Origin of the sequence: Halocynthiibacter sp. SDUM655004 (assembly GCF_026015885.1) — a bacterium.
GTDB lineage: Bacteria > Pseudomonadota > Alphaproteobacteria > Rhodobacterales > Rhodobacteraceae > Falsihalocynthiibacter > Falsihalocynthiibacter halioticoli.
Genome location: NZ_JAPDUG010000002.1, coordinates 343,705 through 573,405 on the forward strand (window position 1 = coordinate 343,705; position 229,701 = coordinate 573,405).

218 protein-coding genes and 4 tRNA genes (2 of these 222 cut by a window edge) are annotated in these 229,701 nt (G+C 53.3%); 90 read left to right on the forward strand and 132 right to left on the reverse strand.

Features of this window, described 5'->3' with window-relative positions:
- From murD to N9C89_RS09375, 9 genes are all read right to left on the reverse strand, one after another.
- Nucleotides 1-958 carry the 5' portion of a UDP-N-acetylmuramoyl-L-alanine--D-glutamate ligase gene (gene murD, locus N9C89_RS09335; RefSeq protein WP_263953609.1) on the reverse strand. It extends 437 nt beyond the left edge of the window, so only the first 958 of its 1,395 coding nucleotides appear in the window; its start codon is at nt 956-958; its stop codon lies off the left edge, out of view.
- Between the two features lie 27 nt (nt 959-985).
- Complete coding sequence (gene mraY, locus N9C89_RS09340; protein ID WP_263953610.1) at nt 986-2,068, reverse strand: phospho-N-acetylmuramoyl-pentapeptide-transferase; 1,083 nt, start codon at nt 2,066-2,068, stop codon at nt 986-988.
- A gap of 12 nt (nt 2,069-2,080) precedes the next feature.
- Nucleotides 2,081-3,508 (reverse strand): UDP-N-acetylmuramoyl-tripeptide--D-alanyl-D-alanine ligase, encoded by a 1,428-nt coding sequence (locus N9C89_RS09345; RefSeq protein ID WP_263953611.1) that lies wholly within the window; start codon nt 3,506-3,508, stop codon nt 2,081-2,083.
- A complete protein-coding gene (locus N9C89_RS09350; RefSeq protein WP_263953612.1) occupies nt 3,505-4,995 on the reverse strand; it encodes a UDP-N-acetylmuramoyl-L-alanyl-D-glutamate--2,6-diaminopimelate ligase in 1,491 nt (496 codons plus the stop codon). Before N9C89_RS09350 ends, N9C89_RS09345 begins: the two co-directional genes overlap by 4 nt.
- Nucleotides 4,996-5,015: 20 nt before the next feature.
- Nucleotides 5,016-6,800 (reverse strand): peptidoglycan D,D-transpeptidase FtsI family protein, encoded by a 1,785-nt coding sequence (locus tag N9C89_RS09355; protein WP_263953613.1) that lies wholly within the window; start codon nt 6,798-6,800, stop codon nt 5,016-5,018.
- A complete protein-coding gene (locus N9C89_RS09360; RefSeq protein ID WP_263953614.1) occupies nt 6,797-7,159 on the reverse strand; it encodes a cell division protein FtsL in 363 nt (120 codons plus the stop codon). The genes N9C89_RS09355 and N9C89_RS09360 overlap by 4 nt, the downstream gene beginning before the upstream one ends.
- Nucleotides 7,159-8,151, reverse strand: a complete 993-nt coding sequence (rsmH, locus tag N9C89_RS09365) for a 16S rRNA (cytosine(1402)-N(4))-methyltransferase RsmH (protein WP_263953615.1) — start codon at nt 8,149-8,151, stop codon at nt 7,159-7,161. The genes N9C89_RS09360 and rsmH overlap by 1 nt, the downstream gene beginning before the upstream one ends.
- A 4-nt stretch (nt 8,152-8,155) precedes the next feature.
- Nucleotides 8,156-8,656, reverse strand: coding sequence for a division/cell wall cluster transcriptional repressor MraZ (gene mraZ / locus N9C89_RS09370; RefSeq protein ID WP_263953616.1), 501 nt, complete (start codon nt 8,654-8,656; stop codon nt 8,156-8,158).
- 626 nt (nt 8,657-9,282) lie between these two features.
- Nucleotides 9,283-10,377 carry an Mrp/NBP35 family ATP-binding protein gene (locus N9C89_RS09375; RefSeq protein WP_263953617.1) on the reverse strand — a complete coding sequence of 365 codons (1,095 nt, stop codon included), beginning with the start codon at nt 10,375-10,377 and terminating at the stop codon, nt 9,283-9,285.
- A gap of 253 nt (nt 10,378-10,630) precedes the next feature.
- Between N9C89_RS09375 and N9C89_RS09380 the strand changes: the two genes are divergently transcribed.
- Nucleotides 10,631-10,846 (forward strand): DUF1127 domain-containing protein, encoded by a 216-nt coding sequence (locus tag N9C89_RS09380; protein ID WP_263953618.1) that lies wholly within the window; start codon nt 10,631-10,633, stop codon nt 10,844-10,846.
- 357 nt (nt 10,847-11,203) lie between these two features.
- Here N9C89_RS09380 and N9C89_RS09385 read toward each other — a convergent pair whose 3' ends face one another.
- Nucleotides 11,204-13,642 (reverse strand): ATP-dependent helicase, encoded by a 2,439-nt coding sequence (locus tag N9C89_RS09385; protein ID WP_263953619.1) that lies wholly within the window; start codon nt 13,640-13,642, stop codon nt 11,204-11,206.
- A gap of 285 nt (nt 13,643-13,927) precedes the next feature.
- Here N9C89_RS09385 and pyc point away from each other — a divergent pair, with 285 nt between their 5' ends.
- On the forward strand, nt 13,928-17,368 hold the full coding sequence (gene pyc / locus N9C89_RS09390; RefSeq protein ID WP_263953620.1) for a pyruvate carboxylase: 3,441 nt from the start codon (nt 13,928-13,930) through the stop codon (nt 17,366-17,368).
- A gap of 93 nt (nt 17,369-17,461) precedes the next feature.
- On the opposite strand, the gene N9C89_RS09395 is transcribed toward pyc, so the two are convergent.
- Nucleotides 17,462-17,617, reverse strand: coding sequence for a hypothetical protein (locus N9C89_RS09395; protein WP_263953621.1), 156 nt, complete (start codon nt 17,615-17,617; stop codon nt 17,462-17,464).
- A 131-nt stretch (nt 17,618-17,748) separates the two neighbouring features.
- Between N9C89_RS09395 and N9C89_RS09400 the strand changes: the two genes are divergently transcribed.
- The 4 genes from N9C89_RS09400 (at nt 17,749) to N9C89_RS09415 (ending at nt 21,248) form a co-directional block, all read left to right on the forward strand.
- Nucleotides 17,749-17,823: transfer RNA gene (locus N9C89_RS09400), tRNA-Gly, on the forward strand.
- A gap of 226 nt (nt 17,824-18,049) precedes the next feature.
- Nucleotides 18,050-18,799, forward strand: a complete 750-nt coding sequence (locus N9C89_RS09405; protein WP_263953622.1) for a FadR/GntR family transcriptional regulator — start codon at nt 18,050-18,052, stop codon at nt 18,797-18,799.
- Between the two features lie 105 nt (nt 18,800-18,904).
- Entirely contained in the window at nt 18,905-20,410 is a 1,506-nt protein-coding gene (locus tag N9C89_RS09410) for an aldehyde dehydrogenase (NADP(+)) (RefSeq protein WP_263953623.1), read from the forward strand.
- 145 nt (nt 20,411-20,555) lie between these two features.
- A complete protein-coding gene (locus N9C89_RS09415) occupies nt 20,556-21,248 on the forward strand; it encodes a rhomboid family intramembrane serine protease (RefSeq protein WP_263953624.1) in 693 nt (230 codons plus the stop codon).
- Here N9C89_RS09415 and N9C89_RS09420 read toward each other — a convergent pair.
- From N9C89_RS09420 to N9C89_RS09430, 3 genes are all read right to left on the reverse strand, one after another.
- Entirely contained in the window at nt 21,234-21,842 is a 609-nt protein-coding gene (locus tag N9C89_RS09420; protein ID WP_263953625.1) for a hypothetical protein, read from the reverse strand. The two genes, N9C89_RS09415 and N9C89_RS09420, sit on opposite strands and share 15 nt — an antisense overlap.
- 130 nt (nt 21,843-21,972) lie before the next feature.
- On the reverse strand, nt 21,973-22,287 hold the full coding sequence (locus N9C89_RS09425) for a hypothetical protein (RefSeq protein WP_263953626.1): 315 nt from the start codon (nt 22,285-22,287) through the stop codon (nt 21,973-21,975).
- Nucleotides 22,288-22,512: 225 nt separating this feature from the next.
- Nucleotides 22,513-24,462, reverse strand: coding sequence for a multiheme c-type cytochrome (locus N9C89_RS09430; RefSeq protein WP_263953627.1), 1,950 nt, complete (start codon nt 24,460-24,462; stop codon nt 22,513-22,515).
- A gap of 223 nt (nt 24,463-24,685) precedes the next feature.
- Here N9C89_RS09430 and N9C89_RS09435 point away from each other — a divergent pair, with 223 nt between their 5' ends.
- From N9C89_RS09435 to N9C89_RS09475, 9 genes are all read left to right on the forward strand, one after another.
- Nucleotides 24,686-26,650, forward strand: a complete 1,965-nt coding sequence (locus N9C89_RS09435; protein WP_263953628.1) for a glycosyltransferase family 2 protein — start codon at nt 24,686-24,688, stop codon at nt 26,648-26,650.
- On the forward strand, nt 26,643-27,581 hold the full coding sequence (locus N9C89_RS09440; protein ID WP_263953629.1) for a hypothetical protein: 939 nt from the start codon (nt 26,643-26,645) through the stop codon (nt 27,579-27,581). Before N9C89_RS09435 ends, N9C89_RS09440 begins: the two co-directional genes overlap by 8 nt.
- 110 nt (nt 27,582-27,691) lie before the next feature.
- Nucleotides 27,692-28,537 (forward strand): hypothetical protein, encoded by an 846-nt coding sequence (locus N9C89_RS09445; RefSeq protein WP_263953630.1) that lies wholly within the window; start codon nt 27,692-27,694, stop codon nt 28,535-28,537.
- 90 nt (nt 28,538-28,627) lie between these two features.
- The gene (locus N9C89_RS09450; RefSeq protein ID WP_263953631.1) at nt 28,628-29,308 is read left to right on the forward strand and encodes a class I SAM-dependent methyltransferase; all 681 of its coding nucleotides are present in this window, start codon (nt 28,628-28,630) and stop codon (nt 29,306-29,308) included.
- Nucleotides 29,309-29,533: 225 nt separating this feature from the next.
- On the forward strand, nt 29,534-30,634 hold the full coding sequence (locus tag N9C89_RS09455; RefSeq protein ID WP_263953632.1) for a Gfo/Idh/MocA family protein: 1,101 nt from the start codon (nt 29,534-29,536) through the stop codon (nt 30,632-30,634).
- Nucleotides 30,635-30,643: 9 nt separating this feature from the next.
- Entirely contained in the window at nt 30,644-31,291 is a 648-nt protein-coding gene (locus N9C89_RS09460) for a ThuA domain-containing protein (protein WP_263953633.1), read from the forward strand.
- A gap of 221 nt (nt 31,292-31,512) precedes the next feature.
- Nucleotides 31,513-33,429, forward strand: coding sequence for a tetratricopeptide repeat-containing sulfotransferase family protein (locus N9C89_RS09465; RefSeq protein ID WP_263953634.1), 1,917 nt, complete (start codon nt 31,513-31,515; stop codon nt 33,427-33,429).
- A gap of 141 nt (nt 33,430-33,570) precedes the next feature.
- The gene (locus N9C89_RS09470; protein ID WP_263953635.1) at nt 33,571-34,347 is read left to right on the forward strand and encodes a DeoR/GlpR family DNA-binding transcription regulator; all 777 of its coding nucleotides are present in this window, start codon (nt 33,571-33,573) and stop codon (nt 34,345-34,347) included.
- Nucleotides 34,348-34,373: 26 nt separating this feature from the next.
- On the forward strand, nt 34,374-35,645 hold the full coding sequence (locus N9C89_RS09475) for a class II D-tagatose-bisphosphate aldolase, non-catalytic subunit (protein ID WP_263953636.1): 1,272 nt from the start codon (nt 34,374-34,376) through the stop codon (nt 35,643-35,645).
- A 12-nt stretch (nt 35,646-35,657) separates the two neighbouring features.
- On the opposite strand, the gene N9C89_RS09480 is transcribed toward N9C89_RS09475, so the two are convergent.
- The 10 genes from N9C89_RS09480 to N9C89_RS09525 all read right to left on the reverse strand — a co-directional run bounded on the left by N9C89_RS09480 (nt 35,658) and on the right by N9C89_RS09525 (nt 45,899).
- Nucleotides 35,658-36,434, reverse strand: coding sequence for a copper homeostasis protein CutC (locus N9C89_RS09480; RefSeq protein ID WP_263953637.1), 777 nt, complete (start codon nt 36,432-36,434; stop codon nt 35,658-35,660).
- Nucleotides 36,394-37,539, reverse strand: a complete 1,146-nt coding sequence (gene nagA / locus N9C89_RS09485) for an N-acetylglucosamine-6-phosphate deacetylase (protein WP_263953638.1) — start codon at nt 37,537-37,539, stop codon at nt 36,394-36,396. Before nagA ends, N9C89_RS09480 begins: the two co-directional genes overlap by 41 nt.
- A gap of 54 nt (nt 37,540-37,593) precedes the next feature.
- The gene (locus tag N9C89_RS09490) at nt 37,594-38,505 is read right to left on the reverse strand and encodes an ROK family protein (protein WP_263953639.1); all 912 of its coding nucleotides are present in this window, start codon (nt 38,503-38,505) and stop codon (nt 37,594-37,596) included.
- The gene (locus tag N9C89_RS09495) at nt 38,502-39,584 is read right to left on the reverse strand and encodes an SIS domain-containing protein (RefSeq protein ID WP_263953640.1); all 1,083 of its coding nucleotides are present in this window, start codon (nt 39,582-39,584) and stop codon (nt 38,502-38,504) included. Before N9C89_RS09495 ends, N9C89_RS09490 begins: the two co-directional genes overlap by 4 nt.
- On the reverse strand, nt 39,581-40,585 hold the full coding sequence (locus N9C89_RS09500) for an SIS domain-containing protein (RefSeq protein WP_263953641.1): 1,005 nt from the start codon (nt 40,583-40,585) through the stop codon (nt 39,581-39,583). Before N9C89_RS09500 ends, N9C89_RS09495 begins: the two co-directional genes overlap by 4 nt.
- The gene (locus N9C89_RS09505; RefSeq protein WP_263953642.1) at nt 40,582-41,718 is read right to left on the reverse strand and encodes a Gfo/Idh/MocA family protein; all 1,137 of its coding nucleotides are present in this window, start codon (nt 41,716-41,718) and stop codon (nt 40,582-40,584) included. The genes N9C89_RS09500 and N9C89_RS09505 overlap by 4 nt, the downstream gene beginning before the upstream one ends.
- Nucleotides 41,715-42,812: an ABC transporter ATP-binding protein gene (locus tag N9C89_RS09510; RefSeq protein ID WP_263953643.1), complete on the reverse strand. Its 1,098-nt coding sequence runs from the start codon at nt 42,810-42,812 to the stop codon at nt 41,715-41,717. The genes N9C89_RS09505 and N9C89_RS09510 overlap by 4 nt, the downstream gene beginning before the upstream one ends.
- Before the next feature lie 76 nt (nt 42,813-42,888).
- Nucleotides 42,889-44,094 (reverse strand): ABC transporter substrate-binding protein, encoded by a 1,206-nt coding sequence (locus N9C89_RS09515; protein WP_263953644.1) that lies wholly within the window; start codon nt 44,092-44,094, stop codon nt 42,889-42,891.
- A gap of 22 nt (nt 44,095-44,116) precedes the next feature.
- A complete protein-coding gene (locus tag N9C89_RS09520) occupies nt 44,117-44,959 on the reverse strand; it encodes a carbohydrate ABC transporter permease (RefSeq protein WP_263953645.1) in 843 nt (280 codons plus the stop codon).
- A gap of 1 nt (nt 44,960) precedes the next feature.
- A complete protein-coding gene (locus N9C89_RS09525; protein ID WP_263953646.1) occupies nt 44,961-45,899 on the reverse strand; it encodes a carbohydrate ABC transporter permease in 939 nt (312 codons plus the stop codon).
- 209 nt (nt 45,900-46,108) lie between these two features.
- Between N9C89_RS09525 and N9C89_RS09530 the strand changes: the two genes are divergently transcribed.
- The gene (locus N9C89_RS09530) at nt 46,109-46,864 is read left to right on the forward strand and encodes a GntR family transcriptional regulator (protein WP_263953647.1); all 756 of its coding nucleotides are present in this window, start codon (nt 46,109-46,111) and stop codon (nt 46,862-46,864) included.
- Nucleotides 46,865-48,661: a beta-N-acetylhexosaminidase gene (locus N9C89_RS09535; protein ID WP_263953648.1), complete on the forward strand. Its 1,797-nt coding sequence runs from the start codon at nt 46,865-46,867 to the stop codon at nt 48,659-48,661.
- 66 nt (nt 48,662-48,727) lie between these two features.
- On the opposite strand, the gene N9C89_RS09540 is transcribed toward N9C89_RS09535, so the two are convergent.
- From N9C89_RS09540 to N9C89_RS09640, 21 genes are all read right to left on the reverse strand, one after another.
- Complete coding sequence (locus N9C89_RS09540; RefSeq protein WP_274653650.1) at nt 48,728-49,375, reverse strand: cytochrome c3 family protein; 648 nt, start codon at nt 49,373-49,375, stop codon at nt 48,728-48,730.
- A complete protein-coding gene (locus tag N9C89_RS09545) occupies nt 49,375-49,851 on the reverse strand; it encodes a nitrate reductase cytochrome c-type subunit (RefSeq protein ID WP_263953649.1) in 477 nt (158 codons plus the stop codon). Before N9C89_RS09545 ends, N9C89_RS09540 begins: the two co-directional genes overlap by 1 nt.
- Nucleotides 49,852-49,853: 2 nt before the next feature.
- Nucleotides 49,854-52,355, reverse strand: a complete 2,502-nt coding sequence (gene napA, locus N9C89_RS09550; RefSeq protein WP_263953650.1) for a periplasmic nitrate reductase subunit alpha — start codon at nt 52,353-52,355, stop codon at nt 49,854-49,856.
- A gap of 62 nt (nt 52,356-52,417) precedes the next feature.
- Nucleotides 52,418-52,657 carry a chaperone NapD gene (locus tag N9C89_RS09555; RefSeq protein WP_263953651.1) on the reverse strand — a complete coding sequence of 80 codons (240 nt, stop codon included), beginning with the start codon at nt 52,655-52,657 and terminating at the stop codon, nt 52,418-52,420.
- A complete protein-coding gene (locus N9C89_RS09560; protein WP_263953652.1) occupies nt 52,650-53,156 on the reverse strand; it encodes a ferredoxin-type protein NapF in 507 nt (168 codons plus the stop codon). The genes N9C89_RS09555 and N9C89_RS09560 overlap by 8 nt, the downstream gene beginning before the upstream one ends.
- Before the next feature lie 4 nt (nt 53,157-53,160).
- Nucleotides 53,161-53,337: a periplasmic nitrate reductase, NapE protein gene (napE, locus tag N9C89_RS09565; RefSeq protein ID WP_263953653.1), complete on the reverse strand. Its 177-nt coding sequence runs from the start codon at nt 53,335-53,337 to the stop codon at nt 53,161-53,163.
- Nucleotides 53,338-53,540: 203 nt separating this feature from the next.
- Nucleotides 53,541-54,368, reverse strand: a complete 828-nt coding sequence (locus tag N9C89_RS09570) for a sugar phosphate isomerase/epimerase family protein (protein ID WP_263953654.1) — start codon at nt 54,366-54,368, stop codon at nt 53,541-53,543.
- Nucleotides 54,365-55,531 (reverse strand): dihydrodipicolinate synthase family protein, encoded by a 1,167-nt coding sequence (locus N9C89_RS09575; protein ID WP_263953655.1) that lies wholly within the window; start codon nt 55,529-55,531, stop codon nt 54,365-54,367. The genes N9C89_RS09570 and N9C89_RS09575 overlap by 4 nt, the downstream gene beginning before the upstream one ends.
- Before the next feature lie 14 nt (nt 55,532-55,545).
- Nucleotides 55,546-56,691: a Gfo/Idh/MocA family protein gene (locus N9C89_RS09580; RefSeq protein ID WP_263953656.1), complete on the reverse strand. Its 1,146-nt coding sequence runs from the start codon at nt 56,689-56,691 to the stop codon at nt 55,546-55,548.
- 165 nt (nt 56,692-56,856) lie between these two features.
- A complete protein-coding gene (locus N9C89_RS09585; protein WP_263953657.1) occupies nt 56,857-57,699 on the reverse strand; it encodes a sugar phosphate isomerase/epimerase family protein in 843 nt (280 codons plus the stop codon).
- A gap of 9 nt (nt 57,700-57,708) precedes the next feature.
- On the reverse strand, nt 57,709-58,362 hold the full coding sequence (locus N9C89_RS09590; protein WP_263953658.1) for a TetR/AcrR family transcriptional regulator: 654 nt from the start codon (nt 58,360-58,362) through the stop codon (nt 57,709-57,711).
- On the reverse strand, nt 58,352-59,875 hold the full coding sequence (locus N9C89_RS09595; protein WP_263953659.1) for a tripartite tricarboxylate transporter permease: 1,524 nt from the start codon (nt 59,873-59,875) through the stop codon (nt 58,352-58,354). Before N9C89_RS09595 ends, N9C89_RS09590 begins: the two co-directional genes overlap by 11 nt.
- Nucleotides 59,872-60,351: a tripartite tricarboxylate transporter TctB family protein gene (locus N9C89_RS09600; protein ID WP_263953660.1), complete on the reverse strand. Its 480-nt coding sequence runs from the start codon at nt 60,349-60,351 to the stop codon at nt 59,872-59,874. The genes N9C89_RS09595 and N9C89_RS09600 overlap by 4 nt, the downstream gene beginning before the upstream one ends.
- 75 nt (nt 60,352-60,426) lie before the next feature.
- On the reverse strand, nt 60,427-61,434 hold the full coding sequence (locus N9C89_RS09605) for a Bug family tripartite tricarboxylate transporter substrate binding protein (RefSeq protein ID WP_263953661.1): 1,008 nt from the start codon (nt 61,432-61,434) through the stop codon (nt 60,427-60,429).
- Between the two features lie 213 nt (nt 61,435-61,647).
- The gene (locus tag N9C89_RS09610) at nt 61,648-62,562 is read right to left on the reverse strand and encodes an aldose 1-epimerase (protein WP_263953662.1); all 915 of its coding nucleotides are present in this window, start codon (nt 62,560-62,562) and stop codon (nt 61,648-61,650) included.
- Between the two features lie 3 nt (nt 62,563-62,565).
- A complete protein-coding gene (locus tag N9C89_RS09615) occupies nt 62,566-63,309 on the reverse strand; it encodes an SDR family oxidoreductase (RefSeq protein WP_263953663.1) in 744 nt (247 codons plus the stop codon).
- A gap of 11 nt (nt 63,310-63,320) precedes the next feature.
- Nucleotides 63,321-64,052, reverse strand: a complete 732-nt coding sequence (locus tag N9C89_RS09620; RefSeq protein ID WP_263953664.1) for an ATP-binding cassette domain-containing protein — start codon at nt 64,050-64,052, stop codon at nt 63,321-63,323.
- A complete protein-coding gene (locus tag N9C89_RS09625; protein WP_263953665.1) occupies nt 64,049-65,035 on the reverse strand; it encodes an ABC transporter permease in 987 nt (328 codons plus the stop codon). The genes N9C89_RS09620 and N9C89_RS09625 overlap by 4 nt, the downstream gene beginning before the upstream one ends.
- Nucleotides 65,036-65,101: 66 nt before the next feature.
- Nucleotides 65,102-66,073, reverse strand: a complete 972-nt coding sequence (locus tag N9C89_RS09630; protein WP_263953666.1) for a sugar ABC transporter substrate-binding protein — start codon at nt 66,071-66,073, stop codon at nt 65,102-65,104.
- A 33-nt stretch (nt 66,074-66,106) separates the two neighbouring features.
- The gene (locus tag N9C89_RS09635; protein ID WP_263953667.1) at nt 66,107-67,309 is read right to left on the reverse strand and encodes a mandelate racemase/muconate lactonizing enzyme family protein; all 1,203 of its coding nucleotides are present in this window, start codon (nt 67,307-67,309) and stop codon (nt 66,107-66,109) included.
- 14 nt (nt 67,310-67,323) lie between these two features.
- The gene (locus tag N9C89_RS09640; RefSeq protein WP_263953668.1) at nt 67,324-68,040 is read right to left on the reverse strand and encodes a FadR/GntR family transcriptional regulator; all 717 of its coding nucleotides are present in this window, start codon (nt 68,038-68,040) and stop codon (nt 67,324-67,326) included.
- 375 nt (nt 68,041-68,415) lie between these two features.
- Between N9C89_RS09640 and N9C89_RS09645 the strand changes: the two genes are divergently transcribed.
- The gene (locus N9C89_RS09645) at nt 68,416-69,162 is read left to right on the forward strand and encodes a heparan-alpha-glucosaminide N-acetyltransferase (protein ID WP_263953669.1); all 747 of its coding nucleotides are present in this window, start codon (nt 68,416-68,418) and stop codon (nt 69,160-69,162) included.
- A 445-nt stretch (nt 69,163-69,607) separates the two neighbouring features.
- Here N9C89_RS09645 and nqrF read toward each other — a convergent pair whose 3' ends face one another.
- The 6 genes from nqrF to N9C89_RS09675 are packed head-to-tail and all read right to left on the reverse strand — an operon-like array spanning nt 69,608 to nt 75,452.
- Nucleotides 69,608-70,831 carry an NADH:ubiquinone reductase (Na(+)-transporting) subunit F gene (nqrF, locus tag N9C89_RS09650; protein ID WP_263953670.1) on the reverse strand — a complete coding sequence of 408 codons (1,224 nt, stop codon included), beginning with the start codon at nt 70,829-70,831 and terminating at the stop codon, nt 69,608-69,610.
- Between the two features lie 14 nt (nt 70,832-70,845).
- Nucleotides 70,846-71,454 carry an NADH:ubiquinone reductase (Na(+)-transporting) subunit E gene (gene nqrE / locus N9C89_RS09655; RefSeq protein WP_263953671.1) on the reverse strand — a complete coding sequence of 203 codons (609 nt, stop codon included), beginning with the start codon at nt 71,452-71,454 and terminating at the stop codon, nt 70,846-70,848.
- Entirely contained in the window at nt 71,454-72,107 is a 654-nt protein-coding gene (locus tag N9C89_RS09660) for an NADH:ubiquinone reductase (Na(+)-transporting) subunit D (protein ID WP_263953672.1), read from the reverse strand. The genes nqrE and N9C89_RS09660 overlap by 1 nt, the downstream gene beginning before the upstream one ends.
- A complete protein-coding gene (locus N9C89_RS09665) occupies nt 72,104-72,913 on the reverse strand; it encodes a Na(+)-translocating NADH-quinone reductase subunit C (protein ID WP_263953673.1) in 810 nt (269 codons plus the stop codon). The genes N9C89_RS09660 and N9C89_RS09665 overlap by 4 nt, the downstream gene beginning before the upstream one ends.
- Nucleotides 72,906-74,105 carry an NADH:ubiquinone reductase (Na(+)-transporting) subunit B gene (locus N9C89_RS09670; RefSeq protein ID WP_263953674.1) on the reverse strand — a complete coding sequence of 400 codons (1,200 nt, stop codon included), beginning with the start codon at nt 74,103-74,105 and terminating at the stop codon, nt 72,906-72,908. Before N9C89_RS09670 ends, N9C89_RS09665 begins: the two co-directional genes overlap by 8 nt.
- A 3-nt stretch (nt 74,106-74,108) precedes the next feature.
- Nucleotides 74,109-75,452 carry a Na(+)-translocating NADH-quinone reductase subunit A gene (locus tag N9C89_RS09675; RefSeq protein WP_263954432.1) on the reverse strand — a complete coding sequence of 448 codons (1,344 nt, stop codon included), beginning with the start codon at nt 75,450-75,452 and terminating at the stop codon, nt 74,109-74,111.
- A 168-nt stretch (nt 75,453-75,620) separates the two neighbouring features.
- Here N9C89_RS09675 and N9C89_RS09680 point away from each other — a divergent pair, with 168 nt between their 5' ends.
- Nucleotides 75,621-76,646: an FAD:protein FMN transferase gene (locus N9C89_RS09680; RefSeq protein WP_263953675.1), complete on the forward strand. Its 1,026-nt coding sequence runs from the start codon at nt 75,621-75,623 to the stop codon at nt 76,644-76,646.
- Nucleotides 76,647-76,658: 12 nt separating this feature from the next.
- Entirely contained in the window at nt 76,659-76,895 is a 237-nt protein-coding gene (gene nqrM, locus N9C89_RS09685; protein WP_263953676.1) for a (Na+)-NQR maturation NqrM, read from the forward strand.
- Here nqrM and N9C89_RS09690 read toward each other — a convergent pair.
- Entirely contained in the window at nt 76,892-77,080 is a 189-nt protein-coding gene (locus tag N9C89_RS09690; protein ID WP_263953677.1) for a hypothetical protein, read from the reverse strand. The two genes, nqrM and N9C89_RS09690, sit on opposite strands and share 4 nt — an antisense overlap.
- Before the next feature lie 84 nt (nt 77,081-77,164).
- Here N9C89_RS09690 and N9C89_RS09695 point away from each other — a divergent pair, with 84 nt between their 5' ends.
- Entirely contained in the window at nt 77,165-77,689 is a 525-nt protein-coding gene (locus tag N9C89_RS09695; protein WP_263953678.1) for a CBS domain-containing protein, read from the forward strand.
- A 38-nt stretch (nt 77,690-77,727) separates the two neighbouring features.
- Here N9C89_RS09695 and N9C89_RS09700 read toward each other — a convergent pair whose 3' ends face one another.
- From N9C89_RS09700 to N9C89_RS09740, 9 genes are all read right to left on the reverse strand, one after another.
- The gene (locus N9C89_RS09700; protein ID WP_263953679.1) at nt 77,728-78,483 is read right to left on the reverse strand and encodes a class I SAM-dependent methyltransferase; all 756 of its coding nucleotides are present in this window, start codon (nt 78,481-78,483) and stop codon (nt 77,728-77,730) included.
- 145 nt (nt 78,484-78,628) lie between these two features.
- Complete coding sequence (locus N9C89_RS09705; RefSeq protein ID WP_263953680.1) at nt 78,629-79,243, reverse strand: GntR family transcriptional regulator; 615 nt, start codon at nt 79,241-79,243, stop codon at nt 78,629-78,631.
- 63 nt (nt 79,244-79,306) lie between these two features.
- Nucleotides 79,307-80,518: a LeuA family protein gene (locus N9C89_RS09710; protein WP_263953681.1), complete on the reverse strand. Its 1,212-nt coding sequence runs from the start codon at nt 80,516-80,518 to the stop codon at nt 79,307-79,309.
- 27 nt (nt 80,519-80,545) lie between these two features.
- Nucleotides 80,546-81,421, reverse strand: coding sequence for a dioxygenase (locus N9C89_RS09715; protein WP_263953682.1), 876 nt, complete (start codon nt 81,419-81,421; stop codon nt 80,546-80,548).
- A gap of 19 nt (nt 81,422-81,440) precedes the next feature.
- Complete coding sequence (locus N9C89_RS09720) at nt 81,441-82,748, reverse strand: TRAP transporter large permease (protein WP_263953683.1); 1,308 nt, start codon at nt 82,746-82,748, stop codon at nt 81,441-81,443.
- Between the two features lie 2 nt (nt 82,749-82,750).
- Nucleotides 82,751-83,380 (reverse strand): TRAP transporter small permease subunit, encoded by a 630-nt coding sequence (locus N9C89_RS09725; RefSeq protein ID WP_263953684.1) that lies wholly within the window; start codon nt 83,378-83,380, stop codon nt 82,751-82,753.
- Between the two features lie 20 nt (nt 83,381-83,400).
- Complete coding sequence (locus N9C89_RS09730) at nt 83,401-84,489, reverse strand: C4-dicarboxylate TRAP transporter substrate-binding protein (protein WP_263953685.1); 1,089 nt, start codon at nt 84,487-84,489, stop codon at nt 83,401-83,403.
- Between the two features lie 24 nt (nt 84,490-84,513).
- A complete protein-coding gene (locus N9C89_RS09735; protein WP_263953686.1) occupies nt 84,514-84,972 on the reverse strand; it encodes an OsmC family protein in 459 nt (152 codons plus the stop codon).
- Nucleotides 84,973-84,985: 13 nt separating this feature from the next.
- Nucleotides 84,986-85,645 (reverse strand): malonic semialdehyde reductase, encoded by a 660-nt coding sequence (locus N9C89_RS09740; RefSeq protein ID WP_263953687.1) that lies wholly within the window; start codon nt 85,643-85,645, stop codon nt 84,986-84,988.
- A 127-nt stretch (nt 85,646-85,772) separates the two neighbouring features.
- Here N9C89_RS09740 and N9C89_RS09745 point away from each other — a divergent pair, with 127 nt between their 5' ends.
- From N9C89_RS09745 to N9C89_RS09770, 6 genes are all read left to right on the forward strand, one after another.
- Nucleotides 85,773-86,159, forward strand: coding sequence for a YciI family protein (locus N9C89_RS09745; RefSeq protein ID WP_263953688.1), 387 nt, complete (start codon nt 85,773-85,775; stop codon nt 86,157-86,159).
- An 18-nt stretch (nt 86,160-86,177) separates the two neighbouring features.
- On the forward strand, nt 86,178-87,476 hold the full coding sequence (locus N9C89_RS09750) for a malonyl-CoA decarboxylase (RefSeq protein WP_263953689.1): 1,299 nt from the start codon (nt 86,178-86,180) through the stop codon (nt 87,474-87,476).
- Nucleotides 87,477-87,585: 109 nt separating this feature from the next.
- On the forward strand, nt 87,586-88,614 hold the full coding sequence (locus N9C89_RS09755) for a C4-dicarboxylate ABC transporter substrate-binding protein (RefSeq protein ID WP_263953690.1): 1,029 nt from the start codon (nt 87,586-87,588) through the stop codon (nt 88,612-88,614).
- Between the two features lie 82 nt (nt 88,615-88,696).
- The gene (locus tag N9C89_RS09760; RefSeq protein WP_263953691.1) at nt 88,697-89,326 is read left to right on the forward strand and encodes a TRAP transporter small permease subunit; all 630 of its coding nucleotides are present in this window, start codon (nt 88,697-88,699) and stop codon (nt 89,324-89,326) included.
- Nucleotides 89,323-90,678 carry a TRAP transporter large permease gene (locus N9C89_RS09765; RefSeq protein WP_263953692.1) on the forward strand — a complete coding sequence of 452 codons (1,356 nt, stop codon included), beginning with the start codon at nt 89,323-89,325 and terminating at the stop codon, nt 90,676-90,678. The genes N9C89_RS09760 and N9C89_RS09765 overlap by 4 nt, the downstream gene beginning before the upstream one ends.
- 9 nt (nt 90,679-90,687) lie before the next feature.
- A complete protein-coding gene (locus tag N9C89_RS09770; RefSeq protein WP_263953693.1) occupies nt 90,688-91,185 on the forward strand; it encodes a GlcG/HbpS family heme-binding protein in 498 nt (165 codons plus the stop codon).
- Here the strand turns inward: N9C89_RS09770 and N9C89_RS09775 are convergent.
- Complete coding sequence (locus N9C89_RS09775) at nt 91,182-91,718, reverse strand: cupin domain-containing protein (RefSeq protein ID WP_263953694.1); 537 nt, start codon at nt 91,716-91,718, stop codon at nt 91,182-91,184. The two genes, N9C89_RS09770 and N9C89_RS09775, sit on opposite strands and share 4 nt — an antisense overlap.
- A 41-nt stretch (nt 91,719-91,759) precedes the next feature.
- On the opposite strand from N9C89_RS09775, the gene N9C89_RS09780 reads away from it, so the two are divergent.
- Nucleotides 91,760-93,124 (forward strand): hypothetical protein, encoded by a 1,365-nt coding sequence (locus tag N9C89_RS09780; RefSeq protein WP_263953695.1) that lies wholly within the window; start codon nt 91,760-91,762, stop codon nt 93,122-93,124.
- A gap of 236 nt (nt 93,125-93,360) precedes the next feature.
- On the opposite strand, the gene N9C89_RS09785 is transcribed toward N9C89_RS09780, so the two are convergent.
- Nucleotides 93,361-94,887, reverse strand: coding sequence for a phospholipase D-like domain-containing protein (locus tag N9C89_RS09785; RefSeq protein ID WP_263953696.1), 1,527 nt, complete (start codon nt 94,885-94,887; stop codon nt 93,361-93,363).
- 388 nt (nt 94,888-95,275) lie between these two features.
- Here N9C89_RS09785 and N9C89_RS09790 point away from each other — a divergent pair, with 388 nt between their 5' ends.
- The 6 genes from N9C89_RS09790 to N9C89_RS09815 all read left to right on the forward strand — a co-directional run bounded on the left by N9C89_RS09790 (nt 95,276) and on the right by N9C89_RS09815 (nt 99,319).
- The gene (locus N9C89_RS09790) at nt 95,276-95,455 is read left to right on the forward strand and encodes a PLDc N-terminal domain-containing protein (protein ID WP_263953697.1); all 180 of its coding nucleotides are present in this window, start codon (nt 95,276-95,278) and stop codon (nt 95,453-95,455) included.
- A 132-nt stretch (nt 95,456-95,587) separates the two neighbouring features.
- Complete coding sequence (locus tag N9C89_RS09795; RefSeq protein WP_263953698.1) at nt 95,588-96,052, forward strand: hypothetical protein; 465 nt, start codon at nt 95,588-95,590, stop codon at nt 96,050-96,052.
- Nucleotides 96,042-96,440 carry a phage holin family protein gene (locus N9C89_RS09800; protein ID WP_263953699.1) on the forward strand — a complete coding sequence of 133 codons (399 nt, stop codon included), beginning with the start codon at nt 96,042-96,044 and terminating at the stop codon, nt 96,438-96,440. The genes N9C89_RS09795 and N9C89_RS09800 overlap by 11 nt, the downstream gene beginning before the upstream one ends.
- A complete protein-coding gene (locus N9C89_RS09805; protein ID WP_263953700.1) occupies nt 96,424-97,260 on the forward strand; it encodes a hypothetical protein in 837 nt (278 codons plus the stop codon). The genes N9C89_RS09800 and N9C89_RS09805 overlap by 17 nt, the downstream gene beginning before the upstream one ends.
- Before the next feature lie 36 nt (nt 97,261-97,296).
- The gene (locus tag N9C89_RS09810) at nt 97,297-98,238 is read left to right on the forward strand and encodes a YihY/virulence factor BrkB family protein (protein ID WP_263953701.1); all 942 of its coding nucleotides are present in this window, start codon (nt 97,297-97,299) and stop codon (nt 98,236-98,238) included.
- Complete coding sequence (locus tag N9C89_RS09815; RefSeq protein WP_263953702.1) at nt 98,231-99,319, forward strand: AI-2E family transporter; 1,089 nt, start codon at nt 98,231-98,233, stop codon at nt 99,317-99,319. The genes N9C89_RS09810 and N9C89_RS09815 overlap by 8 nt, the downstream gene beginning before the upstream one ends.
- A gap of 45 nt (nt 99,320-99,364) precedes the next feature.
- On the opposite strand, the gene N9C89_RS09820 is transcribed toward N9C89_RS09815, so the two are convergent.
- The 6 genes from N9C89_RS09820 to N9C89_RS09845 form a co-directional block, all read right to left on the reverse strand.
- Entirely contained in the window at nt 99,365-100,087 is a 723-nt protein-coding gene (locus N9C89_RS09820; RefSeq protein WP_263953703.1) for a hypothetical protein, read from the reverse strand.
- 100 nt (nt 100,088-100,187) lie between these two features.
- On the reverse strand, nt 100,188-100,646 hold the full coding sequence (locus N9C89_RS09825) for an MgtC/SapB family protein (protein ID WP_263953704.1): 459 nt from the start codon (nt 100,644-100,646) through the stop codon (nt 100,188-100,190).
- 104 nt (nt 100,647-100,750) lie between these two features.
- Nucleotides 100,751-100,945: a CsbD family protein gene (locus tag N9C89_RS09830; RefSeq protein ID WP_263953705.1), complete on the reverse strand. Its 195-nt coding sequence runs from the start codon at nt 100,943-100,945 to the stop codon at nt 100,751-100,753.
- Nucleotides 100,946-101,041: 96 nt separating this feature from the next.
- Nucleotides 101,042-102,586 (reverse strand): histidine kinase dimerization/phosphoacceptor domain -containing protein, encoded by a 1,545-nt coding sequence (locus tag N9C89_RS09835; RefSeq protein WP_263953706.1) that lies wholly within the window; start codon nt 102,584-102,586, stop codon nt 101,042-101,044.
- A gap of 23 nt (nt 102,587-102,609) precedes the next feature.
- Entirely contained in the window at nt 102,610-103,158 is a 549-nt protein-coding gene (locus tag N9C89_RS09840) for an RNA polymerase sigma factor (RefSeq protein ID WP_263953707.1), read from the reverse strand.
- Entirely contained in the window at nt 103,155-103,325 is a 171-nt protein-coding gene (locus N9C89_RS09845) for a NepR family anti-sigma factor (RefSeq protein ID WP_263953708.1), read from the reverse strand. The genes N9C89_RS09840 and N9C89_RS09845 overlap by 4 nt, the downstream gene beginning before the upstream one ends.
- Nucleotides 103,326-103,454: 129 nt before the next feature.
- On the opposite strand from N9C89_RS09845, the gene N9C89_RS09850 reads away from it, so the two are divergent.
- Complete coding sequence (locus tag N9C89_RS09850; protein WP_263953709.1) at nt 103,455-104,237, forward strand: response regulator; 783 nt, start codon at nt 103,455-103,457, stop codon at nt 104,235-104,237.
- A gap of 73 nt (nt 104,238-104,310) precedes the next feature.
- Here N9C89_RS09850 and N9C89_RS09855 read toward each other — a convergent pair whose 3' ends face one another.
- From N9C89_RS09855 to N9C89_RS09865, 3 genes are read right to left on the reverse strand one after another with little or no spacing between them, the layout of a single operon-like run.
- Complete coding sequence (locus N9C89_RS09855) at nt 104,311-104,499, reverse strand: PLDc N-terminal domain-containing protein (RefSeq protein WP_394358496.1); 189 nt, start codon at nt 104,497-104,499, stop codon at nt 104,311-104,313.
- Nucleotides 104,500-104,555: 56 nt separating this feature from the next.
- Entirely contained in the window at nt 104,556-105,359 is an 804-nt protein-coding gene (locus N9C89_RS09860; protein ID WP_263953710.1) for a formate/nitrite transporter family protein, read from the reverse strand.
- A gap of 4 nt (nt 105,360-105,363) precedes the next feature.
- Nucleotides 105,364-106,764 carry a mechanosensitive ion channel family protein gene (locus N9C89_RS09865; protein WP_263953711.1) on the reverse strand — a complete coding sequence of 467 codons (1,401 nt, stop codon included), beginning with the start codon at nt 106,762-106,764 and terminating at the stop codon, nt 105,364-105,366.
- A 167-nt stretch (nt 106,765-106,931) separates the two neighbouring features.
- Here N9C89_RS09865 and N9C89_RS09870 point away from each other — a divergent pair, with 167 nt between their 5' ends.
- The 6 genes from N9C89_RS09870 (at nt 106,932) to N9C89_RS09895 (ending at nt 112,068) form a co-directional block, all read left to right on the forward strand.
- Complete coding sequence (locus tag N9C89_RS09870) at nt 106,932-107,879, forward strand: mechanosensitive ion channel family protein (RefSeq protein ID WP_394358497.1); 948 nt, start codon at nt 106,932-106,934, stop codon at nt 107,877-107,879.
- Nucleotides 107,876-108,985 carry a hypothetical protein gene (locus N9C89_RS09875; protein ID WP_263953712.1) on the forward strand — a complete coding sequence of 370 codons (1,110 nt, stop codon included), beginning with the start codon at nt 107,876-107,878 and terminating at the stop codon, nt 108,983-108,985. Before N9C89_RS09870 ends, N9C89_RS09875 begins: the two co-directional genes overlap by 4 nt.
- Nucleotides 108,986-108,994: 9 nt before the next feature.
- On the forward strand, nt 108,995-109,822 hold the full coding sequence (locus tag N9C89_RS09880) for a mechanosensitive ion channel family protein (protein ID WP_263953713.1): 828 nt from the start codon (nt 108,995-108,997) through the stop codon (nt 109,820-109,822).
- 79 nt (nt 109,823-109,901) lie between these two features.
- The gene (locus N9C89_RS09885) at nt 109,902-110,057 is read left to right on the forward strand and encodes a DUF1328 domain-containing protein (RefSeq protein ID WP_263953714.1); all 156 of its coding nucleotides are present in this window, start codon (nt 109,902-109,904) and stop codon (nt 110,055-110,057) included.
- An 89-nt stretch (nt 110,058-110,146) separates the two neighbouring features.
- A complete protein-coding gene (locus tag N9C89_RS09890; protein ID WP_263953715.1) occupies nt 110,147-111,439 on the forward strand; it encodes an MFS transporter in 1,293 nt (430 codons plus the stop codon).
- Nucleotides 111,436-112,068, forward strand: a complete 633-nt coding sequence (locus N9C89_RS09895) for an exopolysaccharide biosynthesis protein (protein ID WP_263953716.1) — start codon at nt 111,436-111,438, stop codon at nt 112,066-112,068. Before N9C89_RS09890 ends, N9C89_RS09895 begins: the two co-directional genes overlap by 4 nt.
- Nucleotides 112,069-112,105: 37 nt before the next feature.
- Here N9C89_RS09895 and N9C89_RS09900 read toward each other — a convergent pair whose 3' ends face one another.
- Nucleotides 112,106-113,128, reverse strand: coding sequence for a PAS domain-containing protein (locus N9C89_RS09900; protein ID WP_263953717.1), 1,023 nt, complete (start codon nt 113,126-113,128; stop codon nt 112,106-112,108).
- Between the two features lie 786 nt (nt 113,129-113,914).
- Between N9C89_RS09900 and N9C89_RS09905 the strand changes: the two genes are divergently transcribed.
- From N9C89_RS09905 to brxL, 7 genes are read left to right on the forward strand one after another with little or no spacing between them, the layout of a single operon-like run.
- Complete coding sequence (locus N9C89_RS09905; RefSeq protein WP_263953718.1) at nt 113,915-114,676, forward strand: WYL domain-containing protein; 762 nt, start codon at nt 113,915-113,917, stop codon at nt 114,674-114,676.
- Between the two features lie 26 nt (nt 114,677-114,702).
- On the forward strand, nt 114,703-115,287 hold the full coding sequence (locus N9C89_RS09910; protein WP_263953719.1) for a DUF1819 family protein: 585 nt from the start codon (nt 114,703-114,705) through the stop codon (nt 115,285-115,287).
- A 1-nt stretch (nt 115,288) separates the two neighbouring features.
- Nucleotides 115,289-115,891 carry a DUF1788 domain-containing protein gene (locus tag N9C89_RS09915; protein ID WP_263953720.1) on the forward strand — a complete coding sequence of 201 codons (603 nt, stop codon included), beginning with the start codon at nt 115,289-115,291 and terminating at the stop codon, nt 115,889-115,891.
- A 4-nt stretch (nt 115,892-115,895) separates the two neighbouring features.
- On the forward strand, nt 115,896-119,414 hold the full coding sequence (brxC, locus tag N9C89_RS09920; RefSeq protein WP_263953721.1) for a BREX system P-loop protein BrxC: 3,519 nt from the start codon (nt 115,896-115,898) through the stop codon (nt 119,412-119,414).
- Nucleotides 119,414-122,908, forward strand: a complete 3,495-nt coding sequence (gene pglX / locus N9C89_RS09925; protein ID WP_263953722.1) for a BREX-1 system adenine-specific DNA-methyltransferase PglX — start codon at nt 119,414-119,416, stop codon at nt 122,906-122,908. The genes brxC and pglX overlap by 1 nt, the downstream gene beginning before the upstream one ends.
- Nucleotides 122,905-125,400, forward strand: coding sequence for a BREX-1 system phosphatase PglZ type A (gene pglZ, locus N9C89_RS09930; RefSeq protein WP_263953723.1), 2,496 nt, complete (start codon nt 122,905-122,907; stop codon nt 125,398-125,400). Before pglX ends, pglZ begins: the two co-directional genes overlap by 4 nt.
- Before the next feature lie 9 nt (nt 125,401-125,409).
- Nucleotides 125,410-127,485: a BREX system Lon protease-like protein BrxL gene (brxL, locus tag N9C89_RS09935; RefSeq protein WP_263953724.1), complete on the forward strand. Its 2,076-nt coding sequence runs from the start codon at nt 125,410-125,412 to the stop codon at nt 127,483-127,485.
- 196 nt (nt 127,486-127,681) lie between these two features.
- Here the strand turns inward: brxL and N9C89_RS09940 are convergent, their stop codons facing one another.
- The 3 genes from N9C89_RS09940 to N9C89_RS09950 form a co-directional block, all read right to left on the reverse strand.
- On the reverse strand, nt 127,682-128,650 hold the full coding sequence (locus tag N9C89_RS09940) for a DNA-protecting protein DprA (protein WP_263953725.1): 969 nt from the start codon (nt 128,648-128,650) through the stop codon (nt 127,682-127,684).
- A 1-nt stretch (nt 128,651) separates the two neighbouring features.
- Entirely contained in the window at nt 128,652-129,977 is a 1,326-nt protein-coding gene (locus N9C89_RS09945) for a hypothetical protein (RefSeq protein ID WP_263953726.1), read from the reverse strand.
- A gap of 108 nt (nt 129,978-130,085) precedes the next feature.
- Nucleotides 130,086-131,777: a hypothetical protein gene (locus N9C89_RS09950; protein WP_263953727.1), complete on the reverse strand. Its 1,692-nt coding sequence runs from the start codon at nt 131,775-131,777 to the stop codon at nt 130,086-130,088.
- Between the two features lie 363 nt (nt 131,778-132,140).
- Here N9C89_RS09950 and N9C89_RS09955 point away from each other — a divergent pair, with 363 nt between their 5' ends.
- Entirely contained in the window at nt 132,141-132,773 is a 633-nt protein-coding gene (locus tag N9C89_RS09955; protein ID WP_263953728.1) for a tyrosine-type recombinase/integrase, read from the forward strand.
- 192 nt (nt 132,774-132,965) lie between these two features.
- Here the strand turns inward: N9C89_RS09955 and N9C89_RS09960 are convergent, their stop codons facing one another.
- From N9C89_RS09960 to N9C89_RS09975, 4 genes are read right to left on the reverse strand one after another with little or no spacing between them, the layout of a single operon-like run.
- Nucleotides 132,966-133,730 (reverse strand): SDR family NAD(P)-dependent oxidoreductase, encoded by a 765-nt coding sequence (locus tag N9C89_RS09960; protein ID WP_263953729.1) that lies wholly within the window; start codon nt 133,728-133,730, stop codon nt 132,966-132,968.
- Nucleotides 133,727-134,728: an LLM class oxidoreductase gene (locus N9C89_RS09965; protein WP_263953730.1), complete on the reverse strand. Its 1,002-nt coding sequence runs from the start codon at nt 134,726-134,728 to the stop codon at nt 133,727-133,729. The genes N9C89_RS09960 and N9C89_RS09965 overlap by 4 nt, the downstream gene beginning before the upstream one ends.
- Nucleotide 134,729: 1 nt before the next feature.
- Nucleotides 134,730-135,512 carry a CmcJ/NvfI family oxidoreductase gene (locus N9C89_RS09970; RefSeq protein ID WP_263953731.1) on the reverse strand — a complete coding sequence of 261 codons (783 nt, stop codon included), beginning with the start codon at nt 135,510-135,512 and terminating at the stop codon, nt 134,730-134,732.
- Between the two features lie 57 nt (nt 135,513-135,569).
- Nucleotides 135,570-135,872 (reverse strand): DUF1330 domain-containing protein, encoded by a 303-nt coding sequence (locus N9C89_RS09975; RefSeq protein WP_263953732.1) that lies wholly within the window; start codon nt 135,870-135,872, stop codon nt 135,570-135,572.
- A 107-nt stretch (nt 135,873-135,979) separates the two neighbouring features.
- On the opposite strand from N9C89_RS09975, the gene N9C89_RS09980 reads away from it, so the two are divergent.
- From N9C89_RS09980 to N9C89_RS09995, 4 genes are all read left to right on the forward strand, one after another.
- Entirely contained in the window at nt 135,980-136,882 is a 903-nt protein-coding gene (locus N9C89_RS09980) for a LysR family transcriptional regulator (protein WP_263953733.1), read from the forward strand.
- Between the two features lie 170 nt (nt 136,883-137,052).
- Nucleotides 137,053-137,685: a tyrosine-type recombinase/integrase gene (locus N9C89_RS09985; protein WP_263953734.1), complete on the forward strand. Its 633-nt coding sequence runs from the start codon at nt 137,053-137,055 to the stop codon at nt 137,683-137,685.
- Nucleotides 137,686-137,864: 179 nt separating this feature from the next.
- Nucleotides 137,865-138,890 carry an AraC family transcriptional regulator gene (locus N9C89_RS09990; RefSeq protein ID WP_263953735.1) on the forward strand — a complete coding sequence of 342 codons (1,026 nt, stop codon included), beginning with the start codon at nt 137,865-137,867 and terminating at the stop codon, nt 138,888-138,890.
- Between the two features lie 47 nt (nt 138,891-138,937).
- Nucleotides 138,938-139,990: a DUF1214 domain-containing protein gene (locus N9C89_RS09995; protein WP_263953736.1), complete on the forward strand. Its 1,053-nt coding sequence runs from the start codon at nt 138,938-138,940 to the stop codon at nt 139,988-139,990.
- Between the two features lie 464 nt (nt 139,991-140,454).
- Here N9C89_RS09995 and N9C89_RS10000 read toward each other — a convergent pair whose 3' ends face one another.
- The 7 genes from N9C89_RS10000 to N9C89_RS10030 form a co-directional block, all read right to left on the reverse strand.
- Nucleotides 140,455-141,882 carry a transposase gene (locus tag N9C89_RS10000; protein ID WP_263953737.1) on the reverse strand — a complete coding sequence of 476 codons (1,428 nt, stop codon included), beginning with the start codon at nt 141,880-141,882 and terminating at the stop codon, nt 140,455-140,457.
- 648 nt (nt 141,883-142,530) lie between these two features.
- On the reverse strand, nt 142,531-144,048 hold the full coding sequence (locus N9C89_RS10005) for a YfjI family protein (protein ID WP_263953738.1): 1,518 nt from the start codon (nt 144,046-144,048) through the stop codon (nt 142,531-142,533).
- Entirely contained in the window at nt 144,048-144,899 is an 852-nt protein-coding gene (locus N9C89_RS10010) for a toprim domain-containing protein (RefSeq protein ID WP_263953739.1), read from the reverse strand. The genes N9C89_RS10005 and N9C89_RS10010 overlap by 1 nt, the downstream gene beginning before the upstream one ends.
- A 119-nt stretch (nt 144,900-145,018) precedes the next feature.
- Nucleotides 145,019-145,222 carry a MerR family transcriptional regulator gene (locus N9C89_RS10015; RefSeq protein ID WP_263953740.1) on the reverse strand — a complete coding sequence of 68 codons (204 nt, stop codon included), beginning with the start codon at nt 145,220-145,222 and terminating at the stop codon, nt 145,019-145,021.
- A 122-nt stretch (nt 145,223-145,344) separates the two neighbouring features.
- On the reverse strand, nt 145,345-146,376 hold the full coding sequence (locus N9C89_RS10020) for a hypothetical protein (RefSeq protein WP_263953741.1): 1,032 nt from the start codon (nt 146,374-146,376) through the stop codon (nt 145,345-145,347).
- Nucleotides 146,376-147,587, reverse strand: coding sequence for a tyrosine-type recombinase/integrase (locus tag N9C89_RS10025; RefSeq protein WP_263953742.1), 1,212 nt, complete (start codon nt 147,585-147,587; stop codon nt 146,376-146,378). Before N9C89_RS10025 ends, N9C89_RS10020 begins: the two co-directional genes overlap by 1 nt.
- Nucleotides 147,588-147,720: 133 nt before the next feature.
- Nucleotides 147,721-147,810, reverse strand: a tRNA-Ser gene (locus N9C89_RS10030).
- A 264-nt stretch (nt 147,811-148,074) separates the two neighbouring features.
- Between N9C89_RS10030 and N9C89_RS10035 the strand changes: the two genes are divergently transcribed.
- From N9C89_RS10035 to N9C89_RS10080, 10 genes are all read left to right on the forward strand, one after another.
- A complete protein-coding gene (locus N9C89_RS10035) occupies nt 148,075-148,935 on the forward strand; it encodes an SPOR domain-containing protein (protein WP_263953743.1) in 861 nt (286 codons plus the stop codon).
- Between the two features lie 10 nt (nt 148,936-148,945).
- On the forward strand, nt 148,946-150,133 hold the full coding sequence (locus N9C89_RS10040; protein WP_263953744.1) for a D-alanyl-D-alanine carboxypeptidase family protein: 1,188 nt from the start codon (nt 148,946-148,948) through the stop codon (nt 150,131-150,133).
- The gene (tmk, locus tag N9C89_RS10045; RefSeq protein ID WP_263953745.1) at nt 150,130-150,765 is read left to right on the forward strand and encodes a dTMP kinase; all 636 of its coding nucleotides are present in this window, start codon (nt 150,130-150,132) and stop codon (nt 150,763-150,765) included. Before N9C89_RS10040 ends, tmk begins: the two co-directional genes overlap by 4 nt.
- Nucleotides 150,762-151,889 carry a DNA polymerase III subunit delta' gene (locus tag N9C89_RS10050; RefSeq protein WP_263953746.1) on the forward strand — a complete coding sequence of 376 codons (1,128 nt, stop codon included), beginning with the start codon at nt 150,762-150,764 and terminating at the stop codon, nt 151,887-151,889. Before tmk ends, N9C89_RS10050 begins: the two co-directional genes overlap by 4 nt.
- Nucleotides 151,890-151,908: 19 nt before the next feature.
- Complete coding sequence (locus tag N9C89_RS10055; RefSeq protein ID WP_263953747.1) at nt 151,909-152,706, forward strand: TatD family hydrolase; 798 nt, start codon at nt 151,909-151,911, stop codon at nt 152,704-152,706.
- On the forward strand, nt 152,703-153,500 hold the full coding sequence (locus N9C89_RS10060) for an MBL fold metallo-hydrolase (protein ID WP_263953748.1): 798 nt from the start codon (nt 152,703-152,705) through the stop codon (nt 153,498-153,500). Before N9C89_RS10055 ends, N9C89_RS10060 begins: the two co-directional genes overlap by 4 nt.
- Complete coding sequence (locus N9C89_RS10065) at nt 153,501-154,430, forward strand: AEC family transporter (protein WP_263953749.1); 930 nt, start codon at nt 153,501-153,503, stop codon at nt 154,428-154,430. It begins immediately after the preceding gene.
- Nucleotides 154,431-154,515: 85 nt separating this feature from the next.
- A complete protein-coding gene (locus N9C89_RS10070; protein ID WP_263953750.1) occupies nt 154,516-155,520 on the forward strand; it encodes a hypothetical protein in 1,005 nt (334 codons plus the stop codon).
- 82 nt (nt 155,521-155,602) lie between these two features.
- Nucleotides 155,603-156,892 carry an O-acetylhomoserine aminocarboxypropyltransferase/cysteine synthase family protein gene (locus N9C89_RS10075; protein WP_263953751.1) on the forward strand — a complete coding sequence of 430 codons (1,290 nt, stop codon included), beginning with the start codon at nt 155,603-155,605 and terminating at the stop codon, nt 156,890-156,892.
- Nucleotides 156,893-157,034: 142 nt separating this feature from the next.
- Entirely contained in the window at nt 157,035-159,851 is a 2,817-nt protein-coding gene (locus N9C89_RS10080; RefSeq protein WP_263953752.1) for a hypothetical protein, read from the forward strand.
- 50 nt (nt 159,852-159,901) lie between these two features.
- Here the strand turns inward: N9C89_RS10080 and hppD are convergent, their stop codons facing one another.
- Entirely contained in the window at nt 159,902-161,008 is a 1,107-nt protein-coding gene (gene hppD / locus N9C89_RS10085) for a 4-hydroxyphenylpyruvate dioxygenase (RefSeq protein ID WP_263953753.1), read from the reverse strand.
- Between the two features lie 116 nt (nt 161,009-161,124).
- On the opposite strand from hppD, the gene N9C89_RS10090 reads away from it, so the two are divergent.
- Entirely contained in the window at nt 161,125-161,598 is a 474-nt protein-coding gene (locus N9C89_RS10090; RefSeq protein ID WP_263953754.1) for an Lrp/AsnC family transcriptional regulator, read from the forward strand.
- A 110-nt stretch (nt 161,599-161,708) separates the two neighbouring features.
- Entirely contained in the window at nt 161,709-163,577 is a 1,869-nt protein-coding gene (locus N9C89_RS10095) for a monovalent cation:proton antiporter-2 (CPA2) family protein (RefSeq protein ID WP_263953755.1), read from the forward strand.
- On the opposite strand, the gene cobT is transcribed toward N9C89_RS10095, so the two are convergent.
- A complete protein-coding gene (cobT, locus tag N9C89_RS10100) occupies nt 163,574-164,590 on the reverse strand; it encodes a nicotinate-nucleotide--dimethylbenzimidazole phosphoribosyltransferase (RefSeq protein ID WP_263953756.1) in 1,017 nt (338 codons plus the stop codon). The genes N9C89_RS10095 and cobT overlap by 4 nt on opposite strands.
- Nucleotides 164,591-164,671: 81 nt before the next feature.
- Between cobT and N9C89_RS10105 the strand changes: the two genes are divergently transcribed.
- Nucleotides 164,672-165,445 (forward strand): adenosylcobinamide-GDP ribazoletransferase, encoded by a 774-nt coding sequence (locus N9C89_RS10105; protein ID WP_263953757.1) that lies wholly within the window; start codon nt 164,672-164,674, stop codon nt 165,443-165,445.
- A gap of 58 nt (nt 165,446-165,503) precedes the next feature.
- On the opposite strand, the gene N9C89_RS10110 is transcribed toward N9C89_RS10105, so the two are convergent.
- From N9C89_RS10110 to N9C89_RS10130, 5 genes are all read right to left on the reverse strand, one after another.
- A complete protein-coding gene (locus N9C89_RS10110; RefSeq protein WP_263953758.1) occupies nt 165,504-166,013 on the reverse strand; it encodes a CarD family transcriptional regulator in 510 nt (169 codons plus the stop codon).
- A 308-nt stretch (nt 166,014-166,321) separates the two neighbouring features.
- The gene (gene fdxA, locus N9C89_RS10115) at nt 166,322-166,660 is read right to left on the reverse strand and encodes a ferredoxin FdxA (protein WP_263953759.1); all 339 of its coding nucleotides are present in this window, start codon (nt 166,658-166,660) and stop codon (nt 166,322-166,324) included.
- A 32-nt stretch (nt 166,661-166,692) separates the two neighbouring features.
- A complete protein-coding gene (locus tag N9C89_RS10120) occupies nt 166,693-167,109 on the reverse strand; it encodes an RNA-binding S4 domain-containing protein (protein ID WP_263953760.1) in 417 nt (138 codons plus the stop codon).
- A gap of 4 nt (nt 167,110-167,113) precedes the next feature.
- Entirely contained in the window at nt 167,114-169,882 is a 2,769-nt protein-coding gene (locus N9C89_RS10125; RefSeq protein ID WP_263953761.1) for a helicase-related protein, read from the reverse strand.
- 42 nt (nt 169,883-169,924) lie between these two features.
- Nucleotides 169,925-170,503 (reverse strand): tetratricopeptide repeat protein, encoded by a 579-nt coding sequence (locus N9C89_RS10130; RefSeq protein ID WP_263953762.1) that lies wholly within the window; start codon nt 170,501-170,503, stop codon nt 169,925-169,927.
- 79 nt (nt 170,504-170,582) lie between these two features.
- Here N9C89_RS10130 and N9C89_RS10135 point away from each other — a divergent pair, with 79 nt between their 5' ends.
- From N9C89_RS10135 to N9C89_RS10145, 3 genes are all read left to right on the forward strand, one after another.
- Complete coding sequence (locus tag N9C89_RS10135) at nt 170,583-170,867, forward strand: SCP2 sterol-binding domain-containing protein (RefSeq protein WP_263953763.1); 285 nt, start codon at nt 170,583-170,585, stop codon at nt 170,865-170,867.
- 3 nt (nt 170,868-170,870) lie between these two features.
- Complete coding sequence (locus N9C89_RS10140) at nt 170,871-171,815, forward strand: alpha/beta hydrolase (protein ID WP_263953764.1); 945 nt, start codon at nt 170,871-170,873, stop codon at nt 171,813-171,815.
- Nucleotides 171,816-171,893: 78 nt separating this feature from the next.
- The gene (locus tag N9C89_RS10145) at nt 171,894-173,732 is read left to right on the forward strand and encodes a M3 family oligoendopeptidase (protein WP_263953765.1); all 1,839 of its coding nucleotides are present in this window, start codon (nt 171,894-171,896) and stop codon (nt 173,730-173,732) included.
- Between the two features lie 58 nt (nt 173,733-173,790).
- Here N9C89_RS10145 and N9C89_RS10150 read toward each other — a convergent pair whose 3' ends face one another.
- The 3 genes from N9C89_RS10150 to N9C89_RS10160 all read right to left on the reverse strand — a co-directional run bounded on the left by N9C89_RS10150 (nt 173,791) and on the right by N9C89_RS10160 (nt 176,964).
- Nucleotides 173,791-174,765, reverse strand: coding sequence for a Gfo/Idh/MocA family protein (locus N9C89_RS10150; RefSeq protein WP_263953766.1), 975 nt, complete (start codon nt 174,763-174,765; stop codon nt 173,791-173,793).
- A 59-nt stretch (nt 174,766-174,824) separates the two neighbouring features.
- Nucleotides 174,825-175,721, reverse strand: coding sequence for an RNA polymerase sigma factor RpoH (gene rpoH, locus N9C89_RS10155; RefSeq protein WP_263953767.1), 897 nt, complete (start codon nt 175,719-175,721; stop codon nt 174,825-174,827).
- Between the two features lie 196 nt (nt 175,722-175,917).
- A complete protein-coding gene (locus N9C89_RS10160) occupies nt 175,918-176,964 on the reverse strand; it encodes an RluA family pseudouridine synthase (RefSeq protein ID WP_263954435.1) in 1,047 nt (348 codons plus the stop codon).
- 4 nt (nt 176,965-176,968) lie between these two features.
- Here N9C89_RS10160 and N9C89_RS10165 point away from each other — a divergent pair, with 4 nt between their 5' ends.
- The gene (locus N9C89_RS10165) at nt 176,969-177,283 is read left to right on the forward strand and encodes a DUF6476 family protein (protein WP_263953768.1); all 315 of its coding nucleotides are present in this window, start codon (nt 176,969-176,971) and stop codon (nt 177,281-177,283) included.
- A 6-nt stretch (nt 177,284-177,289) separates the two neighbouring features.
- Here N9C89_RS10165 and N9C89_RS10170 read toward each other — a convergent pair whose 3' ends face one another.
- From N9C89_RS10170 to N9C89_RS10190, 5 genes are all read right to left on the reverse strand, one after another.
- Nucleotides 177,290-179,347: a DEAD/DEAH box helicase gene (locus N9C89_RS10170; RefSeq protein WP_263953769.1), complete on the reverse strand. Its 2,058-nt coding sequence runs from the start codon at nt 179,345-179,347 to the stop codon at nt 177,290-177,292.
- 218 nt (nt 179,348-179,565) lie between these two features.
- The gene (locus N9C89_RS10175; protein ID WP_263953770.1) at nt 179,566-179,904 is read right to left on the reverse strand and encodes a hypothetical protein; all 339 of its coding nucleotides are present in this window, start codon (nt 179,902-179,904) and stop codon (nt 179,566-179,568) included.
- 267 nt (nt 179,905-180,171) lie between these two features.
- Nucleotides 180,172-180,540 carry a response regulator gene (locus N9C89_RS10180; protein ID WP_263953771.1) on the reverse strand — a complete coding sequence of 123 codons (369 nt, stop codon included), beginning with the start codon at nt 180,538-180,540 and terminating at the stop codon, nt 180,172-180,174.
- A 15-nt stretch (nt 180,541-180,555) separates the two neighbouring features.
- Entirely contained in the window at nt 180,556-180,963 is a 408-nt protein-coding gene (locus tag N9C89_RS10185; RefSeq protein WP_263953772.1) for a MarR family winged helix-turn-helix transcriptional regulator, read from the reverse strand.
- A 184-nt stretch (nt 180,964-181,147) separates the two neighbouring features.
- Nucleotides 181,148-181,224: transfer RNA gene (locus N9C89_RS10190), tRNA-His, on the reverse strand.
- Nucleotides 181,225-181,448: 224 nt separating this feature from the next.
- Between N9C89_RS10190 and N9C89_RS10195 the strand changes: the two genes are divergently transcribed.
- Nucleotides 181,449-181,634 carry a DUF6324 family protein gene (locus N9C89_RS10195; protein WP_263953773.1) on the forward strand — a complete coding sequence of 62 codons (186 nt, stop codon included), beginning with the start codon at nt 181,449-181,451 and terminating at the stop codon, nt 181,632-181,634.
- A gap of 2 nt (nt 181,635-181,636) precedes the next feature.
- Here the strand turns inward: N9C89_RS10195 and N9C89_RS10200 are convergent, their stop codons facing one another.
- The 6 genes from N9C89_RS10200 to N9C89_RS10225 all read right to left on the reverse strand — a co-directional run bounded on the left by N9C89_RS10200 (nt 181,637) and on the right by N9C89_RS10225 (nt 185,804).
- Entirely contained in the window at nt 181,637-182,110 is a 474-nt protein-coding gene (locus N9C89_RS10200; RefSeq protein WP_263953774.1) for an MmcB family DNA repair protein, read from the reverse strand.
- A gap of 338 nt (nt 182,111-182,448) precedes the next feature.
- Nucleotides 182,449-182,943, reverse strand: a complete 495-nt coding sequence (gene nusB, locus N9C89_RS10205; protein WP_263953775.1) for a transcription antitermination factor NusB — start codon at nt 182,941-182,943, stop codon at nt 182,449-182,451.
- Nucleotides 182,940-183,497: a 6,7-dimethyl-8-ribityllumazine synthase gene (locus N9C89_RS10210; protein WP_263953776.1), complete on the reverse strand. Its 558-nt coding sequence runs from the start codon at nt 183,495-183,497 to the stop codon at nt 182,940-182,942. The genes nusB and N9C89_RS10210 overlap by 4 nt, the downstream gene beginning before the upstream one ends.
- Complete coding sequence (gene ribB / locus N9C89_RS10215; protein ID WP_263953777.1) at nt 183,497-184,606, reverse strand: 3,4-dihydroxy-2-butanone-4-phosphate synthase; 1,110 nt, start codon at nt 184,604-184,606, stop codon at nt 183,497-183,499. The genes N9C89_RS10210 and ribB overlap by 1 nt, the downstream gene beginning before the upstream one ends.
- Nucleotides 184,607-184,614: 8 nt before the next feature.
- Nucleotides 184,615-185,190, reverse strand: a complete 576-nt coding sequence (locus N9C89_RS10220) for a hypothetical protein (protein WP_263954436.1) — start codon at nt 185,188-185,190, stop codon at nt 184,615-184,617.
- A gap of 2 nt (nt 185,191-185,192) precedes the next feature.
- On the reverse strand, nt 185,193-185,804 hold the full coding sequence (locus N9C89_RS10225) for a riboflavin synthase (RefSeq protein ID WP_263953778.1): 612 nt from the start codon (nt 185,802-185,804) through the stop codon (nt 185,193-185,195).
- 222 nt (nt 185,805-186,026) lie between these two features.
- Here N9C89_RS10225 and N9C89_RS10230 point away from each other — a divergent pair, with 222 nt between their 5' ends.
- From N9C89_RS10230 to N9C89_RS10240, 3 genes are all read left to right on the forward strand, one after another.
- On the forward strand, nt 186,027-187,274 hold the full coding sequence (locus N9C89_RS10230; protein ID WP_263953779.1) for a capsule biosynthesis protein: 1,248 nt from the start codon (nt 186,027-186,029) through the stop codon (nt 187,272-187,274).
- 135 nt (nt 187,275-187,409) lie between these two features.
- Nucleotides 187,410-188,537, forward strand: coding sequence for a polysaccharide biosynthesis/export family protein (locus N9C89_RS10235; protein ID WP_263953780.1), 1,128 nt, complete (start codon nt 187,410-187,412; stop codon nt 188,535-188,537).
- Nucleotides 188,538-188,542: 5 nt separating this feature from the next.
- The gene (locus tag N9C89_RS10240) at nt 188,543-190,627 is read left to right on the forward strand and encodes a capsular polysaccharide biosynthesis protein (RefSeq protein WP_263953781.1); all 2,085 of its coding nucleotides are present in this window, start codon (nt 188,543-188,545) and stop codon (nt 190,625-190,627) included.
- Here the strand turns inward: N9C89_RS10240 and ribD are convergent.
- From ribD to N9C89_RS10260, 4 genes are all read right to left on the reverse strand, one after another.
- Nucleotides 190,624-191,727, reverse strand: coding sequence for a bifunctional diaminohydroxyphosphoribosylaminopyrimidine deaminase/5-amino-6-(5-phosphoribosylamino)uracil reductase RibD (ribD, locus tag N9C89_RS10245; RefSeq protein WP_263953782.1), 1,104 nt, complete (start codon nt 191,725-191,727; stop codon nt 190,624-190,626). The two genes, N9C89_RS10240 and ribD, sit on opposite strands and share 4 nt — an antisense overlap.
- Nucleotides 191,724-192,191, reverse strand: coding sequence for a transcriptional regulator NrdR (nrdR, locus tag N9C89_RS10250; RefSeq protein WP_263953783.1), 468 nt, complete (start codon nt 192,189-192,191; stop codon nt 191,724-191,726). Before nrdR ends, ribD begins: the two co-directional genes overlap by 4 nt.
- 189 nt (nt 192,192-192,380) lie before the next feature.
- Nucleotides 192,381-192,887, reverse strand: coding sequence for a hypothetical protein (locus N9C89_RS10255; protein ID WP_263953784.1), 507 nt, complete (start codon nt 192,885-192,887; stop codon nt 192,381-192,383).
- Nucleotides 192,888-193,007: 120 nt separating this feature from the next.
- Nucleotides 193,008-193,427 carry a secondary thiamine-phosphate synthase enzyme YjbQ gene (locus tag N9C89_RS10260; RefSeq protein ID WP_263953785.1) on the reverse strand — a complete coding sequence of 140 codons (420 nt, stop codon included), beginning with the start codon at nt 193,425-193,427 and terminating at the stop codon, nt 193,008-193,010.
- A 90-nt stretch (nt 193,428-193,517) separates the two neighbouring features.
- Between N9C89_RS10260 and yghX the strand changes: the two genes are divergently transcribed.
- Entirely contained in the window at nt 193,518-194,405 is an 888-nt protein-coding gene (gene yghX, locus N9C89_RS10265; protein WP_263953786.1) for a YghX family hydrolase, read from the forward strand.
- A gap of 40 nt (nt 194,406-194,445) precedes the next feature.
- Here the strand turns inward: yghX and N9C89_RS10270 are convergent, their stop codons facing one another.
- From N9C89_RS10270 to N9C89_RS10285, 4 genes are all read right to left on the reverse strand, one after another.
- Nucleotides 194,446-194,799 (reverse strand): DUF1294 domain-containing protein, encoded by a 354-nt coding sequence (locus N9C89_RS10270; protein ID WP_263953787.1) that lies wholly within the window; start codon nt 194,797-194,799, stop codon nt 194,446-194,448.
- Nucleotides 194,800-194,831: 32 nt separating this feature from the next.
- The gene (gene rpoD, locus N9C89_RS10275; protein WP_263953788.1) at nt 194,832-196,808 is read right to left on the reverse strand and encodes an RNA polymerase sigma factor RpoD; all 1,977 of its coding nucleotides are present in this window, start codon (nt 196,806-196,808) and stop codon (nt 194,832-194,834) included.
- A gap of 116 nt (nt 196,809-196,924) precedes the next feature.
- Complete coding sequence (gene dnaG, locus N9C89_RS10280) at nt 196,925-198,922, reverse strand: DNA primase (RefSeq protein WP_263953789.1); 1,998 nt, start codon at nt 198,920-198,922, stop codon at nt 196,925-196,927.
- 111 nt (nt 198,923-199,033) lie between these two features.
- On the reverse strand, nt 199,034-200,464 hold the full coding sequence (locus tag N9C89_RS10285; RefSeq protein WP_263953790.1) for a Glu/Leu/Phe/Val family dehydrogenase: 1,431 nt from the start codon (nt 200,462-200,464) through the stop codon (nt 199,034-199,036).
- A 392-nt stretch (nt 200,465-200,856) separates the two neighbouring features.
- On the opposite strand from N9C89_RS10285, the gene N9C89_RS10290 reads away from it, so the two are divergent.
- Genes N9C89_RS10290 through N9C89_RS10300 form a run of 3 tightly spaced genes read left to right on the forward strand, consistent with a single transcriptional unit; the run spans nt 200,857 to nt 203,774 of the window.
- Complete coding sequence (locus tag N9C89_RS10290; RefSeq protein WP_263953791.1) at nt 200,857-202,623, forward strand: TadE/TadG family type IV pilus assembly protein; 1,767 nt, start codon at nt 200,857-200,859, stop codon at nt 202,621-202,623.
- Entirely contained in the window at nt 202,620-203,168 is a 549-nt protein-coding gene (locus N9C89_RS10295) for a TadE/TadG family type IV pilus assembly protein (RefSeq protein WP_263953793.1), read from the forward strand. The genes N9C89_RS10290 and N9C89_RS10295 overlap by 4 nt, the downstream gene beginning before the upstream one ends.
- 15 nt (nt 203,169-203,183) lie before the next feature.
- A complete protein-coding gene (locus N9C89_RS10300) occupies nt 203,184-203,774 on the forward strand; it encodes a TadE/TadG family type IV pilus assembly protein (protein ID WP_263953794.1) in 591 nt (196 codons plus the stop codon).
- A gap of 21 nt (nt 203,775-203,795) precedes the next feature.
- Here N9C89_RS10300 and N9C89_RS10305 read toward each other — a convergent pair whose 3' ends face one another.
- Nucleotides 203,796-204,308 (reverse strand): hypothetical protein, encoded by a 513-nt coding sequence (locus N9C89_RS10305; RefSeq protein ID WP_263953796.1) that lies wholly within the window; start codon nt 204,306-204,308, stop codon nt 203,796-203,798.
- A 195-nt stretch (nt 204,309-204,503) separates the two neighbouring features.
- Between N9C89_RS10305 and N9C89_RS10310 the strand changes: the two genes are divergently transcribed.
- Nucleotides 204,504-205,415, forward strand: a complete 912-nt coding sequence (locus N9C89_RS10310; RefSeq protein ID WP_263953797.1) for a pirin family protein — start codon at nt 204,504-204,506, stop codon at nt 205,413-205,415.
- A gap of 54 nt (nt 205,416-205,469) precedes the next feature.
- On the opposite strand, the gene N9C89_RS10315 is transcribed toward N9C89_RS10310, so the two are convergent.
- Nucleotides 205,470-206,063 carry a TetR/AcrR family transcriptional regulator gene (locus N9C89_RS10315; protein ID WP_263953798.1) on the reverse strand — a complete coding sequence of 198 codons (594 nt, stop codon included), beginning with the start codon at nt 206,061-206,063 and terminating at the stop codon, nt 205,470-205,472.
- Between the two features lie 136 nt (nt 206,064-206,199).
- Here N9C89_RS10315 and N9C89_RS10320 point away from each other — a divergent pair, with 136 nt between their 5' ends.
- The 5 genes from N9C89_RS10320 to N9C89_RS10340 all read left to right on the forward strand — a co-directional run bounded on the left by N9C89_RS10320 (nt 206,200) and on the right by N9C89_RS10340 (nt 210,913).
- The gene (locus tag N9C89_RS10320; RefSeq protein ID WP_263953799.1) at nt 206,200-206,490 is read left to right on the forward strand and encodes a hypothetical protein; all 291 of its coding nucleotides are present in this window, start codon (nt 206,200-206,202) and stop codon (nt 206,488-206,490) included.
- 104 nt (nt 206,491-206,594) lie between these two features.
- The gene (locus N9C89_RS10325; RefSeq protein WP_263953800.1) at nt 206,595-207,881 is read left to right on the forward strand and encodes a homoserine dehydrogenase; all 1,287 of its coding nucleotides are present in this window, start codon (nt 206,595-206,597) and stop codon (nt 207,879-207,881) included.
- 59 nt (nt 207,882-207,940) lie between these two features.
- The gene (gene glpX, locus N9C89_RS10330) at nt 207,941-208,903 is read left to right on the forward strand and encodes a class II fructose-bisphosphatase (protein ID WP_263953801.1); all 963 of its coding nucleotides are present in this window, start codon (nt 207,941-207,943) and stop codon (nt 208,901-208,903) included.
- A gap of 71 nt (nt 208,904-208,974) precedes the next feature.
- On the forward strand, nt 208,975-210,726 hold the full coding sequence (recJ, locus tag N9C89_RS10335; protein ID WP_263953802.1) for a single-stranded-DNA-specific exonuclease RecJ: 1,752 nt from the start codon (nt 208,975-208,977) through the stop codon (nt 210,724-210,726).
- A 112-nt stretch (nt 210,727-210,838) separates the two neighbouring features.
- Nucleotides 210,839-210,913, forward strand: a tRNA-Glu gene (locus tag N9C89_RS10340).
- Nucleotides 210,914-211,101: 188 nt separating this feature from the next.
- Here N9C89_RS10340 and N9C89_RS10345 read toward each other — a convergent pair.
- The 8 genes from N9C89_RS10345 to N9C89_RS10380 are packed head-to-tail and all read right to left on the reverse strand — an operon-like array spanning nt 211,102 to nt 218,805.
- Nucleotides 211,102-212,001, reverse strand: a complete 900-nt coding sequence (locus tag N9C89_RS10345; protein WP_263953803.1) for a dihydrodipicolinate synthase family protein — start codon at nt 211,999-212,001, stop codon at nt 211,102-211,104.
- Entirely contained in the window at nt 211,989-212,333 is a 345-nt protein-coding gene (locus N9C89_RS10350; RefSeq protein WP_263953804.1) for an L-rhamnose mutarotase, read from the reverse strand. The genes N9C89_RS10345 and N9C89_RS10350 overlap by 13 nt, the downstream gene beginning before the upstream one ends.
- Nucleotides 212,330-213,493, reverse strand: coding sequence for an enolase C-terminal domain-like protein (locus N9C89_RS10355; protein ID WP_263953805.1), 1,164 nt, complete (start codon nt 213,491-213,493; stop codon nt 212,330-212,332). The genes N9C89_RS10350 and N9C89_RS10355 overlap by 4 nt, the downstream gene beginning before the upstream one ends.
- Nucleotides 213,490-214,560: an ABC transporter ATP-binding protein gene (locus N9C89_RS10360; protein WP_263953807.1), complete on the reverse strand. Its 1,071-nt coding sequence runs from the start codon at nt 214,558-214,560 to the stop codon at nt 213,490-213,492. The genes N9C89_RS10355 and N9C89_RS10360 overlap by 4 nt, the downstream gene beginning before the upstream one ends.
- Before the next feature lie 4 nt (nt 214,561-214,564).
- Nucleotides 214,565-215,719 carry a mandelate racemase/muconate lactonizing enzyme family protein gene (locus N9C89_RS10365; RefSeq protein ID WP_263953808.1) on the reverse strand — a complete coding sequence of 385 codons (1,155 nt, stop codon included), beginning with the start codon at nt 215,717-215,719 and terminating at the stop codon, nt 214,565-214,567.
- Nucleotides 215,716-216,573, reverse strand: coding sequence for a carbohydrate ABC transporter permease (locus N9C89_RS10370; RefSeq protein ID WP_263953809.1), 858 nt, complete (start codon nt 216,571-216,573; stop codon nt 215,716-215,718). Before N9C89_RS10370 ends, N9C89_RS10365 begins: the two co-directional genes overlap by 4 nt.
- Nucleotides 216,570-217,454: a carbohydrate ABC transporter permease gene (locus tag N9C89_RS10375; protein WP_263953810.1), complete on the reverse strand. Its 885-nt coding sequence runs from the start codon at nt 217,452-217,454 to the stop codon at nt 216,570-216,572. Before N9C89_RS10375 ends, N9C89_RS10370 begins: the two co-directional genes overlap by 4 nt.
- Before the next feature lie 34 nt (nt 217,455-217,488).
- Nucleotides 217,489-218,805: an extracellular solute-binding protein gene (locus tag N9C89_RS10380; RefSeq protein WP_263953811.1), complete on the reverse strand. Its 1,317-nt coding sequence runs from the start codon at nt 218,803-218,805 to the stop codon at nt 217,489-217,491.
- A 186-nt stretch (nt 218,806-218,991) separates the two neighbouring features.
- Here N9C89_RS10380 and N9C89_RS10385 point away from each other — a divergent pair, with 186 nt between their 5' ends.
- Genes N9C89_RS10385 through N9C89_RS10400 form a run of 4 tightly spaced genes read left to right on the forward strand, consistent with a single transcriptional unit; the run spans nt 218,992 to nt 222,746 of the window.
- A complete protein-coding gene (locus tag N9C89_RS10385; protein ID WP_263953812.1) occupies nt 218,992-220,011 on the forward strand; it encodes a LacI family DNA-binding transcriptional regulator in 1,020 nt (339 codons plus the stop codon).
- Between the two features lie 22 nt (nt 220,012-220,033).
- On the forward strand, nt 220,034-221,089 hold the full coding sequence (locus N9C89_RS10390) for a Gfo/Idh/MocA family protein (protein ID WP_263953813.1): 1,056 nt from the start codon (nt 220,034-220,036) through the stop codon (nt 221,087-221,089).
- A complete protein-coding gene (locus tag N9C89_RS10395; RefSeq protein WP_263953814.1) occupies nt 221,086-221,826 on the forward strand; it encodes an SDR family NAD(P)-dependent oxidoreductase in 741 nt (246 codons plus the stop codon). The genes N9C89_RS10390 and N9C89_RS10395 overlap by 4 nt, the downstream gene beginning before the upstream one ends.
- Nucleotides 221,826-222,746: an amidohydrolase family protein gene (locus N9C89_RS10400; RefSeq protein ID WP_263953815.1), complete on the forward strand. Its 921-nt coding sequence runs from the start codon at nt 221,826-221,828 to the stop codon at nt 222,744-222,746. Before N9C89_RS10395 ends, N9C89_RS10400 begins: the two co-directional genes overlap by 1 nt.
- Before the next feature lie 19 nt (nt 222,747-222,765).
- Here N9C89_RS10400 and N9C89_RS10405 read toward each other — a convergent pair whose 3' ends face one another.
- The 6 genes from N9C89_RS10405 to N9C89_RS10430 form a co-directional block, all read right to left on the reverse strand.
- The gene (locus tag N9C89_RS10405; protein WP_263953816.1) at nt 222,766-223,959 is read right to left on the reverse strand and encodes a WD40/YVTN/BNR-like repeat-containing protein; all 1,194 of its coding nucleotides are present in this window, start codon (nt 223,957-223,959) and stop codon (nt 222,766-222,768) included.
- Between the two features lie 91 nt (nt 223,960-224,050).
- Complete coding sequence (gene bfr / locus N9C89_RS10410) at nt 224,051-224,536, reverse strand: bacterioferritin (protein ID WP_263953817.1); 486 nt, start codon at nt 224,534-224,536, stop codon at nt 224,051-224,053.
- Nucleotides 224,511-224,777: a bacterioferritin-associated ferredoxin gene (locus N9C89_RS10415; protein WP_263953818.1), complete on the reverse strand. Its 267-nt coding sequence runs from the start codon at nt 224,775-224,777 to the stop codon at nt 224,511-224,513. The genes bfr and N9C89_RS10415 overlap by 26 nt, the downstream gene beginning before the upstream one ends.
- 189 nt (nt 224,778-224,966) lie before the next feature.
- Nucleotides 224,967-225,956 (reverse strand): GGDEF domain-containing protein, encoded by a 990-nt coding sequence (locus N9C89_RS10420; protein ID WP_263953819.1) that lies wholly within the window; start codon nt 225,954-225,956, stop codon nt 224,967-224,969.
- The gene (locus N9C89_RS10425; protein ID WP_263953820.1) at nt 225,953-226,558 is read right to left on the reverse strand and encodes a heme NO-binding domain-containing protein; all 606 of its coding nucleotides are present in this window, start codon (nt 226,556-226,558) and stop codon (nt 225,953-225,955) included. Before N9C89_RS10425 ends, N9C89_RS10420 begins: the two co-directional genes overlap by 4 nt.
- Before the next feature lie 106 nt (nt 226,559-226,664).
- On the reverse strand, nt 226,665-227,429 hold the full coding sequence (locus N9C89_RS10430) for an HAD family hydrolase (protein ID WP_263953821.1): 765 nt from the start codon (nt 227,427-227,429) through the stop codon (nt 226,665-226,667).
- A 124-nt stretch (nt 227,430-227,553) separates the two neighbouring features.
- Here N9C89_RS10430 and N9C89_RS10435 point away from each other — a divergent pair, with 124 nt between their 5' ends.
- Both N9C89_RS10435 and N9C89_RS10440 read left to right on the forward strand, forming a co-directional pair.
- Nucleotides 227,554-228,021 carry a MarR family winged helix-turn-helix transcriptional regulator gene (locus N9C89_RS10435; RefSeq protein ID WP_263953822.1) on the forward strand — a complete coding sequence of 156 codons (468 nt, stop codon included), beginning with the start codon at nt 227,554-227,556 and terminating at the stop codon, nt 228,019-228,021.
- A 16-nt stretch (nt 228,022-228,037) separates the two neighbouring features.
- On the forward strand, nt 228,038-229,701 hold the 5' portion of the coding sequence (locus N9C89_RS10440) for a reductive dehalogenase (protein WP_263953823.1). It continues 1,516 nt past the right edge of the window; 1,664 of the gene's 3,180 nt are visible here — the first part of the coding sequence; it begins with the start codon at nt 228,038-228,040; the stop codon falls past the right edge of the window.

Below are 229,701 nucleotides of genomic sequence, written 5' to 3' on the forward strand. Positions count from 1 at the left end.
TGACACGCGGCGCCAATCCAAGCGACCGGCACACGGCATAGGCGGCACAGGCATTCTGATGGTTGTGAACGCCGGGGAGCCCTTCGATTTCGCGCAGGTCAATATAGCCCGCCTGACGCCCTTTTCGGTACTCCGACAAGAAACCTTTGCGGACAAATACGTTCCAGCCTTTCCCCGCCAACTTCTGCTTGGTCGAAATGCGGATCACGCGGTCATCGGTTGCGGAGGTGGCCAATTGGTTTGCCAGATATGCGCCCTCTGGCTCATCAATGCCGACTATCGCGCGATCGGGTCCGCCCTCGGCGAACAACCGACGTTTTGCTGCGAAATAACCGCCAAATCCACCGTGGCGATCAAGATGATCGGGCGACATGTTGGTCAGCACCGCGATGTCGGGCGTAAGGTTTCGCGCAAGGTCTGTCTGATAAGACGACAGTTCAAGAACCACGACCTCGCCGTCAATCGCAGGGTCAATATCAAGCACGCCAACGCCGATGTTTCCGGCAAGCTGCGTGGGGCGGTTCACATGTTGCAACACGTGGTGAATAAGCGCGCTGGTGGTGGATTTTCCGTTACTCCCCGTTACAGTGACAACACGGGGGATCGTATCAAAATTATCCCAATCCTGTGTGGCAAAGCTTCGGAAAAACAGGCTGATATCGTTATCAACCGGAACACCCGCCTGCCATGCAAGGGCCACGTATTTGTTCGGCTCAGGATAGAGATGCGGGATACCGGGCGAAAGAATAAGCGCGGCGACATCGTCAAATGCGCCCTGCTTGCCAAGGTCATGAATCGTAAAGCCTTCCGCCTCTGCTTTGTCACGAGCCTCTGCGCTGTCGTCCCAAACCAAGGGCTCGGCATCGCCTGCCTTCAGCGCGCGCGCCGTCGCCATGCCAGACCGCCCAAGCCCAAGAACCGCGACGCGCTGGCCTTCATATCCTTTGACATCAATCATTTCTGTCTCCGAAATCTGGACGCAGTCTTAGCGAACCTTCAGCGTCGCCAAACCGATCAGCGCCAACACCAGCGAAATAATCCAGAAGCGGATCACGATCTGAGGTTCCGCCCAGCCCTTCTTTTCATAATGGTGGTGGATTGGCGCCATCAGGAACACGCGCTTTCCTGTGCGCTTGAAATAAAGCACCTGAATAATCACAGAGAGCGCTTCAACAACGAATAGGCCACCGACGATCGCAAGAACGATCTCGTGCTTTGTCGCAACCGCAATCGCACCCAAGGCGCCGCCCAGCGCAAGCGAACCCGTATCGCCCATGAAAACCGCCGCAGGCGGTGCGTTGTACCAGAGGAACCCAAGCCCCCCACCGATGAGCGCCGAGGTAAACACGAATATTTCACCCGTGCCCGGCACGTAATGCACATCGAGGTACTCAGTAAAGTCGACGCGACCAACGGCATAAGCGATCACACCAAGTGCGCCAGCGGCAATCATCACCGGCATAATCGCCAGACCATCAAGACCATCTGTCAAGTTTACCGCATTGGCCGACCCGACGATCACAATCATAGTGAAGGGGACAAAGAAAATACTAAGGTTCAGCAACGTATTCTTGAAGAACGGCATCGCGAGTTGGTTGCTTAGGGCATCTGGATGATACCACGCGGCCCAAACGCCAGCGATCGCAGCAATGATAAGCCCAAGCCCGAACCGGATTTTGCCCGATACGCCGTCTGTATTGTGTTTGCTAACCTTTGCATAATCGTCCGCAAAACCAATCGCGCCGAAACCGAGCGTCACAAACAACACCATAATCACATAGGGATTATCCAGCCGCGCCCAAAGCAGCGTCGCAACCACCAGCGCTGACAGGATCAAAAGCCCGCCCATTGTTGGCGTGCCGGCCTTGGCGAGGTGGCCTTCGGGGCCGTCGTGGCGGATTGGCTGGCCACGCCCTTGCTTTATGCGCAGCAGGTTTATGAGCGGTCGTCCAAATATAAACCCAAAGATCAGCGCTGTGAAAAACGCACCGCCTGCACGGAAGGTGATATAGCGAAAGAGGTTGAACACATCCCCGCCGTCAGAGAGTTCGGTTAGCCAGAATAGCATCGGGTGTGTCCCTTATTCTTGTGTTGGAGCCGTTTGGCCCAGTTTTCTGATGGCATCCACGATAAGCGCGGTTTTGCTGCCTTTTGATCCCTTTACCAGCACTACATCCCCCGCGTCGATCAATTCGTGAGCTTCAGCCGCGATTTCCGCTGCGGTTTCTGCCCATTTCCCACGAATTTCCAACGGGAGCGCATCATAAAGCCCACGCATAAGCGGCCCAATGCAGTGGACGGTTGTGATCTCTGTGATCATCGGAAAATTTGCCAATTCGGCGTGTTGCTCTGCTGCGTTCTCTCCCAGCTCAAGCATGTCACCAAGAAATGCAACGCGGCGGCCTTTGCGGTTTTGGCCAAGGTTTTCTTGTGGTGTTGACGCGGCGAGCACTTCGAGGGCGGCCTCCATCGAGGTCGGGTTGGCGTTAAAGGCGTCATCAATCATCTCGAGCGTCATTTGCCGCTCTACCCTGTCTAGAAACACAGTCTCTCGGGTTCCACGGCCCGACGGAGGCACCCAATGGGCAAGATCAGCAGACGCAAGCGCCAAATCTCCGCCAGCCGCGGCGACACAGGCCAGCACACCGATGGCATTTGTTGCAAAATGCCGCCCCGCTGTGGAGAGCTTGAACAAGCATGGTTGTCCCTCAAGCTCAGCAGAAACGATTGTCGTGTCATTGGCGAGCTGTACGTCCAAAAGACGATAACTGGCCTTTTCGGAGGCACCGAAAAGTACAATCTCGCCGCGTGCGGCCTCAAGCAGGATATCCGTAGTTTCAAGATCGGCGTTCACGACGGAGGTCCCGTCATCTACAAGCCCGTCAAATATCGCTGCTTTTTCTCGCGCGATGCCTTGAATATTCTCGAAGGCTTCAAGATGAGCAGCAGCAACTGTTGTGACCATTGCCACATGCGGGCGTGCCATGTCGGTTAGTGGTGCGATTTCGCCGGGGTGGTTCATGCCGATCTCGATTACAGCGAAATCTGTGTCCGCAGGCATTCGCGCCAGTGTCAGCGGCACACCCCAATGGTTGTTATAGCTGGCTTCGGCAGCGTGGGTCTTGCCTTGCCTCGCCAGAACCGTGCGCAGCATTTCCTTGGTCGAAGTCTTACCAACAGAACCAGTTACCGCGATGACTTTGCCCTTCGTTCGTGCTCGAGCCGCACGCCCCAAATCTTCAAGCGCAGTCAGAACATCAGGCACGATCAATAAGGGCGCATCAGCCGAAACGCCATCTGGAACACGCGAAACAAGTGCCGCACTGGCGCCAGCCGCTAGCGCCTGCGCTACGAAATCATGGCCGTCGCGCGCTGCTTTAAGCGCTACAAACAAATCACCTTCTGCGATGGTGCGCGTATCAATAGAAACGCCGGTAACAGCCCAATCGCCACGCGCTTCACCGCCTGTCGCGGCCACGGCTTCCTCTTGTGTCCAAAGCGTGGTCATGCCAGCCGTCCCTCAAGTGCGGCCACTGCAACGCTGGCCTGTTCAACATCATCAAAGGGCAGAACCACGTCTCCGATTGTCTGGCCCTTTTCGTGACCTTTCCCCGCTATCAAAAGAGCATCTCCTGGCCCGAGCGCATCAACGCCACGCAATATCGCTTCGGCGCGATCACCGATATTATGGGCCTCGGGGCATCCCTCCATAACCATACTGCGGATCACAGCGGGCTCTTCGTTGCGGGGATTATCATCGGTAACAAACACAACGTCTGCATAACGCGCAGCGGCTTCGCCCATGAGTTTGCGCTTACCAGTATCGCGATCTCCACCCGCGCCAAGCACGATAACAATGCGCCCCAAAACATGCGGGCGCAGCGCCTTGAGTGCGGTGGCGACGGCATCTGGCGTGTGGGCATAATCAACGAACACAGTCGCGCCATTCTCACGCGTGGCGGCAAGCTGCATCCGGCCCGGAACGGTTTGCAGCTCGTGCAGCGTGTCAAACACGGCCTGCGCCTCTGCACCACATGCGATCGCGAGTCCGGAAGCGAGTAGCACATTTTCCGCTTGAAACCCGCCGATGAGCGGCAGGCTTATGCTACGGCTGGCGCCTTCGTAGGAGAACAGAAGTTCCTGACCCGCGGCCTCATAGCGTTGCGCCATCAAGCGCAAGCTTGCATCTTCTGATCTTCCAACTGTCAGAAGCTTTTGGCCGCGATCTTCTGCGATCTTCGCCATGTCTTTCCCGCGTGGATCATCGGTGTTGATTACGGCCGTGCCATCGGGTTGAAGCACGCGGGCAAACAAGCCTGCTTTTGCGTCGAAGTAATCCTCGAAGTCCTTGTGATAATCGAGGTGATCCTGAGTAAAATTGGTAAATCCCGCAGCCATAAGATGCACACCATCAAGCCGACATTGTGCCAAACCGTGGCTTGAGGCCTCCATCGCAGCATGTGTGATACCAGCTCGCGCCATATCCGAAAGCAGCTTGTGAAGCGTGATCGGCTCGGGCGTTGTATGCGACAGCGGCGCCTGATACGCGCCCTCAACACCGGTCGTGCCAAGGTTCGCGGCACTAAAACCAAGTGCTGCCCAAATCTGGCGCGTAAAGTTCGCAACAGACGTTTTACCGTTGGTACCCGTAATAGCGACCATATGTGCGGGTTGTCCTGCATAGAACAGCGCAGCAGCATAGGCCAGCGCCATTCGAGCGTCCTCGGCGATCACAACAGCGACATCTGATTCTTTCAGGTACTCGGCCGCAATTTTGGCCCCTTCGGCATCGGTAAGGATCGCGCTCGCTTCCATGCGCAGCGCGTATTGGATGAACTCCGCGCCATGAACCGTCACACCCGGAAGTGCCGCAAATAGATACCCTTTTTCGACCTCGCGGCTATCTACTGTGATGCCGGTAATTCGTGCATCTGCACCGCCACGTGCGGTTAATCCCAAATCGGCAAGGCGCCTTGGTTTCTGTGTTTCTGCCATTTGCCCCACCTGCTCACGGATCAATTGCTGGTCAGTGTTATCTCATCTATGGCGTCGGGTTCAATCTCTGGTCTCAGCCCCAAAAGCGGCGCGATCCGAGTGATGATCTCGGCAGCTACAGGGACAGCTGTCCATCCCGCTGTGCGTCGCGTTTCACCCATCGAGTGAATAGAGGGCTCATCCAGCGTCACAATCAGCACATACTTTGGTTTATGGGCCGGAAATACACTGGCAAAGGTCGCAATGACCTTGTCGTCATAGTACCCGCCACGCGGCTTTGGTTTATCCGCAGAACCGGTTTTTCCGCCAACGGCATAGCCTTCTACTTCGCCGAAACTGGCGGTTCCGCGCTTAACAACCTGACGCAACATGTCGCGCGATGCGACGGATGTCTCATAGCTCACAACACGCTCACCAAGCGGCGGCGTTACCTTTTGTTTCAGCAACGTTGGTTTAACTTTTTGCCCGCCATTGAGAAGCGACGCATAGGCCGTTGCAAGGTGAAGTGGGCTCGCAGAAAGGCCGTGGCCGTAGGAAATTGTCATTGCCGACAACTCGCTCCAGTTCTTGGGCAAGAGCGGTTTGGCGCCCGACGCTTCGGTTAGCTCAACCGGCGTGGCGTCAAGAAAACCAAGCTTATCGAGGAACGCACGCTGCCGCTCGCTGCCAATCTGCATTGCAAGACGCGCAGTACCGATATTGGAGGACTCAACGATAATATCCGTTACAGACAGCGTCGGCCCGTAATTGTGGAAGTCGCGAATCTTGAACTTGCCCCAGCGCAATGGCCCCTGCGTGTTGATCAGCGTCGCAGGATTGACGAGGCCCAGATCAAGCGACTGTGCTGTCGCAAAAATTTTGAATGTTGAGCCAAGCTCATAAACGCCCTGCACCGCGCGGTTAAAGAGCGGGCTATCGGAAGCATCGCCGGATGTCAGAACACGTGGGCGTTTGTTCGGATCGAAATCCGGCAAAGACACCATCGAGACGACCTCGCCGGAATAGGCGTCCATCAAAACCGCAGTCGCACCTTTGGCCTGCATCAGCTTCATGCCGCCGTAAAGCACTTCGCGGGTTGCGGCTTGAACTGTGAGGTCTAGCGAAAGCTCTAGCGGCTGACCACCATTTGCAGGGTCACGCAAAAACTCGTCAAAATACTTCTCAACGCCTGCGGTTCCGATCACCTCGGCAGAATGCACGCCTTCACGGCCAAAACTCGCACCACCCAAAACATGCGCCGCCAAGCGCCCGTTGGGATAAAGCCGCATTTCACGCGGCCCGAATACCAGACCGGGATCGCCAATTTCATGGACCGCTTGCATCTGCTCTGGCGATAACTTCTTGCGAATCCAAAGGAATTTCCGAGACCCTGTAAAATCCTTGATTAGCCGTTCTTCCTTGAGCTCCGGAAAAATCGCCGCAAGTTCTTTGGCCGCCCGATGCTTATCGATCATGTTCTGCGGGTTGGCATAGAGCGAATAGGTCGAGAGGTTCGTCGCCAGTATCCGGCCTTTGCGATCCACGATATTCGCGCGCTGCGCTGTGATGCCCGCACCGATCGTCATGGACTTCGGCTCGCTCGGCTCCGTCGCACTTAGATGCCCCATTCGCAGGCCAACAGTCGCGAATGCAATGACAAAAAAGCCACCAAGCAAAAGCAACCGACCCTCGGAACCACGGCGCGCTTTATCGCGCAGTTCTTCGTGGCGAAGGCGAATGTTTTCACGCTCGATATGGTCTGGGTTCTCGCCTTTTTCACGCGCAGCGAGAATACGGGCGAGTGGACGAAGAGGCGTGCGCATCATTGGCCCTCTCCTTCCAAGCTTCCAATTACCTCGATTGAAGAGGTAATCGGGCCCAACTCGTCCTCAAGGTCCGCTGCGGGAAAAGCAACCTGATCGATCTTGCCAAACTGCGTAGGCAAGAACGGAAGCAGACCGAGGCTATCAAAGTTGATCTCGGCCAATTCACGAAGGCGCTCTGGGCGGTTCAAATAGGCCCATTCCGCTTCAAGCATGCCAAGACGCTCGCGCTTTACGCCAATCTCGGATTGAAGGTGCGCGATCTCTTTCAACACATCCTGCGTTTTGTAATTCTCGTTGTAGGCCCAGAATGCGACCGTCAGGACAAGAAACATTGATGAAATATACAAAAAAGTACGCATTACTTCCGTACTCCGGTTACAAGTTTTGGTAATCCCAGCCCGCTTCGGCCCGCACCACTCGCGGGAGCTTCGGTTCGGGTTGCGACGCGCAAAATAGCGCTTCGGGATCGTGGGTTTTCAGCCAGTTCTTCGCTGTCTGGGCCAATGCCCTTGCGCGGCGTGAGCTTGAAGGCCGGCTCGATAATCTCGGTGGTCGGCGCGTAACGGTTGCCCTGCCCGCCTGTGCTTGATCTCGCTTGAAGGAATTTCTTGACGATACGATCTTCAAGCGAATGGAAGCTCACCACGGCAAGCTTGCCGCCGGGCTTTAAGGCGCGCTCTGCGGCTTCAAGCCCTTCGATCAATTGGCCAAATTCATCATTCACCGCAATCCGAAGCGCTTGAAAGCTGCGTGTCGCGGGGTGGCTTTGGCCCGGTTTTCCTTTGCCCAGCGTCTTTTCGATTAGATCGGCAAGCGCGAGCGTGGTTGTGAATGGCTCTGTAGTGCGTGCAGCAACAATGGCTTTAGCAATGCGGCGGCTTGCACGCTCCTCTCCATACTGAAACAAAATATCGGCAAGCTCGGCTTCGGAGGCACTGTTCACCAGATCCGCTGCAGAAGGGCCGGCCTGACTCATCCGCATATCAAGTGGTCCGTCCTTCATAAACGAAAAGCCACGATCTGGCTGGTCAAGCTGCATAGAACTCACACCAAGGTCGAGCACGACCCCATCAAGCTCCGTTGCTACCTCATCCAGATTGGAAAACGTGTTCTGAACCAGCTTGAGTCGCGCGCCGTAGTCATCCGCCCAGACAGCCGCCATATCAAAGACCGCTGGATCACGATCAACACCATAAACGACCTCGGCTCCGGCCTCCAAAAGCGCGCGCGTATAACCGCCCGCGCCAAATGTACCGTCGAGCCATTCACCGGTAATCGGCGCAACGGCCTTCAGCAAGGGACGCAGAAGAACAGGAATGTGTGGTTTCTTGGGGGCCGTGGCAGCGGACATAAGCTTAGTCCTCGCCTATGCCGTCGAGGTAGATGCTTGGATCAGCATCAGGGTCGAAGTCCTCGTCTCCCTCAAGGCCTTCATCCACCATGATTTCATAGGTTTCAGGAGACCAGATTTCAAATGTGTCGCCGTTACCGACGAAATACGCTTCACCCTGAAGCCCGATCTTTTTACGAAGTTTAGCGGGCAATACGAGGCGGCCAGTTTCATCAACCGAAGTCGGGAAGGCCTGCGCACTATAAAGACGCTGCAGCGCTTGGCGCCGCTTGGAGCCACGTGGAAGTTTCGCGATTTGCGCGTCAACTTCTTCGATGGCTTCTTGAGTAAAACATTCGAGCTGCTGGCGGCGGTAATCACCATAGACAATCACAACGCGTGGCGCCTGACCTGCCTGCCAATCCGGATCACCAGCTTCTAGAACACGACGAAACAGAGCGGGGATAGAGACCCTGCCCTTGGCATCCACCTTGTGGACGCTTTCGCCTCGGAACGTTCTAGCCACTGTCGCCGTAGCTCCTCTAACCTGCGGGCTTATTGGCCCGAAATGGAAACGGCGGATCGAGCTAGCTGCCACTACTCGATCCGCCGCCCTCGTCCCGTTTCCGGGAAAGTCCAGCTGCACGCGCCACCTGGGGGGATGTCTGCTCGCTCGCGCGCCGGATCTCAAATTTGACGAATTACGGGTGCCTGTATGAACCTGACTTTTGGGTTTTATTCGGAGTTCTTAATCTGCTCCTGATCCCGTACTCATCTTATGCATTAGGGATGGCATGGGAATGCATGGGCAATCAAGTGTTTTTTATGGGAAATCATTAAACCCGCAACAACAGCGCCGTGAACAAAACAAGACCAAATATCCAACCCCTCACCGAAAAACGGCTCAAGTAGTGCAATACTCGAAAAACAACACTAAATATTGTGCCTTCGAATTGCTGGAAATTTTTTCCCACAATTTCCCATAATAACCAATACCTGAGGTGAAAACGCACCAATAATCACCAGTTTCTGCTCATGTGTTGGCAATATTCGCCCAAATTTGGCGAGTGATTCGGAATAGAAAAGGCCTCGCCAAACGGCAAGGCCCGAGATATTCCCACGATTTCCCGTAGTCGATAGAAGCGCCCGTGTTTAGGCCATTCCGCCATCCACCAATCGCTTAGCAAGAACTGCGTAGGCTTCTGCAGCAGGACTATTACCTGCGGCGATCGGTGTACCGCTATCACCGGCCACGCGAACATCAAGTTCCAGAGGAAGCGCACCAAGGAATGGCACATCAAGCTTCTTCGCCTCTTCAGCGACACCGCCATGACCGAACAAATGCGCCTCATGCCCGCAGTTGGGGCAATGATATGTGCTCATGTTCTCGATCAGCCCGAGAACAGGCGTTTTGAGTTGCGAGAACATATTGAGCGCTTTCTTGGCATCCAGCATCGCCACATCCTGAGGCGTAGACACAACGATTGCGCCGGTCAGCTCTGATTTCTGGCAGAGCGTAAGCTGCACATCCCCCGTTCCGGGCGGAAGGTCGACAAGAAGAATATCAAGCTCGCCCCACTGCACCTGCCCCAACATCTGCTGCAACGCACCCATAAGCATCGGGCCGCGCCACACCACCGCTTTATCTGGATCAACCATCAAACCAATCGACATCATAGTGACGCCGTGCGCTTGTAGCGGAATAATCGTTTTGCCGTCCGGCGACGACGGACGCTTGGAAACACCCATCATGCGCGGCTGGCTCGGCCCATATATATCTGCATCAAGTAGGCCAACTTTTCGCCCCTGCTTGGCGAGTGCAACGGCGAGGTTACTTGAGACAGTAGACTTACCAACGCCGCCCTTACCCGAGCCGATGGCAATAATCCGCGCGACACCCGATGGCTTCATCGGTGCGGCTTGCGGCTTTGGATGGCCGCCAATTTTAAGACTAGGTGCAGGGCCATCAGAAGGTGCAGCAGGCTTCTGCGGCGCCTTTGGACCATGTGCGGTCAGAACCGCAGAGACAGAAGTCACACCCGGCAATGACTTTACAGCGACCTCGGCTGCATCGCGAACGCCAGCCAGCATTCGCGCCTCATCAGCGGACGTGGTTTCGATGACAAACTGGACCGCCCCATCCTTCACCATGATCGCGCGAACCAAATCGCGCGCGCCCAATGTGCTTCCGTCCGGCGTAGTGATTCCCGCCAGAACCTCTTGGACAGCCTCTTTTGTAACAGCCATGTAACATGTCCTTTTGTTAAATTCCGCTTCTCTAAATCCTCCTCTTGCGCGCCAGACACAAGGGGGTGCGTTAATTCGCCCTTTAAAATAAAGATTTTCGAGCCACGGCAAAATTACCTTAGGTCAGCCTTACTTATGCATTTTCTGCATAGCGGCATTGACGATGAGCGGGATTGTGCATTCGCAGCAAACCCTTATTTTGATCGTTGTTAGCGCAATCCGGCGCAGACAAAACTTCAAATGGAGCAAGCCAATGGCATTTGCAACAGACATCCGCGCCGCAGAAGCTGGCATCCAAGTTCGCATCACAGCAGCTTACAAAGCGCTGGTTGAGAAATTCGCGCAGTACAAAACGTACCGCAACACATTGAATGAGCTCGAGGCTCTTTCTGCCCGTGAACTGGCAGACCTCGGCCTGAACCGTTCGATGATCAAACGCGTTGCCCTCGAAGCGGCATACGGCGCCTAAGAATTCTTAATCGGACCCTCTCCTCCTCCCTGGGTCTGACGAAAGAGCGGTGATTTCTACCTCCTCCCAGAGGTCACCGCACATATAGCGAATGGCCTTCTCCTCCTCCCTAGGCCGGACGCTCAAGACCGGAAAACACTCTCCTCCTCCCTGTGTTTACGGTCGTAATACCGGAGCCTAGCTCCAACATATTCGAAGGATCTCTCTCCTCCTCCCTGAGATCCGGCGAACGCGAAAAGCCTCTCTCCTCCTCCCTGAGGCTGGACGCAACAAAAAGACGGTGATGCCCACCTCCTCCCGGGCATCACCGTTTTTTTCTTTTTCAGAGGTTGGATTTCTCTCGCAAGACTTGGCCGCCTAAAACGGCACGTCATCCGCCTTGTCAGCAGGAACGACAAACTTTGCCACAACTTTTTTGTCACCGGCTTTGTCGAATGAAATGCCAAGCTTGTCGCCTTCGATCTCTACAACTGTTCCATAGCCGAACTTCTGATGAAAAATCCGGTCCTCAATCGTAAAGGAACTCACCGCAGTTGCGTCGATTGTGATGTTGCGGCTTTCGCGTGGCTGGCTAATAGGGCGCTCGTTTGCGCGTTGCTGCATGCGTCTCCAGCCGGGGGAGTTGTAAACATCTGCTTTGGTCGCGCGTTGCTCCATCGCCGCTGGTGTTGCTGCGGCACCGAAACCTCCGCCGTATAGCCCTGGCGGCGTTAGTAAATCCACATGATCTTCGGGCAATTCGTCAATAAACCTACTTGGCAAAGACGTTTGCCATTGGCCGAACACAAAGCGATTGGCAGCAAAGGTTATCGTACAAAGGCGCTCTGCCCGCGTGATCCCCACATAGGCAAGGCGGCGCTCCTCTTCCAAACCTTTCAAGCCACTTTCATCCATTGAACGCTGACTCGGGAAAAGACCGTCCTCCCACCCAGGAAGAAACACATTCGGAAACTCCAAGCCCTTTGCCGCATGGAGGGTCATGATCGTGACCTTCTCCTCAGCTTCTTCGCTCTCATTATCCATAATAAGCGCGACGTGTTCGAGGAACCCTTGCAAATTCTCGAAATCATTTAGGGCCTTGACCAATTCTTTGAGGTTCTCAAGCCGCCCCGGCGCTTCGGGCGTTTTTTCATTCTTCCAGAAACCGGTATAGCCGCTTTCATCCAAAATCATCTCGGCAAGTTCAATGTGAGAAGTCCGTGAAGTTTCAGGAATTTCTTGAACTACCTCTTCCTCAATCACATCGTCACTGACTTCAAACAGGTCAACCACTCGGCGGCGTCCGCTCGCAAGCTCGGACCACCTGTCGATATTCTCAATCAGCTGCGCAAGTTCCTTGCCGCCCTTGCCACCAATACCTTTCGTCTCGATCAATATGCGTGCGCCTTCGAGCATTGAGACGCCGTGATCACGCCCCGCAGCGTGCATCTTCTGTATTGCAACCTTTCCAAGACCGCGTTTAGGCGTGTTTACGATACGCTCGAACGCCAAATCATCATCCGGACTCACCACAATGCGGAAATAGGACATCGCATCCCGAATCTCGAGGCGCTCATAGAACCGAGGCCCGCCAATCACACGATACGGCAAACCAATGGTAAGAAATCGTTCTTCAAATGCCCGCATTTGGTGGCTTGCACGCACGAGAATCGCAATATCCTCTAGGCTTTCGCCCGACTCTCCGTGCCGTCCGCGCTGAAGGTTTTCAATCTCTTCGCTGATCCAGCGCGCTTCCGCTTCGCCATCCCAGTGACCGATAAGGCGAACCTTCTCGCCGTCAGTTCGTTCTGTCCAAAGCTCTTTGCCCAATCGGCCCTTGTTGCCCGATATCACGCCCGATGCAGCAGCAAGGATATGCGGCGTGGAGCGATAGTTTTGCTCGAGGCGAACAACAAATGCTCCGGGAAAGTCCTTTTCGAACCGCAGGATATTTCCGACCTCGGCACCACGCCAGCCATAGATCGACTGATCGTCATCCCCCACGCAACAGATGTTTTTATGCCCGCCCGCGAGCAACCGCAGCCAAAGATATTGCGCGACGTTGGTATCCTGATACTCGTCCACAAGGATATATTTAAACGACTGTTGATATAGCTCCAAAACATCAGGGTGTTTCTGAAAAATCGTGACCATATGCAAAAGCAAATCGCCAAAATCACAAGCGTTTAACGTTTTCAAGCGCTCTTGATACTGGGCATAAAGCTCGATGCCCTTGTGATCAAAAGCACCGGCTTCTGCCGAGGGCACAGTTTCCGGAAGCCACGCACGGTTCTTCCAGCTGTCTATGATGTGAGAAAGCTGTCGCGCGGGCCAGCGTTTTTCATCGATATTCGCCGCCGAAAGCAACTGTTTAAGAAGGCGGATTTGGTCGTCCGTATCTAGAATCGTGAAGTTACTTTTGAGGCCAACCAGTTCCGCGTGACGGCGAAGGAGCTTTACGCAAATCGCATGAAATGTTCCGAGCCACTGCATACCAACGCCACTACCATCCAGCATCACCTCGATCCGGTTCTTCATTTCTCGCGCGGCCTTATTTGTAAAAGTCACTGCAAGAATATCGCGCGGCGCGGCCCGCCCCGTATTTACGAGATGCACGACGCGGCTGGTTAGCGCCTTGGTTTTACCTGTTCCGGCCCCTGCAAGCATAAGGACCGGACCGTCCAGATGCTCGACTGCTTGCCGCTGCGCAGGGTTCAAACCATCAAGATAAGCCACCTGTGGCTTTGGCATAGCGCGCTGCGAAAGGGGGACGCGCGACGGGGCGTCTAGAGGCTCGTTATCGTCAAATGTGCTCATACCGGCAATCTACCCAACTCCTTATCAGAGGGAAAGAGGTGTTCATAAAATGTTCTGCAACAATCAGGCAAAACTTCGGAACAATTAGGTCATTAATTGTGACCCAATTTGCCAATTCCGCCCACCAAAGCCGGATACCCACCTCAATCCAGCTAACAAAAATTGACCGCCGCAGCAATAAATAGACAGTTTTGCTGACCTAAATTCTTGCTGCAATTGCGAAGAAACCTTTACGAATGCAAGATTTCCTCATAAAAGATGCCCCAGAGCTATCGGGGAAACCATATGTCAGATTTCAAAAAGATTCTTATCGCCAACCGCGGTGAGATTGCCATTCGTATCATGCGTGCCGCAAACGAAATGGGAAAGAAAACGGTCGCGGTCTATGCCGAAGAAGACAAGCTCGGCTTGCATCGCTTCAAAGCGGACGAAGCCTATCGTATTGGCGAAGGTATGGGGCCAGTTGCCGCCTACTTGAGCATCGAAGAGATCATCCGCGTTGCCAAGATGTCCGGCGCTGACGCGATCCACCCGGGATATGGTCTCCTCTCTGAAAACCCCGATTTCGTAGACGCCTGCGAGGCCGCGGGCATTACGTTTATTGGCCCCAAGGCCGAAACAATGCGTGCCCTAGGCGACAAAGCCAGTGCGCGCCGCGTGGCGATCGAGGCCGGCGTTCCTGTTATCCCCGCCACCGAGGTTTTGGGCGACGACATGGACTCGATCCGCAAAGAAGCCGCAGAAATCGGCTACCCGCTCATGCTCAAAGCGAGCTGGGGCGGCGGTGGCCGTGGTATGCGCCCGATTTTCGGCGACGACGAGGTTGAGGAAAAGGTTCTTGAGGGGCGTCGTGAGGCCGAAGCCGCATTTGGGAATGGCGAAGGTTATCTTGAAAAGATGATCCAACGTGCCCGTCACGTTGAAGTGCAGATTCTGGGAGACCAGAACGGCGGAATGTATCACTTATATGAGCGTGATTGCTCGGTTCAGCGCCGCAACCAGAAGGTCGTTGAGCGCGCCCCTGCCCCTTATCTCTCTGAAGAGCAGCGCGCAGAGGTCTGTGAATTGGGCCGCAAGATTTGCGCCCATGTGAACTATCAATGCGCAGGTACCGTCGAATTCCTAATGGATATGGACGACGGGCAGTTTTATTTCATCGAGGTGAACCCGCGCGTACAGGTAGAACACACTGTTACCGAAGAAGTCACCGGCATTGATATCGTTCAGGCTCAAATCCTGATCTCCGAAGGCAAATCCATTCAGGAAGCCACCGGTAAAGCCAGCCAAGACGACATTCACCTCACCGGCCACGCGCTACAATGCCGCGTGACAACCGAAGACCCGCAAAACAACTTCATCCCCGACTACGGCCGCATTACTGCCTATCGTTCGGCCACAGGCATGGGCATTCGTCTCGACGGTGGTACAGCTTATTCGGGCGGGGTGATTACACGCTATTATGACTCCCTCCTCGTGAAGGTTACGGCGAAAGGCCCGACACCTGAAGCAGCAATTGCACGCATGGACCGCGCGTTGCGAGAATTCCGTATTCGCGGTGTCAGCACCAACATCGCTTTTGTCGAGAACCTGCTCAAGCATCCAACATTCCTCGACAACACATATACAACCAAGTTTATCGACGAGACGCCGGACCTCTTTGACTTCAAAAAGCGCCGCGACCGTGCGACCAAAATCCTCACTTATGTTGCGGATATTACGGTTAACGGGCACCCTGAAACGGCGGACCGTCCGGCACCAGCGGATGATCTACACGCCCCTGTTCCTCCTGCCCCAATCGGTGCGCCGAAGAACGGCACGCGCAATCTGCTTGAAGCCGAGGGGCCACAGGCCGTTGCGGATTGGATGGCTGCACAGAAAAAGCTCCTGCTGACCGATACAACCATGCGCGACGGGCATCAGAGCCTTCTTGCTACGCGTATGCGTTCGATTGACATGATCAAGGTTGCGCCAAGCTATGCGTCGAACCTTGGCGATCTGTTCTCGGTTGAATGCTGGGGCGGCGCGACCTTTGATGTCGCTTATCGCTTCTTGCAGGAATGCCCATGGCAGCGCCTCCGCGATCTGCGCGCGGCAATGCCAAACGTCATGACCCAAATGCTCCTGCGCGCCAGCAACGGCGTTGGCTATACAAACTATCCTGACAACGTCGTGCAATCTTTCGTCAAACAAGCCGCAATTACCGGCGTTGACGTGTTCCGCGTCTTTGACAGCCTTAACTGGGTTGAAAATATGCGCGTTGCCATGGATGCGGTCATCGAGGCCAATAAGGTCTGTGAAGGCACAATTTGCTATACTGGCGACATCCTTGACCCGAACCGTGCGAAATACGACCTCAAGTATTACGTTGAAATGGGTAAAGACCTGAAGGCCGCAGGCGCACATGTGCTTGGCCTCAAGGATATGTCCGGTCTGCTCAAGCCATCCGCAGCGGGGCTTCTCATCAAGTCGCTTAAAGAAGAAGTGGGCCTACCGATCCATTTCCATACACACGACACATCCGGCATCGCGGGCGCCACTATTCTTGCGGCGGCAGAAGCTGGCGTTGATGCAGTTGATGCGGCGATGGATGCCTTCTCTGGCGGTACAAGCCAGCCATGTCTCGGTTCCGTCGTCGAAGCCCTGCGCCACACAGAGCGCGACACCGGCCTTGATATCGGCGCAATCCGCGAGGTTTCCAATTACTGGGAAGGCGTACGCGCGCAATACGCTGCTTTTGAAAGTGGTCTCGCCGCTCCGGCATCAGAAGTTTACCTTCACGAAATGCCAGGCGGTCAGTTTACCAACCTCAAGGCGCAGGCGCGCAGCCTTGGGCTTGAAGAGCGCTGGCACGAGGTCGCCCAGACATATTCCGACGTGAACCAGATGTTCGGCGATATCGTCAAAGTGACACCAAGCTCCAAAGTTGTTGGCGACATGGCACTGATGATGGTGAGCCAAGGGCTGACACGCGATGAGGTGGAAGATCCGGAAGTTGATCTCTCCTTCCCTGATAGTGTGGTGGACATGATGCGCGGAAACCTCGGCCAACCTCCGGGTGGTTTCCCAGCGGCAATCCAAGCCAAAATCCTCAAAGGCGAGAAGCCAAGCGTTGAGCGCCCTGGCGCCTCCATGGAACCCATCGACCTTGAGGCCGTGCGTGCAAAAGTTTCAGAAGAGCTTGATGGATTTGTCGTCGATGACGAAGACCTGAACGGCTACCTTATGTATCCCAAGGTGTTCCTCGATTACATGGGCCGCCACCGTACCTATGGTCCGGTCCGCGCGCTTCCGACACGTACATTCTTCTATGGCATGGAGCCGGGCGAAGAGATCACTGCTGAAATCGACCCAGGCAAAACGCTCGAGATTCGTTTGCAAGCCGTAGGTGAGACTGGTGAGGACGGCGACGTTAAGGTTTTCTTTGAGCTTAACGGCCAGCCACGTGTGATCCGCGTACCAAACCGCCTTGTAAAGTCGCAAACTGCTGCACGGCCAAAAGCCGAAGATGGTAACGCAAACCACATCGGCGCACCAATGCCAGGTGTTGTAGCCTCACTGGCGGCAACTGTTGGCCAGAAGGTGCACGAAGGCGATCTCCTTCTCACGATCGAGGCGATGAAAATGGAGACCGGCATTCATGCCGAGCGTGATGCGGTTGTGAAAGCTGTGCATGTAGCACCAGGCGGCCAAATCGATGCCAAGGATTTGCTTGTCGAACTGGAATAAGCTGATCTGAAAATACGGCCCCCTGTTAGATGGGGCCAAACTCTACAATGCCCGCCGCAGGAAACTGTGGCGGGTTTTTCGTTGAGAATCTCGTTACACGTTAACCTGACTCAAACACATCGCCGCGACGATCATCACCGTCAGGCTCATGATCCGAAAGGTCGAAGTTCCGCGTGGCCATTGAACGCGCGCGTGACAAATAGCGCGGGCCAAACCAGTTTCTCTATGGGTCTGTTCAAGGTGTCTCATCTGTCCTCTCCTGTGTTCCTGAATCTAATACGAACCGACTTCAGATATCCGTCACAAAAAAATTTCTTTTTATGCGATTTCCCTCTTGCAGCCCCCAGATGTTCGCTATAAATCAGGCCTCACCAAACGGCGCGGGCGTAGCTCAGGGGTAGAGCATAACCTTGCCAAGGTTAGGGTCGGGCGTTCGAATCGCCTCGCCCGCTCCAATTGGTTAATTATCCGCCACCCACGGATATCACGGAAGAGCCGCTCTCACATATGTGATGGCGGCTCTTGTGATTCACGGGCTTGTGATCGCGTTTTCCAAGCAAACCTGCCATTTCTTTACCGTTGCATTCGCTTTCTGGCTCTTTATTGTCAGATTGTAGGACATCACCTCCCCGCCTAAAGCCGCATACGCGCCTCAATCAGGCGGGAAAAGGAGTCGGGCGCATGAAATTAGACCAGTCAAAAATCGAAGAGCATTTCGGACAGATCGAGCGCAAAGGCTATCTGCCCGACATTATTGCTTCTGATATCTTGGCAAAGGTCCAGTCCGGTATTCTCAAGCCAGGTGATTGTCTCCCAACCGAAATAATGTTGGCGCAAAGATTCGGCGTGAGTCGGAACGTCGTTCGTGAGGCGATTGCTCGCCTTCGTTCGGATGGGGTTATTGCGACAAAGCAAGGCCGCGGGGCGGTGATCAAACCGATTTCCGAGCGCGCGACCTTTCGGGTGGATACACAAAACATGCCCGAAGAAAACGCTCTCGCGCAATTGTTTGAGCTAAGGGCCATCCTTGAAATCGACGTTGCCGGAATTGCTGCACTTCGCCGAAGCGATGATGATCTTGCCCAACTCGATGAGACAATGAACGTTATGGCCGAAAGCAAAGTGTTCGACGATCTGCGCCTACAGTCAGACGCGCGCTTTCATCGCCTCCTCGGCCAAGCAACAGGAAACAGCTACCTCGCAGGCTTTGTCGACTACATTTCCGGACGCCTTGCTGACACAACACGCAAGACAGAACGCGTCTATGGCAAAGACGACCTGCTTGAGATTTCCGTAGCCGAACATCTCGCGGTTCTTGAAGCTGTCAGGGCACAAAACCCAACCGCGGCTCGCGAGGCAATGGCCAGACACGTAAAGGCCGCCGCTGGTCGTCTTGGCCTAACCATTCCAGAAACCGCTGGCGTCGCTTAGTTCATTGCAAGAATCCGCCGGAATCGCCAATAGGCGCTAGACACTCACCACGCGCTGACCTAGTGTTTGTCCAACAATCCAACTAGGCCCTGTAAGGATACCAAAATGCTCAAAGGAACCCATCTGATCGCCGGTGAATGGATCGGCGGCCCAAACACCTTTACGAACGAACCCGCAAGCGGCGAAGCCGACGAATTTGCGGTAGGAACAGTCGAACTTGTCGATCAAGCCTGTATTGCCGCCGAAGAAGCTTTCTGGAGCTATGGTTACTCCACACGCGCCGAGCGTGCTGCTTTTCTTCGTGAAATCGCCAAGGAAATCGACGCCCTCGGCGACGAGATCACCGCGATGGGCTCTAAGGAAACAGGTCTTCCAGAGGCTCGCCTCGTTGGGGAACGCGGCCGAACAACAGGCCAGTTGAACCTCTTCGCAGATCACATCGAAAAAGGTGACTACCTTGATCGCCGCTTTGATGAAGCCCTTCCTGATCGCGCGCCTCTGCCGCGCCCTGACTTGCGGATGATGCAGCGCCCAATCGGCCCTGTAGCTGTATTTGGCGCTTCCAACTTCCCACTCGCCTTCTCAACAGCTGGCGGTGATACTGCTGCGGCTCTGGCTGCAGGCTGCCCAGTTGTCGTCAAAGGTCACTCTGCGCATCCTGGCGTGTCGGATCTTGTCGCACAGGCGATCGATAAAGCCATCAAAACCTGCGGCATTCACCCAGGTGTATTCTCGCAAATCCAAGGCGGTAACCGCGCAGTTGGTCAAGCCGTTGTACAGCACCCACTTATCAACGCTGTTGGTTTTACTGGCTCGCTTGGCGGTGGTCGTGCGCTCTTTGATCTCTGTGCCGCACGCCCAAACCCGATCCCATTCTTTGGCGAACTTGGTTCAGTTAACCCAATGTTCATCCTTGATGGTGCTCTCGCCTCTCGCGGCGCAGACATCGGCAAAGGCTGGGCTGCGTCGCTCACAATGGGCGCTGGTCAGTTCTGTACAAACCCTGGCATTGCAATCGTTAAAGAAGGTAAGGAAGCAGAAGCCTTCGTTGCGGCGGCAACCGAAGCGCTCGGCGAAGTTCCTGCACAGACAATGCTCACCGAAGGTATTGCCTCCGCCTATTACTCCGGCCGCGACCGGATCCAAGGCACCGCCGGTGTTCAGGAAGTCCTGACGTCTACATGCGATCTACGCAGCGCGACACCTTACCTTTTCGCAACGACTGCCGAAGAATGGCTAAAGAACGAAGAGCTCGGCGAGGAAGTGTTCGGACCGCTTGGCATGGTTGTTACGGTTAAAGATCAGGAGCAGGCTCGCGAAATTGCCCGCTCCCTCCAAGGCCAGCTGACCTGCACCATCCACATGGATGACGCAGATGCAGACGATGCCCGCGCTCTTATGCCTATCATCGAGCGCAAAGCCGGACGGCTTCTGGCCAACGGCTTCCCAACAGGCGTTGAGGTCAGCGACACAATGGTTCACGGCGGCCCCTACCCTGCATCCACAAACTTCGGTGCAACTTCGGTGGGAACACTCTCCATTCGCCGCTTCCTGCGCCCTGTCTGCTATCAGGCCATCCCGACTTCGGTACTTCCCGACGATTTGGTCTAAAGCCAGCAAAATCTTTTCTAAAGGGCTCCGATTTTCGGGGCCCTTTTCTGTTTCGGGCTTAATTTCTCTTACTTTCTCGTAAAGCGGTTCTCTTTTCGCAATTAGGCACTAAGTTGCAATGAGACCTCCATAGACCGAGAAAATTATGTCCGCATCAAACCAGCCCCCGACAAATCAGCGCGTAAGTGACGTTCCATTCCAAATTTGGGCGCTGGTCGGGATTATGGCGGCGATAGAGGTGGTACTTTCACTTGCTGATCGCGGGATCATCGGAAGCCCTGACTGGCGCGCGACGATGGTTATCTATGGTGCGTTTTGGTCGCCCCTTTTGTCAGGTGAATTGCTCCCCGCTTTTGACGCACAGCCCGTAACGATGTTTCTCAGCCACGCGTTTTTGCACGGCGGCATGTTTCATTTGTTGATGAACACAGTTGTTCTGCTGTCGCTTGGCAAGTTCCTCTCCTCGCTGTCGGGACCGTGGCCAGTTATCGGGTTATTTGCCGTTTCTGCGATTGGGGGCGGTATTGTGTTTGGCCTGATCAACTCATCAAACGCACCGATGCTTGGCGCTTCTGGTGCAGTTTTCGGTTTCCTTGGCGCGTGGCAATTCTTCGAAGCTGCAAAGCTTCGTCGCACAGGTCAATCGCTAAAGCCTGTATTTTCAACCTGCGTCGGCTTGGTGGTTGCGAATATTTTGATCGCCTTGGTACTCCAAGGGGCGTTGGCATGGGAAGCGCATTTGGGCGGCTTCATCGCAGGAATTCTTATGGGGCCAGTTCTTCTGCGTCTTGCGCAAAACAGAGCGCGACGCCGCTTTGAAGCCTCACGAAAGTTTTGATGCTTCCTCTCGCATCCGATACCAGCGAAACCCCAACATCAATACAAACATTAGAACCGCGACGCCGAGAATATCGCCAATAAATACTGCAAAGAACACCAGAAGCCCATCTCCCGGAATGATTACGCCGGACAACAGAAGGCTTTGGAACACCGAGTTGATGACCGACGAGATGGCACCAACAACAAGAATCAATTTCCAATTGATCGGCGTTCCGCGCCCTGCATATAGGTTCATACCAAAGAGCCGCATAAACTCGAACGCAAGAACGCCCGTGAGCGACGCGGCGAACGCAGTCGCGAAAACGAGCCCGTCCAACAAGAGATTTTGCGGGTCAGTCGAGAAAACACAGGCCGCGATGATATTACCAGCAAACAGGGCAATGACAGATGGCCACCCATAGAACAACGCGGCCAAGACACGAATACCGTGAGGCAAGTACAGAAAACATGCAAAGACGGTGATTTCAGGGAAATAGATCGCCTGAATCGGCGCGATAACGAGCGCAACAATTCCATGCGCAAAAATATACAGAATGATTATTAACAGAAATGGCGCGGCAGATTTATATGCCGCTCTGCTTAGGTCACCCATTCCAATGCTCCGTCCCCATGTGCACGAACAAGCCGTTGGCAGCAGTCACGCCTGCAAACGCTTGTTCGTCTAACGAAGCTTGAACGAAGGTTTATTTACGATCAACGGATAAAGTAAAGTATCCGTAATTTTACGCGTTTTTCAGAACAATCTCTGGATTCATATTCACGACGTAGGATTTCGACTTTGAACCTGCTGCTTTTTTAATCATTCCCTTCTCAAGGAGTGACCGCAAAGAACGATGATAGGTTGCTTGCGCGATAGATTTCGTGAGGCTGTGATTTCGGATCTGATCGGATGCGACAACATCACCTTCATTTTCCGTCAAGCTTCTTGCGGCTAGAAAAATATCAATTTCTGATTGCGCAAGCTTGTCGAGACCGAGATCCTGCTCCATCTCCAACAGAATGCTTCGCAACTGAAAAAATGCTCTAAACTGATCCATCGCTCGCTCCTGTACTTGCTTAAAAATAAGATTACACTCAAATTTTCTGCTTAGCAACTTTGGCAACTTTCTCGTGTTGACAATTTTTTGTGAACACGCATAGTCGTTCCACTACCCTTCCAAGCTAATTTTCCGTGAGTGGGAATTGCAGCGTAGTTGAAAGCTCTGATGCATTTAGCATTGGAGCTTTTTACATTCGGACGATACATAAGTAGACGCCACAGATTACTGCAGTTCCTTCAACTCCTGTTCCATCTGAAGCAGGAATTCGCTTTCGGGTAGTTTGCTACGCGCTTCCGTCACAACAGAAAGTGCCCCAGCCATATCGCCTTCAGCCGCTTTGATCCGCACAAGCATGCTCCATGCATCTTCACGCTGCGGGTCGAGTTGCACCACTGTTCTGAATGCCTCCGTTGCTGCAGGCAAATTTCGCATACCAAGCGCAGCGCCACCGAGCACTAGGTGCGTTTCCGGAAAATCAGAACGATTGCTCAAACTTTCTCGCCATTCTCCCATTGCCCGTTGGAAATTCGAAGCGATGGCCTCTGGGAAACGCGCAACAGGTGCGCTCAATAGGGATTTTGCCGTCTCTGTGCGTACAAGCCGGACAGGATCGCCCAACAATTCGACCAAACGCAGGACACTCTCTTGCGGGTTCGCGCCAGACTGCGGACGGATCGCGGCAGACCGGATCAGCGGATCAGGATGCGACAACAATGGCGCTAGTGTTTCCGCTAAATCTTCGTCAGCCGCGGCCTCAAGTAACCAAAGCGCCGTGGCTCGGACGATGCTTGCCTCGCCTTCAGATGTTGCAAGAGACACAAGCTCAGAACGCGCGCTCACGGGGTCTGCAAAACCTTTGGCGAAAACAGTCCCGTAATGCGCGCCTCGATGTACGCTGTCAGGGTACCATGCCGCGATCTCTTCGGCAGCCCATTCTGGAGAACGGTCATCATGGCAATCAGTACAAGCATCAGGCGATCCCGACGCAGCTGCGAGATCAGGACGTGGAATTCTAAAGCTATGATCCCGACGCCCATCGATCCCCATATAGTCCCGCTCAATCATGTGACAGGATTTACACTGCGCCCCTTCGCTCTCTTCGGGATGGAAATGGTGATCCGCTGTGTCGTAGTCTTTCTGCGTCAGGCTCGTGAATTCCGGATTACCCGCGGGCGAATGACATTGCGTACAAACTGCATTGCCTTCGGCTTTCAATTGAACAGAGTGCGGATCATGGCAATTGCTGCATTGCACACCTTTTTCGTACATTTTCGACTGTAGGAATGAGCCGTAAACATAGACCTCATCGCGAATTTGCCCGTCCGGATGGTACATACCGGGCCGCAACAATGAGAGCGCATATGCGTCGTGATATGGCGTACCTGGCAAGGGGTTTCCATCAAGCTGCGCCTCGCGACGCGAGTGGCACCCCGCACAATGCTGTATCTCACCCTCCGCACCGGCCTCGGCGAAGTTCATCGAAAAATAAGACCCCTGCCCATCTTCCTTTGCTCCGTTTTCGGCCCACTCGACATGATCGCGCCCCGGCCCATGACATGCTTCACAGCCAACGCCGATCTCGACCTGATCTGAAGCATAGCTTTGCGATACGCTATCGTAGTTTTTGCGAAAGCCTGTGGCATGACATTCCGCACATCTCGCGTTCCAATTCTTATATGGACCGGTCCAATGCAAACCGTCATCGGGCGGAAGATGTTGATCCGGATAAAGGTGATACCATTCCTCGCGCTCCACATCCCAAACCACGTCGAAACTTTGGAGCTTTCCCGGCTCTGTCTCGATAAGATACTGCTGCAACGGCGCAATTCCCGCTACGGAATGAACTTCAAACCGTTTTTTGCTCCCGCCTTCTTCGGTCACATGAATTACAAACGTCTGCCCTTCTCGGTCAAACCGCGTCGATACACCATCATGCACGAATTCTGCGCCATCAAAATTGCCAAGAACGTTCTCTTCCGTTGCCTCCGTCCAAGCCAACGCATGGTGCGACTCTTCCCATGCAAGGCTTTCATCTTCGTGACAGGTCGCGCAAGTTTCTGTGCCGACATATCCTTTTGCGATTTCGTCCAAGTTCTGAGTTTGGCTCTGCGCCATGGTGGCCGTGCCGGCGGCAAGAAAAGTCATTGCCGTTAAAACTTGGCGAAGTATCAAGGTGTCGCTCCCATAAAGAATACAATCAAATCAATTTGCTCCCACAGTGGCAGTGATTGAGTGCAGGTCAAGCCCCCCTACGCAGTTTGAAAGGTACAGTTCTTCAAATTACTGTCAAAATGAGTTGCGGGCCTGATACGGTGCGGGCAAGATGCGCGAAACAAGGGTAAGCGGCTTTGCACAACTTGGCCAAAGCAAACGAGCATTCAGGACAGACACCTACATGGCAGAGCAAACACCAAGCATCCCTCAAGGAGCCCCGCTCTGGCTTGAAGACCTGCGCCCCGGTTCCAATCGTGAAGGTTTTTTTGAAAAGGGCAACAAACATAGCCTGCTCTTTGTCAAGAGATCGAAGAGCCATCTGTATGTGAGTTTTGACAACCTATCGAACGTGTTTGAGGAGGCCATTGATCGCTCCCCTTGGGGCTACAAATTTGCCCGTGACATTGGAGTTTCGCATCTCGGAGTATTTGCGCATATCAAAGGCTGGTATCGCGACGCCGAATTAATCCGGCGTTTTGAGGCCCTTGCAAGAGACGGCTTTTTTGACAACTACGAACGCGTAGTGTTTGCCGGCGTTTCCATGGGGGGCTTTGCAGCGCTCAAGTTCGCCTCGCTTGTTCCGGGCGCTCATGTCGTCGCGATCAACCCGCAAAGCACACTCGACCCAAGCATCGTGCCTTGGGAGACACGCTATATCGTCGGCCAGCGGCAAGACTGGACACTCCCTTTGAATGACGCAGCAGAGCTCACAAAAAATATGGGCCGCGTGAATCTTTTCTGGGATCCGTATCACGAACTTGACACGCGACACATCGAGAGGTTCGAAGGCCCGAATATACACAAATTCAAATGCTGGTTCTCACGCCACAAAACGGCGGTTTTCCTACGAAAGATTGATGCGCTTAAACCTGTTATTCAACACGCAATCTTCGACGAGCTAACGGAAAAGGAGTTCTACCGCCTCTACCGAAACCGTCGAAAACTGCCTTGGTATCGAGGCTCGGTATCGAACTATTTCCGAAACAGCGGACGCGAGAAAATTGCTGATCGATTTGACATGGTGTTCCGCGAACGGCTTCGTGAAAAAGCGACCCCCAATAAATTGGCGCAGGAAATTGCCCCTGACACGGATGAGAGCCGTGCGCGCATCGTGAAGCCAAAACCACTCAATGTCTCACCGGCCCATTTTTCATTGAGCAAACGCGTTATTGTAACAACGATGAAAAATGAAGGTCCATTCATGCTCGAATGGATTGCCTATAATCGTAGTATCGGGTTCACCGATTTCCTGATTTACACCAACGATTGCGTTGACGGCACCGACAAGATCGCAATGCGCCTTGAAGAACTTGGTATCGCAAAGCACCTGCCTAATCCTTCTCGGAACAAAATTAACTACCAACTGTCCGCATTACGCCATTCAATGAAACAACCATTGGTTCAAAACGCCGAATGGTTGCTTTGCGCAGATTGCGACGAGTTTCTAAATATTCGCGTAGGCAGCGGCCATCTCGATGATCTATTTTCTGCGGTTGGTGACGCAGATGCGATCTCCGCGTGCTGGAAATTGTTTGGGAATAGTGGGCGTGAAGAGTACCATGACGAACTTATTGTCGCTCAGTTCGACTGGGCCTGCGGGGAAAACAACTTCCCCAATGTTCGCACGGCTGGACTAAAAACGCTCGTCAAAAACAACGACAAACTCGACCGCCTAAAAGTCCACAGACCTATCTTTAAAGACAGCGCAGAAAACATAGCATGGGTCGACGGAGGCGGCAAAACTATGCCCGATGCCTACTTAGATCGCGGATGGCGTGCCCACCCGAACTTCACGCATGACTTCGTTCGACTTCATCATTACGCGGTGCGTTCGGTAGATAGCTTTCTAGTCAAACGTGATCGAGGGCGAACCAACCATGTCGGCGACGACCAGGGCCTAAATTACTGGTCAGATATGAACCAAAACGAAGCACAAGACACTTCGATGCTCTCAGCAATTCCTGCGCTAGAACGCGAACTGTCAAGCTTGATGCAAGATCCAACACTATCAGAATTGCACCAAAAGGCGTGTGACTGGCACAGAGATAAGATCACAAACCTGAAACAGCGTGATGGATGGGATGAATTTCGTGAAACTATCGGTAAGATTAATGCCGCCCCGAAAGTTGTTGCTGTAGATGACTAGCGAGAAAAACGAGCCGAATGTGATCATACATGCTGGCGTGGTTAAAACCGCATCAAGCTATCTTCAGGCAATTCTTAAGCGCAACTCAGGTCGCCTGCGGAAAGCGGGTGTAAACTATGTGCATCATAGGGATACGAGGAAAAACTATACCGTTCCTTGCCAACTTAATGCCCGAGAGAAGCTTGGAATTAATTTCGAGCCCAAAGTTTCTGATCAAGAATTGCTTGAAATATCGCGGGCGTTTTTCAGAAACCAAAGTGCGAAAGATTTCCAAAGACTTATACTTTCAGACGAAAATATTCTGGGACATAGTGGGCATTGTGCAAGAGTAGGGAGACTATTTACTTTACGTAAAATGTTTGCTGGCGTTTTTGCCGAACATATTCCCCACCCAGTAACCGAAGTTCATTTCGCCATTCGAAATTACGCAAGTTTTTATTCTTCAACATACGTCGAATACCTAAGATCCGCACAAGCAGACCGCATCGTAACTGAAAATTCTATGAAAAAGCTTGTATACTCAAAGCATGTCAGCTGGGAAGGTGTTGCTTCGGTTGTTTTAAATACTTTTCCAGAGGCAGATGTATTTGTTTGGCGCTTCGAAGATTTGAGTGAGCTCTCAAGCACTATCCTTCAAAACCTCTGCGGCCAAGAGATCGACGTCAGTAAATTTGCGTCACCGAATCGCAAACGTACACGCCCATCAGCCTCGCAGAGAGCGGTAGAAGTACTATTTAATTCCATTGAAAGGTTTGGTGCTGACGCTGCTCTTGCAAATTGGGCGAAGATCCAAGAACAATATCCACGTGGGGACGAGTACCAAGCTTACAATCCATGGACAAAAGACGAACGGATTCATTTGACCAATCTTTATCATCATGACGTCAAACAACTCGCCTCACTACCTCGTGTGAACTTTCTTTCGCCATGAAAAAGTTCCACCGTTATTTATTATTGGCAAACCAATTGGCTTCTGATTGAAGTCGACTGAGGAAGCAATGTGTAGCAGAGATTTTTCACTATGCTCCAGAGATGGAAACTATGAGTAAACCGACTATTGCCATGCTCTGGGTCGAGGGCCCGCTGAGTTACCTCGAACAGCTCTGCATTCAATCGTTTCTAGATGTCGGCCATGACGTGGTTTTGTATCACTACGGTGAAGTTCAGAACGTTCCGGCAGGCGTGACATTGGCTCATGGCAATGAAATTCTTAACCGCGACAACTTTATCAAGCACGGCCGCACAAACAGCCTCGCTCTTTTTTCGGATGTATTCCGCTATCACCTACTTACCAAATCAGAAAACACCATCTGGGCAGATACAGATGCCTATTGTGTCAAACCGTTTGAAACTGAAACTGGCCATTATTTCGGCTGGGAATCCGAACGCCACATCAATGGAGGTGTGCTCGGTTTGCCATCAGACAGCCCTGCTTTAGGCGGCTTACTAAAAATGACGGAGGACGAATTTACAATACCCGAATGGTACAGAGAAAGAGTAAAGAATAAAATGCGAGCTCGCGCGCAAGCCGGACACCCTACTCATGTTAGTGACCTACCTTGGGGCACTTGGGGACCACAAGCTGTCACCCATTTTTTACACAAATCGGGCGAGTCCAAATATGCTTTCGCTCGTGAGGTACTCTATCCTGTCCCGTTTGAGCACCGGCGCAAAATAGTTAATGCCCTCAAAAGAGACAAAGTGGACACCTATCTCACTGAAAATACCACTTCAATCCATTTGTATGGAAGGCGCATGCGTAGAATGTTAGCGAAACGAAACAACGGAATCCCTGAGGAAGGCGGCCTATTTCACAGCCTTCTGACAAAGCATGGAATTGACCCAACGCAAGCTCCTGTAATCAGCAGAGACGCAGCTGTAGAGTAAACAAATGGGACGGGTATTCTAATGGGTGTTGATTATGCTTCCCTGAGTCAACTTTTGAAGATTATCCCACAGATCCCTAAAAAAAATCGGATGCTTATGTTGGGTAGGCAAGGGCTCCACGTCAACCGCCCTCGCCTAAGACGCGCGGCAAACCGATTGCTTGATGAGTTCCAACCTGAACTGACAATAGAAGAGCTTGAACAGGAAGATGGTTTTGCCGAGCCACTATTCGAAGCTCTCGGTGTTCAGCGCGTCCAGAGCTTGGATTACTCCCAGTTTGAAGGTGCAAGTTTTGCACATGACCTGAACACACCCATCCCTTCTGAACTGGTGGGAAAGTTTGATATCGTGCTCGACGGCGGTACGCTTGAACACGTGTTTGACGTTAAAACGGCCATGACAAATGCGTTTGACCTCCTCGCGCCGGGCGGCACCTTTATTGCGGCCTCACCAGGGAATAACTGGTTTGCACACGGTTTCTACCAGTTCGGACCAGAGTTGGTATTCTCCTTCTGGAAGCGGACAAAAGGGTGCGAAGTTTTGCAATGCACTTTCCTTCCCGAATTCCCCCGGGATGCGCCATTTGAAATAGAAGACCCTTACGAAACAAAGCGTCGGCTTCGAATGGCGAAGAAGCTTGTACCGCAACGATGCTATTTGTTCTACGTGGTTCGGAAACCACTCGAAGCATCAGACGTGAGCGAAACACCACTGCAAGGCGATTACACTCACCGATGGTCAGAAGCCGGTTCCGGCGGTGACGGAGCATAACAATATAGTCGAGCTGATTTGGCGATTGACGCCTGCTCCTGTGATATTTATTTTACCAACTAACTTAAATACACCGAAACTCAGTAAAAGCGAGGAATCCAGCCGTAAAGACGCGGCGACCGCGGTTTGGCATGCGCCGAATTTAAGCGCATCCGCCTCATCGCACACACATATATTGCAGTCTTCACACACATAGGGCGCCTTAGCTGGCGCGGGAGGGAATACGTGACGAAGAAAATAGGCATTGGCGTCATAGGATGTGGCAACATTTCCGACGCCTATCTCAAGGCCGCGCCGCAGTTTGGTGTCTTGAACATGGTGGCCTGCGCCGACATCAATCTTTCTGTTGCCGAAGAAAAAGCCGCAACCTATGGCATCGAGGCTTTGAGCGTTGAGGCTTTACTCGCGGACGATCGCATTGACATTGTTCTAAATCTGACAACGCCTCAATTCCATGTTGAGGTGGGCAAGAAAGCTCTGAACGCGGGCAAACATGTATATTCCGAGAAGCCGCTCGCGGTGACGATGAAGGAAGCGATGGAGCTTGTTGATCTAGCGCGGGAAACCGGCCTTCGTGTCGGCTGCGCACCAGACACGTTTTTTGGCGGTTCACACCAAACCGCGCGTAAACTTCTGGATGCGGGCGAGATCGGCGCGATTAATGCCGGCAGTGCTTACATGATGGTACCAGGGCACGAAAGCTGGCACCCGAACCCAGATTTTTATTACAAAGCTGGCGGCGGCCCACTGCTGGATATGGGCCCTTACTATATCACCGCCCTGATCAACATGATCGGCCCCGTGTCCTCTGTTCTCGGAGCGGCAACACGTTCCTATGAAAAGCGCGAAATCGGTTCAGGTGAGCGTGAGGGCGAGAGTTTCGACGTTGAAATCGACACACATATCTCCGGCATCATGACCTTTGTCAGCGGCGCGCAGGTTACGATCACGACAAGTTTCGATGTTCACAAGCACGAACACAACCATATCGAGCTCTACGGGACTAAGGGATCAATGGTTGTCCCTGATCCAAACTGTTTTGATGGGGATGTTAAGATTTCGGAAGGCAGCGGCGATTGGGTCACTGCTGAACAAACTCATAAATACGGGGACGGCAACTATCGCATTCTCGGCCTTGCGGATATGGCACAAGCCATTGTGGATGACCGCCCGCATCGCGCCAGCCTTGAACTTTCACTTCATGTCCTTGAGGTGATGGAAGGCATCCTGACCGCCGCAGACACAAAGGCGATCGTTGAAATGAAACATCTATGTAAACGGCCGGAAGCCCTACCGGACAGCTTGCCGTTTGGCCAACTCGGATAGGAACACAAAATGACACAGAAAAAAGCACTCATCGTTTGGGGCGGATGGGAGGGCCACACGCCCGAACAAAGCGCCGAGGTTATGAAAGAAACTCTCGAAAGCAACGGATTTGACGTGACTCTTGAAGCGTCAACCAAAGCCTTCGCCGATCCTGATCTTGGCCGTTTTGACCTCATTATGCCGGTCATCACCATGTCGACGATTGAGAAGGAAGAGCTTGAGAACCTGATCAAGGCTGTACGCACAGGCTCTGGTCTTGCTGGCTTCCATGGCACAATGTGTGACAGTTTCCGGAATGAACCCGATTACCAATTCATGACTGGTGGGCAGTGGGTCGCGCATCCGGGCGATATCATCGACTATTCAATTCAGATTTCACCAACCGGCGATCCAATTACCGAGGGGCTCTCTGATTTTGACTACCACTCTGAGCAATACTACATGCATGTAGATCCTTCTATCGAAGTCCTCGCAACGACAACATTCGACGGTAGCCGCTTTGAAGAAATCGATGGCGTCGTGATGCCTGTTGTCTGGAAACGCAAGTTCGGTAAAGGACGTGTTTTCTATAGCGCGCTTGGTCACATCGCTGATGAATTCAAAGTTCCGGAAATGAAAACCATGATGGAACGCGGTGCGCTCTGGGCCGCACGCTAAGACCAGTACAAACACCAAATGCTAGCGCGGGTATTCCGTGCTGGCCTTACTCAAACAAACCCACCAAACACACTCCAGACAAAACGGCGCAACGGTCGCCCCTGCCCCCTTTCCCTTCGTTGCGCAATAGTCCAATAACAGTTGGACATTCCATTGCGGCACTGGTGCATATCCAAAATTGCCGTGCTATGTTTCGCGCAGGACAATACAGGACAGACGGTATGGGAAAAATTTCGGTCGATAAGGCGCTACTCCTCGCCAAATCTCACGTGCGCAAAGGCGAACACGAAGAGGCTCGCCAACAGTTAGAAGCCGTGGTTCAGGCCTTCCCGAACAACAAGCGCGCAAAAGCAGCCCTCGCGTCGCTCGGCGTACAAAAAACCAAAGACGGCCTACCGCCACAGGATGCCGTTCGCACCCTTACCAACCTCCTAAACCAAGGTCGTTTCAAGCAAGCAATTCCGCCGCTGAAGAAACTCTTGGCAGCCTACCCAAAGGCCGCTGATCTGTGGAATTTTCTGGGGATTTGCTACACGCAATCCGGCGATCCTGAAAACGGCGCAACTGCGTTCAAAAAGGCCTCGCAACTCGAACCCAAAGTGCCTGATGGACATATCAACCTCGCGAATGCGCTAAAGTCACAAGAGAAATACGACGAAGCGATCCAAAGCTATAAACGCGCACTCAAGATCGTTCCAAACCATCTCGATGCCAGCTACAACTTGGCGGTGACGCTGAAGTCGCAAGGCAAGCACGACGAAGCAATCGAAGCCTACAAGCGCGTTATCGAACTCGACAAAGATTATTTCGATGCCTACTTCAACCTTGGTGAATTGTACTTTGCAATGCATCAACACGATGACGCCATCGAAACATACAAGGAATGTGTGCGCCTTAAGCCCACATTCGTAGATGCCCAGAGGTTCCTCGCAAACAACTACCGCAAGCGCGGTTACAATGAGGAAGCTGCCGCGAATTATCTGAGGACGCTTGAACTCGACCCAGAGAACCACGGCCTCATGAAGGACCTTTCATCAATATATAACAACATGGGCCAATTCGAAGAGGCTGAGAAATGGCTCAAACGTGCGCTTGAGATCAAGCCGGACTTCGCCGAGGCGCATCGATTACTCGCGATGCAAAACAAATACACGGAAGACGACCCTCACCTTGCCACTATGCTTTCGATGTATAACGATCCAGAATTAGAAGACGAAGTGCGTATGCAAATCTGTTCGGGTCTATCCAAAGCTATGGGTGATATTGGAAAGACAAAAGAGTCATTTGAGTTCCTTAAGGAATCCAACGCACTGCACAAAAAGATTCTGGACTACGATATCCAGAAAGACATCGATCTTTTCGACAAAATCAAAAGCACCGCAGATAAGGTTCAACGTGCCTCCCTCAAGGCCAAGCCAGCAGAAGAAGGCGATACGCCTGTTCCAATCTTCATTTTGGGCATGCCCCGTTCTGGAACCACGCTTACAGAGCAAATTCTCTCTGCCCACCCCGAAATTGCCGGTGCGGATGAGCTCCCTTATGTTGGCGCTTTTGGTGGCGACATAAAAGTAGGCGACAAGCCCGCGAATGCCGAAACTATTCGGGAGTTTCGCAAGAAATACATGGACTTGCTCATTAAGCACGCCGACGGCAAGCCCTATGTCACCGATAAGATGCCGCACAACTTCAACTCTATTGGCCTGATATGCGCGGCCTTCCCCGAAGCGAAGATCATCCATATTGATCGTGAAGCTGCCGCGATTTGTTGGTCGAACTACAAAACGTTCTTCCCCGCGGTTGGTCTGGCATACTGCCACGATTTATCGGATGTCGTTGACTACTACTTCTTGTTCGAAGACCTGATGAATTTCTGGTGGGAACGCTATCCTGACCGGATGTACCGTCTCGACTACGAAGAGCTTACTCGAAATCAGGAAGAAGAGACCCGCAAGCTCATTGATTATATCGGTGTTGAATGGGACGACGCCTGTCTTTCACCGCAAAAGAACACCCGAAGCATCAAAACGGCGTCGCTTCGTCAGGCGCGGCAGGCTGTTTACTCGGGCAGCTCTAAAGCTTGGGAGAAGTTCGCCCCCTACCTTGACGGTGCCTTTGATCGGCTTCCCGCTAAGAATTAACCTGTCGGTAAGAACAAAGTTTCAGGGCGCCTTGTTTCAGGCGCCCTTTTTCATGCGTGACGCATACAATCTTAAACGATCAAAATTTTGATTGAATAAGATCGCCTTCACTGCTACACCCCAGTTGAAAGAGGAGCGCGCATGACAACGCCACGACAAAACCAACTTCTGGCTTTGCTGCTAAAACGCGGTCAAACTCAGGTACAGGATATTGCGCAAGAACTCGGCGCGTCGCTTGCGACCGTCCGCAGGGACCTCACGGATTTGGAAGCACAAGGGCGTGTGGAGCGGCTGCATGGCGCTGCGCAAATTGCCTCAGCTGCACGAGAAGAAGTCGCATTCGCCGCGCGCGAGAGTGTGAATGCCCGTGCAAAACGAACCATCGCTGCGACCGCATTCGGTGCTGTCAAACCGGGTGCGACTGTTTTTCTGGACGCGAGCACAACAGTGTTGCAACTCGTGCGCCATATCATTGCGATGGACCAACCAATCAAGGTGTTCACCAACAGCCTTCGCGTTGCGCAGGAGCTAGCGCTGGTCTCGCACGTTGATCTATCGTTGATCGGCGGGCGCGTTCGGGAAGAGAACCTCTCGATGGTTGGGCCGTTGGCCTGCGCGGCTTTGAATAATTTGTGGATTGATCAGCTTTTCCTCGGCGCTACGGCGATTGATAACGAAGGAACCCTCTCAAGCGTTGATGCGGATGAAGCTGCTGTGAATGCGACGATGATGGCGCGCGCGGCGGAAACATTCATTCTTGCGGACAGCTCCAAATTCGAGAAGCGCGCCACGCACGCCGTCACCACTCTACGCGAAGGTCACAGGCTGATCACCGACCTCCCGCCCCCACCCGCCTTTGCCGCACACGCAAAACGCGCTGACATTTCACTCACGATCGCCAATTCGGCTGATACTTAATTTACCACCCAACTCAGAGGTGCCACATGACTCCCCTTGACCGTTTTCTCGCCTTGCCAACATCTTTTAACGAAGGTCACAAACGTGGGCTGACAAGCGTCTGTTCCGCGCACCCGTTGGTTATCGAAGCGGCTCTTCTGGAGGCCTCCGAAGCCGAAGAGACGCCTTGTATCGAAGCGACCTGTAATCAGGTCAATCAAGATGGTGGCTACACGGGAATGACGCCACAGGACTTTCGCGATCTTGTGTTTTCCATAGCGCGAAAACTTGAGATTGATCCTAATGGAATTCTTCTCGGTGGAGATCATCTTGGCCCGAACCCTTGGCGCGACCTTCCAGCAAAAGAAGCAATGGCGAAAGCTCTGACGATGACACACGCCTATGCAGCAGCAGGGTTTGGCAAGATCCATCTTGATGCCTCAATGTCTTGTGCTGATGACCCCACCCCCTTGCCTGCCAAAACCGTTGCGGAACGCGCTGCGCTCTTGGCACAAGCCGCCGAAGAAGGCGCCGCATCTGCAGGGCACCCGTTACCGGGGTATATCATCGGCACCGAGGTTCCAGTGCCCGGAGGTGCAGCAGAGGCGCTGGATCATGTGGTTGTTTCCAACCCGCAAGACGCCGAGGAAACCATCAGCCTCCATCAAGAGTCTTTTAAATCAAACAAGTTAGATGCAGCACTTGATCGCGTCGTTGCGCTTGTGGTGCAGCCTGGTGTGGAATTTGGGCAAACAGACATCCACCGCTATAACCGTATTGAGGCGCGCGATTTGATTGCTTGGCGGGATGCAGCGGGAAAGCTGGTTTTTGAGGCGCACTCGACCGATTACCAAACAGCACAGGCGCTCACCGAACTGGTTGTTGACGGTTTTGCTATTCTCAAAGTCGGCCCGGGACTGACCTTCGCATTGCGAGAGGCATACTATTCTCTTGATCAGATCGCTGGCGACATATCTGCAGAATACGAGGCGGGAACGCTTGCTGGCGTTATGGAAGACGTTATGCAGCGCAATCCACAATACTGGCAGCCCTATGTTGAAGGCGACACCGATGAGCAATATCGCCAGCGGCACGAAGGCCTGTCTGATCGTATCCGCTATTTGTGGCCGGATGCAGCGGCGGTTGCAGCTATAGATCGGCTGATGATGCAGTTTGCGGGTAAGACGGTATCTGTCGAGCAGCTTGGAAAGCACCATCCAGACCTGAAAGTGACGGCTCCAATGACGGCGCGCGATGTTATCATTCAAGCCGTACGCCAAGCGCTATCTGGCTATACATCGGCCTGTAAACAAGGCTGAGACAGCACAATATTAAGAAACCAGCGCGTCCAAAGTGGCGCGCATTTCTGAAATCTTAGCTGCGTCAGTCTCGCGTAAACCTGGGGTTGCGAAGCCGAATTTTGTGCTCAAAGCGTCAGCAACCACTGCTGTGCTGCAGGATGCGTGAAAGGACGTTGCGCCGGTCTCTCGCGCCAACATACTGACATTTCCCGCACTCACGCCGCTCCCAACGACAATCTCAATTAGTTCTCCAGCGTGCGCAACAAGCCGCCGCAAACGCTCGCCTCCGTCAACTGCACGCGGTGCCCCACCAGAGGTCAGTATCCGCTTAAATCCTAGATCAACAACCTGATCCATAGCTTCAAACGGATCATCAAGACAATCTATTGCGCGATGAAGAGTCAGGCTCAGATCTTTGGCAGCCTCAACCATGCGTTGAAGGTTTGGCAGGTCGAGCGCCCCGTTCTTGATTGCGCCGATGACGATCCCGCTTAGCCCTGCACGGCGAACGCACGCGATATCATGAAGCATCTGCTCCATCTCGGCATCGTTATATGTGAAGTCACCAGCGCGAGGGCGGATCATTGCATGCACGTCTACGCGGCTACTGCGTGCGCGTTCGATCAAACCCGCAGAAGGCGTAAGCCCACCGATTTCAAGCGCACTGCAAAGCTCAATCGTGTCGGTTCCTGTTTGTGCAGCACCCAGCCCTGAAGCCGTATCAACACAGACCTCAAGCTTCAGGTGTTGCGCATCGATTTGTGATTTAGGCATCATGTTTTGAAGGCTGAACAGCGATCTGCGCATCGAGCGCGCCGACATACTCGAGCTGCTCACTCAAGAGAATTACGTCCTCAATATTCCGACCCTGCAGCTGTCCAACGTCTGTCAGCCCCATACAAGCGGCCGGTACGGATGTGGCCATCTGCAATGCTTGGTCCAACGGAATTTTCACCTTCTCAACCAGACGCTTAACGCCCTCTGCTTGTGTAACATGCGCGCCTGCGAGGCTGCCCTCGGCGTTCACGAGCCTGCCGTCTTTGAGGTATATCGTGTCCCCATAAAGACTAAAGTGATCGCTCCCTCCGACCGTCGCCATGGCATCTGATACAAGGAACATGCGCCCGCGCGTTGGCCGCGCACGAATGGCGAGCCCAACCATGGCATCAGCCACGTGATATCCATCGCAAATAATACCAGAATAAAGGTCTGAATTTATGACACCGCCAACCGCGCCGGGAGCGCGTCCAACCATCGGAGACATGGCGTTAAACAGGTGCGTCGCACAACGCGCACCGGCCTTGATCGCTGCCTCAATTTGCTCCGCGGTTGCATCCGTATGCCCGATGGAAACGACGGCCCCCATATCCGACAGGACCGCGATATCCTCACATGACACGGCATCTGGCGCGAGCGTAATCATCACGGCGATATCAGCGTGACGCAACTTGGCCACTGCCTTCATCGTCCGCTCATCCATAGGGCGCACAAAACGCTCCAAGTGAGTGCCTCTGCGGACAGGTGCGATATGTGGACCTTCGATGTGCAGGCCTAATATTCCCTGATCGCCCTTGGCCTCGATCGCGGCATCGACAGCTTGATCGACGACCTCTGCGCGGTCTGTGATAACAGTCGGCAAAATACCGACCGTTCCAAATTTGCGGTGAGCGGCGACAATTGTTTGCATGCCCGCACGGCTTGGATCGGCGTTGAGCATAACATCCCCGCCACCGTTGACCTGAAGATCGATGAAGCCGGGTGTTACTGTGCCGTTGACCTTGGTTTCAGAGGCGGTATCGGGCGCACCTTCCTCGCGGACTTCCGCGATGCGCCCGTCCTTGACGCGAAGACTCGCGCCGCTCAAAAGCTTTTGCCCGTCAAACAGCCGATCTGGTGTAATCCACCGCTCCATCACTGTCCCTCCGAACCAAGAAATGTATTGATTGCCCTTCGGCAAGCTCGCCGACTACCCATTGCTCTGCTCCTGATAGGCTGCATAGGCCGCGCCCCGTGCACCGCTTGCATCGCCACCTTGGGCAAGTCGGATCGGCGGTATGCCAAAATCACCGAGCTGCGCCTTTTGCGCCTGGCTTTGCAGGACGTCAGTCAGCCCCTCGATTTTAGAGAGGCCACCACCAAGGATGATAACATCGGGATCAATCGCGAGCGTCAGATTGCACAGAAGCTCCGCAGTCAGCGCACTCCAGACTTCCCAGACTTGCATCGCTTTGGCGTCTGTCTCTTTGCGCTCTACGATCTGGGGTGGCTTTAGGTCTTCGCCCATGATCGCCTTGGCCAAGCGTGTCATGCCCCGACCAGAAATATAGGTTTCAACACAGCCGACCCGCCCGCAGCCACATTGAACCGCAGGCAAGTTGTATTTTTGAAGCAAATGCGCCGGTGACGCCATATGGCCAAACTCGCCACCTGTTCGCGTGGGACCGGACAGAATGCTGCCTTTGACGGAAACGCCCCCACCGACACCTGTACCAAGGATCAAGGCAAGTACAGTTTCGGCGTCTTTGCCGACACCGAAAACAGCCTCCGAAAGAGCAAGGGCGCGGCAGTCATTTACATAGGTAATTGCGCGGCCAACGGCCTTTTCAACATCCAACTTAAGCGGCTTGCCCGTTGCGCAAAGATTTGCGGTAAGCGCGAGCTCTGTCGTGGGATTCAACAATCCGGCGGCGCCAATCCCGACCGGAATACTGGTTCCTGCTTCGGAGTCAGCCCAGCGAACGATATCCGCCAGTGCGCCAACGAGCGCATCGTAATCCTGTGGGGTATCAACCCGCTTGCGACTGGCAAGTTGCCATTCGTTATCAAACAGTTGCAGCTCAATTTTTGTGCCGCCAAGGTCGATACCTGCTGCGATCATGATGCCACCGGATAGAGTTTAACGCCCTCAACAACGCGGCTAAGTGTGCCGCGACCTGTGAATGGGTCATCAACGTTTAGACCAAGATCTTCAGCCCAGAGAACACCCGCGATCTGCGAGGATGCAACGCAAATCGGCGCCGACCATACGGCGCCGTATGGCATTTTGATATCGCATTCTGCACCTGCACCGATAGCCTGAACTGTCGCGTTGGGGAACTGGACCCGCAACTCTGAAACAAGATCAAGATCATAAGACCGAGCTGGCTCTTCGGGGCTGACAAAAACGTTAATAAGCGTGCCGTCAGTTACAAAGGACTTCGGCCCGTGGCGGAACCCGAGGCTACTGTCCCAGAGAGCGGGAATGTCTCCGGCGGATAGCTCCATAACCTTGAGCGCAGCTTCACGCGCGGCAAAGGCAAGAGAGCCAGAGCCCACATAAACAACGCGCTCTGGGCGCGGCGGAACTTTGGCAAATGCAGGCAGCAATTCCGCCAACTGGTCACCAAGATCGTTGAGCCGAGCGGAAACATCCGCTGGTGCATCAAAGAGCGCGAGTGATGTGAACAGCATGGTCGAGAAGCTGCTCGTCATGGCAAAACCGGCATCATGGGTTTCATCGGGAAGAACGATGACCTTGAGCGGTCCTTTGCTGTCTCGCGTGGCAAGGGCGCTCTTTTTGTTGCAAGTGATGTGAAGCCGTGGTGCCTCTGGTGCGAGCCCGTCGAGGGCATCAAGCGTACCAATGGTTTCCGTGCTATTTCCGGAACGGCCAAAGCTCACCACAAGCGGGTTGGCCCCATTCAGATAGGCTTGTGGGCGACTGACAAGGTCGGTTGTCGGCACCGAGCGGAACCGCAAACCAAGGTCTTTCCCTTCAAGTCCCGCAACAACAATATCACCGATATAGGCGCTTGTTCCCGCGCCGCAAAACCAGACTTCCTCTATTCCAAGGCCCGCGATCCATTCGCGCAGCCCCGCAACATCAAGCGTTTGGCCCCAGCTTTTCCAGATTTCGGGCTGGCGGTGAATTTCCTGCCATGTCGCCCATTTTTCGAGGGATTTGGTCGGAGAAGTCATTTGGTTTGTGTCACTTTTTTCAATGTGGAGGGGGTATCAGGATTGAGACCCAATGCAAGTGCGGTTTCGTGAATTGCGGTATACATAAAATTCAGCAGAAGCGCGGCGGCGGCAGCAGGCGTGACGCCGGAAACCCCAACGTCGCTTGGGCGAATGCGATGAACGTCGCATCCCACAGCCTTGAAGCGTTCTTCGGCCTGATCGAGGCTCTCTTGAGTTGATTCAAGGCCTGTATCAAGGAGGAGAACCATTAGCGGGTTGGTCGCAAGCTGAAGCGGGCCGTGTAATACCTCTGAGGAAGAATAGGCTTCCGCGTGGAGCGCGCAGCATTCCTTGAGTTTGAGCGCGACCTCAACAGCAGCGCCAAATCCCGTATCTCGCCCAATCACGTAAACGCTCTGTGCCCGAAGCAGCGCAGCACGCAGATCAGAATTGCGCGGATGGGTTGTTTGGGCCAATTGCAACGCCTCGACCGAAGCTTTGGTACGCGCGGCGTAGTCCGGCAAAAGCGCCGAGAGGATCGACATTCCCGCCGCGACCGAGCCAATCACGGTTTTCGTTGCAGGAACGGCAAGCTCTTCCCCTGCTCCAATCGGAACGGTCACATCTGAAGCCGCTTCGACAGCAGAGTTCGGTTGGTTCGTTAGCGCAACAACCGAAGCACCACTGGCAATCGCGCCTTTTGTCGACAACACAAGGTCATCGCTCGCGCCAGACTGCGAGATCACCAAAACCGCGTTGCCGTCCATGCCAACACCCGCACCAAGCGAGAACACCGAAGGTGGAAGCGAGGTCATAGGGATACGCAGTTCGCGCATAAATTCATAGCTCAGGATATTGGCCGCTGCATCAGAAGAGCCGCGTGCAATTGTATAGATCGCCTTTGCGCCTTTGAGCGCAGAGACTTCTGCGGACTGAAGCGCTGTCTTGCAAAACACATCACGGGCCTCGGCGGTTTCCTTGGCCATATGCGCGCCTGAGGCGAGAGTTTCGGTTGTCATTTTCTTAGTCCCCAACTGTCGAATTCGGCCCACGTCTCTGTGAGGTCGACCATTTTTCCGGTGATCCGCGACTCGTCCAGCGCCATGGCAGCAAGTCCGGCTTCAAGCGCATCCACCACGCCAACCGGCAAGGTTTCGCTATCGCCGCGCAGGAAGTCGGCAATGTCGGAGACCATCATGTGGTCTGCGCCGTAGTGCGCGGACATTTTGGCGGGATCGCCCTTGGTATAGTCATGCTCGGAAATGATGCTTCCGTCGCGCGCCGTTGCCTTGAGATACCCGCGTACAAAATCGCCCTCTGCCATGCCCAGCGCGCCCATCACACAGAAGCGGCGATGCTCGTCAGGCACATTGAGGTTGGTGTGAAACGCGAGGCTCGCACCGGTTTCATAATGAAGTATGGCGGTTTGATAATCGATGATATCGCCATCGGAATGGAACGGGTCGTCAATGCTCTGCCAGACAGATTTCTTGCGGTGCATGATCTCGTTTTCGGTGTTCGACGTCGGCGCAAACTCCGGCACAAAAGATTTCTTGCCGCCGAAGCTTGCAACACGGCTGGGGCGAGAGCGCGTCACCATGTTGTAGATATCAAGATCGTGGCAGCATTTCTCCAGCATGAACCCACCCGACCACGCGATCATCCGCCGCCAGTCACGCATGAAAAAGGCGCCATGGTAAGGAGCAATATGCTCGTTGGCTTCAAGCGATGTGATTGGGCCGAGCTCATCAAGAACGGCGCGCAGATCGACCATGTGCTGCGAATAGCGGAGCACAAGCCCAACCATTACTTGATCGGTGCCATGTTCGGACAGAAGCTGGGCCAGCTCCATGGTTTCTTCACGTGTTGTGACCACGGGCTTCTCGGTAAAAATCCGAACGCCAGCATCAAGACCAAGCTTGATATGCTCTAGGTGGAAGCTGTTTGGCGAGCCAACAAAGAACAGATCCGGCTTGGTTTCGGCCAGCATATTGGCCACATCGTCAAAGCGCGGAGTATCCTCGCCGATCATCGAAAGATATGTAGGCTGTGGGTCGTAGAACCCGACGAACTCTACCTCTGGCATGGTTTCCTTGAGGATCGACAACACATGCCCGGCCCGAAGGCCAATGCCTGCTGTTACGACTCTCATGCAACCAACTCCGGAGCGGCCTGACGGCGCAATACGTAGCCGTTGGCGTCAAATACGTGGCAATCTTCAGGCTTGATCTCAAGCGTTACGGAGCCGCCTTCTTTTACGCGAACATCGCCCGGCAAAGAGGCACAGAAGCGTGTATCACCGCCAATCGAGCCATATGAAATAGACGCGCCACCGAGGCGCTCAAGTACACGCACCTCAACTTCCACACCAGTCGTGCCGATCGTTACATCCTCAGGACGCACACCAACTTCAACGATGTCGCCTTTGCTTACAGTGGTTGTATCAACAGGCAGCACCATTTTGTGTCCGCCCTTGAGTTCCACACTGAGCCCGTTGGCGGTGTCGATGACGGTGGATGGGATAAAGTTCATGTTCGGCTGACCGATAAAGCCCGCCACGAATTTGGTCGCCGGATGGTGATAGAGCTCCATCGGTGTGCCGAATTGCTCAACGCGCCCACCATTAAGAACAACAATACGGTCGGCCATGGTCATCGCCTCGACCTGATCGTGGGTCACGTAAACCATAGTTGCGTCAAGGTCGCGGTGTAGCTGGCTCAACTCGACGCGCATATCGCCACGCAGGGCTGCATCGAGGTTGGAAAGCGGTTCGTCGAACAGGAAAACCTTGGGGTTGCGCACAATCGAACGGCCAATGGCCACACGTTGGCGCTGACCGCCGGAAAGCTGGCCAGGCTTCAGATCAAGCTTATCAGTAAGCTGGAGGATTTCGGCCGCGCGTTTCACACGCTGGTCAAGCTCGCCTTTTTCCATCTTCTGAACCCGAAGCGGAAAGGCGATATTTTCGTAAACGGAAAGATGCGGATAGAGCGCGTAGGACTGGAACACCATGGAGATACCACGATCCACTGGATGTGCGTCGCTTACGTCATTGCCGCCAATAAGGATTTTGCCCTCTGTCGCCTCTTCGAGACCCGCAATAATGCGTAGCAACGTTGATTTACCACAACCGGACGGTCCGACGAACACGACGAATTCCTTATCCTCGATTGCGAGGCTGATATCGTGCAGAACCTTGGCCGTTCCAAAAGATTTACTGATTGAGTTCAGATCAAGCGTCGCCATGGTACGGGCATCCTTTGATAAGAGAGGGAATTTAAGGTTGGGTGGGCAACCGAAGCCGCCCACCCGAGAGGGAGCTTTAGAGAGCTTCGTCGAGCTCTTCGCCAGCGATTGTCACAAGGTTATCAACGCTGTCATCCTGAAGGATGATGCCCTGAACCATGTTTGTGAACACGGACTGAAGCGATTTGAAGTCTTCTACGAGTGGCTCTGGGCCACCTGTGGAAATCGAACCTGTGAACACAGGCCAGATACCATCTTCGTAGTAGAGATCTGTTTTGCCGAGTGCTGCATAGTCGAGGATCGGTGTAAGGCCCCAAGAGCTGTCGAGGTCATACTGGCTGTCACCCGATGTGATACGTTGCGCAAGCTCATGTGCCAGATCTTCGTGGCCGGACCCTTTGAACACAACAATCGAGTCTGTGATCAAGATAGAGCCGCTCTCGCCGGATGGACCCGCAGGAACAGGAACAACCTTCTGGTTGATCTCTTCTTTGTGCTGGCCATAGCCCCATGGGCCGCTGACGTACATGGCGATTTTGCCATCGTTGAAGAGGTCGCGAAGCTGGTCGCGCTCCCAAGCGGTTGGACCGTCTTGAGCAACCTCAACAAGCTTGCCGTAGAACTCGAGCGTTTCACGTGTCTCTTTGCTGTCGAGCTTGTTTTCACCTGTTGCCGCATCAACAACTACACCACCGTTGGAATAGAGGTAGTTGAGAAACTGGTGCATTGTGTTGTCAAAGTCTTTACCGGCAAGGCCAACGCCCGCAGCGTCAGTGTTGTCAACAACGCCTTTGGCCAGTGCATACATGTCGTCCCATGTTGCTGGTGCTTCACATGCCTGACCAGAAGCTTCGATCAGGTCACAGTTCAGATACAGACCTTTTGTCGAAAACGCGTGTGGGTAGCCCCATGCTGTGCCTTCGATTGTTACGGTGTTCAGAACGCCAGGCTGATATGGTGTTTCTGGGTCGATGTTTGCCGGAACGATCAGATCGTTGTTGGCAAGCTGGCGCAAGGTGCGCGAACCCATGTAAGCGATCGAGGGGGGATCACCCGCAGCAGCAAGTGTGAGCGATTTGTCTTGGCATGTGCCCCATGGCACAGCTTCGAGGTTTACAGTAACGCCATCATGATCGGCGATGAACTGGTCCACAACAGCTTGGTCCGCTTCGCGAACTTCGCCGCCGCACATGATGAAGTGCAGCTCTGTGTCATCGGCCATCGCCGACATCGCTGTACCGGACAGCAGCAGCGCTCCGAGTGTTATTTTCATAGGTTTCATACCATTTTCTCCCTTGGTTGAATTATTCTTTGACCGCACCAGCCGTCAGACCGGCCACGAGGTATTTTTGAAGGAACAGGAAGATCACCATGACCGGCAGAACACCTACCAAGGCCGCAGCCATCATCTCGTTCCAGGTCACCGACTGGTAGCCGATGAATTCATACAGACCCGCAGGCAGCGGTTGCAGTTCGCGCGTCTGGTTGAATGTGATTGCGAAGAGGAATTGCTGGGCATAGGCACCGATGAACACGGCCACGCCAACAACGATCAGGCCCGGCACCGCAAGCGGCAGCACAACCCGGCGCAGCGTATACATCCGCGATGCGCCATCCACAAAAGCGGCCTCTTCAAGCTCAAGTGGAATTTTCTCAAGATAGGAGCGCAGCAACCAGATGCCAGTCGGGATCAGGAACGCAACGCCAGGAACAATCATCGCCCAATATGTGTTGAGCAGACCCATGCTGCGCAGAACACGATAGAGCGGGATCAGAAGAACGGCGCCTGTAAACATGTTCACGCCCAGAAAGATCGCGAGAGAGGCGTTCTTGAAGGGGAACTTCAGTCGCGCATAGGCATAGGCCGCTGGCACCACAAACACCATCGTAATGGCCGTCACCGAGAAAGCGATGAAGATCGAGTTGAAGATGTACCGCCCGAGAAGCGGAACCGTTTCCCACATTTTGGAATAGGCATCAAAGCTAAAGTCTGTTGACCAGAATTGATAAGGGCTGCGGAACAGGTGCTCCAGTGGACGCAGCGACGCCATGAACATTTCGAAGAACGGCAGCAGCATAAAAATCAAGAAGATTGCCACGCAGAAGTAGATGCCGGCCATTTGCAGTTTTGTGTAACGGTCCATCATCTTATTTCGCTCCGTATTTTTTGTTCACTTTGTTCAGGAAGAACAGGTAGGCGAGCGAGAACAGTCCCAGCAGGATCACGATAATGACCGCACGTGCAGAGCCTTCGCCGAATTTGTAGTTACCGATTGCTGTTTTGTATGTGTCAACGATCAGCGTTGTTGTCGCGCCGCGGGGGCCGCCTTCGGTCAAGATCCAGATGATCTCGAAGCTGTTGAAGGTAAAGATCGCAGACAGGAGCGACATAGACACAATCACCGGCATGATTTGCGGGATTGTGATGCGACGGAAACGATACCAGCGCCCTGCCCCGTCAACCCATGCGGCCTCGTACAGATCGCGGCTCACACCCTGCATCGCAGCGAGGAAGAAAAGCGTCACCATCGGCACCCCGACCCAAACGTCGGTTACAATCGCGGAATAGAAAGCGGATGTTTTGTAGGCGAGGAACTCAAACGGTCCATCAACGATGCCAAGTTTCTGCGCTACACCGGAAAGGATGCCGAAGTAACCGTTATAGAGCCACAGCCAACCGATACAGCCAATCGCAATCGGAATAACCCAAGGCGGCATAATCAACACGCGGAACAGAGCCCGCCCCGGAATGGCCGCGTTAAGAAGCGTTGCGCCAATAAGTCCGAGAATAAGTTTGAGCGCGACCGACAGGAACATCCAATAGAATGTGCGTACGATGGTCTGGTGGAATTTACGGCTGCTCACCAAATCTTCGTAGTTTGCGAGGCCCACATATTTTTCACCACCGAGGCCCGCCTCCATGAAGGACAGCCGGATCGTTTCGGCCAGCGGCCACGCCACAATGACTCCGATAAAGAGCATCGCAGGGCCTACCAGCATCCAGGCAAACACGCCCTCCGGAAGAATGTTCCTACGAGCAGTTCCGTGCTTCACTCCGCCTTTGATGCTTTGCGTTACGTCTGACAAGTTCCCCTCCTTGGTGCAGCCCTCCGACGAATCAGAGGTGTTGAATAATGATACCAAAGAAAAGCCACTTGCCTACAAAATAATACCAAATTCAAAAATGGTCACAAAACTCTTGTTTTTAAGGGGAATTTTGATAGAATGAGTTAATTCCAATTGCAAAATAAATGCAAATTGGTATGTCGAAAACAATACCAATAAGGCGAGCCGCCATGTCTGAGCTTTCTAAAATATACGCGCCCGACGCTTGGTTTAAACAGGGCGGCGGACCAAGATATCAACAGCTTCAGCGCCACATCAGCGAGTTGATCCAATCCGGCGAAATCAGTGCTGATGAGCGGCTCCTTCCTGAACGGGAAATGGCGGAAATCGCGGGCGTGAGTCGGGTCACTATAAGGAAGGCTGTTGCTCAACTTGTCGCCGATGGGTTGGTTGAACAGCGTCAGGGAGCGGGCTCCTATGTGCGCAAAGAATCAAAAAAGCTAAAACAGTCGCTCTCAACGCTGATCTCTTTTACAGAGAATATGTCGGCGCGCGGAAAAACGTCGAGCAGCGAAATTCTTGCCGCAGGTTTGTTTACGCCGAATCCAGATGAAATGGTTACACTTGGCCTTTCCGGAACGGACAAGGTCGCGCGGGTTCGCCGACTACGTTCTGCAGGCGAAACCCCAATGGCGCTTGAAAGCTCGTCCCTACCACAAGATATTCTGCCGTTTCCCGAGCGTGTAAAGGTCTCTCTCTATAAGGTGCTGCGCGAACGTGGTCAGGCGCCGGTGCGTGCGATCCAGCGCGTTACGGCGGTAAATGTTAGCGGCGAAGACGCCGAACTGCTCCGCCTGCCTGAGGGTTCGGCGGTATTGAGGATCGAGCGCACAGGATACCTCGCCTCGCGTCGTCCCATTGAATTCACCAGCGGACTTTACCGCTCTGACATCTACGACTTTATTTCCGAACTCGGAGCCGACTAAATGAACTATAGCTGCCGTATCGACGGTGAGGTGATGCTCTGCGTCATCACAGCCGATCGCGACCTCAACACCCCAACTTTTTGCTTCTCTGGTATGGGCCCCATGCTTGCTGTTGATGGAGGGATGACCCTCAAAACAGTTGGAAGCTATACTGAAGTTGCCCTACCGAACCTACGCGCGGGCGAACCGCATAGCGTCACAATCAAATATGACGGCGAGTTTATTCCAGCAAACCGCGCATGGATGCCGCTTGGCCCCTATTTGCGGGTAGATGGCGAGGTTCTAGAGCTTCCACCGACAGAAGCAGGCGTCAACACGGATCACCTAGGCAAAACAGAGCCGTTCGACGGCTTGCGTATCGTCCCGCAGCCAACTTCGTTTGAGCCTGCGAACGACACAATCAGCGCCACAAGATTTGCGTCAAACGATCCCGCGTTTGCTGCGGTTCACGATCTCGCGGTCCGACGAGGTTTTGGCGGGTTCGCTGATAAGGCGGGCCACCAAGTAGAGTTTGTCGAGGAAAACATGGCGACGGACGCCTATCGCCTCGAAATATCTGCGGACAGAATAACCGTATTCAGTTCCTCTTACGGTGGGCGCTTCTATGCGGGCATAACCTTGCTGACGTTGGTAAATATGCATAATGGCACCCTACCGTGCGGCACAGTAACAGACACTCCGCGGTTTACATGGCGCGGGCAGCATCTTGATACCGCGCGCCACTTTTACGAGCCGCAAACCATCCTCGATTTGCTCGACCTGATGGCATTGCTGAAAATGAACCGTTTCCACTGGCATTTCGCCGATGACGAAGCATTCCGGCTTCAGATCGACTGTCTGCCCGAGCTTTGGCAGCAAACCGAAACGCGTGGAGAAGGACATTTGATGCCCGCGCTGTTCGCGGGTGGCCCAGAAAGCGGCGGCAGTTACTCAAAACCCGACGCGCAGAAAATCATAGCGCATGCAGCGGCGCTTAACATTGAGGTCATGCCCGAAATCGAGTGCCCCGCGCATGCCTTGGCGATTGCCCATGTTTATCCAGAAGTGCGTGACCCCGCCGACAATGGCGCGGAAACAAGCGTACAGGGATACAAAGGCAATGTGCTTAACCCAGCAATGCCAAAGACGTGGGAGATCGTTGAGGCGATTGCAAAGGAAGTGGGAGAACTGTTTCCATTCGGCCATTTGCATCTAGGCTGTGATGAGCTTCCGAAAGACACATGGATGGGCTCGCCAAAGGCACGCGCGCTGATGGCGGAACACGGCCTTGAAACCACCCAGGACCTGCAAGGCTGGATGATGGAAAAACTCGCGCAGGTCGTTGTTCGAAACGGCCAGCGCCCAGCCGCTTGGGAAGAAGCCGCGCAGGGCAAGAACGGCGGGATTGGAAACAACGCCATCCTATTCACTTGGACCGGCCAAGGCCCAGGGCTCGAAGCTGCGCGCGCAGGATATGACGTTGTCATGGCGCCAGCGCAGCACGTCTATCTTGATATGGCATGGAGCAAAAGCACAGACGATTGGGGCGCGAACTGGGCGGCATATGTCTCCCTCGACGACACCATCAACTGGGAGCCCGTGCCAGAAGTCGACCTTAAGGATCGCATTATTGGTGTTCAGGGCGAGTTCTGGTCCGAATTTACGACAGAGGACAGCCAACTCTGGCCGATGCTCGTGCCACGCATTCTCGGCGTTGCTTCAAAGGCGTGGCAAGAGCAGGATATCCACGCCAAAGACCTTCGCCAAATCGCGGGACATTACCGTGATCTTCCGTTGGGATTGGGCGACACCGATTGACCGACGGCCCAAAATAGAAAAGGGCAGGCTCACGGCCTGCCCTCAACTTTCTAAACTCAACCTGCCCTAGTTCTTCTGAGCGGTCTTTAGATAGCTCTCGATCTCGCCGGAAGGCTTGGAGTGCGGGAGCGTAAGCCCCGCCTGCCCCATATCAGGAAGCTCGTGCGCGATGCCCTTGTGACAGTTGATGCACGTCTTCTCTCCAGTGAAGAGGAAGCGCTCATGGGCTTCAGCTGCGCGCTTACTTTGCCGCGTGATGTCCATAGAGTCTGGAGAATGACAATTTCGGCACTCAAGGGAGTTGTTTGCCTCAAGTCGCGCCCATTCGTTTTGCGCCAACTTTAGCCGATGCTCCAGAAACTTTTCGCGTGTGTTGATTGTCCCGAAAATCTTGCCCCAGACTTCTTTCGAGGCCTGCATTTTTCGAGCGATCTTATTGGTCCAATCATGCGGCACGTGACAATCTGGGCACGTCGCACGAACTCCGGAACGGTTGGTGTAGTGGATTGTCGGCTTTAGTTCCTGAAAGACGTTATCGCGCATCTCGTGGCAGCTCACACAGAACTTTTCGGTGTTGGTCACTTCCAAGGCGGTGTTGAAACCACCCCAGAAGATAACGCCCATTACGAAGCCGCCAATCGTCAGAAAGCCAAGGCTGTAGTGGACGCTCGGTCGGCGAATGGTCGCCCAGACTCGCTTAATGAAAGAAAGCATCACTTCTCTTCCTTCTGCTGACCAGCGACGTACTCAAGAACCTGATCCACATCGACAAATGTGTTCTCGACCAGTGGATCGGTTTCAAGCTGCGGCACGTGGCATTGTGTACAGAAGTAGCGGCGCGGAGTGACCGAAGCGAGGAACTGGTTGTCACGGTTCATGAAGTGCGTGATCGAAATCATCGGCGCCTGACTTTCACCGATTGCCGAGCGGCTATGACACTGAAGACATTTGTTCGCGTTGATGTCGATTTGGTAGCCTTCAATCTTATGCGGAATGAGCGGCGGTTGTTCGGGATAGTTCCGAACCTGACGCAGATCATTGTTGGTCATTGCGGGGATTTGCGGCGGTTTGGCGTTCTCATCCAATGCGACACCGCTCCGTAGCGTTGCAACGGATTCCTGCGCCACCGCGCCGCCGATCATGGCGACGACCAGAGCAGAGGCAACAATCGTTTTTGACAAAAGTTTCATGATTACGCCTCCAATGCTTCGATTTTGACCGCACATTTCTTAAAGTCAGTCTGTTTCGAGAGAGGGTCTGTCGCATCAAGCGTCACTTTGTTGATGAGCTTGGATGCATCAAACCACGGCACAAAAATCAATCCGCGCGGAGGCTGGTTGCGGCCACGTGTTTCAACGCGCAGTGCAATTTCACCCCGTCGCGATGACACCTTAACCGCTGATCCACGCCGAACGTTCAATTCAGCGGCGTCATCCGGATGCATATAACAAAGCGCATCAGGAATAGCTTTGTGAAGCTCTTCGACCCGCTGTGTCATAGAGCCTGAATGCCAATGTTCCAGAACACGGCCGGTGCAGAGCCAGAATGGGAAACTCTCGTCCGGCATTTCCGGCGGAGCTTCATAGGGAAGCGCGAAGACAACAGCTTTGCCGTCTTTGTGACCGTAGAAATCCCAACCGCTGCCCTCTTTGGCATAAGGGTCGGAGCCCTCTTTGAAGCGCCACTTGGTTTCCTTACCATCAACAACTGGCCATCTTAGACCGCGCACCTCGTGGTAGGTATCAAAGTCAGCCAGATCATGGGCCTTACCACGACCAAACTGGGCATATTCTTCGAACAGGCCTTTTTGGATGTAAAAGCCAAAATCATTGGCTTCTTGGTTCGCGTATTCTTCAGACGTCTCTTCGAGCGGGAAGGCATCGACCTGACCATTGGTGAAGAGAACCTCATAAAGCGTTTTTCCCTTATAATCAGGGTTTGCTTCAAGGAGCTCGGCTGGCCAGACCTCGTCGGTTGTGAACCGCTTGGAGAATTCTGCGAGTTGCCAGAGGTCAGAGCGGGAGTCACCAGGCGCATCCACAAGCTGGTGCCAGAACTGGGTGCGCCGCTCGGCATTGCCGTATGCGCCTTCTTTCTCGACCCACATCGCGGCAGGCAGGATCAAGTCAGCAGCTTCGGCGGTCACGGTCGGGTAAGCGTCCGAAACAACAATGAAGTTGTCAGGGTTGCGATATCCGGGCAGGCCTTCTTGCATCATATTCGGTGCGGCCTGCATATTGTTGTTCACCTGAACCCAATAACAATTGATCGCGCCGTCTTTGAGCTGTCGGTTTTGCTGAACCGCATGCGCACCATTCCAATCAGGAATTGTACCTTCGGGCAGTTTCCAGATCTTCTCTGCCTTGGCGCGGTGCTCCGGATTCGCCACGACCATGTCTGCTGGCAAGCGGTGTGAGAATGTACCGACTTCGCGCGCCGTACCGCACGCTGAAGGCTGGCCCGTCAGCGAGAACGGCGAGTTGCCCGGGGTGGAGATTTTACCGGTAAGCAGGTGCAGGTTATAGATCATGTTGTTGACCCAAACACCGCGGGTGTGTTGGTTCACGCCCATTGTCCAGAGCGACATGACTTTGCGGTCGGGATCGGCATAGATTTTCGCCAGCCTCTCGAGCGTTTCCTCAGAGACCCCAGACATTTCAGCCGCCATTTCAAGCGTATATGGAGCAACAAACTCGGCGAATTCCTCGAAGGAAATCGGATCGGCAGCGCCCGAGTTCGGGTTTTCCGCTTCCATTTGGAGCGGATTATCGTCCCGAAGGCCATAACCGATGTCTTGAGCACCTTTCTTGAAGTTCACGTGTTTCTCGACGAACTCTTTGTTCACCGCGTCATTCTGAATAATGTAGTTGGCGATATAGTTCAGGATCACCAGATCAGTTTGCGGCGTGAAGATTGCCGGAATATCGGCAAGGTCAAAGCTGCGGTGCTTGAATGTGGATAGCACGGCAACTTCGGTGCCTGGATGGCTAAAGCGGCGATCTGCGATGCGAGTCCAGAGGATCGGGTGCATCTCGGCCATGTTTGACCCCCAAAGCACGAAGGCATCGGCATTCTCGAAATCGTCATAGCAGCCCATCGGCTCATCAATCCCGAAGGTCCGCATAAAGCCAACAACCGCGCTGGCCATACAGTGGCGCGCGTTTGGATCGATGTTGTTCGAAAGGAAGCCAGCTTTCATCAACTTAGCAGCGGCATATCCTTCCCAGACAGTCCACTGGCCAGAGCCAAACATTCCGATCCCTTTCGGGCCTTTTTCGGCGAGCGTCTTTTTCCATTTCTCGGCCATAATGTCGAAGGCTTCGTCCCAAGACACTGGCTCGAAGTCACCGTTCTTATCATAAACGCCGTTGCTCTTACGCAGGAGAGGAGTGGTCAAACGGTCTTGGCCGTACATGATCTTGGAAAGGAAGTACCCTTTCACACAGTTCAAGCCTCGGTTTACCTCAGCTTCGGCATCGCCGTGCGTTGCCACAACGCGACCTGCTTTGGTTGCAACCATGATCGAACAGCCGGTTCCGCAGAAACGACACGCCGCCTTTGACCACTTCAACTGAGTCAGATCAGCATCCGTCACCAGATTTTGCGCCGTTGCCGAAAGGGGCATACCCGCCGCCGCAGCAGCAGCCGCTACCGCTTGAGCTTTGATAACATCTCGCCTCGTCATTCCGGTCATGTTCGTTCTCCTTTGTCGCTCGCTATGCGTTCGTGGCTCGCTAATTGCGAAGAATTTTTGGGTTAATCCATTTGGTGATACACCAATGACGCGCTGTATACGCCATCGATGAGTTGTAATTTGGTTAGGGATTCAACGATCTCTGATTCAGAGTCGGTTTCAAGCGTGACGATGATTTTGCCGTTTTCATCCGACATGGGCACCTCTGCGTTCGGCACACCTGCCACATCCTCCAGCACGCTCGGAAGTTTGGCCGGATCAGCCCGCAGCAGCAGGCTCGAAATATGTACAACGTCAGGCATCACTTTCTCCTTGCGGTGCTTTGCGCAACTCGATGGCCCCATTGGGGCATACGGAAATACAGGCGCCGCATCCTGTACAGGCCTCTGTGTTAATTTCAATTTTCCCGCTAGGTGGCGGAAGATAGGAGAAACGCAACGCATCATCCATGCAAGCATCAGAGCAAATTTGACAGCTCACCCCTATATTGAGCATGCAGGAGTTCTGGATCGTTGCGATGAGGTTCCAAGGCGCTTCAGAGTTATCGCCAAACACGCCCTCCTCACAAGCATCCGCGCATTTCCTGCAAAACGTACAGGCATTCTCCGAGAAATCGACGGTTGGCGTCTTTGCTGGCCCCTCAATAAGGATCGCTTCGGGGCACGCAGAAATACAAGCCCCACAACTTGTGCAACTCTCGCGGATACTTTCTTCGGTTGCCCATGGTGGCCGAAGCTGCGCTTCGCCCCGTCCGGTCAGAAAGCCCCGCCGTCCGACGGTTTCTGTTCGCGACAGGCTCATTGCATTAACCGGTTGGAGGGCCGCTGATAATCTGGCTCATCCAGATCATAAACCCGTATCCACCAACAATCGCGACGGCCAAAATAGGCGCTAGAAACACAGCAAGAAAAATAAAGGCCGTGCGCTCGTCTTTTTTGGATACGGCGGCGCTTGAATCACTTTTCGTGTCAACATCTGACATAGGTATAGCCCCCAGTCTAAAATCTATACCCGACCTTAGCACCCGTTCTGTTTAAAAATCAACGCGTGGTTGTTCACGATTTACAGTTGACTGAGGGCAGCCCACAAAAACGTTTAGAAACACCATTTTCTTAGTAAAATCGTTGGGTTAATTCGCGCATTTCACAGCTAGGGAACGCGCAAATTCAGAACTGATTTAAACCTTCAGCAGGCCGTTGCGCCGCGCTCGATCAGCACCTGCATGACTTCGTCAGGATCACGCTTCCACCAATTGGTGGCTGAGAAAATTTCAACCTCAACGAGACCGTCAAAGCCCTGTGCCTCAACACCTTTACGCAAAGCAGGAATGTCAATTACACCATCGCCCATCATGCCACGATCCGTCAGCATATCTTTGGTTTCAAGCAGCCAATCACAAACGTGGAAGGCATAGAGGCGCTCCTTGCCAGCGCGTTTGATTTGCTCCTGAATCTCTGGGTCCCACCAGACATGGTAGACATCCACCGCCGCGCCAATGCCCTCGCCAAGTTTATCGCAAATATCAAGTGTTTGGCGAAGCGTGTTCACGCAAGCACGGTCGGCTGCATACATTGGATGGAGCGGCTCAATCGCGATTGGCATGCCAACAGAGCGCGCATAGTCCAAAGTTTTGGCAAGCCCTTCCTCAACGATCGCGCGCGCACCATCAATATCTTTGGATCCGTCCGCGAGCCCGCCAACAACCATCACAAGGCACGCCGAACCCAGTTCAACAGCTTCATCAACGGCACGCTTGTTATCGTCGATCACTGCTGGGGTTAGTGCGCCTTCGGCTGTAAACCACCCTCCGCGGCAAAGTCCGGATACCTGCAAACCTGCATCGAGAATGTGCTTTGCCGCCTTGCTGACGCCCATCTCGTGAAGGACATCCCGCCAAGGCGCAATCCCCCCAACTCCGTGGCGTGCGCACCCCTCGATGCACTGCTCAAGGTTCCACTGCTGCTTAACCGTCGCCGTGTTGAGCGACATCAGATCAGGCGTAACACGTCTCATGGCTCAATACCCATCGTCGCGAAGACGCGCGCTGCTCGCGTGGCAGACATCTCCGGATCAGGGAACATTCCTGCGACATTCCCCAGTCGGATAATATCCGCGAAATGCAAAGCAGAACGCCCCGATTGCTGACCACCGAGCATCGTAAAGTGATCCTGATGCCCATTCAAATAGGCAAGGAAAACCACTCCGGTTTTGTAGAACCGCGTCGGCGCTTTGAAGATATGGCGCGAGAGCGGAACAGTTGGCGCAAATATTGCGCTATAATCGTCTGTATTCCCTACTTCCAACGCGTTCAGAGCCTTTGCCGCAACCGCGGCGATCGGGTCAAAAATCCCGAGGAGTGCGTGGCTATATCCCTGTTCATCGCCTGCAATGAGGTCCGGATAGTTGAAATCATCGCCCGTATACATCCGCACCCCTTCAGGAAGGCGGCGGCGCATCACGATCTCTTTCTCCGCTGACAAAAGAGAAACCTTTATTCCGTCAACCCTTGCTGCATTCGTTTCGATCACTTCAAGGCATGTTTCCATTGCGGCCATTAGATCGTCAGAGCCCCAATATCCCGCAAGCGCCGGATCAAACATATCGCCCAGCCAATGAAGGATTGCCGGCTGTTGAAGTCCGGAAAGAATACGAGTGTAGACCCGTTTGTAATCATCAGGTGAGCGCGCAGCCTTGGCCAATGCACGTGACGCCATCAAAATCACTTGTCCGCCAGCAGCTTCGACCGCTTCGCATTGCATTTCATAGGCTGCAATCACGTCATCAATCGTAATCGCATCTGAAGGCTCCAGATGATCTGTACCTGCCCCGCACGCAATCAGATGGCCGCCGGATTTCGCGAGCTTCACGCTCCGCTGAATTAGTTCCAGAGACGTCGGCCAGTCCATACCCATACCGCGTTGCGCCGTATCCATAGCCTCGGCGACACCAAAACCAAGGCTCCAGATATGCTCACGAAATGCGAGTGTTTTGTCCCAGTCAACAGCGCCTTCGATCATTGGCGATACATCAGCGAACGGATCAACAACCACATGCGCCGCAGCAAAAGCAACGCGACTTCCGCCCGTAATCGGCGCAACCGATTGGGGATCAATGCCAGTATCGATCTTGAATGGCTCAATCGTGCGGTTTTCCGTAGGTAGGTTAACGATTGTCATGCCAGACTCCTCCCTCAGATGTCCAACGCCGGCAGGTCAATCCAGCGGCGCTCTTTGGCGCTCTGATAGCCAGCTTCGGCGAGCTGCACGCCTTTAGCACCTTCGGCCAGATCATAGCTCCATTCGCCACCATCAAAGACATGGCGCAGGAATTGCTCCCACTGAACCTTGAAACCATTATCCAGAACGGCGTTGTCAGGCACCTCTTCCCAGTTCTCATAAAAGTCGAGCGTATTCGGCTCATCGGGATTCCAGACCGGCTTCGGTGTATTCACGCGATGCTGGCTATAACAGGAATGCAGCCCTGCAACCGCAGACCCCAAAGTTCCATCAACCTGAAAGGTCACCAAATCATCGCGGCGCACGCGGGTACACCAGCTAGAGTTGATATGCGCGACAATGTCACCCTCGAGCATGAAGGTCGCATAGGCAGCATCATCAGCGGTGCATTTGTAGGTCTTGCCGTTTTCGTCAACGCGCTGTGGAATATGGGTCGCCGTTGTACAGCTTACGGATTTTACTGGTGCGATCACATTGTCCAGCACATAGCGCCAGTGACACAACATGTCAGACACCATGCCGCCGCCATCTTCGACACGGTAGTTCCAGCTTGGGCGTTGCGCTGGCATCCAGTCGCCCTCAAACACCCAATAGCCAAACTCCCCCTTCACAGACAGGATTTCACCAAAGAACCCGCTATCTCTTAGACGCTTGAGCTTTACCAACCCAGGGAGGTCAAGCTTGTCGTGAACGATGCCGTTCTTGACGCCCTTCTCTTTTGCGTAGCGCGCGATCTCTACGGCTTCCTCCAGCCCTTCTGAAACTGGCTTCTCACAATAGACGTGCTTGCCCGCATCAATTGCTTTGCGCAGCAAACCCGGGCGAAGCTGGGTCGAGGCCGCATCAAAGAAAATCTCGTTGTATGGGTCGGCAAGAGCAGCATCCAGATCAGTAGTATATCGCTCCACATCGTGCTTGGCGGCAAGTGCCGCGATTTTGGCTTCGTTCCGACCGACAATAATTGGATCGGGCATCAATACCGTTCCGTCCGAAAGCGCCAATCCGCCCTGTGCCCTGATTGCCAAAACCGAACGAATAAGATGTTGGTTCATCCCCATTCGACCGGTGACGCCGTGCATGATGATTCCGACTTTTTTCATGATGCTTCCCTTCTGCAAACCCTATACTTACCTACTAGTCAGTAATATAATTGACAAGACAATTCTAAAACGACCCATTTCCCCTTAACTTCAGTCACTTAATAAACGCTTCTAACGCTCCCAACTTCGAAATTCTCGCGCAAAGTTGGGAATCACCTGCTGAAATCAGGGGGCACATTGGCCGCCGCTCGGCTCCATTATTTCGCGGAGTGTTTTTATTGCGAGGCGCGCAGTTTCTGTTGCGGTTCCCGAAAGCACGAAGGGCTCTACGGAAAGATGCCCTCTCCACTCACTTGTTTGTATGGCCGCCAGAATTTCATCGAACGGATCACTGCCTGCTCCAGGAACGCCCCTATTAGTATCATTCAGATGGATATGCCCGATGTAACCTGTTCCTACCCAAAGTTTAATGAGCTCCGCAACGGATATACTCTCTGCTACACCCGACGAACTTGTATCAATCATCGTACGAAAATTCGGATGGCCGACTTTGTCAACGATCTCAACCGCTTCCTCGACAGTGTTGATGAAGACTGTTTGCGAGGGGTCGAGCGGCTCTACGCAGTATGTTGCGCCTTTTGCACCTGCGTGCTCCGCAACACGTTTGAATACCTCAACCGCATTTCTGCGCGCTTTCGTGGCCCCTACCACTCCAATTTCACGTTGTTTTGGCGAGCCGTGTATCAGCACATCCCCACCACAGGCGGCGTTGAGATCAATAAGATGAGTGATCGCGGCGACTGTCTCTGAATGCTTGCTCGGGTCTGTTATCGAAAGATGTTCAAGCGCAGACAAAAGCCAGTGAAATCCTATTATTTCCAAGCCCGCGGCACTTGCTTGTTCCCGCAAAACTTCAGCATCTCGAACGGTCACTTCCAGCGGGTTTTCAGCGAGCGACCCTGGCGCGATTTCGATACCTGTATAGCCAAGGCTTGCGAGTGTCGCGCATTGCTCTGGAAACGACATGCCCTCTTGGGCGAGTGTTTCATTGCAATAGGACAGTCGCACAAATTGCTCCTAGCGCTTGGCTAAATATGCCAAAACCATTCGAGAAATTTCATCGGTATGTCGGGTGAGCCACTCCTCATCGATTGTCAGCTCAAAGACCTTTTCCAACGTGTGTTTGTTGGAAATCGGAAAATAACACAGCGAGGCAATCGTGATATAAAAGTCCGCCGGAACAACACCAGTTCGGAACAATCCCGCCTTTTCACCACGTGCGAGCACATCGCCGAGCTTACTGATTAGGCCGGACTGGATCTCGGAAAGACCATCAATCTGTTTGATCGTGCTCCCGCCATGCAGGTTTTCTGTATTCAGCATGGAAATAAACCACGGATTCTCGCGATAGTGGCGAACCGTGAATCTAACGAGGGCATCAACGGCGGCCTCTGGCTCCATCGCATCCATATCAAGCGTGTTTTCGCCCTGACGAATACGAATGTAGGCTTCACGCAAGGCGGCTGCATAGACCGCGTTCTTATCGCCGAAGTATTCATAGATGAGCGGCTTGCTCACGCCGGCTCGCTTGGCAATCCGGTCAACACGGGCGCCAGAAAACCCCTCTTCGGAAAACTCGCGTAAAGCTGCTGTTAGGATCGATTTTTTCGACCCCGCTGCATCGCGTGGTTTGCGTTTCTGAACGGTTTCGTTTGCCGGTTTACTGTTCACGCGTGGCGGTCCCCTTAGTTTTGCCCGTCACCAATCTTCGCACTGCGGGAATTCCGCTCAGAACCCCAAAGAGGATAATCGCCACAAAAATCGCCGATATCGGACGGGTAAAGAACGGCGTAAGATCACCATCGCTCAAGATCAGTCCGCGGCGCAGGCTTTTATCCAACAAGGCCCCAAGAATAATTCCCAATACCAGTGGCGGCATCGGATAATTCATCTTTCTCAAGATAAAGCCAATAACACCAAACACAGCCATAACCCAGACATCAAAGAGTCTTTGGCTGATTGCGTATGGCCCAATCACACAGAGAGTGAAAACTACGGGCATCAAGTAGGAATACGGGATCTTGAGAACTGCAACGAAAAGCGGTGTCAGCGTTACGCCGAAAACAAAGATCGCAAAGGTCGCAAACAATAGCATCACGGCAATTGAATAGATGAAATCGGGCTGCTCGATCATAATCATGGGGCCCGGTCGGATACCGTGAATGAACAGAGCCGCAATCAGAACAGCGGATGCCGCAGACCCCGGAACAGCTAAGGTAATTGCAGGAATGAGCGAGCCAGGAACAACGGCGCTATTGCCGGTTTCCGCAGCAATCAGACCCTCTTGAGACCCTTTGCCGTATTTATCACGCTCCTTGCTCCGCGAACGCGCGGCTGCATAAGACGCCCAAGCACCGATATCTTCGCCCACACCGGGAATGATGCCGATAAATGTTCCGATAATACCCGAGCGAATAATAGTAACACGGTGCTTCACGACTTCTGCCAGCTTGGGCAGGCTGCGACCTGACCTTTCGGGCGAGCGCTCAACAACGCCGCGGCGCGATGATATCGCCGTTAGGACTTCAGCAAACCCGAATACGCCAACCATCACAGGTATAAGGCCGATTCCACCAGACATTTCGCGAATACCGAAATCAAACCGCACATAGGCGTGGATGCCCTCCGACCCGATCATCGCAATAGAGAGCCCGAGAAGGCCTGCGATGTAACCTTTCAGTACATTTCCGTCCGCAGTCAGCTGTCCGGAAATCATGATGCCAAATACCGCAAGCCAGAAAAACTCGTAAGAGCCAAACTTGAGCGCAATGGACGCCAGAGGCGGCGCAATCAGCATAAGCATCACAATACCAACAAAGGTGCCGAGCGCGGAGCCTGTGGTTGCAAGCGCCATGGCCTTTGCGGCCTTCCCTGCTTTTGCCAACGGATAGCCATCAAGCGAGGTCGCCGCACTTGCGGGGGTGCCGGGAATGTTCAACAGAATTGCGCTGCGAGAGCCGCCATAAATCGCGCCTACATACATACAGATCAGAACCAAGATCGCTGGATCCCGCCCCATGCCGTATGTCAGCGTGGTCAGAAGTGCTACGCCCATTGTCGCCGTCAGGCCGGGCAAGCTTCCAACGAAAATCCCAAGCAACGTGGCCCAAACCACATGAAACAGCATCATCGGCTGTGTGATGTTCGCAAAGGCCTGAGCCAAGCTATCTAAAACAGTCATCATGGCAGCCGCACCAGAAACGCGTAACGGAACAAGGCAGAAATTGCCGCAGACATAATCGCGGCGAACGCAATAGACTTCGCAAAGGTAAGCGCCTTGTCTTTCGTGGTCTCGCCGCGGCTTTCTCTAAAGAAATAAGACGCAAGAGTGATGAAAATGAACGTTGCAATTGCAAATGGAATCCATCCGAGCAACACCAACGCAAAACCGAGACAAAGCCCCAGCGCCGTGAACAGCATTTTGGGGTCATCAACATCAATATCGAATTTGTAGCTTTTGTTGAGGCTCGTGAACGTCAGCAACGCCCCGCAAATTGCCAACAGAACGCCAAGTATCATTGGTACCAAGCCTGGAATACTTGCCGGATGAATGCTCCTTATTTCGAGCCTGTCCATCGTGTATCCGCCGATCACCATCGCTATGCCGAGTATGCAAAGTACAAGGCCGGTAACCACATCTGCGGTCTTCATGCGTAGCATTTGGAAGCGTTCCCCTGTTTTGTGGAGTGGCGGCGCAATTTGCGCGCCGCCACCATTGTTCAGAGTATAGCCGAATTATTCGCAGCTGATGCCAAATTCGGATGGATCGACAACGGCTTCGCCGCGATCCACACGGGCACAAGCCTCGGCGATGACAACTGGCATGGAACGGTCGATCGCTTCCTGACCATGGCTTGGCGCAAACACCGCACCACGGCTAGAAGCATATTCCTGAAGCTCGGGCGAATTCATGATCCGACGCTCCCAGATTTCGGAAACTGTTTCATAAACCTCATCTGGCGCACCAACCGGAATGAACACACCGAAGTAATCCGGAGCGATATCCATCTCTGGAAGCCACTTCGTAATCGGCGGCACGGGATCAAGGCCTTCGACAACCAACTCGCTATCAGACAAAACAGCAAGCGGGCGCAACTGACCAGCTTTGGCCATCTCAGTTTGCTCAACTGCCAACTGCGTTGTTGCAACAACTTCGCCGGACACCGCAGCAATCACCGCTGGGTTACCACCGTCATATGTTACCATACGAGCACCAAATTCGCCGCCAGCGGCTTCTTTGATCGCTGCAAGCGCCATACCACCCGACGAGTTCACGCCCGCAGTACCCACAGTCACATCCTCACCACGCATAGCTTCGAGCAATTGGCCGAAGTCCTCATATGGAGACGACGGGTTAACGCTCACAAGTGGTGCGTTCGCAACGTGAAGATATACGGCGTAGTCTTCGATCGACGTATCCTCAAGCAAACCAGTAACCGCATATGTCGCATTGTTCGCGATGGCGTTAGCAGTCCAAGTGTAGCCATCACGCGGCGCTTCAAGCGCTGTCTTTGTGCCAACAGAACCAGATGCTCCCGGCTGGTTCACAACAACAACGGCCACTCCAAGCTCCTCCGAAAGGATTGGCGCAACAACACGTGTAACCTGATCAGTCGATCCTCCAGCCGACCACGGCACAATGATGTTAATCGGACGATCTGGTTTCCATGTGTCTGCGAATGATGGAACAGCGGCTGCCATAATCGTGGCAGATATCGTTGCTTTCAGAATCTTATTAAGCATGTCTTCCTCCCATATATTACCAACTAGTAGGTAACTAGTATTGCAAATTGGAAAAGAGTCAACAAAAACTGCAAAAAAGCCGTTTCGCTAAGTTGTGACTAAGACAAAACAAAGCAGAGGCGTGACACGCCCCGCTTGGGATGAAAGTTAAAGTTGCTTTATTTCAAATATTTACGCCCGAAGCTCGCGAGCTTCGGGCGTATTCAAACAACTCTAAAAGTCGCTTATCAACTGCGTGAAGTCTGGCAATCGCCCATGTTCAACCCATGCAATTTTCATCGCAAGCCGCATGGTTTCACCCGTTTCTAAAACCGCCAAACCGGGTTTCCCTCGCTGATTATGAGCATCAACCGCATGGCTTACAGGCTCGAAACAGAAGAAGTCTGATTGATCATTTGGCGAAAATACCAGCGCAGTATCTAGCGAAGAATTTGCCGTTACCCAGATATCAAGCCCAAGCGACGGCTGACAGATTTGTGCAACTCTTTGCCAGCCTGTAAACGCTGCATTAATCAAGCCCTTGGGCAATGCTCGTGAAGCCGCATAGTCGAAATCCGTTGCCTGTGAGAGCGGGACTTCTTCAACTGGCAAGTGTTGCTCATCCTCAAGCCAAACAGTTTCGGCATTGAACTGAAGCGTTGTATCTGCTCGTCGCGGAAACCATGGATGGAAACCACCGCCAAACGGCAATCTCGGTCCGTTATTCGTGACCTCAATCCAATGGGTTAGCATTCGGTCTTCAAGTTCAAACCCCGCTCTCGCGCTATAGCGGAATGGCCCGATTTCTCCGTTCTGAAGCTTTAGCTCCGCACTTAGATCACTCGTTGACTGAACGGCCCAAGGCTTCTGAAAGCCATCGCCGTGGATTGGAAAGGCCTGCCCTTTAAGGTTCGGCTCTAGCTCCCAAAATCTGCCATCAAACTCAAATCCGCCATTTGATATTCGGTTCGAAAACGGCACAAGAATGTTTGACGCGAGATCGAAAGGCTCCCGCGCGCCATCCGCCAAGGGCCTCAGCACGGGCATTGCGCCCGCGCTTGTCTTCGCATTGAACGAGGCGATGCCGCCCCCAAGTTCAGGTGCGATAACCAGCTTGGTGGTTTTGTTTTCTAACGTGACAAACTCCAAGACTTACCACCCGCCATCAATGCCAATATTTTGACCAGTAATCGCGTCTGACTGTTGCGAAGCAAGGAAGGCTACAAGGTTCGCAACAGCAGGCGCTTCTATCCGCGTTTTCAGGCACTGCTGGTCCAGAACCCATTGGCTGTATTCCTCGGCTTTGTGGCCAAAAACACGCGCTTCGGCATCCGAAACAATTGCGCCAGGAGCAACAGCGTTCACACAGATGCCAAATGGCCCGAGTTCGCGCGCAAGTGACTTGGTCAGGCCAAGCATCGCGCCCTTGGAAGCGACATACGGCACATAACCATCCAAAATCCCCTTCAGCGTCACCGAAGTAAAGTTGATGATCTTACCCCATCCTTTTTCCTTCATTGCGGGCGCGCATACGCCAACAAGTGCAAACGCCGCGCTTGAATTCACGCGGATCTGATCCTCGTATTCCTCAAGCGAAAATTCTTCGAAAGGTCGGTTGATGATAAGAGCAGCGTTGTTGATCAAGACATCAAAACCACCGCTTTTCTCTACCTCGGCCTGTACCGTTGCTTTTGCCGCCTCAAGATCGTTGAGGTCACAGCCAAGAAACGAGACATTCGCACCAAGTTCTGCACAACGCGCCGCTGCGTTCTCGCTGTCTGGGCGGTCAAGAATTACAATCTCAGCCCCCTCACCTGCTAACTTTCTCGCCTGCGCCTGCCCGAGCGTGCCTAGCCCGCCGGTTAGAAGTACGCGTTTACCATCTAGCTGTCCCATATTCGTCTCCCCTAAAGAACGTCCAGAATTTCATCCATATTGGTTTCGCCAACGGGCTTATCCAACACGATCTCACCACGGGCCATCGCAACAATACGATCACAGCATTCAAACACATGGTGGATGTTGTGGCTGATAAATATACCCGTAATGCCAAGCGATTTCAGCGATTGCACAAAACCGATGACCTTGCGAGTTTCCTTAACAGCAAGGTGGTTCGTGGGCTCGTCGAGGATCATAACCTTTGATTTGAAATGCATCGCACGCGCAATCGCAACACCCTGCCGCTGACCGCCTGAAAGCTCTCCTACGAGCGCGTCCGGCGAACGCAGGTGCAGATCGACATCGGCAATCGCCTGAACACTTTCCTCTGCCATACGCTTCGTATCCAGAATACCAATGCCACCGATCCCGTATTTGATCGGCTCCCGACCGATGAACATATTACGAGCAATCGACATGGTCGGGACCATGGAGTTGTATTGGTAGATCGTCTCGATCCCCTCATCCATCGCATCCCGAGGCCCCTTGAAGGAGACCTTGCGCCCTTCAAAGTAGATTTCACCTTCCGAAGGTGCCTGTGTGCCCGAGAGGATATTGATCAGTGTCGACTTTCCTGCGCCGTTGTCTCCGACAAGGCCGACAGTTTCGTTTGGTCGGAAATCCAGAGTGGCTCCTTTGAGGGCATGCACGCCGGAGTACCATTTGTGGAGATTTTTGACCTGAATGATGGGCGCCGTCATTTGCCTGTCTCCACTTTAATAGATTTGGCTTTCTTCCGGAGCCACGCATTCAAAATCACAGCAAACACGGTCAGTGCGCCCAGTGCCATTTTGAACCAGTTCGCGTCGACTTGAGACAAGACAAGGCCATTATCAATCACGCGGATCAGTGTCGCGCCAATGATCCCGCCAAGTATTGTACCGATACCGCCCGTTAGGGCCGTTCCGCCGATAACCGCTGCGGCAACTGCCTGAAGTTCCATGCCCTCGCCAATTGACGGAAGCGGCGCACCAAGGCGCATGACCTGAATGGAACCTGCAAACCCTGCGAGGAATGAGCAGATCATAAAGGTCGCGATTTTCACACGTTTGGTTGGAATACCCATCGACTGCGCAGCAGGCAGGAAACCTCCAGTCGCGCGCACCCAGTTACCGAAATTCGTGCGCGACAACAGGAGCGCAATCAGTATTGCAAAAGCAAGAAACCACACAAACGACATACGGATCAGATCACCCGGCCCGACGTAGCTTGTAAACAACCACTTCGGGATCGCGCCATTTGGCAAAAGCGGCGGGAACCCACCAGAAATCACAACCGTGATTGAGCGCGCCACGAAAAGCATACCAAGTGTTGTGATAAAACTCGGTATGTTGAATTGGATCGTGAGGTATCCGTTCACGAAACCAATCAGAAGCGCGACACACAGCCCAATAGAAAAGGCAAAAATGAATGGCATCCCCCCTTCGAGAAGAACCGCCATCGTCATAGGCGTTAACGCGAACACAGAGCCAACAGAAAGGTCAAACTCGCCGCATATCATTAGAAGCGTAACGCCAATCGCAACAAGGGCCATCTCAGGCAAAAGGCCAAGAATGCCTTGAAGGTTTTGTAAATTCAGAAAAACCCCGCCGGAGCGCACCTGAAACACGATTGCGAGCAAAACCAGAAAGGCGATGCCCGCAAGTTCGGGTTTTTCCATATAGATTTTGAGTAGTCGTTTCATTCTTGCCTGTCCCTAATCGGGTAAAGAAATGGCCGGCGCCACATGCGGCACCGGCCCGCTTATGTCTTAGCGTAGGCCTTGCTTGGCCAGATCCCAAAGCGCTGGCACGTCTTCGGCGCGCACGATGCCTTGGCCTGTGTCTACATCAGATGGAGACAGCTTGACCGTATGTGCAAGATAGGCCTGCATAACAGGAATAAAGCCTTGCATATATGGCTGCTGGTCAACCTGAACCTGAATGTATCCAGCTTCCATCTGCTGAAGCACCTCAGCGACGATATCAAAACCACCCATCAAAACTTTGCCCGGTTCGATGCCGCGGTCTGCGAGTACTTGAGCAACATAGGCGTGCCACAAGCCAGTGTCGAAATAGGCCGTCGTATCAGGATTGGCGTTGATGTATGCGCCAACACGTTCTGCAACAACCGCACCGTCCGTACCCGTATCAAGGCGTACAATCTCAACTTCGCGATCAGGGTTCGCTTCTTTGAATTCCTCAAGGAATTGCATGACGCCCGCGCCACGCTGTTCAGACCAGTTCTGACCTGGCGCAGAAATACCGACGACAGCCTTGATCGGGCCTTCAGCTGGGAAGAACTCCGACATCGCTTTACCGAGCGAATACCCCGCTGGTACAAAACCTTGTCCAATGAAGGCCTGACGCGCGTTGCCCGCCGCGCCTTCAGTATCGTCTACGTTAACGGCCATTGTGATAACACCGTTATCAACTGCGCCCTGTAGGATTTCATCAAAGGCGTTGTTATCAACGATCGATGTCAAAAGCGCATCTGGATTACGCGCCAGTGCAGCCATCATGTTTGCGGCCTGCTGGTCAATCGCGCCTTCGGTCTGGGTAAAGATCATCTGACAGTTTGCTTCGATCTTCTCGCACGCGTCATCAAAGCCCTTTTTCACGGCCTGCCAGAACGGGTTGGACGCCGAAGAATGATGCGTGAACACGATGTTCATTGGCTCTGCCACAGCTGCTCCTCCAAGCAATGCTGTCGCCAATGCCGTCGCCTTAAGTAGTTTTCTCATTGTTTATTCCTCCCTTTAAGTTTTGTTCAGATGTCAAATATCCGATTGATCCGATGTCCGGCGCAGCACGGTAAATGCCTTGTCGAGATCGGGGTGGAGCTCCATTCCAAGGCCAGGCCCTGGCGGAACGGTAATCATGCCGTTTGAAACTTCTGGCAGCGCTGTCACGAGATCGCGGTACCAAGTTTTGTAGAAAGCGCGTACGCTCTCTTGAACAATTGCATTTGGCGCATTGAGTGAAAGATGCGTCGACGCCCCGAGAACCACTGGCCCGGTGCAATCGTGTGGCGCAATCGGCAGATGCCATGTCTCGGCCATCGACGCAATTTTGCGCGCTTCGGAAAGGCCACCGCACCAACTGATGTCGAGCATCACCACGCCCGCCGCACCGGTCTCCAATAGGTCTCGGAATGCCCAACGCGTCCCCAGAGTTTCCGACGCCGAGATCGGCGCACGGCTCACCTGCGCATAGCGTGTGAGGCTCGATAGGCTGTCCATTTTGATCGGATCTTCGTGCCAAAACGTCTTGAATTCGGCGAGCTCACGAGCAATTTCCATCGCGGGCAGGAGCTGCCACATGGAATGGAACTCAACCATGATGTCCATCTTGTTGCCTAGAACATCGCGAATTTTTTGGAACGGCAACAAAGCCTTATCCATATCCGGCCCAGAGATATACTGGCCGCGGCTCTTCTCTGCGGCCATATCAAACGGCCAAATCTTCATCGCCGTAATACCCTCTTCGTAGAGGGACAGCGCAAGCTCATCGGCGTTGTTGAGGAACCCGTTCAGGTCATCGTACTGTGCATTCGCACCAATTCCGTAGTTCTCGGACTGCTGACCTGTGGCTTTCTTAATATACTCTGTACCGGCGCACGTGTTGTAGGTCCGAATCTCGCTACGGCTAAAGCCACCAAGAAGCTGCGCAATTGGTTGGTTTACGGCCTTGCCGAACAAATCCCAAAGAGCGATGTCAAATGCCGAATTTCCCCGCACCTCTGCACCCGAAGATCGAAAGCCGAGGTACCCATTAAGCTCATTGGCCAAGAGGTCAATCTGAAGCGGATCACGGCCGATCACGCGTGGCGCGACATACTCATGCAGATAGGTTTCAACCGTCTCCGCCACGAAAAACGTTTCGCCGAGCCCCACAAGCCCCTCGTCGGTATGAACCTGCACCCACAACAAGTTGGGGCGTTCTTCGATACGGATCGTTTCAATTTTAGTGATTTTCATTGCTTTTTGCTCTTTTAGGAAATGCCAGCAGCGATCAATGCGCGCACACTCTCGTCAAAATGAAGCGCCATTAGGTCGCTGGCTTTGGTCGGGTCGCCAGCCGCAATTGCGTTGGCAAGATCTCTATGGATTTGCAGCATTTTCTTCTGTTCGTTGATATCTGTGCGGCTCCGCCAACCAGTTGGCCATGTCTGGCGGGTAACGCCTTCAAACGCTCCAACAATCAGCGCATAGATCGGGTTCTTTGCCGCTTTAGCGATTTCCAGATGAAAAGCGATATCGTGCTCCATCATTTGCTCTGGAGTATCGAAGCAATCTTCCATTGCCACTGCATGCTCAAGAATGACACGAGCTTGTTCATCCGTGCGGCGAAGCGAAGCGAGAGCTGCGGTCCGCACCTCAATCGTGCGGCGCACATCATAAACCTGCTGAATAGAGATTTGCTCGGTATGAACGCCATGCTCGATCAGCGGTGACATCGAGGCGTAATCAAGCTGCGCCACCGTCGCGCGTTTGCCCGTATTCAGCTCAATCAAATGGAGCGCCGCGAGGGAGCGGTACGCTTCGCGAACAACAGTGCGCGACACATTCAATTCCTTGGAAAACAGAGCCTCGGATGGAAGCTTATCTCCCGGCCCCAGCTCTTCATTGCGGATATGCGCCGTGATGGCACTCACCGTTTCCGAGACACGACCGGCACTTGCCTTTTCCTTGGATTGAAGTGTGCTCACAACGCATTCCTATTTTACAGTTCATTGCAAACCTGTACGACAGGTTAGGGATAAACTGTATATAGAATCGCGTTTAGATTCTGTCAACGAATGAAATCGCCGCAGCATGTTGCTCACGGACCACCAATAACACTTTGTTTTTAAATTATTTTCAGACATCATTCATTGAACCGAAGAGCATTGCATGTGAATGACCCTGCTAGACACCTGACCTCCAGTTTGCAGCCTGAACTGAAGCATATGAACTGCATCCCCCCTTTTCTGGCGTGACCGCGAGCATGAATTTTACTAGTGTTTGGAAAGCACGTGCGAAGCCAATGCGCGTTGAGTTTGTTCATTGGGCAGTAATAGAAGAGAAGCGGGACACCTCTCGGGATGAGCAACCAAGAAGATATAGTCGCGGAGGCCCACAACCCACATAATGCGCGTATTCCCTCGATTGATATCGCAAGAACCGCAGCACTTTTTGCGATGATCATCTATCATTTTTTCTGGGACCTTGCCGCACTTGGGTTTATTGCTCCAGACACAATGTACGCCAGCGGCTGGGTGTGGTTTGCGAAGTGCATCGCCGCGAGCTTCCTTTTCCTCGCAGGCTTCAGCCTCTGGCTCGCACATGGCGAGAACGCACGCTGGCGGCCATTCTGGCGACGTTTGGGAATTCTCGCCCTCGCCGCAGTTTTGATATCGGTTGTCACATATTTTGCATTTCCAAACGGATGGATCCGTTTCGGCATCCTGCACTCAATCGCCGCCTCATCTTTGATTGGAATGCTGCTCTTGCGATCTCCAAGCCTTGTCCTGTTAGGACTAATTGTTTTGATCTACGCTCTAAACAATGTCGAGCTTGTCGCGTTCAACGCTCCCCTGCTTATCTGGACGGGCCTCGGAACCCAAATTCCATATATGCTCGACTATGAGCCGCTCATCCCATGGCTCGCCGCACTTCTCGCTGGGTTGCTAACGGCCAAGCTAATTGCCCCCCGCCTCCCGCTTCAAACCAGTGCGATTAAGCTACCGGCCTTCCTTGTCTGGCCCGGAAGGCACAGCTTGATGATCTACCTGCTTCATCAACCTATTCTCTACGGCACTCTTCTGGCCGTAAAAAATCTATTCACCTGAAATGCGGCGGAGATTTACTGCTTAATTGAGCGCCGACTTGAGGGATTGAAACGCGACGCCACGTCCTCTCGGCAAGTTTCCGAAGTCAAATCCGCACGCGACAATGCTAAAGCCCGCGTTTAACAGCTAGCCGTAAATAGCGCTTTCAACAGGAATCCCATTCTCGATTAGCCCCCGCGCAACAGGCTTACTATGCTCCCAGACAACGGACGAACGAAGCTGCCCCCAAAGCCCCATATTCGCCGGAATATCGCCGAGTTTGAAAAGCCCCCAGCAGCGCCTTCTACTGGTCCGGCGAAACTAATGCACCACACTCTCAACGAGATTTTCCGCATCAACAAACGTTCGGCACAGCTTTTGACAAACGAAAAATCGCCCCAGTTACCTAGGGCGATTATTCTGTTCTGCAACGCTCTAAAAACGCACATTTTCCGTTGTTAAGGCGTTATCCGCCGAAGTCATCAAGCATGATGTCTTCGCGATCAACGCCGAGTTCCAGCAGCATGTTGATCACGGACTGGTTCATGATGGGCGGACCACACATGTAGTATTCACAATCTTCGGGCGCCGGATGGTTCTTTAGGTATTCTTCGTAAAGAACGTTGTGGATGAAGCCAGTGTAGCCAGTCCAATCGTCTTCCGGCAGCGCATCGGAAAGCGCAACGTGCCATTCGAAGTTATCGAACTCCTCGGCAAGCTGATCGAAATCTTCAACAAAGAACATCTCGCGCTTGGAGCGCGCACCGTACCAGAAGCTGATCTTACGGTCGCGATTTTTGAGGCGCTTGAGCTGGTCGAAAATGTGGCTCCGCATTGGCGCCATACCAGCGCCACCACCGATAAAGACCATCTCTTTTTGAGTGTCGCGTGCGAAGAATTCGCCGAACGGACCAGAGATCGTAACCTTGTCACCAGGCTTGAGGTTAAAGATATAAGACGACATCAGGCCGGGCGGGATACCCTCGCTTCCTGGTGGCGGCGTCGCCACACGGACGTTGAGCATGATGATGCCCTTTTCATCCGGATAGTTCGCCATCGAATACGCGCGCTCAACGGGCTCTGTGACGGTGGATTCATAGCGCCAGAGATTGAACTTGTCCCAGTCCTCGCGGTATTCCTCTTCGACGTCGAAGTCGGTGTACTTGAGCTTATGTGCCGGTGCTTCGATCTGGATATAGCCACCAGCGCGGAAATTCACATCTTCGCCTTCAGGCAACTCAAGAACCAGCGCCTTAATAAAGGTCGCAACGTTCTCGTTGGAGCGGACGGTACATTCCCATTTCTTTACGCCGAAGACCTCTTCAGGAACTTCGATATCCATATCCTGTTTGACCGCGACCTGACAGGACAACCGATCACCACAGGCGGCCTCACGCTTGGTGATGTGGCTTTCTTCGGTAGGCAGGATTGAGCCGCCACCCGAATGCACTCGCACGCGACATTGCGCACAAGTTCCACCGCCGCCGCAAGCCGACGGCACAAAGAGCTTCTGCTCTGCCAGTGTTTGCAGAAGTTTACCCCCTGCCGGAACAGAGATCGTTTTTTCACCGTTAATGGTAATGTCGACGTTACCCGTCGATACCAGTCGCGACCGTGCCAGAATAATGATCGTGACAAGCGCCAGAACGATCAGAGTAAAGAGAATGACGCCAAGCGTGAACGTTTGCATGTGTCCTCTCTCCTTTACAGTTTAACGCCGCTGAACGACATGAAAGCCATCGCCATCAATCCAGCGGTGATAAAGGTTATGCCCAGCCCCTGAAGGCCAGCAGGAATATCCGAATACTTCAGCTTCTCGCGCACACCGGCCATCGCGGTGATCGCAAGCGCCCAGCCAAAGCCTGATGAAACGCCATAAGTTAGCGACTCCGCGAAGTTGTAATCGCGCTGCACCATAAAGAGCGAACCACCGAGGATCGCACAGTTCACGGTAATCAACGGCAGGAACACACCAAGCGCGTTGTAGAGCGGCGGGAAGTACTTATCGAGAACCATCTCAAGGATCTGAACCAGCGCGGCGATCACACCGATATAGGAGATCAACCCAAGGAAGGTGAGATCAACATCAGGGAAACCAGCCCAAGCCAGCGCACCTGGTGCGAGCAGATAGTTCAGGATCAAGTTGTTTGCAGGAACAGTGATCGCCTGCACAATCATCACCGAAATGCCAAGCCCGATCGCGGTCGAGATCTTTTTGGATACGGCAATGAACGTACACATGCCGAGAAAGAACGACAGCGCGAGGTTCTCAACGAAAATGGCCTTTACGGCAAGAGAAATGAGACCTTCCATCAGTGTTCCTCGACCGTCTGGATTTTGAATTCACGCTCTTCGACTTGCTCTGGCTTCCAAGAACGGAACGCCCAGATGATCAAGCCAATCAGGAAGAACGCCGATGGCGGCAACAGAAGCATTCCGTTCGGCACATACCAGCCGCCGTTGTTCACTGTTTGGAAAATCGTGATGCCAAACAGGCTGCCGGAGCCGAACAGCTCGCGGAAAAAACCGACAAGCATCAGGATCAGGCCATAGCCAAGGCCGTTGCCAACACCATCAATAAACGAAGCGATTGGCGGGTTCTTCATCGCAAAAGCTTCTGCACGGCCCATCACAATACAGTTGGTGATGATCAACCCAACAAAAACCGAAAGCGTCTTTGAGATTTCAAACGCATAGGCCTTGAGTACCTGATCTACCACGATCACCAGTGAGGCAATGATAACCATCTGAACGATAATCCGGATGGAGCCGGGAATTTGGTTGCGCAGGATCGAAATGAACATCGACGAGAAGGCCGTCACGAATGTCACAGCCAGCGACATAACAAAAGCAACCTGCAACGAGGACGTCACCGCGAGCGCGGAACAAATCCCAAGAACCTGAAGCGTGATCGGGTTGTTGTCGACCAACGGGTCGGTCAGCATTTGTTTTCGTGTCTGACTCATGAGATTTCTCCCGATTGCAGCTTCTCAAGGAATGGCGCAAATCCGGCCTCACCCATCCAGAAGCGCACAAGGTTGTTCACACCCACCGAAGTAAGGGTTGCCCCTGCGAGCGCATCAATGTGGTGCTCGTCTCCGGCAGGAGGTGCCGTTTTGGCGACAGTGATTTGCAATGAGCCGTCTTCGTCAGTCAGCTTTTTGCCAGGCCAAAGTGCTTTCCAGCGCGGGTTGTCAATTTCGGCGCCAAGACCAGGTGTCTCTCCATGCTCATAGAACTGCAGGCCGAAAATATCGTTGCCGTTCTCTTCGAGCGCAATAAACCCGTAAAGCGTGGACCAAAGCCCATAGCCGTGGATTGGCAATACCACCTTGTCGATTTCACCCGCATCATCCCGAAGGATGTAAATCGTCTTATACTTCGACTGACGGCCGATGGATGCAGGGTCATCGTCCAGCTCAATCGATAGTTCTGGATCGCTCGCCGCAGCAAGGCCGTCAAAAGTCTCTACGTCAAACTCGTCGGTAAACTCACCAGTGGCAAGTTCCACGATATGCGGCTCAAATACGCTAAAGGCTTCGACAACATCGGTGCCTTCCTCGTAGAGGCCGGCAACTTCGAGAATGTTAATCTGCTTATCAACAAGTTTGTTGACCTCTTGAAGCGGGCGCAAGGCAACAGCCGCAGCCGACACGACCATCGACGCGACAAGGCAGAGGGCAACCGCAACGAAGATCGTCTTGGGTACAGAGTCCGTTGGTAGGTCTATAAAACGGCGCAGAGGGCCTTTGTTTTGGTTTTCGTCAGGCATCGCGACGCGCCCTCCTGCGGATATTCGCCTGAACGACGAAGTAGTCGATGAGCGGCGCAAATACGTTACCGAATAGGATCGCAAGCATCATACCTTCGGGGAAGGCTGGGTTAACCACACGGATCATCACCACCATGAAGCCGATCAACGCCCCATAAATATAGCGGCCAAGGTTTGTATGGGAGGCCGAGACTGGCTCCGTCACCATAAACACAAGACCAAATGCATAACCGCCGACAACTAGATGCCAATACCACGGCATTGCAAACATCGGGTTCGTATCAGAGCCGATCACATTCAACAGTGTTGAAAACCCGATCATGCCCGCAAGACACCCGACGACAAGACGCCAGTTGGCGATCTTGGTAATTAGAAGGAACACAAGGCCGATAAAGCAAGCGAGCGCGGACGTCTCGCCAATACTGCCCTGAACAACCCCAATGAAACTATCCATCCAAGTTGTGCCGCGTGCGATGATTTCCTGATATCCGTCTGCCGCTGCAATCGCGAGGCTTGTTGCGCCGGAAAAGCCGTCAACCGGTGTCCAGATCGTATCACCCGACATATTTGCAGGATATGCGAAATAGAGGAACGCACGGCCAGTGAGTGCTGGGTTGAGGAAGTTTTTGCCAGTTCCGCCAAAGACTTCCTTACCGATCACAACGCCAAACGAAATACCGAGCGCAACCTGCCATAGCGGAGCATCCGGCGGCATGATCAAAGCGTAAAGCATTGATGTAACAAGGAAACCCTCATTAACTTCATGGCGGCGGATGGTTGCAAACAGAACTTCCCAGATCCCACCAACAACAAGCGTTGTTATATAGATTGGGAGAAAATACAGCGCCCCATGCAGGAAGTTTGCAAATGGGTTGGACGCGTTAAAGCCAATTCCGAATGTATCGAGCACAAGAGCGCGCCAACCGGATGGACCGAGTGTCTCGAATGCTGTGTTGACCTGATAGCCAATATTCCAAAGCCCTACGAGGATACAGGGGATCGTTGCGATCACAACATAGGTCATGATCCGCTTCATATCGACATAGGAGCGCGCGTGCGGCGCAGCTGTCGTTACGGTTTTTGGCGTGTAGAGAAAGCTCTCGACCATCTCATAGACCGGAAAATACTTCTCGAACCGTCCGCCCTTGAGGAACTGTGGTTCGATCCGGTCAAAAAAGCTGCGCAATCCCATGTGTCAGCCCTCTTTCTCGATTTTCGTGAGGCAGTCGCGCAGCGCCATGCCATATTCATATTTCGCAGGACAAGCAAAACCGACAAGACCAAGGTCTTCTTCGTCAAGTTCCAGCGCGCCCAACGCTTGAGCGGTGTCGGTATCCATCACCAACATCGCTCGCAGCAATTGTGTCGGAAGGTAATCTTGCGGCATCAGCTCTTCAAAGGTTCCAAGCGGCACCATCGCACGACGGCCACCATTCAGATTTGATGTCAGCGCATAGAGTTTCTTGGAAAAAGCTGATCCCAAAACAGGCTGAAACGCGTATTTGCTCGACATTGGCCGAATCCATCCCATTGGGATCTGCTTCCGGTCCTCTTCGATCACTGTAAGCTGTCGCGCGTATCGCCCAAGATATGCATCCGGTCCGCTGCCCGCACGTCCGCTAAGAATAGAACCAGAAATCAGGCGATATGGAACATTGCTCTCCAGTCCGCCTTGCGTAAGTTCGACCATAGATGCGCCTGCAACCGTACGAACAAGACGCGGCTCCGAAACCAACGGTCCGCAAAGCGAGATGACACGCGCGGAGTCGAGTTTTCCGGTCTCCATCAAACGGCCAATCGCAATCACGTCTTGATAGCCAATAGTCCAAACTGTCTTTGTCGCGGTTGGTGGCTCAAGAAAATGCATGTGGGTTCCGGCGAGGCCCGCTGGGTGCACTCCGGCAAAGGCTGCTGCCGTCACATTTGGAACATCTGCACCGGGAACATCCGCACCTTTTTCGTGGCACAGATAAGTTTGCCCCTCTGACAACTGAGCAACTGCCGCGAGACCTTTTGTAAAGGCTTCGGGAGAGTCGGCGATAATCTCGGCAGCATCCGCAGAAAGCGGCTCTGTATCCATCGCAGTGACATAAATCGCTGCAGGGCGCTCGCTTACGTCTGGAACCTTGGAATAGGGGCGCGTTCGGAACGATGTCCAAAGCCCCGAAAGCGCAAGGCGTTCCGCGATTCCGTCTGCTGTTGTTTCATTGCCAACAGAACTGAAATCAACTGCCTCTGCTGCAGTTTCGTCAATTTCTATCTCAACGCTTATGAGCATGCGACGCGCGCCGCGATTGACAGCACGCACACGGCCCGAAACAGGCGAGGTTACTTTGACATCAGGTGTATCTTTATGGGCGAATATTGGCGCGCCACAGGCCACCACATCCCCCTCTTCGACTGCGAGTCTTGGTTTAAGCCCGATATAATCGGCCCCAAGAACAGCAACCGTCGTCACCTTTGGGCCTTGGGTAATTCCCTTGGCCGGTGCTCCCTCGACTGGAAGGTCGAGTCCCTTTTTCAGCGTGAATTCCACGATCTTTTCAGGTATCCATATTAAAACTGGGATGCCAATAACATTCCTGAACGAGCAACCGCTACCCCCAAAATACATAGTTTGTAGTCTTGTATTGCATTTTAGGCTACTTTGTCGCAATTCATGGGCGAAAATCTGTGTAATACATCCGCCAGAAGAAAGACGAATGCCGTGACAAACAGTTTCACCATAACCCGACGCGCCGTGTTCCTGGCTCCTCTTGCACTTGCCGCATGTAAATACGCAGCAAGAGTTTTTGAGCTTACAGGCCACACAATGGGCACGACATATACAGTCGTTGCCGTGGATCGCGACCGCGCGTTGAGCGAGGGCGATGTGCTCTCAGCGATTCGGAATTCGCTGGCGCAAGTCAACGCGGAGATGTCCAACTGGGACGCTTCCTCCGAAATCAGCAACTTTAACACCGCACGTTCCACAGGTTCGTTTGCAGTGTCCCCTGCCCTCGCAAAGGTCGTAGCAACCGCGCAGGACATCAAAGCCGCAACAGGCGGTAAATTTGACCTCACAGTTGGCCCATTGATCGATCTTTGGGGCTTTGGTGCAAATGGACCGTCCGCAAATATGCCAAGCGAGCGCGCAATCGCGGACGCAATGACAACAAATGGCGTTGGCGGCGACTTGCTTGTGAATGGCAACGCGCTTTCCAAATCCGCTGCTGAAACAGAGATCTATGTGTCTGCTCTGGGCAAAGGCCACGGTGTAGACCGCGTTGCCGATTCTCTGCGCAAACTTGGTCTCAAAGATTTCATGGTTGAAATCGGCGGCGATCTTGTGACTTCCGGCCTAAATGCGGAAAGCAAGCCGTGGCAGATCGGCATTGAGAAACCGACGCTGATTGAGCGCGCGGCTCAAAAAGTTATTGGTGCGTCTAACTATGGCGTGGCCACATCTGGTGATTACCGAAACTATTTTGAGCGCGACGGTGTGCGTTACTCGCATATTCTTGACGCCCAAACAGGTATGCCCGTCACCCACGCAACCGCCTCGGCGACCGTATTCGCGGAGAACGCAATGCTCGCCGACGCATGGTCAACCGCGATGTTGGTACTTGGCCGCGAGCGCGGACTCGAAGTTGCAGAAGAGTTTGATTTGGCTGTTTATTTCCTTGATCGCGCTAAGGACGGCAGCGGGTTCACACCAATCGCCAGCCCGCGCTTTGAGGCAATGAGCGCCTAGAGAGGTTCCGCTATGGCTACGTTTGTATTTGCTTTCGGATTACTTTTGACAATCATGCTGGGCATGTCGCTTGGCGTGATTTTCATGGGAAAGCGGATCAAAGGTAGCTGCGGCGGCCTGAATGCCATTAGCGGCGCGGATCACTGCGTCGTGTGCAACAAGGAAATCGACCCGAACAGTCCGCTTCGCGATCGTCTTTCTTGTGCAAGCAATGCCAAAGATACAAAAGGCTTCGTAATCCCGGATTAACCGCCGTCGAGCGGAATGAAGCCGACAAGCAGCAAACAGCCTGCTGCCAGAGTTCCCCACACCCAAAGCTGCCATCGCGGCCCTTCGGTTTTCCAGACCATCCGATACCTGTATCCGGCAATCACAGCGATAATAAAGAGCAGCGTCGCCAAAGCGGGGCTGAGGAAAATCGTTGTTTCTGGCACGGCCCTCTTTCCTTCTTCGTAATTTTCCGGTTACGATTACAGGTATATAGCAGCCCTTGCAATCAAGGACGGAGGTGCCACGCCATGCCAACTTCTTATCAATCGCCAATGCGCGGAGACAAGAAATCCGAAGCTAAGACCACGAGTCAATCCACAGAGACCAACACGGTAAAAGAGGTTGCGACGGTGGCCAAGGTGCTAGAGGTGAAGGGCGGCAGTGTTTACACAATTGGTCCAGATGACACGATCAAGACAGCGGTGACCCTATTAAAAGATCGCCGGATTGGGGCGCTTGTTGTCACAACAGAGGACGGCGCGCTTGTCGGAATTTTGTCGGAACGGGATATCGTAAGGAAACTTGCGGAAACCCCCGGCCAGACCCTTCCACAGAAGGTTTCAGACAACATGACTCACGACGTCGAAACCTGTAGCCCTGACGACAACCTCATCGAGGTTTCCCGTCGCATGACCAAAGGTACATTCAGACACATGCCGGTCATGGAAGACGGCAAGCTTTGCGGCATGATCACAATTGGAGATGTCGTTAACTACCGCTTGACCGAGCTTGAACACGAAGCGCTGCAACTTAAGCAAATGATTGTGGGCTAAGGCGAAACCGGGCCAGAGGTTCGCAATCGAACGCGCACTTAGCGCTTGTGAACAACCAAAACCTGATCACGGCGTTTTTTGTCGAATTTAGCCTGAAATACGAAGCATCCGGAGATATCGATCCGCGCTGCGTTAAGTTCTTTTGCGACGTGTGGATCGTTATGAGCAAACACACCTGTCTTGATGTATTCTTGGAAAAGCGCTGATGTTTTCGGGTAATCAGGTCGCTCCATTTCTGGTGGCTGCCAACGTAGGTCTTCGATGATGTAGAGACCACCAGATTTAACTTTCTGAAACAGCTCAAGAAACGCGTTTTGTTGGTGGTGTGAAGCATGGCTCGCATCATCGATGACAATATCAAATTCGCTTACGTCACGCATCGCTTCGCGAATATTTTCACGCGTATCCATGTCACATCGGTGGAACGTAAAACGAGAATCGGAAAACCAACTGAAATCCGACACGTCGAGTCCGTGAATATGCGCATCGGGAAAAAATTCGAGCCACATCCGAATGGAAGGCGCATCGGTTGTTGGTCTATCCGCGTGTTTTCCGTGCTCTGGGCCACCGATCTGCAGGCCCATTTCAAGAAACGTCAATTCTCGCTCGCGGTACGGTAGGAACAACATCTGGTAAAGCTCGGAGTAACGATGCTTTTTAGAGCCTTTGTCAGAGCCGAAGCGATCGGCTAAATCCGTTAGATTGATCTGCCCACGGCCATAACGCTCAGACGCCGCAATTGGCTTTGCTTCATCAATTTGACCTGCATCCGTCATTAGCTCATTTCCTGTCATTCTGATCTCGTTGAACATCGCAGGTTCGCGAAGATTTTCCAGCAGAAAACGAAGTTGTCTCGATCTGAGCGAGGGGCGCCCAGTTTGGTGGCTTCGAAGAGGAATTGGCAATTAGAAACGAGGTCGCAATAGGGAGGCAGGCGTTCTATTTAATAAACGCTTTGAGATAATCACCTGTTTTCTCGTAATGCAGCAGCAAGAGTCTAACGGCTTCGTCCGTGTTTTCTGCGATCACGGAATCCAGAATTTGTTGGTGTTCGGCATCAACGTTACGACCTTTATAGCTGTCCGATCGCGCAGCAATATAACGATAGCGGATATTTAGATCATAGAGTTGATTACATATGCGCATCATGAGCGGGGAGTTGCAGTTTCCGATTAAACCCATATGGAAATTCTTGTGCTCGAACTCGAATTCCTCGGTACCCACAGCGCGCATCCGAGACATGCGATGATGGATCAGAACAAGCTCCTCCACCCATTCTGGCGTTGTTTGCTCCATACTCTGACGCAGTGCCTTGCTCTCTAGGGTCGAGCGCAGGTTCAGAATCTCATCAAAATTCTCACGGCTGATTTCTGCGGCTTGAAAGCCGCGTTGCTCGTGTCGGACCACAAGCTGGTCCGACACCAAAAGGCTTAAAGCTTCGCGAATTGGCGACGCCCCCATATCCAAAACGTCTCGAAGCCGGTCAATCTTTAGCTTCTCTCCAGGAGCAAGACCTCCGGTTAAAAGCAACTGACGCAATTGACGATATGCCAACTTCGTAGATGATTCCGACTGTGTCGTGGTTATGGATTGGAAAGGTATGGCCTTATTCCTTGATTATTTTGCCTTAACGGTTGCAACAATGTTCGCGAATTCTTCATCGGACAAAACATTCCGTTTGGCAATGCCCGCTTTTTTCACCTCAGCTAGGATCGTTGCGATTTTATCGTCATCCAACTCACCAAGGCCAAGCTCACTCATCTTATAGATTATCGAAGCCTTACCGGACTTTTTGCCCAAGACAACTTCGCCTTTCTTGCCAGTCAGCGCAGGATGCGTGGCGAACATGACGAGCGGATCATTCATCACGAGATTGATACCAATGCCACTCTCGCGGATGAAGTTCCCGCGCCCAAGAACGGGTTTGTTTTGCGCAATTGGAACATTGGACTTTTCAGAGATCAGCGCTGCAAGCTCAGGGATTTTGTCGAGCTTATACTGCGTGTCGTACCCGTAAAGCAGATGCAAACCCATCATAAGTTCTTCGAGAGCCGCATTACCTGTGCGTTCACCTAAACCATTCGCACAAGAATGCACACAAGATGCGCCCGCGGAGACGGCCGCCAACTCGGTTGCAACCCCCATACCGAAATCATTGTGTGTGTGAATCTCGATCGGCAGACCAGTCATGTCCTTTACCCAGCGCACCATATACTTGATTGCCTCTGGTGTCGCGCAGCCCATCGTATCAACGATACCCATAGAATCTGGCGGCGCATTGTCCATGATATAGTTGCAAAGATTGGTCAGATCCTCTTTGCGCGCCCGTGTGGTATCATACGGGAAAAATAGCGTCTGCAGGCCGTTTTCACGCGCATAGTTGATGATAGGGGCGGTTTTCTTGGCAACATCTTCCCATGTCCACCCAAATTGCGTGACAAGTTTCGGATAACCAATTGGAACTTCGATGACGACGCCGTCAGCGCCGCATTCCAACGCAAGATCGATATCTGTCTTCATTGCACGCGCGAAGGTGAAAATCTTGGATTTAAGCCCGAGCTTGGAGATTTCCTTGATCGCCTGTTGATCATCAGCTGAAACAGCAGGCATCCCCGCTTCAATCCGATCCACCCCCAATTCATCAAGCTTAGAGGCGATTGCAATCTTGTCGTCTATCGAAAACACAACTCCTGGTGTCTGTTCGCCATCGCGCAGGGTCGCGTCATGAATTTCGACTTTCTCAGCCAAGTTCAATTCACTTCGAACTTCCGGTTCGAAATTGTAAGGGCTGACCCACCATTTACCTTCTTCAAAATGTGTTTCACGCATGTCGGTTTCCTTCTGTACGGATTGAATTCATGAGTTTTCGGGGACAAGGACGAAATCGAAATCGACCTTGAAATATGGCACGGTTGCATTGCGTCCGATTTCCAGATCATCAGGAAGCGCATCAAGGTCGCTGCATTCCACGTAATCCATGATCAAATCAGACCGCACGCCAAAGACCGCGTCGGAATCTAAGTACGGATCACCATTGGCAAAAACCTCCGTCACCAGCGGCTTAAGCCCGTCTGCTTGAACGATGAAATGCAAGTGGGATGGCCGCCAAGGCGTACGCCCTGTTGCGCGGAACAACTCCCCAACTGGACCATCATCCGGAACTTTGTATGGAGCTGGCTTAACAGTGGTTAGGGCATAGCGGCCATCAGCACCGGTTTTCATGGAGCAGCACAAGTTAAAGTCATCCTGTGTATTGTCCTGAGCGTAATAGAGGCCATTCTCCGCGGTTTGCCACAGCTCGATCAGCGCTCCTTCAACGGGGTTACCGTCCAGATCACGAACATATCCTTCGACAACTACAGTTGCGCCCTCGTTATCTTTTTTGAGGTCACCACCGACTGGCAGAAGAGGAGCGCCCACTGAGTGGAATGGCCCAAGGACGCTGGAAGACGTGCCCTCGTGCTGCGACCCAATCATGTCGACGAGCGAGGAAAGTCCGGTCACATCGGAAATCAGCACAAACTCGTTGCGCTCGTTATCCGTGATCTTGCCGGCATCTGTCGCAAACTTAAGCGCCCTACTCCATTCGGCATGGGTTAACTGGGTTTCGATTGCGAAAGCATGCAGATGCTCAACGAGTTTTGTCAGCAGGAACATCGTGCGTGGATCAGTATCGTCGCTACAGTAATCCACAAAGGCCTGAGTGATTGTATCTATTGTTACGTTTTTCATGGATTGGAAACTCCGTGGATTAGAGAAGTGCGACTGAGAGTATCGGGAACTGGATGATCAGGATCAGAACCAGAAGCATTAGAAAAGCGAATGGCAGTGAGCCGAGGAACACATCCTTAAGCGAGATATTAGGGTCATCGAGGGTGCTCTTGATGACGAAGCAGGAAATGCCGAGTGGCGGGGTCAGTAGACCAATTTCCGCACCAATAACTGTGACAATCCCGAACCAGACAAGGCTCAGCCCCATGCTTTCAATCAGTGTAATGAAGAGCGGCACAACGATCAGGATAATGGACGATGTGTCTAGCAGTGTTCCGAGAACAAGCATCAGCAGCACGTAAAGCGCCATAATCTGGAAGAAGGAAAGATCCCATGATTGCAGAACCGCATCCAACTGATTGGGCAGACCTGCATAACCGAGCATACGGCTATAGAACGACGCCATCGTGACCAACAACAAAATAGCCGCGGTAATGTGGCCTGTTTCGACCAAAGTTTCCCAGAAACCTTTCCAAGACATCGAGCGACGCAACACTGCGATAACCAAAGCCAAGGAAGCACCAGCAGCACCGGCCTCGACGGGTGTTAACCAGCCATTATAGATGCCGCCGAGAACCAACAAGATGAGCGCCACAACAGGCCAAGCCTTTTTGAACATCTCGCGCCCGGACATTGGTGTCATGTCTTCGGCGCTGATATCGTCACCTATAAAGGAAGGCCAAAAGCGCGCCATCAAGAAGATTGCGAAGATATAAACAGCGGTCAGGATAAGCCCCGGGATAATACCCGCGAGGAACATATCACCCACGGATTGCTCCGCTACAAAAGAGTAGATGATCAACATCGCAGACGGCGGAATGATCATCCCCAATACTGAAGAGCCAGCCACAACTCCGACCGCAAAACGTTTGTTGTATTTGTAACGAAGCATCTGTGGCACAGCGATTTTCGTGAAAACCGAGGCCGAAGCGATGGATGAGCCTGTGATCGCGGCAAACACAGCGTTCGCGCCGACCGTCGCCATTCCAACGCCCGCTAGCACGCGGTGGAATGCCGAGTTCATTACGTCATAGATATCGCGCCCCAATCGAGCCTTCGAGACAAGCAGCCCCATCAGCGTAAACAATGGAATTGTCGCGAAATTATACTCGGTCACGCCGTCGCCGACAGCGACCTTAAGAAAGTTGAAGGCGAGGATCGATTTGCCCGACATGATCCAAATGGACACGAAAGACACCAGACCGAGAGCAACAGGAATGTACAAGCCGAGGTAAACGAGGACGACAATCGCCCCGACCGACAGCATGCCAATAGTAATTGGGTCCACGTTTATACCTCACCAGTGGATTGCGCCGTGACGTGTCGGGTGCCATGCGCATCTCCCAACAGCACTTTGAAAAAGAAAAGGATTGCAGCCCATGCGCAGCCGAAAACGACGGCCAGTCGGACGGGCCACCAAGGCGCCTGCAGAATTCCTGGAGTTCCAAAGTAATCGCAGCGCGCCAGTGCCGTTTTAAAATCCGCCCAAAATTCACCCGTAGGGGCAACACCGAATTCGGGGGGCGTAAAGAAATGGCAACTTTCAAAGGCCTCTGTGAACTCTGGCCAGACTGCCCAAACAATCAGACACATGAACACGCAAGCGACCGCATCCAGAAACCGCGTCAACGTTTCGCCGAAACGGGGTGTGCCTTCCCGCATGAGTCCCAGAAATCCGTCCGAGCGGGTTAACCGCCCTGTTCGGACGACATCCGGAAGCTGCAGAAAGACAATCAATGCGAGCGAAAAGATCACAATCTCGACGACCCCGCGGAACGGTGCGTTAAACAAATTCCGCGAAATGACGTCGACATTCATGATCGCCACCAACGCCAGCAGCACCATCGCACCGCTGACATTGGCCGCAATCGCGATCATCACGACCCAACTTTCAATTTTACGTATAACCGTGACTCGCATCTTTAACCCCAGACCGGAACTTAGTTAACTTCCGCCGCCCAATCGCGCAGCGGTGTGAAGCCGGCGTCAGACAGTTTGCCCATGTAGGCCTTGAGCATTTCGGTGCCCGGAGCCCCCGCATTGTCGAGGTTTGCAGCCCATTCCGCTGCGATGTTCGGCATGCTGTCAGCCCAAGCTTTGCGCTCTTCTTCGGTCATTTCGACGATTGTTCCGCCACCATCGATATAGGCTTGGCGGGACTCTGCAGCGCGATCCATCGCAATCCCCGCGACGTGGTCACGGTATTCAATTGCAACAGCCTGCAGAACTTCTTTGACCTCGTCAGGAAGCTCAGCCCAAACATCAGCATTAACTGTGACGGTCTTCGTGTTCACAGCGCCGAGGTCAGCTTCGAGCATGTAAGGTGCGACTTCCGCAATCGTGAAAGTCTTGGCGGCTTCTGGCCAAAGCATAGCCGCTTCAACGACGCCTGTTTGCACCATATTATAGAAGTCTGCCAATCCGCCGCGCACACCCGCAGCGCCCGGAATTCCTTCGAGATAACGCAGGTTATATCCAGCGCCTGCGATCTTCATGCCTTCCATGTCAGCAAGGCTGTTGATCGGCTTGTTCGAGAAAACCTGATAAGTATCAAGCACCACACCAGTCGCGAGATAAACTTGGTTTTCCGCTGCCAACTCCGCGCCCATTTGCGGGAATTCTCGTGCGATTTCGTCAACGGCTTTCGCGACAACGACGGCATCAGCCGAAACGAACGGGGTTACCGCGGAAATCCCTTGCGAAGGCAGGGCCGAGTTGTGGAAAATCGTTGTGACGATTCCAATATCGCCAAGTCCGAGCTTAATGCCTTCAAGCACGCCACGCGGTTTAACGATTTGGCCACCATAGGCTTCCATCCAGTTGATCTGGTAATTGCCTTTTTCCGCCAGCATTTCATTCACGCGCGGAATGAAAAACCCCGAAAATTCAGCAACCCACATAGAGCGTTCCGGATATCCGTCAATCGCGGTCATGTTGATTGTTTCTTGAGCGTTGGCGGCTCCTCCCAAAGCCCCCATCATTCCAAAGGCAACCGTGGTTGCCATAGCAATACGTCGTGTCAACTTCATAGTCTTCTCCTCCCAGAAAAGTGGTTATCCGGCTAATTGCCAGTCTTCGTTGATAATGGTCCCGGCGCGGCGATAGAGCTTTGCAAGCGGGCAGTATTTAGCGACCTCAACGGCCACTTTGTTCAGGTCGTCTTGAGACGCACTTCCATCCGCAACAACGACCAGATCAATCTCTTCGAACGGCACATCGATCTCCTCGGTCAAGGTTACGCCAAGTCGGTTAAAGCGGCATTTGACCGAAATTTTGAGGTTGCCAATGTCGACACCCAGTTTCTTTGCACACTTATGACCGATTGTGTTTGTGCACCCGGCCAGAGCGCTCAAAGCAGTATCCGTCGGCGTAAAACCAAGGTTTGTTCCGTCGCGCTCACATGGCTCATCAATGATTTGCGCAAGATCTCTTGTGCGCACCTGTGCAACGGAATGGCCATAACAGGTAGCTTCGATCGCCAGCGTCACAGAGGTTTTCATCTTAATTGCCATCAATGCCCCCTCCTCAGACGATTTTACAAACGTCGTCGAATTCAAAGCGCGGCAGTCGTTGAAAAATCGCCTTTTCGTCGGCGTATCCGAGATTGCACAGGAAGTTCGATTTAAGAGTTGTTCCACCGAAGAATTCTTCATCAACAACCGCGTTATCGAACCCCGAAATCGCACCGATATCGAGACCCAATGCACGAGCGGCAATCATGAAATACGCCCCTTGAAGCGTGCCGTTGCGGAACGCTGTTTTTTCCGCGTGCTCCGGCTTCCCTTCAAAATGGGGTCGCCGATCCTCATGCGGGAAAAGGCGCGGAAGCTCGGTCCAGAAATCCAAGTCATATGCGATGATAACCGTTACAGGCGCACCCAAAACTTTCGGCACATTGGCTGGCTTCAAAGACTTCGCAAGCTTCTCTTTCCCTTCTTTGGAACGCACGAACACAAAGCGCGCGGGGCACGTGTTCATGCTTGTTGGGCCCATTCTGGTAATATCAAACAGGCGGTGCAGCACCTCGTCCGAAACCGGTTTGTCCGTCCAAGCATAGTGGGATCGCGCCCTCGTAAGGATCAGGTCGATGTCTTCTTGATCCAACTCTGTTCGTTCGCTGCGCATGTCGCGGACATCTGCCTGCGCAATTGCCCGTAGTTTCTCAAGTGATGCGTCTTGCTGCATCGGGTCCTCCTAGATTCGCATCACTAAAGTGTCGTGTTTTTTATCAGTTGTCCAATAAAATCGATATTTTTGTTTTGACGAAAATAAAATCGGCACTAGTATCAGGTCAACGAAAGGGAGTCGCAGCATGCCAAAATGGGAAGAGTACAAGAGCGAAGCGAAAGAGCGCGGCGCACTGGCGATGGAGTTTTTTATTGTTAAATCAAAACCCTCCGGAGATATGGCGCTGGTCAAATCGACGTTGCCCGCGCATTTGGCCTATCAAAAAGAAATGGAAGCGGCGGGCAAGTTGGTAATGGCAGGGCCCGTTTCGGACGCTAGCGGAGAGATGATGGAAGCCGAAGGATTGATCGTCTATCGCGCAGCTGATCTTGATGCGGCGCGAAAAATCGCCGACGCGGACCCGATGCATGCAGCAGGCGCTCGCGCCTATGAAATTCGGAAATGGCTCGTCAACGAAGGGTCACTTACCTTCACCGTCTCTCTGTCCTCGCAATCTGTCACCCTACCCTAACGCGGACCGGAGCTCGCCATGCAGCGCAACAAATTTTTGCCTGATATCCTGACTACCTTATTCGATCGTCGGCGCTCAGCGCGCAACGACAATGATCCTCGAGACATCAGGCAACTTTGCCTTGCTCTCCTTGCAGAAGAAGGAAAGGTGTCAGGCCATAAGCTCGCAGAAATAATCCTTGCGCGGTATCGCAGCCTGTCAGATGAAAACAAGCTCGCCTTTTTTCAGTTCATGAATGACGAACTAGATATCAACGCAGATCAGTTAGTCGACCTAGCAAAAACCTACGCAGAAACTCGCGCCACGCAGGATTTTGAACGCGTAACGCAAGCAGCCGCGGCTGGTCGCCGCACATTACTTGGCAGATTAAACCAGCCGAATGGCGCAACCGCAGATCTCGTTTCTATGCGCGTTGACCTGCTTCGTCTTATGAAATCACATCCTGAGCTTGGTCGTTCGGACATCGATTTTTCTCTACTTCTGCGAAACTGGTTCAATCTTGGATTTCTCGTTCTTAAACAAATCGACTGGATGGCCCCTGCCTCGCTTCTCGATAAAATCGTTGCTTATGAGGCCGTTCACGAAATTGATGATCTGGATGACTTGCGCCGTAGGCTTAGCCCGCCAGATCGCCGTTGCTTTGCTTTTTTTCACCCTGCAATGCCAGATGAACCGCTGATTTTCGTAGAAGTTGCGCTGAGCGATCACATTCCCAGTTCAGTTGACGATGTCTTGTCAGAGGGCCGCGAACCGCTCTTGCCCGAGCAGGCGACTGCAGCGGTGTTCTATTCAATTTCGAACTGTCAGCAAGGGCTAAAGGGGATCAGCTTCGGCAACCTTTTAATCAAACAGGTTGTCCGGCAACTCTCCCAAGAGCTTCCGCAATTGACCCATTTTGTCACGCTCTCGCCAATTCCACGATTGAACACATGGCTCAACAGCCAACGAGAAGACAAATTGATCGGAGCGAAGGCCGCTGCCGTACTGGACGGAAATGCAACTGACACAGATGTTCGTGCGCTCGCCGCTCACTACCTTCTAGATGCAAAATCCAGCTCTGGCGCTCCCTTTGATCCGGTTGCGCGGTTCCATCTTGGGAATGGTGCGGAAGTTTATGACGTGCACGCAAATGCCGACAGCTCTACAAATGGCCGCAATCAATCAAGCGGCGCAATGGTCAACTATCTCTATGATTTGAAACGCGTTGAACGAAACCACGAGGAATTCGCACTTGAAGGAAAGATCGTCGCCACTCGCGCGATCAAAACTCTCGCGAAAGGTCCGTTCAAAGCCAAGCCACAGGAGTTGACTACTTAAGAAATTGTCCGGTCCAAGCCCAACGAGCTTGCAATCCGGCAATAGAACGGTCTCATAATTGGGACATAAAAGAGCGGGCGAACGCCCCAAAAAATTCTGGGAGGAATTCATGAAACTCATTCAAAAACTCGCCTTCGGCGCGATGCTTCTGTCATCCACGGCCGTAGCAGCACAAACAATCGAAGGGCCCAAAGTAAACTGGAGCCTGTCAATGTGGGGCAATCCTCGTGCGCTCTCGGCGGGTATGGAAGCGATTGCAGAAGAAATTCGCACGCAAACAGGTGGGAACTTCGACATCCAAATTTTCTATGGTGGGCAATTGTCCAGCAGTCGCGAGAATTTGGACGGGTTGAAGCTGAACGCTTTCGAGGGCGCAGCAATTTGTAACTTCTACCATCCTGGCAAGAACCCCGCTTGGATGGTGTTCTCGCTCCCGTTCCTACCACTTGGCGATCCGGCCGTTGATAAATACGTCCGCTCACACATGTTCGAACATCCTGCAATCGTTGCGGATATGGAAGCATGGAACGCCCTTCCTTACCTCTCCGGCTTGCTGCCTCAATACGAGATACTTGGCAAAGGAGATGCCCCCACAGAGCTTTCTGATTGGGAAGGTCTTCGGGTTCGCGCTGGCGGTGGCCTTGGAGATGCGATGGAAGTTTTGGGTGCAATCAAGCAAACGCTTCCTGCAGGCGAAACTTCAACTGCCTTTCAACGCGGTGCTGTTGATGCCGCGGCGTTCCCATACACATATGCACACGTCAGCTTTGGCATTTCAGAAGAAGCCGACTGGTTTACATCAAACCTCGCACCGGGCACGTCCGAATGTGGCTGGGTTCTGAACAAGAGTGCCTACGACGCTCTGCCAGAGCAGTACCAAACGCTCCTCATGGACCTGCGCGACATGGGAATGGATGTTGAACAGGCTGCCTATGCCGAGCAAGACGAGAAGAACCTTCCGGTTTTCCGCGAAAACCTGACCGAAATCGTCTATTCCGATGAGCAACTTGCAGAGTTCCGAAAAATCGCCGGGCAACCAGTTTGGGATGCTTGGATTGCAGCGAACTCTGATGCATTCGACGCACAAGGTGTTTTCGACGCGATCTTCGAGCACGCCGAAGAAGCTCAAAACCAATAAGACAACTGTCTGGGTAAACAGCACGGGCGCCATTAAAGGCGCTCGTGCGAACGACCGCTTGCTCAAAGGATGAATGATGGCGATGCAGCAACAACAAACGGGTGGGCTACTTGGCCGGCTCAATAGAGGACTGATCCCGATAGAAGATCTGGCTAATCTCCTCGCCGCAGCGGCGATTATGGCCCTGATGTTCCTCGGTGTCGCGCAGATACTTTTGCGCACAGTATTCAACTCGCCAATCGCCGGTTACATCGATCTTGTCGAACTATCGATGGCAAGCATGGCCTTTCTTGGTGCCGCTTACACGCAACGCATGGGCAGCCATATCCGCATGGAATTGATGATCGGTGGGCTCTCGGGGCGTGCGCTTTGGGTGGCTGAAGCCTTTGGGGCCGCGATTGCGCTCTTTGTCATTGGTGTACTGATTTACTATGGCTTCGGCCATTTCATGCGCGCCTATACACTTGGCGATACAACAATTGATGCAGAATACGTCACATGGCCGTCAAAACTGCTTGTTCCAATCGCCTTCTCGATCTGGTGGTGTCGTCTAGCCCTTCAATTTTTCGGCGCGGTGCGGTTGGTGATTGATCCGACGAAAGAACCGGTTGCCGTAGTCATAATGAAAGACGTTGCTGAACAGGCACAAGACGAAATCCACGAAGTTATGGGTGATGACTCCGACCTTTCAGACACGGAGGGACGGCCATGATTTTAGGTATTGGAATGTCCGACCCGTTTTTGGTCGGGATTATCACGCTTGCATTGCTCCTGTTTCTGATCCTCCTCGGTGTTCGCGTCGTTTTTGCGGCGGCCTTTGTTGGTCTCGTTGGTTTGATTGAACTGCGGGGGTGGGGTCCTGCTGCAGGCATTGTAGGCACCATCCCCCACTCCAAATCCTCAACATATGCTCTATCGGTCTTGCCGATGTTCATCTTTATCGGGTTTCTTGCATTTCACGCCGGTATGACACAGCAATTGTTTGATGCTGCCCGTAAATGGCTTGGCTGGATGCCAGGTGGGCTTGCCGTTGCCACTGTTTTCGCCACGGCAGGTTTTGCAGCAGTTTCCGGCGCATCAACAGCCACCTCCGCCGTCTTTAGTCGTGTGGCAATTCCTGAGATGCTGAAATACGGTTACGATAGGCGCATGGCCGCTGGCGTTGTTGCATCAGCAGGAACATTGGCAACATTGATCCCCCCCTCCGCGATCCTTGTGATCTATGCCATCATCGTGGAACAATCGGTTGGTAAGCTCCTTTTGGCAGGCTTCTTACCCGGCATATTCTCGGCAATTGTATACGCGGGTATTATTGTCGTTTGGGCCATGGTGAAACCGGGGTCCGCACCATCCGTAAAGGGCTTCACGTGGGGCGAACGTGCGCGCACCCTGCCCGGCATTTCGCCGATCCTGTTGGTCGTTGTAATAATAATGACCGCGATCTACGGCGGTTGGGCCACTCCAACCGAGGCTGGCGCATTAGGGGCCTTCGTGGTGTTCATCCTCGCCATAGCGCGCGGAACGCCAATGAAATCCATCAAGGATTCCCTCATGGAATCCGCGAAACTGACTGTGATGATTTTCTCGCTCATTTGGGGTGTATTGATTTTCGTTCGGTTCCTTGGGTTTTCCGGCATCCCAGGCGCATTCACCGAATGGATTGTAAGCCTCGACGTAGCACCGATGACGATTATGATCTGTATCCTATTGGCCTATGCGGTATTGGGTATGTTTATGGATGCCATAGGGATGCTGCTGTTGACGCTACCTGTGGTTTATCCTGCGGTCATCGCGCTCGGGTTTGATCCGATTTGGTTCGGGATCATCGCAGTTAAGATGGCAGAAGTCTGCTTGATCACGCCACCGATTGGCCTGAACTGTTTTGTCGTCAATGGCGTGCGACCAGATATACCGCTCGGAACCGTATTCCGCGGCGTAGCCCTGTTCTTTGTCGCCGACGTGATTACCATCGCAGCCCTTTTGATGTTCCCAGAGATCGTAACTTGGCTGCCAAACTTTGATTTTGGAATGTGGTGGGACGGCCTTTGGGGCGCCACCAGCTAAGGAGTTAGCATGCGATTGCAAACCACTCTCCCGCTTGAAAAAGCCAATGGTATCATCGCCCAGGCGCTGGCGCTTGGGCGAACAGCCTCGCTACTGCCACTGACAGTTGTTGTCCTTGATGCTGGCGGCAAACTTATTGCGATGCAAAGCGAAGATGGCTCTGGCCTTACAAGGTTCGACATTGCCTTTGGCAAGGCTTATGGCGCGCTTGGCATGGGAATTTCTAGCCGTTTGATCCGAGACCGACTGTCAGAACGGCCCGCCTTTCAGAATGCAATTGCCGCAGCATCAGACGGACGCTTCATCCCAGTTCCTGGTGGTGTCCTGATCGAAAACGCCGAAGGGATAACTCTTGGTGCTGTTGGCATCTCTGGTGATACCTCAGACAAAGATGAATACTGCGCGATCGAAGCCATCAAATCCGTGGGTTATGCATCCGAGCCTTCTGAGCCCAACCCGGAATGGCGCACTTCATCTTTGTCTGATCACTATCCAGCCTCAACTTAGAAAGCGTGATCAAAATGCCGGTGTGTTACTTGCAAACGCGGCAAATCGGCGTCTTTGGGATCACACAGATTGAAGGTCGAACGTCCGACATACGAGTGCGGGATCACCATGCATCGTACAAAACGCGTATCACCGGATTTTTGCAGGGCAACGGCACGCACCGGATTATCCGCCGGTTCAAACCAACTCATTCCTGGCTCCATAACCTCAGCGCCATGTTCTGTCTCGATGCGAAGCGATCCGCTGACAAGATACCGCCATCCAGCACCGGCATGGGTATGTCGATGCGCTATTGCACCGATGGGAAAAGCAACTTCATCCACCCGCAGAGCAAAGGGCGCGACGACATCATCAATCTTTTCACAGCCATGGATGTCACTGCCCTGAATCGCGTTGGCCGAAAGCGCAAAACAAATGTCGCCGTGCGCTCCGATCTGAGCAATGCCAGCCGCCATTGCGGGGCTGTTCGCTCCTGTATAGCGCCAAGATGCCAGCAGATCACTCGCGCTTGGCGCCGTCTTCGAAATGCTCATATACACAGCCTGCTCCCCTCGTCGTCTCTGGAGCAACCTAGATGAAAACCAACCTCCTCGCCATTGCGTTGATCGTCCTTTCGGCGTTCGTTTTAGCCGCCCGTGGTTTTGGTGGCACAGCCTTTACGGTCGGGGCTTGCGCCGGCTTTTTTGTACTCTGCCTCATCGGGCTAAGCATCAGTTCGATCCGCGAAGTCCTCCTGCTTTTGGGTGCTTTGGTTCTATCTGCAATTTTCTTTAGCTTTCAGGGCCCGATAGAGATTTTCATCGAGGCGGTCAGTCTTGCCGCCTTCTTTGCTACGTTTATCCTGTTGCTGACCGCTCTAAAAATTGCTGCTGAACGTTCGCAATCTATCCTAGCCGTTGGGCGATACTTAATCCGCCAGCCTGCTTCAGGCCGCTATATTGCAACTGCTCTCGGCGGTCACTGCCTTGGTGTTTTTCTGAATTTCGGTGCCATAAGCATGCTGGCACCAATGATCCAGAATGCGGCGAAAGACGAACACGGGAACATAGACGAAGCCCTCGAGCGCCGCCAGATTTCAGCCCTCCTCCGCGGGTTTGCTTGGATCTTACTCTGGGCCCCGACAACCCTCACGCAAGCCGTAGTTTTAACGTTATTCACAAATATCTCATACGGGAAAATTATCGCATTAGGGGTCGCAACCTCCATTCTAATGATGATCGTCGGCTTCCGGTTTGACCGTATCGAATGGCGGAATGCTTCCAGGCATGATGAAATATCTCCACCATTTCCTAAGACTAGTTTCTGGCGTCTAAGCTTTATCTGTTGCTGCTTAATAGTAGCGACCGCGACACTTCAGATTTGCTTTGGCCTTTCAACAGCATTGTCGCTTATGTATGTCGCGCCGGTTGTGACAATCCTTTGGTTTTCGGCGCAAAAGCCCGCGGGATTTGGTTTATCTCGCCAGTTGGCCACCTTCTGGCCTGCGCTAACCGCTAACGCTCCGGGCCTCGCAAGGTCGGCCATGGCGTTGGGATTGTCCGGTTTTATTGGACGAATGTTGGCAGAAATCGTTCCTGTGGAAGCATTTACAAGTGCGTTCGATGTCACCGTAGTTCCCGGCTGGGCTTTTCTCGCGATCCTGCCAGTCCTGATCACATTAGGAGGCCAGATCGCCCTGAGCCCAATCATTCTTGTCGTATTCGTAGGGCAGATCATTCAAACAATGCCTGACTTACCCGCCGATCCAACCAATATCGTCTTTGCGCTCAGCGCTGGATGGGCACTGTCGATGTTTGCCTCCCCCAATGCAACAGCAACGCTCCTCATCTCGGCAACGACCAGTCTTTCCCCAACAAAGTTAACTTGGTCATGGAACCTGAAGTACGGCACCATTTGCTACATTTTATTGGTTGCGATTTTCGTTCTACTCGAAGTCTAGCGTTTGTGTTTCTTAGGCGGGCAACTGCAAAAATCCATTTCAAGTCCGAAAGGAAACACGACTTTATTCTCCACTAGCCATGGTCTGAAACTATCTAACGGAGCCTGTGATACTGAATGTATGGTTTTGCTTAACTTTGAATTGCAAACTCGTGCGCATCGAAGTTAAAACCGCCAATTATGGTCAATAATCCATTGAAAAAGCTTTCTAGTACTAAGATGCACAATGCTTTCCCATCAACTTGTTAGAATATGAAAAAGGAATGCCAACGCGCAAAGAACGGCAATACCAAATCCGATGTGCCGTCCGCTGAAGCGGGTTCGACTTTCTGTGCCGCGCTCATATCTTGGATCGAGCATTCTGGTGTTTGCGAGGAAGCTACCAAAACCAGTGTCTTCTTTGTGTTTGATATCTCTTAATCCGCGCCCCGTTTCCTTGTTGAGCGCATCAAATGCTTTCGCCACGCGCCCTTCGTCAGCAATTTTTTGCTTTAGTACAGAAACTTCACAGCCCAAATGCTCAGCCAGCAAACGATTGCGGAAACACTCAATTGCCTCCCCGACTTCAGAAGACCGGGCCTCTACCGTCAGATCACATTCTGTATCGAACCCAAGCGATCGACGATTGATGTTGCTCGATCCGATCCGAATGGATTTATCATCCACGATACAGACCTTAGCGTGCACATATATGGCCTCCTCCGCGGCATTAACCGGAGAAGCAATTCGAAATCGGTTCTCGTGATCCACTTTGCGTAGTTGCTGAATAAGCCGCGTGCGCGTGACGTGCATTGCTTTATCTTCAACTTCTTTCTGTGCTTCGTTTGGATTTATTATGATAATGTCCGGCCCATCATCCTCGGATAAGCGCCGTGACAAGGCTGTTGCAATCTCATCAGACGCAAAATACTGGCTTTCCATATAGATTACAGAATTCGCAGATGCGATTTGATCGAGTACCATCTCTTCGATCTCGTTTATGAGAGCCTGATCCTCTTCCGGTGGCTCGGTTCGCGAGATCGCGACACGCACATTCCGGCAAGCAACAGGAAGTGATGCAGGCCAATAATCATCATCTGAAGGGGTCGGCGCAGCCAGATATTCGCCCGTGGAACGGTTCCACCGCGTACGTGCAAGATCGCCGAGAGCTTGCGCAGCGGCGCCGGTCACCGCATTGGTTAAATCATGCCAAGGATCTGCGTATTCGCCGTTCCGTAAAACACGTCGCGGATCATTAGGCGCATGATCAGGCGTATCCCATCGGGCATCCGTAACGTCAATTCCACCGCAGAACGCCACCGCATCGTCGATCACGACAATTTTTTGGTGATGGCACGCGCTGACAGGATGGCGGCCATCCAACGCTATCCGTATGTCTTTTGGCCCATTAAAACGCAACCGCATTGCAGGTACGAGCCGCCCAGGGGCGACAATTGTCGATCCGCTCCAGCGAAGAATATACATGTCCAGCTCGGGCCGCTCTTCTACCAGAGCTTCCAGAAACCCCCTAACCCTGTTGGGATAACCGTCGGGCGCGATACCGCTATCGTCACTTGCGCCCGGAAGCATTTCTATCTCTAGATCAAAGTCCCATCCGATCAACATGACCTGATGTTGCGCTATGATCAGGGCCTCTCTGAGAGCCTTGAAGTACGCCGCCCCATCAACAACCATGTCGTAGTTATACGCGGTTTCAACGCGCCAGCAGTTGCGCCCTTCCTCAAACAATGAGTTGTTCTGCTCTAAATCGGCTGCGGCGTTCATGGCGGCGAGATGTCCTCCAATTGAGGGCAATTAATCTACCCTTAACTACATTGATCGCTAACTCAACGCTGACCGAGCCGGTTTGTTCCAGAATTCACAAATACATTGTAACTATAAAAACTGAGGGAAACGCAGTTCTCTTCGACACCCCACCGTTTCGATTGGCGTAAACCCCGCTATCTAAGCGTTCCTGACGGGGAACGATACAACGCTGTTCATTGCGCGAATGGCCGAGAATAAGCGCCCTTTAACCTCAATCTACGCCCATTCATTCGGCCCCTTGACGCCCAAGACCCCGAAAAACCCACTAACTTGGGAACCAATGCACTTCTCTCGCGTTAATTACCCGTTAACGAACAGCAAAAAAGAAAAGAGAGAGGAACAGAAAATGGATATTTTTACGGGTTTAGGTGGCTTAATCGTCCTGATCTTGAATATCTGGGCAATTGTAAAGGTGCTTCAATCCGGCGCACCCGGCCTTAACAAGGTTTTGTGGATCCTTTTGATCTTAGTGCTGCCGATCATTGGTTTCATTATCTGGTTCCTCGCTGGCCCCAAGGGCGCTTGAATAACTCCCCAATCCGGACCTAATCTCCTCAGACTTTAGAATGGGTCCCATTCAAGCCCCCGATAGTCGCGCAGCGAATGCTGCGCGACTATTCCAAGCACATTAACCGATGCCAATTTTCAGGAGTAAAAGATGACCAAGTCTCCAAAAAAGACTGCTGCAAAGACTAAAAAAGCGCCGCCAAAAAAGGCGAAAGCAGATAAGATTGACCAAGCGGTCGAAGACACAGGCGCGGCGTTAAAGGAGTCTGTTGAGAGCCTGAAAGAAGGCGCAGCTGATATCGCGGATTCCGCAAAGGACACTGCCGAAGCCACGGCTGATGCAATTTCAGATACAACTTCGCGCGCTTCGAGCACATTAAGGGACGCTGCAGAGTCTCTACGTGACGGTTCGTTTCAAGAGCGAACTTTCGGACAGCTTGCCGCAAGCCTCGCGGACGCCTCAGATGCAATTCGAGACAAAGACTTGGGACAAATCTCTCGCGATGTCTCCAACCTCGCGCGCCGCAATCCATTATTGTTTGCAGGCGGGGCTGCATTGCTGGGATTTGCCGCTGCGCGCCTCATGACAAAATCGGGAAAAAATCATGACTCCTGAAACTTCCACATTTGCCATAATCGCCGATGTTCTTCGCCGAGGGTATGAACTCATTCAAAAAGAGCTGCGCCTAACCAAGGCCGAGATCAGCGACAGCATAAACCGTGCCGCTGTAGCGATTGGGCTCCTCGTCGCCGCCGCCGTGATGGGCATCATCGCCTTGAATCTGTTGGCCGGAACCCTCGTGACAGCATTGGTTGTGAACGGGCTAAGCACTGTTTGGGCTACGCTTCTGGTGGCCGCTCTTTTCGGTGTCTTTTGTCTTATTTTGATCATGAAGGCAAAGCGCGACCTAAAATATGCCGCGAACACACCTGCCCGTACCGCAGAACGCATCCGCAGAGACACCGCCGTTTTAAAGGAGGCCGCGAATGACACAAGATCTTGAAACCCTTAAATCCGATGTAGAACGCGAGCGCCGCCAACTTGAACATTCGCTAAGCGCATTGAATGACCGAATGTCCGTTGATGGCCTTAAAGCTGAAGCTGGCCATCATCTTAATGCGGTGACCGGAGACGCAATTAACAAGGTTTTGGCGCGCTTTGGGCGCAACGCGGAAGCTCACCCGCTGGCAACGGCAGCTATCGGTGCTGGTCTGAGTTGGTTGTTGTCCGAGCCTGATCGATCAAAGAAAACGGAACCACCAGCGCCAACACGCCGCTCGATGGGCGCATATAACGGGCCGAAGGTGGCCGAGGGCGATCCAAACCTCGACACACCTGCGATGGTTGCCGCCCATTCTTCGCCTCGCACGCCCAATGTTGTTGAACGCGCGCAAGACAAAGCCGCCGACGCGATGGACACCGTGGCCGACAAAGCCGGCGCGTTACGCGATCAAGCCGAGAGTTTGAAAGATCGTCTTAGCGAAGGAACGCAGGAGTTGTCACAAGAAGCGCGTGATCGTGTGATCGCGGCTCGGGAAAAGGCACTGAACGCCGCCCAAACCGGACAAAGAAAGCTACGTGACGCAGGCAGCGCAAGCCGAGATTTCGCAACTGAAAATCCGATGATTGTCGGAGGGGTTGCCCTTGCAATTGGTGCTGCCATCGCCGGTGCGCTCTATATGCGCAAGTCTCAGGACGAGGAGGAAGAGCTGGAAATCGACGTGTTTGAAGAAGCCGATCGGATTTTTGAAGAAGAGCTCGAACGCGCCCGCTTGGAGCGCAACACCGCCGTCCAAGGTGTGACATCCGGCGACGCCAGCTAGATGAACACCCACAGCAGAAACACAGGAGAAGACGACATGTCCCGAGGCCGCGACGCAGCCAACCCCACCGAATTCCCGCGCGCGGGATGGATGGATATTGGCTCGCGGATTGTCAAAAGCTTCGGTTCTGATCGTATCAGCCTGATTTCTGCTGGCGTGGCGTTCTTTGGATTGCTTGCGCTATTCCCTGCATTTACTGCGCTGCTCGCGGTTGGCGGTCTTGTGTTGGATACATCGGTAATAGTCGAGCAACTCGACGCATCAGAAGGTGTAGTCCCGCCAGATGTTGTAGAAATCCTTCGAAATCAAGCTCAGTCCGTCACTCTTGCTGGCGGGCTTGAGCTGACTTTGCTCCTGAGCGTTCTCCTCGCGATATGGTCTGCGTCCCGTGGGGTTGCGACGCTTTGCGACGGATTGAACGTCGTTTACAAGGAGGAGGAGAAACGGAGTTTTTTCCTTCGGAGTGCTGTATCTGTCGGGTTGACGTTGATAATTATGGTTGGCGTACTGGCCGCAGTCCTTGCGATTGTTGCCTTGCCGGTTTTGCTGTCCTTTGCCGCTCTAACACCAATCGCAGAAGTGGCAACGCAACTTCTGACTTGGGTGCTTTTGGCCGCTCTCATTATCGCGAGCATATCGTTGATTTATCGCCTTGGCCCTGCGCGGAGCAACGCGCGCTGGAGTTGGATTTCCCCTGGGGCGATTGTGGCGTGGCTTCTCTGGCTTATCGCGTCAATCGGGTTCACCATTTATGTCCAGAACTTCGCCAGCTACAATGAAAGCTTCGGCGCGATTGGTGGTGTAATTGTCCTCATGATGTGGCTTTGGATCTCGGCAATGGCGATACTAATCGGCGGCAAGGTAAATGCGGAAATGGAACACCAAACACGCGAAGATACGACCACAGGCCCAGAGAAACCTATGGGATCACGCGGCGCTGTTGTAGCTGACGAACTCGGGCCGGCCCGTGATGCCTAAACAAACGCGCAAACCCACATGGGCCGAAATCGGCATTTTTCTCTGTATTTCGGTTTTCTTTCTGGAATGGGCCAGTGATTTTCTAATCCCGCTTGTGGCTGCCTTCCTCGGGTCATTGATTTTGCGTCCTGTTCAACGCAAGGCAATGTCACTCGGGATTCCGAACGGTATCACGGCATTTTTGGTTTGCTTCGCTGCGGGTGTGGCCATTGTTATCGCTGTTTGGACGTTCAGCAATCCGATATCGCAATTGGTGAACGACCTTCCTGCAATGATCAACGAACTGCGCAATACGCCAAATGCAGCGGCCGAAACGCTTGATAAAATTGGCGACGCCGCCGAAGCCGCGCAAGAGGCCGTTGCGGGCAAAGAAGATGTGCCTGCAATGGAGGTTAAAGTTGTCGAAAACTCCAGCTTCCTCGGTTCGCTTGTGACCTCTGCTCCGGTGCTGCTTGGCCAGATTGTCCTGACGATTGTCCTGTTGTTTTTCCTCGTTTCATCTGGATCAACATTCGAACGCAAGCTCGTCGAATGCATGCCAAACTTCGCAAATAAGCGCGCCACCGTTCAAATTGTTCAGACCGTTGCTCAGAAACTTGGCCAATATCTGGGCGGAATAACCCTGATAAATCTGGGCCTTGGCGTTGTCATTGGATTGGCAATGGCCGCATGGGGCTTGCCAAATCCCTATATGTTTGGCGTGATCGCATTTACCCTAAACTTCGTGCCTTACATCGGCGCAATCTTTGGTGCGCTCCTCGCGGCGATCGTTGGTTTCAACGAATTTCACACGGCTTGGTCGGCGATCTTGATTTTCGCAACCTACATGGCGCTGACTTCAATCGAAGGGCAATTCGTAACACCTTATATCATCTCCAACCGGCTAAAGCTGAACCCGGCCGTTGTGTTTATTACAGTGGCATTCTTTGCATGGATTTGGTCTGTGGTGGGTATGGTGATTGCTGTACCGCTGCTGATTACCGCAAAAGTCCTGCTGGACCAGAGCCCTTCTACCCGCCCGATCGCACTGTTCCTTGGCGAAGCAAATGAACAGTTTAAGAAAGACGGTGGGGCCGCTTAATACAGCGACCAAACCGATCTACTTTTTGATGGTGGCTAGACTTACTTAAGAATGCTCTTTGGTGAACAGTTCCTCACGCAACACCAGCCCGCCCAAAACCAAGATACCGAGCGCGACAAATCCACTTAACATCAAGTCCTGAGGCATATTGGCAACCAGTATGCCGACCAACGCCCAGATCACTGCAATCAAGTACTCTGGGGCATTCGGCCGTTGCCTGTACACAGCAACGGAAGCAATCAGGCCAAGACTTATTCCACAGTAGGCCCAGCCCAGAGCGCCAAGAAACACGCCATACCCAGCCATGGTTGTTCCAAGTGACACGCATGTCGCTGCGGTGAGCCAACCAGCATAAATTCCGACAGGCGCTTGAAGCATCCAGCGATCTCGATTTGGCGCTTGGAGCAATGCTACGACGGCTCCCAATGCCATGAGAAAGATCGTTATGGTCGCCCAAATCGCACTCGTGTTTGCAATCGCAAGCCAAGGCACTCCGATGGCAAGGCTAAAACACAACGGCAAGCGCGCGCGTTGCCATTCCGGGTCCTCCCGTCGCTTAAGATACCCGAACGCAGCCGATACGATGAGCCAGATATAAATAAGGCCCCAGATTGCAAAAGCATAGCCAGCGGGTTGTATCGGCGGATCAATTTGCGGGATCGGGAGCTGCTCAGAGTCAAATCCGGAAAACGGGCTCGTCAGCAGCGGTGCAATGGCAAAGGCAATTGCCAAAACCAAAGTCAAAAGCGCGGAAATGTGGTGTTTCATTGGATTTCACTTTCTTTTAAGTGCATCTAAAGCGGCCCCAAACGATGTGCCTCGGGTCAGGAAGAAATCTTCGTAGGTAAGAACCAAGCATCAGAGATGCTCAACTCTTCTCATCAGTGTCTTGAAGCTCAAAGCGGTCTCGCAGCCAGCCAACGATGGTGAGGACAAGAAAGGCCAGCACCGTCACACTCGTGGCCTCTTTCACGTATCCAAAGCCAACCGCTATGCCGATAATGCCAACAACCCAGATCAACGAACCACTACCAACACCGCGCAGCTTTCCATCACTTCGGTTGGACATAATCGCACCGGCGCCCAAGAACCCGATACCTCCAACAACGCCCGCCACGACGCGCGAAAGATCAAACGCATAGTTGTCGGTAGCTGCATTCTCCGCAATGTTGAGCGAGATCATACATAGGGCAGCAGACCCTAAACTGACCAGCAGATAAGATCGCAAGCCCAAAGGTTTGTGCTTGAACTCTCGGTCGAGTCCCACGAGCAATCCCAACCCGAGGGCAACACAACACCGAAAAAGAAACGTTTCGAAATCAAGCATAAACACAACCTAAGAAAAGATGACCGGACATAACAAAGGACGCAGTCACCTGCGCCCTTCGAAGTTGGCATTTTGAACTATGCGACAGCACGTTGCGGCTATTCTTAACTATTCAGCCATTCATTTACGGCTTCTCGAGCCTCTTCTTTGGTCTTGCCGTACTTCTGCTGAAGCTTGCCTTCAAGCTGTTCGCGATCACCGTCGATCTGGTCGATTTCATCGTCGGTCAATTCGCCCCATTTTGCTTGTAGATCGCCTTTGAGTTCTTTCCATTTACCTTCAATTTGGTCCCAGTTCATAACGGTCTCCTTTCGTTTTTGCATTCAAGAGACCAACGTGAGATGGGCAATTTGGTTCCAAGAAAATTAAAAATAATTTTGCGCAATAGTGAGGGGCTAAATGTCCTTGGGGAAAACAGCCTCAAACAAAGTTTCGGTTCCTGTTGAGGCAAGGTTCGTTTTGGCTTTGAGCCCACGCGCATATACTTCGCAAAGACGTGCACCGACCGGATCCGCGACCATATCGTCTGCTTCTTGTGCAGAAATACTCAAGCAAAGCTTTTCACCCGCGTCTTTGACTTGGACCTTGAGCGCAGTCGCGCCGGCGTTCGAGAAATGCACAAGTGTCTCAGCGATAAGGTAGCAAAGAGTGTAGGCCCGATTTACGCCGACCGACACATCATCATACGCTTCGGCGATATGAAGATTTTCAGCGAGTATCTCTTCTCGGCGCAATTTCTGAATCATGTGCCCAATGCCCGGTCCAACAGGCAAAACAGGCGCATCAACGGTTCGATGTAAAACTTCATGAACCATGCTGATAATCCGCAAGCGCACAGACACGCGTTTGATCAGCGCGACCTCTTCTGGCGTTTTGGCATTACTGGAATGCAAACGCATGATGGATTGCACCACCTGTAAGTTATTGCCAACACGGTGAAAAATCTCTCTCTGCAACGCATTCGCATTGCGAATTCGGTTTTCGGCTTCAGCCTCTTCCCAGAGCAATTGACGTGCAAGGCGGGAGAACTCCTTGCGCATTTGTGCTGTTTCATTTGTTACGGAGGGGTTTTTGTCTGTTTGCGGCAAGGTGCGATTATTCATGAAGCCATGCATCTCATCCGACAACAAATTGATGTCACGCAAGACCAAGCGGCGCACCAACAAATCGGCGATCAACAACGCAATCGCCAGCAAGAGAAACGGTCCAAAACTCGCTCTAAGAACAATCAGGTATGTGGCGGGCCGCAAGATTTCTGGAGAAAGGCTCGCAAAAATACGCACACCAAGCGTTGTTTTCGGCAATAGAACGATGCTCTCGTCAATGCTGTTCTTAACGATGCCGCGCGCATCCGTGTCCATCAACCATGGCGCATTTGCGAGAAGCTCTTGGTAAGCCTCATCCGCATTCGGATCACTCGCCACGAGAAAGCCATAGGACGTCACCCATTCTGGGAGGTCCACTTCACCGGGATCAAATGCCAGATAAACAACCTCATCTCCAACGGAGCGCCGGATCGTCAGGTGATGATTATTCTCCACTGTTACGATGTCGTCGCGGTTTCCAGATAACAAATCGACATCCGCGAGCCCTTCTACATTGCCCCCCCAAAGACAGCTCTCTGAGGGGCTGACCGATGCTATTCCAGCGGCAAATACGGTGAAAGAAGCGTCGTCAACCGCTTGGTTCAGGAGGCGGCACCGGTCCGGCAGCGGCAAATCCTCACTTGCAGCGGAGGACATCAGATCCATCAACAACTTGGATTGCTCGAATGCGGAAGTTACGTCAACGAAGGAACGCTCGACGCTGTCCAATGTTGATTGCTCGCGGGAACTGTAGCGTGTTTCTGCCAAGTTATATTGATAATAGCTCGCCAGAATTGCGATGGGCGCCATAACGATCAGGTAAATCGCCTGAAACCTGCTTTGCAGGGATCCCATGATATAGCGCGTACGCGGCGCCACTATGCGCCTGATTGGTTAACAACAGACATGGTTTGGCTATCCGTTATTTCTGTGGCTGCGCCTTCATCAAGCTGCATGAGATGAGCCAGTTCTTTTCGGGCCCTGTTTGTACGGGACTTCATTGTTCCCAATGCCACTTCGCACGCCTCTGCCGCTTCTTCGTATGACATCCCCAAGGCGCCAACCAACGTCAGAGCTTCGCGATGTTCGGCTTTCAATTGCTGGAATGCTGCTTGAAATTCAGTGAGTTGAAGCCGTCCGTCATGGTCTGGCTTAACCGACAGGCTGGCAACCAATTCGCCCTCTGGATCGTCGGTTTCGCGCACGGCCTTCCGACGCTCCGAATAAAAGGCGTTGCGCAGAATCGTGAAAAGCCAAGCGCGCAAATTTGTGCCTTCACGGAACTTATCGAAGTTTCCGATGGCTTTGACCAAGCATTCTTGAACGAGATCGTCAGCACGTGTTGGATCCTTGGTAAGGCTACGCGCGAAGGCGCGCAGCGAAGGAATATGCTCCAGCACCGCGTCGCGAGGATCAGAGTCGCTCATTTAGATGACTCCTCCGAGCGGCTGTCGGACTTAGTTTTTTTCAATTGATCCAATAAGTCTTTAAAGCGATCCGGCACGCCCTCATCTAGCGTTTCACGAAACGCCTTTTTAAGATTGTCATCAATCAAATCGGTTGATTGATTTGATGGTTTGGGCTCTTCGGGCATTGATTTCACTCTATTATCCGCACTCCAACCGCGATATCATAAAGACAACGTACAGAGTAGAACTTGGTTCCCAACAGAACCCAATTAATGTGAAATTAATTTTAACTAGCCTTTAGCAGGACCATCAAAATGGATCATATTGCGACTCACATTCCTTATTTGCGCCGCTATGGCCGTGCCCTCGCAGGGAACCAATCTGCTGGAGATGCATACGCAGCGGCGGTTCTTGAAGCGATGATCGCCGACCCGGATTCGATCCCCGAAGCAGGCGCAGCCAAAGTCGCTTTATATCGCATGTTCCACACAATCTGGCACAGTTCCGGTGCGCCGGTAGACGAAGAGGAAAAGGGCATCGCAGTGCGGGCCCAAAAGCATCTTTCGAAACTCGCTCTAAATTCCCGGGAAGCGCTGCTGCTCCATGCTCTCGAAGAATTCACAACCGAAGAAGTGGCCGAGATCATTGGTGTCAGCCAATCCGAAGCGGAAGAGTTGATCCGCATTGGCCAAAACGAACTCGCCGCTGCGGCCCGTGGTTCGGTGCTTATTATCGAGGACGAACCAATCATCGCGATGGACCTTGAAGGCATCGTCTCGGATGCAGGGCATCGCGTATTCGGTGTGGCCCAAACAAGAGCAGAGGCAGTTGATATTGGTACGGACGGAAAACCAGACCTTGTACTAGCCGACATCCAACTTGCCGATGACAGCTCCGGTATTGATGCTGTAAATGATTTGCTAAAAGCTCATGGGGATGTGCCCGTGATTTTCATCACTGCATTCCCAGAGCGTCTATTGACGGGTGAAAAGCCGGAACCCGCGTTCTTGATCACCAAGCCTTTCCGCCCTGAACAGGTACTCTCAGCAATCTCACAGGCTTTGTTCTTTTCTTCGACACAAACGCTCAAGTCCTAAAACCAGTTGTTGCGCGTAAAGGGGCGATACTCACCGCCCCTTTTACTGCCGAAGCCTTGCGCGACTGCAGGATTTACCTAGCCTTTGTCCGCGGACCTAGTAAGAGCCAAAGAATAAACCCGAAAATTGGCAACAGCAGGATAAGGATCACCCAGAGAACCTTCCCTACAGCTGAGGCATCCGAAGACATGACGTTATACAAAGCGTAAATGTCCAACGCCAAAACCAAGGCGCCGCCGAGTGTCATCTGCATTGTGTTCATGTTCTTCCCTTTCGAAATTTCATTTTAGTTCCAGCTGCGTCACGCGCGTCGGTAAACTAATGGCTCATTTCCCGACGCACTTGACCCCAAGCCAAGAACGCGAAGATTGCTGTGCCTCCGATTACGTTTCCGGCAAGTACTGGAAGAAAGAACCCGAAAATAGCGTGTCCTACTTCCAAATCGCCAGTTACCATCAAGAATGCCATTTCAACCGAACCCGCCACGATATGCGTGAAGTCTCCGGCCGCGATCAACCATGTAAACAAGACGACAATCGACAGAGAAGACGACTTTGCTTCCGGAAGCATCCAGACGATTGAAGCAACAAGAATACCCGCTGGTATCCCTCTGACAAAGCTTTCGGCCGCGGGCATACCTGTTGCGTGATGAGACAATTCTTCAATTGAATTTAGGATTTCGCCGCTAACGGCACCGCTATGGGCATAGAACGCCGCAATTACGAATGCCCCAACGACGTTTGCAAATAATACAACTCCCCACAACACGCCAATCCGTTTCAGAATGAACCAACTTGGTTGCTGCAAGAACGGTAGAACGGTTGTGATCGTATTCTCTGTAAAAAGCTGCATTCGCCCGATGATCACCACTACAAACCCAAGAGAATAGCCAAGGTTCTCGATCAAATAGCTGTACGGCTCATCCGGAAGGAAGCTGCGGAGGATTGCCTCGCCGAGTACCGAAAAGCTAATAACGATACCCGCGGAGACACCAGACCAGAATAGAGACCCGACCGGCCGTTCAAGCTCCTCTTCGCCGTCGCGGCAAATGACCTCGTAAACCGTTTTTGCATCAAGCTTGCTGGCCTCTTCGATGGCCTGTTCGTTGTTATCTTTGTTCACTGGATTACCCTCTCAACAAATCGCCATCATCATCGCCCTCGATACTCACCTGCATCTGCTCGTCGAGGTCTTGGGTCTCATTCCTCAAATCCTCATCAACGATTGAGCGGTCCGGCTCTTCGCTTTCATTTACGTGTGACGGCGCAGAAACAGTGGCATCTTGCACAGCCGCTGCCGGCGTAAACGGAACACCTTCGGGGAAAATGATCTCACGTGCCTCGTCCGGCATGCTGATCCCCGCATCAAGCAGTGCTTTCTTCACGCGCCGCATGAGAACAGACTTGATTTTAAGCGCAGAGACGTTGGCGCCGTCAAACCAGTAGTACACCCGAAGCGAGACCGTCGATGCGCCCAACGCCTCGGCCAGCACCATTGGTTCAGGATCGGTTGAGATTGCCTCATGCGCCAGAAGCTCTTTCAAAACAATCTCTTGCGCCTCACTTATCGCCGCGTCGTATCCAATCCCGACATCAAATTCACCACGCCGCTGGGGGCTCGCAGAGAAATTTTCAATCGTAGATTTGAAGACCGTCGCATTAGGAATTTGAATGTGGTTGCCCTCTGGTGAGACAAGCACGGTGCTACGGGTGTTCATGCTGTGGATCACGCCTTGGCGGCCGTCCACATTCACGAGATCTCCGCGACGGAAGGGCTGTCTTAAACTCAATAACAAGCTGGCAAGAAAATTCTCGGCGATGTCACGAAAGGCAAAACCGATCACAATCCCCAACACACCAGCGCCCCCAAGCACGGAAATCGCCAGTTGCGTCAGTCCCGCGATTTGCAAAACGATGTATAGCCCAACCAAAAACACCGGAAGCGCAATGCACCGCGCGACGATATCAACGAGAAAGGGCGAGCTCAGACGATCCTGCAATGCCCAGCGAGACAATCGCGCCACCAGTACAGACAGAAAGAAACCCAATGGTAGAATGAGCAGCGCGAGTAAGACCAAAGGAATTGCCGCGATGGCTTTTTTGTAAAGACTTGAAAGTTCCTGCAACGCAGGGTCCACCGAAAATTCGTCTGCGCCAGCCACTTTTAAGCGGTTAACAACAGCGACAACTCCATCGGTTTTCGCCGCGAGTTCACCCGCCCATTTTTGCCGTTCCGACGAAACCGCAAGTCCGTCCATGAATACGATGCCATCTTCGACACCTATTTGAACATCACTGTACCAGCCCGTCGCATCCAAAATTCCGGCCAATCTACTGCTGATCTGGTCGTCGCGAACACCACCGGTAACAGAGACAGATCGCTCCGCATCCACGACTTCACCCTCTTCAACATCTGCAGAGGCCGCGCGCGCGTTTTCTGTACTCTGCGCGAATGCGGTTGGCGCAGCGCCAAACATCAGGGCCGCGCACATCCCCAAAACCATCATCAACCGAAGTTTAATCAACATCCCGAGCTTCTCCTTAGAGTACTAACTCAGCAATACAGCATTTGGTTCCCAGCTTCGTAAGGAACTTTCCTGTTGAGCAATCACATTCTGCTTCTTGCGAGGTCGCCTTTAGACAAAATCGCAAGTAATTCGCCACCTTTTGGAACCATTCAGCAAACAAAGCGTTGATGATGAAACCAAACCTCGCGCGGGCAGCGATCGTGAAGATCGTTGCGCATCACTATCCGCCAGTAAGAAGGGATGCCATGGACGGAATTGCCGAACAGTTTGACGAACGGTTGATAGGCTGGGTTGAAAGCCTCCGAGCAATGCTTCCGCAATTACTTGCGACGCTGCTCGTGATCGTGCTGACCTGGGGCATCGCGTTTCTGGCAAAGTCCATAATCTCCCGTGTCGGCAGGAAGCTGCATCTCAGGTCTAATTTGATTGAAGTGCTCTCGATGCTGTCATCTGTTGGCATATGGCTTTCGGGTATCCTTGTGGCCGTAACGATCTTGTTCCCTTCGATCACGCCCGCAAAGGCCCTTACAACATTGGGGCTTGGTTCTGTGGCAATCGGGTTTGCGTTCAAAGACACTTTCGAAAACTTCCTCGCAGGGATCCTCATTCTTGTGCGCGAACCCTTTGAGCTTGGTGATTTCGTGGAATGCGAGAGCATCGAAGGCCAAGTCGAAGAGATCACAATACGTGACACTCGTATTCGCCAAACTGACGGCCAGCTCGTTGTGGTTCCGAACCACCTTTTGTTTCAGAATCCAGTTACCGTCAGAACCAGCCGCGATCTTCGGCGGATAACAATTGCCTGTGGTGTGGCATATGGCGAAGATGTTGATGAAGCCCGCGACGTGATCAAAGAAGCGGTACGAAAGGTCGATACAGTGCGGAACGACGTGCGCGAGGTCGAGATTTTTGCGAAAGCCTTTGGTGCCTCTTCAATTGATTTCGAAGTGACATGGTGGACAGGCTCCAAACCGCTGGACGTGCGCCAAAGCCGCGATCAGGTTGTTGCTGCAATCAAGAGCGCATTGGATAGCGCAGGGATTGAGATTCCATTCCCCTACCGTACAATGACCTTTGCAGAACCGCTGCCTGTGCAACATGTGGACCGCGAATGACCAAGAGTTTTCCTGACGAAATGATAAAGGTCGGCAGCTATGACTGGCCCCGCCCGCCCCCGACAAGTTCGCTTCGCGCGCGATTTCGCCAGCTCCGAGAAAGGACCGGTTTTGGCGGGCAAAACCCAGCCGACGAAGCGCCGGACACGCTTGAAGGCTTACAAGGGCAGCTGCTCCCTCAGAGTATTTGGGAAGAATTAGAGGCACGCTATCGCACCCTCCTTGATGCTCGGTTTCTTGGGGCCACTGATAACGCGAGCGTAAAAGCCCTTGTAACGATGCCGAGCCTACCAGGCGGTATTGTCGAGGATTGGGCAAAGATAAACGGGCTATCGCTAAAACAAGACGGCGCCGCTGAAGAAGTTCAAACTCCCCGAAGCCTAATTCCGCTTGCGTCAATGGCGTGGCGAACAGTTCCAGCTCGCGCCGCCGCTCGTCGGCAATTAAGCGAAATTGCAAACGCAACGCGGCGCTCAGACAGTGGTGAGTTGTTGTTGTTTGGGTCAAGCTGGACTTGGACCTATTTGGCCCAGACCTCGTCCATTCGAGCGGTGGTATCAGAGGCCTATTGCTTTCCCGCTTACGATTGCAAATCTCTCGCTCAACTGATCGCCGACCACATCGGCTCGGTGCAGCTAAAATCGGTAGAAACCAGAGAAGACATACTTGCCTGCAAAGATGACGGAGACCCCAAAGACAACTATCTCGCCGCCCTCGCCGCTACTGCAAACGGATGCCCTTGGGCCGCTCTTCAAATGCTTGAAGACGCCGCAGCACAACAAACCAACGGTTCTGAAAAACAAGATGAAGATGACAGTTCTACCGAGAATATACGCTGGGTTTGTGACCCTTCCCCACCCAATATCCCCGAACATTTAAAGCGTGCGCCGGAGTTCCTCCTGCATGCGCTTTTGATCCATGGCCCATTAACAGAAGACGAGATTGCTCAAGTGCTGCCTCTGCAATTGCCGGTTGGCCTTTCCGTCGCGCTAGATCGCGTGGGCCTCGTCGAATTTAAGGGCGACAAGTTACAAATCGTCTGCCGAAACTACCCACATGTTCGCGACATACTCACCAAGGCAGGCTTCCCTGCTGACCAGCTTTAGGGGGCCGAGATGAACACCGACAGCGAAGCGCTGATGAACTTGTTCAACGAGTTTTCGGTCTGGACCTTTGTCCAGATCGCAATGATCGTTTTGGTCAGCTTGGCGAGCACATTGATCTTGCGCTTTCTGATACCGCGCATAGCAGAGATGCTACCCGCGCGATTTCGTTTGATAGCGCTCAATATCCTGCCGTTGGCGCGGGTAACCATTTTTGTTTTTGCCGTCGGCTTGATTGTCCCGCTTATCTTTAACGTCACGTTGAAAAACTTCGTGCTTGTTCTGGGTACACTTGGCGTCGCCTTGGGTTTTGCTGTCAAAGATTGGGCAACAAGTGCGGTGGCGGGTTTCGTCGCTATTTTTGAACGCCCCTACCGTTCCGGCGATTGGGTGCGGATTGATCAGGATTACGGCGAAGTAATTGAACTCGGAACGCGCTCGATCAAGCTGCGGACGGCGAATGATGATGTTGTAACCATCCCGCACTCGCGGATTTGGGACGAGAATATTATCAATGCCAACAACGGGAAAAACACCTTGTTGTGCGTCGCTTCCTTTATGATTGCTGCAGATAAACCCGCTGACAACATCATTGAACTTCTTCGCGATATTGCCTTCACAAGCCCCTATCTTGATTGGGAAAAACCTGTATCGGTTATCCTGCAAAATGCACCCCATGCGACGACAGTACAGCTCAAAGCTTACCCTTTTGAAATGCGCGATCAGTTCGATTTCATAACCGACCTTACCCAGCGCGGACGGGATGCTTTGCTCGCGGAAGGAATTGAAATCGTTATGACCCCAGAATTCACACCAGCCATGGTTCAATCCACAGGGTAAATCGTAAACGGTAATAATTTGGGAACCATCTCGCCCACACCGCGTTGAACCACCATCATAACAACATAGGAGTTTCATTATGCTTGGTTGGTCCATTTCGTTTCTTATCGTTGCGTTGATTGCAGCATTCTTCGGATTTGGAGGTGTCGCCGGCACCGCTGCAACTATCGCAAAAGTTCTATTTGTCGTTTTCCTTGTCTTGTTTGTTCTTTCGCTGTTCCGCCGCTCAGCATAGCGACCGCAACTCGCACTCCTCTCCCCTGAAGCACGTGCCGAATTATTCGTTGTGCACGTGCTTTTTTCTTGAATCGGATCAGTTGAACGATGACCAATCCCGAAATGCGCGACACGTCAAACAAAGATGCCGAACAACTCCAAGATCAGGGGAGCCAGTTCGCGGCGCGCAATAAGGTCATCCATGTCATCTCGTTAAGTGCCACGAAAACAGCTGACGCATTGATCGATCCGAAACTGGTTTTAAGCTGGCTCATGAACGCATTAGGTGCGCCTGCCTATCTCGTTGGGGCGCTTGTTCCGATCCGCGAAGCAGGCGCTTTGCTCCCGCAATTGCTGGTCGCCCGCATCGTCGGGCAATACACACATCGAAAACAATTCTGGTTTTTGGGGGCGGTAATTCAGGGCGTTATGGCGATTGCGATCGGACTGTCGGCATATCTGCTTGATGGCGTTACTGCAGGTTGGGCGATTATTCTAGCGCTTGGCGTACTCGCCGTTGGTCGCTCAATTGCTTCAACAACCTACAAAGACGCCCTCGCCCGTTCCGTGGCTCAGGGCGAACGCGGAGCGGTCAAAGGTGCAGCAGGAAGCATCGCCGCCGCGCTTGGCCTTGCCTACGGCGCATCCTTTGCACTTGGGGTATACGGAGGTGTTTCCCAAACGATTTTAGCCAATTTCATACTACTAGCGGGCACTCTTTTCATAGCTGCAGCGTTTCTATTTCTCTCGCTTCAGGAAGGTGAATTTGAGCCCAAAAGTAACAGCAAGAAAAGCGTGCGAGACTTTTTCGCTCCGCTCATAGAAGATCGTGAGCTACAGGTTTTCATTCTCGCCCGCGCATTACTAACATCAACGGCCCTCGCTCCGCCTTTTATCGTTATGGCAACAATCGGCACGTCCGAAAACAGCCTTACCGATTTGGGGCCGCTGGTTGTGGCATCCTCTCTCGCGGCGGTTGTTTCTGCATATGGCTGGGGTAAAATCTCGGACAAATCCAGCCGACTTTCCCTAATTCTTGCGGGTGCTGGTGCGGCCCTTGTTTACGCGTTGATCGTTTTCTACTCGGTATCGATTTCTGACGAGATAAACCTTTGGCTCGCAGGACTTTTCATGTTCGGAGCGCAAGTTTGTTATCAAGGTGTTCGCTCAGGGCGGTCAATCTATCTAACCGATGCCACCAGCGACGCCTCGCGATTAGACTATACCGCACTCAGCAACACAGTTATCGGTTGTGTGCTGGTCGCAGGGCTTGGACTGGGTGCAATCGCCCATTTTGCGGGGCCGAATGCGGCTTTAATCCTTTGTGCTATTTTGTCAGCAGCAGGAGCACTCGCGGCAACCCGCCTGTCGCCTGTCGCAGAGAAGGCAGAACTGGAATGATGAACACAAACGACCCCACCTCGAACGAAAAAGCCGACGACAACCAAATATCTGAAATCATTGATACCGTGCAGGATATTCAGGACAACGACATCACGTCGATTGGCGCATTGATAAAGCGGCTGGGGTATGCCTCTTTCACACCGGTTCTCTTATTCATCAGCTTGGTGATCGTAACGCCGCTGAGTGGTGTACCCGGTCTTTCATCGCTTTGCGGCTTGATGATCATGTTAATCTCTGCGCAACTCTTGCTGGGCCGTGAGGAACTCTGGTTGCCCAAATTCTTGACCAGCCACAAATTTAATTCAGATCGCTTGAGCAACGCCTTGTGCCAAATCGAAACGCCGTTGGATTGGGTGCAGTCGATCACCACACGGCGGCTGGCATTCTTGACGAAGCCGCCTATCTCACACGGTCTTTATCTGGTTTGCATGATTTGCGGTGCTGCGATGCCATTTCTTGAGCTATTGCCAATGACCTCGACCCTATTGGCAAGCGTTGTGGCGATGCTTGCTTTGGCGCTCATCAGTAAAGACGGTGTTTTTGCTCTATTGGGACTAACAGTTTTGACTGCGGCTATCGCGCTGATCATTACTTTAGGGCGCACGCTGCTCTTCTCAATTACGTAAGAATAAACTCTGTAGAACTCAGCGTTAGTTAATGTCTCTAGTCATCTTCCTTCGGACGATCCAAAGGCAACCATAGCGAAACAGACATACCTTCTGAGCTTGGATTAAAGTCCAACTCAGCCGAAAGTGATTTGGCAGTTTGCTTTAGAATTTTCCCACCCAAACCAGACCCAAGCTTCTCTTCCTGATCTGCCCCAAGTCCGCGGCCGTTGTCCTCAATCGCTACCAACACCTTGCCATCAGAAACCTCACCACGCAGCACGATTTTTCCGCCATTGTCATCAAAAGCGTGGCGCATGGAGTTGGTCACAAGCTCGGCAACCATCATTCCCACCTGTGAGGCCGTATCAATGTCCATCATCAACGGCTCTTCAGGGACTAATTGGTCAAACGTAATATTTTCATCAAGCCCAGCGATCGCAGCGCAAATTGAACTCAGATAGTTGAAAAAATCGACGTCATCCATTTCTGAAGGCGCTTCGATACCTTGGCGCATACCAGAGTATAAAGATTGCAGCGATTGGATCCGGTTCAATACTCCAACCAAGCCATCTGTCTCGCCAGTATCGCGCATCTGAAGTCTCACCGACGAGTGGATGAGAGTCAGATGGTTTTTAAGGCGGTGATGCAGTTCGGAAAGGGCAGTATCAGAACGCCGTTTGTCCTCCGCCAAAGTTTCATACGGATTATCCTTGAGTACCATCTGGACAGCCATAAACCGCTGAATCTGCCCTGCGTCGTCATGGATCGGCTTGATCGACAATCGGTTCCAAAACAAGCCGCCATCGGCAAACCGGTTCAACACGTCAGCCGAGACTTCTTCACCCGCATCAATCGCCTCACGAATCCGCCGAACTTCGTCCTGATCGCTTTCGACACACTGCAAAAAACGACAATTTCGTCCGATCGCCTGCTCACGCGTGTAACCCGTTTGCTCACAGAATTGGTCATTCACAAATACGATCGGGTTGTCCGGTTGATTTGGATCGGTGATACATGCCGAGTACGGCAGATCCTTGAGTTTTTCACACAACCAAGTGTCATCATAATTTTTGGACATAATACTGCTCGCAGTCATAAACAGAATAGCGATACCCTCAGATACCGCATTCGTCACGAAATTAGTGAAAAACAAAAACTATAAGCGCCACTTCGCCTGTAATCCCCGTAATAAAATGTAGAGCACCAATTAATACGCTTTGGTCTTAAAAAAGAAGCATTTGTACACGGAACTAGAAGCTGACCAAACGTTAACTGCGAAAACAAACACCGCGACACGCTCAACAATCGATTTTCGAATACAGGTGATCCGAATTTCCCCTACTAAATATTGTTCGGGGACAATGAGGGGCAACTCGGCGAAGCGCAGGAAATATGGCGGAGGAGGTGTCCGACAGGTATTTTTCGTAAACATATGAAATCAAAGTAATAAATAAGTAAAGCTGATGGCAAATACCACATTTATTACCACACAACGACAGTCACCCGAAGGCAAAACACAAGACCGAACGCAATTCAAGAAACATCTCAGAACACCTTCTCCACCTGTTAATTTCGTAGGAGAATGCATTGACACGAAGAACTGATCTCTAGGATTTCAAGTTTAGCACCATCACTCCTTCAAAATTCAAAACAACTGACGTTAGTCGATTTGGAGTGAGGAATGCTTCTTGAGTTTCTACGATCCCTCTGACACTACTACTTTCTAGACCCTAAAAATTTATCAGTTCGAATGCGGAACCCAGATTTAAGAACGCTCAACAAATGGCAACACACTCGCCGTGCTTTCATCGAGCATAGGGTTTTTTGGCGTGGCCGTTTAGGTCTCGCAGACCTAACAAGCGCAATGGGCATTAGCCGAGCGCAAGCCTCTAAGGATATCAACAGCTATATCAATGATCATCCAGAGAACATCGCCTACGACAGTTCAACCAAGGCATATGTCCTCGGGCCAAATTTCAAAGAGCGTTACATTACTCTCGACTCTTTCACGTATCTTAATGATCTGTTGTCAATCACGAACGAAGTCCCCAATCGCAATTCAGACTGGATTGTTTATCAACCTGAAATTTTGAAATCCTCTGTACCAATACGGGGACTGGATGCGCTGACACTACGAAATGTATTGTTTGCATGTGAACAGCACAAAGAGCTGCAAATAAGCTATCAGTCGATGTCGTCCCCCGATCCAGAAGATCGCGTTATTGTTCCTCACGCGCTCGCACATGACGGATTTCGTTGGCATGCGAGAGCGCTTTGCTCAAAGGACCAAGTTTTCAAAGACTTTGTTCTCGGTCGCATTCTGAAGAGCGCATTGGGAGAACAATCTGATGTCGACGCAAGTACAGATGAAGACTGGCACCAAACAATAACGCTCAAAATCGCACCACACCCTGGCCTGTCTGAAAACCAACGCAGGATTGTCGAGCTCGACTATGCGATGAATGACGGGGCGGCAGAACTTTCAGTGCGAAAGTGCCTATTGTTTTACAACCTAAAGCGGCTAGGCCTTGACGTTGATACTAGTATCCGCGCCCCACAGGATCAGCACATAGTTTTGATCAATGACGGAGAAGTCCGCGCTGCTCTCGAAAGGGGGCGGCGATGAGTGCTTTCGCGAGACAAGACTACAAGATGTCATTCAGCACCGGCGGGCTCTTCCTGAACGAAAGCCTGGAAGTCGCGCGCTTGCATGAAGACGGTGAAGCTTGGGAAGACACAATTCTCAGAGCCATGGAGGAAGGCACAACCAGCCTACCGAAATCAGCATCAAACCGTCGATCGTTGCGCGAAATTTCTAACCGCCTGCTTACTCTTACAGATGAGGAACGCGCTTACCTTGTGGAAGAGGCTGACCGCTCGGAACAGCAGGCGATGTTGTGGATCGCCACATGCCGCGCATATCGGTTCATTCGTGAATTCGCGGTGGAAGTGGTGAGGGAGCGATACCTATCTTACCAACTCGATCTACCGCTCGAAAGCTTTGACATTCTTTTTGAGGCAAAAGCTGAATGGGATGAAGGACTGGCCGGATTAAGTCGGTCGACCCGCCTGAAACTTCGTCAAATCATGTTTCGCATGATGCGTGAAGCTGGGATCATTTCAGAAGATGATCGCATTCAAACCGCGATTGTTTCCACACGTTTGAAACACATGATTGAAGACCAAAACCCCGGCGAACTGGCCATTTTCCCCAGCGTTCCGGTTGAGGGAGCTTAAATTGAAACGAGAACTAAACCGGAAAGAGCGGGCCGAGCACCTCTACCGCGTGATCACCAGTGAACGCTTCCTGACCAAACAAGGCCTAGGGAATGAAGTGCCATTTTTCATCTATCCCTTTCCCGCCGAGGAAGGGCTCACCATGGTTGAGGATCGTGAAGATCTTGTGACCCGAATTCAGCACTCCGGCACTCGAGTGTTGAACCTGAACCTCTATGATCTCGCGCTCGAAATACTTTCAGAGCGCGGGATCTTAGAGCAGGTTCTCGAAATTGAGGCCGACAGTAGCAAGGGTGAGATCAAGGAACTTCTACAGGGCGTCTTGGACCCACAGGCTCACCTGATCCCGTATATTGGCCAGACGATCCAAGCGACCCCACATGACGTCATTTTCTTGTCAGGCGTCGGTGAGGTATACCCTTATATCCGCTCTCACAACGTGCTGAACAACCTACAAAGCACGGCAAAAGAAGCGCCAACCGTTCTCTTCTTCCCAGGAAGCTACACCCATGCTTTGGCGACTGGCGCGTCATTGGATCTCTTTGGCCAGCTTCATGACGACAAGTATTACCGCGCCTTCAACATTCTGAACTACGAGGTCTAAGACCATGGCCCAGCTGCTAAAAGACATTTTTGAGAAACCCGTTGATCGCGCCATTGACGGCGTCATTAAGGCCGACGACGAGGCAAGCCTTCGCGTCGAACTCGACGAGTACGTCATCACAGGGGAGATCGGCCAACGGCTGGAACAGTTCCTCGAGGCCTACAACAATTATGACACTTCAAATGGCGTCTGGATCTCCGGCTTCTTTGGCTCAGGTAAATCGCACTTGCTGAAGATGCTGGCACTACTGCTTGAAAATCGTGAAGTCGAGGGCAAATCCGCTCACGAGATCTTCGCCGAAAAGCTCAAAGGCGAGCCAATGCTGGCAGGCGCACTCAACAAGGCCGTTTCCATCCCGTCGAAATCGATCTTGTTCAATATCGACCAGAAGGCAGATGTGATCTCGAAAACGGATGTAGATGCGCTTCTGTCTGTCTTTCAAAAGGTCTTTGACGAAGCCTGTGGGTTCTATGGCAAACAGCCTCATATCGCGCAATTCGAACGCGACTTGCAGGGGCGTGGGCAATTCGAGGCATTCAAAGAAGCTTTTCGAAGCGCTGCCGGGAAAGACTGGGAACGCGGTCGAGAACAGGCGCTGCTCGAAGCCAAGAATATTGCTACAGCGTTTGCAGAAGCAACCGGCGGTGATCCTTCAGTTGCAAAAGACATCCTAAGCCAATACCGGAAGGACACACGCGTCTCGATTGAGGACTTCGCTGGCACAGTCAAAGCTTGGATCAATGACCAGCCCAAGGGCTTCCGGCTCAACTTCTTCGTTGACGAAGTTGGCCAGTATATTGCTGACAATGTAAAGTTAATGACCAACCTGCAAACCATAGCCGAGAGCCTTAACACCAAATGCAAAGGGCAGGCTTGGATCATAGTAACTGCGCAACAAGACATGGCATCGGTTATCGGCGACATGACAAGACGGCAGGAGAATGATTTCTCTAAAATCCAGGCTCGTTTCAGCAACCGCATGCCGCTGAACTCGGCTGATGTCGCCGAAGTGATTCAGCGCCGTCTGCTATCCAAGACTTCTGAAGGACAAGTGACGCTTGGCAATCTGCATGATCGAGAAGAAAACAATCTGAAGACCTTGTTCGACTTTGCAGATGGGTCGATGAAGCTTAAGAACTATCGGGATCGCGACCACTTCATCTCGAGCTATCCTTTCCCCCCCTATCAGTATGACCTCTTTCAAATGGCGATCATGTCTTTGTCGGAACACAACGCATTTGAGGGCAAACACAGTTCTGTCGGCGAGCGGTCAATGCTAGGTGTTTTCCAAGAGGTCTCGAAGAAGCTTAAAGATAAGGAAGTCGGTGGGCTGGCTACTTTCGACCTTATGTTCGAAGGGATACGCAGCGCGCTGAAATCTTCGGTTCAGCAAAGTATTCAGATTGCCGAAAAAAACCTGGACGATCCTTTTGCCGTTCGGGTTTTGAAATCCTTGTTCCTCATCAAATACGTCAAAGGCTTCAAACCGTCGGTTCGAAACATCGGAATTCTGCTGTTGTCAGAGTTTGAGGCAGACCAGACGAGCCAACGCCGCAAGATCGAGGAAGCATTGAGCCGTCTGGAGAGGGAAACTTACATCCAGAGAAACGGTGAGGTCTATGAGTTCCTGACGAATGAAGAAAAGGCTGTCGAAGCGGAAATCAAAGCACTCGACATCGACCCCTCTGAACTTTCGAAGGAACTCGCAACCCTTGCATTTGATACCATTCTGCGTCATCGCAAGATGAAGCATCTTGCGACGAATAGCGAATATGCCTTTACCCGGAAACTCGATGATCACGCGGTTGGTCGCGAGTACGAACTGGCAATCAATCTCGTTTCTCCCCTCAGCGACGAGGTTGAAAGCCCCGATGGCATTCGAATGAAAACCATGTCTCAGGAAGAGCTAGCGGTTGCCATGAAACCAGATGCCAACTTCGTCCGCGACCTGATCCTGTTTAAGCAAACGGACAAGTTCATCCGTCAGTCCCGCAGCGGTTCTCCGCAGCCGGGCCGCGACCGTATCGTCGCTGAAAAAGGCGAACAAAACGGCCGCCGCGCAAAAGACCTTGAAATGCGGCTTCGCAAGTTGATGGGAAGCGCCCGACTTTTCGTCAGGGGTGACGAATTGGAGATCGGTGGAGAGGATGCTCAAGAGCGGATCAGCAAGGCGTTCCAGTCTCTGGTCGACAAAGTCTACACCAATCTCCCGATGCTGCGCGGCGCATCTTTTACAGAAGCTGATATCAACAAACACGTCCAAGCAGAAAATAATCTATTTGGGGATGAAGGAACCGGCCTAACCGAACCAGAACAAGACGTCCTCAGCTTCATCAACGCGCAGGCACGCAACGGGGTGAAGGTCTCCGTCAAATATCTGGCTGATCGGTTCACATCCAAACCCTACGGCTGGCCAGTTAACGCAGTCCTATGCCTTGCGGGCAGCTTGGTCGCCAAAGGTAAGATCGAAGCGCGTGTCGACAGCGCCATCAAGGAAGGCTTGGACCTTGCCAAAGCGTTGAACAACAGTCACGCGCTTCCGAACATACTATTGACCCCTCAGACAGAATTCTCCGCTGCAGAAATTCGTCGAGCGAAGGAACTTTATCAGGAGCTCTTTGCGCACCCCTCATCGGGAACAGACGCGCGTGGTTTGGGTGCGGAATGGGCTACAAGCATTGATACGCTCGAAGCCGAGGTAGACGGTCTTATTCGCCTGTCACACCGCTACCCTTTCCTGACCGCGCTCGAGCCGTTTCATGAACTGCTGCGGGGCATGAAAGGCAAGCCAGCGAACTGGTATATTTCCGACGCGCCCAAGCGCGAGGATGACCTTCTGAACGCGAAGGAAGATATCCTGGACAAGGTGAAGTCCTTCATGGGTGGCGCGCAAAAGGGTATCTACGACGATGCCCGCGATATGCTCACCAGCCAATCTGCCAACATCGACTATGTCGATCCTGATGCTGGGGCGAAGCTGCGCGCTGCATTGGAGGATCCGGGCTGCTTTAAGGGGTCGTCGATCCAGAACCTCAAATCCGACCTGTTTGATCTGAAAAACAAGGTCGAACTCAAGGTGCTTGAGGAACGCAAAGCCGTCATCGCAGAGGTCGAAGACGTCTCTGCCAAAATCGCACAAATGCCGGACTTCCAGACACTTGATCCGGACAAACAGGCCCGCATCACCGCCCGCATTGAAAGCCACAAGGCAGGTCTCGACACGGTCACGCTGATCCCCGTGCTGCGCGACCGTGCCAATGGCGCGCGCACCAACCTGCTGTCGGACGTTGTCACCGAACTAGACCGCCTTGCGCGACCGGCACCTGCGCCCGAACCACAGCCCGGCATGTCGGACCGGCCTGCGCCCGCGCCGCAGCCTCCCACTACAGTCCTCGCCTCGCAGCTGAAGATCACAGCCCCCAAAACGCTGCTGACCGATGAGGCCGACGTCGACCAGTACCTTGAAGAAATGAAAAAGACCCTGCTGGCCGAAATCCGCGCGGGTAAGAAAGTTATTGTGTAATGGATACCAACGCGCTCAAAAAATTTGCCCAGTCCGCCCGCAACCTGCTGATCGATCAGGTCACCTCCAAGCTCGACGTCGTGCTGGCCGAGGGTAGCGCCGCGCGGCGTGAGGCCCCGAAGGCGGTCAAAGACCTCGAAAACGCCATCAATAAGGCCGACAAACAGCAGATCATCGAACAGGTCGCCTACACCTGGTTCAACCGCTTCACTGCCCTGCGCTTCATGGATGCGAACGGCTACACGCAGGTCCGCACCGTCTCGCCCGCTGACGGGGCCACGCGGCCCGAGCTTCTGTCAGAGGCGATGGCGGGCAACCTGCCCGACGGTGCCCCCGCCACCATCCAGTCGCTCCTTGACGGGCGCACGCCGTCGCATGACCTGCAGGCCGAGGCTTACCGCCTTCTGCTCGTCCACACCTGCAACCAATGGCACGGCCCCATGACGTTCCTGTTCGAACAGATCGACGACTACACCGAACTGCTCATGCCCGAGGATCTGCTGTCGCAGACCTCCATCCTCGCCGAACTCCGCAAGGTCATGACCGAGGACGCCTGTCAGGACGTCGAGATCATCGGCTGGCTCTACCAGTTCTACATCTCGGAGAAAAAGGATCAGGTTTTCGCGGGCCTCAAGAAGAACCAGAAGATCACGGCCGAAAACATCCCCGCCGCGACGCAGCTCTTCACCCCGCACTGGATCGTCCGCTATCTGGTCGAGAACTCGTTGGGGCGGCTCTGGCTGCTGAACCATCCGCAGAGCGGGCTGGCGGCCAAGATGGACTATTACATCGCGCCCGAAGAGCCTGAGGCGGACTTCCTGAAGATCACCAAGCCCGAAGACATCCGCATCTGCGATCCTGCCGCAGGCTCGGGGCACATGCTGACTTATGCCTTTGACCTGCTCTACGCCATCTACGAGGAAGAGGGATATGACGCGACGGAGATCCCCGCGCTGATCCTGACGCACAACCTGACGGGGGTGGAGATTGACGACCGCGCGGGCGCGCTGGCGGCCTTTGCGCTGGCGATGAAGGCGGCTGGCAAGCTGGGGCGGCGGCGGTTCCTGCGGATGGAGGCGAAGCCCGACATCTGCGTGTTGCAGAACGTGGCCTTTACGGATGCCGAGATGCAGGACGTGGCCGCCGTGGTGGGCAAGGATCTGTTTACGGATGAGCTGCGCGAGACGCTGGGACAGTTCGAGCAGGCCAAGAATTTCGGCTCGCTGATCGTGCCGAAACTGCGTGACCCTGCAGAGACGCTGCGGGTGGTGGAGGCGCGGGATTTCGGCGGCGACCTGCTGTTGAAAGAGGTGCAGGAGCGCGTCATCGCCGTGCTGCGCATGGCCGAGGCATTGTCGCCGAAATATCACGTGGTGGTGGCCAACCCGCCCTATATGGGCGCCAAGGGCATGAACGATACGGTTTCGGATTGGTTGAAAGCAAACTACCCCGACTTCAAGTCCGATCTTTTCGCTGCATTCATTCCTCGATGTGCGCGGCTCGGAGAGCCGCTTGCGAGAATTGGGATAATGAGCCCACACGTATGGATGTTCATTTCGTCACATGAACGCCTCCGAGTATTCATTACAGAGCAAAACACTCTCACCAACGTCGTCGAGTTGCCGTTGACCGGCTTCGCAGGGGCGACAGTCCAGATCGCTGCCTACAACTTTATCAATCGCCACAAGAGCGCCTACAAGGCGAACTTCATTTCTCTTCTGGACTTTGCTGGCGGCGAGAAAGAAATGCCGAAGCGGACGTTGGCCGCCATCCAAGACCGTACATTGGCCTATGTTTTTCGTGCCAGTGGTGACGAGTTCATCAGCATTCCTGGGCGACCTATTGCCTACGCCGCAGGGAAACGTCTTCGAGAAACATTTCTCCTCCCTGAAAACATTGGAGAAATCGCAAAACCGCGCCAAGGTATGGCCACGACCAACAATGATCTGTTCCTGCGGATTTGGAGCGAGGTCAGTGCAGACCGGACTAATTTCGATAGCAACTCTGAAACAGATGCTTTTGCATCCGGCGCTAAGTGGTTCCCCTACAACAAGGGCGGGCCTTTCAGAAAATGGAGCGGAAACTTCATCTACGTCGTGAACTTCGAAAATCGCGGAAAGACGATTTGTGACTATATCGACAACACTCCCGGCGCGAGAGTCGGATCAAATGGTCGAGTCATCAACCGGGAGTTCTACTTCAAAGAGGGCGTTACGTGGTCCGACATCAAGACTGGTGGCTTCGGCGCACGACTGAGTCCAAGCGGGTTCATTTTTGATGTGAAGGGGTCTTCAGGCTTTCCCGATCCACAAAAGCGCCTGTCAGTACTCGGCCTTCTCTCGAGCAAGCTGGCAGCAAGGTACATCGACGTATTGAATCCCACTGTGACCTTCCAAGTAGGCGACATAGCTCGAATTCCATACCGAAACGTTGACGTTGATTCAGTGACGCAAAAGCTCTCCAACCTTTCCAAATCCGACTGGGACGCCTACGAAACCTCCTGGGATTTCACCACGCTCCCGCTGCTCTCGCCTGATCATCGCGCCGAAACGCTGGCGGCCACCTACACCACCCTCCGCACCCACTGGCAGTCCATGACGGACGAGATGCAGCGGCTGGAGGAAGAGAACAACCGCATCTTCATCGACGCCTATGGTCTGCAAGACGAGCTGACCCCCGAGGTGCCGATCGAAGAGATCACCCTCACCTGCAACCCCGCCTATCGCTATGGCGTGAAAGGATCCGAGGCCGACCGCGAAACCCGCCTGCGCGCCGACACCATGGCCGAGTTCCTCAGCTATGCTGTGGGCTGCATGTTCGGCCGCTACAGTCTCGACGCGCCGGGCCTGATCCTCGCCAATCAGGGCGAGCGGCTGGAGGATTACCTCGCCCGCGCCCCCGAGCCGAGCTTCATGCCGGATGAAGACAATGTCATCCCCGTGCTGGACGAAAACTGGTTCCCCGACGACATCACCGAACGCTTCCGCCTGTTCCTGCGTGTGACCTTTGGCGAGGCGCATTTCCGCGAGAACCTGAAATTCATCGAGGACTCTCTGGGCAAGGACATCCGCAAATACTTCACCAAGGACTTCTACGCCGATCACGTAAAGCGGTACAAAAAGCGCCCGATCTACTGGATGGTCTCCAGCCCCAAGGGCACGTTCAACGCGCTGATCTACATGCACCGCTATCGGGCCGATACGGTGTCGGTGCTGCTCAACGACTACCTGCGCGAGTTCATCACCAAGCTGGAGGGCGAGCGCACGCGGCTGGAGAAACTGGCCGATGATCCGACCGCAACCCAAGGCCAGAAGACCAAGGCGCTGAAGGATGTGGCCAAGGTTGCCAAGCAGATCGACGAACTGAACGAATGGGAACGCGACGTGATCTTCCCGCTGGCGCAGCAGAAGATCGAGATCGATTTGGATGACGGTGTGAAGGCGAACTATCCGAAGTTCGGCTCTGCCCTGAAGAAGATCGCGGGGCTGTCATGACGGACCGGATCAAGGCGGGCCTAGAGCGGCTGTTCATCGATCACCGGATCGTCTTCTGGTACGACGCCGCGCGCGACATGCGGGCCGAATATGACGCCGTGGATCTGCCCGATGTGGAAAAGGTCGAGATCGCGAATAACGAGTTCGGTCTGAAGTATCGCATGCTGCGGCAAGAGCCGAAACAGAAGTTTCTGGTGTTCCACGACGGCCCCGCGCCCGAGATGGCCGACAATTGGCTGCTTGACCTCTATTTCGCCTGCGGTGTCTTCAAGGCCGATCAAGCTGCGATCTGGCTGGCTGAACTGGGCCTGCCGCTGCAGTTCGAGGGCGTGGTGCGCGACCACATGGAATTTTATCGCGCCAAGGGCCGGGTTGAGGCGCTGAAGCAGATGATCACCCCGTCTGACACAAAGACCGATGTGCTGCGCCGCATGTTGGCCGTCTGCGCCGGGGCCGAGGGAGCCTTGGACACGGTGATCGAGGAGCTGCTGGCCGAGCTCGCGGACGAGCGTGATGACGCCATGCGCCTGATGGAGCGGTCCGGTCTGACAGAGTTCTTCTGGAAGCAGGTTGAGAATGCCTACGGCTATGTCAGCGATGCCCCTGACTTTGAGGATTTCGCGATCACGCTGTTCCAGTCCTGCTATGCCCGCGCCTTGGGCGAAGATGGCAAGCTGAACGGCGAGGCACTTCTTGTCTTCCGCCGCTGGAAGAACAACCGGCTGGGGGCGAAAGCATTTGAAACCCTCAGCGGGAAGTATCAGGAAATACTGCGGATCCCCGAAGACGTGCAAGAGCGCGACATCAAGGCCCTGCGTGCCATCGACCACTTTGAGGAGATCGACCGGCAGATCATCCGGTCTCTGGTGCGTGAGATGGCGAGCCAGACGGTATCGTCGGCCGAAGTGCTGAAGACCGTGCGAGAGAGGCGGCAAAGCCATTGGTACCCGACCTTTGAGGATATTTATCAAGCCATCGGCTATGCCACAGAATTCCAGCAGGCGCTGGCTGAGGCGAACCTGACTATGACCTCACCCGCTGAGGGGGTGAAGCGCTATGTTTCGCACTGGTACAAGATCGACCAACTCTACCGCAAATTCATCTATCATATGCAAAAGAGCGGTCAGGCCTCGCTGCTTAGCGCGTTGTTCGAGAGCGTAGAGAACCGCTACACGACCAACTTCCTATCCGCCGTCAATGACGCGTGGCAGGATCAGATCTCTGGACTGAGCGATTGGAAGATATCGGGCTTTGCCCGTCAGACCGATTTCTATATGGACCAAGCCGCCGAATTCCGCCGCCGCGATCAAAAGGTGGTGGTCATCCTCTCAGACGCATTGCGCTATGAGGTTGCAGAAGAAGCGCTGCGCGAGATCCGCAAGCTGAACCGGTTCGACGCCGACCTCAAGCCGATGATTTCTGCTTTGCCCAGCTATACGCAACTCGGCATGGCTGCGCTCTTACCGAACAAGGATCTGGAGCTGTCGGAGGACGGGAACGTATCTTCGTTTGGCTTGCCTACTCAGGGAACCGCAAACCGCGAAAAGGTTCTGGGCATGGGACGTGCCGGAGACCGTGTCAAAGCCATGAAGGCCGATGATTTCATGCGCTTGAAGGCGGACGACGGCAAAGAGGTGTTCCGCGATCATGACATTCTCTACCTCTACCACAACAGGATCGACATCGTTGGCGACAAGCTCGCCACCGAGGAACGCGTGGCAGAGGCTGCAGAGGTCGCTGTCGAAGATCTGACCAAACTGGTCCGCAAGCTTACGACGGCCAACTTTTCCAACATCCTTGTGACGGCGGATCATGGCTTCATCTATCAGCACCGGGCATTGGATGAGACTGACTTTTCGGTAGCGGCTCCCGCTGGTGCGGAAATCCTTGTTAAAAATCGTCGATTTATCATTGGGCGAGACCTGGATGCGACATCCGGAATGAAGAAGTTTTCATCCTCAAATCTGGGTCTATCAGGCAACTTGGACGTTCTGTTTCCCAATTCGATCAATCGCATGCGCGTCAAGGGGGCGGGAAGCCGGTTCGTACATGGCGGGGCCACGCTTCAAGAGGTCATTGTTCCCGTACTCCGCGTTGGTAAACGACGCGAAGCCGATGTCGAAAAAGTTGAAGTGCAGATCATCGTCACTGGAAAAAGCTTGATCTCTTCCGGCCAAACGGCCGTCACTCTCTATCAAACTCAGCCAGTTTCAGAGAAGCAGCAACAGCGTGATGTTCTTGCTGGGATTTACGCTGCGGACGGCACGCTCATCTCAGATGAGCACCTGCTGACCTTTGACTACATCTCGCAAAATGCGCGCGAACGGGAGCTGCCCATCAAGTTCCTGCTTTCTCGCGATGCTGATCGGTTTAACAACCAGGACGTCTTCCTCAAGCTTCGCGAACGTATCGGCAAAACGAGCCACTTCGAAGATTACACAAGCCACCGTTTCCAACTGCGTCGTGGCATATCGACAGATTTCGACTTTTAAGGACCTATCATGAGCGCACTCGACGAAAAGATTAACGAGCATTTCGCGGGCTACGTGGTCCGCAAAGACCTTGTGAAAGCGGTCAAAGGCAACGCAATCGTTCCAACATATGTCCTCGAATACCTGCTTGGGCAGTACTGTGCGACTGACGACGAAGCATCGATCGAGAGCGGTATCGAAACCGTCAAAGAAATCCTCAGAAAGCACTACGTTCACAGAAGTGAAGCGGGACTGATCCAATCCGCGATCAAAGAAAAGGGACGCTACAAGGTCATCGACCAGATCAGCGTCTCGCTGAACGAAAAAACAGACAGCTACGAAGCCACGTTCGACAACTTGGGCATCAAAAAGGTTGCGGTGGATAGCGGCACGGTCAAAGCGCATCCAAAGCTGCTTGTGACCGGCGTATGGTGTATTGCTGATGTCCAATATGAGTTTTCCGAAGACGCGCGAACGTCTCCGTGGGTGCTCGAGACCATCAAACCTATCCAGATCGCAAAGGTCGATTACGAAGGGTACAAGGAGGCGCGCGCGCGCTTTACCAAACACGAGTGGATCGATCTACTGATGCAGTCGATCGGCTTCAATCCTGAAGCCTTCGGACGTCGCAGCAAGCTTTTGCAGCTGATGCGCCTGATCCCCTTCGTCGAGCGAAACTATAACATCATCGAACTTGGCCCAAAGGGAACGGGTAAATCGCATATCTACTCTGAATTTTCGCCACACGGGCAGCTGATCTCCGGCGGCGAAGTGACCATCCCGAAGTTGTTTGTAAACAACTCGAATGGGAGGATCGGACTGGTCGGATATTGGGATGTCGTGGCCTTTGATGAATTTGCGGGGCGCGAGAAAACTGCGAACAAGGCCCTTGTCGACATCATGAAAAACTACATGGCAAACAAGACCTTCTCGCGCGGGGTTAACCCCATGGGGGCAGAAGCGAGCTTCGCATTTGTCGGCAACACAGACCACAATGTGCCATTCATGCTCAAGAACAGCGACTTGTTCGAAGCCCTGCCACCCCAGTTCCATGACTCTGCATTCATTGACCGCCTCCACGCTTATCTGCCTGGCTGGGAGATCGACGTGATCCGAGGCGAGATGTTCACCACTGGCTACGGGTTCATTGTCGACTACCTCGCCGAGGTCCTTCGCCATTTGCGCCAAGAAGACTTCTCCAACCGGCCGGACCTGCATTTCAAAGTCAGCGAGAAGATTTCAACCCGTGATCGGGACGCCGTCTACAAGACCATGTCGGGCTTCCTGAAGGTGATTTTCCCTGCCGGAGATGAAACAGCCGATGACGTTGAAGAGCTCTTGCAGCTCGCACTTGAAAGTCGAAAGCGCGTAAAGGACCAACTGTTTCGGATCGATGCGACCTATCCAGATGTCGACTTCTTCTACACTGGCTCTGACGGGGAAAAGCGGCGCGTCCAAACCGTCGAAGAGCAAGAGTTCCCCCAATTCTACTATCTGAAACCTGCCTTAGACCCAAAGCAGCAGGACCAATCCACTGATGCAGTCGATGATGACGTAATCGAAGTCGAACATGAGCCGCGCGACACATCGGAGACCTCAGCGCCCGCCAAGCCGCGCACCGAAGAGGGGCACCACGTATTCTCCGAAAACCGAAAGGGCGTCAGCTACGATAAACTGTTTGGGCCCTATCTGGACGGTGCATCTCGGATCGTGGTGACAGACCCCTACATTCGCTATTTTTACCAGATCAAGAACATGATGGAATTCGTCGAAATGGTCATTCAACGCAAGGCGTTGGAAGATCAAGTGGCCATCCATCTTGTCACCGGGCCTGATGACGGAAACGTGCAAAAGCAACGCGAACTGCTGGAGAGCATTACCGAGGCATGCATTGGTTCGGGCGTTGATTTCACCTGGGCATTTGATGGTTCCGGAACCGCTCATTCCAGAGATATCGTCACTGACACTGGCTGGAAAATCGTTCTCGATCGCGGTCTAGATATTTTCCAAGCGCCAATGCGACGTGACGGGTTCAGCCTAGGCGACCGCCTGCAGGAGCACCGCATGCTGAAAAATTTCTATGTGACCTATGTTCGGCAAAACTAGCGGAGAAACACCATTTCTAAATTGAGGTTTAAAGGATCTACATGTCCAAACTGCACCAAAAACGCTACAGCACCAGTCCTTCATGCGAAGTAGTTAGATTTTGAGATCAGGTCATTAATCGGCAGTTTGTAGATATATACGGCTTAGGGAACTCCTGCCGACCTAAGGATTTACCTACACTCTCGTGCCTATAACCTCAAAGGAACGTGGTCGGGGCGCTTCCCAAGCTGTGCATGACGCCATCATAGTCGTTCTTTGATCGCATCGGTAGCAGATCGGCCTTCAATGTCTTTAGTGTTTTCAAGCCGACAAACTCGGCGAGCCCCTCTTTACCCTTGAGGAGCAAAAGGTTGGCTCCAAAAGCGGCGTCTGACGACTGCGCCTCTGGCGGCACGATGAAGGCGAGCTTGCGAGGCAACTTGGCGAAATGCCCGGCGGTAAACCGCGAACCGCCATCGCTACTGCTCTGAACCAGCAACAGCACCTGCGACAATCCTGCCTGGAGACGGCAGGATGCGATCACAGAATTCTGATCCTCGACCGCACCCGGCACGAATTCGGAAACCAAGACACCCCCAGCTTCCAAGAGTTTTCTAGCGCGCTCAGCGATTTTCTTGGAGGTCAGATTGCGCTCCAAAATATCGAGGCCGCAGGCCATCACGCCAATGACCCCTGGCAAGAATGCGCCGTCATGCGTGACCGAACAGATGTCGATGCCGTCCGCCAGCCCATTGCAAAGATGAACATCCTTCCCCGAAAAATGACGTCCGACGCGCCCTGCGACGGTTTCTCCGAACGGATTGGCTTTTCGCGTCCCGATCACCCCTAGCATCGGGGTGTCAAGCAGGGACAGGTTTCCCCGGCAAAACAGCACTGCTGGGGGCGTGCCCAGTTCCATGAGAGAAGCTGGGTACCTGGAGGTACCGAGTGCCACGGCTTCAATGCCTACATCAACGCTTCTCGCTAGGTGTTGCTCCGCCTTGAAAAGCGCAGCTTTCCAACTAGAGGCATCAACTTCTCCGATGGCAGAGCTCATTGTATCGAAAACCTCGTCGGCGGAACGGCATGCTTGAATCCGGGAATAGTTTTTCTTGATTGCGCCGGGCCCGACCCCTTTGAGTTCCAAAAGTGCGAGAAAGCAACGCGACAGTTCAACTTGGTTCATTTCAAACCCACTCCATCCATCCACATCCCTCACCGTTATATTCTGGTTTTACGCAACTGTAGAACGGTCTCCCGTCGCGTTTTCTGTATTTAATTCGTGTGATCTTCCCACAAGCCGGGCAGACTTTCTCGATTGGGGTCTCTTCGGTCAAATAGAAGAGCGCGATGAATAAAATGTTCCGCACGCCTGCCTCTAGCAGCATTTCGACATGCGACATCGCGGTTGCCCCAGTGGTGTACTGATCGTCGACAACTATGACGTTTTTGCCCATTAGGTCCAAGGCGCTTTCTAGGCGTACGAAACGCTTGATAAAGCCCATTCGGCCCGCACGCTTCTTCTCTTGTCGAATACTGCCGGTTACGTCTGTTAACCAAACGAAAAGTTCTTCCTTCGGCAGGTCTACATCGAGCGCGTGGAGCAGTTTCGCCATCTTCCGTGGGGGCTTCGTCGTCGTCTTGTCCGCAACACAGGTGATCATGTCCCAGCGGATGAAATCATGCGCCATCACTTCATCATGCAGGTACTGGCTTACATCGCGCGCAACGCCCGTAAGGAAACCCTGGGTGCGATCCTCGCTTCCGAACTTGTAGTACCTACCGATTGCCCCGTAGCTATCACACGGCCCTTGTTGCTGCCGACCGAGGCCACGAATGAGCGTGTAGCCATCATTTTTGTTTCGGCCGTTGAACATGCGGGCAGCGGTTGCACCCAAGGGGTCTTCAAGAACTAGGCGATGCTTGGCGGGCGTCTCAATGATGTTGAGGAGTTCTTCGAAGGAATGGCAATTGTAGGTCGCTCCCTCCATGCAACGGCGCGCCCAGTTGGCCTCCTCGTTGTAGTAGGGATCATGTGGAATGTCGTCCGCGCCCCAAAACAGCAATGCAGACGGGATTGCCAGTCCTCGCGCCAACTGAATATCGAGTCGCGTGTCGCCTGCGAGCAAGAATTCTTCTGCGGCCGACCGAGATGGGAAGCCGAACACACTTTCAAGATAAGTCCGCAATTTTGCTGTATTGGGCTTATCGGCGAGGGCCAACCACGGCGTTCTGAAAACTTTCTCGGACACAGGACCGACATAGGCCCCGTGGGAATCGGATACGATTGTTACCGAATGCCCACGATCTTTCACGGCCTCGATGAATTCTCGAGCGCCAGCAACAATCGGGATCTCACCAAGCGAAAAACTCCGGTCACGACCATGCTTGATATCGTCGTACTTGCTTGCATTCGTGTCAACGAGCGTTCCATCTAAATCCAAAAGTATGTGCAAAGGTCGATCAAATGCCCCAAAATCGAAGGTGAACCCAATGATACGCCCAGCAAACATTAGGCATAATGCCTTAAGTTCGTTCAAAATAATGTTGATAATGAGAAAATTCTTAGGTGAACACAAGTAAGGAGCGGCACATTCCGTGGCGAAGCTACTAGCACTTGTTCAGATCTTTTTCTTCTCGGTTACCTCTTTCTCGCGCCCACGCTCTTCCGCTGCTTCGATCGCGCGACCAATTCCTTTGCCAGCCTTGACAACCTGACGCCCCAAGAAGCGGCTTGGACGAGACGTAGCGACTTTGTAGCCCATCTCCGCAATGTCCACGGTTGCCTTCATAGTGCCCGTCACAGCGACGCCGATGCCTTCCTCGATCGCCTCTACCTTGTCGATGCCCTCACGATGACGATCAATCGCGTGGTTGATGCCACGAAGTGTAGCGAACACACCTAGACCGCCGAAACCGCCGATTACTGCGTCCATCGCCGTATCAGGAAAGTCCACTACGGACCCTCCGAGGGCGAGTTCCATAGCATTGTCGAGTTCAGCATTCGACATGCCGCCGTCAATGGCACCTGTTTCCGCAGCGACTTCACTGGTTGCAATAACTGTGATGCTAGTATCGACGCTTTCGATGTAGCTTGCGCTGTCCGTCGCTTTAACCTGGAACTCCACCCCATCGATTACGATGTCGGTATCAGGCGTATTGAAGTGTTCGTGAAGAGTACCGCCGGTGCTCGTTGCTACATGAGCTTCAAAAAGCGCTCCCTTCGTGAGTGATGCAAGGCCCGCAAGGCTCTGAGGCTCCATAGTCAGCGTTTGAAGCCATATTTCGCTATCGCTCATTCCCTCAAAATTGCCATTTACCGAGCGCAGTGCATCATAAACTTCACCGGCCTGGGAAATATCCTGCCAGGCGGAGACGGGTACTGATAGTGCGGACAGGATAAGTGAGTTCCGAATAATTGTATCACCATCGAAGGGGGCCTGCCTCCTATCCGGAATGGCACCCATGACGTTCTCCTCGATCAGCCGCAGTCTCACGTCAATGCGCCCAACCGCGGCGTCGTGTTTTTCTTCAGCTTCCCGAATGATATCTGCCTTGCGCGAAAGGAAGAGCCGGACATCTCGCTCGAAATCTCGGATTTCCTTGTCCATTTTGTTGTAGTCGGGGTAGTCGTAGGTGAGTTTGGTCCACCAAGACGTGCACTCCAGCATCTCATCGACATCGGCTTCGAGCTGAACCCTGCGAGCTTTGACCCGCGCGAGACGTTGAATAGCTGCGTCACGTGCGGCAAGGACGGGATGCGACTTGCGTGATTGGCAAATCTTCGCTTTCGCCAACTCCTTAATTTGGGCAGTGGCCTTCAAAACTGATTCACGTCGACGCATTTTTTCCAAACGTGTTCTCTCGATCTCTTTTTGTTCTCGCGCCTCTTCCAATCGCGTATAAAGCGGCGGCAACCATGCCTCGACGAGCTTGCTTAAGTGAGGTGCAAGCTTAGTCGCCTTAAGTTGCCTGATTCCGCATTCGATTGCCGAAGGATCTTCTTCTTTGAATAAGTCCTCTAGCTGCCTTCGGCGTGCCCTATACTCATTGCACTTGGTTCGACTTTGTCTTGCCTTGCTACCTTTCATCATTCCGACAGTCAGAAAAAGAACAGCCCCAATTAGTCCAAAGTAGAAAGCGGTTGCTTCCTCACGCGAAAGAGATGCCCACGCAACAAAAGCTGCGGCACCAAGAGAAAAAAGAATGGCCATAAAGCGCTGGCGATCGGCAATTTCCTCAAACTCCCGATCGAGCATGGAGTCAGTTGGTTTGTTTATAGTATTTCGACTTGATGTTTGGCGCATATTCAATGCTCAATTCTATTCTTGTTAGGGCAAACCCTCGACTTGGCGAGCAATTTCGCGATGCCCAAATAATTGATATCTATAGATCAATCTGACCGACAAACGCACACTTATCAATGAAAACTCGCCTGAAAGGACGCCGCGGTCAGCGAGACATACGCGTTCAGAGGTGTATACAACCCGAACGCCTTCGTCCTTGTACCATCGGCGCTCACTTTGTTACCCACAAGTAGCAGTCATTGGTGCAAGATGTAGCATCTGTCAGTCGGGCTCTAGAGCAGTCATGCGGCGGCGCGGCATCATGTGATATGATGTCTTGTCAACGTCGGGTTGTTGATGCGGAGGGCGTAGTGGATCGGAGGATCCGTCATGGAAACACCAAACTTACCCGCCATCCGCGCACTACGCCCGGTCTGGAACAAAGGCCGGATCGTCGGCCAGAAACGGCCGCTCAAGCCCAAACACGTCTGGGCGATTAGGGTGCGACTGGAGTTGGCGGAGGCCCGCCGAAATTTGGCGCTTATTAAACCGGCCATCGACAGCAAACTACGCAGTTGCGATTTGGTCAAAATGAAGGTGGTCGATATCATGGCGTCAGGCCAAATCAAAGAGCGCGCGTCGGTTCTGCAGAGCAAGACGCAGAAATCTGTGCGTTTCGAAATTTCTCAAGGCACTCGCGCATCGCTGGCGCGGTGGATGGGAGAGCCGCTCATAATCGGCTCAGAGTATCTCTGGCCCGGGCGCTTTCATGAACGACTTCACATTTCGACCCGCCAGTACGCGCGGATTGTCCGTGAGTGGGTGACGTCCATCGGCCTGGAAGCGAGCGCATATGGCACGCACTCGATGCGGCGGACAAAGGTCACGCAGATTTACAAGAAAACCGAAAACCTACGAGCGGTCCAACTCCTGTTGAGGCACACCAAGATGGACAGCACTGTCAGATACCTTGGCGTTGAGCTTGAATATGCGCCGGATATCGCCGAAGTTATCGAAATCTAAACCAATGGGCTGTCTTCACGGACGGCCCAGAGCTGCCGTTCACTTAAGACGCCTTTGCTGCGGCGCAACCACCCCAGACCGGACATCCGTGCATCCTACAGCATTCCATCACGCCGAATGGCCTTAATGCGGGACACACCAGTCATTCGGCATCCAGTTTCTTAAGTCTGCTTTGGCCCGTGAACGAGACACTCAATGAGCCAGTGATGCGATAGCCTTGGTTACACCTTCAGCCTGTCTCAAATCGATATGACCAAAGCCTCCCGCATCATTGTCCCAATACCGGCCAGATGCATCGACAAAGTCGGCATCCAGCGACAGGCGGCAAAGGATGTCTGCCCCGATTTGCAGGTCGTTTCCGGCGACGCCGAAGCCTTCCTTCACCATCTTTGACGCCAGCAAAGAGCCGGGATTGACGGCAATGAAGACTGGTCCTTCAGGGTGCATTGCCGCCATCTGCGCAGACCATAAGGCGATGCCGCGCTTGCTTTGTGCATAGGCCCCCATGTCATCCAAGTGCTTGCCTCCGGCCAAGGCTGCAAGATCGACCGGGGCTTGGGCAGCAGAGGACAGGTTAATGATACGGCCATCGCTTGGAATTATTGGCAGTAATGCCTCAGTCAAAACATGCGGGGCCAATGTGTTCACCACGAACCGCACATCCTGGCCGTTTGACAGAATCGGATTGGGTGTTTTGTACACACCAGCATTGTTGATCAGAACATCAATGCGGTCGTGGTTGGCTGTAACCGCCTCAGCGAGCTTGGCTGTCTCTTGCAGGGACGACAGGTCCGCCTGATAGGCAGCAACGCCACCCCCAACTTCCTGCGCTGCCGACGCCAGCTTGTCCGCACTCCGGCCATGAAGGATGAGCGTATGGCCCCTTTCAGAAAGGGTCTTGGAGGTCAGCAGACCGATGCCATCGGTGGATCCTGTGATAAGAATTGTTTTGGTCATCGCATACTCATTTCTGTTGGAAATTCGGGAAGCACTTCATCAGCTAGGTGCCTCATTGTTTCTTCGATATCGGCATTATTGAACCGCAGGTTCAGCGCGACGTGGTTAATCCCGTGGTCACGCAGAGACCGGAGATATGTCTTGAGGAACGCGACACCGGAACGGAACCCGAGATGGATTGGTGTCGGCTCGGCTTCAACTTCGGCGACGAGATCAACATAGAGGGACTGCATGACAGGCTTTGTATCTGCACCGGTATTTGCACCACGCGAACGATAGTCTTTCACCACTTGAGCCTGTGAAGCGATATCCCGTGGGTACGTCATCCAGCCGTCGCCATGGGAGGCGACCCATTCCGGGTTCTGCTGTGAACCGCCGGTGATGAGGATCGGCACCCGCCCGTTTACGGGCTTGGGCAACATATCCATCGACCCATTCAGGGTTCCATGATCGCCGGTGTGGGTCGGATACTCCGCAGACATTGCTCGGATGTAAGCCAGACTTTCGCGGAACCGCGCTCCTCGGTCAGGAAAGCTCATGCCTAGGGCCGGGTATTCTTCAGGGCGGTCGCCGGATGCGACACCCAACAAAAGACGGCCACCGGACAATTGATCGGCAGATGCGGCTGCCTTGGCTACATGTGCCGGATGGCGCAGAGGCAGGATGATGCTGGCGATGCCGAGTGAGATGTTCCGTGTTAATCCAGACAACATGCCGAGATAAACAAATGGGTCAAACATCTGCCCGGCATCTCCGAAACTAGGCACATTAAACGGCACGTCACGTAGCCACAAAGCGGCAAACCCTAATTCGTCAGCCATCTGTGCCCGTTCGATGTGGCGGGTCATATCCGGCACCGGGTTGCCGTGATGGGCATCCAGTGGAACAACCAGGCCAACCGTTAGGTCTCCCGGGCGGAACACGGTGTTGTAGGCCCGGTTCAGTGACGGAAACGTCATGGGTGTTGCTGTGTCTGGCATCACCTGCGTATCTACCATCTCAATCTCCGTAGCGCACCAAAGTGCGGCTCTCGATGCTCTGCCTGACTGTGGTGATCGTCGAGTCTTCGATCATGTCCAGCGCCGAATGGGCCACCGACGCCTTGCCCCGGTTGTCGTAGATATTAAACATCGCCACCTCGTCCGGCGTCATACGGGATTGATACAACCATTCATGGTTCGGGTTCCCAACAAGCCCCATGATGTGCCCCCGCCGGTCGGGGTAAATCAGGTCCAGCAATAGCCAATCTTCGTTAGCCACACTGGAGGGCCGCACAAAGCCCAAGGGTGCTGAGTTGATCGGGTGTTCCACCGGACGCCACACATTGATGAAGCCGTAATGTCCGCCTGACCATTCAGCGGCTTTCGCCTCACCCAGAATGTCGATCAGCCGCCCATGTGCACCTTCGGGGCTATAGTCACTGTGGACATTGCGGGCCGGTTTGCGGGTCGCGTCGGGATCATCAATCCGCACGGTATGGTCGAATATGATGACCTCGGTTGCCCCCACTTCACGTTTGAGCAGGGTCGCGAGTTCCAGATCATAGGCGTCTTGCCAAGTACGGCTTTGATCAAAGGCGCTCACGGTCGAGGGGGCTGTCAGGAACCCAACACTGTCATTTTCAAAACTCACACCGCCATCCATACGGACATCGGTCAGTTCTACCTCGGTTACATTGTGTTCCGGCGAGATGATCTTCCCAACAACGCCACCAGCATCAATCTGGTAGGCTTGCCGCTCAGATGCGTGAACATGGTAATTCACCGTTGCAGTGCGTGGCATCTTGATTGTCCTCGTTGCGGGAGGCCAGATGCGATGCACCGGGCCCAGATCAAAACCTCAGGCGAGATCGTCCTTGCCTTCGATCACGAAGTGGTAGCTTTCCGATCCTGCGGTCCGGGCATCAAGATGGGGCTTGTACTCCGGGTCGTTCATGAAGCTCATCGCCGTCTCTTTCGATGGCCATTCAAGAATGATGCGCAGCGCAGATGTTTGCTCACCGCCCTCCACTTGTTCGTGTGAGGCCGTGCGGGCCAAATACTTGCCGCCGTGCTTTGCAACCAACTTGTTGGCTGCTGGCAGATAGGCGGGGATCCAGTCTTCGCGGGAAGGCGTGACGGCGAGAACGGAATAATAGGCCATGAGGCATCTCCTGTTGGGTTGTGTCTGTCGCAGGAGATATGAGGCATTGCAATATCGGAATAAACTGGGTCAAATCAGAAAGGACATTTCCGGTTTTGGATATAATTATGGAAACAGATACTCTGCGCCTTTTTGTTCTTGCCGCTGACAAGTTGAATATCAGCGCAGCAGGGCGAGAACTTGGGCTTGCCCCGTCGGTCGCCAGTGCGTGGATGACCAAATTGGAGAAAAGTGTGGGGGCAGACCTACTGCATCGGTCCACACGGAAGGTCGCACTCTCAACGGAGGGGCTCGAGTTCTTGCCCTATGCCAGAGACATTGTGGCGCGCGAAGACGCCGCCAGAGCCGCGCTAGGCCAGGGCAAGGCGCGGGTATCCGGCACGTTGCGCTTCACCGCCCCGAGCACATTTGCCCAACTCTATATCGCCCCCATCTTGCCGGACTTTATGAGGGATCACCCAGACTTACGTTTGGATATGCGGCTGTCGGACAAACAGTTCGACCTTATCGATGGCAGTTTCGATTTGGCGCTCAGGAATGCCGTTCTTGAGGACTCAAGCCTGCGTGGTCGCAAACTCGCCGATGACACGCGCATCCTCTGCGCTTCACCGGATTACTTGAAAGAGCATGGACAGCCAGAGACGCCTGATGGCCTTAAAGATCATCAACTGGTGGCATTCGGAAATGACCTGCCACATCGCATGATCAAAGATGACGGTACACATGCAGACTTTGATCCAAACCTAGGCCACTGCAATTTGATCATGGACGATGGGCATAGCCACAAGGTCGCAACGCTAGCTGGTGCTGGCATCGCACAAAATTCCCTGTGGAGTGTGCATGATGAACTCTCCTCCGGTCGTCTAGTCCGTGTCCTCTCGGACTACACTTGCGTGGCCGACACCGCTCTCTGGTTGATCTATCCGCAGACAAACGTTCTCTCCGCAAAAGTGCGGGTGTTTATGGACTTTCTTCTCGACCGGATCGGGAAAAAACCAGCGTGGCAATAGCATGTTCTGCGAGGGTCAATTTGCTTGTTAAGCCGCCATGCATGTAAAGCGCAGCATTTGTTGGTATGGGCTCAAAGCCGACCTCGGGTGCAATGCAGCGTCTTGTGGTATGATGTTTTGTCAACGTCGGGTTGTCGATGTGGAGGGCGTGGTGGAACGGAGGATCCGTCATGGAAACACCAAACCTACCCGCCATCCGCGCACTACGCCCAGCCTGGAACAAAGGCCGGATCGTCGGCCAGAAACGGCCGCTCAAGCCCAAACACGTCTGGGCGATCAGGGTGCGGCTGGAGCTGGCCGAAAACCATCGCGATCTGGCCCTCTTCAATCTTGCCATCGACAGCAAGTTGCGCGGCTGCGACTTAGTGAAAATGAAAGTGGTTGATATCAAGGCGTCAGGCCAAATAAAGGAGCGCGCGTCGGTTCTGCAGAGCAAGACGCAAAAACCTGTGCGGTTCGAAATTTCTGAAGGCGCTCGAGCATCGCTGGCGCGGTGGATGCGAGAGCCGCTCATGATTGGTTCAGAATATCTCTGGCCCGGGCGCTTTCACGAACGGCTTCATATCTCGACCCGCCAGTACGCGCGAATTGTCCGTGAGTGGGTGACGTCCATCGGTCTGGAAGCCAGCGCATATGGCACGCACTCGATGCGGCGTACAAAGGTCACGCAGATTTACAAGAAAACCGGCAACCTGCGGGCAGTCCAGCTGTTGTTGGGCCATACCAAGATGGACAGCACTGTCAGATACTTGGGCGTTGAGCTTGAAGATGCGCTGGCCATCGCCGAAGCTATCGAAATTTAAACCAATGGGCCGTCGTCACAGACGGCCCATACCTGCCGTTCGTGACCACCAGGAGCCGACCAACGGCACCGGCCCTTTGCTGCCATTCGCTGCGTTGCAGCGCTTGGGCGCGATCTGGACAATTGCGCGCTGCTGGAATGCGACCTAATATTGTTTGATTGCTAACTCGCGAGACTGACTTGCCGAAACCGTTTATTTCTACAAGAGCGCTTCACGGGTTGGAGCATGGCCTGCGGCTTCAGATTGGCCCGGCATCACTACGCAAGTTGCTCGATAGCGTTGATCTGCCGGCTGGGGTGCTCGAAACGCCCCGTTTCTATGTGCCGCAGGCTCACGCGATTGCGTTCCTCGGGGCGGTGGCTGGGCATGTCGGATACAGCAATGCCCTGTTTGCACTGGGAGACTATGCGTCCGTAAAGAGCTATGGGCTGTTTGGCGAATTCGTTACTGAAGCGAAGACATTTGGTGCGGCCATGGGCGCAACCCGCGACCTGATGGCGTTTCACGTTTCGAATGATCGATTGAGCCTGCGCCATGAGGCCAATTCCTTCAGGGTCAACTACCATGCTGCGCTGCAAAATATTCCCCAGTATGAGCATTACGCGCCGTTGGCGCTCGCTGTAGTTCTCTCAATCGCTGAACCCTATTTCGGACGCGGATATCGACGCTCAGTGACCCTTAATCTTCCGAAACCATCAAATGTTACCGACTTTGAGTATTTCTTTGGGTGCGATGTTCGGTTCGACCAGCCAGAGTTGTCCGTGGTGTTCGATCAGGCGGCGGCAACTGCGACGCGCCGCTTTCAGACCTCCCGGGTAGTCACCCTAGGAGAGGTTGCTCGCGACGCTTTTGGTGCAGCACCGCGCAGACTGGTTCCAGCCGTCGAAGCGCTCGTACGGGCCGACATCGAAGGCGCGGTCAATATAGATGACATCGCCCGCAGACTCGACATGTCGGAGCGGACACTCAGAAGGCGGCTCGACGATAGCGGCACCCATTTCCGGGAACTCGTTCGACGGACCCGGGTCGATCTTGCCAGGGAACTTTTGACGCAAACCGATCTGGATATGAACGAAATCGCGCAACGGGTGGGCTATTCCCACCCCTCGCATCTCGGCCGCGCCTTTCGCGAGCTTACGGGCATCTCACCCTCAGATTTACGCTACGCCGCACGCAACAAGGTGGCCGGAAATGGTTACCTCTGATGGTCTGGCCATGATAGATCGTCAGAAAACATAACGGGAGATCAACCATGTTCGGTAGGAAAATGATGCAGTCTCGGCGCGGTTTCTCGCATCTCGCCCTTAGCTTGCCAGCCATCGCGACAATGATGATTTGCGGCTCCGCTTATGCGGAAATTCCGGTTTCCGTCGATACGTTTGTGCGTGCAGAGACCGACTTGACCATGAAGCGCTATGTGGATCAGGGCGGCTTTGGCAAGTTCTTCCATATTCGAGTGCCTGTCCCCCTGGACAAGCAGGACGTGATCCGGATGAACCGCGACACGCTCTACTCTGCGGGCGTCTTCGATCTCGATGCGGGTCCGGTGACGATCGTGAAACCCGATAGCGACGGTCGCTTCCAGTCCATGCTTATTATCAATGAAGACCACTCGATGTTGCCGGTCGAACATGGCGCAGGAGAATTCACATTCTCGAGGCGCGAAATCGGTACGCGCTACGTCATCATCGTCTTGCGAACTTTTGTCGACGCGACCAGCGAAGAGGACATCAAGACGGCGAATGCCCTTCAGGACGCCGTTCAGGTCAAGCAGGTTGTAATGGGCAGTTTCGTGATCCCTGACTGGAACGAAGAGTCGCTTGTCGTCCTTCGAAAGGCGATCAACGTTCTTGCCGCGACGAAAGTGAGCGCCGCTGGAATGTTTGGCGACAAGAACAAGCTCAACCCGATTGACCATCTCCTGGGCACAGCATACGGATGGGGCGGAAATCCTGTCGAGGCCGCGGCGTACGAAAACGTGGTGCCCGAAAAGAACGATGGGAAAACTCCCTACGTCCTGGAAATTTCCGAGGCGGTCCCAGTGGACGGATTCGTGTCCGTCACAGTTTACAATAAGGACGGCTTCATGGAGCCGAACGATCTCGGGATGAACTCGATCAACAACGTGACCGCAAAGCGAAATGACGATGGAAGTGTCACTGTCCATTTCGGCGACTGCAATGATGGACGGATCAACTGCCTTCCGATCACAGAAGGTTGGAACTACATTGTGCGAATGTATCAGCCGCGTGAAGAACTCACCTCGGGCGGTTGGACCTTCCCGCCGGCAACGCCTGTCCAGTAAGCGAGCCGGACGGACGAACAGTGATCCAGATGCAATCATCTGTCCGGGACAATTCGTTGAACGGCGGTTGGTGGCACCTTTTTCGCCTTCGCCTAGTGGCACAACCGGGAAAGGCCAATCGGCTAGGAATGTCAGCTCTTCGGAAAGCCGTCTGTTTGTTTCGCGGACGCAGCGATGAACCGGCTACCGGTCGGGCCGGTAACTGATCGAGGCAAAGGCAATAACTGTTTCCGAGACGGTCGATCGTGGTAATTGGCGTCAGACATGAAGGCGTAAAGCAGCCGTGAAGTGCACTCGAAGAAGCTTTCTGTCGTTTCTAAAGCGTCCCAACGGCCGCTTTCGAGGATTGTCGACAACGACTTCGCACCCGCAGCAGACTTCCGCTTTCCGCCGATTCTGTGGAAAAACTCCTGTTTGCGAGCGCAGAAATAGCTGTTCCAAATTCGGCGCGAGCGCCTTTCCTGTCAGGTTTTTCGTATTTGCTGCGGTGCAGGAAAGATCCCTCTCGTGCATTGGCTTCGCCGATACCCTGCCGGGCAATGCTTGGCCAATTTCCGGAGGTTTTGGGCGGTTGCAGCGAGTAGAAATTCGTCATTTGCGCCGTTCGGTCCGCGTAATCGCAATCGTCCCAGCCTCAAGATCCGTTTGAGGTGGGCGAAGAGCATTTCGACCTTTCTGCGCAGGCGCATCGAGATGGCGTATTGTCTGGTCTTGGCGATATCGCGGGCGACTTGGCGGGCGTCTTCATGTTCTTCGCGGGTGATGGACCGGAAGTCGGCATTGGGGCAGCAGCGTGACTTCGATGGACATGCCTGACAGGTGAGTCGCAAGCCGCGGTATTTGGCGCGCCCCTGTCCGGTCGGCCCCCGGTTTGGGTCGGAATAATTCCGCCGGAACTGCTTCAGCTCTTGTCCCTCGGGGCAGATGTATTGATCGTTCTCGGCGTCCCATTCGAAGTCCGCCCGGCTCCAGGTGCCGTCGATACGGTTGGATTTTTCAAGGACCGGGATATGCGGCGCGATCTTGCGATCAACCAGCCAGCCCAGCATCGGCCCGGTGCCATAGGCGGTGTCTGCGATCAGGTGTTCGGGATGCAGGTCGAACTTGGCCTTCACCCGCTCCAGCATGGTCTTGGTCGATCCTACCTCGGCCTGCCGGATTGATCTGGTTGCTTCCACGTCGACGATCACCCCGTGATCGGTGTCGATCAGGTAATTGTCGGAATAGCTGAAGAACGCAGGACCTTTGCGGGCGGCAGTCCATTGACTGGCCGGGTCGGAATGCGAGGTGAACTTGGGCTGCACCTCGCTTGCTGCGCCAAAGGCGGCCTCATCCAGCGTATCGAGGTACTCACGCACCGCTCGGGGTACATCCGCCGGGTCGATGCTTGCCGCGTCCCAGTCCTCTTTGGGCGTGGAGTTCTGCTTGTTGGCATCGGCTTCGATCAGGCTGGCATCAATCGCCATGCGCTGGCCACTCACCAGACGTTCCTCGATACACCGCGCGGCCTTCGTCTCGAACAGGTGCCGCAGTAATTCGCTGTCGCGGAAACAGCCGTGACGATTCTTGGAAAGGGTCGAATGATCCGGGACCCGGTCGCTTAGATCGAGGCGGCAGAACCAGCGATACGCGAGGTTAAGATGCACTTCTTCGCAGAGTCGCCGCTCTGACCGGATGCCAAAACAATAGCCGACCAACAGCATCCGGATCAGCAGCTCGGGATCGACCGACGGGCGGCCGGTGTGATTATAGAAGTCTGCAAGATGGGCCCGGATGCTGCTCAGGTCGAGGAACCGGTCGATGGATCGCAGCAAGTGATCCGTGGGGATGTGATCCTCGAGCGAGAACGCGTAAAACAGCGCAGGTTGTGCTTCTTGCCTCGGTCCCATCATGGCTCAATCCCCAATCTTATAAGGAAATTGAATCAGCCAAACACCTTCAAATCAACAAGAGTTTTTCAACAAAATACGCCCAGACACCTCTCGTTACTGCCACAAAAGATCTCTCCGGTTTCAAATAATCGGGCATGAACAACAATCCACAACACTGGGTCTAAAACGTTTGAGTTCACGCGAACGATGCACGAGACCAAATCAGTCAATGGATTCTGCCAATCCACGCCAACCGACCCTAACCTAGCGCCTCCTGAACACAACGTCCCATAATGCACCGCCCCCCGGTCCGAATTATGACATTCAGATAAAAAACCTCCCCCGCCGGTCAGGTACCTATGAGGTTCCAAAGATTCAACACCCGCCCCCCCTCAGGGTAATTGACGTGTCCTCGATCAGGTTATGTCTGGTTTAGTACTCGCTATGAGAACATCGCAACCGACTGAGATGATCACGTTGCAACTGACCACAAAACCCGCGCCAAATTTAACCGTTTTCGATCTCACCCCCCGCATCGCGACGCCTTTTGCAAAACGCGATTTTAAAAACCAGCCCCTGCTATTTCCGCTATTTCTGCTAATCGAGTCCCAGATTTCGGCGTTTGCGCGGCCCGATTAGCAGGATTAGCAAGATTAGCAGGGGTGGCGTTTAAGAATTACGTTTCAACAAACGAGCGCCGTCTGCCAAGCGATAGGCCAGCTTTCTGCGGGCCCCGCGAACAAGCTCATCGGGCGCAACGCGAATGAGCCAGCCATGTTCTTCCAGCACCGTGAGAGCTTCTATCGCAAGTTTCGTGTCACGCAAGGCATTGGGTCCGTGTTGGACGACGTCACTCGGAAGAACCTCTGGCTTAGCCCACTTGTTAAGGAGCCATGTGCGTACCGCTTCTGCGCGCGTGGTTTTATCCGAGACCAAAGCGTAATCCACGAGCCGCTTGGCTTCGTGCAGATAGTATTCGGCTAGATCAATACCCCTCGCCATCGTTTCAGCAGAGATGCGGTCGGCGTCCAGGCTCTCCCAAAGCGTCAAAACGCCTGCGATCCGAAGCGCTTGCTCCGCACTCTTGCTTGCGAATGGCGTGACGTCAGCATAGACCCCGCCATCTTTCTGTCCCAGTTCTGTTGCCTCTGCATAATCCAGGAGCAACTCTTTGGCCTCTGGCGTTAACGTCAGCTTGCGGGGCTCCAGTTCCTGACGGGTGTTTGCCTTCAACGGCGGCTCTTGTTCGAGCAATGCCTGCAACTTCTTGCCAAACTTTGCGATCTCCAAATCGCTCTCTGGACGATACTCACGCCGTGTGCGGGTGCCGATTGCGCTCTTTGGCTCACAAATCAGGAAACGCGCCAGAAAGCCCTGATTCACGACAAGCGGGTTTGCCAATACCGGACGGGCCGCCACAGGTTGCAACATGATATGGCTCGCCAATCGGCGCCCATACATCGTTGTCGTTCCATCCCCAGAGCGCGACCAACTGATTGGGGAGCCGTCCCAGAGTTTTGACAGTTCAGAACAGGTCTTAAGCATATTGTCCTTGCTCATCGCATAACCGCCAATGAAGCTGCCGCCTTCGTCGGTGAACAAACCGAGTGAGGGCTGACCGATCTTGAACAGTTTCACCAAACCTTCAAACGTAGGCTCTGCCACAATTCTGTGCGGAGCAATTGGCGCAAGCGGTGCAGGAGGATAGGTTTCCAGTTTCGCTTCCGCGGCCTGTTTTTCCGCAGGTTTTGCCGAAAGGGCGCTCACTAGGAGCTTGTCGTGCTGTTTCTCCCAGATCTTCAGTTCCGTTGTATGCCGCAGGTTCAGCTCAGCATATGAACTCAACCCATCACGCTCATGTACCCGAACCTGTTCAATTAGAAGCTTGTCACAGCTGCTCTTGCGTTCCCCTGATTTGGCAATCGTGAGCATAAAGAGGCTGCAGGGCGTGACGCCACCCTGCCATTCCACATCCCCAAACGCCTGTGTGGCGAGTGAGGCAATGGACAAAGCAGATTGGGCTGCAATCTCAATTGGTGCCTGTGTCTTGTTTTGAACTGCCTGCACCACTTCCTTGAGCGGTCCGAGAGCCTCTACCGGATAAGCCTTGCCGGCAGGTATCTGCCGCAACAGGGGCTGCGGCTCTTCTGGGCGATATGGAACGATGTCTTGCGCGATATCTTTCATTAGGACACCTCCGCCAAAAGAACATCGTTCCAATCTTGCCCCTTTGGTGCCTGGAGCAAAGAAACGGACCAGCCCAGCGCGGTCGCACGCTCTGCAAGATGAGAGGCGGCACGTGTTCCCGCAGGATCACCATCGCTGCCAATGATGAGGTCATGGGCTTGCTCTGGAAGGGAGATGTTCTTCATGCCACTGGTGGAAAGAGCGGCGACCACAGTTGGAGCTTTCGCCGTAAGCATCTGCGCCAGACTCAAGCCGGTTTCGATCCCCTCGCAGACAACAAGCCGCCCAGCGCCTTTTGACAGCGTAACTGCACCGCCACGGCATGGCCCAAGCATCATCTTTGCGGAAGTCTTGAGGCGCAAACCATCTTTGGTGAAGTACGTCCGATGCACACCGCCCGTGGGCTGCACATCGGCAATCATTGCACAGCACCAGCGTCCTGTCGGGCCGTGGTATATATTAGGAAGGAACCGAAGACTCTGCGGTAAGAGGCACATAATCCCACGGCGGCGCAAATAGGTCTCCGCGACTGTACCCTGAATGGGAAGGCTCGCTTCCCACAACTTGCGCGCTTTGCCGACCAGATTGTCACGCTCCTTCGCCGAAGCCACAAATGGCTTGCGATAGGCGGATTGCGGCAAATGAGGCGCATGGCCGTGGGCTTCGGCCAATATATCTTCAAATGCGCAGCTGGACTTAAAGCAGTTGAGTAGCAGTTTATCGCCCTGCTGAGATAGACTGAGCGCGTTTTGATCTTTGCGCCGCTCTGGCTGACAAATCGGACATGGCGCTTGCCCCTTGCCAAAGGCAAAGGTTCCGCCAAGCGATTTCGTAAGTGACTGGATATCCATAGACACTTCTCCAAATGTTCAAATTGATTTGAAATTCGGAACGGGTCTGGTACTCTGAGGCTCTACCACAAGACAACAGAAATACCAGAGAGCCCCGTTCGACCGAATGGGGCTTTCGCCTATTTTGGCGGCTCAATGCGCTGGGCGTTTGCCCATACATTGAGATCAACACCCTGATAAATGATCTTGCGCCCCAAGCGGTAATAAGCAGGCGAGCGGCCATGGTGGCGCATCTGCGCTTGCTTCTCACGACTCCCAAGCAACGCAAGAATGAGCGGGTCTGTGGCCTCGTAGTGTTTTTTATCTTCGAACAATGCCGTCATTGAGTGATCTCCATGTAGTTAACATGGTTCCAAGTTATTCGAAGTACATTTGGCAGAAATAGGGGTCACGAATTAATTGGGGTATTAAATACGGGTATCAAATTCACGTTGCAGCCTTATTTTTAGGACTTTGGGCCACGTTTTGAAAGATATGGATGAACTTTGACAGTTTCCCTCCAAACTCTGTTCCAAGCGTTTGTTCCCAAATCGGCGGCAATATTTGCTTTGAAAGCCTTCTTAGTCATCACGGGGTATTCGTGGTCGATGATGTACTGCCTAAGCTTCTTTCTTGCCGTAGTTTCATCTGCGACCGTAGATTTTGTTTTAGTATCAGCATTCTGCTCTCCACCTACAAACCCAGCATCTAACAATTCACTCTGCGGTAAGCTGTCCTCTAACAATCTCAGTTCTTTACCAGCTTTTTCTTCCCAGAATTTTGACCAGTTTTTCTCATAGTGGGCTTTTGGAACGCACACTGTATAACCATCGAACCGCCTCAAAACGCTAGCAGCACTATCATATTCATGTGCCCATAATCCACTCACTTCTGGTAAACCATGCCTTACGAGATGATCGTATAATTTAAGTGAAACTGCACCTGAGCGATAATCAATAAATAGATGCGGATAAGCAAAACCGTGTTTCTCGGAATATCGCGTAATAAGTTTTCTTAAACTTTCATCAGACAATATATCCTGCCAGCCAATCTTGGAGCTTTTGCTTTCATCATGTCCATCAGCAGTTTTCTTGCTTGAATCCTCATCAAAAAGCGTAATGACGCGATCAAAGAATTGCTGCTTGTCGTTTTGGGAAACGGGTTGTACCAGCTGGTAATACTCGATCATTTTTTCGTTCACGTTAAGTGATGCACAGTTCTCATCGCTGAGTTCACGTTGTATTAAGGACCACGGGAAGCGCGGACTTTCGAGCGCTATATTACTAATTGTGATTGCGCTAATTCCGTCGCTCGTGATGCAAAGTTTACCCCTACAAAACTCCATGACCCATCCAGTCAAAATGTCACAGGTCATCCCAAAATCAAAACGCTCTAGATCGGTGGTCGACTGAATCAAATACTTGTAAACTTGTGGCTCATGTTCGAAGGCTTCGAAAAACAAATCGACCAAGGGTATATACCCAGTAGGCGCAAACATCAGTTCTTCCTCGTCTTGTTTTCATTCGGGCCTGCAACAAACTTCGACCACTGCTCCATCAATTCGCGACGGCGCTCTAACAGATCTGAGCGTGCATAGGCTCGCTCCACGTCCGACCCGACTTTATGCGCCAAACTCATCTCAGCCACTTCACGCGGGACGTTGGCGACTTCACTTGCCCAATCTCGAAACGTCGATCGGAAGCCGTGAACCGTCACATCCTCGATTTTCATGCGGCGTAGCAGCATAAGCATCGCCATGTTTGACAGCGGCGCGTTTCGTTTTTGCCCTTCGAAGACATATTCCGACTCCAATGCTTTTAGGGGTTCAAGGATTGTCAGCATTTCAGCTGTGAGCGGTACACGGTGCGCCTCGCCTGTTTTCATTCTCTCTTCAGGGCACCTCCAAAGCCGCTCCCCGAAATCAATCTCGGCCCAGCGCATGCCGAGCACCTCACCCGTGCGCGAGCCGGTCAGGCAGGTATACATAAGCGCCTTTGCCGCCATTGAATTGCGCGAGCGGAGGTCTGTGTAAAACGCTGGAACATCCTGCCATTTCATTGCCGCATGATGCTTGGGCTTCTTGGTGACCTTTGGCAGGACTTGCGCATCCTTAATTGCCGTCACGGGGTTCTCTCCATCGCGAAAGCCCTTGGACTTGGCGACATCAAGAACGATCTTAATTCTCTGTGATAGCCGGCGAGCAGTTTCGTGCTTCTCCGTCCAGATCGGAGAAAGGCACATGAGAACTTCCGGCTGGCCGATACTGTCCACCGGCATGCGGCCGATCTTGGGAAAAGCATAGTCACGCAACGTATTGATCCACTGCTGACCATGCTTGGCATTCTTCCAGGTCGGCATACGCTCGATATGAACCTGTTGGGCAATCTCTTCAAAACTGGGGATGTCTTGCTTTGCGTTGAACTTGGGGTTTAGCCCCTGCTTTGCCATGCGGCGGTATTCGAGTGCCCGGCTGCGCGCCTGATTGAGCGTCACGAGCTCAGCGCTCCCCAACCCAAAGTCCGTCCGAAGCGGTGCGCCTTTGCTATTCCTCTGGCCATGCACAACAACGCGCACAATCCAGCTACGTGATCCTGATGGCCTAACAACAAGATAAAGCCCGCTCCCATCGCCATGACGGCCAGGACCGAGATTCTCTACCAGCTTCTTATTAAGCTTCCCCGACAGATAAGACATCAATTGGTACCACATTTGTTACCACATGACGAAAACATACGGAAGCAATCGAATGAAGGCCAGTAAAATCTACTCTGGAGGAAAGTTCAATTATGTAAGCAACTTAAGCGGAAAATACGATTGAAGAAAACTCAGCGAAAGGAGCCGATGGCGGAGGAGGTGGGATTCGAACCCACGGTAGACTTTCACCTACGTCGGTTTTCAAGACCGGTGCATTCAACCACTCTGCCACTCCTCCGACAGCGATTGTGTTACCGCGCGTTTTCTGATTCTGAAACCCCTATTCCAATTGCAATATTTCGCCCATCGGGAATGCGGACTCTTTAAATATTTCGGGAGTTTGTCTACTATGCCCATATGTCTCGAAATTTCGATTGACGGACGTGGGGAATAGTGACGGAACTGCCAACACGCGCAGCCGGACACACAAGGCGTAAGCCACTGAAAATAATAGCCATTAAATGGCAGAGCGCTGAGCGGCGCGAATTTGTGAGGGCAAAACATGGCAGTATCTTCGTTTTTCAAGGTCGCGGTATGTGTATCTGCAGTGGTCGGACTTTCTGCGTGTCAGGAAGGGGCCGGCAGCTTTCTGTCTCAAGACGGAGACGTGACGACGACAGAATCGGGAGCGAAGGTTGTCGAAAAAGACGTTGAAGCGCCGGAAGTCTTTAGTGTGCAGGAAGTCGGTCTTTGGGATGGGCGCCCGTCGCTTGGCGGCATTTGGGTTGCGCATCCAACTGCGGTTGATCCAGAACGCGTGATGATCCGCAACGAAGCAAACGGGCAATCTGTTATTGGCGCCCTCTTCCGTAAAGAACGTGAAACGCCAGGTCCTAAACTACAAGTTTCATCGGAGGCCGCAGAAGCAATCGGTATGATTGCTGGCTCTCCTCAGGAGCTTTCGGTCGTTGCGATGCGCCGTAAGGAAATTGTCGTGGAGCCAGCACCAGCTCCGGTCGAAGCGGAAAAAGCCACCAGCGATGCGCCTATCGAGGGTGACGTCGCGCCGATTGCGGCTAACGAAGTTGAACAGACAACGCTTGACCCGATTGCGAGCGCCGCTGCGGCCTTGGACGCTGTTGAAGACGCCGGAAAGCCAACGAATGTTGCGAGCGCAGCAGACTCGTCCGGCAAGTCGCAGTATATCCAGATCGGCATTTTCAGTGTTGAAGCCAACGCCAACTCGGTTGCGGATCAAATGCGCAAAGCTGGCGCGACGCCAAAAATCACAACGTTTTCGAACGAAGAAAAGCAATACTGGCGTGTTATTGTCGGCCCTGTTTCCAGTGCTGCCGAAAAAGATGCGCTAAAGAAAAAGGTCGTCGGTATGGGCTATAGCGACGCGTTTTTCGTAAACAAGTAAAGGGGGCGCTATGCGTCTTGAACTAGCTCTGGTTTCCTATTCACGTACATTGATCGCGGCGCTGCTATTAGCGTTGGTTAATATTGCGTCGACGGCGAACGCATTCGAAACGCGGGCGACGGGCGCTTACGTGGTTGACGTCACAACTGGCACGTTGCTGATGGAAAAGAACGCGGATGTTCCTTTGCCACCTGCAAGTATGTCCAAGCTGATGACGCTCAACATGCTGTTTGAGGCGCTCAAAGACGGGCGCGTCACGATGGACACGACCTTTGCCGTATCGACGCGCGCCAAAAACATGGGCGGATCGACGATGTTTCTTGACGAAACAGACCGTCCAACCGTCAAAGACCTTATTCGCGGCATTATTGTACTGTCGGGAAATGACGCCTGTGTCGTTGTTGCCGAAGGTCTGGCCGGTACGGAAGAAGCCTTTGCACGGCTTATGAATGATCGCGCTGTTGATCTTGGCATGGAAAATTCGACTTTCGCAAATGCCTCAGGCTGGCCTGATCCGAACCAGCGCATGAGTATGAAAGATCTCGGAATTCTTGCCGAGCGCCTTATCGTTGAGTTCCCTGAATATTACGGTTTCTTTGGTGAAACAGAATTCGGATTTGACGGCCGCTCACCTGACAACCGTTTCAACCGAAATCCGTTACTCAAACTCGGGATCGGCGCTGATGGCCTCAAAACTGGCCACACAAGCGAAGCTGGCTATGGGCTTGTCGGGTCCGCCGTTCAAGGGAAGCGCCGCGTTGTATTCGTTATTACCGGTTTAACAAGCGAGAAAGAGCGCGCCGAAGAGGCCGAACGAATTGTTAACTGGGCTTTTCGCCAATTTGTTATGAAAAACTATGCTCCGGCGGGTGAAAAACTTGCGGATGCAAAGGTTTGGATGGGGAATGAAACCACTGTCGGGCTTGTGTTGTCCGAAGACCTGAATTTGCTTGTCCCTGCATTGGTGCAAGGCGAGATCAAAGGCGAAGTCGTTTACGATGGTCCGCTTGAAGCCCCGATTGCCGAAGGCCAAGAGGTGGGCGAACTTGTTTTGAACCTGCCAGACATGGCCGAGATGCGCGTCCCTCTTGTAGCGGAACAAAGCATTGAAGGTGGAGGCGTTTTGCCACGGTTCCGCACAGCGTTCGCCATCCTGTTTCAACGGTACATCGGCGAAGCACTGGGCCTGTCTCTATGAACGGAAAACCCGCGGGTGGGCTGTTTATCAGCTTTGAAGGCATTGACGGGTCCGGCAAATCCACGCAGGCAAGGCTGCTTGCCGAAGCGTTGGGAAAAGCAGGATATGAAACCATCCTGACCCGCGAGCCGGGTGGCTCCGTTGGTGCAGAGCAAATCAGGAGCCTTGTTCTTGAAGGCGATCCTGACCGCTGGTCTGCGGAAACGGAAATTCTTCTGTTTACTGCCGCGCGGCGTGACCACCTTGAGAAAACAATCCAACCCGCCTTGAGAGCAGGAAAAATCGTGATCTGTGATCGGTTTGCGGATTCAACTCGCATGTACCAAGGCATAAGCCGTGGAGATTTACGCACCGTCGTTGATGATCTCCATAGCCTTATGATCGGCCGCGAACCGGATGTGACCTTCATTGTTGATATGGACCCTGCCATCGGTCTGGCGCGCGCGAAGGCTCGCCAAACGTCCGAAGAGCGCTTCGAAGATTTTGGCAATGACTTTCAGGTCAAAATGCGCGCAGGTTTCCTTGCACTCGCAGAAGAGTTCTCCGAGCGCTGCATTGTTATTGACGGCGCGCGCGACCTTGGCGAGGTCAACCAAGACATTCTAAGCAAAACTCAAGAGATACTGGCATGAGTGACCTTCCAGAGCCGGATCGCATTGCTGGCGCGCCCCATCCGCGTGAGACAACAAAACTGCTGGGTCAGGCAAAGGCAGAGGCAGCATTTCTGGAGGCCTTCAACACGGGCCGCATGCATCATGGCTGGCTCATTACTGGACCGCGTGGCGTTGGAAAATCCACACTGGCATGGCGCATTGCGCGCTTCCTGATTGCGCAACCGCCCGCAGGCGATGATAGCGGTTTGTTTGGCGACGCGCCCCCTGCCCCAACAAGTTTGGATATCAGCTCCGATCATCCCGTCTCACAACGTATTGCGGCGCTCTCCGAACCGCAGCTATTCCTTTTACGTCGCGCCGCGAATGACAAAGGTGACGGGCTGAAAACGGTTATTACCGTCGACGAAGTGCGGCGGCTGAAATCCTTTCTGTCGCTTTCGGCAACTGATGGTGGGCGCCGCGTCGTGATTGTTGATGCCGCCGACGAGATGAACGTATCCGCCGCCAACGCACTCCTAAAATTGCTTGAGGAGCCGCCAGATGACACGATCCTTTTATTAGTCAGCCACCAGCCCAGCGGTTTGCTCCCAACAATAAAATCGCGCTGCCGAGAATTGCGCTGCACGCCGCTTTCGCCCGATGACTTGGCAACGGCTCTGGCCACTGCGGGTGTTGAGGAGATTTCCGACCCGACAGTTCTGGCTGCGCTGGCAGCAGGAAGCGTTGGCGAGGCAATGCGCCTTGTGACGCTGGGTGGGCACCAGATATACCAGACATTGTGCGATCTGTTTCATGCTGCCCCCGGCCTTGACCGCCCGCGCGCGCTCGCCATGGCCGAAAGCGCCGTTGGCAAGAAGAATGCCGAACGCTATGAGTTACTGCTGGATATGTTTGACCTGTTCCTTAGCCGTATGGCGCGCGCTGGCGTATCGGGGCCGCCTGTGATTGAGGCCGCTAAGGGCGAAATCGCGCTCTTCGCCAAGCTCGCGCCAACCCCGCGACACGGCAGGAGATGGGCCGAATTACAGCAAAGCCTGAGCGCGCGCGTTCGACATGGTCGTGCAGTTAACCTTGACCCTGCGGCGCTCATCCTTGATATGCTTTTAAAGATGGACCAAACGGCGGCTGAAGTGGCGGCCTGATCGCAATAACGGACACGACATGACGCCAAGGTTTACGGATAGCCATTGCCACCTCGATTTCCCTGATTTCGCTGAAGAATTGCCGCAAGTTGTAGAACGCGCCAAAGAAGCTGGCGTAGCGCGCATGGTGTCAATCTGTACCCGATTGCGTAACGCGGATCAGGTGCGCAACATTGCCGAGGCGTATGACGAAGTTTTCTGGGCCGGCGGGACGCACCCGATGAGTGCCGCCGAAGAGCCGATGGCAACAGTTGATGATCTTGTTGAGTTGGCGAAGCACCCGAAATTTGTCGGCATTGGCGAAACTGGACTTGATTATCATTACACCGCCGAAAGCAAAGACGTGCAGCAAGAGAGCCTTCGCATTCATATCGATGCAGCACGGGAAACGGGCCTGCCTCTAATCATCCACGCCCGCGCAGCCGATGAAGATATGGCGCGCATTTTGAGCGAAGAGTACGCAAACGGGTCCTATTCCTGTGTTATGCATTGCTTCTCTAGCTCGGCAGAGCTTGCCCGTGCGGCGATCGATCTTGGGTTTTATCTGTCCATGTCCGGCATTGCGACATTCCCCCGCTCGAGCGAATTGCGCGAGATATTCGCTGCGGCACCCGTTGATCGTATCCTTGTCGAAACCGACGCCCCATATCTTGCCCCACCGCCCCATCGCGGCAAACGAAACGAGCCCGCCTATAGTGCGCTCACTGGCGCTGTTGGCGCGGAGGTATTCGGCTTGTCGGTTGAGGAATTTGCCGCACAAACCGAACAAAACTTCGAGCGGCTATTCACAAAAGCTGCGGAGTGGCGCGCGGCATGAGTTATCGCTTCACCATATTGGGCTGTGGCTCTTCTGGTGGTGTGCCACGCCTTGGCGGCAATTGGGGTGAATGCGATCCTGCCAACCCCAAAAACCGTCGCCAACGTTGCTCTATGCTGGTGGAACGTATCGGGCCAAACGGTATCACCCGTGCGCTGATCGATACCTCTCCTGACATGCGCGCGCAGCTACTTGCCGCAGACGTTGGCACGCTAGACGGCGTGGTGTTCACCCACCAACACGCCGATCACATGCACGGGCTCGATGACATCCGCCAGATCGTTTTCAACACCCGCATCCGCATGCCCGTTTGGGCGGATAGCGACACAACAGAGGCGCTTATCTCGCGGTTTGGCTATGCCTTCGTACAGCCCAAAGGTAGCGATTACCCTCCGATTTGCGAACTCAACGCGATTGGAGACGATCCGTTTTCTGTTTCTGGCGCTGGCGGTGAAATTACGTTCCTGCCCCTTCCTGTCATCCACGGACGGATTGATGCGCTTGGCTTCCGCATTGAAGATCTCGCATATATTCCCGATGTGTCCGACATGCCCGAACAAACGTGGGACCGGCTTCAAGGGCTTGAGTTATTAGTGCTGGACGCGTTGCGCCGCAAACCACATCCAAGCCATATCCATCTTGAAAAATCGCTTGAATGGATTGCGAAAGTGGCGCCTCAAAACGCGGTGCTCACGAACATGCACATCGATCTGGACTACGAGACTCTACGCAACGAACTGCCCGAACATATTGCACCCGCCTTTGACGGGATGGTGCTGACTCTGGAGAGTTAGGTGCAAGCGGCGCTCCACGTCACCCTCCCCGTCTTCCTGATTATCGGAGCTGGGTATCTCGTTGTTTGGCGCAATCTTTTCTCCGACCGCGATGTCGACGCCCTGATGACCTTCACCCAGAAGTTCGCAATCCCTTGTTTGCTCTTCTCGGTAATTTCGACTTTGGATCTCGCCGCGACAATCAACTTTGGATTGCTGGCCAGTTTTTATACCGGCGCGACGGTTAGTTTTTTGGCCGGAATTTACGGAGCGCGTCTATTATTTGGCCGCCCTTGGCAAGATTGCGTAGCTATCGGATTTTGCGGGCTGTTCTCCAATCTGGTGCTGCTCGGGCTGCCGATAACCGAGCGAGCCTTTGGGCCAGACTCATTAAGCGCCAACTATGCAATTATCGCGTTTCACTCCCCGTTTTGCTATGCGGTTGGCATTACAGTCATGGAATTTGTTCGCAACAAAAAGAGCGGTGTGATTTCAACGCTTGGTTCGGTTCTGAAAGCGATTTTCAGCAATGCCTTGGTCATCGGGATCATGCTCGGTCTCGCGACGAACCTACTTGATATCCCTGTTCCGCGAATGGTCTATGAGGCAACCGATTTGATCGCGAGAGCCGCCCTTCCCGCCGCGTTGTTCGGCCTTGGCGGCGTTCTGTTTCGTTACAAACCCGAAGGCGATATGCGGGTTATCCTCTATGCGATTTCTCTATCTCTGGTCCTTCATCCGGCGATCACCTTCACACTTGGAAATTGGTTCGAGCTACCAGACGCAAGCCTGCGTTCCGCCACGTTGGCCGCAGCGATGGCACCGGGCGTTAACACCTATATTTTCGCAAACATGTACGGAGTTGCCAAACGGGTGGCGGCTTCGACGGTGCTGATCGCAACGGCGACGTCTATCCTGACAATCGGCTTCTGGCTTTCTGTATTGCCATAGCTGTATTTCCGCTGTTCGTTGGTCTAGCCAAACTCTATAATTCGCGAAAACAGCCCCAAAGGGGCCAAGATCGGAAGCAGATTGAATGACAGGTCGCGCACAACACAGCCAAGATTTCAATATCGTCATTATCGGCCAAAACGGTCGACTTGCTTACGAAGCCCTGCTGTTTGTGGCAAGTCTGCGCGCCCATTCGCCAGCTTTTACCGGCAGGCTGCTCGTCGCGGAACCCCAAGCCGAAGCTAAATGGAGCGGCACAGACACGCGCCTGCCGCCACATATCCGCGACGGGCTGGAAGAATACGGCGCAGAGATCATCCCCTTTGTGGCGCACCATTTTGGGGCGGATTACCCCTACGGCAACAAAATCGAAGCACTACTTGCCATGCCCAAGGGCGAACCCTTCATATTTTTTGATACCGATACGCTGATCACGGGAGAGATCACCGATATCCCCTTCAACTTCGCCAAACCAAGCGCCTCCATGCAACGCGAGGATACCTGGCCCAAGCAAGAGTTGTACGGCCCCGGATATACTCAAACCTGGAAGTCTCTCTATGACAAGTTTGGCCTTGATTTTGAGAGCTCGCTTGATCTTACAAAACCCGATGAATTTTGGGAGCGCTACCTCTACTTCAATGCGGGATGGTTCTTTTATGAGTGCCCGCAACGATTTGGTGCCACGTTTTTGGAATATGCGCTCGCCATTCGGGATGACGCGCCAGAAGAGCTGATCTGCCAACCTCTGGATCCTTGGCTGGACCAGGTTGCACTTCCTCTTGTCGTTCATGCTTTGGGCGGAGGCCGAAATACGATTCCGCATGGGCTGCTGGATGGCGAGGTATCGTGCCACTATCGATTGATGCCGCTTCTCTACGCAAGGGAAAGTGATCGCGTAGTTGATCTTCTGGAACAGGTCGCAGCACCAAACAAGCTTAAGAAACGACTAAAACAATATGACCCATTTAAGCGCATGATTTATCAGGGAAGAGGCCGTAAAGCACGAGCGCTTTTTGATCAGAATAACCTCCCTAAACGTGAAGCAGCCATACGAAATGCGCTCAAGCGTAACGGCTTTTGGCTTCGATAGAAGAACTGCGCTGTGACAATAAAGCGTTGTTGCCGGTAGCGGGAATAGCTTAGGCTCTGGGCATTACAAACCGGAGGAAATTATGAGCGACGCAAAACAGCTCGGCTTCAACACATTGCAAATTCACGCTGGCGCAACGCCGGACCCTACAACAGGCGCTCGCCAGACGCCCATTTACCAATCTACGGCATATGCTTTTCGCGATGCGGAACACGCTGCCAAACTGTTCAATCTTCAAGAAGTCGGGTTCATCTATTCTCGCCTGACCAACCCGACCGTTGCTGTACTTGCCGAACGCATTGCCACCCTTGAAGGCGGCGTTGGCGCGGTGTGCTGCTCTTCCGGACACGCGGCGCAAATCATGGCGCTCTTCCCGCTCATGGGTCCAGGCAAAAACGTTGTTGCCTCAACGCGCCTTTATGGCGGGACAATCACCCAATTCAGCCAAACCATCAAACGTTTCGGCTGGACCGCGAAGTTTGTTGATTTCGACGACGAGGCCGCAGTTGCGGACGCAATTGACGAGGATACACGTGCTGTCTTCTGCGAAAGTATCGCGAACCCTGGCGGTTACATCACTGACATTCCCGCAATCGCCAAAATCGCAGATGCAAAGGGCCTTCCGCTGATTGTCGACAACACTTCGGCAACGCCATACCTCTGTAATCCAATCGAGCTCGGCGCGACGTTGGTTGTCCATTCGACAACCAAATATCTAACAGGCAACGGTACGGTCACAGGCGGTTGCGTTGTCGACAGCGGCAAGTTCGACTGGTCAGCGAGCGATAAGTTTCCATCGCTCTCGCAACCGGAACCCGCCTATCACGGATTGGTCTTTCATGAAGCGCTTGGTCCGATGGCGTTCACATTCCACTCCATTGCAATCGGCCTGCGTGATCTTGGTATGACTATGAACCCGCAAGGCGCACATTACACTTTGATGGGCATCGAAACGCTTTCGCTTCGCATGGAACGTCATGTCGAAAACGCAATGGAACTGGCAAGCTGGCTTGAGAAAGACCCGCGTGTTGAGGCTGTGACCTACGCTGGGCTCCCTTCTTCGCCTTACAATGATCGGGTTGCAACGGTTTGTCCGAAGGGCGCCGGGGCGCTGTTCACAGTCGCGCTCAAAGGCGGGTATGACGCCTGCATCAAACTTGTGGACAATCTCGAGATATTCAGCCACGTGGCCAATCTCGGCGATACACGCAGCCTGATTATTCACTCGGCCTCGACTACGCACCGCCAATTGACCGAGGAGCAACAGATCAAAGCTGGCGCCTCTCCGAACGTGGTTCGGCTGTCTATTGGCATCGAAGATGTAAATGATTTGAAAGCAGACCTTGATCAGGCCCTCGCAAAGGCTCAATAATCAGAAAATAAAAATGAGTGGGCAATTGATTTGCCCACTCGATAAAAAAAGCAGTAAAAGTAACGGCAATATACCGCCAGAGGCGCGTGTTTAATCGCCAATCAGGTGACCAGAACGCCAAAATATGCGATAGATCAGGACAATGAAATCCAGTTTTGCACTTCTATTCTCCCTCGACGGAATCCGACTTTTGTCGCGCGCATCCGGCGGTTGGCGGAGCGTAGGCGAAACAGATTTCGAGTCTGGCGATCTGAAGGATGCTCTCGCCTATCTTCGCGACAAAGCAAGACGCCTTTCCGCAAATGGCGTAACCACCAAACTCGTCATTCCAAACGCTCAAATTCTGTACACGAGCGTCACCGCACCCGGTCCAGATGACGCCTCCCGCGCCGAACAAATTCGCAGCTCGCTTGAGGGCATGACGCCCTATCCCGTGGACGAACTAACATTTGATTGGCGGGAGAACGGCGACCTCGTGCAGGTTGCTGCTGTAGCAAATGAAACGCTCGAAGAGGCAGAGGCTTTTGCCTGTGACCACCGCTTCAATCCGCTGTCATTCGTCGCCATCCCTGAAGAGGGCACATACGAGGGCGAGCCATTCTTCGGGGCGTCCAAATACTCTGAAACAATCCTTGATGACGGTGACATCGTAGAGCCAGACTCCGAAGCCATCAAAATATTGGACAAAGGAACAGAACAGAACTTCTGGGCCGATGTGGATGAAACAGAGGAGCCCCTTCTCGTTGATCCAGACACAGATGAGATGGTCGTAGAAGATGCGGCTGATGACGATGAATCGACGTTGGACGAGGCTCCAGCAAGCGCAGAGGCGCAAGACCAGCCCGAAGATGAAGCACCTTTAGAGAGTGAGGAAGTAAGCACCTTCGATGAACTGGAGGACACTCAGCCCGAAGACCTTATTGATGAAGTAGCAGATGAGGAAGAGGAAGAGCGCCCCTCAACTAACCTCACCAAAGCGGAAATCGACCTTGAGCAATTCATTTCAGAGCGCGGCAAATCATCAAACGCTGCGCCCGAGGTTGTCGTTCCGCCGTTACCACCAGAGTTTGCAAACGCAAAAGGAACAACTGCGCTCCCCGATGACCTCGCAGAAGTTGCTGCCAAGCAGGATGAAGCAAAAGACTCGCCGTTTAAATCGGTGCGCAACAACGCTCCAAGTCTTGGGCCAGCTCAACGCCCAACAGAATTGGGAGCGCCACCGAAAGAACTCCGACATATCATAGAAGACACGCAGAAACCTTCGGAGCCTGAAAAGCCCGAAGGAAAAGAGCCTAAGAAGTCCTCAGAAGACAGCTCGGGCAAGAAATTCGCCACATTGGCTTCGGCGGTTCACTTCGGCAAAAAGTGGCAGGCACAAGAAGATGCCCCAGCGCCCGACACAGAAGCGGAAACCAGCTCTTCCAATGAAGATATCGGTGCTAAATCTCTAGATGACGCTGATTTAGAGCCGCCAGTTAGTGTCCTAAAGCCCACGATCGTTGTAAGCGAGACCGGCACACATACAGAAAGCGAAAGTGAAGCAGTCGGTGGAACGGATACTGCCCTCCCAGACACTGCGGCACTTGCGCAGAGCCTTGGCGGACACGCCGATGAGCAAGAGATAACGGAACACGAAGCACAAAGCGCCAATAGCGAGCCAAACAAAAAGCGTCCCCCTGCATTGCTTTGGGGGCTTGTGGCCGCTTCTGCTCTCATCGCGGCTGGCGCTTTGTGGTTGAACCGAGGCGACGAGATAGCCGCAAGCGATACTGCACCCGAGGGGCTGAGCGAGTTCAACCAAGATTTGACGCCACCTACAGATACAGTAGCGCTCGAACTTGACGGCGCAACAGTTGCAACCGAAGGCGAGACACGCCCAACTGTTGAGTCTCAAGTTGCGCAACCCGCAACAGAAACGGCGGATACAGATACAGCGCCTCTCGCACCAGAAACAGAGAGCACCTCTGTTGCCGATATAGAAGTTGCGACCGAAGAGCCGACACTCGCCCAACCTCTCTCACTAAGCGAAGCGCAAGAAGCCTATGCGTCGAGCGGGATTTGGCAACGCGCCGTAAACGATATTCAGCTTCCGGCGAATAACTCCTTTGACAGCTTCTACGAGCCTTCATTGGATCCGGAGTTTACCGCTCTGGATGCCGTGGCCCTTCCGTCCCCGCTAGAGACAGACGATCTTCCGCTACCGCCTCTGCCAAGTCCGGCCCCAGCAGGGACGACCTTTGTGCTGGACGAAAACGGATTGGTCACACCAAGCAGCGAAGGCACGATCAACCCCGACGGAATTTTGGTCATCTCAGGCCCGCCAAGCAAACGCGCTGCAGTGCGCCCTGCGGATGCGCCTCAATCAGTTGTCGCGGAAACCGCGCAACCCGATTTGCCACGACGTCGCCCTCCCTCGCGTCCGAGCGATTTGGCGGAACTGTTTGAGAAATCACAATACGGTGGCCGAACATTGAGCCAACTGGCGGCGCTAAAGCCGGTTGCGCGCCCTGAGTCAGAGCAAATCGCAGCAGCAATAGCCAGCGCATCCACAGCGGTATCTACTTCACCACTCGCTGTAGCAACCTCACCCGCGCCACTTAGTCGTCCGAAAGATTTTGCGGCGTTGGTCGAGAAAGCCAAAGCAGACCCTGCAAATATCGCACAAAAACAGCGCGTTGCCGTTCAAACGAAAAGCGCACCAGTCATTCCGACCCGCGCGAACGTAGCCAAAGCAGCAACCCAGAAAAAGGCGATCAATACGCGTAAAGTTGCGCTTATCGGGGTCTTTGGAACCACGAGCAAACGCACTGCTCTAGTGCGCCTTCCGACAGGAAAATACGTGAATGTAGAGATCGGGGATCGCGTGGATGGCGGCAAGGTTGCCGCGATCGGCGCAGACGAACTGCGTTACGTTAAAGGCGGACGTAATATTATTCTTAGAATGCCGCCGCGCGGATAAACACGATGCCTCTCGCGCGACGGCTGCCGTTGCCGGCTTATTGATGTGGCCTATTCGGCGGCCACATCCCCTCCCAACTCGCCGTTATCAATCTGCTCTTGTTCGATGGATTCAAACAGCGCTTTGAAGTTTCCTTCGCCGAAACCATCATCCCCTTTACGCTGAATAAATTCAAAGAAGATCGGGCCGATAACGGTTTTTGAGAAAATTTGCAGCAAGATTTTGGTTTCTCCGCCGTCCACGACGCCTTCGCCATCAATCAGGATGCCGTGTTTTTTCATCCGTTCGATCGGTTCATCGTGGCCAACAACACGCTCTTTGGAGAGCTTATAATAAGTATCTGGCGGGCCTGGCATGAATTTTAGGCCGTTTTCAGCAATCTGATCGGTCGCGGCATAGATATCCTCGCTCCCTACCGCGATATGCTGAATGCCTTCGCCGTTGTAGCGCTTGAGGTAAGCGACAATCTGGCCGGTCTCTCCGCGATCTTCGTTGATTGGAATACGAATGCGGCCACATGGCGAAGTCAGTGCGCGGCTCAAGAGACCTGTATATTTCCCTTCAATGTCAAAGAACCGGATCTGCTTGAACCCGAAAATGTTACCGTAGAAGTCAAACCAGACATCCATATTTCCCTTGTGGACGTTGTGAGTCAGGTGATCGAGATAATAGAAACCGACGCCTTCAACAGGTTCGGTCTTGTGGAAAACAAACTCCTCATAAGCCGAGCCATATGGGCCATAGGCATCAATGAAATAGATCAAAGAGCCGCCAATTCCGACAATCGCTGGCACATCCAAAGCTTTGGTTGGCCCCTCAAACGGCGTCGCACCCTTTGAAACGGCATGCGCGAACGCTTTGTCCGCATCGACAACGCGCCATCCCATCGAGGCCGCACAGGGGCCATGCTCTTTCACAAACTCCATCGCCATGCTTCCAGGCTCGGCGTTGATGATGTAGGTGATATCGCCCTGCTGCCAAAGTTCGATTGCTTTTTCTTTGTGGGTCGCGGTGTGTTCGTAGCCCATGCGCTTAAAAAGATCTCGAAGCTCTTGCGGGTTCTCGTGAGCGAACTCAACGAATTCGAATCCGTCCGTGCCTGCTGGGTTTTCTTCAGTAATGCCTTGGCGTGGGGAATTGTGGGGGAATGGTCCCATGTTTGGTATCTCCTGTTCGCGTTGGCTATTTATATCGCGCCAAAGATGCGTGCTGTACGCGTATTTAAGGCTAAGAACTGTTGAAATGCACAATACTTGCGCTTAATCTCACATTTATGCAAAAGACGCGCCCCGAACTCGACAGAATTGATCGTGATCTCCTCGCCGCACTTCAGCATGACGCGCGACTGACTGCACAGGAACTGGGTGAAAAACTTGGGCTTAGCAGCAGTCAGGTCGGCCGACGTCGCCAGCGGCTTGAAAACGAAGGGATCATCGACCACTACAGCGCGCGGCTAAACCCGAATGCGCTTGGTTTGACCGTGCAGGCCTTTGTTGAGGTCACAATGGCCAATCACGGGGCCCAAAACGCATCGGAATTTATGCGGCTTATTGGAACGCGACCAGAGGTAACATCTGCGTGGACGATGACGGGAGCCGCCGACTATATGCTGCGTTGCTATTGTGAAGATCTCGCTGCCCTAAACAGGCTCATTCAGGACGTGCTGCTTCCACACCCATCAATCGCACGTGTTCAAAGCCAGATTGTAATGGATCAGTTCAAGACGGACGCGCCGCTTCCTCTTTAACGCCCCAAGAAGCCAAACTCACGTTTCACAAATTCGGCAGCAACGAAAATCCCCCTTCCCTGTCAGCGAACAACCTGAAACAATATAGTTTTAAAGAACCGCGAATACCTATGAGCAGCTTTCTATTTCAAGCCACGATCTATCTTGGTGCGGCCGTCATCGCTGTACCCGTTGCCATGCGACTCGGGCTTGGGTCTGTGCTTGGGTATTTGTTTGCGGGGATTGTGATCGGGCCACTGCTCGGACTTGTCGGATCGGAAACGCAAAGCCTTCAGCATTTCGCCGAATTTGGCGTTGTGATGATGCTGTTCCTGATTGGCCTTGAACTTGAACCCCGCAAGCTCTGGGAGATGCGGCACAGGTTGATTGGCCTCGGCGGATTACAAATCACACTGACCGCCGCCGCCGTAACCGGCGCGACTTATGCGCTCGGGTTTGACTGGCCGATTGCGCTCGCGGTTGGCTTAACGATGTCTCTTTCCTCAACGGCCATTGTGTTGCAAACACTGAATGAAAAGAAGCTCATGTCATCTAGCGGTGGGCGAAGTAGCTTTTCGGTTCTGCTCACGCAAGATATCGCCGTCATCCCCATTCTGGCATTCCTGCCCCTGCTGGCGCTGAGCGGCATTCACAATGAAACTGCGGGTGGCCACGGCGCAGAGGCCCAAGACGCTGGCCCGTTCGCGCAGATACTAAACTGGTTTCAAGCTCTTCCCCCGCTCGCGACAACCTCGCTAACAATACTCGCCGTTGTCTTGATTATCCTTGGCGGGATTTACCTAACACGGCCTCTGTTCCGCTATATCCATGGCTCGCACTTGCCAGAGATGTATACGGCACTTTCACTGCTGATTGTGATCGCCATTGCCTGTATTATGCTTGTAGTTGGTCTTTCACCAGCGCTTGGCGCTTTCCTTGCAGGCGTGGTTCTGGCCAACTCAGAATTCCGCCACCAACTCGAGAGCGATATCGAACCGTTTAAAGGACTTTTGCTAGGCCTGTTTTTCATCACGGTTGGGGCTGGGATCAACTTTGGCGTATTGTTCGGTGCGCCGCTCCAAATCCTCTCATTCACCCTCGCAATTATTCTGATCAAAGGCAGCATTCTCTTTGTAATCGGATACATCTTCCGCTTGCGTGGGCGTGATCTTTGGCTCTTCACGCTCGGTTTGGCGCAAGCTGGTGAATTCGGGTTTGTTATTGCGAGCTTTGCAATTCAGCGGAATGTTTTGCCGACGGACCTAACAGAGCAACTTTTGCTCGTGATTGCTCTGTCGATGCTCGCGACACCGCTTTTGTTTCTCCTCTATGAGGCGATCTCCAAACGACACAAAGATTCACCCGCCGCACAGCAGGAAGCGGACGAAATCGACGAGCAACACCCGATTATTATCGCTGGTATTGGCCGTTTCGGGCAGGTGGTCACGCGCCTCGTTCAATCCGCCGGGTACAAAACCACAGTACTTGACCACAATCTTTCGACCGTAGAAGTGATGCGGAAGTTCGGCTTCAAAGGTTTTTTCGGCGATCCAACGCGTCCGGAAATTCTACATGCAGCAGGGCTCGACACGGCGCGGGTTCTTGTGGTGGCGCTTGATGATCGAGACGCGGCGCTTCAGTTAGTGAAATTTGCGCGCAAGCAGCGGCCTGACCTTCATATCATCGCGCGCGCTTATGACCGCGGCGAGGTTTATCGACTCTATGCGGCTGGTGCGAATGACATTGTTCGGGAAGTCTTTGACAGCAGCCTTCGCGCTGGCCGGTACGTATTGGAGAATATCGGATTTACCGAATACGAAGCGGCCGAGGCCGAGCAAGCCTTCTACAAATACGACCGCACAAGCATCCGCGAGCTTGCCGCCCTATTTGATCCCGATATTCCATCCTCTGAGAACAAGCCATATATCGAGCGCTCCAAAGAGCTCGCCAAAGACTTCGAGGCTGAACTTCTGGCATCCCGTGAAAAGGGCGGCTCCTAACCCGCAGCCACGCCAGCTTCGGCAAAGGTCATCATCCCGCTGTGACACGCCACAGCGCCTTTGAGAACGCCAATTGCCAGAGCGGCACCTGATCCTTCGCCAAGGCGCATTCCAACTGAGATCAGGGGCTCCTTGCCGAGATTCTTAAGGACCTGACCATGCGCGCCCTCCGCAGACAAATGTCCCGCGACAGCATGATCCAATGCGCCTGATACTGCATGCTCAAGCGTCGCTGCCGCTGCACAACAGATGAACCCGTCTAGAATGACAGGAATGCCCTCCACACGTGCCCGCGCGATTGCGCCCGCCATTCCCGCAAGCTCTCTCCCGCCTAGACACCGAAGAGCCTCAAGCGAGTCCTGAGCTGCCTTTGGATGTTGTTGCAGCCCCTCTGCAACGACCTCTGTTTTTGCCTTTAGAGCCGCATCATCAACACCAGTGCCGCGACCGGTCCAATCTGCGGCCTCTCCGCCAAACAGCGCAGCTGCAATTGCCGAAGCAGATGTCGTGTTACCAATTCCCATCTCGCCCGTCACAAGCAGGTCCGCTTCCGGGTTTACCGCATTCCAGCCCGCAACCAATGCCTCGACCAACTCCGCCTCGCTCATTGCGGGCGCTTTGGTGAAATCTTCGGTTGGGCGATCAAGCTCCAGCGCGCAAACATCCATAGATGCTCCGAACGCCTTTGAAAGCTGATTGATTGCCGCGCCACCATGTTCAAAGTTCGCAACCATCTGCACAGTTACTTCCGGTGGAAAGGCAGAAACACCACGCGCGGCAACGCCGTGATTTCCCGCAAAAATGATAACTTGCGGGTTGGTAATTTCGGGCTTTGGCGTTCCGCGCCAACCCGCGTACCAAATCGCCAAATCTTCAAGTCGACCCAATGCGCCCTGCGGCTTCGTCAACTGGGCGTTACGCTCTTCCGCACCTGCAATTGCCGCCTGATCCGGTCCTGCTGCATTTTGGAGTAGTGATTTAAACTCGGAGATCGAAGAGAAAGCAGCGGTCATTTTTTATCCTATTATTGCAGGCGGTCTTCACAGTGTTTACGCTTTGCCCAAAAGATGGAATGCGACAGAAAGGACAGATCAATGTCTCTCGGCGACAAGCACATCATACAAGGCAACGATATCCTGTTTGCTCTAGGGTTCTTAAGCCGCCTCCCCGTTCAGGTAAACACAGAAGCCGCACAAGCACGCGGCGCTGCGGCTGCTTGGGCCTATCCCGTTGCTGGTGCCGTGATTGGGTTTATTGCTGTCCTTGCTGGCGCTCTGGCTGGATTGCTCGCACTTCCGGAATATGCGGTTTCTGCGGTGATCCTTGCAACGCTGATAATGTTGTCTGGCGCACTCCACGAAGATGGGCTTGCCGATGCGTTCGACGGGCTCTGGGGTGCTTATGACGCAGAGAACCGCCTTTTGATAATGAAAGACAGCCGCGTTGGCACGTATGGGGTTCTGGCGCTCGGGCTTACGCTAATTACCAAGTTTGCCTTGATCCATGCGCTTGTTTCAAGCGGCGCAGCACTCTCGATTGTTGGAGTTGCTGCACTTAGCCGCGCACCCATGGTCATGATCATGTCTGCCATTCCAAATGCACGCCGCGATGGCATTTCAAGAAACGTTGGTCGGCCGCAAACCGAAACTGCTCTGCTTGCAATAATCGCAGGCATTTCGATTTCATTCCTATTTTCCGGACCGCTCGCTATGCTTCATGGTGTTGTGCTCATAACCTGCGCCTCCGCAGTGCTGGCCTATGTCGCTCAACAAAAGATTGGCGGTCAAACCGGAGATATCCTAGGCGCTTCTCAGCAGATATCCGAGGTCATCCTACTTGCAACCTGCGTCACCGCATTTGCCGTTTAGGCACAAAAAAACGCGCCCACGATATAAGGGGCGCGTTCAAATTCAATAGAAAGCTGTCTTAGGCCGCGCGCGACATCAGATAATCGCCTATCTCTTTTTGCGCGCTCTCTTCACCATCGCCAGCAACGGCAGCAACTTCGCGTGTCAGACGCTCAAGTGCAGCTTCATAAAGCTGACGCTCGGAATAGCTTTGCTCGCGCTGGTCGTCTGTGCGGTGAAGATCACGAACAACCTCTGCAATCGCAATCAGGTCACCAGAGTTGATCTTTTGCTCATACTCCTGCGCACGACGAGACCACATGGCGCGTTTAACTTTGGCTTTGCCCTTTAGGGTCGTCATGGCGCGCGAAACGATATCCGGCGAACTAAGCGCCCGCATACCGACTTCGGTTGCCTTATGCGTTGGAACGCGCAATGTCATTTTGTCTTTCTCGAATGAGATCACAAAAAGCTCAAGCTGGATTCCGGCAATTTCTTGTTCTTCGATGTTGACGATCTGCCCGACACCGTGGGCAGGGTAGACAACATATTCGTTAGGGCGAAAGTCAAGTTTCTTCGATTTGCTCATGCAGCGAACTTCCTTACTTGGCGTTTGGGCATCCAACCCGATATCTCAGCGACAAAAAATTCCACCGGAGCAAGCACTCCGCTGAACCTCGTATCTCTAAGAAGAAAAAGGCCCGAACACTTGCGTGCTGGGCGGGCGACTTCGGGACACCATCAATATATACCCTAATATTATACCAGAAAATGCAGGTGCAGAAAAGTGGCCCGATTCATACCGGAGCATTCAATGAAAACCATTGAATAACAACGCGCTACCCGCAGCAACGCAAGTCGCCTTCTCCGAATATCACGCCCAAAGTCGAATCAGGCTTAACTGCCTTCGCCCGGCTTCTCGGAGAAGTATTTCTCAAGCTTACCCTCTTCGCCGTCACGCTCTTCGGCTTCAGGAAGCTGATCTTTCTTGGCAATGATAACTGGCCAGAGTTCCGCGTATTTACGGTTGAACTCAACCCATTGCTCGGTGTCAGGCTCGGTATCAGGGCGAATGGCGTCCGCAGGGCATTCCGGCTCGCACACACCACAATCAATACACTCATCCGGATGGATGACGAGCATATTCTCTCCCTCATAGAAGCAATCTACAGGGCAGACTTCGACACAGTCGGTATATTTGCAGGCGATGCAGGCGTCATTGACGATATAGGTCATGCGAACACTCGTTTTCTTGTTTCGGCCCTTTGCTATTCCAGTGCGCGTGATCTTTCAAGCATTTGGCGGCGGGAAAGGATGCTTTTGCGACGTTCCTTTTTGGTTGGTCGCCCTTTTCCTTCAAATTTTGGCGCGGCTGGAACAGTTTTCTCGCTATGGGCGGGGGGTTTTTCCTGAACAGGTGTTAAATCTTCGTACAGAGCCTGTGCTTCTGGCGCAGGGCCGCGCCGCTCCGAAAGTGCGGCGATGCGAACAACCCGAATACGTTTAGCCTGCGGGAAGGTTAATGTGTCTCCCACGCTAACGGCATGGGACGCTTTGGATATTTTCTGGCCATCCACGCGAAGATGGCCGCCCGTCACAACCTTGGTGGCGAGGCTGCGGGTTTTGAAAAACCGCGCGTGCCAGAGCCACTTGTCGATGCGAAGTTTGGGCGGCGCATCACTCATATGGTTACTTCTGATCCTTTAACCCCATGAGAGCCGCCGCAAAGGGATTATCCGGATCAATGGCTTTTTCTTTTTTGGGAGGTCGTGCCTGGAAGCTCTTGGCTCCTTGCGGTTTGCCACCCTTCTTGCCACCGGGTTTGCCACGTTTTCCACTTGGCTTGCCGCGCGGCTTCTCACCATCGCGCTGAGGACGACGGTTGTTGCGTGCCTTAGGGGCCCAGGTAAATGTATAGAAAACCTCAAGCTCCGCCTCTTCAGAACCCGCATCTTTTTGAGCTTCGGCATCCGCTGGTGCATCTACAGCAGCGTCGCCTTCTGGCGCGGCGTCTTCCGCTTTTGCCTCTTCAGCGGCTGGTGTATCTTCGGCTTTCGGTTCAGCAACTTGCGGCGCGGCCTTAACCTTCTCCCGCTCGCCTTTTTCAGCCTTATACCCAAGACCAGTCAAAAGAGCTGCGAATTGTTCCAGCGTCATACCCGTGATTGAGAGCATATCCGGCGTTGCCTCAAACCCGCCGCGGCTATCTTCTGTGCGAAGCAGATCGGCAAGGCGTTCGAGCATATCAATACGGATCGCGCGCTCTCCGGCGTTGCGGTAACCAGACATCGAATCCGTCCCTTCAGGGGCAGATGTGTCGACCGGAATTGTCACCAAACCGGGGGGCGGGCTTTCTGGGAACTCGCCCAGACCTTTAGAAAGGGACCAAAGCACCAAACGCAGCCGTGTTGGCGCGGGCTTAAGGAGCAAAGGCATAAAGATAGTAAACTGACCAAAACGCACCCCATGCTTGCGCAATGCGCCGCGGGCATCTTGATCAAGTTCTTTAACTTCGCCAGCGATCTGCTCGCGTGGAATGATGCCGAGGTTCTCAACAAGGCGGAACGCAAATCCGCGCGCAAGCCCCGTGAGCGTTTCATCCTTGCTCATAGCGAGCAGCGGCTCATACAGCGTTGCAACTTTGCGGTCGATGAAATGCTGAAGACGGCGCGTTACTTTTTGGGCAACGTCGGGGCCGGCCTCTTCGTCAACAAAAGCCTCGACCTGTGGTTTGAGCGGGTCAGAACCGGCAACTAGCTTGCCAAGCGCATGCTCACCCCACATCAAGCCGCCTTGCTCGGTGAAGTCGATCTCTGTGTCGGGTGCGTTATAAAAGCGGTCAGCGCGCAGATGGAATTCCGGCGCAAGGGCTTGCAAGCTTGCGGCACGCAGCGTTTTCGCCTCGTCCGGTGTAGAGCTCTTGTCCTGACTGAATCGAAAGCCCTCGAGCTTTCCTACAAATTGCCCCTCAACGAGCACTTCACCCTTGTCGTTAACTTCGGCCACAAGGCCCTCCTTCTGCTTCAACCGCCGCAACAATACACTTGTACGCCGGTCAACAAATCTTTGCGTAAGCGCTCCGTGAAGCGCATCTGATAGTCGGTCTTCTACAGCGCGCGTCACCCCGCGCCAATGGCTTTCGTCATCCAGCCAGCCTTTTCGCTGAGCAACATATGTCCAAGTGCGGATATAGGCCAATCTTTTTGACAAAGTGTCAATGTCACCATCCGTTCGGTCAATTCTCTTAACCTGCCGTGCAAGCCAATCATCTGGCACGCGGTTCACGTCCTGAAGGAAACCGAAGATCTTTTCCAGCAGCCCGCTATGCTCGCCATGGCTGATACCACGGAAATCCGGTATTCGGCACACATCCCAAAGCCTACGCACGTCATTTGCATTGCGAATTTGGTCGCGTACATGCGGTAACGCGGTAAGCGTTTTCAGCACACCGAGGTCATCGGCCTCTCTTGCCTTTATCAATCGCTCATCCGTTGGTGCGGCTTCAAGGCTTCGGATCAGGGCTTCAGCGGTGCCGAACTCAAGGCGGTCATTGCGCCAGTTGAGCTTTTTGATCGGGGCGAACTGGTGATTCATGATCGCATTGGCCAGCCCCTCATCAAGCGGCGCGGCCTCACCCGTCACACCAAAGCTGCCATGGCTCATGTGGCGCCCCGCCCTGCCCGCGATTTGGGCCAGCTCGTTCGGCATGAGCGGACGCATCCGACGGCCATCGAATTTCTCGGTGGCAGAAAAGGCCACATGGTTCACATCAAGGTTTAGCCCCATGCCGATCGCGTCAGTCGCCACAAGGAAATCCACATCCCCGTTCTGATACATCTCGACCTGCGCGTTGCGGGTACGCGGGCTAAGTGCGCCCATCACAACCGCTGCACCGCCCTTCTGTCGGCGCAAAAGCTCGGCAATCGCATAGAGATTATCCACCGAAAAGCCAACGATCGCAGAGCGCGCGGGCATCCGGCTTATCTTCTTGCTGCCTGCATATGTGAGCTCAGAAAGGCGTTCGCGGCGGATAAACTCAACCGGATTGAGCAAATCGGCGATCACACCTCGCATTGTATCCGCACCCATGAACAGAGTTTCGTGCAGGCCACGTGCGTTCAGCAATCTATCGGTAAAGACATGTCCGCGCTCTGGGTCGGCACATAGCTGTATTTCGTCAACAGCCAGAAAATCACATCCCATTCCTGGCGGCATGGCCTCGACCGTACACACCCAATATTGCGCGCGCGGCGGTACGATGCGCTCTTCGCCCGTCACCAACGCCACCACCGAAGGCCCGCGAAGGGCAACGATCTTGTCATAGACTTCGCGCGCCAAAAGCCGCAACGGCAGGCCAATAATACCTGTGCGATGCGCCAACATACGCTCGATTGCATAGTGGGTTTTGCCCGTATTGGTCGGGCCCAAGATCGCTTTGATCCGAGGCGAATTCGCCATATCAATCCGCCTTCAACTCATCACAGCTAGACTACAGCCGTTTCATAGAGAACTGCCGCCGACTGCCTTTTCCAGACGCGCGATCGCATCGCTAACGCCAAACAGGTTCGGATGCAATATGGACACTTGGCGAAAGACCTCAAGAGCTTGTTCCGGCTTTCCGGTTTCCTCAAGGATACGTCCAAGGCCAAGCATAGCCCCGTAATGGCGCGGCTGTAGCGTTAGGGTCTGGCCGATATCAAACATCGAAGGACCGTAGAGCCCTGCATGAAAATAAGCCGTCGCCCGTCCGTTCCAGCCTTCGGCAAACGATGGCGCATGGTCGATCACGGCTGTGAAATGGCCAATCGCCGAGTTTAGGTCGCCTTCTCTTAATGCCGTCATGCCCCGCATCAACAGCATGTTCATTGCGTCCGAGCCGGAATCAAAAAACAACTTCTGGATCTCTTCTTCGGTTTCGCGCCACTCGAGGTTTTGGGGGTCTGCTAACTCCTCGAACAAACGGTCAAGTTGCTCTTCTCTTGTGCCGTCTTGCGCAGTTAAAGGCGCACCAGAGACGGCCGCGAAAAATATCGCAGAAAAAGTTACCGTAACGAAACGATTGAGAAAGGGGTTTAACACTCTCATAACACATGCAAGTGTAACCCAAAGGTGGGGAAATGCGACCCCTATCACCTTCACGTTTCTTGGAGATAAGATAATGAGCGAAATCATCACAAAAGCCGTTGAGGCCCTGAACGAAAAAATCCCGAGCTTTGACGGATCGGCAAAATTCATTGTTGAAGACGAAGGTTCGATCATGATCGACGGCGGCGGCGTGCGCGCGGGCGATGAAGACGCTGATGTAACACTCTCTGCAAGCGCCGAAGTATTCAAAGGCATCCTTGACGGAAGCCAGAACCCCACGACGGCGTTCATGATGGGCAAACTCAAAGTAGACGGCGACATGGGCCAAGCGATCAAGCTCGGCGCTGCTCTCGGCTAACCCATGAATAATGCTCCGCTTTTTGACGAAGTAATCGACGAGAGCGAAGCCGGAACGGCCAGTTGGGTAACAACTGAAGACAATATCCGCCTGCGGGTGTGTCACTGGAACAGCGACGCACCCAAAGGCACGATATTGGTGTTGCCCGGACGGGCAGAATTCATCGAAAAATATATCCCCGTTGCGCATCGTTTAGCCAAAGCAGGCTATGCCGTTGCGTCGCTTGATTGGCGCGGCCAGGGCCTATCGGACAGGAGCACGCCAAAAGGTTCGGTGCTTGGCCATATCGATAGCTATGCGTCCTATCAAAATGATGTGAACGCGCTGCTTCAGCACACAGAGGCCCAGGAGCTCCCGAAACCAATTTTTGTTCTGGCGCATTCAATGGGCGGTATGATCGCGCTTCGGTCGCTTCATAATGGTTTTAAGCCTCGTGCCATCTGCTTTTCCGCGCCCATGTGGAAGGTTAAGGTCGCGACCTTGCTGCGACCTCTCGTTTGGCTGGTGGGAACGATTGCCGAATTGATTGGCAAAACCATGTTTCGGCTCCCCGGGACATCAACGCGCCATTACACGCTAAGCGCGCCTTTTGAAGACAACAAGCTCACGACGAACGCAGAGGTCTTTGCCTCCATCGCCAGAACGCTCAGAAAACATCCGGAGCTTGAGGTCGGCGGCCCCTCTCTTGGGTGGCTGCGTGCAAGCCAGCATGAAAGCACCATACTCGCCAAGATACCCACGCCAAACATACCTGCGCTCATCCTTCTGGGCGGACGCGAACGGATCGTGGATATGGCCCCTGTTTTAAAAAGGGTTGCGCAGTGGCCAAACAGTAAGACCCATCAATTTGACGCCGCCGAGCATGAAGTCTTGATGGAAGTGCCAGAAATTGCCGATCAGGCCTTTGAGCGTGTCATCGAGTTCTTTGACAGTTTCAGCGAAGACTAGGAACAAATTCCGGCACATCTCTTGAATATGGCCACGCGCTCTGCCTATGTCTAAGCGAACAATTTTCGAGAGGTTTCCATGCAGTTTGAACTCCCCCGCCCCATTTTTGATGCCAACGCCAATTCCGGCGCGTCTCCGGAGGGCGAAGGGCTTGGCAATCTGCCCGAATGGGATTTGAACGATCTCTATACAGCAGAGGACGCGCCAGAACTTACCCGCGATATGGAATGGCTGGAAAAGGCCTGCGCCGACTTTGCCAGCACATACGAAGGTAAGCTCGACGATCTCGACGCCGAGGGCATGTTGAAATGTGTACAAGATTACGAGGCGATTGATCTGATCGCGGGGCGCATCATGTCGTTTGCGGGTCTGCGGTATTACCAGATCACCACCGATGCTGGCCGCGCAAAATTCATGTCGGACTGTCAGGAAAAAGTAACCGTATTCACCACGCCGCTTGTTTTCTACAGCCTCGAGATCAACCGGATTGATGACGATAAGCTCGCTGAAATGTTCGCTGAGAATGCCGATCTCGCGCGTTATAAGCCGATATTTGACCGCCAACGCGCGATGAAACCCTATCAGCTTTCTGATGAGCTTGAGCGTTTCTTACACGACCAATCAACCGTCGGCGCTGCCGCATGGAACCGCCTATTTGATGAGACGATTGCCGGACTTACCTTCGATATCGACGGCGAGGAACTGCCACTTGAAGCTGTTCTAAACATGCTCACAGATCAGGACCGCTCCAAGCGCGAAACAGCGAGCCATGCTCTCGCAAAAGTCTTCGAAGAGAACATCAAAATCTTTTCCCGCGTGCACAACACGCTTGCGAAAGAAAAGGAAATTGAAGATCGCTGGCGCAAAATGCCTACGGCTCAAACGGGCCGTCACCTGTCTAACCATGTTGAGCCCGAAGTGGTCGAAGCGCTGCGCAACGCGGTTGTAGCCGCTTATCCTAAGCTGTCGCACCGTTATTACGCGCTCAAAGCCAAATGGCTTGGCCTCGAACAAATGGAAACATGGGATCGCAACGCCCCGCTTCCCAAGAAAGACGAAAAAACCGTTGCATGGGATGATGCCAAAGACATCGTTATGCAGGCATACAACGGTTTTGACCCGCGTATGGGCGAATTGGCCGAACCGTTCTTTAACAAAGGCTGGATCGACGCTGCTGTAAAACCGGGTAAAGCACCGGGCGCTTTTGCGCACCCGACGGTCACAAATGTGCACCCCTATGTGATGCTCAACTATCTCGGCAAACCGCGTGATGTGATGACCCTTGCGCATGAGCTTGGCCACGGCGTCCATCAAGTATTGGCCGCAGAACAAGGCGAGTTGCTCGCCTCAACCCCGCTGACGCTGGCCGAGACAGCCTCTGTTTTCGGTGAAATGCTGACTTTCCAGCAAATGCTATCTGAGGCCAAAACCAAGGAAGAGCGCAAAATCCTGCTCGCTGGCAAGGTCGAAGACATGATCAACACGGTGGTCCGCCAGATCGCGTTCTATGATTTTGAGTGCAAACTCCACGAAGCGCGTCGCAATGGCGAACTCACGCCAGAGGACATTAACACACTATGGATGTCAGTGCAGGCCGAAAGCCTTGGCCCCGTCTTCAACTTTGAGAAGGGCTACGAAACGTTTTGGGCCTATGTACCGCATTTCGTGCACTCGCCCTTTTACGTCTACGCCTATGCCTTTGGCGATGGCCTCGTAAATGCGCTCTATGCTGTGTATGCCGAAGGTGGCGAGGGCTTCCAAGAAAAGTACTTCGACATGCTGCGCGCGGGCGGATCGAAACATCACTCAGAGCTTCTTGCGCCCTTCGGTCTTGATGCCTCGGATCCTAAATTCTGGGATAAGGGGCTGTCGATGATATCAGGTATGATCGACGAGCTTGAAGCGATGGAAGACTAATCCAAAACAAAACGCGGGCGGCAAGGAACACCGCCCGCGAATATCCCATAATGGCGGCCTAGACGTCAGTGCTTTTTTGAAACACGTCATCCATGAGCAGCTGTGTTTTCTTTGCGTCTTCTAGCGACCAAGGATAATCCGCGCCGGTCATTACCGATTTACAGAAGTTTTCAACCTGCAATGCATATTGCTCAACACCCGGATAGCGGATCACTTGCTCACCAGAGTCATTTGTAATGTGAAGCTGTGCTTCGGCGTAAACATTTGCGTTGAAAGGTGTTTTCACAATGAGCTTGCCTCGGTCGCCAAAGAAAACGACCTCCTGATGAGACGTCAAACGCATTGAAACCATTCCAGAGTATGTGAACCCGTCCATACGGGCAAAAATATTCGTAAAGACATCCACGTCGTTCTCTTTACGCATTCTTACATCCAGAACTTCCGCCGTCTTTGCTTCGGTCGCAAAGAGAGTTGATCCAAGAATGTAAACTCCGATATCTCGCAACGCACCGCCGCCGTATTCAGGCAGGTTGCGGATGTTTTTGACGTCGGTTTCGTTGTTGTAGCAGAAGTTTGCGCTGACGTGGCGAAGCTCCCCGATCGCGCCATTTGCAATCTGTTTGCGCGCCTCAATCCACTGTGGGTGATGGGTGATCATAAAGGCTTCAGCGGCAAGCAGCCCTCTCTCATCGCGCAGGGCAATAAGATCGTCAAACTCGCCAGCTTCAAGCGCCAGAGGCTTTTCGCACAACACGTGTTTTCCTGCTTTGAGGGCCTTCTTGGACCACTCCACGTGTAGATTGTTTGGCAAAGGAATATAAACCGCGTCGATATCAGGCGTGTTTAGAAGCTCCTGATAATCGGTATAAACCGCCAGATTCGGGCAGAACTCCTGAAACGGAACCGCTTTAGCTTCTGAAGACGTGGCGAGCGCGGCAAACTCTGCGCCTTTTGCGCGGTGGATCGCCGGAGCCATGTGATTGAGTGCGAAATTCGCGGCACCAAGCACGCCGAAACGAATAGGTTTTGTCATAAGATAGCCTCCCGAAATGGTTTGCGAGAGGCTATCAAGATTTCAAACAGGTGCAACGCCTAAGCGTTTGCGAGCATACCGTTTTCTTTTGCCAGCTCCCGCATGCGCTTTTGTAACTTCTCAAACGCACGCACTTCGATCTGGCGAATACGCTCGCGGCTGACGTTATATTGCGAAGACAACTCTTCGAGAGTCACTGGCTTGTCTTGAAGACGACGCTGAGTGAGGATGTCTTTTTCGCGGTCGTTCAATACGTCCATCGCCTCGATCAAAAGCCCACGACGCATATCAAGCTCGTCTTTACGCTCGTAATCTCCGGCTTGGTCGGCGTCGGTGTCTTCGAGCCAATCCTGCCATTGCGTTGCTGTATCGCCGTCGCTACCAACCATCGCATTCAGCGATGCATCACCACCGGACATACGTCGGTTCATTGAAACGACTTCGTCCTCGCTTACACTTAGGTCATGCGCGATTTTTGCGACCTGATCCGGATGCAAATCACCATCTTCTAGAGCGCCGATACGGGCCTTTGCTTTACGCAAGTTGAAGAACAGCTTCTTTTGAGCGCTTGTCGTGCCTAGCTTAACAAGAGACCAACTCCGCAGCACATATTCTTGAATGCTGGCGCGGATCCACCACATCGCATAAGTCGCGAGGCGGAACCCTTTCTCTGGGTCAAACCGCTTAACTGCCTGCATCAAGCCGACGTTCGCTTCCGAGACAACTTCGGCCTGCGGCAGACCGTAGCCCCGATAGCCCATGGCGATTTTGGCAGCGAGCCGGAGGTGGCTCGTTACGAGCTTGTGCGCAGCTTCGCTGTCCTGATCCTCTGCCCAACGCTTTGCGAGCATGTACTCTTCTTCCGGCTCAAGCATAGGAAATTTGCGGATTTCACGCAGGTACTGGCTCAGCCCCTGTTCTGGTGTTGCGGCCGGTAAATTCTTAAAATTGCTCATAATCTGTACCCCCTATAGTCCATGCGACCCGCCTTATGTTTAAGCGATTAACATTGAGTTAAGTTCTCGCTTGCCGTTTTCAAGAGGCTAATCTCAAATTCTGAATTCGGATTGTGGTTTTAGCTTACCAATACGCGAAAATAAACCTTATTCCCCAACTGTGTCAGCGCCTCACAGCACTGTGTTGGTTTGTAAGCTAGGCATTCGATATCTGCTGAGGATCACCACCGAGAGCACGAATAAGCTCGGACATGTCATCAGGCAACGGTGCAGCAAACCGAAGCGTTTCTTCCGTAACCGGATGAACGAAACCCAGAGTTGCAGCATGAAGCGCCTGACGTGGGAAGACGCGCGCTGCTTCAACGCCGTCTTCGCCAATCGCTTTAACGTTCAACTTACGACGTCCGCCGTAGGTTGGGTCTCCAATCAGGCCGTGACCTGCGTGTGCCATATGAACGCGAATTTGATGCGTGCGCCCTGTTTCAAGCCAACATTCGATCAGGCTGGCAACAGCAGGAGTTCCGAGCGGCATGACAATTCGGCTACGCGTTACAGCATGACGTCCGCCGTGGAACAGCACTGCCTGTTTTTGACGGTCTATTTTGTGTCGCGCCAAATGTGTTGTAATCTTCATGATGTTGCCCGGCTCGAAATTCACGCCTTTTACGCCACGCAATCGCGGGTCATTCGCGTCAGGAACACCATATACAACCGCATGATAATGCCGCTCGACTGTGTGTTTCTCGAACTGTTTGGCAAGGCCATGATGCGCCGCGTCGGATTTCGCGACGACAAGAAGGCCGCTCGTTTCTTTATCGATCCGATGAACAATACCTGGGCGCTTCTCGCCGCCAACACCAGACAGGCTCTCGCCACAGTGATGAAGCAAAGCATTGACCAGCGTACCAGATGGCGAACCGGGCGCCGGATGTACAACCATGCCAGCAGGCTTATTGATCACAATAAGGTCGTCGTCTTCAAAGACAACATCAAGCGGGATGTCTTCAGGGAGCATATGGCTTTCAGCAGAAACAGGAACAGTAATCTCAAAGACATCCCCTTCGGCAACAGTTGCGCGAGGATCTGTTTGCACTGATCCATTTTGCTGAACCATGCCCTGTTCCAGCAATTTCGCAATCCGTGAGCGGCTAAGCGACGCTTCCACTGGAACGTCACGCGAAAGCGCTTTATCAAGGCGCTTGGGCGGATCAGGCTGGATCTCCACGCGAACAACAGAGGACATAGTCATGGATCATTCTCCTGAAACGGAACCGGAGCTACCGCCCAACCTGAAGTTCCTGCGAATTTTGGTTACGATTTTAACCGCAACAATGATTGCAGGGCTTGTAATTGTGATTGCGCTGCTTGTCACCCGTTTCCCAAAGAGCACGGGTTCAAGCCTTTCCGGCATTTCCGAAATTGAATTGCCCGCAGGCACCAAAGCGACCGCCTTCACCAAAGGCAACGATTGGTATGCCGTTGTCACGGAGCAAGATCAGATTCTGATATTCGATACCGAAAGCGGCGACTTGCGGCAGACGATTCAAATCACGGCCAAGTAAAAGGCGCTACTTTTTCTTAGTGCCCTTTCCACCCTTCGCAAATTTCCCTTTGCCGCTCACTTTGTGACGCAGCTTCTTGGATGGGTCGCGGGCATCGAAACCTGCAGGTGGTTTGGATTTTGGCGCCGTTTTAGATTTGTTCCGCTTTGGCACCGCATCTGCATTACCACCGAGCTTTGGTTTGAAATCGGAACTTGGCGCCTTGTCAAAACGCGCCTTCTTCGGCTTTTCGCGCTTTGCAGCAGCTCCATCCGATTTTGCAGGCTTTTCAAACTTTGCCGGTTTTTCCGAGCGCGCGGGCTTTTCAGAACGTTTCTTATATGAGTTTACATCGCCATGGGGCTTTTTGAATTCGCGCGGCTCTGGCTTATCGCCAAAGTCACGTTTCTTACCGCGCGGTTTCTGACCTGCTTGTCCACGATGGCCACCGGGTTTTCCCGGCTTCCGCGCGGGGCCCTTGCCGAATTTCGCGGGTCCAAGGTCTGGCGCCTTGTCGAGTTTCTTGACGACAACGCCGTCTTCCAACTCGCCACCCTTGCCAACAACAGAGAAAAATCCGTCCGCAGCTTCGGCATTCAATTCAACAAAGGTTTCTTGCGGAACCATACGAATTGCACCGATCTCGCGTTTTGTAATCCCGCCGCTGCGGCACAAAAGAGGAATGAGCCAGCGCGGCTCGGCCTTTTGTTCGCGCCCTACTGAAAGCGTAACCCAAACCGAATTCTCGAAATCCGAGCGACGGCGATCTTCGCCCGCACCGACTTCGCGAAGTTCTTCTGGCGCGGAGCGCAACGCGCGATACTGAGCGATATAGGCCGCGGCAATTTCCTCTGGCGTCCGACCGTCGAGGAGTTTGGCGATCACAGCCTCTTCGCCCTCGGTCGAGACATTTGCAAAACCCTCGATTAGGCGTTCATTGTCTTTGTCGCGAACATCATCAGCATTGGGAGGAAGCCCCCAATTGGCCGTTACTTTCGCCCATTTCAAGAGGCGTTCAGCCTTGCCACGTTGGTTTTTCGGTACGATGAGCGCAGAGATACCCTTTTGTCCGGCACGGCCTGTTCGCCCTGAGCGGTGCAAGAGAGCCTCCTGGTTTTGTGGCAAGTCGGCGTGAACAACAAGCTCAAGACCCGGAAGGTCGATCCCGCGTGCGGCAACGTCAGTTGCAATACAGACCTGCGCGCGCCCATCACGCATGGCTTGAAGCGCGTGCGTCCGTTCAGATTGCGATAACTCACCTGAAAGCGCCACAACACGGAACCCTCGGTTGGTGAAACGTGCGGTCATGTGGTTCACAGTGGCGCGGGTCGCGCAAAACACGATCGAGGTTTCAGGCTCGTGATAACGCAGAAGATTGATGATCGCGTTTTCACGATCAGGCCCTGCACAGACGAGTGCTTGGTAATCAATGTCGACGTGTTGCTTGGCTTCGGAAACAGTGGCGACACGCACAGCGTCTTTTTGAAAGTTCTTGGCAAGCTCAGCGATTTGGCGCGGTACAGTCGCAGAGAACATCAACGACCGGCGGTCTTCCGGAGCAGAGCCAAGAATAAATTCGAGGTCCTCACGGAAGCCGAGGTCAAGCATCTCGTCAGCCTCATCAAGAACGATGGCTTTCATCTGGTCCATATCAAGCGACCCGCGCTCGATGTGGTCGCGCAGGCGGCCAGGTGTTCCAACAACGATGTGAGCACCCTTCTCAAGCGCGCGTCGCTCCGTGCGCATATCCATACCACCAACACAGGACGCAATCCGTGCACCAGTTTCTGCGTAAAGCCATTCAAACTCGCGCCGTACTTGCAATGCAAGTTCGCGGGTTGGCGCAACAACCAACGCAACAGGAGCTTCCGCACGTCCAAAGGCTTCTTGATCATCAAGCAGCGTAGGAGCAATCGCGATACCAAAAGCAACTGTCTTGCCCGAACCAGTCTGAGCAGAGACCAGCAAATCTGACGACACCAATTCAGGGTTGGAAACGTCTTTCTGAACCGGAGTCAGATCAGAGTAGCCCTTATTGGTGAGGGCGCGGGCAAGGGGCGGCAGTATACCATCGAAGTGAGACACGGATTCTTCTTTCGGAAAGGATGCCGACATTTATCGGCAGAAAGGGGGGACATAAGCAGTCGAGCTTGGGAAAGCAACGAAATAAAGCGATTTCGCGCAGAAAAGGTGTATTGCTACCTTTAGACAGCGCCGAGCTTAAGGTGATTAAATTTGCGTCTGCTGAAGTTCCTGTTTGCTTTGCGCGTTGGCAAAAATTTCCGAGGCGCAAAACAGAAACTTCAGCAGTTTCCGCGAGTGAGTTCTTTATCTGGGCCACCCTCGAGGTCACAAAGAACTTCGAGCATCCAAGCCTGAATGTCGCGTTCGTCGCAATTTCCCTCGGATGAAAACCCGAATTTGCCTGTATGAAACGTGCCTTTGAGACGTGCCTTATTTTGGCTGGCCGCGCCCGTCTCCGGGTCGTTCCAAGTGTTGTTTTGACTGAAGTCCTCGTCGTTGCTGTTAACGGCCGCCATAGGCTCTGCAAAAAGCAGGACCGACGCCGACGGTGTTAAGCAGCCGTATTGAATCAACGCAACAATGGCATCCGCGGCGCTGTAGTGCGCATCAACAGTCATGCTCATCTCTCTATTGCCCATTGTTTCAACTCGGTTTTAACCGCGAAATCCAAACTTTGCTGCCGGATCAGCCAATTAGATTGTTGACTTGCTCCCAGCACGGCCCGTCATCACGGTCTCGTCTTGGTCTTCAGTAAATCATAGGTACTCACGAACCCCATTACTGTAAAGATGCTAATAGCAAATAAATGCGCCAAAAAGAAGTGACGCTACGTCGCGACCTCGCAGCGCGAGAATCTGTTGTCTCGTTAAAATGAGGGGTATTGTTTAGAAACTGGCGTCAAGCGCTTCGAGAAGGTCTTCTTTTTTGAAGGGCTTATAAAGGAAATGATTGCGCCCTTTTAGATCGGCGAGCGCTGTCGTTATCTCCATCGACATCGCTCCACCCCCACCAGAGACAAATATGACCGGAAGATCTGGCGCATTGCCTCGTAGCGCATCGCAAAGATCTAGCCCGCTCTCCGAACCAAGCCATATATCGAGAATAGCCGCATCAATCGCGCCATCCTCGCTCTGACATGTAAGCGCTTCCGCAGCATTCGCACATGGAATCGGATGGTGCCCCGCTTGTTTCAGCATGACCTCCATCATTTCTCTCATGTTTGGCTCGTCATCTACGATAAGAATTCTGGCCAAGACTAACCCCGATCGCTACTGCATATCTTTTACGATTTGTTCCAACGCTTTATTAAATGCATCCCTTTGATCTTCAGGTAGCTGAGACACGGAGTCAGCTAATCGCAAAAGCGGATCACTTTTCAAGGCCTCTACCGCTTCATCCGTCAAAAAAAGAAGAAAACTACGCGCATCCTTGGCGTTTTTCTTTTGAACAATGTAGCCCCGCTTCACCAAGGTTTGGATCGCGCGACTGAGCGGCGCAGCGGTAACGCCAAGGTAATTCGATATCATATTGGCTGTGCGCTGTTCTTCGGGTACGCGAGCAATGAAGCGCAAAATAGACCATTGCAGCGGCTGAATCGCTCCTGGCTCACGACTTGGGTAAGTTGACCTCAGTATATTTTCCAGAAGCACCGCCGCAGCGATATCGCGTTTATTCATACGCACCCCCACGCATTATCACATCCACAATACAGCAATAATTGTTACTAGCAATAAACATACCGCAAACAATTGAAAAATATCAAAATGAGGATACTAAACGGCTGTACGCTTACCAAATGTATGCTCGATACAATCGAACATGACCCGAAGCGACAAAAGCCAATTTCCTAAAGAAGGAAGATGGTACCACCACCCCGGTTCGAACGGGGGACCTCTTGATCCACAATCAAGCGCTCTAACCAGCTGAGCTATGGCGGCACTGTGGGGTGATTTAGCGCCGGAAAGCGGTGAATGCAAGGGGGCGCGGGCTGTTGTCTTCAGGATTCTTGAAAAATTTCGCCCCCTTCTATTCCACGCGCAAATTTGGCCCCTCCATGGCGCAAAGCCTATGTTTTGCGCCGCGCGAGCGAGCAATTTTCCAAGTCTACTTGCGAATTACATCGCCAGAGGATAGTTCGTTTGATCGAATAAGGAGATTGATCATGAGTATCAACAAAGAGAGCGACGTATCGGCGAACCTGCAAATCGGACCAACATCGCTTGGCATGATTCGAATTTATGTCGAAGCCGACGGTGCAGAAATTCCAATGGACTTCACGCCCGAAGAGGCACTGGAAATTGCCGAAGAGATCAAGGCCGCCGCACTAACTGTCACAAACGACAAATAGTTTTAAGGCCCAAAAATCGCCGTAACGCCCGGATCTCGGTATCCTTGCAATCGCCTTGCAGCGTCGCGCGCGAATTTTTGAGTCATTTTTTTGCGACGCGCGGGGGCCAGCTTGGCCTCTGGCCCCATCCGTATAATTTCGGCGTCATAGGAATCTGCGATGATGAGGCCGGTTTCGTCAGGTAGGATTTCTGACGGGAATTCACTATCCACCGCCCAAAAATACCGATCGCACCACTCAAGATACCCCTGCCATTTGCTGTCCGACAAATAGTCCGCACGACTCGATTTACATTCGATCACCCATATCTCGCCTTTCGGACCAAGGGCGATCACGTCAACGCGCAATCCTCGCTCTGGCACGAATTCCTCGATGATAACAAAATCATGATGCCGTAAATGCCGCGCAACACCCCGTGCCAGAAGCTGGCCGGGTTGCAATGCGGTGTCTTGCGGGGCTGGAACAGTGGGTTGCATCCCAAAGCATGAACAAAACGTAAACAAAAAGTCAAGTGGTGCCGAAATTTGCTCAGCAGTGCGACCTTCAATCGAACTGGATTATTCGACGCAAAACTCAATATTCGCGATTACCCCTTGTCGAACATCAAGCAGAAGCCTATGTGAGGTTCTGGCGTTTCTGCTCTTCACGTACGCATAGGCAAGCATTCCAGTGGCCTTAAGCAATTCCACGGGAGCTGGCTCTGTTCGGACCCTGGTTCGATTATCTGGTGCCCACCTGTATATACAGGTCCCCGGGAATCAGTGCCTGTACGGTCGCAGCGGTTTCGCCGCCTTCTAAACCAATTGTCAGGTTGTTAGCCCGAGAACGCCTCTGGGCGGGCTTCGCGTGCCATATGATCAAGAACAGCGTTCACAAACTGCGGTTCGCGCCCCTCTGGATGGAACGCGCTGGCAATATCGACGAATTCAGAGATGACAACGCGCGGTGGCGTCTCTGTTTCAACAAGTTCTGCACCAGCGGCACGGAACAGCGCACGCAGAGTTGGATCAATCCGAGCAATGGGCCACTTTGCCACAAGAGCCCGATCTGTCATCTGGTCAATTTTTGCCTGATGGTTCACCGCGCCATCAACCAATGTGCGGAACAATGTCGGATGACCATCCGCCATTTCATCGCCCTCATAGGTTTCACCAAAGCGGTGCTCAGCAAATTCAGCAATGACAGAGTCGATTGTCTGGCCTGAGGCTTCCATCTGAAACAGCGCCTGAACGGCATAGAGCCGAGAGGCGGATTTTCTCTGGCGATTGTCCGTCTTGCGTTTCGGCGGTTTGGCGGCGTCGTTGGTCATGCGTTTGTTCCATCATCCTTGCCGCCAGCGCTGGCGATCTGAATCTCGTCTGTGGCAGGTCGGAAACCGACCTCTTTGCCTTGACGGCCCCATTTGCGCGAAAGCGCGATGAGATGCAAGGCCGCAGCTGCTGCACCGCCACCTTTGTTTTGATCTTCTGGATCGGCGCGCACTTCGGCCTGCTTGCGGTTTTCGACGGTCAGGATGCCGTTTCCTATGCAGAGTCCTTGCAGACCAAGCAACTGGATGGCGCGTGAACTGTCATTGCACACCGTATCATAATGCGTTGTCTCACCACGAATAACACAGCCCAGCGCGACATATCCGTCAAAATTCGATTGCCGATCAGCGATGCCGATGCAGGTCGGGATTTCGAGCGCGCCCGGCACTTCGGCGATTTCATAAGTGCCGCCAACAGCTTCGATTTCGGCAACTGCACCTTTGACCATATTGTCAGCAATGTCTTTGTAGTAGGGCGACACAACGATGAGCAGCTTGACGGGTTTCGAAAACTCAGCGCGTGGCAGGATGTAGTGTTGCTCGTGTCCGGCCATTATTCTGCTCCTGATATCTTGCGGGTTCCGACAATTTCGAGGCCATAGGCTTCAAGGCCCACAACCTTAGGCGACGGAGAGTTTGTAAGCAGCTCAAGCTTGGACAAGCCCAGCGACGAAAGGATTTGTGCGCCCAGGCCGTATTGGCGAAGGGTTTGCGGCGAGGTTTCGGCACTGGCAGCAAGTTTCATGTGCAAATCTCTTAGCAAAACAAGAACACCACGCCCCTCTTTTGCGATGATGTTCATCGCGTCACCAAACTCATTCGCACGGCCCTTCCCGCCCGCGCCGATTACATCGTGCATTGGGTCAAGTGCATGCATCCGTACCAAAACCGGCTCATCCGTAGAGATATCGCCCTTAACAAGCGCGATATGCTCCGCACCCTGTGTTTCGTCAGTATAGATGCGCATATCCCAATTGCCGCCGAATTCGGATTCGATGGATTCTTGCGTACGCACCCGAACAAGATTGTCGTGACGTCGGCGATAAGCGATCAGATCGCTGATGGTGCCAATTTTCAAGTTATGTTTCTGTGCAAACGCGACGAGGTCAGGCAGGCGGCTCATGGTGCCGTCTTCGTTCATAATTTCACAGATCACGCCAGCAGGGTTCAGACCTGCAAGACGGCTAATGTCGACGGCCGCTTCTGTATGCCCTGCGCGAACAAGCACCCCGCCCTCACGCGCACGGAGTGGGAAAACGTGACCAGGGGTCGCGATGTCAGCCGCACCTTTGCTTGCGTCAATCGCAACAGCAACTGTCAGCGCCCGATCATGCGCAGAGATGCCGGTTGTAACACCTTCGCGTGCTTCAATAGAGGTTGTGAAGGCGGTTTCATGGCGCGAGCTGTTCTTGGTGCTCATGAGCGGAAGGCCAAGCTGGTCAAGGCGCTCACCAGTCAAAGAAAGGCATATCAGTCCACGGCCATGGGTCGCCATGAAGTTGATCGCATCTGGCGTTGCCATCTGGGCCGGAATGACAAGATCGCCTTCGTTCTCGCGGTCTTCGTGGTCCACCAGAATGAACATACGGCCATTGCGGGCATCTTCGATAATCTCTTCAACGGAGGAAATCGCATCTGTGTAGTGTTGTGCGGAATCTGTCATGCGTTGTCCTAACTCTGGCAATTCTGGCCGGCAAAATACGTTTCGGCGGGTAAATATGCGCCCAATCGGGCAATGTCGGCCCATTCAGCTTCGAGCATCGTGTCCCCCACAATTAAAACCTTATCGCCAGGCAGCTTTGAAGGTGAAAGCGCAGCTTTAAAGGCTTCTCTTGTTTCGCGAATTCCGTGTGCGAGGGTCGGAGCCTCGAAGGCTGTCAAAACCTGAACGCCGCCGTCCTCAAGCTGGTTGGCCAAGGATTGCGGCGACACGGGTATGGCCGCCGCGATCAAACTGTCGCAGTGTTTCAACGCCGCGAGCTTCTGGAGTTTTGCTTCAGCAACTGGCTGGCCATCCTTAAACACCCGCAGAGCATTCGAGGAAAACAGTAGCGCAACAATGTCGTGGCCGGTTTTTGAGCGCACGGACGCATAGGACTTGTAATCTAGGCCCAGCTCTTTAGCGCGTCGCAACCGCGTGCGGATCACCTCAATCGGCAATTGCGGCAGCAAGTCTTTTCGCGCTTTGGACCAGCAATGCTTGTTCCAGCCAGTCCCTGTGACTGGCCCGCCATTATGTCCGATCATGCTCACGAAGAGAATTCCTGAAGCCGCGCAACATAACGTGCCATTGTATCAATCTCGATGTTGACGACATCGCCTTGTTTTGCCGCGCCCCACGTTGTGACCTCTTTCGTATGCGGGATGATATTTACCCCGAAGTCACAGCCATCAACGTCATTCACGGTAAGCGACGTTCCATTCAATGTGACGGAGCCCTTGGGCGCGATAAACTTGGCAAGCGCCTCTGGTGCGCGGAAGGTAAAACGCGTGCTGTCGCCCTCGTCTTCAAGCGCAATGATTTCAGCAACACCGTCAACATGGCCAGACACGATATGTCCGCCAAGCTCGTCACCGATTTTCAACGCACGCTCTAAATTGATTTTGCAGCCCTCGCGCCATGCGTGGCCTTGCGTGCCGATGTTGGTTTTTTCGATGCTTTCAGCAGAGATTTCCACGTCGAACCAATTCTGGGGCTCAACACCCAGATCGATCACGGTCAGGCATACCCCGTTGCACGCAATCGATGCGCCGATATCGATGCCTTTTACGTCATATTTCGTGCCGATCCGCGCGCGCAGATCGCCGCGTTGTTCCGCTTCAAGGACCGTGCCGATATCAGTGATAATTCCGGTAAACATATGGCTCTCCGCAATATCCAAATTGCAATTTCACTCCTCACGTAGCCCTTACAGCCAAGACACGCAAGACCGACGCTGTGTCGCGAAAGAATAGTAATCGATTTCGCCCACTTCTTTGCCGAATGACCTACAAATATCAGCCATCGTAAATTGTTGACCTGCAATTAGGAAAATAGCTGCTATGCTCACGGAATTCTACAAGACCGACGAGATATCTTGGTAATGCCAAAACCACCCGCGCCCCAGCGACGCTTCCTATTCCTTCAAGGACCACACGGACCGTTTTTCTATCAGTTGGGCAAGCTCTTGCAAAAGACTGGAGCGACGTGCTGGCGCGTTGGATTTAATCAGGGCGATGGGGTCTTCTGGCCTCAGGGATCAACCTATATCCGCTTCAATGCTCCCCAAGAAACGTGGCCCAAAGCGTTCAAAAACATCGTCGCCGACAAAGGCATCACCGACATCGTGCTCTACGGCGACACTCGGCCGATACACGCAAAAGCGATAGAAATCGCTCGGCAGTCCGGCCTTACGGTACACATTTTTGAAGAGGGATATTTGCGCCCGTACTGGGTAACCTATGAGCGTGATGGCTCAAACGGTTATTCCGCGCTCATCGACACGCCGCTATCCAATATCCAGTGCAAAATCGGCAAGACAAAAGCAGACCATGCCGAAGCGCCCGCGCATTGGGGCGACCTGAAACAACACGTATTTTATGGCGCTCTGTACCACTGGTTTGTGATGTTCACGAATTGGCGCTACCGAAACTTCAAAAGGCATAGGGCGCTGCCCGTCAGTCAGGAGTTTTGGTTGTATTTCAAGCGACTGATCCTCATGCCATTCCACTGGCTCGACCGTATCCTCGCGACCCGACGCATTAAATCATCTGGAGCACCTTTTCATCTCGCCCTATTGCAGCTGGAGCATGACAGCAGCTTTCAGGCGCACAGCCCGCTGCCAACCATGGCGAGCTTTATCGAGCTTGTAGTCAAGGGCTTTGCCGAAGGTGCCGCGCCTCACCACATTCTTGTTTTCAAAGCTCACCCGCTAGAAAATGGACAGCTTCCCCTCCGTCGCCACATTCGCCAATGCGCGCGCAAAAACGGAGTTGCTGGCCGCGTGCATTTCGTAAAAGGCGGCAAGCTGGCAACTTTGATGGATGGCGCTAAAACCGTAACCACCATCAACTCAACAGCGGCACAGCAAGCCCTTTGGCGTGGCCTTCCGCTTAAAATTTTTGGCGAAGCCGTATACAACAAACCGGAATTTGTTTCCGCTCAAGACCTTCCGGATTTCTTTGCTGATCCCGTTTACCCCGACCATAGCTCGTATCTTGATTATAGGCACTTTCTGCTTGAAACATCTCAAGTTGCCGGTGGGTTTTATTCACGTCGTGGGCGCAGCCAGCTTCTAAGACAGGTGGTTGAGAAAATGCTCGCTGAGTCAGACCCTTATTCCGCATTGTGAATATTCATCGCGGCCAGAGAGCAACAGTCCGCGGAGGTTCCGCTCCACCACGCCGCCCGAACCTATGCAAAACATAGCAGTTCCAGTAATCTAATCGAAAAAACGAGGCAGCAGAATAATCGAGGAGCTTCGACAGTGACATTACAGGCTTCCAAAGGCGTCCGTGCGGTCGCCCTTCTTGTGTTTGTGGCAGCAGTTTCCGCATGCACCCTGCCCCGTTCAGGCCCAAGCCGGAACGAGATTTTCACAAGCTCTATTCTTGAAGACGGCGATTCATTTGTTGTCGAGGTGAACGATCATGTTACGCGCGCGACATCTGTTCCGCCCGCACTGGGGTTCTCGGCAGAATTCAGGAATGCTGGCGTATTGGGCTCCGATGTCATCCGCCCCGGTGATCGGCTTGGCGTGTCCGTTTGGGAAAATACAGATGTTCCGATCCTCGGCGTTCCGCAAACAGCAACCGTTCTCGAAGAGATACAAGTCGATGGCGAAGGCTTCATTTTCGTCCCCTATGCGGGCCGCATTCGTGCATCCGGCAACACTCCGGAAGCCTTGCGCAACATGATCACGCGAAAGCTCGACCAGCAAACGCCAGACCCCCAAGTGACCGTGCGTCGTCTGGCGGGAGATGGATCAACAGTTGCGCTTATGGGCGCTGTAACCGGCCAAGGCGTTTACGCAATCGAGCGCCCGACCCGTACGCTGGGCGCAATGCTTGCGCGCGCTGGCGGTGTTTCAATTGAACCAGAACAAGCACAAATCACTGTTACCCGAGGCAACCGCAAGGGGACCATTTGGCTTGATGATCTTTATGCAAACCCTGAAATGGACATCCCTCTTCGGGGCGGCGACCAGATTCTCGTGGAAAGAGACAAGCGCGCCTTTACCGCAATGGGGGCAACCGGCGGCCAGCAGCGCGTAAACTTTGAAACACAAACAATTTCGGCCATCGAGGCGCTCGCACTCGTTGGAGGATTGAATTCAAATCTTGCCGACCCAACCGGTATATTTGTGTTCCGTGATGAGCCTGCTGATATTGCAAACAAAGTCATGGGGCGCACCGACCTCAAGGGCGACCAGCGTGTGATCTATGTGCTCGACCTGACAAAGCCGAACGGTATTTTCGAAGCGCGCGATTTTGCCATCCGTGAGCAAGACACCATTTACGTCACCGAGGCGCCCTACACTCGTTTCCAAAAAACGCTATCCTCAATCATCGCACCTGCGGCAAACGTAACAACACTGGCCAACGGATTGCAGTAAGGCAAATGGCCAACCACATTCCGCAATCGGGCAACGGGCCACAGCGCGAGAATGATCCGGCTACAAAACTGTTTGTCTACAACGGTGGTTTTCTTACTCAACAGCGTGTCAGACGCATCCTTGCGCTTGCCGGCTATTCTGTAAATCTAGGCAAACCCGAAAAAGGTGATTGGGTTGGTGTCTGGGGGCAAAGCCCGACAAGCAACCGTGGTGAAGCTGTTTCCAACGCAACGGACGCGCCAATCCTCCGCGTTGAAGACCCATTCCTGCGGTCTGTCTTGCCTGCGCGCTTGGGCGGTGCGCCCGCGCTCGGGCTCCTGATCGACAAACAGGGCGTTCATTTCGATCCTGCCCGCCCCTCTGATCTGGAAACACTACTCGCGACCGAACCACTGGACGATACCGCACTACTAGATCGCGCACGCGATGCCATTTCGCGGATCAAGGCGCTTCGCCTTTCCAAGTACAACAATTTTTCGCCCGATACTCCCTTGCCAGAACCCGGATATGTGCTGGTTATCGATCAAACCCGCAACGACGCTGCGGTATTGGCGAACGATGCCGATGAAATACGGTTCAAGGAAATGTTGGTGTTCGCCCAAACGGAACATCCAGGCGCGCGGATTATCATAAAGTCCCACCCCGAAACGATTGGAGGCGCGCGCGGAGGCTATTATAACGAAGACGACGAGAGCGACCGCGTTCAAATCTTGAGCTCTGAAGTATCGCCGCATGAGCTTTTGGAAGGGGCAATTGCTGTTTACACCGTATCATCGCAACTTGGCTTTGAAGCGATATTCGCTGGGCATAAACCCCGCGTTTTTGGACAGCCTTTTTATGCAGGTTGGGGCCTAACCCAAGATGAATACCCCGTTGCGCGCAGAACCAGACAGCTCTCGCGCGCGCAACTCTTTGCCGCCGCAATGATCCTTTACCCGAAATGGTATGATCCATTCTCGGATCGGTTATGCGAGCTTGAGGATGTTATCGAAACGCTCGGTGCCGAGGCTGCTGCTTGGCGAAGTGACCACGCCGGTTATGTTGTGTTTGGAACGCGCGCTTGGAAACGAAACAGCTTTCGTAAGATCTTTGGGGCCTACGCAAAACTGAGCTTTGTCAGCACACCGAAGGCAGCAATCGAAAAAGCCAAATCGAGCAATCGCCCTATTCTCGCTTGGGCCAGCAAAGCTACCGATGCGTTCCTAACCGATGCCAATGCGGCAGGCGTCCCTGTTCTTCAGGTTGAGGACGGCTTTATCCGGTCCAGAGGGCTGGGCGCTGCGCTCGCACCCGCCTCTTCTCTCATCATAGATGACCTTGGTGTATACTATGACCCGCGAAGGGAAAGTCGGCTTGAGAAACTCATCAACGCGTCGGACGGGCTTGATGAAGCAAGCCGACATCGCGCCGAGCGCCTCATCCGCGCCATTACAATTGCCGGACTAAGCAAATACAACGTTTCAGCTTCCACTCAGTTGGACTTCAAAAAAGGTCACCGGATTCTTGTTGTTGGACAGGTTGAAGATGATGCATCCATTCAAAAGGGATGCCAGCAGTTGCGAACCAATCTTGCTCTGCTGCAAGAAACCCGCGCGCGCAATCCTAGTGCCATTCTGATCTACAAACCGCACCCCGATGTTGAGCGCGGCTTAAGGGTCGGCGATTTAGCGGATGAAGCGGTTCTTGATTATGCTGATCACATCGCGACGGAAACGGATCCTGTTTCACTGTTGAGCGATGTTAATGAAGTTTGGACCATGACGTCACTCCTCGGATTTGAAGCGCTTATTCGTGGAATTCCTGTAACCTGCCTTGGCACCCCGTTTTATGCTGGCTGGGGATTAACCACGGATCTCGGCGAGGTTCCGGCGCGGCGCGTGGCAAGGCCTGACCGTATCGCATTGGCACATGCCGCGCTCATCAATGCACCGCGCTATTATGATCCGATCACAAATCGTATCTGCCCACCCGAAGTCTGGATCGAGCGTTTGTCTGATCCAAACATCGATCTTCCCACACCAGCGCCCTTGCGCATTCTGTCTCGCCTTCAAGATGCGTTTTCAGACTTTGCTGGGTTGTGGCGACGCTAGGTTTTACGCCAATGCTGGAACATATCTTTACCAAGCGGTCGTGCTGTGACGAGTTCAAACGAAGGCGCATCCGCAAGCTTCGCAAGGCTCATAAGCCCAACGCCAGCCAATCCGTCCGCACCTATTGTTATGCCAGCAGTATAAACGTGAAGCTCATCAACGAGCCCCGCTTCCAACAATGACGCCGCAAGCTGCCCTCCGCCTTCGCAATACACACGCGTCAGCCCCTGCTCAGCCAAAGCGCTGAGGACCTCCCGCGGCGAAAGGCGTAGATCGCGTCCACATGGAACAGGCAAGAGCCGCGCGCCAACTCCCTCCCACGCTCGTGTGATCTCCTTCGGAGCCGAAGCGGCATGAACGATCCATAAAGGGATGTCTTTTGCTGTGGCGGCAAGTTTGCCAGACAGCGGCAAATCAAGCTGCGCAGAAACAACAACGCGCGCAGGTTGCGATACGGCCCCGACATCGCGCGCCGTCAGGGATGGGTCATCGTGTCTGGCCGTTCCGCCTCCCACCATGACGGCATCGTGTTCGGCGCGATTACGGTGGACATGGCGCCGCGCGTCTGGGCCCGTTATCCATTTGCTTTCGCCTGTCGCGGTCGCGATCCGTCCATCCAAGCTCATAGCGAGCTTTAGAGTAACGAGTGGAAGACCTTCCTGCACCCTTTTGAAAAAGCCCGCGTTCTGCGCGCGCGCTTTGGCATTGAGGACACCAGAAGTAACCTTAATACCAGCCTGTTCGAGAATGGTTGCGGCTTTACCAGCGACCCGAGGATCAACGTCATCAACCGCATAGACAACGCGCGAAACACCAGCCGCGATCAAAGCGTCGCAACAAGGCGGTGATTTACCGTGGTGCGTACAGGGTTCTAGCGTAACGTAGGCCGTCGCGCCCTTTGCTGCATCACCCGCGCCCTGCAAAGCGACAACCTCCGCGTGGGGTCGCCCCCCCTCTTGCGTTCGGCCTTCGGCGATTATTTGGCCGTCCTTAACGAGAACACAGCCCACCGAAGGGTTGGGCCAAACCTGCCCAAGCCCAGACCTCGCGAGGCCAAGAGCAACGCGCATAAACCGCTGATCGATTTCTAGGCTGGTCACTCGTCCGTCTGTGTTGGTGGGCGTAATTCGCTGACAAACTTGTCAAAGTCATCGGCCGCCTGAAAGTTTTTGTACACACTGGCAAAGCGCACATAGGCAACCGTATCAATTCGTGCCAAGGCTTCCATAACAATCTCGCCGATGGTGCCCGATGGAATATCGGTTTCGCCCATACTTTCCAAACGGCGTACTATACCGGAAATCATCTGCTCCGTCCGCTCCCGTTCAATAGGGCGCTTTTGCAGCGAAATGCGGACAGAACGCTCAAGCTTATCGCGATCGAACTCTTCGCGCTTACCGTTTGTCTTAATCACGACAAGGTCGCGCAGTTGAACGCGCTCGTATGTCGTGAAACGTCCTCCACAAGCTGGACAGAACCGTCGTCTTCGAATGGCGACATGATCCTCAGCTGGACGTGAATCTTTAACTTGGGTGTCGACGTTTCCGCAAAATGGGCAGCGCATTCCCACTCCCTTGGGTTTTGTTTCGATCTATCTACAGAAACTATAGGGCAGACGCGAAGTCTTGGGTAGTGGGGAAAATTTGCTACTACATCCATTCTCACGACTGTTGCCCTGATGAATCAGCCCCGCACGAAAAAGGGGAGCAAAAATGCTCCCCTCTTCCATTCTGTGTAATCTGGAAACGACCTTCTAGAAGAAGCCGTTGTAGATAAGATTGCTACATTGCGAGCGGCTATGTTCCGCAGACCAGTTCGAGCCGACGGTCTTCATCGACATTGTCAGGCCGCTGTTCACACCATCAGCCATAGCTTTGAAGGAAGCATCCGGCGCAAACGTAAAGCCAATTGATTTGGCGCTCGTCAGATTGCTTGGACCGAATGGCTTTTCAAGATAGATCCGTGTTCCTGGGCGCTGGCCAAGTGCTTCGATGACATATTCGCCCGCTGCACACCAATAATCCGAGCCGCCTTTGCCAGCGCGTTGCTGAACCTCGAAATGGCCGTAGCCAGCTCCGAGTACAACCATTGAGTTACTGGCAACATAGCGACTTACACTTGCAGCCGGTGATCCGACGTTGCCAGAAACAGCAACCCCGCCACCACTACCACCAGCACCAACGGAAACAGTCCCTGCATTACAAGCTGCAAGCGCACCGCAGGCTGTGGCAGCCAATAGGAAATTCTTAACAAAAGGCATAATTTACATCCTTCTACAGACGATTGAAATTAAGGTTAACGTATAATGGAATACGAAGCAGGTCCATGTCGTAGAACTCACAACTCCTGATATTATCGAGAAAACTGCTTGAGCATCTCGTTATCCCCCAACGTGTGCGGCAACTCTACGCCTGTGCGATGCGTTGCGATGCTCAAAAAGATAGATGCCCTGCCAAGTACCAAGCGCCAAAGCTCCGCTAACAATAGGAATGGAAATACTAACCGGCATCATCGCTGCTTTGATATGCGCGGGCATATCATCTGGCCCTTCATATGTATGTGTTAGGTAAGACATCGAAGGATCCGTGGTGGGCGGAACCAATCTGTGAAAGAAGTTTTGCAGATCGGTCTGCACCTCAGGGTCCGCATTCTCCTGAATAAGCAGCGAACAAGATGTGTGCCGAACAAACAGCGTGAGCAACCCGCCTTGCACATCAGCTTCGCGGAGCTTGGCTTGTACAGAATGTGTGAACTCATAAAGGCCAGCGCCGTGCGTATCGATGTTCAGTTCAAAGTTCATTTGTATGTGGCCTCTTCAAATTATCGTCAAACACAGAGCCTCTAGAGCGTGGTATACTAGTGTTTCATTCTGCACCTACAGGAGCATATTATGACTCGAATGACCGCAAAAGACTTTGATCAAGAACTGCTCGACCTTTACGATTTTTACGCCCACGGATTAATTACCAAGCGAGAATTTCTTGATAAAGCAGGAAAATTTGCTGTCGGGACTTTGACAGCGTCCGCAATCCTTTCAATGCTAAGCCCTAATTACGCCTTGGCGGAACAAGTGAAATTTACGGATCCGGATATTGATCCTGAATACATCACGTATCCGTCCCCTAATGGCCACGGCGATGTTCGCGGCTATCTTGTTAAGCCAACAACTTCCGAAGGCCCCTTTCCGACGGTTCTTGTTATTCACGAAAACCGTGGCCTAAATCCATATATCGAGGATGTCGCCAGACGTGTTGCAAAGGCTGGCTTTATGGCGCTGGCACCCGATGGGCTAACATCGGTGGGCGGCTATCCCGGCAATGACGCAGATGGCCGCGACCTGCAACGAACCGTGGATTCCACCAAACTCATGAACGACTTCTTTGCCGGTGCGGAATTCCTTATGGGGCACGAACTTTCAACAGGAAAAACCGGCTGCGTTGGGTTCTGTTATGGAGGCGGCGTGTGCAACGCGCTTGCTGTGGCCTATCCAGAGTTGTCAGCATCAGTACCATTTTATGGCCGACAAGCCAGCGCCGAGGATGTTCCAAAAATTCAAGCACCGCTTTTGCTGCAATATGCGGAACTTGATGAACGCGTAAACGAGGGCTGGCCAGCATATGAAGCCGCGCTCAAGGAACATGGCAAAACCTACACGGCTCACATCTATGAAGGCGTTAACCACGGTTTTCACAATGACTCAACGCCGCGCTACGACGAAGCGGCCGCAGAGTTGGCGTGGGAACGCACGATTGCGTTCTTCAATGAGCACCTGACCTAAGAAGTGAAAAACGGCAACCGGCTCTTTTCATGAGAGCCGGTTAGCCTAAATGCGCGAGCCCATTGGTGGCAGAGGTCATCATCTCGATGAGCGCCTCGCGGCTTTGCGGGATCACAAACGCGAGAAACAAAACAACGCTCCAGACCAGACGGCGTTGGATTTGGCTTCGCATTGGCTCTTTGCGCGTCTTATGGCGAAAGAACACTTGCCCGAGTTTGGTTCCAGCGCCACCGCCGATTAACCCGAAAAACAGAAGCCGCCGCTCGGGAATGCGACGCCAACCTAGCGCGGCATATAGCTTATCCAAACCCATCCACAAAAACGCCAAAAGCGAAACCGCCCCAAAGTAAAGGCAGATCCAATATTCAGGATGGGCAGTATCAAGATGAAACATAGAAAAAGGCGCCGCGTTGGGCGCCTTGCTCTTTATTGGTCAAGGAAGCTGCGCAGTTTTCGGCTCCGACTTGGGTGCTTGAGCTTGCGGAGCGCCTTGGCTTCGATTTGCCGGATACGCTCGCGGGTCACGCTGAACTGTTGGCCCACCTCTTCCAGGGTATGGTCAGTGTTCATCCCGATGCCGAACCGCATCCGCAACACGCGCTCTTCGCGTGGTGTGAGGCTGGCAAGAACCCGCGTTGTGGTCTCTTTGAGGTTCTCCTGAATCGCGCTATCCAGAGGAAGAACGGCATTCTTATCCTCGATGAAATCACCGAGTTGGCTATCCTCTTCGTCCCCGATCGGTGTTTCGAGCGAAATCGGCTCCTTGGCGATCTTCATCACCTTGCGCACTTTCTCAAGTGGCATCTGGAGTTTAGCGGCCAACTCTTCCGGCGTTGGCTCGCGACCAATTTCGTGCAGCATCTGGCGGCCAGTACGCACAAGTTTGTTGATCGTTTCGATCATGTGAACCGGAATACGGATTGTGCGGGCCTGATCTGCGATAGAGCGTGTGATCGCCTGACGGATCCACCACGTCGCGTAAGTCGAGAATTTATAGCCGCGACGGTATTCGAACTTATCAACCGCTTTCATCAGGCCGATGTTGCCTTCCTGAATAAGATCAAGGAATTGCAAGCCACGGTTGGTGTATTTCTTGGCAATCGAGATTACCAAGCGAAGGTTGGCTTCGACCATTTCCTTCTTGGCTTGGCGGGCCTCTTTTTCACCTTTTTGTACCTGCTGCACGATGCGGCGGAATTCGGAAATATCCAGACCGACATATTGGCCAACCTGCGCCATTTCGGAGCGCAACTCAGTAACTTTGTCGCTCGACCGCTCAATAAAGCTCTGCCAACCACGGCCGGGCTTCTCTGCCATATCTTCAAGCCATGTCGGATCAAGTTCGCGACCACGGTAGGCCTCGACAAACTCGCGACGGTTGATGCGGGCTTGGTCAGCAAGTTTCACAACGTTGCTGTCAATCGACATGATGCGGCGGTTGATACCATAAAGCTGGTCAATCAACGCGTCGATCCGGTTGTTATGGAGGTGAAGTTCGTTCACCAAAACCACGATCTCCGACCGCAACTCCTGATAGGTGCCTTCAGCAGATTTGGAGAAGCTTTCGTCTTCGTTCAGGGTCGCGGAAATCCGCAAGTCCTGCATCTCCGAAAGCTTTTCATAGTCACGCGCAATTTGGTCCAGAGTTTCAAGAACGCGAGGTTTAAGCGCAGCTTCCATAGCGGCGAGCGACATGTTGGCCTGTTCGTCTTCATCGTCGTCGTCGTCGTTGGCAATCGGGTTGCCGTCCGCGTCAAGCTCTTGCTTCTCTTCTTTCTTTTCGGCGCCAGAAGACACGTCAAGATTAGCCGTCACCGGCTCTTGCTCGTCCTCGTCGTCTTCCATCGTGTTGCCGAATGTCGTCTCAAGGTCGATCACATCGCGCAACAAAATATCTTCGGAAAGAAGCTCGTCACGCCAGATGGTGATCGCTTGAAATGTCAGTGGGCTTTCGCAAAGCCCGGCAATCATCGTATTACGGCCCGCTTCGATCCGCTTGGCAATCGCGATCTCGCCTTCGCGGGACAACAGCTCAACCGAGCCCATCTCGCGCAGGTACATCCGCACCGGATCATCGGTACGGTCAAGAACTTCGGTCGTCGTTGTGGCAACGGTGACTTCACGGTTCTCGGAAGTTGTTGCGACTTCTGTGGAGGCTTTCTCTTCTTCTTCCTCATCTTCGATGATGTTGATGCCCATTTCGGACAACATCGACATCACATCTTCGATTTGGTCAGTTGAGACCTGATCGGGGGGAAGAACTTGATTAAGCTGATCGTAAGTGATGTAGCCACGCTCGCGCGCTTCAGCGATCATTTTCTTGACCGCAGCTTGGCTCATGTCCATGCCTGCTTCTGCGTCTTGATCATCTTGCTTGCGGTCGTCTGTATCTTTGGCGGCCATTCAGTGCTCCTACAAAAGCGGGCTGTAAGCGAATCAGTTGTTCGAATCAACAATGCGACCCGATGATTCGCAACCCGTTTAGCTGGTTTTCTTTACCGATTCCTCACCAAACGCGTTTAACGCTTCGCTTTTTGGCGGGAACCTTGGATTTTTGCGAGAAGTCCGTCGAACGCAGACCGTTCCTCGCGGTTCATTTTCGTGCCGTTTTCGGCGATGTCGTATGCGGCTTTGTCCTCACCCTCACTGCGGCTCGCTTTGTTGCGGGCCTCTGCGGCCTGACTGAGACGCCAAGTCATGCCCTCATCAACCGCGCCTTCCATATCCCTCATGGCTTCCGAAATTTCGCGCTCGGCTCCGTATGACGCCATGAGTTTGCGCATTTCCTCCTCAACACAGAGCTCAGCAAGCTCACTTTGCGAGGGGCTCCTCACCCCAGGGGCAAGTTGCACATGGCGCGGCGCAGTGAGGTTTTCAAGGGCTTCAGGTCCGATTGCGTCAAGCAGTGCGCTTTCTACGTCCGAAGCTGGATCAACACGCAATAAAACATCACGGATAAGGTTGTGAGTTTCGGTCGAGAAATCATAACGCTCAAGAGGTGTTTCAAACCTCTCGATCAAACCCGGATTACGTAGCAAAGTTGCCAGAACCACACATTCCCGAAGGTAGATCGTTGCCTCATCGCTGCCTGTAGCAAGAAGCGAAGTTTTTGTTGTTGGCTGTACCGACGGGCCCGTATTGCGCCAGTTCTTGCGCCCCCCTTGCCACTTACCACCACCAAAGGATGGCTTGCGATCAAAGCTTTCGGAAGGTGCAGGCGCGCCAGCGGGAACCGGTCCGAACAACGCGTGGCGCATACGGTTTAGGTCATCCGCGTAATGACGACGAATAGACGGATCGCGGATCTTTTTAACTGTCTCACGCAAAGACTTGTCGAGCGCGGCTTTTCGTTCGGGGCTGTCGAAATTCTTGCCCTCAGTTTCACGTTGCCAGAGGAGATTGACCATCGGCATTGCACCATCAAGCAGGCGCTGCATAGCATCTGGCCCGTCACTCTTCAGCACGTCGTCAGGATCTTTTCCCTCGGGCATTATCGCGAACCTAAGGCTTTGCCCTGCTTCGAGCATCGGCAACGCCAAATCAATAACACGCATAGCAGCGCGAAGCCCCGCGGTATCTCCATCAAGCGCGATAATCGGTTCAGGCGCGACACGCCACAAAAGGCGAAGCTGGTCCTCGGTGATCGCAGTTCCAAGCGGAGCGACCGTTGCGCCAAACCCAGCCTCTGAAAGCGCGATCACGTCCATATACCCTTCGGCAACGATCAGCGGCTTCCCCTTGCCAGCGGCTTCACGCGCAGGACCGTGATTGTAGAGGCTTCGGCCCTTATCAAAGAGAAGCGTTTCGGGCGAATTCAAGTATTTAGCGCGCGCATTCGGGTCGAGCGCTCGCCCGCCTAGGGCAATCGCCCGGCCGCGCGGATCTCTGATCGGGAAGATGATACGGCCACGGAATCTGTCATATGGTGCACCGCCATCATCTGGTTTGGCACAAAGGCCAGCATCGACAATCAACTCGGGCGCAACACCCTTTCCCGTGAGATGTTGGAACAGAGCTTGCCGATTATCCGGCGAATACCCGATATCCCAACGCTCCTGTGCCTGAAGAGTAAGCCCGCGCCGCTCAAGGTAGCCACGCGCGCCTTCAGCGGCACCAGTCTTGAGTTGAAGGCGGAAAAACTGCACCGCCTGCTCCATCACCTTGGCGATTTCGGTTCTATGGTCCTGCTTTTCCTGTGCTTTCGGATCACGCGCAGGCATTTGCATCCCAGCTTCCTGAGCGAGAATTTCAACGGCTTCTATGAAGTCTACGTTTTCGGTTTCGCGCACAAAACTGATGGCGTCCCCGCTCGCGTGACACCCAAAGCAGTGATAAAACCCTTTGCGATCATCCACATGAAAAGACGCCGTTTTTTCCTGATGAAAGGGGCAAGGCGCCCACATGTCGCCCTTGCCCTGATTGGACTTTCGAGGATCCCACATGACTTTGCGACCGACCACCTGCACAAGCGATGTTCGGGTCCGAAGTTCATCAAGAAATCCAGGGGGCAGACTCATGCGAGCAGTATCCATAACCAAGCTGACAGAGTCTAGGCGAATTGAACATACGGCGCACCGGCCCGAATAGGCCGATGCACTTCTATGAAAAGTCTAAGCGTTACTCGCGCTTTAGAGCCCTTTGGCCTGATAACTGGCGGCAACTTTGTTGATTGAAACCAGATAGGCAGCGGTTCGCAAATCCTCGATATCGTCTCTGGCATGCCAAACTTCGCGCATAGACTGATAGGCAATACGCATCGTGTCGTCCAAACCAGAGCGAACGAGCTCCAGTTCATCCGCGCCACGCAAGTACTTGGTTTTAAACTCCGGTGTCATAGACCAAGCATCGCCGAGATAGCGATCAAGTCGCTCCAACTCGTCTATGACCAACTGGTGCCGCGCCTCTTCTTGGCGGCGTTGCATACGGCCAAAACGGATATGGCTCAGGTTCTTGACCCATTCGAAATACGACACCGTCACACCACCCGCGTTGGCATACATATCGGGAATGATAACGCAGCCTTTCTTGCGCAGAATCTCATCCGCACCCGCGGTAATCGGACCATTCGCAGCCTCGATTATCAATGGCGCCTTCACCCTGTCCGCGTTTGTCAGATTGATTACCCCTTCAAGCGCCGCAGGAATAAGCACATCGCACTCCTGCTCAAGCAGTTTCGCGCCTTCGGTTACGAAAGTGGCGTTCGGATAGCCTTTAACGCCGCCATGGTTGACGATCCATGTCCGGACAGCATCAACATCAAGCCCGCTTTCGTTAAAGAGACCGCCGTCATGCTCGATAACGCCGGTGATGATCGCACCATCCTCTTCACTCAGGAATTTGGCCGCATGGTATCCAACGTTTCCAAGCCCCTGAACGATGATGCGCTTACCGTCGAGTTTACCTTCGAGGCCGGCTTTCTTTTTGTCCTCTTCATAGCGGAAGAACTCCTGAAGCGCGTATTGCACACCTCGTCCAGTCGCCTCGACGCGGCCTGAAATACCACCGGCGTTCAATGGCTTACCCGTCACACAAGCACGCGCATTGATATCCGTGGTGTTCATGCGCGCGTATTGGTCAGCTATCCATGCCATCTCGCGCTCACCAGTGCCCATATCCGGCGCGGGAACGTTTTGGCTCGGGTTGATCAAGTCCCGTTTGGCCAGCTCGTAGGCAAATCGACGTGTGATCAATTCCAATTCATGCGGTTCGTACTCTCGGGGATTGATGCAAAGCCCCCCTTTTGAACCGCCGAAAGGGGCTTCGACGAGGGCGCATTTATAGGTCATCAATGCTGCAAGTGCCTCGACCTCATCTTGATTAACACTAATGGCATAGCGAATGCCGCCTTTCACGGGCTCCATGTGCTCGGAATGAACCGAACGGTAGCCAGTAAATGTCTGAATTTGGCCACGCAAACGCACACCGAATCGGACAGTATAGGTCGCGTTACAGACCCTGATCTTCTGCTCCAGTCCCGGCGGGAGATCCATCAGCGCAACAGCGCGATTGAACATCAAATCGACAGACTGGCGGAAGGTTGGTTCGTTTGGGACTGACATGCAGAGCTCCTGAAATAGGATTCGAATTAAGACTATAATAAGGGGATCAGACTAGGCTTATTTGGACCGGATGAAACCCTGTTAACGCAAACAAAAACCAAGCTTTGCACATTTTTTACTCAGTTTCAAAACATGACTCAATTCAACGAAAAACTTCGAAATTGTTCCGTATTCAGAAACGGTTAACCAATTATTTGACGTTTGGTCATGAATCCGGCAGTGCTCGCGCCCTAATCACCCAACTTTGCCCCATTCTTGCCACATCAATTGATTATTAACGAACGGTGGCATTCCCAAAATCGGCTGCCGCATGCCCTTCGTGGCGCTGATATTAAATTGTGACATTTGAATGAGTTTTAGAGTTCGCTGGGACCATCTGCGGGGTTAGAAATATGGAAAATCACACGACACGCGGGAAAGCCGCTAGCAATGTGACCACCAATGTTATCAAAGCGCCTTTCGCGAGAGCGCTTCGATCGGCGACTCAATTCCGGAGAAACAACGACGGATCTCTGACTCTCTTCTCTATGTTCATGTTCGTTATCATGTTGCTCGTGTCGGGCATGGCCGTAGATGTCATGCATCTCGAGACCCAGCGGACCCGCGTTCAATACGCTGCCGACCGCGCGATCCTAGCAGCGGCCAGCCTTGAGCAGGACCTCGATCCAGAACTTGTTGTTCGCAACTATTTTGAGACCAGCGGTCTTGGAAATATCGATCTTGTGATCGACCACGAAACAATCAGCTCTGGCGGCCAGCGCAACTATCGCCGTGTGTCGCTCGAAACTGGCGTTTCCATTGACACCAGCTTTATGGGCCTTGTTGGCATCGAAACCCTTTCCGCACCATCGGCCTCAACTGCGGAAGAGGGCATCACAGACGTTGAAATTTCGCTGGTCGTCGACGTATCCGGCTCGATGGGGTACAATTCCGCAACCGGCAACACAAAGCTTTACGAACTTCAGCAGGCGGCCAAAGAGTTTGGTTACGCGATGCTGTGTAACCCAACAGACCCTAACAGAGAGCAGTCTTGTACCGTAGAGAACGGTCGCGTTTCGCTTTCTATTGTCCCTTATGAAGAACAGGTTGATATCGGTTCGGACCTTGCCTCGCAGTTCAACCTTCGCGCAGATCACGATTATAATAACTGTGTCGACTTCACCTCTGACGAATTCAGCCAAACAGCTGTAAGCCCCTCAGCGGAGCTTGACCGAGCGGGTCACATCAACCGATACAACACAAATCTAAGCAGCAGTAGTTCACGCGTTTGCGACGATGTCTGGGACAACGGGCAGCGAGCGATTCAGCCATTGCTGTCCGACTACAACGATGTAGATGACTTTATTGACGACCTTTACGCAACCGGCTCAACCTCGATTGACATGGGGATGAAATGGGGCGTTGCGCTACTAGATCCAGCAGCACAACCCGCAATTTCCGCCCTCACTTCCGGTGACGGAGCCCCGATCGATTCAGAGTACGCCCAGCGCCCATTTGCATATGGAGAGCGTAACGCGTCGAAGGTTATCGTGCTGATGACAGACGGTAAACATGAAGGTCGTGGACAACTGCGCAGCAGCAAGAAAAGCGGCCCCTCAGTTGTATGGCAGGACAAAACCGAAGGCTTCCTTGGAATTTACTATTCTCAATATGACGAATGGTATTCCTTCGTGGAAGACGGTTATGGCAACGACAAAAACGTATGGCTGGATTTTGCACCCGGTACTTACGAATGGGATTGCTGGAGCTACTGGTCTGGTGGCAGAAAATACAAGGATTGCGGCTATCGGACAGACAAGCCAAAGCTTCAAGACGAAAATGGCGACCTTAACAACACCAAGCAGCTCAGCTGGCCCGAAGTTTGGATGATAAAAGGTACAAAGTGGGCTAAGAACTACGGTGCACTTGGTCGGCAGAATGCACACTTTACAGTGCAGCCTTCTACCCAGGATACAAATCTTTATAATTCCTGTAACGCTGCCAAGGCCGAAGGCATGCTCATCTTTACCATCGGTTTTGAGGTACACTCAGATTACCTTGACGTGATGCGCACGTGTGCAAGTACACCAAACCACTTCTTCGATATTGACGGCACCGAGATCTCCTCGACCTTTGCGACAATTGCTAGCCAGATCAACAGGTTGCGACTGACACAATGATACGTTTAGGGCACTACATTACCAAGGCATTCCGCCGGTTCCGCAAAAGCGAAACAGGGAACGTTACGATTGAATTCGTGATCCTGTTCCCGATGTTCATGTCGCTTTTGCTTGGGTCCATTGAGGTGGGCGTGATTAAGACACGGCAAGTGATGCTAGAGCGCGCTGTGGACCTTGCGGTTCGTGACCTGCGCCTTGGAACGTGGAATCCGCCAACACATAACGAACTAAAAGAGCGCATTTGTTCTGAGACCCGCGTTATTCCAGATTGTGAAGACGTGATGCTGATCGAGCTTCGTCCGGTCAGCACATTGACTTGGGAGCCACTCGGAGCAGCAACAACCTGTGTTGACCGCGCCGAAGAGGTGCAACCGGTCACGCAGTTTGAAGGTGGCGACCAAAACGAAATGATGTTGGTTCGGGTCTGTGTAATCGTCGATCCGTTCTTTCAATCGTCGGCCTATGGTCTGGACCTACCTAAGCACGATCAAGACGGTGGCTATGCGATTGTATCCACCTCTGCTTTTGTGAACGAACCGAACTAGAACGGGATGAATGGCATGAGTACCCTCAAAAAATTCACACCCAAGTCGCTCCGACGCTTCGCCAAACGAGACGAAGGATCAATGTCTGTTGAAGCGATCCTTATGTTTCCGCTTCTGACGTGGGCCTATGTCGCAACTTTTGCGTTTTTTGATGCCTTTCAGGCCCGCAGTGTAAACCTGAAGGCCACCTTTACTGTTGCCGACATGATCAGTCGCGAACTTAACACCGTGGACGCTGATTACATTGACGGACTGCTAAAACTCTTCAATTCTCTCGCTGACTCCGCTGACGAAGAAACTTGGCTACGCATCACGTCAATTCGGTGCGTGTCCGATTGCGACATCGGCGACGAAAACCCGCGCGTCCTGAGCAATGAGTGGTCATATGCAACAGGCTCAACCCCTGCCCTCACTCAGGAAACGTTGATGTCATTCGACGGCGCAATTCCTGTTATGCCAGAAGACGACTACGTATTGATGATCGAGACGAATATGTCCTATCAGCCAACATTTAACGTCGGTCTGCCCGTTCTTGAGATGAACGAGATCGCGGTCACTCGGTCGCGATTTGTGCCGCGTCTATGCTGGGAAAGCTGCAACTCTTAAGCTGCAGGTCGTCATCAAAAACTAATTTTCAGTTTGGTGCCGCGTCGATAAAGCGACGAGCATTTCGGCCATGTTTTTTGTCTGGCTCGCATGAAGCACACCGCCAACCCCTACGCGTTTTCCAACACGCCACCATAGCCCCGGAGCCCACACACGCGATTGCCGTTCTTTGGTCGAAACCATAAAGCCGTTCGAAGGTTTGAACGCGAATACGCCTCGCTCTACCGATTTGATGTTATCAATTGCGACCATCAACTTCCCGTCGGAACAATACATCCCCTCTTTGGTAAGCCGGATGGAACAAAGTGTTGCACGGCGAAACATCTCGGCAACTACAAGATCACCAACAGCAACGAGTATTAGAAATGCCAGCCATTTGACATCAGAAGGTGGTGTCGCAGCCGCGATATAGAGAAGTATTGCTCCAAAGGAATAAAGAACACCGAGGCCGAAATACCGCCGCGCAACAGATGCTTGGATAACCGCAAGCGTTTCATTTGCGTCAACCTGCTCAAGGTTAAGCGGATCGTTCATGCCGAAATCCTTCTTCTCGCCTGAATTCGTTTTTCTCACGACGCATGCTCTAGCTTGGTTCCGCGAAGAAGAACAGAGAGAAGCATGTCACGCCGAGGAGTTCTGCGCGAAAAACCACAAACGCTGTGCAGAAAGTGCAGTTTTCCACAGAGCGGTGAACACTATGTTATGCTCAGATGACAAAGGAGTACTGTTATGTCTCTTCGACCTATTCTTGATACAACCCAAGCCGTCCCGACTATTGAGGGCGCTGGCGTCCACCTTCACAGGGCTTTCGGCTTTCAGAACCCCGATATGCTTGACCCATTCCTGTTGTTTGATGATTTCCGAAACGACGATCCGGAAAAATTCAAAGCAGGATTCCCGTGGCATCCGCACCGTGGGATCGAAACTATAACCTATGTACTCTCTGGCGCGGTTGAGCACGGTGACAGCCTTGGCAACACCGGCGTACTCGGCGCGGGCGACGTTCAATGGATGACCGCCGGATCGGGCATCATGCATCAGGAAATGCCTTCCGAGAACGACGCAGGGCAGATGCATGGCTTCCAACTGTGGGCAAACTTGCCTGGCGATCTCAAGATGACCGCACCGCGGTATCAGGATGTCAAAGGCAGCGATATACCAGAGATCATTGATGACGATGGCACGCGCGTCAAAATCATCATTGGCGAATTTTGGGGCAAGCGCGGGCCTGTCGATGGTATTGCCGCCGACCCACAGTATCTGGATATTTTCGTGCCAGCGGGCGTACGTAAAACCTTCAAAGTCGACACCTACAGACGGGCCTTTGCGTATGTATTCGAAGGTGAGGGAAAGTTTAGCGATGCTTCTAGCCCGACAGGCGTCCTCCTTGAAAAAGAGGTGCGGGGTCAAGAGGTAAATATCCGCGACATGTCCGGAAACCGCACGCTTGTTCGATTTGGCACGGGCGACGAAATCAGCGTTCAAGCTGGCGAGAAAGGACTGCGGTTTTTGCTGGTATCTGGCGCGCCGATCCAAGAGCCCGTCGCTTGGCATGGCCCAATCGTGATGAACACGCGCGAAGAATTGCAGCAGGCTTTTTCTGAGTTGCGCAACGGAACATTCATCCGACCGGCGCATTGATCTAATAACACTTGAGGGCGTGCACCGCGCGCCCTCTTTCATTTTAAGTGATGGCTAAACGCTTGCCCCAACTGCATTCATCGCCATTTGGGCATAGATATCAGCCACCTCTTGCTGGCTCATGCGACCATCCGCGCGGTACCATGTATTCACTCCCGTTAGCATTGCGATCAACGCCATTGTCGCCAGCTTACTATCGGCAACCGTAAATGCGCCCGCTTCCACTCCACGCTTGACGATATCTTCCAAACGCGCCTCATACCGCCGCCGCATTTCTTCGATCTTCGTGAAATTTTCCGGCTCTAGATTTCGCAACTCCATATAGGCCACGAAAACAGCTTCGGGGCGTTCTATATGAAATGCGATGTGAAAACGGGCGAACGCGTCGAGCTCTGAACTTGGGTCGTCAACGGGAGGAAGTTGTTCGAGCGCTTCGAAAAGCTCATCCATGTGGGATTTCATCAGGTCAAACAGCAGTGACTGCTTATCTTGCGTATAAAGATAGAGCGCCCCCGCCTGTACGCCGACCTCTTTTGCGATCTGTCGCATGGAAACCGCTGCATACCCGTGCCGAGCAAACAGCGTTAGAGCCGCTGTTCGGATGCGTGGGCCGGTTATCTTTGAGTGTGAGCCTGTTTTTCGTGCCATACCGGCACATTAAATGAACGACTGTTCATTGAAAAGCACCCACGAGATCACGACAGCAACTTGTATCATTTTCTCCTACTTGCCCAATCACGATACAGCCCTATATTCGGTCTTATTGCTATGTCAGGGGGCCGCTTTGCGCCATTCAATCAGTCTTGGGGTTATTGTTTGCGCTATGCTAAGCGCATGTTCCCCGCCTCCTGTGCCGAAGACGCAATTCTCTGAAGCTGTGGAAGCCACGGAGTACCCCAGTCTAAAGCCGCTCGGCACGCTGTTGAAAGACGCTGGGGATGTGACAGCAGAGCCTGCTGAAATTGGCGGAACAGACAGCCTCAGGAACAGAGCAAAACAGATCAGCGGGCCTGTGATTGATCCAAAAACGAAATCAGAGCTTGCTGCGGCAGTTGAGCGACATTCCTCGCTATAGCCTCAAAGCCACATTCGAAAACGGCAACACGCGTTGCAAGTCTGGCGATTCCCCGATAACAGACGCAAAGAAAATCAACATTCTTGCCCTAAGGAACGCTTTCTATGCTCCCTCCTCTTCGTCTTGGTATCGCTGGCTTGGGCACCGTCGGCGTGGGTGTGGTCAAAATCATTCGCCAGAAAGCAAATCTGCTCGCAGATCGCACGGGGCGACCGATTGTTATTACCGCGATTTCCGCGAGAACGCGTGACAAGGATCGCGGCGTCCCCCTTACTGATTATGCATGGGAAGACGATCCCGTTGCGCTCGCTAAACGCGACGATATCGATGTGTTCGTAGAGCTAATGGGCGGAAGCGACGGCCCTGCCAAAGCAGCCACAGAAACGGCACTCGCAAATGGCAAAGACGTTGTAACAGCAAACAAAGCACTGCTTGCGCTGCACGGGCAAGCGCTCGCAGAAGCAGCAGAAAGCGCCGATCAAGTGATCCGCTTTGAAGCTGCTGTTGCAGGCGGTATTCCTGTGGTCAAAGCCCTTACCGAAGGGCTTGCAGGCAATGATATCACGCGCGTGATGGGCGTAATGAACGGCACCTGCAACTATATCCTAACTCGCATGCAAAGCGCCGGCCTTGCTTATGACGAGGTATTCGAGGAAGCAAACCAGCTTGGCTATCTCGAAGCCGATCCAAATCTTGATGTGGGCGGCATTGACGCCGGACACAAGCTTGCATTGCTCTCTGCTATCGCATTTGGAACCAAGGTGGATTTCAAAGGTGTCGAGCTTGAAGGCATTCAGCGCATCACCATTGACGACATCAACCAAGCCGCTGACATGGGCTATCGGATCAAGCTTCTCGGAGTCGCGCAAATGACTGGTCGCGGCCTCGAACAGCGCATGTCCCCTTGCCTTGTTCCCGACAGCTCGCCGCTCGGGCAGCTTGAAGGGGGCACAAATATGGTCGTTCTCGAAGGTGATCAGGTCGGCCAAATCGTTCTGCGCGGAGCAGGTGCGGGCGAAGGCCCAACTGCAAGCGCTGTTATGTCGGATATCATCGATATTGCACGCGGCATTCGCGTACCCACTTTCGGGAAACCGGCAAAAGGCCTCGCACAAGCGACATCGGCAAAAGCGAGCGCTTCTGCGCCCTATTATCTGCGCTTCCAGCTTTTGGACAAGCCTGGCGCACTGGCAAAGATTGCCGCTTCGCTCGGACAAGCGGGCATTTCGATCGATAGGATGCGCCAGTATAGCCATGAGGCAGATGCGGCGCCTGTCCTAATCGTGACCCACAAAACAACACGTGATGCGCTCGAAGCGGCGCTTGCGGCGTTTGCTGAAACAAATGTATTGGCGGCAGAACCTGTCGCTATTCGCATCGAAGCCGTCTAAACTAGGTTATATTGGCCCATAACCTGTTTTGACCCCAGTAATAGAGAGCACTGTAATATATGGCAAAAGCCGACTTTAACGACCGAATGTTGTCGCTGGGCCTCGCCCGCGTATCCGAAGCCGCCGCATTGGCCTCTGCTGACCTGATCGGTCGCGGAGACGAGAAAGCCGCAGACCAAGCCGCCGTCAATGCCATGCGCGAGCAACTCAATATGCTCGACATTAACGGCGTTGTTGTCATCGGTGAAGGTGAACGTGACGAGGCTCCAATGCTGTATATCGGCGAGGAAGTCGGCAGTGGCGATGGCCCTGCGGTTGATATCGCTCTCGACCCGCTCGAAGGCACGACGCTTACCGCGAAAGATATGCCCAACGCGCTTACCGTTATCGCCATGGGGCCGCGTGGCTCAATGCTGCATGCGCCAGATGTCTACATGGACAAGCTTGCGATCGGCCCAGGTTTTGCACCTGACACAGTTACGCTCGAAATGAGCCCAAGCGAACGCGTCTATGCTCTCGCCAAAGCCAAAGGATGCAAATCCAAGGACATCACTGTTTGTGTTCTGGAGCGTCCGCGCCACGTTGAGATGTTGAACGAACTTCGCGAAACTGGCGCTGCTATTCGCCTGATTACCGATGGCGACGTTGCTGGCGTGATCCACTGTGCGGAGGCCGACATTACCGGCATCGACATGTATATGGGGTCCGGTGGCGCACCCGAAGGCGTTTTGGCTGCTGCCGCGCTGAAGTGCATGGGCGGACAGATTTATGGCCGTCTTGTATTCCGCAACGCTGACGAACGCGCACGCGCAACGCGCATCGGCATCGAGGATTTTGACCGCATCTATACCCGCGACGATCTCGTGACAGAGGATGTTATTTTCGCGGCGACCGGTGTTACCGATGGCTCTGTTGTGTCTGGCATCAAACGCGAAGTTGGCTACCTGACCACAGAAACGATCCTCATGCGGTCAAAAACCGGTTCTGTTCGCCGGATGATTTACCGCAACCCAACTAAATAAATAGCAAAATCGCGCCTTGCTCATGTCAAACAGATTGCCAGCAAGGCGCATTTACACATAGGTTTCGGGGTATGGGTGATTTTCTAAATGTTTCCAACTCCCTGAGTGGACGACGCTGGGTCGGACCAAATGCTGAAACAGAGCGCGCAGCGCTTCACCTAGAACAGCAAACCGATTTAGCCGCACCATTGTGCCGAATATTAGCGCAGCGCAGCGTTACACCAGAAACAGCGAAACAGTTTCTTGAGCCCACACTGCGCGACCTCCTGCCCGACCCACATCAATTGCTAGATATGGAGAAAGCGGCGCGCCGCTTCCTCAAAGCGGTTCAGTCGAACGAGAAAATCGCAATCTTTGCGGACTACGACGTTGATGGTGGAACATCCGCTGCCCTTCTTATCGACTGGCTCAGACAGATGGGGCGAGAAGCCACGCTATATGTTCCCGACAGGATCGACGAAGGATATGGGCCAAACGACGAGGCCATGGCCAAACTTGCGGCCTCTCACGACCTGATCGTCTGTGTTGACTGCGGAACCTTGTCTCATGGTCCGGTTAAGGCCGCCGTTGGCGCTGACGTGGTCATCCTTGATCACCACCTCGGTGAGGAGACGCTTCCAGACGCCGTAGCTGTTGTTAACCCGAACCGGCAAGACGAGAGCGGCGAACTTGCCCATCTTTGTGCGGCTGCGGTTGTATTTCTCATGCTCGTTGAAGCAAACCGGCAGTTGCGTAGCGGCGGGGCGAAAGGCCCTGACTTGATGGCGATGCTCGATCTTGTCGCCCTTGCAACTGTGGCGGATGTTGCGCCCTTGATCGGAGTGAACCGAGCTTTGGTACAGCAAGGCCTTAAAGTTATGGCCCAACGCAACAGGCCCGGGCTTGTTGCACTCGCAGATACCGCCAGAGCGGATTCCGCACCTAATTCCTATCACCTTGGCTTTCTCTATGGGCCACGCGTAAACGCAGGGGGCCGCATCGGCAAAGCGGACCTTGGCGCACGGCTTCTTGCAACGAATGATCCCTCCGAGGCCGAGGCACTTGCTCAGAAACTGGACGAGTTAAACACCGAACGCCGCGAAATCGAAGAGTCCGTTCGCGCAGCGGCGCTTGAACAGGCCGAAAGCCGAGGCATAGACGCACCGCTCGTCTGGGCGGCTGGTCAAGGGTGGCACGCAGGTGTTGTTGGAATCGTGGCGTCGCGCCTGAAGGAGGCTACAAATCGCCCAGCAATCGTGATTGGCCTGAACGACGGTGAAGGCAAAGGCTCTGGTCGATCGATTGCTGGCGTTGATCTTGGTGCATCTATCCATCGGCTCGTGACTGAGGGGCTCCTCCTCAAAGGCGGCGGACACAAAATGGCCGCGGGCCTTACCGTTGCTGAAGACAAACTCGAAGCAGCGATGGAGCGTCTTTCCGAGCTTCTCGCAAAACAAGGCGCGGGTGACGCCGGACCGGCTGACCTACGGCTAGATGGGCTCTTGATGGGCGCAGGTGCCACCGTTGAACTGGTTCAAGACATCGAAAAGGCAGGTCCCTTTGGTGCTGGCGCCCCTGCCCCGCGGTTTGCCTTTCCAGACCAGCAGATCTTTTTCACCAAACGCGTTGGTGAGAGCCATCTGAAGCTGACATTTGGTGACGGCATCGGCCAACGCATCGAAGCAATATGTTTCGGCGCATTCGACAAACCGCTTGGTTCAGCACTTGAGAATCACAATGGCGCGCGTTTTCACCTCGCTGGGCGCTTGGAAATCAACACTTGGGGTGGTCGGCAAAAAATCCAGCTGCGCCTCGAAGATGCCGCCGCCGCATCAAGCGCCTAAATATATGAAAAACATATACAAATACACGAACTGCGATTTTTTTTGCATTTCTGTTAAAAAGCCTCTTGCGCAGGGCAAAAGCTTTGCCTAGAAACCGCCTCACAGAGTAAGTGGCCCGTTCGTCTATCGGTTAGGACGCCAGGTTTTCAACCTGGAAAGAGGGGTTCGATTCCCCTACGGGCTGCCATTTCCTCCCTCTAAATTGTTGATTAGACAAGATATCGCTCAACGCATCCGTGCGCATGAGCCGATTGATCAATGCACTTTCCAAAGTCGACATACTGATTTGCGCATACCAAAAATGGCGACATGTTTCAGTCGCCATTTCATGTTCTTATCGATTGTTAAGAGGCACGAAGCCATTGGCGCAGAAGGCTAAATTTGGCTAACCTTCTGTGTGTTTAGGCGTTTTAGCAACTGTTCAAGCTCGGCTTGGCTGACGTCGTCAATCTTTGCGGTTGGCGGACGTACACGCGGACTACGGAAGACATTAGCCTGACACAAAAGCGTCTTGTGTACGTGATAAAACATATCCGCCCCCTGAAAGCCCAGCCGGCTCACAGGCAAGATACACTCCTCCAAAATGGCTGCAGCTTCGCCCTCATCTCCCGCTTCTAGCGCGCGCCAGACAGCCATAAAGACTCCAGCCTGACTAGCAAACGGCATGGTACCGCGCGCGCCGCGTCTGTGCTCTTCGATGAGCGTTCCGCCTCCTGCGCCACCAAGCACTGTAAGCTTATCCCCGACCACATCCACCATCGCCGAAACCTGCGCAACCGTCGGGTTTGTTTCAACTTTGATGGTGTCCACGAGCGGCACTTCTTCTGCGATTTTCAACGCCAATGCCGGCGAGATCGGTGACTGTGGCACATCCTGAAGTATGATCGGCAGCTGGGCTGCTTCTGCCACTGCCGAAAGATGCTCAATGACCGAGTCTGGCCCCGTAGCAAAAAAATCTGGTGGCCAGATCATAAGGCGCGAGGCCCCTGCTTCCGCTGCTTCGGCTGCAAGTTGTACCGCTGGCGCTGTGCCAGGGGCGGACGTGTTCATAACAACGGGAACGCGCCCATCAACCTGATCCACGACAGCACGCAAGACTTCGCGCCGCTCTTTGGGGGTGAGCTTGAAAATCTCGCTACCGATGGCAATACCAATGCCGGAAACCCCGGTATTGAGGGTCGCATCGACCTCAATTCGTAAGCTACCAAAATCAACGTCAAAGTTGCTGTCAAACGGTGTTAATAGAATAGGAACAATGCCAGTTAGTCCGGACATTTAGCTCTCTCCGATGTGGTTTCAAAAGCGAAGACTTCGCTCAAAGGTGTGTGTTTGGGGCGATTGCCGGCTTCAGTTTCCATCAGCGGCGCCATTTTGCTCCACCAGCGGTTCATCAACTCAGACGGCGGCTGCTCGGCTGTTGGAAACGGCTCGGCCCGCTCCTGAAATGCAAAAATTGTGGTTCCGGTGCGAAAAAGGTAGTAGCGGATGATGCCACTTTCCTCCATCTGGCGCCGCATCTCGGGCCAGATTTCGGCATGAGCGGAATCGTAGGCCTTCTCTGCCCCTTCTTTGATTTGCATGCTCCAGCTGCGGCGATAAAGCGTCATGTCGCCACCGTATTGTCGTTGATGTGATCCCATATGATTTCGTAACCAAGGCCAGGCGCACTCGGCAGCGCCACATAGCCTTCGTCATCCATCGGGTCGCAATTCCGCTCCAAATAGGGGTGCGGCGCATCATAGTTAACCCCGGGTGCAAGAAGCCCCTTCTCATACCACTCGCTGGTGTCTTCGGATGTCGCTCCCATGACCTGCAGATTGCCCCAACCTGCCATGTGAATTTCGCAGCGCTGCCCATAGGCTTCGCAAACAATCGCGGTTTTCCGACATCCGGTTACGCCACCGCGACGAATATCCATGCGGCTCATGTCTGAGGCGCCGCGCAAAATCCATTCTGCACGCGTAAATACGCCGCCCGCCGCAATTTCTGGCGCGAGAATTGGAATTGAAAGTTCGCGGCAAAGCCGTACGTAGCTTTCAACTCGATATTCCGGCATTGGATGCTCGAACCAGTAATAGTCGTTCTTTTCCAGTTCGCGCCCGACCTTGATCGTTTCTTCGAGCGTGTGATACGTGCCCCAAACGTCGTACATCAAAACCATATCCGGCCCGACAGCTTCTCGGACGAGGTTCAAAGTTTCGATATCGGCTTTGATGTTGGACGGGCGCCCCTTGGTCGGCTTTCCAGTATCTGGGTTCCAAAAATAGTGGGGATGAATTTTATAGGCCTTGTACCCTTCGGCTTTGCAGGCAAGCGCGTGTTCGGCATATACCTCTGGCTTGCCAATATTTGGATAGGTTGAGGCATAGGCGGGCACCTTGTCGCGTGCGCCCCCCATCAATTTGTAAACAGGAAGCCCCGTTGCCCGCCCTGCTAAATCCCACAGAGCGCAGTCAATCACGCTTTGGGCAACTTCCGGCAGATTTGCGACCCACATCCATTTCCAAATTGCTTCACGATCAAACGGGTCTTCGCCAAGCAATAAATCACGCACGCGACCTTCGATGAGACGTTGCTCATCCGGCGTCATTCCATCTTGGTCGCCGTGCTTGCCGCCACCAAAGAAATAGCCCGTCAGCCCTTCATCAGTATCAATACACGTTACAGTCTGACTTACCTCGGCGTTGGGTTTGAGCCGTCCATGGCCGATATCCCACCGATCCGCATGGGTGCGGAATCGGATCACCCTTACGTCGCTGATTTTCATTGGGCTTGACCACCTTCAGCGAGTGACCGCTCCGTTTCGGAGTCAAAACAGTGCAGCTTGCCTTCGATCACTTCGAAGAACACTTGATCCCCGACCGAATGCGTTATGCGGTCGCGTGTGGTCATGATGATGGCTTCATTTTCTGTCCGAAGCGTGAGTTGGGTCTCTGCGCCTGTCGGCTCGATCAAGGCGACCTTCGCAGCGATACCCTTCTCGGCAAGACGAATGTCCTCCGGACGGAATCCGGCGATGACCTTTTGACCAGAAGCAACCGTGGCATTCGGTGTTCCGAGCAATTCTTGTGTGGTTGTCTTGAGTGCTTTCCCATCACCAACAGCATCAATAAAGTTCATAGCGGGCGAACCGATAAACCCAGCCACAAACACGCTGGCAGGATTGTCATAGAGCTCGATTGGCGAGCCGATTTGCTCTACATGTCCGCCCCGCATTACAACGATTTTGTCAGCCATTGTCATGGCCTCGATCTGGTCGTGTGTTACATAGATCGTGGTGGTCTTGAGGCGCTGGTGCAGCTCTTTGATTTCCGAGCGCATTTGCACACGCAGCTTTGCATCAAGGTTCGAAAGCGGTTCATCAAAGAGAAACACTTTCGGGTCACGTACGATCGCTCGACCCATCGCAACACGCTGTCGCTGACCACCGGAAAGCTGGCGCGGGTAACGATCTAGCAGAGCGTTCAAATCAAGAATTTCTGCTGCGGCCTTAACCTTTTTGTCGATCTCTTCCTGAGACTCCTTGGCCAGACGCAACGAAAAGCCCATGTTCTTGGCAACCGTCATATGCGGGTATAGCGCATAGTTCTGGAACACCATGGCGATGTCGCGCTCTTTGGGCACGAGGGTGTTAATTACCGTATCATCAACCGAGATCTCACCGTCGCTGATGGTTTCCAATCCTGCGATGGAGCGAAGGAGCGTAGACTTACCGCACCCCGACGGGCCAACCAGAACGGTGAACTCACCATCCTTAATGTCGAGATCAATTCCGTGCAGCACTTCGACCGCGCCATACGATTTCCGAATATTTCTGAGTGTGACAGATCCCATTGGTTTACCCTCTCTTGGTGTCAATTGCGGCGCCGTCAAAGGCTTCCAGTGCATAGTTTGGCGGGCGATTGCCAGCCGGATTGCGGGGGATAGGCACATGCCCATCCGTAATTTTCGGGCGCGGGCCCATAAGTTCGTAAAGAAGGGACTCTTCGCCACGATCCACACATTCAACAAGCGCGCCGCCCTGACGTGTGGCCGCAAGCGCAAGTGCCCAAGGCTGTTCGCATGTGTTGTGCAAGATCACCGGAACCTTTGCCTCATTGGCCAGATCAAGGATCTCAAGTGTCTCGGTAATCCCACCAGCCCAAGCAACATCGGGCTGCAATATTCCGACAACGCCGGTCCGCAACAAATCCGCGCAATCGGCTTTGGAAAACGCGAAGTTTCCAAGAGCCAGCGAGATTTCTGGATCCAGCCCATCGCGAATTTTCTGCAAGCCCTCAACATCCTGCGGATGAATCGGGTCTTCGATCCACGCAATTGGAATGTCCTTCATCGCCTCTGCGAAACGGAGCGTGTAATCGGCATCCCACGCAAGGAACGCGTCAATCATGATCGGCACATCAGGGCCAGCCGCTTCTGCAAAACGCTTCATCAAGGCAACATTGGCCTCTAGCCCCTCGCGTCCGGATTCCGGACCGTAAGGCGCCGCAGCTTTTAGGCCAGCAGTAGCAATTCCGTCGAAAGCCTCGGGCCGTGAGGTCGTCATGTAAACAGGAAGCCGTTCGACTTTAGAACCGCCAAGCTGCTCCAGCAGCGTTCCTGCTGACAATTTCGCCTGTAAATCCCAAAGCGCGATATCAACTCCGGCAACGGCCATCATGGCAAAGCCAGATCGGTCATTTGGCAGGAGCGCCGCTGACATTTGTGCATTCAGAGTGGCAATATCTTCGCAGACCTCCCCTTCCAGCAACCGCGCCAGATGGCTGTTAATGATAAGCTCAACAACCTCCCCGCCGTTCGTGCACCCCCAACCAACGGTGCCGCTCTCGTCCTCAACGCGAACGAACACCTTTTTTGTTGGCCACATCCAGCTTGCGCGTTGCTCGGCAAACCGCGCAAACTTGGACATAGGAGAGGCAACGCGGGAGGTTTGGAGCTTCTGGTTATTGAAGCCACAATCCACCGCCCGTGCCATGATCGAGGTGATCTTCATCCTTTCACAGCCCCGGCAAGAAGGCCGCGTGTGAAGTAACGCTGTCCGAAGAGGAAAATCAGCATGATCGGCAAGGCCACAATCGTCGCGGCGGCACCAACGTACTGGAATTCCAGCGTGAAGAGTTCGACAAAGCTGGCAAGCCCGATTGTTACGGTCTTGTGCTCATTTGATTCAAGCAGGATCGAAGCAAAGGCAAATTCAGACCACGCGCCAACGAAGTGCCACATCGCAGCAGTAATCAGCGCAGGCGTAGCCAGTGGAAGAACCACCATGACCATGCTTTGCAAGCGGCTCGCACCATCCATCATCGCGCTTTCTTCAAGTTCGCGCGGAATCTCGCGGAGGCTAGACGCGATGATCCATGTCGCAAACGGCAACCCGAAAGCAGAGTAAAGAAGCACCAATCCGATCAAACTATCCTGAAGACCCAGCATGCTCATGAGGCGATATGTGGGAAGCAAGAGTGCTGCGCCTTGGAACATTCGGCTGATGAGTAGCCCACCGAGTATGAGATCGCGGCCCGGAAAGTTTAGTCGAGCGAAGGCATAACCGGCGAGCGTTCCAAAGATCAGAACGATGATTGTCGAGCTGACAGCAATGAAGAAGCTATTGCCGATAAGCTGTGGCCAATCAAGGAGCTGGCCCTTTTGGTGGGTCGGCGAGAACAGTGCCTTATAAGCTTCCAGTGTCGGCGCTTCGGGCCAGAAGGAGATTGGCAGTTGCGCCAGTTCAGGCTGTGTCTTGAAGGAGGCCAGGAAAAGCCAGAACACCGGAAACAAGACGTAGATCGAGATAACGAGGCCAATAAGACCAAGCATGATCCAATTAAGTGTACGCGGTTGTTCGTTCATTTCGATGCCTCCGAAGCCCAGGAGCGGCGGTTAACGTAGAGATAGAGAGCGACGATCGACACCAGCATCACGAGATTGATCACGGACATGGCGGAAGCAACGCCCCAATTGAAGAACTCGAAGCTCTGCTGATAGATGTATGTCGCCATGATTTGGCTGGCGTTTGCAGGGCCACCGCCCGTCATGATCCACGGCAGCGCGAATTCAGCGGTGATCCAGATCATCGAAATGACGGTCACAGCAGTTAGCGAGAATGCGATATTCGGCAACGTCACAAAGCGGAAGCGCTCTACGGCATTCGCGCCATCCATTCGCGCAGCTTCAACCTGATCGTCAGGGACAGCGCGGATCGCAGCGCACAGAATGAGTGCAACGAGCGGCATCTTACGCCAAACAAGCACCACCACGAGCATCCACATCACTAGCTTCGGATCGCCCATGAAGGAGATGGTTCCTTCGGTAAGCCCTGTCGATTCAAGGGTTTGACCAATGATTCCGACTTGACCGTGAAGCATCCATTTCCAAGCCATTGCGGTGACCACATCAGGCAGCACCCAAGGCAAAAGGATCAGCGCGCGCAGCCATCCGGTAACTTTAGAGTCAATCGCGAGATATGCGCCGACCCCTAGACCGACACTTACGCAAAGTAGCGTGCCGCCAAGGATCCAAATCGCGGTATTTTTGAGTACCAACCCGAAGACCGGATCGGCCCAAAGGGCACGGAAGTTATTCAACGTGCCAAAGCCGCGTTCCTGCCCCATCACAACCTGTGTGAGGCTAAGAGTTGCAACATTGTAGGTGGGCCCGACGACAAATGCCAAGACAGCGGCCACTACGGGCAAAATTAGAGCATACGCCAGAAAACGATCGCTTTTCAGCATCGTCGGGCCCTCCTTTTTTCGTGTGTTTACTTAATTAGCCGCGGATCAGATCAATCTGTGCCTGAGCAGCGGTTGTTGCTTCGTCCAGCGCTTCCTGAGGTGTTTTCTGTCCCAGAACAGCCTGCTGGATCGCAGTACCAAGAGCGGATTCAATCGCAGAAACCCCGATAAAGCGTGGCATCGGTGCAGCGCCCGCAAAGAGCGAACCCTCTTCATACGACTTAACCCAATTCGGCCATGCCTCTTTAAGCTCGGCATTGTCCCAAGCCGCTTTGCCAGCTGGGATACGCGCGATTTCAGGCTGACCGCCCCAGATTTCAAGCTGATCGTCCTGTGACCAGAAATCGAGATACTCGACCGCGGCTTCCGGATTCTCCGAACGCGCTGAAACCATGAGCATTGCGGTGCCGTCCATAATTGCGTTGACCGGCTCAAAGCTGCCAGTTGGCGTATCTGGGCGCGGCATCGGAACGCCTGTCCAACGCACATCATCATTCACGCCCCAAGGTGTATTGAGCCAAGACAGACCAATCCACATCGCCGAACGCCCCTGCCCAAACAGCTGCGCCGTATCGCGGAAGAAGGTTTCGGTGAGTGACGTGGACGCTGGGGTAGAACCATCAGCAATTACATCCACATAGAACTGAAGCGCGTCGACCACACCAGGATCATTCAGAGTGACTTTTCCGCTCTCCTCATCAAAGATCCGACCACCGTTTGCATAGGCGAGACCTTCAAAGATGTTGATATCAACCGGAGCTGTAGTTGCAGGGAACGCCAATCCAGGACGGTCTGGTTTGGTCATCGCTTTGGCATATTCGCGCAATTCGCTCCATGTTTCAGGTGGACGATCAAAGCCTGCTTCTTCCATCGCATCGAGGTTGATCGCAAGGAAGCTCGCCATGTCTACATATGTTGGAAGCGCATAAAGCTTACCATCATGCATACCTGACTCGAATACCTCCGGAACGATACGCTCTTTCCATTCGGCGATCTTGTCACCCGCAATATCATCCAGCGGCTGAAGCATGCCAAAGCCAGCAAACTCTGGAATATCCTGACCAAATGCGATGATCACATCCGCAAGGCGGTTCGTTTGGAAGCCCGCGAGGATTTTCTGGCGGCGAATCTGTCCGTTGAAATAGGAGTAGTTCAAACCGACATCTGGGTTCGCTGACGTAAATGCATCATTACGCAGAGCCCACTGCTCTACTTCCTGAGGTGTCCCGCCGAATTTCCACACCGAAATCTCGCCGGACGCTGCACGCGCGTGATTCAATGGCAACATCGAGACTGCGCCAGCAGCCGTAGTTGTTCCCAGGAATGAGCGACGACTAATTGAGTTCTTCATATATTCCTCCCTTTGACGCAATCTGCGCTTCTCCAACACAATGATGTTCGTATATCATTGCTTATTGACGGACGTTATTGGCAATGATACTCGTATGTCAATGGAAATTTTCTAAGCCTCTTGCGAAGCGTGAACACTGCTCCCAATGTACGCCTAAGCAAACAAGAAACACCGAAAGGCTCTCTAATGGCGGAAAACAAAAACAAAAAAGTGACGCTCAAGGATGTGTCAAAAGCGGCTGGGCTTTCGCTTATCACAGTCTCGCGCGCACTTCGTCAGCCAGAGACAGTTCACGAAAAAACTCGCGAGAAAGTCCAGAAGACTATCGAAGAGATCGGATACATCCCGAATCTTACCGCGCGATCTTTGGTCTCACAGCGCTCTGATATGATCGGCGTTGTTGTCCCGATTCTTGCAAGCTCGCTATTTGCAGACTTTGCACAAGGTATCAGCCATATTTTGGAGCCTCGCAAACAGCAGATGCTTTTGGCGGTCAGCGACTGGTCCCCGAAGAAAGAAGAAGAAGCCGTCCGAACTTTCATCGCGCGCCAAGCTGATGCGATCATTGTAACGGGCTTCTCTCATACAGATGCGACCCGAAAGCTCTTGGCCAACTTTTCTGGCCCTGTCGTCGAAGCTTGGAACCTCAACAAGCAAGTCACAGATAGTGTGGTTGGTTTTGACAACTATGCCGCTGCGGTCGACATGACTCGCTACCTGATAGATCGAGGGTACGAGGATATTGTCATGGTCGGCGGCCACTCCGAACACAACGATCAGGCCGCTGACCGAACGCGTGGCGTCATGGATACGCTTCGCGCCGCTGGACGGTCTGTTGATGAATCAACGGTTATCGAATTTGAAAACCCAGCGACCATCGATGCCGGCGTCAATCTCATGAAGAACTTGATGGCGCGTAAAAAGCGTCCTGATGCGCTCTTTTTCCTCGCAGAACTTCCCGCACAGGGCGCGATGCTTTGGTGCCAATCAAACGGCGTTTCCGTGCCTGACGAGGTCGCGATTGCAGGGTTTGGCGATCTTAGCATGTCCTCACTCCTGCCGGTTCCATTAACGACAGTTCAAATTCGTGGCCGCGCAATCGGTCTTCAATCCGCTCAATTGGTTATCGACCGCCTTGATGGCGAAGTAACCGAACCGGCAATTCACGACATCGGCTATCGCCTTCAAATCAGGCAAAGCACATGAGCCAAAAGGAGAACGGCGCAGCATGGTAAAAGCAGCGATCATCGGTGCGGGGCATTTCGCATACCGTATGCATATCCCCGTCCTAGCAAAACGCAATGAGGTCGAGCTCGACAGCGTCTGCAGGCTTGGTCAAAAAGAGCTTAACCTCATCAAGGATGAGTTCGGCTTCAATTTCGCGACCGAAGACTGGCGCGAGATTCTTGATCGGGACATCGCCATCGCCGTCATCTCCTCTCCGCACAACCTTCATTTTGAGCAAGCAAAAGCATTCCTTGAAAAAGGCTGTCATGTTCTGGTGGAGAAACCGATGTGCCTTGAGCCAGAACACGCTTGGGAGCTTGTTGAAACAGCGCGAAAAGCAAATCGGGAACTGCTGGTTGCATATGGCTGGAACTATAAGCCCGGCCTTGACGAGATGCGCGATATGATTGCGCAAATCGGCGCGATCGAACATGTGGTTTGTCATATGGCCTCGTTCACACGCTCAATATTCGCAGGCGGCGAATTGGCCAAGTGGCGGCACATCGCAATTCAACCCGATCGCAGCACATGGGAATCACCGGATCAGGGCGGCGGCTATGCCTACGGCCAGCTCTCGCACGCGCTCGGGATATTATACTGGCTTACTGATCTGCGCTGCTCTTCGGTTCGTTCGATGCTATTTGATGCGCCTTCGACGATTGACTTACACGATGCTGCAGCAGTTCGCTTTGATAACGGCGCCACGGGCGTCTTTTCAGGAAGCTGTGGCGTCCCACACGGACACGGATTTGAGGTCGATATTAGGATCTATGGCAGCACCGGTTCGGTGTTGTTGGACATCGAAACCCAGCGGCTCGTGCTGAAACTTCCAGACGGTGAAACCAAAGTTGCCGAAGTTCCTGATGGAGCATGGGCATACAGTTGCGAAGGACCCGCTGATCGGCTGGTCGATATAGCCCTTGGTAACGGCAAGAATGAAAGCCCCGGCGATGTTGGCGCCCGAGCCGTAGAAACACTGCACGCCATAATTCATTCCGGACAATCCAATGGCGCAGAATTCAAGATAAATCAAACACATAAGGTATCAGAGACATGACACAGTTTGCCAATCAAACCGCCATCGTGACGGGCGGCGCCCAAGGTATCGGATTTGCTGCAGCAGGCCGACTTGCCGAAGGTGGCGCTCAGGTGGCGATCTGGGACCGCGATGCTGCCCTCGCGGAAGAGGCCGCAGCTAAAATTGGCGGAGGGGCCTTTGCTTGCGAGGTCGATGTGTCCTCTTGGGAGAGCGTCGAAGCCGCCATGGCCAAAACGCTTGAGAAAACGGGCCGCGCAGACATTCTCGTAAACTCCGCTGGAGTTGCCGGCTCTAATGGCCCGTTGGCGGAATACCCCGTAGAGGAGTTCCGTGCGATCACAGAAATCAACCTCCTTGGAACTTTCCATGTTAACCGCGCTGTTGTGCCAACGATGAAGGCGCAATCTTACGGCCGCATTGTCAACATCGCCTCCGTCGCTGGCAAAGAGGGCAACCCGAACGCAAGCGCCTATTCCGCATCCAAAGCGGGCGTTATCGGGCTTACCAAATCACTTGGCAAAGAACTGGCCGACATAGACATTGCGGTGAACTGCGTCACGCCAGCCGCAGCACGCACTCGGATTTTCGATCAAATGAAGCAAGAACACATCGACTATATGCTTTCTAAAATTCCGCGTGGGCGCTTTCTTGAACTGAACGAAGCCGCAGCAATGATTGCTTGGCTCTGCTCGCCGGAAAACAGCTTCACCACGGCTTCGGTCTTTGATCTCTCCGGCGGTCGGGCAACCTACTAATGCCCTACCAAGGTACAAGCTTCCTTGATGGTATCGAGCTTGTCGATGCGCATCACCACTTCTGGGAGCTGGACCGGTTCCCATATAAGTGGCTTGCCCCAAATTCAGGCAAAGGCCGCTTTGGAAGCAAAGAAACCTTGCGGCGTGACTATCTCCCTGAAACCTACCTCGCGGAATTTGGTGACTTGCCGCTTTCCGCGAGCGTTCATGTTCAGGCGAATTGTGGTGCCGACGATCCGGTTGATGAAACCGCATGGCTTCAACATCTGTCTGACACAACGGGCTGGCCAACGGCAATCGTTGCGGAAGTCGATCTACTCGATGCAACAGCTCAGAACCAGATTGGCAGACATGCTGCCTACCCCGCATTCCGCGGCATTCGCGCTTCCGTCACTTGGGACGAAGCGGGACGCTGGCGGAATGCCATACGCCCCGGCGTAATGGGCGCACCCGAGTTTCGTGAAACTCTCACCACCCTTGAAGACCGCAACCTCTGCTTAGAGATCGTAATTGTGCCGGAACAGTTTTCCGAACTCATCAATCTCGCGCAAGCGCACCCAGATTTAAAGATTGTCGTAAACCATTTCGGAACTCTCGAGCCAGAGCAACCAGACAACGCAGCAACTTGGCGCGCGGGTATCACTAAACTGCGAGACATTTCAAACGTCTACTTCAAGCTCTCGGGGCTTTGGACTGTTGCACTCGATTGGTCGCCTGAAGTCCTAACGCCTTTTGTCGATCATCTCGTCTCAACCATTGGCGCCGATCGCGTCATGTATGGTTCAAACCTCCCTGTGGAGGCCGTGAACTGTTCGCTGGAGAAACAGTTCACCCAACTAGCTGAAATCCTTAGGAATAGGCGCCAAGCCGAGATCGAGCAGATTTTCTCTGGCACTGCGCGAAAGGTTTATCGACTTTAGTCGGCAGAACTTAAAGCCACTATTCAGCGCGATCCAGTGTTTCGACTGAAAGGATTGTCGGCAAATGTCGCGCGATCTCCTGCCATGTTTCGCCTTCGTCAAAGCTCGCGAAGACCGAACCTGAATTTGTTCCGAAATAAACTCCCACAGAGGAGCGCGTATCCGTTGCCATTGCCTGCCGTAGCACAGTGAAATAACAGGCGTCTTGCGGTAGCCCGTCTCGCATATCCTGCCAACTATCTCCACCATCGCGAGATCGCCATATCGCAGCCGCAGCATCCGGCGGAAAACGTCCTTGACTGTCACCATTCAAAGGCATCACCCAGATTGTTTTTGAGTCCGCTGGATGTACAGCAATTGGAAATCCAAAGGTCGAGGGCAAACCTTCAGTAATATTGTCCCAACTGCGCCCACCATCAGACGAGCGCCAGACTCCGTGATGATTCTGCTGATAAAGAAGATCATCTTTGCCGCTGGCACGCACCATATTATGCACGCAATGGCCCGTTTCGCCGTTTTGCGGCGCTGCCGGATGATCATGACCGTCGCAGCCTTCAGCATTTGATAAGCGATTTCGGCGATCCCAAGTTTTGCCGCCGTCTTCTGTTGCAAACACACCAGCCGCCGAGATGCCGACCCAGGCTTTCTTAGAGTTGTCAGGGTCTGGCACAATCGTGTGCAATACAAGGCCAGCGGCGCCCGGGTTCCAGCTCTCGGAAGACGGATGATTGGTTAGCGCTTCAACTTTGGTCCACGTTTCACCATTGTCGGCACTTTCAAGCAGGGCTGCGGGCTTGGTTCCCGCCAAAAGTCGCCCGTGCTCATAATTGAGCGACCAAATCTGTGAAATCTCGTCCGTGAATGGAAGCGGCGTATCGGTCCAACCGATCATTTCTGCAAAGCCCTCATCCTCTGCGGCCCATTGATCGATCAGCCCTTTTGACAGACGTGTTACGCTCCAATTCGCTCCGCCATCATCGGACCGCCAAACACCGGCCCCATTCCATTCTCCGCCACCGCCGGCCCAGAGCGTACCGGTATTTGCATCACCAATCACGTGGTTGATTGGCCAGCCATCGCAAAAAGGACCGCTGACCTTCCAATCTTTTCGATCTTCACCACCAGTGAGCAAAAACACGCCTTTTGTCGTGCCAAGCAATACATTCGTACCCGTTACGATCATCACATCCACCTCGCTATGCTTAACTAGCATAGCACGCAGCGCTCAATTTTAACATTTTGCCGCGCGCTGATCGCGTTCGATCGCCAAAAGATGGCTGAGCGCTTACATGACTAGGGCTTTTCTATTCAGCTTCATCCATCTTGGCTGCATTCAACTGGGCATATTTTTCGGCTCCCATACGATCGTGCAAATCGAGTTGAGTTTCGAGAAAATCAATATGTCCTTCTTCATCTGCAAGAAGCTCTTCGAAAAGTTTCATGGAAACGAAATCGCCCTCTTCCTGACAGCAAATACGCGCTTCTTTGTACAGATCACGAGCGCTCACCTCGGCGGCGAGGTCACATTCCAGCGTTTCGCGCGGGGTTTCACCGATTTTCAGTGGGTCAAGCTTTTGCAAGTTTGGATGGCCGCCGAGGAAGATGATGCGCTCGATCAATTTGTCAGCATGTTCCATTTCTTCAATGGATTCTTCACGGCTCTTCTTTGCCATATGCGCCAAACCCCAGTCTTCCTGAAGCCGATAGTGCAGCCAATACTGACTCACCGCAGTTAATTCGTGACGCAGTGATTTGTTGAGATATTCAATAACCTTCTGATTTTCTTTCATAACGTTCCTCCGAAATAAGAGTTGTCCGCAAATTGCTCAGTTCAAATGGTACTTCGAGGTTAGCATTGCTGCGCATCGTGTCTAGGAAAAGAGGCATGCAACCTCCGCAATCAGCAGTTTTCCCCAACGCCCGATAGATTTTTCCGGGGCTAATGATTGCCTTGGAATCTGCAGCCCGCATCCAATCAATGGCCGAATGAATATCGTGGTCTGTGATTTTCATACATTGGCAAACAATCATCGCAAACTCTCGCCTCGAACCTAAATTTCAGTTCTGCGGTCGGAAACGAAGCCGCAGCGCGCGCATTCCTGACTTCTTTTGTCAGAAATGTCAATCACAGCTCGGCTCAAGTGATTTCAGAGCAAATGTTCGCCAAAGGCTCTAATAGCGCATAGCTCTCAAGCTTCCGAAATGATCATTTAATGAAATTTAGACTCTGTCAGCTTCCGCACTAAAGAGAGTATGGCATGCTCTTCCTTTAGCTTTTGATGCGTAGAGAGCAGCATCAGCATCTCTTAGCATCTCGCGAATAGTCGGAGCGCGATAAAGGTCTGTCAGGGTCGATCCAAGACTGCATGAGATGTTGCAACTATTCCCCTCAAATACAATTGGCTCCTGAATTCTGCGGATCAATCGCGCGGCAAGTTCACTCAAGCGGTCTCGGTTGACCAACCCTTTGAACAATAGAATGAACTCGTCTCCCCCGACCCGCGCCAAAATGTCATCCGCACGAGTTTCTTCCCTCAGGATGTCAGCAACGCGGATTAAAACGTGGTCGCCGGCAGCGTGACCAAAGCTATCATTCACCTTTTTGAAGTAGTCCAGATCCATATTAGCAAGCGCAAAAGGCACTCTGTTTTCAATTAAGTAAGACAGATGCAACTCCAACGATCGCCGGTTATTTAGCCCAGTTAAACCGTCAGTTGCGGCCTGCTCTTCCGCCGCCTCTTTCTCGCTCTGTAGTCTCTCGTTCAACGCAAAAACTTCCGCCATCGCCAATCCCTTGGCCTCGACAAGGTAAAGCATTTCGATAGCGAGATCGGTTGGGGAAAAATCGCCGCTCGTGAGATCATAATTCCGTACTGCATCCATGACAGAAATGCCGAACGATAAGTTCACAAGCATACCCATTCCATCGGCCGCCGGAACGACCAAACCGGTGAACTGCGTCGAGCTATCTTTCCGGCAACGAAAGTGCAGCTTCAACCCGACAAGCTCGCGTAAGTTTTGGGTGCAACACACGGATTTCGGCCTCGACACCTCGAGTACTTCAAAGAATTTGGCCCCGATGACCTCGTGCGGGAACAATTTAAGAAATGTATCCCCGGCGCTTTGAATGAGACCGCTCTCAGAAACATAAACGAACAATGGCATCAAGGTGTTGCATTGCTCGAATGCCAATTCAATTTTACCCATCATGCCTGCCCAATTTTCTCAGACAGCTTAAATGCCCGCCCTTCGGCAAATTCGACATCCAAAAGCTTAATTGAAATACAATGGAAGCGTCCGCTTATGCCCGCGTAATCAAGAAGCACCAAAGCTCCGTAATCGTCTGCCATCGCTCGGAGCATTCCAACCAGAACGAATGAACACCCTCGTGAAAACCGTTCATCGGGATGGTAGCACCCCAGCCGAAACTCCCGGGCATTCAGCTCGTCTAACTCCAACTGCGGAAGTTCCAGCGTTTCAACCGCGAGCTTCGCGCGACCATGTAGATCATCCAGCGAATGCAAGAACTCCGTGAATGTCTCCCCGCCAAAACGCAGAAGGCGGCGCAGTGCAGCCACGCTTGGATGAGAAACGAGATATGTCCCCAAATCTTCGCAAAGATCGTCCACTGGCCGCCCCGTGGATTTTGAAAGCGCTCCCAGTAGTGAAAATACAGTTTCGTCGGGATAAAGAAGCATGGTCTCGAAATTAGAGACCTTCAACCCGGCACGCTGGATCACGCGCTCCCAAACCTGAACGCCGTAAATATCGTACACGAAGCATTGTATGGACCGGTTAAACAATCCGTGCATGGCTTACCCCTTAGCTGCCCATTCATGGCTAGGGAAAAAGCATTAATAATTGCCGAAGTTTTTCAGAGTGACTAAAATTGAGGAGATATTGAGCTCGCGCTCTTCTTTAGACAGGTGCCTGACGTACTTCGGAACCGCTCGATTTATGTGCAGACTTCAATGGTAAGTCGACCGGCATTTGAGCTTCAATCCACGCTGGTAGGTGGCCAACATGCGGCAGCACTGCATCTGCGAATTGCTCCAGCTCCGACGCTTTGGCCATGCCTGTTAGAACCGCAACTGTTTTCATTCCCGCAGAGCGTCCGGCCAACAAGTCGTGGCGAGAATCTCCGACCATCACGATTTGGTCTGATTTTAGCGACGTACGAGAGGCAAATGCCTTGCACATTCCTGGAGCTGGCTTCGCACCAAATCCCGAGTCAAAGCCAGCAATAAAGTCAAAAACATCTTCTATACCGGTTGATCGAAGATGTGCACGTGCAGGGGCTTCGGCATCGTTTGTAGCAACACCAAGAGCCAATCCACGCGCAGAAAGTCCCCGCAGAAGTGGGCGTAAGGGGCAAGCTTCGATCATAGTTGCTCGGGCGGCGGCTTGGTTGGCATAGCTAATAAACCCTTCTCGCCCTTGTCCTGGCAAATGGGGCAACAACGCCTCCGCGATATCAGCTGGCGTCCCTGCCACAACAAGCGAGTCGCGCTCGAATTTACATGTATCCGCGTTAAAGCCGACCGCTTTTGCCAAAGCTCGCCTCTTGGCTGCGTCGCCGCCGGAAAGGTCCGTCAGAAACCCAAGCGTCCAGCGCTGCCACGTCGCCTTGAAGTCAAAAAGCGTGCCGTCCTTGTCAAAAAGGACACCCAAAATTTCGGCCATATCTCCTCCCAGAGAACTCCGATGAGATCGCGCAGTAGTTTCAAGCCTTTTTGTAACAGTTTCAACCGTGACATGCAGAAACTTTAAATTTGACACCGTGCAATTTAATTGACAATGTCAACTAATGACGCAAACAGTCCCCTACTCTCTCCACAATTCCCTCGGGTATCAGGTTAGCCGAACCGCGCGCCTTCTTGAGCGTGGTTTCGAATCCGAATTGCGCCGGATCGGACTGACGCGGCTTTCTTGGTGTACTTTGCTCGCCGTTGAGAACGAGGGCTTACGCCACCCCTCAGATATCGCGGAGTTTATCGGGATTGATAGAACGGCAACCTCGCGCGCGCTCAAAGGGATGGAGGTGGCAGGCCTTATTTCAAGGGAAAAGGAGCCGAAATCAAACGGCGGCGACGGTCGCTCGAAATTGATTACCATAACGGCTAAAGGCAAAGACCTACTCCGTATCGGAACTGAAGCCGCTCGCGCGAACGCTGATAAGTTCGAAGCCAAGCTATCTGAACCTCAACTTGAAGAATTTCGCGCTCTTCTCCTCTGCCTTCAGCAGGATGAAGGCAGCGAGCTATCGCACATCTGACGCTTAGGGAACGACCATGGGCAAACTATTCTCCTACGCTAAACGGCCGTTTTCGCTCGGTGGATTTCCGCTTGAAAAACTTTCGCGCGCCGAAACGTTTGACGAGAAGGCCCTTTCTCCACAGATGGGTTTGCGATTTGAGACCGACGACAACCTTTCGATTATTCGCGCTATGCGGGAATATCAGGCCATGCTGGACGCCACACGTGAGGGCATGGTCAAAAAAGAGATCGCCGAGATTCCGACCGATCTGAAAGAACGCGCCGATCATTTAAAATCCTTCGGGTACTTTTGCGATGCTTCCATGGTTGCAACTTGTGCAGTTCCAAAATCCGCATGGCTTAACGAAGCAACCGAGAACCCTGATGTGGCGCGCCTTGCGGAAAAAATCGAGACGATGCAGCCCAAAAGCATGGCCGCCGGTGTTGATGTCATTATGGCTGGACTAAAGGAGTCGATGCGGCTTCCTCCGAGTGGTTGCGAGCACCATACCCATGCAATTGTGTTTCTCTACGATCTTCCACGCCCTGCACGCCCCAACGAGTCGGGAACCGATTGGATTATCGGAGCCGAAACCCACCGTTCATGTTTGCGCGCGGCCGAGACAGCAGTGACGCTTGCAAGCTACATCCGCAGCCTCGGATACGACGCCCGCGCCCATAGCGAAGCAGCAAGCAACGTCCATTTGCGGCATCTGGCAGGTGTCTCTGGCCTTATTGACGCATCGGGCCGCAATCCGTTTGTCGGCGAGAACTACGCCCTTGCAGTGGTTACAACCACCCTCGAACTCGACGCAGACAAACCATTAGCCGAAGGCGCGACGCCGCCAAGCAGCTACACGACCGGCTTTGGCCGCCACGCACAAAGCGCATCCCGCCGAGACCCCTATACTAAACGCGATTATGCTCTTGGCCCCCATCCCTTTGAAACGCTCAAACGGGTAGATGACCCGACCACGTATATTGATGCGGAAAACGTCGCACGCGTTCCGAAACGCGCAAGTCTTTTTGTGCGCGCGCTGTTTGGCGACATGGGTAAAAAAGTTCAGGACGCTGCGAAAAACGGCAACTACGTGCGCAAATCTGCGTCGGCGTTTGCGTTCAGGCCATCGCTTGGAGCATTTCTGCTTCTTCAAGATGGTGAAGCGGCAGAATGCGTACATGAAACTGCGCAAAATGCTGAAAATAATGCACAAAACATAAAAGCTGCGCTCTATTTCCTAGGCGTTGATGCTGTCGGGCTCTCTGCTTGTCCAGATTATGCGTATTACAGCCATGACACCGCCGGAAATCCAATCAGTCCTTACCACGAAAACGCGATTTCCATGATCGTTGACCAAGGGCACGAGACTATGGAGGGCGCAACCGGAGACGATTGGATCGCCTGTGCCCAAAGTATGCGCGCCTATCTTCGTTTCTCACTTCTTGGTGGTGTGATCGCACAGCACATCCGCAACCTTGGTTATACCGCGCGCGTGCATTCGGTCATGGACGACGAGGTGCTGCACCCACCGCTTCTACTGCTCTCTGGTCTTGGCGAGGTAAGCCGAATTGGTGAGGTCATTCTCAATCCGTTTCTTGGGCCGCGTCTTAAATCAGGTATCGTAACCACCAACATGCCAATGACGCATGACAAACCCATTGATTTCGGCCTCCAGAAATTTTGCGACCGATGCAATAA

Bases quoted from the DNA above. Each gene is read 5' to 3' on its own strand.
- N9C89_RS10395 (WP_263953814.1), top strand. From the start codon at position 221,086: ATGACACAGTTTGCCAATCAAACCGCCATCGTGACGGGCGGCGCCCAA.
- N9C89_RS09395 (WP_263953621.1), bottom strand. From the start codon at position 17,617: ATGAGACACCTTGAACAGACCCATAGAGAAACTGGTTTGGCCCGCGCT.
- N9C89_RS09605 (WP_263953661.1), bottom strand. From the start codon at position 61,434: ATGCTTAATAAGATTCTGAAAGCAACGATATCTGCCACGATTATGGCA.
- N9C89_RS09570 (WP_263953654.1), bottom strand. From the start codon at position 54,368: ATGAGACGTGTTACGCCTGATCTGATGTCGCTCAACACGGCGACGGTT.
- N9C89_RS09755 (WP_263953690.1), top strand. From the start codon at position 87,586: ATGAAACTCATTCAAAAACTCGCCTTCGGCGCGATGCTTCTGTCATCC.
- recJ (WP_263953802.1), top strand. From the start codon at position 208,975: ATGGGTGATTTTCTAAATGTTTCCAACTCCCTGAGTGGACGACGCTGG.
- N9C89_RS09725 (WP_263953684.1), bottom strand. From the start codon at position 83,380: ATGCGAGTCACGGTTATACGTAAAATTGAAAGTTGGGTCGTGATGATC.
- N9C89_RS09835 (WP_263953706.1), bottom strand. From the start codon at position 102,586: ATGGGATCCCTGCAAAGCAGGTTTCAGGCGATTTACCTGATCGTTATG.
- pglZ (WP_263953723.1), top strand. From the start codon at position 122,905: ATGACGGACCGGATCAAGGCGGGCCTAGAGCGGCTGTTCATCGATCAC.
- hppD (WP_263953753.1), bottom strand. From the start codon at position 161,008: ATGGGACCATTCCCCCACAATTCCCCACGCCAAGGCATTACTGAAGAA.
- N9C89_RS09470 (WP_263953635.1), top strand. From the start codon at position 33,571: ATGACAACGCCACGACAAAACCAACTTCTGGCTTTGCTGCTAAAACGC.
- N9C89_RS10220 (WP_263954436.1), bottom strand. From the start codon at position 185,190: ATGATCGGACATAATGGCGGGCCAGTCACAGGGACTGGCTGGAACAAG.
- N9C89_RS10390 (WP_263953813.1), top strand. From the start codon at position 220,034: ATGGTAAAAGCAGCGATCATCGGTGCGGGGCATTTCGCATACCGTATG.
- N9C89_RS09975 (WP_263953732.1), bottom strand. From the start codon at position 135,872: ATGGCCTATTATTCCGTTCTCGCCGTCACGCCTTCCCGCGAAGACTGG.
- nagA (WP_263953638.1), bottom strand. From the start codon at position 37,539: ATGGAGCGGTGGATTACACCAGATCGGCTGTTTGACGGGCAAAAGCTT.
- N9C89_RS10095 (WP_263953755.1), top strand. From the start codon at position 161,709: ATGAGCAGCTTTCTATTTCAAGCCACGATCTATCTTGGTGCGGCCGTC.
- N9C89_RS09500 (WP_263953641.1), bottom strand. From the start codon at position 40,585: ATGACAACCGAAACTCTCGCCTCAGGCGCGCATATGGCCAAGGAAACC.
- N9C89_RS09825 (WP_263953704.1), bottom strand. From the start codon at position 100,646: ATGCTTGATTTCGAAACGTTTCTTTTTCGGTGTTGTGTTGCCCTCGGG.
- N9C89_RS09630 (WP_263953666.1), bottom strand. From the start codon at position 66,073: ATGAGAAAACTACTTAAGGCGACGGCATTGGCGACAGCATTGCTTGGA.
- nqrE (WP_263953671.1), bottom strand. From the start codon at position 71,454: ATGGAAGGTCTCATTTCTCTTGCCGTAAAGGCCATTTTCGTTGAGAAC.
- N9C89_RS10210 (WP_263953776.1), bottom strand. From the start codon at position 183,497: ATGGCCGGACACGAGCAACACTACATCCTGCCACGCGCTGAGTTTTCG.
- N9C89_RS10255 (WP_263953784.1), bottom strand. From the start codon at position 192,887: ATGCCTTTTGTTAAGAATTTCCTATTGGCTGCCACAGCCTGCGGTGCG.
- ribB (WP_263953777.1), bottom strand. From the start codon at position 184,606: ATGACAGATTCCGCACAACACTACACAGATGCGATTTCCTCCGTTGAA.
- N9C89_RS09765 (WP_263953692.1), top strand. From the start codon at position 89,323: ATGATTTTAGGTATTGGAATGTCCGACCCGTTTTTGGTCGGGATTATC.
- N9C89_RS09730 (WP_263953685.1), bottom strand. From the start codon at position 84,489: ATGAAGTTGACACGACGTATTGCTATGGCAACCACGGTTGCCTTTGGA.
- N9C89_RS10365 (WP_263953808.1), bottom strand. From the start codon at position 215,719: ATGAAGATCACCTCGATCATGGCACGGGCGGTGGATTGTGGCTTCAAT.
- rpoD (WP_263953788.1), bottom strand. From the start codon at position 196,808: ATGGCCGCCAAAGATACAGACGACCGCAAGCAAGATGATCAAGACGCA.
- N9C89_RS10375 (WP_263953810.1), bottom strand. From the start codon at position 217,454: ATGCTGAAAAGCGATCGTTTTCTGGCGTATGCTCTAATTTTGCCCGTA.
- N9C89_RS09515 (WP_263953644.1), bottom strand. From the start codon at position 44,094: ATGAAACCTATGAAAATAACACTCGGAGCGCTGCTGCTGTCCGGTACA.
- N9C89_RS10015 (WP_263953740.1), bottom strand. From the start codon at position 145,222: ATGACGGCATTGTTCGAAGATAAAAAACACTACGAGGCCACAGACCCG.
- N9C89_RS10405 (WP_263953816.1), bottom strand. From the start codon at position 223,959: ATGCTAGTTAAGCATAGCGAGGTGGATGTGATGATCGTAACGGGTACG.
- N9C89_RS09660 (WP_263953672.1), bottom strand. From the start codon at position 72,107: ATGAGTCAGACACGAAAACAAATGCTGACCGACCCGTTGGTCGACAAC.
- N9C89_RS09740 (WP_263953687.1), bottom strand. From the start codon at position 85,645: ATGCAGCAAGACGCATCACTTGAGAAACTACGGGCAATTGCGCAGGCA.
- N9C89_RS09360 (WP_263953614.1), bottom strand. From the start codon at position 7,159: ATGCGTACTTTTTTGTATATTTCATCAATGTTTCTTGTCCTGACGGTC.
- N9C89_RS10200 (WP_263953774.1), bottom strand. From the start codon at position 182,110: ATGCAACCCACTGTTCCAGCCCCGCAAGACACCGCATTGCAACCCGGC.
- napA (WP_263953650.1), bottom strand. From the start codon at position 52,355: ATGACCGGAATGACGAGGCGAGATGTTATCAAAGCTCAAGCGGTAGCG.
- nrdR (WP_263953783.1), bottom strand. From the start codon at position 192,191: ATGCGCTGCCCATTTTGCGGAAACGTCGACACCCAAGTTAAAGATTCA.
- rpoH (WP_263953767.1), bottom strand. From the start codon at position 175,721: ATGAGCAATTTTAAGAATTTACCGGCCGCAACACCAGAACAGGGGCTG.
- N9C89_RS10120 (WP_263953760.1), bottom strand. From the start codon at position 167,109: ATGAGTGATGCGCCGCCCAAACTTCGCATCGACAAGTGGCTCTGGCAC.
- N9C89_RS10035 (WP_263953743.1), top strand. From the start codon at position 148,075: ATGGCAGTATCTTCGTTTTTCAAGGTCGCGGTATGTGTATCTGCAGTG.
- N9C89_RS10060 (WP_263953748.1), top strand. From the start codon at position 152,703: ATGAGTTATCGCTTCACCATATTGGGCTGTGGCTCTTCTGGTGGTGTG.
- N9C89_RS10370 (WP_263953809.1), bottom strand. From the start codon at position 216,573: ATGAACGAACAACCGCGTACACTTAATTGGATCATGCTTGGTCTTATT.
- N9C89_RS09580 (WP_263953656.1), bottom strand. From the start codon at position 56,691: ATGAAAAAAGTCGGAATCATCATGCACGGCGTCACCGGTCGAATGGGG.
- N9C89_RS09475 (WP_263953636.1), top strand. From the start codon at position 34,374: ATGACTCCCCTTGACCGTTTTCTCGCCTTGCCAACATCTTTTAACGAA.
- N9C89_RS10360 (WP_263953807.1), bottom strand. From the start codon at position 214,560: ATGGGATCTGTCACACTCAGAAATATTCGGAAATCGTATGGCGCGGTC.
- N9C89_RS09405 (WP_263953622.1), top strand. From the start codon at position 18,050: ATGAAATTAGACCAGTCAAAAATCGAAGAGCATTTCGGACAGATCGAG.
- nqrM (WP_263953676.1), top strand. From the start codon at position 76,659: ATGGCTACGTTTGTATTTGCTTTCGGATTACTTTTGACAATCATGCTG.
- cobT (WP_263953756.1), bottom strand. From the start codon at position 164,590: ATGACCGCTGCTTTCTCTTCGATCTCCGAGTTTAAATCACTACTCCAA.
- N9C89_RS09895 (WP_263953716.1), top strand. From the start codon at position 111,436: ATGATGAACACAAACGACCCCACCTCGAACGAAAAAGCCGACGACAAC.
- N9C89_RS10165 (WP_263953768.1), top strand. From the start codon at position 176,969: ATGGATCATTCTCCTGAAACGGAACCGGAGCTACCGCCCAACCTGAAG.
- N9C89_RS10055 (WP_263953747.1), top strand. From the start codon at position 151,909: ATGACGCCAAGGTTTACGGATAGCCATTGCCACCTCGATTTCCCTGAT.
- N9C89_RS09415 (WP_263953624.1), top strand. From the start codon at position 20,556: ATGTCCGCATCAAACCAGCCCCCGACAAATCAGCGCGTAAGTGACGTT.
- N9C89_RS10110 (WP_263953758.1), bottom strand. From the start codon at position 166,013: ATGAGCAAATCGAAGAAACTTGACTTTCGCCCTAACGAATATGTTGTC.
- N9C89_RS09745 (WP_263953688.1), top strand. From the start codon at position 85,773: ATGCCAAAATGGGAAGAGTACAAGAGCGAAGCGAAAGAGCGCGGCGCA.
- N9C89_RS09760 (WP_263953691.1), top strand. From the start codon at position 88,697: ATGCAGCAACAACAAACGGGTGGGCTACTTGGCCGGCTCAATAGAGGA.
- N9C89_RS09800 (WP_263953699.1), top strand. From the start codon at position 96,042: ATGACTCCTGAAACTTCCACATTTGCCATAATCGCCGATGTTCTTCGC.
- N9C89_RS09530 (WP_263953647.1), top strand. From the start codon at position 46,109: ATGTCTGAGCTTTCTAAAATATACGCGCCCGACGCTTGGTTTAAACAG.
- N9C89_RS09855 (WP_394358496.1), bottom strand. From the start codon at position 104,499: ATGAACACAATGCAGATGACACTCGGCGGCGCCTTGGTTTTGGCGTTG.
- N9C89_RS09420 (WP_263953625.1), bottom strand. From the start codon at position 21,842: ATGGGTGACCTAAGCAGAGCGGCATATAAATCTGCCGCGCCATTTCTG.
- N9C89_RS10300 (WP_263953794.1), top strand. From the start codon at position 203,184: ATGAGTACCCTCAAAAAATTCACACCCAAGTCGCTCCGACGCTTCGCC.
- N9C89_RS09905 (WP_263953718.1), top strand. From the start codon at position 113,915: ATGGGCATTAGCCGAGCGCAAGCCTCTAAGGATATCAACAGCTATATC.
- N9C89_RS09560 (WP_263953652.1), bottom strand. From the start codon at position 53,156: ATGAGCCTGTCGCGAACAGAAACCGTCGGACGGCGGGGCTTTCTGACC.
- N9C89_RS10415 (WP_263953818.1), bottom strand. From the start codon at position 224,777: ATGATTGTTTGCCAATGTATGAAAATCACAGACCACGATATTCATTCG.
- N9C89_RS09540 (WP_274653650.1), bottom strand. From the start codon at position 49,375: ATGCTTTCTTTCATTAAGCGAGTCTGGGCGACCATTCGCCGACCGAGC.
- N9C89_RS09780 (WP_263953695.1), top strand. From the start codon at position 91,760: ATGAAAACCAACCTCCTCGCCATTGCGTTGATCGTCCTTTCGGCGTTC.
- N9C89_RS10285 (WP_263953790.1), bottom strand. From the start codon at position 200,464: ATGTCAGTCCCAAACGAACCAACCTTCCGCCAGTCTGTCGATTTGATG.
- N9C89_RS09575 (WP_263953655.1), bottom strand. From the start codon at position 55,531: ATGACAATCGTTAACCTACCTACGGAAAACCGCACGATTGAGCCATTC.
- N9C89_RS10090 (WP_263953754.1), top strand. From the start codon at position 161,125: ATGCAAAAGACGCGCCCCGAACTCGACAGAATTGATCGTGATCTCCTC.
- N9C89_RS09460 (WP_263953633.1), top strand. From the start codon at position 30,644: ATGACACAGAAAAAAGCACTCATCGTTTGGGGCGGATGGGAGGGCCAC.
- N9C89_RS10225 (WP_263953778.1), bottom strand. From the start codon at position 185,804: ATGTTTACCGGAATTATCACTGATATCGGCACGGTCCTTGAAGCGGAA.
- N9C89_RS10435 (WP_263953822.1), top strand. From the start codon at position 227,554: ATGACGCAAACAGTCCCCTACTCTCTCCACAATTCCCTCGGGTATCAG.
- N9C89_RS09635 (WP_263953667.1), bottom strand. From the start codon at position 67,309: ATGAAAATCACTAAAATTGAAACGATCCGTATCGAAGAACGCCCCAAC.
- N9C89_RS09555 (WP_263953651.1), bottom strand. From the start codon at position 52,657: ATGCCTGACGTTGTACATATTTCGAGCCTGCTGCTGCGGGCTGATCCG.
- napE (WP_263953653.1), bottom strand. From the start codon at position 53,337: ATGTCAGATGTTGACACGAAAAGTGATTCAAGCGCCGCCGTATCCAAA.
- N9C89_RS09545 (WP_263953649.1), bottom strand. From the start codon at position 49,851: ATGAAACTTTTGTCAAAAACGATTGTTGCCTCTGCTCTGGTCGTCGCC.
- N9C89_RS09890 (WP_263953715.1), top strand. From the start codon at position 110,147: ATGACCAATCCCGAAATGCGCGACACGTCAAACAAAGATGCCGAACAA.
- pglX (WP_263953722.1), top strand. From the start codon at position 119,414: ATGGATACCAACGCGCTCAAAAAATTTGCCCAGTCCGCCCGCAACCTG.
- N9C89_RS09600 (WP_263953660.1), bottom strand. From the start codon at position 60,351: ATGCTACGCATGAAGACCGCAGATGTGGTTACCGGCCTTGTACTTTGC.
- N9C89_RS09710 (WP_263953681.1), bottom strand. From the start codon at position 80,518: ATGCGTGAAACACATTTTGAAGAAGGTAAATGGTGGGTCAGCCCTTAC.
- N9C89_RS09375 (WP_263953617.1), bottom strand. From the start codon at position 10,377: ATGGCTGTTACAAAAGAGGCTGTCCAAGAGGTTCTGGCGGGAATCACT.
- N9C89_RS10290 (WP_263953791.1), top strand. From the start codon at position 200,857: ATGGAAAATCACACGACACGCGGGAAAGCCGCTAGCAATGTGACCACC.
- brxC (WP_263953721.1), top strand. From the start codon at position 115,896: ATGGCCCAGCTGCTAAAAGACATTTTTGAGAAACCCGTTGATCGCGCC.
- brxL (WP_263953724.1), top strand. From the start codon at position 125,410: ATGAGCGCACTCGACGAAAAGATTAACGAGCATTTCGCGGGCTACGTG.
- N9C89_RS09445 (WP_263953630.1), top strand. From the start codon at position 27,692: ATGAGTAAACCGACTATTGCCATGCTCTGGGTCGAGGGCCCGCTGAGT.
- N9C89_RS09770 (WP_263953693.1), top strand. From the start codon at position 90,688: ATGCGATTGCAAACCACTCTCCCGCTTGAAAAAGCCAATGGTATCATC.
- N9C89_RS09850 (WP_263953709.1), top strand. From the start codon at position 103,455: ATGGATCATATTGCGACTCACATTCCTTATTTGCGCCGCTATGGCCGT.
- N9C89_RS09810 (WP_263953701.1), top strand. From the start codon at position 97,297: ATGTCCCGAGGCCGCGACGCAGCCAACCCCACCGAATTCCCGCGCGCG.
- N9C89_RS10295 (WP_263953793.1), top strand. From the start codon at position 202,620: ATGATACGTTTAGGGCACTACATTACCAAGGCATTCCGCCGGTTCCGC.
- N9C89_RS10175 (WP_263953770.1), bottom strand. From the start codon at position 179,904: ATGACTGTTGATGCGCACTACAGCGCCGCGGATGCCATTGTTGCGTTG.
- N9C89_RS10005 (WP_263953738.1), bottom strand. From the start codon at position 144,048: ATGAAAGATATCGCGCAAGACATCGTTCCATATCGCCCAGAAGAGCCG.
- N9C89_RS09385 (WP_263953619.1), bottom strand. From the start codon at position 13,642: ATGAGCACATTTGACGATAACGAGCCTCTAGACGCCCCGTCGCGCGTC.
- N9C89_RS10385 (WP_263953812.1), top strand. From the start codon at position 218,992: ATGGCGGAAAACAAAAACAAAAAAGTGACGCTCAAGGATGTGTCAAAA.
- N9C89_RS10010 (WP_263953739.1), bottom strand. From the start codon at position 144,899: ATGGATATCCAGTCACTTACGAAATCGCTTGGCGGAACCTTTGCCTTT.
- N9C89_RS09840 (WP_263953707.1), bottom strand. From the start codon at position 103,158: ATGAGCGACTCTGATCCTCGCGACGCGGTGCTGGAGCATATTCCTTCG.
- N9C89_RS10420 (WP_263953819.1), bottom strand. From the start codon at position 225,956: ATGATGGGTAAAATTGAATTGGCATTCGAGCAATGCAACACCTTGATG.
- nusB (WP_263953775.1), bottom strand. From the start codon at position 182,943: ATGACCAACGACGCCGCCAAACCGCCGAAACGCAAGACGGACAATCGC.
- N9C89_RS09985 (WP_263953734.1), top strand. From the start codon at position 137,053: ATGGAAACACCAAACCTACCCGCCATCCGCGCACTACGCCCAGCCTGG.
- N9C89_RS09535 (WP_263953648.1), top strand. From the start codon at position 46,865: ATGAACTATAGCTGCCGTATCGACGGTGAGGTGATGCTCTGCGTCATC.
- N9C89_RS09645 (WP_263953669.1), top strand. From the start codon at position 68,416: ATGAGCAACCAAGAAGATATAGTCGCGGAGGCCCACAACCCACATAAT.
- N9C89_RS09480 (WP_263953637.1), bottom strand. From the start codon at position 36,434: ATGCGCAGATCGCTGTTCAGCCTTCAAAACATGATGCCTAAATCACAA.
- N9C89_RS09960 (WP_263953729.1), bottom strand. From the start codon at position 133,730: ATGACCAAAACAATTCTTATCACAGGATCCACCGATGGCATCGGTCTG.
- N9C89_RS10230 (WP_263953779.1), top strand. From the start codon at position 186,027: ATGCCAAAACCACCCGCGCCCCAGCGACGCTTCCTATTCCTTCAAGGA.
- N9C89_RS10270 (WP_263953787.1), bottom strand. From the start codon at position 194,799: ATGTTTCATCTTGATACTGCCCATCCTGAATATTGGATCTGCCTTTAC.
- N9C89_RS09900 (WP_263953717.1), bottom strand. From the start codon at position 113,128: ATGTCCAAAAATTATGATGACACTTGGTTGTGTGAAAAACTCAAGGAT.
- N9C89_RS10050 (WP_263953746.1), top strand. From the start codon at position 150,762: ATGAGTGACCTTCCAGAGCCGGATCGCATTGCTGGCGCGCCCCATCCG.
- N9C89_RS09955 (WP_263953728.1), top strand. From the start codon at position 132,141: ATGGAAACACCAAACTTACCCGCCATCCGCGCACTACGCCCGGTCTGG.
- N9C89_RS09665 (WP_263953673.1), bottom strand. From the start codon at position 72,913: ATGCCTGACGAAAACCAAAACAAAGGCCCTCTGCGCCGTTTTATAGAC.
- N9C89_RS09505 (WP_263953642.1), bottom strand. From the start codon at position 41,718: ATGAGAGTCGTAACAGCAGGCATTGGCCTTCGGGCCGGGCATGTGTTG.
- N9C89_RS09345 (WP_263953611.1), bottom strand. From the start codon at position 3,508: ATGACCACGCTTTGGACACAAGAGGAAGCCGTGGCCGCGACAGGCGGT.
- fdxA (WP_263953759.1), bottom strand. From the start codon at position 166,660: ATGACCTATATCGTCAATGACGCCTGCATCGCCTGCAAATATACCGAC.
- N9C89_RS09785 (WP_263953696.1), bottom strand. From the start codon at position 94,887: ATGAACGCCGCAGCCGATTTAGAGCAGAACAACTCATTGTTTGAGGAA.
- N9C89_RS09795 (WP_263953698.1), top strand. From the start codon at position 95,588: ATGACCAAGTCTCCAAAAAAGACTGCTGCAAAGACTAAAAAAGCGCCG.
- N9C89_RS10075 (WP_263953751.1), top strand. From the start codon at position 155,603: ATGAGCGACGCAAAACAGCTCGGCTTCAACACATTGCAAATTCACGCT.
- N9C89_RS09670 (WP_263953674.1), bottom strand. From the start codon at position 74,105: ATGGGATTGCGCAGCTTTTTTGACCGGATCGAACCACAGTTCCTCAAG.
- N9C89_RS10260 (WP_263953785.1), bottom strand. From the start codon at position 193,427: ATGAACTTTGAACTGAACATCGATACGCACGGCGCTGGCCTTTATGAG.
- N9C89_RS10125 (WP_263953761.1), bottom strand. From the start codon at position 169,882: ATGGCGAATTCGCCTCGGATCAAAGCGATCTTGGGCCCGACCAATACG.
- N9C89_RS10185 (WP_263953772.1), bottom strand. From the start codon at position 180,963: ATGAATAAACGCGATATCGCTGCGGCGGTGCTTCTGGAAAATATACTG.
- N9C89_RS09520 (WP_263953645.1), bottom strand. From the start codon at position 44,959: ATGATGGACCGTTACACAAAACTGCAAATGGCCGGCATCTACTTCTGC.
- N9C89_RS09510 (WP_263953643.1), bottom strand. From the start codon at position 42,812: ATGGCGACGCTTGATCTGAACTCAATCAGTAAATCTTTTGGAACGGCC.
- N9C89_RS10305 (WP_263953796.1), bottom strand. From the start codon at position 204,308: ATGAACGATCCGCTTAACCTTGAGCAGGTTGACGCAAATGAAACGCTT.
- N9C89_RS09735 (WP_263953686.1), bottom strand. From the start codon at position 84,972: ATGGCAATTAAGATGAAAACCTCTGTGACGCTGGCGATCGAAGCTACC.
- N9C89_RS09885 (WP_263953714.1), top strand. From the start codon at position 109,902: ATGCTTGGTTGGTCCATTTCGTTTCTTATCGTTGCGTTGATTGCAGCA.
- N9C89_RS09940 (WP_263953725.1), bottom strand. From the start codon at position 128,650: ATGAACCAAGTTGAACTGTCGCGTTGCTTTCTCGCACTTTTGGAACTC.
- N9C89_RS10195 (WP_263953773.1), top strand. From the start codon at position 181,449: ATGAGTATCAACAAAGAGAGCGACGTATCGGCGAACCTGCAAATCGGA.
- N9C89_RS09435 (WP_263953628.1), top strand. From the start codon at position 24,686: ATGGCAGAGCAAACACCAAGCATCCCTCAAGGAGCCCCGCTCTGGCTT.
- N9C89_RS09830 (WP_263953705.1), bottom strand. From the start codon at position 100,945: ATGAACTGGGACCAAATTGAAGGTAAATGGAAAGAACTCAAAGGCGAT.
- N9C89_RS10325 (WP_263953800.1), top strand. From the start codon at position 206,595: ATGCTCCCTCCTCTTCGTCTTGGTATCGCTGGCTTGGGCACCGTCGGC.
- N9C89_RS10400 (WP_263953815.1), top strand. From the start codon at position 221,826: ATGCCCTACCAAGGTACAAGCTTCCTTGATGGTATCGAGCTTGTCGAT.
- N9C89_RS10105 (WP_263953757.1), top strand. From the start codon at position 164,672: ATGTCTCTCGGCGACAAGCACATCATACAAGGCAACGATATCCTGTTT.
- N9C89_RS10140 (WP_263953764.1), top strand. From the start codon at position 170,871: ATGAATAATGCTCCGCTTTTTGACGAAGTAATCGACGAGAGCGAAGCC.
- mraY (WP_263953610.1), bottom strand. From the start codon at position 2,068: ATGCTATTCTGGCTAACCGAACTCTCTGACGGCGGGGATGTGTTCAAC.
- N9C89_RS09410 (WP_263953623.1), top strand. From the start codon at position 18,905: ATGCTCAAAGGAACCCATCTGATCGCCGGTGAATGGATCGGCGGCCCA.
- N9C89_RS10350 (WP_263953804.1), bottom strand. From the start codon at position 212,333: ATGACGCTTTATCGCCGCAGCTGGAGCATGCAAATCAAAGAAGGGGCA.
- N9C89_RS09845 (WP_263953708.1), bottom strand. From the start codon at position 103,325: ATGCCCGAAGAGCCCAAACCATCAAATCAATCAACCGATTTGATTGAT.
- N9C89_RS09965 (WP_263953730.1), bottom strand. From the start codon at position 134,728: ATGGTAGATACGCAGGTGATGCCAGACACAGCAACACCCATGACGTTT.
- N9C89_RS10380 (WP_263953811.1), bottom strand. From the start codon at position 218,805: ATGAAGAACTCAATTAGTCGTCGCTCATTCCTGGGAACAACTACGGCT.
- N9C89_RS10000 (WP_263953737.1), bottom strand. From the start codon at position 141,882: ATGATGGGACCGAGGCAAGAAGCACAACCTGCGCTGTTTTACGCGTTC.
- N9C89_RS09715 (WP_263953682.1), bottom strand. From the start codon at position 81,421: ATGAAAAACGTAACAATAGATACAATCACTCAGGCCTTTGTGGATTAC.
- dnaG (WP_263953789.1), bottom strand. From the start codon at position 198,922: ATGAGTCTGCCCCCTGGATTTCTTGATGAACTTCGGACCCGAACATCG.
- N9C89_RS09970 (WP_263953731.1), bottom strand. From the start codon at position 135,512: ATGCCACGCACTGCAACGGTGAATTACCATGTTCACGCATCTGAGCGG.
- N9C89_RS09465 (WP_263953634.1), top strand. From the start codon at position 31,513: ATGGGAAAAATTTCGGTCGATAAGGCGCTACTCCTCGCCAAATCTCAC.
- tmk (WP_263953745.1), top strand. From the start codon at position 150,130: ATGAACGGAAAACCCGCGGGTGGGCTGTTTATCAGCTTTGAAGGCATT.
- N9C89_RS09490 (WP_263953639.1), bottom strand. From the start codon at position 38,505: ATGATCGCAGCAGGTATCGACCTTGGCGGCACAAAAATTGAGCTGCAA.
- N9C89_RS09865 (WP_263953711.1), bottom strand. From the start codon at position 106,764: ATGTTGATTAAACTTCGGTTGATGATGGTTTTGGGGATGTGCGCGGCC.
- N9C89_RS09805 (WP_263953700.1), top strand. From the start codon at position 96,424: ATGACACAAGATCTTGAAACCCTTAAATCCGATGTAGAACGCGAGCGC.
- N9C89_RS09820 (WP_263953703.1), bottom strand. From the start codon at position 100,087: ATGAAACACCACATTTCCGCGCTTTTGACTTTGGTTTTGGCAATTGCC.
- N9C89_RS10430 (WP_263953821.1), bottom strand. From the start codon at position 227,429: ATGGCCGAAATTTTGGGTGTCCTTTTTGACAAGGACGGCACGCTTTTT.
- N9C89_RS09380 (WP_263953618.1), top strand. From the start codon at position 10,631: ATGGCATTTGCAACAGACATCCGCGCCGCAGAAGCTGGCATCCAAGTT.
- N9C89_RS09750 (WP_263953689.1), top strand. From the start codon at position 86,178: ATGCAGCGCAACAAATTTTTGCCTGATATCCTGACTACCTTATTCGAT.
- N9C89_RS10150 (WP_263953766.1), bottom strand. From the start codon at position 174,765: ATGACAAAACCTATTCGTTTCGGCGTGCTTGGTGCCGCGAATTTCGCA.
- rsmH (WP_263953615.1), bottom strand. From the start codon at position 8,151: ATGTCCGCTGCCACGGCCCCCAAGAAACCACACATTCCTGTTCTTCTG.
- N9C89_RS10315 (WP_263953798.1), bottom strand. From the start codon at position 206,063: ATGGCACGAAAAACAGGCTCACACTCAAAGATAACCGGCCCACGCATC.
- N9C89_RS09875 (WP_263953712.1), top strand. From the start codon at position 107,876: ATGACCAAGAGTTTTCCTGACGAAATGATAAAGGTCGGCAGCTATGAC.
- N9C89_RS10025 (WP_263953742.1), bottom strand. From the start codon at position 147,587: ATGTGGTACCAATTGATGTCTTATCTGTCGGGGAAGCTTAATAAGAAG.
- glpX (WP_263953801.1), top strand. From the start codon at position 207,941: ATGGCAAAAGCCGACTTTAACGACCGAATGTTGTCGCTGGGCCTCGCC.
- N9C89_RS09425 (WP_263953626.1), bottom strand. From the start codon at position 22,287: ATGGATCAGTTTAGAGCATTTTTTCAGTTGCGAAGCATTCTGTTGGAG.
- N9C89_RS10355 (WP_263953805.1), bottom strand. From the start codon at position 213,493: ATGAAAATCAGCGACGTAAGGGTGATCCGATTCCGCACCCATGCGGAT.
- N9C89_RS09945 (WP_263953726.1), bottom strand. From the start codon at position 129,977: ATGTTTGCTGGGCGTATCATTGGGTTCACCTTCGATTTTGGGGCATTT.
- N9C89_RS09700 (WP_263953679.1), bottom strand. From the start codon at position 78,483: ATGACAGGAAATGAGCTAATGACGGATGCAGGTCAAATTGATGAAGCA.
- N9C89_RS10345 (WP_263953803.1), bottom strand. From the start codon at position 212,001: ATGTCCGGACTAACTGGCATTGTTCCTATTCTATTAACACCGTTTGAC.
- N9C89_RS09790 (WP_263953697.1), top strand. From the start codon at position 95,276: ATGGATATTTTTACGGGTTTAGGTGGCTTAATCGTCCTGATCTTGAAT.
- N9C89_RS09625 (WP_263953665.1), bottom strand. From the start codon at position 65,035: ATGAAACGACTACTCAAAATCTATATGGAAAAACCCGAACTTGCGGGC.
- N9C89_RS09910 (WP_263953719.1), top strand. From the start codon at position 114,703: ATGTCATTCAGCACCGGCGGGCTCTTCCTGAACGAAAGCCTGGAAGTC.
- N9C89_RS09980 (WP_263953733.1), top strand. From the start codon at position 135,980: ATGGAAACAGATACTCTGCGCCTTTTTGTTCTTGCCGCTGACAAGTTG.
- N9C89_RS09995 (WP_263953736.1), top strand. From the start codon at position 138,938: ATGTTCGGTAGGAAAATGATGCAGTCTCGGCGCGGTTTCTCGCATCTC.
- N9C89_RS09620 (WP_263953664.1), bottom strand. From the start codon at position 64,052: ATGACGGCGCCCATCATTCAGGTCAAAAATCTCCACAAATGGTACTCC.
- N9C89_RS10020 (WP_263953741.1), bottom strand. From the start codon at position 146,376: ATGTTTGCGCCTACTGGGTATATACCCTTGGTCGATTTGTTTTTCGAA.
- N9C89_RS09355 (WP_263953613.1), bottom strand. From the start codon at position 6,800: ATGATGCGCACGCCTCTTCGTCCACTCGCCCGTATTCTCGCTGCGCGT.
- N9C89_RS10160 (WP_263954435.1), bottom strand. From the start codon at position 176,964: ATGTCCTCTGTTGTTCGCGTGGAGATCCAGCCTGATCCGCCCAAGCGC.
- N9C89_RS10425 (WP_263953820.1), bottom strand. From the start codon at position 226,558: ATGCACGGATTGTTTAACCGGTCCATACAATGCTTCGTGTACGATATT.
- N9C89_RS09440 (WP_263953629.1), top strand. From the start codon at position 26,643: ATGACTAGCGAGAAAAACGAGCCGAATGTGATCATACATGCTGGCGTG.
- N9C89_RS10070 (WP_263953750.1), top strand. From the start codon at position 154,516: ATGACAGGTCGCGCACAACACAGCCAAGATTTCAATATCGTCATTATC.
- bfr (WP_263953817.1), bottom strand. From the start codon at position 224,536: ATGAAAGAAAATCAGAAGGTTATTGAATATCTCAACAAATCACTGCGT.
- N9C89_RS10135 (WP_263953763.1), top strand. From the start codon at position 170,583: ATGAGCGAAATCATCACAAAAGCCGTTGAGGCCCTGAACGAAAAAATC.
- N9C89_RS09775 (WP_263953694.1), bottom strand. From the start codon at position 91,718: ATGAGCATTTCGAAGACGGCGCCAAGCGCGAGTGATCTGCTGGCATCT.
- N9C89_RS09595 (WP_263953659.1), bottom strand. From the start codon at position 59,875: ATGATGACTGTTTTAGATAGCTTGGCTCAGGCCTTTGCGAACATCACA.
- N9C89_RS10310 (WP_263953797.1), top strand. From the start codon at position 204,504: ATGTCTCTTCGACCTATTCTTGATACAACCCAAGCCGTCCCGACTATT.
- N9C89_RS10080 (WP_263953752.1), top strand. From the start codon at position 157,035: ATGAAATCCAGTTTTGCACTTCTATTCTCCCTCGACGGAATCCGACTT.
- N9C89_RS09350 (WP_263953612.1), bottom strand. From the start codon at position 4,995: ATGGCAGAAACACAGAAACCAAGGCGCCTTGCCGATTTGGGATTAACC.
- N9C89_RS09870 (WP_394358497.1), top strand. From the start codon at position 106,932: ATGATGAAACCAAACCTCGCGCGGGCAGCGATCGTGAAGATCGTTGCG.
- N9C89_RS09815 (WP_263953702.1), top strand. From the start codon at position 98,231: ATGCCTAAACAAACGCGCAAACCCACATGGGCCGAAATCGGCATTTTT.
- yghX (WP_263953786.1), top strand. From the start codon at position 193,518: ATGACTCGAATGACCGCAAAAGACTTTGATCAAGAACTGCTCGACCTT.
- N9C89_RS09495 (WP_263953640.1), bottom strand. From the start codon at position 39,584: ATGACTTCTCCGACCAAATCCCTCGAAAAATGGGCGACATGGCAGGAA.
- N9C89_RS10145 (WP_263953765.1), top strand. From the start codon at position 171,894: ATGCAGTTTGAACTCCCCCGCCCCATTTTTGATGCCAACGCCAATTCC.
- nqrF (WP_263953670.1), bottom strand. From the start codon at position 70,831: ATGCAAACGTTCACGCTTGGCGTCATTCTCTTTACTCTGATCGTTCTG.
- N9C89_RS09695 (WP_263953678.1), top strand. From the start codon at position 77,165: ATGCCAACTTCTTATCAATCGCCAATGCGCGGAGACAAGAAATCCGAA.
- N9C89_RS09880 (WP_263953713.1), top strand. From the start codon at position 108,995: ATGAACACCGACAGCGAAGCGCTGATGAACTTGTTCAACGAGTTTTCG.
- N9C89_RS09450 (WP_263953631.1), top strand. From the start codon at position 28,628: ATGCTTATGTTGGGTAGGCAAGGGCTCCACGTCAACCGCCCTCGCCTA.
- N9C89_RS10040 (WP_263953744.1), top strand. From the start codon at position 148,946: ATGCGTCTTGAACTAGCTCTGGTTTCCTATTCACGTACATTGATCGCG.
- N9C89_RS10240 (WP_263953781.1), top strand. From the start codon at position 188,543: ATGGCCAACCACATTCCGCAATCGGGCAACGGGCCACAGCGCGAGAAT.
- N9C89_RS09615 (WP_263953663.1), bottom strand. From the start codon at position 63,309: ATGGGACAGCTAGATGGTAAACGCGTACTTCTAACCGGCGGGCTAGGC.
- pyc (WP_263953620.1), top strand. From the start codon at position 13,928: ATGTCAGATTTCAAAAAGATTCTTATCGCCAACCGCGGTGAGATTGCC.